Origin of the sequence: Clavibacter californiensis (assembly GCF_021952865.1) — a bacterium.
Classification (GTDB): Bacteria; Actinomycetota; Actinomycetes; order Actinomycetales; family Microbacteriaceae; genus Clavibacter; species Clavibacter californiensis.
Window position 1 is genome coordinate 1,515,485 of sequence record NZ_CP040792.1, and the last position, 227,845, is coordinate 1,743,329.

A 227,845-nucleotide genomic window follows, 5' to 3' on the forward strand; every position below is an offset into this window, starting at 1 on the left:
GGCGCGGAGGATGAAGAAGGCGAAGACGCCGCAGATGAGGAAGACGATCGCGAGGGCGGGGCCCGCCGAGGCCAGCCGGCCGCCGGCTCCGAGGAAGAGACCGGTGCCGATCGCGCCGCCGATGGCGATCATCTGGAGCTGGCGGGGTTTCAACCCGTGCTGGTAGCCCTCCTGCTCGTGGCTGAAGTCCTGCGCCACGAAGTCCGGATCGGGCGTGACGGTGCTGCGGTCGCTCTCGCTTCGTGTCATCCGAATACGGTAGTGCTCCGGGGCATTCGCCCTGACACCCGCGTCGATCGACTTCCGTGGGGCAGATCACCTGTGATAGGCGCCGAGGAGGCCCGCATGGCCCGCACGCACAGTCCCGCACGACGGATCCGAGGGTGGGCACCCGTCATCGCGGTGGCGGGGGCGCTCGCGCTCGCCGGGTGCACGACGGGATCCGGGCAGCCCGCCCCGCAGACCACGGCGCCCGACGCGGGAGCGTCCGCGGATGCGGGAGCGGGGGCGGCGCCCGACGGCACCGCGAGCCCCGAGCCGACCGTGACGCGCGCGCCCGGCCCGCCGACCGAGGACGAGCTGGCCACGTGCTCGACGCTCGCGCAGGTGCTGCCCGACTCCACCAAGCTCGTGCAGGCGCTCGGCGACGGGAAGGCGGTGGATCCGACCCTCCTCGAGCGCGTCAAGCAGGGCGACGCCGCGCTCGCCGGCATGGCGCCGGAGAACATGAAGCCGCTCGTCGCGTCCTTCTCGACGATCGTCGACGAGCTGGAGGCGCTGCGCTCGGGCGCCGACACGGACGGGGCGTCGCTCGACACCGGTCAGTACCTCCGCGCGACGAGCGCGTTCCTCGACTACTGCCTCGACGACGTCGGCTACGTGCCGCAGACCGCGGCTCCGACGCCGGCGCCCTGAGCCGCGCGCGTCGCACCCGCGGCGCCCCGCGTCATGTGCGGCGCGCGACCGCCTCGTCCGCCTCGATGTCCTCGCGCGCGTCCTCGCGGCGGTCGCGGCCGTCGCCGTCGTGCGTGACGAGCAGGTGCGGCGTGCGGTGGATCCGGTACGAGACGCGCAGGTGCCGGTGCAGCACGAGCCACGCGATGGCGATGAGGGCGGCGACGATGCCGCTGGCCGCGCCCACCATGACGGCGGCGCGCGGGCCCCACGTGTTCGCGACCCAGCCGACGATCGGCGCGCCGAGCGGGGTGCCGCCGACGAAGATCGCCATGTAGACGGCCATCACGCGGCCCCGCATGCGCGGCTCGACCGTGAGCTGCACGGTGCTGTTGGCGCTCGTCATGAGGGTCTGCGAGACGACGCCCACAAGCACCAGGGCCAGCGCGAAGAGCAGGTACGTCGGAGCGATCGCGGCCAGGCCGGTCGCGATGCCGAAGAGCGCGGCGCCCACGAACACCAGGCGGATGCGGGGCCGCTCGCGGCGGGCCGAGAGCAGGGCGCCCGCGACGGATCCCACGGCGAGGCTCGAGGAGAGCAGCCCGAACTCGGTCGCGCCCTTGCCGAACTCGACGCTCGCCATGGTGGAGGTGAAGATCGGGAAGTTGTAGCCGAACGCGCCGACGAGGAAGACGATCACGAGGATCACCATGATGTCGGGACGGCCGCCGATGTATCGGAAGCCCTCGCGCAGCTGCCCGCGGGACCGGGCGACGCGCTCGGGGCGGCGGAGCTCGCCGACGCGGAGGCGCGTGAGCGCGAACAGCACGGCGATGAAGCTCACGGCGTTGATGAGGAACACCCAGCCGGTGCCGACGCCCGCGATGAGCACGCCCGCGACGGCGGGGCCGATCATGCGCGCCGCGCTGAACGACGCCGAGTTGAGCGCGACGGCGTTCGAGAGGTCGTCGTCGGAGACCAGCTCGGAGACGAAGGACTGCCGGGCGGGCGCGTCGAGCGCGGACGCGATGCCGAGCAGGAGCGCGAAGAGGTAGACGTGCCAGAGCTCCGCGCGGCCGGAGAGCACGATGAGGCCGAGCCCGAGACCGAGGATCGCCATGCTGCCCTGCGTGATCATGAGGACGCGCCGCTTGTCGTACCGGTCGGCGATGAGGCCGGCGTAGGGGGAGAGCAGGAGCATCGGGCCGAACTGCAGCGCCATGACGATGCCGACCGCGGTCGCGTCGTAGCGGGTGAGCTCGGTGAGGACGATCCAGTCCTGCGCGGTGCGCTGCATCCACGTGCCGACGTTGGAGACGAGCGCCCCCGCGAACCAGATGCGGTAGTTCGGGGCCCGGAGGCTGCGGAAGACGGCGCTCATGACGCGGCCATGCGGCCGAGGAGTGCGGCGGCCTCACCGAGCGTGGCGCGCTCGGCGGCCGTCAGCTCGTCGAGGCGGAGGGAGAGCCAGGCGTTGCGCTGCCGGCGGGTCTCCTGCACGACCCGGCGGCCGGCGTCGGTGATGGTGACCGTGACGCGCCGGCCGTCGTCCGGCGCGGGCGAGCGCTCGGCGTATCCCGACTCCACGAGGCAGTTGACCGTGCGGTTCATGCTCGGGGCGGTGACGCGCTCGAGCTCGGCGAGGCGGCCGGGGCTCGTCGGCCCGTCGCGGAGGAGCAGGGCGAGCACGACGAACTGGCTGTCGCTCAGCTCGTGGTCGGCCTTCTCGGCCCGCAGGCGGCGGGCGAGGCGCATGACGCCGGCGCGCAGGCTCTGGCTGAGGTCGGGGGAGTCGGGCATGTTCTTAGGCTAGCTCATTAGTCCTGCTAATGACTCGTCGCAGCGTGACGGGATCCTGCGAGGGCGCCGTGGACGGACACGCGCCGGGGCGCCGGCCGCCCGGCCGGGCAGGATGGGAGGACACCGCCGGCCGCGATGAACCCGCGATGACGCGGGCACCGGCCGAGCGACCAGAGGAGACACGGACATGACCCATCACGACGGCACGGCCGACGCGCACGACGACGACGCGAAGCTCGGCGGCGACGGCACGATCCCCGCTGGTGCGACCGGCGTCGCCGCCGGCCACGACGGCGGGAACGACCACTTCGAGCCCGAGGAGGACACGCCGCACCACACGGACGAGGACGGCGACGGCGCCGACGCCTAGCCCGGTCGACCCGGCGCCTGCGGCCCGCGCGGGCACCGGGTCGTCCGCTCCACGGGCGACGAAGCAGCCGGGCGCGTCCCTGCGTCCGCGTAGCCTGGATCCCCGTGGACACCGCGACCAACCCCCTCGACGGCACGCGCATCGCCTACAGGACCTTCGACGCCCGGCCGGCTGATGCCCGGCCTGGGGGCGACGATCCCCGCGAGCCGGCGCGCGCACCCGTCGTGCTCGTGCACGGCACCGCCCTCTCGCAGGCGATCTGGCGCGGCTTCGGCTGGGTGCGGGCGCTGTCCCCGACGCGGCCCGTGATCACGCTGGACCTCCGCGGCCACGGTCGCAGCGGCACCCCGCACGACCCCGCGGCCTACGCGATGGACCTCATGGTCGCGGACGTCGTGGCCGTGCTCGACGCGGTCGGCGCGTCCGTCGTGCACCACGTGGGCTACAGCCTCGGCGCGCGGGTCGGCTTCTCGCTGGCCGCCGCGCATCCCGACCGCCTTCTCTCGACGTCGAGCCTCGGCGGATCCCCGCGCAGCGGCGTCGGCGTCTTCGACCGCGTGTTCTTCCCCGGCTGCATCGACACACTGGAGGCGGGCGGCATGCCGGGCTTCCTCGAGGCGTGGGAGCAGCACAGCGGGCATCCGGTGGACTCCGCGACGCGCGGGGCGTTCCTCGCGGACGACGCGCGGGCGCTCGCCGCCTACATGCGCGAGTCGGAGCGGGACGCGGGCGTGCCCGACCAGGTCGTCGCCGGATCCGCGGTGCCGCTGCTGCTCGTCGCGGGCACGCGGGATCCCGAGCGGCTCCGCGCCGCGCACCACGTGAAGGCGCTCCGGCCGGACGCGCCGCTCGTGGAGCTCGCGGGGGCGACGCACGCGGACACCCCGCGGCACCCGGACGCGCTGCCGGCCGTGGCCGCCTTCATCGACGCGCTCTGACGGCCGACCCGGCCGACCCGGCCGACCCGGGCGGCCCGTGCGGCCCGCCCGGCGTGCGCGCGCCGGATCAGGCCGAGGCCGCCGACCCGCCGCGCGCCGCGTGCGCGTGCGCGAGCGCGGCGTTGCCGTCCTGGTGAGCGCGGTCGAGGTCGTCCGGGTGCGCGGCGGCCGCGGCTTCCAGCGCATCCGCCGCTCGGACGAGCGCGAGGTGCGACAGCGCCTGCGGCACGTTGCCCGCCTGGCGCTCCCCGACCGGGTCGTACTCCTCCGAGAGGAGTCCGACGTCGTTGCAGAGGGCGACGAGCCGGTCCATCAGCGCTCGGCCGTCGGCCTGGCGGCCGGACCGGGCGTACTGCTCGACCAGCCAGAAGGAGCAGGCGAGGAACGGGTACTCGCCCGCGGGCAGCCCGTCGACGCCCGCGCTGGTGTCGTAGCGCAGCAGGAAGCCCTCGTGCATCAGCGTCCGCTCCATCTGCTCCACGGTGGCGAGCATGCGCGGGTCGTCGTAGGCGCAGAAGCCGGCCTGGGCGAGGATCAGGAGCGAGGCGTCCACGGCGGTCGTGCCGTAGTGCTGGCGGAAGGCGCCGGTCTCGGGATCCACGCCCCTGTCGAGGATCTCGTCGCGCACCCGGTCGCGCAGGTCCTTCCACTGCTCCACCGGGCCGTCGAGCCCGTGCCCCTCGACGCCCTGCACCGCGCAGTCGAGGGCCGCCCAGATCATCGCCCGCGAGTGGGTGAAGTGCTGCTCGGCGCCGCGGATCTCCCAGATGCCGCTGTCCTGCCGCTCCCAGTTCTCCTCCACGAAGCCGATGAGCGCACGCTGCAGCGGCCAGGAGAACTCCGTCTCGCCGACGCCCGCGTCGCGCGCAGCCTGGAGCGCGAGCATCACCTCGCCGATCACGTCGGCCTGGTACTGCTCGAACGCGCCGTTGCCGACGCGCACCGGGCCGGAGCCCTGGTAGCCGGGCAGGCTCTGGAGGTCGCGCTCGGGGAGGTACCGCTCGCCGCTCAGGCCGTACATGATCTGCACGTCGCCCGGATCCCCGGCGATGGCGCGCAGCAGCCACGTGCGCCACTCGTCGGCCTCGCTCTCGAAGCCGTGCGCGAGGAGGACCTCGAGGGTGAGCGACGCGTCGCGGAGCCACACGTAGCGGTAGTCCCAGTTGCGGGATCCGCCGAACTGCTCGGGGAGGCTCGTGGTCGCCGCCGCGACGATGCCGCCCGTGTCCTCGTGCGTGAGCGCGCGGAGCACGAGCAGCGACCGGCGGACCGCGGCCTGGTGCGGGCCGGAGTGCTCGATGGAGCTGGCCCACGACTCCCACCACTCGGTCGTGTGCTCGAGGGCGGCGTCGACGTCGAAGGCGGGCGGCTCGCTGCGGTGGGAGGGGTACCAGGTGAGGGCCGAGTCGACCGTCTCGCCCGCGGAGACGTCGAAGCCGACGCCGTGGTGGTGGTTCGTGGCCGTGAGCTCGGGGCCGCGCACGACGACGGCGTCGGGGCCGGCCACGGCGACGAGGCGCGGGTCGTCGCCGTCGAGCTTGCGGATCCACGGCAGCGCGGTCGCGTAGCCGAAGCGCAGGCGCAGGTCGCCCTGCATCCGCACGGTGCCGCTGATCCCGCGCACGCGCCGCACGACGTCCGCCCGGCGGTCGCCCATGGACATGAAGTCGGTGACCTCGACGGCGCCCTCGGGCGTCTCCCACCTGGTCCAGAGCACGAAGGTGTTGCCGAGGTAGGTGCGCTGGGAGACGGTGGCGTCGGGCGAGGCGGGCGCGAGCTTCCACGCGCCGTGCTCCTCCGTGCCGAGGAGCGCGCCGAACATGGACGCGGAGTCGAAGCGGGGGAGGCACAGCCAGTCGATGGATCCGTCGCGGGCGACCAGCGCTCCCGTGTGGCAGTCCCCGATGAGTGCGTAGTCCTCGATGCGCATGGCCATGCGCAATGCTCCCACGGGTCGCCTGCGTTCCCGCACGCGCCGCGTAGCCTGGCCACATGCCCGCGACCTCCACGCTCCTCGTCCTCGGCGCCAGCGGCGACCTCTCCGCGCGCCTCCTCCTCCCCGGCCTCGGCGAGCTCCTCGCCCACCGCCCCGACCTCGACCTCCAGCTGGTGGGTGCGGGCACGGAGGACTGGGACGACGATCGGTGGCTCGAGGTCGTCAGGACCTCGTTCGCCTCGCTCGGCGCGGAGGGCCCCGCGGTCGACCGCGTGCTCGCCGGCACGACCTACCACGCCGCCGACGTCACCTCCCAGGCCGACCTCGAGCGCCTCTTCGCGGCCTGCGACGCGGCGCCCGCCGTCTACTTCGCGCTGCCGCCGGCCGTCACCGAGAGGGCGTGCGAGGCCATGACCGGCATGACGCTGCCCGAGGGCACGTCGCTGTCGCTCGAGAAGCCGTTCGGCACCGACCTCGCGAGCGCGCAGGCGCTCAACCGCCTGCTCGCCACGCTCGTGCCGGAGGAGCGCACGCATCGGGTGGACCACTTCCTGGGCCGCTCGACCGTGCGGAACCTCCTCGGCCTGCGCTTCGCGAACCGGCTGCTCGAGCCCGTGTGGAACGCGCAGCACATCGCGAGCGTCGAGATCGTCTACGACGAGCAGCTCGCCCTCGAGGGCCGCGCCCGCTACTACGACGGCGCGGGCGCTCTGGCCGACATGATCCAGAGCCACCTGCTGCAGGTGATGGCCGTCTTCGCGATGGAGGCGCCCGCCACCACCGACGCGCGGGACGTCCGCGATCAGAAGGCGCTCGTGCTCCGCGCGACGCGGCCATGGGGCGGCGACCCGGTGGCGTCGTCGCGTCGCGCACGCTACTCGGCCGGCGACGTCGAGGGGCGCCAGCTCCCGGCCTACGCCGACGAGGCGGGCGTGGATCCCGGCCGCGGCACCGAGACGCTCGCCGAGATGACCGTCGAGATCGCCAACTGGCGCTGGGCGGGCGTGCCCTTCCGGCTGCGCTCCGGAAAGGCGCTCAAGGACCACCGCCGCGAGATCGTCGTGACCTTCCAGCCCGCGCCGCACGTGCCCACCGGGCTGCGCGGCCCGCACGAGCCCGACCGCATCCGAATCCTCATCGCCCCCGATGAGCTGCACCTGGAGCTCAACGTCAACGGCCCGGCCGACCCGGACGTCATCGACCGCGCCGAGCTGGTCACGGCATTCGACCCGGGCGACCTGCCGCCGTACGGCCAGGTCATCGACGGGATCATCTCGGACGACGAGGCGCTCTCGGTGCGCGGCGACACGGCCGAGGAGTGCTGGCGCATCGTCGAGCCGGTCATCGCGGCGTGGCGCGCGGGCGAGGTGCCGCTAGAGGAGTACCCGGCCGGATCCGCGGGACCGTGGGACGGTCCGCAGGTGGCGCCGAAGGGCTGACGCACCCGGTTCGCTCGGTCGTCGTGGGCGGCTAGGCGCGGAGCATGGAGCGGAGCGCCGCGGGGACGCGGCGCGGGTCGCCGGCGAGCTCGGCGAGGGAGCCGTCGAGCGGATCCTCGTCGAAGACCGCGAGCTCGCGCGCGACCGCGTCCTGCCGGTCGGCGGCCTCGCGCTCGGACGTGTCGCCCCCGTCGGATCCCGTGGCCCGCGCGTCCTCGAGCGGGAGGGCGGCCGCGGCGGGGGAGGCCCCGAGCGCGAGCGCCACGTCGCGGGCGATGTGCGCCGTCATCAGCTCGTCGAAGAAGCCGGCCGTCGTGTCGGGCGTGCGGCGGACGAGCGCCCACGCGCCGTCGGGGCCGAAGTGGTGCGCGAGCGCGGCCTGCACGATGAGGGTCAGCGGGCGGAGGTCCGGCTCGCGGTCGGCGTCGGGCGCATCGGATCCGTCGGCGATCGCCGCGGTGGCGGACGGCTCGTCGGGCACGGCCTTGTGCGCGGGCACGTGCGTCGGCCGCACGGGGCCGCCGTGGAGCCGGGCGGCGATCGCGGCCAGCTCGCCGGTGGCGGTCGAGACCGCGGGCGCGGGCGGTGCGGCGACGGGTCCCCGTCCGCCGGACCTCGGGTCGGACGCGGAGGCCGCGGCGGGCGCGGCCTCGGTCGGGACGGACTTGCCTCTGCGCCACCGGAACATGATCCACGGCCTCCCCGATCGCACCGCCGCGATCACGCTCATCATCGTGGGCGACACGCCCGGGCTCACCCGCGACACGCCGGTGTTCCCGCGGTGGGGGCGCGGGGTCCGCGCCCGGTGCGCCCCTCGACGCGCGGCCGGCGGGGCGCGGAGCGCCTGCGAGACTGGACGCCCGGGACAGCGCGGTCCGCCCGACCCCCTGGAGGATCCGTGGACCTGCCCGCCCTGCTCGCCGTGCCCGCCGTCGCCGTGACCGTCACGCTGCTCGCCGCCGTGGCCGCCGCCCTGCTCGTCACCGCCGTCGTCGCCGTCGTCGTGCGCGTCGTCGCTCGGCGCCGGGAGTGGGCGGCTCAGCTCGTCATCCGCGCCCGCCGCCCCTTCCGCGTGCTGCTCGTGGTGGTCGCCGTCTGGATCGCGCTCCGTGCCTCGGTCGCGCCGGGGGAGGTGCGCGACGGCCTCGACCACCTGCTGCACGTGACCACGATCGTCGCGGCCGCCTGGCTGGTGTGCGCGCTCGCGATCTTCTTCGAGGACCTCGGCCTCAGCCGCTACCGCGTGGACGTCGCCGACAACCGGATCGCGCGCCGGGTGCGCACGCAGGTGCTCATCATCCGGCGGCTCACGGTGGTGGCGATCGTGGTCGTCGCGATCGGCGCGATCCTGCTGACCTTCCCGGGCGCCCGGGCCGCGGGCGCCAGCGTCCTCGCCTCCGCGGGGCTCGTGTCGATCGTCGCGGGCCTCGCCGCGCAGTCGACGCTCGCCAACGTGTTCGCCGGGATGCAGCTCGCCTTCAGCGACGCCATCCGGGTGGACGACGTCGTGATCGTCGAGACGGAGTGGGGCCGCGTGGAGGAGATCACGCTGACCTACGTGGTCGTCCACATCTGGGACGACCGGCGGATGGTGCTGCCGTCGACCTACTTCACGACCACGCCGTTCCAGAACTGGACCCGCACCAAGTCGGAGCTCCTCGGTGCTGTGGAGCTCGACCTCGACTGGCGCGCGACGCCCGCCAGCATGCGCGAGGAGCTCGACCGGGTGCTCGCGACGACCGACCTCTGGGACGGCCGCGTCTCCGTGCTGCAGGTGACGGACGCGATCGGCGGCTACGTGCGGATCCGCGTGCTCGTCTCCGCCGTCGACGCGCCCACCCTGTTCGACCTGCGCTGCCTCGTGCGCGAGCGCCTCGTCGCGTTCCTGCACGAGCACAGCCCGCAGTCGCTGCCGCGGACGCGCGTCCAGATGGTGGATCCGCACGAGCACGGCGACGCGCCCCGAGCGGGACGGCGCGCGGGCGGGGCCGAGCCGATGGGCCTGTTCTCGGGGACGGCGCAGGGCGACTCGCGCGCCAGCCAGTTCACCGGGCCGATCTCCACCGTGCCGGACGCCGAGCGCATCGACCTCGAGGTCGACGGCGACAGGTGGCGCACGCACGACTGAGGCCCGCGAGCACCCGCGGGCACATGAGGACGCGCACGCCCGGGTGGACGTGCGCGTCGCGCAGCGGAGCGGCTAGTTGCCGATCTGCCCGTCGCGAGAGTCCTCGATGACGGTGCCGATGGCGATGGCCACGGTGATGCCCCAGCTGAGCCACATGAGGCCGAGCTTCCAGTCGCGCGGACCCCGACGGGTCGTCTGGAGCGTGCTCCAGCCGCCGACGAGGGCGCTGAGGACGCTGCCGTTCAGGATGTACTTGCGCATGACACCTCCCAGTGTGCTTCCACGGTACCGGGATCCGCCGGCCGCGTCCGCCGCCCGGCCGCCGGGTCCCGGCCGCCGTCCCCTTTCCGCAGGCGGTGCGGACTCCCTGCGGGCGATGAGTACAGTGATCGCGGATCAGACAGGAGGCGCCCGTGCGCACAGCCCTCATCGGGGTGGTGCTCCTCGTCGTCGGCGCCGTCGCCGTGGCCACCGGAGCCCTCCCGCTCGACGACCTCGGCGTCCTCTACGAGCGGGTCTGGCCGATCCTCCTCTTCGTGGTCGCCATCACGGTGGTCACCGAGCTGGCCAGCGAGGCGGGGCTCTTCACCTGGATCGCCGAGCGCGCCGCGGGACTCGGGCGCGGACGCACGTGGGCCCTCTGGCTCGCCACCGTCGTGCTCGCGTGCCTCTGCACGATCTTCCTGTCGCTCGACACGACCGCCGTGCTCCTCACGCCCGTGGTCGTCGTGCTCGCCCGGCACTGCGGGCTGCCGCCGCTCCCGTTCGCGCTCACGACGGTGTGGCTCGCGAACACCGCGTCGCTCCTGCTGCCCGTCTCCAACCTGACGAACCTGCTCGCGGAGCACGAGCTCGGCGGCCTCGGCCCCGTCGGGTTCGCGGCGCTCACGGTCGCGCCGGCGCTCGTGGCCATCGCGATGCCCGTGCTCGCGATCCTCGTCATCCACCGCAAGGACCTCTTCACGCGGTACGAGGTCGGGGCGCCCACCGCGCCGACCGACCGCGTGCTGCTCGTGGGCAGCGCCGTGGTGGTGGGGCTGCTCGTTCCGGCGCTCGTCTCGGGCGTCGAGGTCTGGATCCCCGCGCTCGCCGCGGCCGTCGTGCTCGCGATCCTCACGGCCGTCCGCCGCCCGCGCGTGCTCCGGCTCGGGCTCCTGCCCTGGCAGCTCGTGGTGTTCGCGTCGGGCCTGTTCATCGTGATGGAGGCCGCGCAGTCGCTCGGCCTCACCGCCGTGATGGCCGCGATCTCGGGTCAGGGCCAGGACGCGGGAGCGCTCTTCCGGCTGGCGGGCGTCGCGACGCTGAGCGCCAACGCCGTGGACAACCTGCCGGCGTACCTCGCGCTGGAGCCCGTCGCGGGATCCCCGGAGCGCCTCGTCGCGATCCTCGTGGGCGTCAACGCGGGCCCGCTCATCACGCCGTGGGCCTCGCTCGCCACCCTGCTCTGGCACGAGCGCCTCGTGAGCATGGGGGTCCACATCAAGTGGTCGCGCTACGTGCTGCTGGGGCTCGTGGTCGCGCCCCTCACGGTCGGCCTCGCGATGCTCGCCTTCGTCCTCACGCGCTGATCGCCCGCCCGCGCCTGGCAGACGACTGGAAGTCTGACCGATCGTGCAGGGACTGACCGATCGGTCGACATAAGCTCTCCGCGTGACCCGATCCCCCCGCGCCTCCGCCGGCGACGAGCTCCGCACCATCGCCGCGGCGCGCTTCGCCCGCGACGGGTTCCAGGCGACCTCGCTCCAGCAGATCGCGGACGAGGCGGGCTACTCGAAGTCGAGCGTGCTCTACCACTTCGCCTCCAAGGAGGCGCTCCTCGACGCCCTCCTCGAGCCGACCATCGACGCGCTCGCCGAGGTCATCGTCCGCGCCGACTCCATCCGCGGGGACGAGGACGCCAGGCGCCAGTTCGTCGAGCGCTTCATCGACTTCCTCCTGCTGCACCGGCACGAGGTGGCGCTGTTCATCACGCAGGGCCGCTCGCTCGGGCATCTCGCCGTCATCGAGCGGGCCAACGACCTCGTGCGCGCGCTCGGCGAGACAGCCGGTGCGCTCGACAGCACGCTCGACCAGCTGCGCTTCGGCGTGGCGCTCGGCGGCGCGGCGTACATCCTCGCCGCGAGCGACGACTGGTCCACCAACGAACCGCTGCCCGACGACGAGATCAGGGCTGCTCTCGTCGTGGTCGTGGGGGAGCTCCTCGCCCCCCTCGGCACCCGCTCCGCCTGATCCCGCTCCGCCCCCGCACGTCCCCACGCGCACGTCCCACGCAAGGAGAGCCACCCGCCCATGGCCACGCTTCTGTACCGGCTCGGCCGGATCTCGTTCCTCCACCCGTGGCGCGTCGTCGCCGCGTGGATCCTCGTCCTCGGCATCCTGCTGGGCGGCGGCCTCGCCCTCGGCGGGAAGACCCAGGAGTCGTTCTCGATCCCGGGCACCGAGTCGCAGGAGGCCATCGACCGGCTCGCGGCCGTGTTCCCGCAGGCCGCGGGCGCGAGCGCGCAGATCGTGACCGAGGCACCGGCCGGCGCGAAGGTCACCGACGACGGCCCGAAGGCCGCCATCGAGGCCACCGCGACGGCGGCGGGCGAGGTGCAGGGCGTCGCGACGGCGCTGTCCCCGTTCTCCGAGTACGCGACCGACGCCGTCTCGGACGACGGCACCGTGGCGATCACGACCGTGCAGTTCTCCGGACAGAGCGACCAGGTGACGACCGCGACGCTCGACGCGCTGAAGGAGTCCGCGCAGGCGGCGGAGGACGCGGGGCTGACGGTCTCGTTCGGCGGCCAGGTGTTCCAGGACGTGCACTACGGCGTCACGGTCACCGAGGCGTTCGGCGTGCTGTTCGCGGGCCTCGTGCTCGTGCTCACGTTCGGGTCGATGCTCGCGGCCGGCCTGCCGCTCATCGGCGCGCTCGTCGGCGTCGCGGCCTCCGCCGGCGCGCTCATGGCCGCCTCGAGGTTCGTCACGGTGTCGAGCGCGTCGCCGCTGCTCGCCGTCATGATCGGCCTCGCGGTCGGGATCGACTACGCCCTCTTCATCCTCATGCGGCACCGCACGCAGCTCGCGAACGGCATGCCCGTCGAGCGCTCGGCGGCGACCGCGGTGGCCACCGCGGGAAGCGCCGTGATCTTCGCGGGCGTGACGGTGATCATCGCGCTGCTCGGGCTCCTCGTGGTGCAGATCCCGTTCCTCACGGTGATGGGGCTCGGCGCGGCGTTCGCGGTGCTGCTCGCGATGGGCGTCGCGACGACGCTGCTGCCCGCGATGCTCGGATTCGCGGGGGAGCGGCTCCGGCCGAAGGAGGGCTCGCGGGCCGCGCGCCGCGCGAAGGCGCAGGCCGAGGGGACGCAGCGCACGCTCGGGGCGCGCTGGGTGGCGATCGTCACGAAGGTGCCGATCATCCCCGTCGTGATCGTGGTCGGCATCGCCGGCCTCCTCGCCGTGCCCGCGTCGCAGCTGCAGCTGGGGCTGCCGAGCGGGGCGACCCAGCCCGCCGGATCCACCAGCCGCGTCGCGTACGACACCGTCTCCGACGCCTTCGGCCCCGGCCACAACGGCCCGCTCGTCGTGCTCGTCGACATCACGCAGACCACCGACCCGGTCGGGGTGCTCGGGAAGATCGGCGACGAGATCCGCGGGCTCGACGACGTGGCCTTCGTCGGCACGGGCACGCCGAACCCGTCGGTCGACACCGCGATCATCCAGGTCGTGCCGGACAGCCCGCCCGAGTCGGCGGAGACCACGGCGCTCATGCAGTCGATCCGCGACCTCGCGCCCGGCCTGCACGACCGCTACGACACGCGCGTCTCCGTCACGGGCACCACGGCCGTGCAGAACGACATCTCGCAGCGGCTCGACCAGGCGCTCGTGCCGTTCGGGATCGTGGTGGTGGGGCTGTCGATCCTCCTGCTGATGATCGTGTTCCGCTCGATCTTCGTGCCGGTGAAGGCCGCGATCGGCTTCCTGCTGAGCGTCGTCGTGTCGTTCGGCACCGTGGTGCTGATCTTCCAGCAGGGACACTTCGCGGACGCGCTCGGCGTGACGCCCGGCCCGATCCTCAGCTTCATGCCGATCCTGCTCATGGCGATCCTGTTCGGCCTCGCCATGGACTACGAGGTGTTCCTCGTCTCCGGCATGCGGGAGGACTTCGTGCACCACGGTGACGCGAGGCGCGCGATCGTCACGGGCTTCTCGGGCGCCGCGCGGGTCGTCACGGCGGCCGCGCTCATCATGTTCTTCGTCTTCGCGGCGTTCGTGCCGGAGGGCGCGGGCGTCATCAAGACCATCGCGCTCGGCCTCGCGGTCGGCATCTTCTTCGACGCGTTCCTCGTGCGCATGACCCTCGTGCCCGCCGCCATGGCGCTGCTCGGCAAGCGGGCGTGGTGGATCCCGCGCTGGCTCGACCGCATCCTGCCGGACGTCGACATCGAGGGCGAGGGCCTCCGCGAGCACCAGGACGACGTCGACTGGGCGCACGCGTCGGGTGCCGCCGTCGCGGCCGAGCGGCTCGTCGTGGGCGTGCCGGGGCGCAGGCTCCAGCCCGTCGACCTGAGCGCACCCGCCGGATCCCTCGTGCTCGTCGAGGGCGCGGTGGCCGACCGGCGCCTCCTCGGCGCCACGCTGGGCGCCCGGCTCGCTCCGCTGTCCGGTCGCGCGCACGTCGCCGGCCATCCGCTCGCCTCCGAGGCGGGCCGCGTGCTCACGAGCGTCGCGATGGCCGACCTCGGACGGGTCGACCGGGTCGACTCCGGCGTCACCGTGGGCGACCTGCTGGCCGAGCGCATCGACCTGTCCGAGCCGATGGGACGCCGCCGCGGCGCCCGGTCGCGCCGGGCCGAGTGGCTGGACCGGATCGACCAGGCGGCCGACGCCGCTGGTGCCCGACGCATCGGCGCGGACGATCCCGTGGGATCGCTCCTGCCGCTCGAGCGCGCCATCGCCCTGACGGCCGTCGCCGCCGCGGGCCGCGCGCCCGTGCTCGTCCTCGACGTGGTGGATCCCTTCCCGGACGCTGCCGCGGAGCGCGCGTTCCTCGCCGCCCTGCCCGCGCTCGTCCACGAGAGCACGACCGTCCTGCTGGGCGCGCCGTGGTTCCCGGACGAGCACGGGATCCCCGGCAGGCCCACCGTGCGCCTCCGCCTCGCCGCCGGCGACGCGCCCGCTCCCGGCGCCGACGCGCGCCCCGACATCGACCAGCCCGTCACGACCGGCAAGGAGACCCGCCGATGACCACCCGCTCCGCACGCAGACGGCTCGCCGTCGCCCTCGTCGCGATCGTGCCCCTCGCGGTCGCCGGCCTCTTCATCGGCTCGCTCTCGGACGTCGCGAAGGGCGTCGAGCGGGTGCCCGCCGCCATCGTCAACCAGGACGAGATCGTGCAGCAGAAGGCCCAGGACGGCACCGAGTCGCCCGTGCTCGCCGGCCGCCTGCTGGTGACGCAGCTGACCAGCGACGACAACCAGGCATTCGACTGGACCATCACCAACGCCGACGAGGCACAGCGGATGCTCGACGACGGCGAGGTCTACGCGGTGCTCACGGTGCCGAAGGACTTCTCCGCCTCGATCGTGTCGCTGTCGACGGACGCCCCGAAGCGCGCCGAGATCAGCGTGAAGACGGACGACGCGCACGGCTACCTGACGGGCGCGGCCACCCAGGCCGTCGGCGTGGGCATGACGAGCGTGTTCGGCAACGCCATCACCTCGCAGTACGTCTCCGGCATCTACACGACCTTCGGCAGCCTCAAGGGGTCGCTCACCGACGCGGGGGCGGGGGCCGACAAGCTCGCCGACGGGGCCACGCAGCTCTCCGCGGGGGCGACGACGCTCGGCGACGGCATCACGCAGCTCGGCGACGGCGTCGGCCGGTCCCAGCAGGGCGCGTCGAAGCTCGCGGACGGCCTCGGCACGTACACGGGCGGCGTATCGCAGCTCTCCTCCGGGCTCGACCGGCTGCAGACCGGGGCCGCCGGCCTCTCGCAGGTCTCCGACGGCGTCGGGCAGTACGCGGGCGGGGCCGGCCAGATCGCGGCGCAGGTGGCCGGGATCCGGCAGCAGCTCGCCGCGAACCCGCAGAGCGCGCCCATCGCGGCGCAGCTCGCGCCGCTCGAGCAGGGGCTCGACCAGTACGCGGCGCAGGGGCAGGCACTCGCGACGCAGGCGGCGGCCGGGATCCAGGGCGTGCAGCAGGGCATCGGCCAGAGCGCGTCCGGCGCGTCCCAGCTCGCGGCCAACGGCGGCGCGCTCGTCTCCGGCGCGCGGCAGCTCAGCGACGGCCTCGGCCAGCTGCGCACCGGCACGACGTCCGCGGCGACGGGCGCGGGCGACCTCGCCACGGGTGCCGACGGGCTGGCGTCCGGCGCGACCGAGCTCGGCACCGGGCTCACCCAGGGCGCGGAGCAGATCCCGTCCCTCGACGCCGACCAGGCGTCGTCCGCCTCGGGCGTCGTCGCGGATCCCGTCGGCCTCACGGTCGAGCGCGAGAACGAGATCGGCAGCCCGGGCGACGCGATCGCCGCGATCTTCGTGCCGATCGGCCTCTGGCTCGGCGCGTTCGCGACCTTCCTCGTGCTGCGCCCGGCCGCTCGACGCCTCCTCGCGTCCTCTGCCGCGACCGGCCGCGTGATGGGGCGCGTGCTCGCGCGCGCCGCCCTCATCGCGCTCGCCCAGGTGGTGCTGCTCGTCGCGCTCGTGCACGCCGCGCTCGGGCTGTCGCTCGCGCTGCTGCCCGCGACGCTCGGGTTCGCGGCCGTCACGGCGGCGGCCTTCACGGCGATCCACTACCTGCTCCGGCAGGCGTTCGGGCGCGCGGGGCTCGTCGTGTCGCTGATCCTGCTGGCCATCCAGGCCGCGGCGATGGGCGGGGTGATCCCGCTGCAGCTCGTGGCCGCGCCGTTCCAGGCGATCAGCCCGTTCCTGCCGCTCACCTACGCGGCGTCGGGTATGCAGGCGATCATCGCGGGCGGGGCCCCGGGCGTCGCGTGGGGCTCGGCGGGCGTGCTCGCGGTGTTCCTGCTGCTGAGCCTCGCGGTGTCGTACCTCGTGACGCGGCGCTCGCGCCGGGCGAAGAGCCTCGGGCTCGTGCCCGGGACGGCGCCTTCCTCGGTCGCCGTCGCGGTGTGACGATGCGCCCCGGCGGCCGCGCCGTGTCGGCCGGTCGCCGGGGGATCCGTGCACAGCGCGTCCGATGCGCGACACGGAGCCCGTATCGTTCTGAGAATCATTCTCAGAAAGCGGGCACCATGCGCATCCCCTCCCTCCTCGCCGCCGGCGTCGCCGCCCTCGGCCTCCTCGCGGGCTCGCTCGCGGCACCCGTCCCGGCAGCGGAGGCGGCCCCGCGCGCCCGTTGGCTGCTCGTGGCCGACCCCACCGCGCACGCCGTCTTCGTCGCGGACGCCTCGACCGGGCGCATCACGGGCGCGCTGCCCGGCGCCGTCCTCGGCACGCATGCGGGCGTGATCCAGATGGGCCACGGCCGGGTGGCCTTCGTCGACGAGGCCGGGCCGCGGCTCGACGTGGTCGACATCGGCTCGTCGGGCGTCCCGCGCATCGCCTCGTCCACGCCGATCCCCGCGGTCGCCGGCGCATGGACGCGGGCCGGATGGATCTCGGACGACCCCGGGCACCGCTTCGTCGCGGTCGGCTCCGACATCGACGGATCCACCACGCAGCAGGTCACGGTCGTCGACACCCGCAGGCAGCTGGCGCGCACCGCGAAGATCAGCACGAGCGAGGTGACCCTCGCCACGACGGGGGAGCGCGGCACCGAGGAGATGGAGACGTTCCTCGTCGGGTCGCCCCTGCGGCTCGTCGTGACCGCGGGCGGGCGCCTCGACTCCTACGACGTGTCGGCGATCCTCGGCGGCGACGCGAACCCGGCGCCCGTGGCCACGACCCCGTTCGGCGCGTACCCGCACGGCCCGGTCGCGGATGCGCGCGGAACGGTGATCGGCTCGACGCTGCACGACGGGATCGAGACGGTGCCGCTCACCCGCGGCGGCTTCGGCGCGTCCGTCTCCCGGGCCTACCCCGAGCCCGCCGTGCAGAGCTACCGCCCGCGCATGGCGCCCGACGGCGAGACGGCCGTGGGCACGCAGACCGGCACCGGGCCGGGCACGCCCACGCTGCTGACGTCGTCGTCGATGCGCGGCGCCGGCGTGGCGAGCGTCGCGCTCGGCTCCGGCGCGTCGACGCGCGCGGTCGTGACCCCCGGCTACGCGGCCGCGGTCGTGACGGCCGGCGGCGTGGACACGCTGTCCCTCGTCGCCCGCGGACGCGCCGGCCTGTACGACGGCGCGGTCACGTCGGTGCGGCTGCCGGGGCTCGGGCAGGTGCAGGGCGCCGGATCCGCCGCGCGGTTCCTCGCCGCGTCCGACGACGGCTCCGAGCTGTTCCTGTCCCGCGCGGGCACGGGATCCGTCCTCGAGATCGACGTCGCAGGCACCACGGCGACGGTGCGCGGCACGATCGCCGTCCCGTCCGCGCTCGCGGACGGCGGCTACCTCGCCACGGTGGATCCGCACCAGCGTCCCCACGACCTCAGCGGGCGCTGACCGCGGGATCCCGCCCGCGCACGACGAGGGCCGCCCGGATGCCCGGGCGGCCCTCGTCGTGCGTCGGACCCGCCGCTACAGCGCGAGCGCGATGCGCCCGCTGAACACGCGGGTCACGGGCGGCGCGGCCAGCACCTCGCCGAGGCGCGCGGCGCCCTCCGGCGTGGCGCGCCATGCGACGTACGCGTCGTGGTCGGCGGTGGACGCCCACTGCTCCACGACGACCATGCGGGCGGGGTCGGCGTCGTCGACGAGGACCTCCAGGCCCTCGTTGCCCGCGAAGGCGCGCGTGGCCTGCAGGGTCTCGGCGAGGACGTCGGCGACGTCGGCCAGGCGGCTCTCGTCGACCTGGATCTCGAGGTGCACGGTGGTGCTCATGGTGTCTCCGGTCCCGACGTCGGGCGGGCGTGGCCCGGCGCGACGTCCATCATGTGCGGGGACGTTCCCCTGCTCCATCCAACCGCGCGCGGCTGGACGGCAGTCCCGCCCGGCGTGCGCGGGCGTGTCGGGGAGGGCGGCAGACGCGGGCGCCCGATCGGGACGCCCGGCGGATCACCGGTCGCGACGGAGCGCGGTGCGGAGCCGCTGGTACCCGGACACCGCGCGCGGCGCGACGGGCGTCTTCTCGGGTGCGATGTCGAGCCGGAGCTGCCGCTGCGCGAACTCGCGCGTCTCGACGAGCATGGCCATGCGCTGCTCCTCGGTCTTGGCCTTGCGGGCGTTGACCTCGGCGACGACGCCGCCCTGCCAGCCCTGCTCGGCGAGCCAGCGGAGCGTCTCGGCGACGGGCTGCGTGCCGCGGCCCGGGAGGAGGTGCTCGTCGAAGATGCGGCCGTCGTCCTGCGAGCCGGATCCGTCGCAGAGGTGCACGTGGCGCAGGCGCGGGCCGAGGGCCTTGGCCATCTCGAGCGCGTCCTGGCCGGAGAGCGAGGCGTGGGAGAAGTCGAGCGTGGTGGCGTCGCAGTCCATGACGGTGGGATCCCAGCCCGGCGCGTACGCCTTCATGCTGCGGCCGGCGACCTGCCACGGGAACATGTTCTCGACCGCGATCTCGACGCCGGTCTCCGTCTGGATGGACCGGACGATGTCGAGGAACGACTCGGCGTAGCCGGCCTGCCAGCGGAACGGCGGGTGCACCACGACGGCGGGCGCGCCGACAGCGCGGGCGAGCTCGGCGGACCGCTCCAGCTTCACCTTCGGGTCCCGGCCCCACACGAAGTGCGTGAGCAGCAGCACGGGGGCGTGGATCGACAGGATCGGCAGGCCGTGCTTCTCCGACATGGCGCGCAGGGCGTCGGCGTCCTGGGTGACCGCGTCGTTCGTCACCATGATCTCGACGCCGTCGAAGCCGGCGCGCTTGGCCATCACGAAGGCGTTCTCGACGGGCTGGGGGTACACGCAGGTGGTGCTCATGCCTACTCGGATCACGTCGGCGACCCTACCCGCCGCCCCTGTGCCCCGGGGGTACGCGGACGGTCCGGCGCATGTCGGGTGCGCGACGCGGACAGCGGTGGTCGGCATGCTGGATGCGACGGGAGGGCGGCCGGTGCGCCGCCCACGAGGCGAGGGAGCGGGCATGGCGGCTGCGGGATCGGACCGGCACGGTGACGCGGATGCGTTCCGGAAGGAGCGTCCGGATGCGCCGCGCGGCTTCTTCGAGGCAGAGGCCGCCGGACTCGCGTGGCTCGCGGAGGCGGAGCCCGGCGGGGGAGCGCGCATCGTGCGGGTGATCGACGTGGCGCCGGGCCGCATCGACCTCGAGCGCCTCGTGCCCGCCCGTCCGACGCGCCAGGCCGCCCGCGCGCTCGGCGCGGCGCTGGCCGTCACCCACGCCGCCGGCGCGCCCGCGTTCGGCTCGCCGCCGGCCGGGCTCGCCGGGCCGGCCTTCATCGGGCGGCAGCCGCTGTCGGTGCGCGACGCGCCCGCCCCGGAGGACGGCGCGGGGGAGGGCTGGGGCGCCTGGTACGCCCGCGAGCGCGTGCTGCCGTACCTCCGCCGCGCGGTCGACGCGGGGAACGTCACCTCGGCCCAGGCCGCCGACGTGGAGCGCGCGTGCGACCTCGTCGCCGACGGCCGGTTCGACGACGAGGCGCCGCCCGCCCGCATCCACGGCGACCTCTGGTCGGGCAACGTGCAGTGGACGGACGCCGGCGCCGTCCTCATCGACCCGGCCGCGCACGGCGGCCATCGCGAGACCGACCTCGCGATGCTCGCGCTCTTCGGCTGCCCCGGCCTCGACGACGTCCTCGGCGCGTACGCGGACACCGGATCCCTCGTCGCCGGGTGGCGCGCCCGCGTGCCGATGCACCAGCTGCATCCGCTCGCCGTCCACGCCGCCTCGCACGGCCCGGCGTACGGCGACGCGCTGCACGACGCGGCCGGGGCGGTGCTCCGGATGTGACGCGGAAGGACGTGCGACCCCCCGGTCAGAAGCGGGTGGGGCTGGTAGCCTCGACCCACCGAGCAGGTACCACAGAGCTCTGCGCAACCGAGACGGGAACCGTGACTCCGCCACCCTCATCCACGCCCTCCGCGACCGAGCCGACCACGGCTGCCGCGCACGACGGCGCCGACGTCGAGCCCGGCGCGTACGACCTCGTCGTCGTGTCCAACCGCCTCCCGGTCGACCGCGTCGTCGCGGCCGACGGCACCACGTCCTGGCGGCACTCGCCGGGCGGACTGGTCACGGCCCTCGAGCCCGTGATGCGCGCCAACGAGGGCGCGTGGGTCGGCTGGCCGGGCATCGCCGACCACGACGTGGAGCCCTTCGTCGACGACGGCATCTCGATCATCCCCGTCACCCTGACCGAGCAGGACCTCGCCGAGTACTACGAGGGCTTCTCGAACGACACGCTGTGGCCGCTGTACCACGACGTCATCGCGCAGCCGAGCTACCACCGCGAGTGGTGGGACACCTACGTGAAGGTCAACCAGCGCTTCGCCGACGCGGCCGCGAAGGCCGCCGCGCCCGGCGCCACGGTGTGGGTGCAGGACTACCAACTGCAGCTCGTGCCGAAGATGCTGCGCGAGCAGCGGCCGGACCTCACCATCGGCTTCTTCAACCACATCCCGTTCCCGCCCTACGGCATCTACTCGCAGCTGCCCTGGCGCACGCAGATCATCGAGGGGCTGCTCGGCGCCGACGTCATCGGCTTCCAGCGCGTGGCCGACGCCGGCAACTTCACGCGCGCGGTCCGGCGGCTGTTCGGGTACACGACCCGCGGATCCACCGTCGACGTGCCCGTGCGCGGCGGCATCCCGCTCACCATCCCCGGCACGAAGCCGTCCAAGCCCGTGCGCGAGCTCCGCACCCGGCAGGTCATCGCGAAGCACTACCCGATCTCGATCGACGCCAGGAGCTACGAGGAGATGGCCAAGGACCCTGCCATCCAGGAGCGCGCCCGCCAGATCCGCGCCGACCTCGGCGACCCGAAGACGATCCTGCTGGGCGTCGACCGCCTCGACTACACGAAGGGCATCGGCCACCGCCTGAAGGCGTTCGGCGAGCTCCTCGCGGACGGCCGCGTGAAGGTGGAGGACGCGACGCTCGTGCAGGTCGCGAGCCCCAGCCGCGAGCGGGTGGAGACGTACAAGCAGCTGCGCGACGAGATCGAGCTCACGGTCGGGCGCATCAACGGCGACTACGGATCCATCAGCCACACGGCCATCAGCTACCTGCACCACGGGTACCCGAAGGAGGAGATGGTGGCGCTGTGCCTCGCGGCCGACGTCATGCTCGTCACCGCGCTCCGCGACGGGATGAACCTGGTCGCCAAGGAGTACGTCGCCACCAAGCACTCGGACGAGGGCGTGCTCGTGCTCAGCGAGTTCGCGGGAGCGGCCGACGAGCTGAAGGCCGCGCTCCTCGTGAACCCGCACGACATCGAGGGCCTCAAGGAGGCGATCCTCCGGGCCATCGAGATGCCGAAGGCCGAGCAGCGCAAGCGCATGCGGTCGCTCCGCAAGCGCGTGTTCGAGAACGACGTGGCGGCCTGGTCGAGCTCGTTCCTGGCCGACCTCGGGCGCACGCACGCCGCCTCGATCCACGAGGGCCCCGACGAAGAGGTCGTCGAGCCCCTCATGGACGAGGGCTGGTAGCGCGCGTGGCCGAGCTGACGACCGACATCCAGGCCAAGGGCGGCCGCGGCTTCCCCGGCCGCCTGTTCGAGGCGCTCACCGAGCTCGCGCGCACGCCGCGCCTGCTCGTCGCGCTCGACTTCGACGGCACGCTCGCCCCGGAGGTCGACGATCCCGAGAAGGCGCGCGCGGTCCCCGAGGCCCGTGCGGCGGTGCTCGCGCTGCTGGCCCTGCCGGAGACGCGCGTCGCGCTCGTCTCGGGCCGCGCGCTGCGCAGCCTCGAGGCCGTGGCGGACCTCCCGGACGACGTGCTGCTCGTCGGGTCGCACGGGGTGGAGATCCGCCTCGACACCGACGACATCGAGCTCACCCTCGACGAGGGCGAGCTCGCCCAGCGCGGCGTCCTCTCCGACGTGCTCGGCCAGGTCGCCGACTCGCTCGACGAGGTGTGGATCGAGGAGAAGCCCGCGGGCTTCGCCCTGCACACGCGCCTCGCCACGGAGAGGCACAGCCGCATCGCGCACCTCGTCGCCACGCAGGAGGCGCACGCGGAGGTCGAGGGCCTCAAGGTCCGCTCGGGCAAGGACGTGCTGGAGTTCAGCGTCCGGCACGCGACCAAGGGCGAGGCGGTCGAGCACCTGCGCAGGTACGCGGAGGCGACGGCCGTCTTCTACGCGGGCGACGACGTCACCGACGAGGACGCGTTCGCCGCGCTCCAGGCCGGCGACCTCGGGCTCAAGAGCGGCACGGGCGCGACGGCCGCGGACTTCCGCGTCGACGGCCCGCACGACGTCGCGCGGGTGCTGCAGGTGCTCGCGGACCTCCGCGCCGAGCCGGTCGTCCATCCCGACTGAGGCGGGCGCCCGGTCTCTCAGGTAGGGCTCAGGTAGACTGGGGAAACAGCCGACTCGCGAGAGGAGACCGAACGTGATCGTCCTCCTCGCGGTGTTCCTTGCGGCCTCGGTCGCCGTACCTCTCCTCGCCCGGGTGATGGGCGTCCGCGCCTTCGTCGTCGCCGCCCTCGTGCCGGCCGCCGCCTTCGTCTACACGGTCGCGCAGGCCCCCGCGGTCCTCCCCGACCACGAGGTCGTCGAGCGCGTGGAGTGGATCCCGTCGCTCGGCATCACGCTCGACATGCGGATGGACGCGCTGTCCTGGCTCCTCTCCCTCGTGGTCACGGGCGTCGGCGCGCTCGTGCTCCTCTACTGCGCGCGCTACTTCCGCAGCTCGGAGGAGGGCCTCGGCCGGTTCGCGGGGCTCCTCGTCGCGTTCGCGGGGGTCATGTTCGGGCTCGTCCTCGCCGACGACGTGTTCGTCCTCTTCACCTTCTGGGAGGCCACGAGCGTCCTCTCCTACCTCCTCATCGGCCACTACACCGGCAAGAAGGCGAGCCGCGGCGCCGCGCTGCAGGCGCTCCTCGTCACCACGGCGGGCGGGCTCGCCATGCTCGTGGGCCTCGTGATCCTGTCGGTCGCCGGCGGCACCACGAGCCTCGCCGCGCTCGTGGCGGATCCGCCCGGCGGCCAGCTGATCCCCGTCGCGGTCGTGCTGATCCTCCTCGGCGCGCTCTCGAAGTCGGCCCTCGTGCCCTTCCACTTCTGGCTGCCCGCCGCGATGGCCGCGCCGACCCCGGTGAGCGCGTACCTGCACGCCGCCGCGATGGTGAAGGCCGGCGTCTACCTCGTCGCCCGCCTCGCGCCCGGCTACGCGGACGTGCCCGGCTGGCGTGTGCTGCTCGTCTCCCTCGGCGTCGCGACGATGCTCGTCGGCGGCTGGCGCGCCCTCAAGCAGATGGACCTCAAGCTCGTCCTCGCGTACGGCACGGTCAGCCAGCTCGGCTTCCTCACGGTCGTGGTCGGCTACGGCACGCGGGACGCCGCGCTCGCGGGCGTCGCCCTGCTGCTCGCGCACGCGCTGTTCAAGGCGACGCTCTTCCTCGTGGTCGGCGTCGTGGACCACCGCGCTGGCACGCGCGACCTGCGCAAGATCAGCGGGCTCGGCCGGAAGGCCCCGGTGCTCGCGGTCATCACGGCCCTCGCGCTCGCGTCGATGGCAGGGCTCCCGCCCTTCCTCGGCTTCGTCGCCAAGGAGGCGGTGCTCACGGCGCTGCTGACCGACGCGGAGCTCGGCGGCGGGCTCGGCTGGGTCGCGCTCGTCGGCGTCTCGGTCGGCTCCTGCCTCACCGTCGCGTACAGCGCGCGCTTCATGTGGGGCGCGTTCGCCCGCAAGCGCGGGGTGGACGAGGTCCAGCCCGTGCACGAGCACCTCGACTTCCTCGTGCCGCCGGCCGTGCTGGCCGCGACCGGCCTCGTGCTCGGCTTCCTCGCCTCGTCCGTCGACGGGTGGATCGCCGGCTACGCCGACACGCTGCCGGCCGTGAGCGCGGGCGCCGCGGGCGAGCCCGACCACACGTACCACCTGGCGCTCTGGCACGGGATCGAGCCCGCGCTCCTCATCTCCGCGGGCACGCTCGTGGTGGGCCTCACCATGTTCCGCCTGCGCGACGCGGTCTTCGCGCTGCAGTCGCGCGTGCCGTCCTGGATCGACGCGGCCCGCATCTACTGGGCGTCGATGCGCCTCATCGACCGGGTCGCCGCGCGCACCACGGCCACGACCCAGCGAGGATCCCTGCCCTTCTACCTCGGCGTGATCCTGCTCGTGCTCATCGGCTCGGTCGGGTCGGCGCTGGCCCTCAACCGGTCGTGGCCCGCCACCGCGGTGCCGTTCGACCACCCCGCGCAGCCCGTGATCGGCATCGTGATGATCGTCGCCGCCATCGCCGCGGCCCGCGCCGGCAAGCGCTTCCAGGCCGTCGTGCTGGTCGGCGTCACGGGCTACGGCATGGCCGCGCTCTTCGCCCTGCACGGCGCGCCCGACCTCGCGCTCACGCAGGTGCTCATCGAGACCATCACGCTGGTCGCCTTCGTCCTCGTGCTCCGTCGGCTGCCCGTGCGGCTGGGGGAGCGGAACCGCTCGGTGCACCCGATCTGGCGCGCGTCCATCGGCATCGCGGTCGCCGTCCTCATGTCCACCGTCGCGGTCGTCGCGCTCGGCGCCCGCGTGGCGTCGCCCATCTCGCTCGAGTTCCCGCGCCTCGCCTACGAGCAGGGCCACGGCAGCAACGTCGTCAACGTCACGCTGGTGGACCTCCGCGGCTGGGACACCATGGGCGAGATCTCGGTGCTCATCGTCGCGGCCACGGGCGTCGCGAGCCTCATCTTCCTCAACCGGCGCACCGACTCGCTGCCGCGGCTGACGGCGCCGTCGCGTCGGAGCCTCATCGCGCGGCTCACGGGACGCCACGACCCGCAGGACCGCCAGGCGCCGCTCGAGGTCGAGGCCGGCGCCGACGGCCCGCGCATGGACGCGCGCGAGGCCATCAAGGACTCGCGCCGCGACCAGCGCAGCCCCTGGCTCCTCGCCGGCCGCACGCTCGCGCCGCAGAACCGGTCGATCCTCCTCGAGGTCGTCGTCCGGCTCCTCTTCCACAGCCTCATCGTCGTGTCGGTGTACCTGCTCTTCTCCGGCCACAACCTGCCGGGCGGCGGCTTCGCCGGCGGTCTCCTCGCGGGCATGGCCCTCGTCGCCCGGTACCTCGCCGGCGGCCGCTACGAGCTCGGCGCGGCGGCGCCCGTGGACGCGGGCCGGGTGCTCGGCACGGGCCTCGTCTTCGCGGTCGGCACGGCCATCGTCCCGTTGGTCTTCGGCGCCGACGCCCTCACCTCCACCTGGATCGACACCGAGGTGCCGTTCGTCGGCCACGTCGAGTTCGTGACGAGCACCTTCTTCGACGTCGGCGTCTACCTCGTCGTCGTGGGCCTCACGCTCGACGTGCTCCGCAGCCTCGGCGCGGAGGTCGACCGCCAGGAGGAGAGCGACAAGACGATCGAGCAGGGGGCGGACGGCATGGAGACCGAGCAGGGGGTGAGCGTGTGAGCGTCTCCGTCACCCTCATCGTGATCATGGCCGCGCTGTACGCCACGGGCATCTACCTCATGCTCGAGCGCAGCATGACGCGCGTGCTCCTCGGCTTCCTGCTGGTGGGCAACGCGACCAACATCCTCATCCTCATCATGTCCGGCCGCGTGGGCCTCGCGCCCATCTACGATCCCGACGTGGATCCGTCGGAGTACGCCGACCCGCTGCCGCAGGCCCTCATCCTCACGGCCATCGTCATCACCTTCGGCGTCTCGGCCTTCCTCATGGCGCTCATCTACCGCTCCTGGCGCCTGGCCAACGCCGACGTCGTCACGGACGACGAGGACGACCTCGCCATGCGCGGCCCCCGCACGGGCCTCGGCGAGGAGCCCACCGTCCCGGACGACGACGACACCGAGTTCGGGACCAACGCCGAGGCCGCCATCGCCTCCGCCCGGAAGCTCCGCGACAACCGGTCCGACCTGGAAGAAGCCATCGACGACTCCGCCGACGACGACGACCACCGCGACTTCCGCACGCAGCGCGCCGCGAAGGAGAGGGGGGACGACCGATGACGATCTTCCAGACCCTGATCCCGCTCGTCGTGCTCGTGCCCCTGCTGGGAGCGGCCGCCGCGCTCGTCGCCGCGCGCCAGCGCCGCCTGCAGGTCGCCGTGTCGGTCCTCGCGCTCCTGGCCGTCGTCGTGATCAGCGCGGTGCTGCTCGTGCTGGTGGACCAGCAGGGCGGCCAGTCCGTCGAGGTCGGCGGGTGGGCGGCACCCTTCGGCATCGTGCTCGTGGTCGACCGCCTGTCGGCCCTCATGCTGCTGATCTCGTCGATCGTGCTGCTCGCGGTCCTCATGTTCTCGATCGGCCAGGGCCTCGAGGACGGCGACGGCGAGACGCCGGTGTCGATCTACAACCCCACGTACCTGATCCTCGCGGCCGGCGTCTTCAACGCGTTCGTGGCGGGCGACCTCTTCAACCTCTACGTCGGGTTCGAGATCCTGCTCGTGGCGAGCTACGTGCTGCTGACGCTCGGCGGCACGGAGGCACGCATCCGGGCGGGCGTCACCTACATCGTCGTCAGCCTCGTCTCGTCGATGCTCTTCCTCGCGTCCATCGCGATGATCTACGGCGCCCTCGGCACGGTCAACATCGCGCAGATCTCGGTGCGGCTCGACGAGATCCCGCCGGACGTGCAGCTGATCCTGCACATCATGCTGCTGGTCGCGTTCGGCATCAAGGCGGCCGTCTTCCCGCTGTCGTTCTGGCTGCCGGACTCCTACCCGACGGCGCCCGCGCCCGTCACCGCGGTGTTCGCGGGGCTCCTCACCAAGGTCGGCGTCTACGCGATCCTCCGCACCGAGACGGTCATGTTCCCCACGGACCAGCTCTCCACGGCGCTCATGGTCGTGGCCGCGCTGACGATGGTGATCGGCATCCTCGGCGCGGTGGCGCAGGCGGACATCAAGAGGCTGCTCTCGTTCACGCTCGTGAGCCACATCGGCTACATGATCTTCGGCATCGCGCTCAACACCGTGGCCGGCATGACGGCGACCATCTACTACGTGATCCACCACATCGTCGTGCAGACGACGCTCTTCCTCGCCTCCGGGCTCATCGAGCGGACGGGCGGCAGCACGTCGATCAACCGGCTCGGCGGGCTGCTCAAGGCGGCGCCGGTCATGGCGATCCTGTTCTTCATCCCCGCGCTCAACCTCGGCGGCATCCCGCCGTTCTCGGGCTTCATCGGCAAGGTCGCGCTGTTCGACTCCGGCGCCGAGGTCGGCGGCTGGCTCACCTACGCGGTCATCGCGGCGGGCGCGGCCACGAGCCTGCTCACCCTCTACGCCCTCGCCCGCGTCTGGAACATGGCGTTCTGGCGCGGCGCGGAGGAGGTCGAGGACTACGAGTCGCCCCTGCTCGACCAGCTCTCCGAGCGGCCGGGCGGCGAGGCGACGACCACCGTGCGGAAGACGCCCGTGCTCATGACGGGCGCGACGGCCGGCATGGTCGTCGTCAGCGTCGCGCTCACGGTCTTCGCGGGTCCCGTGTACGCCCTGGCCGAGCGCGCGGGGGAGAGCCTGACCGGGCCCGGATCCGGCAACGGATCCGGCGAGCTCGGCTACGTCGAGACCGTGTTCCCGGGAGGCATCCGATGACCCCGCGTCGCGCCAGGGCCCGCGCCGAGCGGCTGTCGCTGCTCGTGCAGCTGCCGCTGCTCGTCTGGCTCGTCATCCTCTGGCTGCTGCTCTGGGGGCACGTCACCGTCATCTCGGTGGTCACCGGCATCGTGCTCGCGCTCCTCGTGACGCGCGTGTTCTACCTGCCGCCCGTCGAGCTGTCCGGACGGTTCGACATCCGCTGGGCGGCGATCCTGCTCGGGCACTTCGCCGGCGACCTCGTGCGCGCGTCGTTCCAGGTCGCGGCCATGGCGTTCGACTGGCGCCGCGTTCCGGTCAACTCGGTCATCGCGGTGCACCTGCACACCCGCAGCGACTTCGTCATGACGCTCACGGCCGAGCTCGTGTCGCTCGTGCCGGGATCCATCGTCGTCGAGGCCGACCGGGAGCGCTCGATCCTGTACCTGCACGCGCTCGGCACCTCCACCCCGGAGGACGTGGAGCGCGTGCGGGAGACGACGCTGCAGGTCGAGAGCCGCATCGTCTTCACGCTCGGCACCGCGGACGACGTGTGGCGCGTCAACCGCGAGCGGCGCGAGACCGGCCGCGAGCCGCTGCTGCAGACCCGCAGGCAGCGCGCCCACGAGCTGGTGCGCGACCGCGACCTCGAGGCCGGGCTCATCACCACCACGGGGGAGGAGCTCTCATGAGCGTCGTGATGCAGGTCGGCTGGGTCGTGGTCGGCGCCCTGTTCTTCTCCACCGCCGCCATGGCGCTCGTGCGCATCGTGCGCGGCCCGAGCATCCTCGACCGGATCATCGCGTCCGACGTCCTGCTCACCACGCTCATCTGCGTGCTCGGCGCCGAGATGATCTACAACGGCCACACCCGCACGCTCCCCGTGATGCTCGTGCTCGCCATGACCGCGTTCCTCGCCACGGTCGCCGTCGCCCGCTACGTCTCGAAGCAGGATCCGTCGTGAACGGCATCCTCGTGTCCGGCCCGCTGGCCGACGCCCTCGACGTCGTGAGCCTCGTGCTCCTCATCCTCGGCGGGGTGCTGTCCGTCGCGGCGGGCGTGGGGCTGCTCCGCTTCCCGGATCCGCTCGCCCGGATGCACGCGGCGACCAAGCCGCAGATCCTCGGCGTGATCCTCGTGCTGCTCGCGCTCGCCCTCCAGTCGCAGAGCCTCAGCACGGTCGCGATGCTCGTCCCCGTGCTGCTCTTCCAGATGCTGACGGCGCCGATCTCCGCGCACATGGTCGGCCGCGCCGGCTACCGCCTCCGTCACTTCCTCCGCGAGGACCTCCTGGTCGACGAGCTGGAGGAGGCGATCGACCGGGCGCACGACGAGCTGCGCGCGGCCGACGAGGTGGACGCGTCGACGCTGCCCGTCGGATCCGCGGAGAACATCGCCGCGGAGGAGGCCGGCCACGTCGCCGGAGGGGCGGGGCCGCGCGACGCGGACGAGGGCCGCCTGCCCCCGGGCATCGGCTGACCCGCCCCTGTCCACGAGTCCCCCCGGGTGCCGGGACTGGTCCACGGCAGGACATAAACTCATGCCATGCCTGAGATCGACATGAAGCCCCGGAGCCGCGACGTCACCGATGGGATCGAGGCCACCTCATCGCGGGGCATGCTCCGCGCCGTCGGGATGGGCGACGAGGACTGGGAGAAGCCTCAGATCGGCGTCGCCAGCTCGTGGAACGAGGTCACCCCGTGCAACCTCAGCCTCGACCGCCTCGCCCAGGGCGCCAAGGAGGGTGTCCACGCGGGCGGCGGCTACCCGCTGCAGTTCGGCACCATCTCCGTCAGCGACGGCATCGCGATGGGCCACGAGGGCATGCACTTCTCGCTCGTCTCGCGCGAGGTCATCGCCGACAGTGTGGAGACCGTCATGATGGCCGAGCGCCTCGACGGATCCGTGCTCCTGGCCGGCTGCGACAAGTCGCTCCCCGGCATGCTCATGGCCGCCGCGCGGCTCGACCTCTCCTCCGTGTTCCTCTACGCGGGATCCATCGCCCCCGGCTGGGTGAAGCTCTCGGACGGCACCGAGAAGGAGGTCACCATCATCGACGCCTTCGAGGCGGTCGGCGCGTGCAAGGCCGGCACGATGAGCCAGGAGGACCTCACCCGCATCGAGAAGGCCATCTGCCCGGGCGAGGGCGCCTGCGGCGGCATGTACACCGCGAACACCATGGCGAGCGTGGCCGAGGCCCTCGGCATGAGCCTCCCGGGATCCGCCGCCCCGCCGAGCGCCGACCGCCGCCGCGACTACTTCGCGCACCGCTCGGGCGAGGCCGTCGTGAACCTCATCGCGAAGGGCATCACCGCGCGCGACATCATGACGAAGGAGGCGTTCGAGAACGCCATCTCCGTCGTCATGGCGTTCGGCGGATCCACCAACGCCGTCCTCCACCTCCTCGCCATCGCGCGCGAGGCCGAGGTCGACCTGCAGCTGTCCGACTTCAACCGCATCGCCGACCGCGTGCCGCACCTCGGCGACCTCAAGCCGTTCGGCCGCTTCGTCATGAACGACGTCGACCGCGTCGGCGGCGTCCCCGTCGTCATGAAGGCCCTGCTCGACGCGGGCCTCCTGCACGGCGACGTCATGACCGTCACCGGCCGCACCATGCGCGAGAACCTCGAGTCGATGGACCTCGCCGCGCTCGACGGCACGGTCATCCGCACGCTCGACGACCCGATCCACGCCACCGGCGGCATCAGCGTGCTGCACGGCTCGCTGGCCCCCGAGGGCGCGGTCGTGAAGACGGCCGGCTTCGACCTCGACGTGTTCGAGGGCCCCGCCCGCGTCTTCGAGCGCGAGCGCGCCGCCATGGACGCGCTCACCGAGGGGCTCATCTCGAAGGGCGACGTCATCGTCATCCGCTACGAGGGCCCGAAGGGCGGTCCCGGCATGCGCGAGATGCTGGCCATCACGGGCGCCATCAAGGGAGCCGGCCTCGGCAAGGATGTACTACTCTTGACGGACGGTCGATTCTCAGGCGGCACAACCGGACTGTGCATCGGCCACATGGCTCCCGAAGCGGTGGACGCAGGTCCCGTCGCCTTCGTGCGCGATGGAGACCGGATCCGTGTCGACATCGCCGCTCGCACGCTCGACCTACTGGTCGACGAGGCCGAGCTCGCCGCCCGCCGTGAGGGGTGGGCACCTCTCCCGCCGCGCTACACGCGCGGGGTCCTCGCCAAGTACGCCAAGCTCGTGCACTCGGCCGCTGAGGGCGCGATAACGGGATGACCCCCTCCTCACCTTCCGCTCCCTCTGCCAGGAATCGCGCACACATGCCAGCTCTGCCCACCCCGCCCCCCACGCCGCAGGCGCCGACCGCCCACCAGGGCGACGAGATCCTCACGGGCGCCGAGGCCGTCGTCCGCACCCTCGAGCTCCTCGGGGTCGACGACATCTTCGGCCTGCCCGGCGGCGCGATCCTCCCCACCTACGACCCGCTCATGGACTCGACGAAGCTGCGCCACATCCTCGTCCGCCACGAGCAGGGCGCAGGCCACGCCGCCGAGGGCTACGCGTCCTCGAGCGGACGCACCGGCGTCTGCATCGCGACCTCCGGCCCCGGTGCCACGAACCTCGTCACGGCCATCGCGGACGCGTACATGGACTCGGTGCCGCTCCTCGCGATCACCGGCCAGGTCTTCTCCACCCTCATGGGCACCGACGCCTTCCAGGAGGCCGACATCGTGGGCATCACGATGCCCATCACGAAGCACAGCTTCCTGGTCACGCGGCCCGAGGACATCCCGTCGACCATCGCGTCGGCGTACCACATCGCCTCCACGGGTCGCCCGGGTCCGGTCCTCGTCGACATCACCAAGGACGCGCAGCAGCTCGAGGCGCCGTTCCACTGGCCGCCGAAGATCGACCTGCCCGGCTACCGGCCCGTCGTCAAGGCGCACGGCAAGCAGATCCAGGCCGCGGCGCAGCTCCTGGTCGAGGCCAAGAAGCCCGTCCTCTACGTCGGCGGCGGCGTGATCCGCGCGAAGGCGCACGAGGAGCTGCTCGCGCTGGCCGAGGCGGTCGGGGCCCCCGTCGTCACGACGCTCATGGCGCGCGGCGCGTTCCCCGACTCCCACCCGCAGCAGCTCGGCATGCCCGGGATGCACGGCACCGTCCCCGCGGTGCTCGCTCTGCAGGAGTCCGACCTGCTCGTCTCGCTCGGCGCGCGCTTCGACGACCGGGTCACCGGCAAGGCGTCGCTATTCGCGCCGCACGCCAAGGTGGTCCACGTCGACGTCGACCCGGCGGAGATCTCCAAGATCCGCATCGCGGACGTCCCGATCGTGGGCGACGCGAAGGACGTCATCGCCGACCTGGCGGTCGCGTTCCGCGAGGCGAAGGCCGCGTCCGCGGTCAGCCAGGACATCGCCGACTGGTGGACCTACCTCGACGGCCTCCGCGAGGAGTTCCCCCTCGGCTACACGCCGCCCGCGGACGGCCAGCTCGCGCCGCAGTACGTCATCCAGCGCATCGGCGAGATCACGGGACCCGAGGGCGTGTTCGCCTCCGGCGTCGGCCAGCACCAGATGTGGGCCGCGCAGTTCATCAAGTACGAGCGCCCCAACTCCTGGCTCAACTCCGGCGGCGCCGGCACCATGGGCTACTCGGTCCCCGCCGCGATGGGCGCCAAGGTCGCCCAGCCCGACCGGCACGTGTGGGCGATCGACGGCGACGGCTGCTTCCAGATGACCAACCAGGAGCTCGCCACCTGCACGATCAACGACATCCCCATCAAGGTCGCGATCATCAACAACTCGTCGCTCGGCATGGTGCGCCAGTGGCAGACCCTGTTCTACGAGGGCCGCTACTCGAACACCGACCTCAACACGGGAGGCGGCACCCGCATGGTGCCCGACTTCGTGAAGATGGCCGACGCGTACGGCGCCCTCGGGATCCGCGTGACGAAGCCCGAGGAGGTGGACGACGCGATCCGCCTGGCGCTCGCGACCAACGACCGGCCCGTCGTCATCGACTTCGTGGTCAGCCGTGACGCCATGGTGTGGCCGATGGTGCCGCAGGGCCTCAGCAACAGCGCCGTGCAGTACGCCCGCGACCACGCGCCCGACTGGGACGACGACCTCGCCGAGACCGGGAGGACCGAGAAGTGAGCCACATCCTGAGCCTCCTGGTGGAGGACAAGCCCGGCCTCCTCACCCGCGTCGCGGGGCTGTTCGCCCGCCGCGGCTTCAACATCGAGTCGCTCGCCGTCGGCGCGAGCGAGATCGAGGGCCTCTCGCGCATCACGGTCGTCGTGGACGTCGAGGCCCTGCCGCTCGAGCAGGTGACGAAGCAGCTCAACAAGCTGATCAACGTCATCAAGATCGTGGAGCTCGATCCCGGCCAGGCCGTCGAGCGCGAGCACCTGCTCGTCAAGGTGCGCGTGGACAACTCGACCCGCTCGCAGGTGCTCGAGGCCGTGAACCTGTTCCGCGCCCGCGTGGTCGACGTGGCCACCGACGCGCTGATCATCGAGGTCACGGGCGACTCGGGCAAGGTGCAGGCCCTCCTGCGCGTGCTCGAGCCCTTCGGGATCAAGGAGCTCGCGCAGTCGGGGCTCCTCGCCATGGGGCGCGGATCCAAGTCGATCACCGACCGCGTCTTCCGCACCCCCTAGCGCCGACCGCGGCGGGCCGTGGGGACAGCCGCGAGGCTCCCCGCGTCCGGCGCACACGCACGTTCCTCCCGCACGACCACGCCCCGCCCGAACGCGGGGCGGCCAGGCACGACCGCCCCTCGCCCATCGCGGGGACGACAGAACAAGGAGATCCATCACGTGACTGACATCGTCTACGACAAGGACGCCGACCTCTCGCTCATCCAGGGCCGCAAGGTCGCCGTCATCGGCTACGGCTCGCAGGGCCACGCGCACGCGCTGAACCTCCGCGACTCCGGCGTCGAGGTCGTCATCGGCCTCAAGGAGGGCTCGACGAGCCGCGCCAAGGCCGAGGAGCAGGGCTTCACCGTGAAGACGCCGTCCGACGCGTCCGCGTGGGCCGACGTGATCGTCATCCTCGCGCCCGACCAGCACCAGCGCGGCCTCTACGCCGACAGCGTCCGCGACAACCTCACCGAGGGCAAGACGCTCGTCTTCGCGCACGGCTTCAACATCCGCTTCGGCTACATCGAGGCGCCCGAGGGCGTCGACGTCGTCCTCGTCGCCCCCAAGGGCCCGGGCCACACCGTGCGCCGCGAGTTCGAGGCCGGCCGCGGCGTCCCCGTCATCGTCGCCGTCGAGGTCGACGCGTCGGGCAAGGCGTGGGACCTCGCGTGGTCGTACGCCAAGGGCATCGGCGGCCTCCGCGCCGGCGGCATCCGCACCACGTTCACCGAGGAGACCGAGACCGACCTCTTCGGCGAGCAGGCCGTGCTCTGCGGCGGCACCTCGCAGCTCGTCCAGTACGGCTTCGAGACGCTGATCGAGGCGGGCTACCAGCCGCAGATCGCGTACTTCGAGGTGCTGCACGAGCTGAAGCTCATCGTCGACCTCATGTGGGAGGGCGGCATCGCGAAGCAGCGCTGGAGCATCTCCGACACGGCCGAGTACGGCGACTACGTCTCCGGCCCGCGCGTCATCTCGCCGGACGTCAAGGAGAACATGAAGGCCGTCCTCGCGGACATCCAGTCCGGCGCGTTCGCCGACCGCTTCATCAAGGACCAGGACGCCGGCGCGCCGGAGTTCCTCGAGCTCCGCAAGAAGGGCGAGGAGCACCCGATCGAGTCCACCGGCCGCGAGCTGCGCAAGCTCTTCGCGTGGAACAAGGCCGACGACGACTACACGGACGGCTCGGTCGCCCGCTAGCCGTCGCCCCACCCGCACCACCGGACGCCCGGTCGCCTCGCGCGATCGGGCGTCCGCGCGTCCCCGGGCCGTCCCGGGACCGAGGAGCGTGCGGCGGGCGTCCGGATCGGAGCACGTACCATCGGGGGATGCCCCGCACCCCCGACGACGATGCCCTCAGCTGGGCCGGCGAGGAGGCGGATCCCACGCTCGCCCGCTCACCCGAGCCGCAGCGCGCGGTGCCGCGCCGCCGCCCGGACGCCGCCCCCTCGACCGCCACGGGCCGCACATCGGCCCTCGGGGCGACGGCCGCGCGCCGGGCCGCCGCGTCCGGATCCGCGACGACCGGATCCGACGACCCGCACGGACTCGCGCTGGACGACGACGACGCCCTCGCCGCGCCCGACGCCTCGCCCGAGGTGGTGGGGCTCGCCTTCTTCGGCGCCGTCGCGGTCCTCGAGGCCATCGCCTGGTTCTTCGTCGTCCGCGACAACCCGTCGAGCGCCGGATCCGCCTTCCAGGTCGGCGTCGCGCAGGCGACCGAGGCCCTCACGGTGCTCGCGCCGCCGCTGTGGGTGGCCGCCGTGGTCGCCGCCCTGCGCGGCATGCGCGTCGGCCGCCGCATGCTCGCGCTGGCCGTGGGCGCCGTCGTCCTCTTCCCCTGGCCCTGGCTGGTGACGCGATGAGCGCCGAGCGGGCATCCGGCGGCGTGACCGCGACAGCCGCCGCGCGGACGCGCCGCGGTCGGCCGACGCGCGCCGGCTGGGTCGTGGGGATCCTCGGCGCGGTCGCCCACGGGATCCTCGTGTGGCAGGCCGTCGACCAGTACACGGCCTTCCGCGACATCGCGACGGCCTTCGGCGGATCCCTCCGGCCCGGCACCCTCGCGACGCTCGTCGGCGCGATCATCGTGCCGGTCGTCGCGTTCGTCCTCGCGGCGCTCGCCACGCGCGGCCGACCCGTCGCCGCGCGCGTCCTGGTCATGCTCGCGGGCCTCGCCGCCGCGAGCGCGCTCACGGTCGGCCTCGCGGCGCTGCTGCCGCTCCTCTAGCGCGGGCGGCTAGAGCGGCCAGGCGGCGAACAGCACGAGGGCGATCAGCACCACCTGCGCCACGAGGCGCGGCACGAGCGGGATCGCGATGCGGCCGAAGCGCTCCGGGTGCCGGGCCGCGAACGCGTTCGCCGGGAAGACCGCGACCAGGAAGACGGCCAGCGCGACGCCTGCGGCGAGGCGCACCGGCTCGATCAGCAGGCCGATCCCGCCCGCGATCTCGCAGAGCCCCGTGAACCACACGAGCACCAGCGGGGAGGGCGCTCCGGGGCGCCGGAACGACGGCGGGATGATCGCCGCCATCGCCGTGGCGGCCTTCGGCACGAAGTGGTTGACGCCCATCCCGAAGAAGACGAGGGCCAGCAGGATCCGCACGGCGAGCTGGATCGCAGCCCACGTCACATCGCTCATCGGCCCATTGTGGGGCCACTAGCATGTGAGGGTCCCAGCCGCCCCCGCCCGAAGGACCGCCTCTTGACGAAGCCCGTCGTGTTGATCGCCGAAGAACTCTCACCCGCCACCGTCGACGCCCTGGGGCCCGACTTCGACGTCCGCTCCGTCGACGGCACCGACCGCCCTGCCCTGCTCGCGGCCCTCGCGGAGGCGGACGCCGTGCTCGTGCGCTCCGCCACCAAGATCGACGCGGAGGCCATCGCCGCAGCTCCCCGCCTCCAGGTCGTCGCCCGTGCGGGCGTCGGCCTCGACAACGTCGACATCAAGGCCGCGACCACCGCGGGCGTCATGGTCGTGAACGCGCCGACCTCGAACATCATCTCGGCCGCCGAGCTCGCCATCGGCCACATCCTCTCGCTCGCGCGCTTCATCCCGGACGCGAGCGCCTCGCTCAAGCAGGGCCTCTGGAAGCGCTCGTCCTTCACGGGCGTGGAGCTCTACGAGAAGACCATCGGCATCGTCGGCCTCGGCCGCATCGGCACGCTCGTCGCCCAGCGCCTCGCGGGCTTCGGCGCGACGCTCGTCGCGTACGACCCCTACGTCACTCCGGCGCGCGCGCAGCAGCTGGGCGTGCAGCTCCTCCCGCTCGACGAGCTGATGAAGGCGTCCGACTTCATCACCATCCACATCCCCAAGACCCCCGACACCACGGGCCTCATCGGCACCGAGCAGTTCGCGCTGGCGAAGCCGACGCTGCGCATCGTCAACGCGAGCCGCGGCGGCATCATCGACGAGGACGCGCTCTACACGGCGCTCAAGTCGAAGCGCATCGCGGGCGCCGGCCTCGACGTGTTCGTCACCGAGCCGCCCACGGGATCCCCGCTGCTGGACCTCGACAACATCATCGTCACGCCGCACCTCGGCGCATCGACCGACGAAGCGCAGGAGAAGGCGGGCGTCTCGGTCGCCAAGAGCGTGCGCCTCGCGCTCGGCGGCGAGCTCGTGCCGGACGCCGTGAACGTCGCCGGCGGCGTCATCGACCCGTACGTGCGCCCCGGCATCCCGCTCATGGAGAAGCTCGGCCAGGTGTTCTCGGGGCTCGCCCACGAGGCGCTCACGAGCATCGACGTCGTGGTGCGCGGCGAGCTCGCCGGCTACGACGTCAGCGTGCTGAAGCTCGCGGCGCTCAAGGGCGTCTTCACCAACGTGGTGAGCGAGAACGTCTCCTACGTGAACGCGCCGCTCCTCGCCGAGCAGCGCGGACTCGAGGTGCGCCTCATCACGGACGCCGTGTCGGAGGAGTACCGCAACGTGCTCAGCATCCGCGGCGCGCTGTCCGACGGCACCCAGGTGTCGGTGTCGGGCACGCTCACGGGGACGAAGCAGATCGAGAAGCTCGTCGAGATCGACGGCTACGACGTCGAGGTGCCGTTCAGCCGCCACCTCATCGTCATGAAGTACGAGGACCGCCCCGGCATCGTCGCGGTCTACGGCAAGGAGTTCGGCGACGCCGAGGTCAACATCGCCGGCATGCAGATCGCCCGCCAGGAGGCCGGCGGCCGTGCGCTCAGCGTGCTCAGCGTCGACTCGCCCGTGCCGGACGGCGTGCTCGAGAACGTGCGGCACGCGATCCAGGCCACGTCGCTGCGCGAGATCGACATCGCCGACTGATCCCGGTCGGATCGACCACCGCGAGGGCGGCTGCTGCGGCGGCCGCCCTCGCGGCGCGTCCGGCCCGGTCAGCCGCGGGTCGAGCGGATCCGGACGAGGTCGTCGACCACGCGGATGAGCTCGTCGAGCGCCTCGTCGGCGGGCGCGGATCCGCCGAGCCAGGGCTGGAGCGCGCTGTTGTAGTAGAGGCCGTCGCCGATGAGGAGCACGGCCCGCGCGACGGCTGGGTCGCCCACGGCCTCGAGGATGACGGCGGCCCACTCGTCCTGCAGGTGCGTGAGCGTGTCGCGGGCCCGCGGGTGGTTGCCCTGCGCGAGGCGGGAGGTCGCGACGTAGGCGCGGTCGAACGGCGTGGCCGTGGACAGCGAGCTGCGGATCCACAGGTCCACAGGGCCTCGCTCGGCCGCCCGGAGCCGCGCGACGTCCGCCTGCGCCAGCGCGGACATGCGCGCGAGCAGCCCCTCGACGAGCGCCTCCTTGCCGCCGAAGTGGTAGAGCAGCCCGCCCTTGGAGACGCCGGCCGCCGCGGCGACGGACTCGAGCGTCGTGCCGCGCTCGCCCTGCTGCACGAGCAGCTCCTCGAAGGCGTCGAGGATGCGGTCGCGCGCGGTGCCGGCTGAGGGGGACGCCGGGTCGGGTGCGCCGTCGGGCACGGGCGCGGGGTCGTCGGGCGATGAGGCGGGCATGGATCCAGCGTAGCGGCGGGTTGCCCGCTGTACCGACCGGACGGTACAGTGATCCCGGTCGCGCCCGCGACCCCGTCCGCGCCATTCGCGCCGTCGCCTCCCGACGTCAGGAAGCACCGTCATGTCCACGCCCCGCATCGCATCCGTCCCCGAGACCGCCGTCACCGGCCGGGCCGGACGACGCCAGTGGGCCGCGCTCGTCGTGCTGATGCTCCCGGTGCTCCTCGTCTCGATCGACAACACGGTGCTGAGCTTCGCGATGCCGTCCATCGCGCGCGACCTCGAGCCGTCGGGCGCCGCGCAGCTCTGGATCATCGACGCCTACCCGCTCGTGCTCGCCGGGCTCCTCGTCGCGATGGGCAACATGGGCGACCGCTACGGCCGCCGACGCCTGCTCATGATCGGAGCGGCCGGCTTCGGCGTCGTCTCGGCCCTCGCCGCCTTCGCGACCGACGCCTCGCAGCTCATCGCCGCGCGCGCCGCCCTCGGCTTCTTCGGCGCGATGCTCATGCCGTCCACGCTGTCGCTCCTCCGCTCGATCTTCACCGACCGGAAGCAGCGCCGCCTCGCGATCGCGATCTGGGCGTCGGGCTTCTCCGGCGGATCCGCGCTCGGCCCGCTTGTCGGCGGCGTGCTGCTCGAGCACTTCTGGTGGGGATCCGTGTTCCTCGTGGCCGTGCCCGTGCTGCTGCCGCTGCTGATCCTCACGCCTGTGCTCGTCCCCGAGTCGAAGGACCCGGCGCCGGGGCCGATCGACGGGGTCGCGATCCTGCTGTCGCTCGCGACCGTCGCGCCCATCGTCTACGCGATCAAGACCTTCGCGACCGAGGGCGTCATTCCGCTCGCGATCGTGGCGCCCGTCGTGGGCGTGGTCGCCGGCATCCTCTTCGTGCGCCGCATGTCGCGCGCCCGGAACCCGATGCTCGACGTCGCGCTGTTCCGCGAGCCCGTCTTCACGGGCGCCGTGCTCGTCAACCTGCTGAGCGTCGTCTCGCTCGTCGGCTTCCTCTTCTTCGTGACGCAGCACCTGCAGCTCGTCGCGGGGCTCGATCCGCTCGCGGCGGGTTTCGCGCTCATCCCCGGATCCGTGGTCGTCATCGTCTCGGGGCTCGTGATCGTGCCGATCGTGGCGCGGGCCCGCCCGTCGCGCGTGGTCGCGATCGCGCTGGCGTTCTCGGCGGTCGCCTACGTGATCCTCGCGGTCACGGGCAAGGGCGCGTCCGTCGGGCTGCTGGTCCTCGCGTTCTGCCTGCTCGGCGCGGGCATCGGCGCGTCGCAGACCATCTCGAACGACCTGATCATCGCGGCCGTCCCGCCGGCGAAGGCGGGGGCGGCGTCCGCGGTGTCGGAGACGGCGTACGAGGTGGGCGCGGTGCTCGGCACGGCTGTGCTCGGCAGCATCCTGACGGCCAGCTACCGCACGGGCCTCGTCCTCCCCGCCGGGCTCTCCGAGCCGGACGCGTCCGCGGCCCGGGAGACGCTCGGGGGAGCGGTGTCGGTCGCCGAGCGCGTCCCGGCCGACGTGGGAGCGGCGCTGCTGGAGTCGGCGCACCAGGCGTTCGACGGCGGCGTGGTGACCACCTCGATCATCGGCGCCCTGCTCATGGTCGGCGCGATCGTCATCTCGCTCACGAGCCTCCGCCGCGCCAGCTCGCACGACTGAGCCCGACCCGACCCGTCATATGAGTCGGGCCCGTCACCTCGCGAGGTGACGGGCCCGATGCGCGCGCGGGAGCGGATCAGACGACGTTGTCGTCCGAGCGCTCGCTGCGCGTGATGCGCTGGCCGGTCGCGGGGTCGATGCGCGTGCGCGTCTCGCTGACGGCGGTCCGTCGGCGGGCGAGGAGCGCGACGCCGATGATGATTACGAGCGCGCCGCCGCCCATCAGGATGTAGCCGACGAGCTGCAGGTCGACGCCCGGGACGGTGAGGTCGACGGCGAACGCGAGGATCGCGCCGACGATGACGAGGAAGATGCCGAGTCCGATGCTCATGGGTGGTCCTTCGGGTCCTGCCCGTCGGAGCCGCCGGGTGGATCCACCGTAGCGCGCGGGTGCCCGCGGCGGACGGGTAACCTGGCCCGACACCCACCGAGCCCCGGGAGGATCCATGCCCCGCACCATCTCGCTCGCCGTCGTCCCCGGGGACGGCATCGGTCCGGAGGTCGTCCACGAGGCCCTCCGCGTGCTGCGGGAGGCGGTGCCCGCGGACGTGTCGCTCGACACCACGCAGTACCCGTTCGGCGCCGGCCACTTCCTCGAGACCGGGGAGATCCTCACCGACTCCGACCTGACGGCCCTCGCGCAGCACGACGCGATCCTGCTCGGCGCTGTGGGCGGCGACCCCCGCGACGCGCGCCTCGCGGGCGGCATCATCGAGCGCGGCCTGCTGCTCAAGCTGCGCTTCGCGTTCGACCACTACATCAACCTGCGGCCGACGACCCTGCTGCCCGGTGTGGCCTCCCCGCTCGCGGCTCCCGGCGAGGTCGACTTCGTCGTCGTCCGCGAGGGCACCGAGGGGCCGTACGCCGGCAACGGCGGCGTGCTCCGCCGCGGCACCGAGCACGAGATCGCGACAGAGGTGTCCGTCAACACGGCGCACGGCGTCGAGCGCACGGTGCGGTTCGCGTTCGACCTGGCCTCCAAGCGCGACCGCAAGCGCGTCACCCTCGTGCACAAGACGAACGTGCTGACCTTCGCGGGATCCCTCTGGCAGCGCACCGTCGACCGCGTCGCCGCCGAGCACCCCGACGTCACCGTCGACTACCTGCACGTCGACGCGACCATGATCTTCCTGGTCACCGACCCGTCGCGCTTCGACGTGATCGTCTCCGACAACCTGTTCGGCGACATCATCACCGACCTGGCGGCGGCGATCAGCGGCGGCATCGGCCTCGCCGCGTCCGGCAACGTCAACCCGACGGGGGCGTTCCCGAGCATGTTCGAGCCGGTGCACGGATCCGCGCCCGACATCGCCGGCCAGCAGAAGGCCGACCCGACCGCGGCGATCCTCTCGGTGGCGCTCCTGCTCGATCACCTCGGCCTGCCGGACGCCGCCGCGCGCGTCACGGCCGCGGTCTCGGCCGACCTCGTCGCGCGCGCCGACGGCGACGCCGCACCCCGATCCACCGCGGAGGTCGGCGACGCCGTCATCCGCGCCCTCTCCACGAACCGCTGAAGGACCCCATGAGCACCACCAGCAGCACAGCCTCCACCCACGGCACCGCGTCCACCGCCTTCCCCCTGTCCTTCGAGCAGACCCCGTCGGAGAGCGCCCGCGCCGACGCCGAGCGGGAGGCGATCCTCGCGGACCCGGGCTTCGGGAAGCACTTCACGGACCACATGGTCCAGATCGACTGGACGCTCGACGCCGGCTGGCACGACGCCCGCGTCGTCCCGTACGGGCCGCTCCAGCTGGATCCCGCCGCGAGCGTGCTGCACTACGGCCAGGAGATCTTCGAGGGCATGAAGGCGTACCGCCACGCCGACGGATCCGTCTGGACCTTCCGCCCCGACCGCAACGCCGCCCGCCTCCAGCGCTCGGCCCGCCGCCTCGCGCTGCCGGAGCTGCCCACCGAGGACTTCGTCGAGTCGGTGCGCCAGCTGGTCCGCGCCGACCTCGACTGGGTGCCGACGGCCGCCGAGCAGAGCCTGTACCTGCGCCCCTTCATGATCGCGAACGAGAGCTTCCTCGGGGTCCGCGCCGCCCAGCGCGTGGGCTACTACGTCATCGCCAGCCCCGCGGGCGCGTACTTCACGGGCGGCGTCGCGCCGGTGTCCATCTGGCTGTCCACGCAGTACTCCCGCGCGGGCAAGGGCGGCACGGGCGCCGCGAAGTGCGGCGGCAACTACGCCGCGTCGCTCCTCCCGCAGGCCGAGGCCGCGTCGCACGGCTGCGCGCAGGTGCTGTTCCTCGACTCCGAGGAGGGCCGCTACCTCGAGGAGCTCGGCGGCATGAACATCGTGCTGGTCTACGAGGACGGCCGGCTGGTCACGCCCGACTCGGAGAGCATCCTCGAGGGCATCACGCGCGACTCGATCCTCGAGCTCGCGCGGGACCGCGGCCTCACGGTCGAGAAGCGCCGCGTGGAGCTGTCGGAGTGGGTCGACGGCGTCGCGTCCGGCGAGATCACCGAGGTGTTCGCGTGCGGCACCGCGGCGGTCATCACGCCCATCGGCCGCCTGATGGGCGACGGCCTCGACGTCGGCGACATCGACGCGCCCGCGGGCGAGCTGACGATGTCGCTGCGCCAGGAGCTCACCGACATCCAGTACGGCCGCATCCCGGACCGCCACGGCTGGCTCACGCGCCTCGACGCGTAGCGCGCTCCCGCATCGACGCCGACGGCCGGTCCCTCCTCGGGGCCGGCCGTCGACGCCTATGCGCCCGCCGGCGCTCAGGCGCGCCGCAGGTCCCCGGCGTGCGCGCGCGCGAAGTCGAGGAACGACCGCGGTGGCGTGCCGGTGATCTCCGTCACCGCGCCGCTCATGGCGCGCACGTCGTCGAGGCCGTCGCGCACCACCTCGGCGTACTGGCGGACGAGCCCGCGTGCGAGCCACGCATCCGCCCCGCCGGCGCGGAGGGCCAGGCCGAAGAGCGGCCCGGGCAGGTGGAGGTACCGGATCCGCCGCCCGAGCGCGACGGACAGGCGCTTGGCGATCTGCCGCGACGTGAGCGCCTCGGGCCCGGTCAGCACGTGGTCGCGACCCTCGTGCCCGTCCTCCGTGAGCACCTGCGCGGCGACGCGCGCGATGTCGGCGGCGTCGATCCAGCCGATGGCGCTGTCGCCGGTGGTCTGCGGATAGACGCCCCGCCGGATCGCGGGCGCCGACTGCAGCACGTTCTGCATGAACGCCGACGGGCGCAGCAGGGTCCAGTCGAGGTCGGACGCGCGGAGGAGCGCGTCCGTCCAGGCGCAGGCCCGGGCCCAGGGGAGCCGCGAGTCGAGGGTCGCGTCGCCGCCGGAGAGATGCACGACGCGCCGGAGCCCCGCCGCCTCCGCCGCCTCGACGGCGTTCCGGCCGAGCTCCGCCTGGCGCGTTGTCACCGGCGTGAGGAGGAACATCCGGTCGCAGCCCGCCATCGCCGGGCCGAGCGACTCCGGACGCCCCAGGTCGCCGAGCACGGCGTCGATCCCCCGCGCCCGGAACGCCGCCACCTGATCCGGCCGACGGCACAGGGCCCGCACCGGCGCGCCCCCCTCGGCGAGCAGCGTCACGACCCGTCCCGCGACCCCGCCCGTCGCCCCGGTCACGATGATCCTCGATCCGTCCATGGTGCCTCCTGGTCGGTATCAGAGATCTGATACATGTAACCGTAGCGCCTAGGCTGGCCGCATGGCCCACCCGCACGAGTTCACCGAGGACGACCTCGGGAGCGTCATCACCTGGAGTGCCGTGCGCGCGGCGCGGCGGCTCGAGCGGATCCTCACGGAGGTGCTCGCCGCCTGGGACCTCAGCCCTGTCCAGTTCGGCGTGCTCGCGCACCTCGCCGTGCGGTCGCCCCTCACGCAGGCCGAGCTCGCCCGCGAGGTGCACGTGCGGCCGCAGAGCATGGATCCGCTCCTCGCCGGCCTCGAGGCGCGCGGCCTGATCGCCCGCTCGGCCGACCGCGGCCGCGGGCGCGCGAACCCCGTCACCCTCGCCGACGCCGGGCTCGAGCTGCTCCGCGAGACGTGGGGGCCGGTGTCCGCTACCAACGACCTGTCGCGCTTCGGCGTCGACGCCGCCACGGGGGAGGCCGCGGCCCGCGCGCTCCTGCTCGTCGCGACCGCGACCGCGACCGCGACCGCGACCGCGGATCCGGACCGCCTCGCCCCGCCGCACGGCTAGGGTCGACACCGTGAAGATCGCGCGTTTCAGCACCGGTGACGACCCCCGCTTCGGCATCCTCGACGAGGAGGAGGGCCACCTGGTCGTCCTCTCGGGCGACCCCATGTTCAGCGGCTACCAGACCACGGGGGAGCGCGTGCCGCTCGCCGACGCCCGGCTGCTCGCGCCGGTGATCCCGCGCTCCAAGGTCGTCGCGGTCGGCCGCAACTACGCGGCCCACGCGGCGGAGCACGGCAGCGAGGCGCCCACCACGCCGCTCATCTTCCTGAAGCCCAACACCTCGGTCATCGGTCCGGACGACGCGATCCGCCTCCCCGCCGACAGCGAGCAGGTCGAGCATGAGGGCGAGCTCGCGGTCGTCGTCGGCCGGATCACGCGCGACGTGTCCGTGGAGGACGCGCGCCGCTCGATCTTCGGCTACACGATCGGGAACGACGTGACCGCCCGAGACATCCAGCACTCCGAGAGCCAGTGGGCGCGCGCCAAGGGGTACGACACGTTCTGCCCGCTCGGCCCGGTCATCGAGACCGAGGGCTCGTTCGAGGACGCGCTCATCGAGACGCGCGTGGACGGGGAGCTGCGCCAGTCCGGCCGCACGAGCGAGATGGTGCACACGGTGCCCGAGCTCATCGCGTTCGCCTCGCGCGTCTGGACCCTGCTGCCCGGCGACGTGATCCTGACCGGCACACCCGCGGGCGTCGGCCCCTTCACCGACGGCCAGGTCGTCGAGGTGTCGATCGAGGGCATCGGCACGCTCTCCAACCCCGCGCGCGCCCGCGCCTGACCGTGATCCGCCCCGGCCGTCCCGCGCGCCTCGCGCTGGCCGCCGCGGCGGTGGCGCTGCTCTCGGGCTGCGTCTACGACGTGTCGGACTACGGGCTCCAGACGCCGGGCTCGACGGACGCGGGGTCGCCCTCGTCGACCCCCACCGGGGAGGCGCCGCCCGCCGTCGACCTCCCCGTGGGCTGCTCGCCGGCCGACCTCGCGATCGACTGGGAGCAGCCCGCGGCGGGACCCGTGGAGGAGCTCCTCGCCGTCCGCGTGATGACCGTCCGGGTCCCGGGCGCGGGCGAGCAGCCGGGCCTCGGATCCACGCCGGAGCGGGTCCAGCGCACCGACACGGTGCTCGTGCCGCCGCTCACGCTGGCCGTCGACGAGACGGGCGTCGGGTCCGCGGCGGTCGTCGACCCCCTCACGCCGACGGACGCCTGGTCCGCGCTGCTGCGCGACGACCTGCGGGACCGCGACCTCGCGGGACGCCGCTTCGGCAACCCGCCGCAGATCACGTCCTTCGACCCCGTGACGGACCGTGAGGCGCGCTACGTCCTCGGCTACCTCGGCTCCACCCTCTCCGCGCGGTTCACGGTCACCGGTTGCGACGGCGTGTTCCGGTCGAGCGGATCGCTCACGGGCACGGATCCGACGCGCTCGGCGGGCACCGCCCTGCTGGAGTGCGGCGTGCCTCCCGGAGACCAGTACGACCGCTTCGACCTCCTCGAGCCGTACTGCGCGGACGGAGCGCCGCCGGCCGACAGGGGCGCGGGCACCGCGCCCTAGAATCGGACCCAGGATGACTGAGACAACCGCGCACCCCGTGACCACCGCCACCGGCACCGACGTCCGCGTCCGGTTCTGCCCGTCCCCGACCGGGACGCCGCACGTGGGGCTCATCCGCACGGCCCTCTTCAACTGGGCGTATGCGCGCCACACGGGCGGCAAGCTCGTCTTCCGCGTCGAGGACACCGACGCCGCTCGCGACAGCGAGGAGAGCTATGGGCAGCTCATCGAGGCGCTGCGCTGGCTCGAGATCGACTGGGACGAGGGCGAGGGTGTCGGCGGGCCGCACGTGCCGTACCGCCAGTCGCAGCGCACCGACCTCTACCTCGACGTGATCCGGAAGCTCACCGAGTCCGGCCACCTCTACGAGAGCTACGCGACGGCCGAGGAGATCGAGGCGCGCAACCGCGCCGCCGGCCGCGACCCGAAGATGGGCTACGACAACTTCGAGCGCGACCTCACCGAGGCCGAGCGCCAGGCCTTCCGCGACGAGGGCCGCGCGCCCGCCCTCCGCCTCCGCGTGCCGGACACGGACCTCTCGTTCGACGACCTGGTGCGCGGCACGGTCACGTTCCCGGCCGGATCCTTCCCCGACTTCGTGCTCGTGCGCCCCAACGGCGCCCCGCTCTACACGCTGGTGAACCCCGTCGACGACGCGCTCATGGGGATCACGCACGTGCTCCGCGGCGAGGACCTGCTCTCGTCCACGCCGCGTCAGATCGCGCTGTACCACGCGCTGATCGACATCGGCGTGGCCGACGCCATCCCGCGCTTCGGCCATCTGCCGTACGTGATGGGGGAGGGCAACAAGAAGCTCTCCAAGCGCGACCCCGAGTCGAACCTGTTCCACCACCGCGACCGCGGCTTCATCCCCGAGGGCCTCATCAACTACCTGGCGCTGCTCGGCTGGTCGCTCACGCACGACCGCGACGTGTTCTCGCGGATGGAGATGGTCACCGCGTTCGACGTCGCCGACGTCACGCCCGCGCCCGCCCGCTTCGACCTCAAGAAGGCGGAGTCGCTGAACGGCGACCACATCCGCCTGCTCGCGCTCGACGACTTCGCGCAGCGCCTCGTGCCGTACCTCCAGGCGGCCGATGTCGTCGGCGCCGAGCTCACGCACGACGAGCAGCGGATGCTCGAGGCGGCCGCGCCGCTCGTGCAGGAGCGCATGCAGCTCCTCGGCGAGGCGCCCGACCTCCTCTCCTTCCTCTTCACCACTGCCGACGCGCTGCCCTACGACGACGCGGCCGTCCAGGCGCTCAAGGACGACGCCCCCGAGGTGCTCGCCGCCTCCCGCGGGGCGCTCGCCGGGGTCCCGCACACGCAGTGGGACATCGACCTCGTGCAGGAGGTGCTGCAGAACACGCTCATCACCGGCATGGGCATGAAGCCGCGCCTCGCCTACGGCCCGCTGCGCGTCGGGATCTCCGGGCGCCGGATCTCGCCGCCGCTGTTCGAGTCGATGGTGCTGCTCGGCAAGGACGAGACCATCGCGCGCCTCGACCGCCTCGCGGGGATGCTCGGTGCCTGACGGCGCGGGCGCGGGATCCACCGGCGCCGGATCCACCGCGACAGGCGACTACTATGACGTCGTCGTCATCGGCGCGGGCCCCGCTGGCCTGTCCGCCGCGCTGAACCTGGTGCGCGCCCGCCGCCGGACGCTCGTGCTCGACAGCAGCCGGCCGCGCAACGCCGCGACCCTCATGTCGCACGGCTTCGTCACCCGCGACGGGATCTCCCCGCTCGAGCTCCGCAAGCTCGGCCAGGTCGAGGTGGAGTCCTACGACGAGGGCGAGTTCCAACTCGCCGTCGTGCAGTCCGCGGAGCCGTCCCCGGGTGGGTTCACCATCCGCGCGAAGGGCGTGCGCCGGGCGCCCGATCGCGAGGTGCGCGCGCGCCGGATCCTCATCGCCACGGGCCTCGTGGAGACGCTGCCCGACCTGCCGAGCATCCGCGCCTACTACGGCACCGCCGTGCACAGCTGCATGGAGTGCGACGGCTACGAGAAGCGCGACGAGCCGCTCTTCCTCATCGGCGAGACCGACGACCTGGTGGAGCGCGCGCTGCTGCTCTCGCAGTGGTCGCGCGACATCATCGTCCTCACCAACGGCGTCGCGCGCATCGACGAGGCGGGGGAGCGCGGGCTCGCATCCCTCGGCATCCGCGTCGACCGCCGTCCCGTCGCCGACATCGAGGGCGAGCGCGCGGCCGTCACCGGCATCCGGATGCAGGACGGCTCCGTCATCCCGCGCACCGGCGGCTTCGTGCGCCCGCGCTACTCGACCGCGCTCGACTTCCTCGCGGGGCTCGACCTGGACACCGACGACGACGGCCACATCGCCGTCGACGCCGAGGGCCGCACCTCCCACGAGGGCGTCTACGCGGCGGGCGACAGCTCGCAGCCCGGCCCGCAGCAGCTGATCATCGCGGCCGGCTTCGGGGCGCGCGCGGCCAGCGCGATCAACCGGGACCTGCTCCCGCGGATCTGAGGTGTCGGGCCTCCGTCGGTTTGGCGCGGATCCGGCCGATGGGCTACACTCGACGAGGCCCGATCGCGCATCGGGGCCTTGGGGTATGGTGTAATTGGCAACACGGAAGATTCTGATTCTTTTGTTCTTGGTTCGAGTCCAGGTACCCCAGCACTGAAATCGCAGGAAATGACAGGCCCGGATATCCGGGCCTTTTCCTTTTCCCGCGTGCGGCCTGGCTGCTGCCCTTCCGCCCGGAACGACGACGGCCCCGCCCGAGCATCTGCTCGAGCGGGGCCGTCGTGGTGTTCAGGGCGAACGGATCAGGCGAGGCGCCCCTTCGGCGAGCTCTCGCTCGTCTTCGACGGGTCCTTCTCCACGACGTCGCCGAGGGCGTCGTCGATGCGGGTGAGGAGCTCCGCGGGGATCTCCACGCCGGACGCCTTGACGTTCTCGTGGACCTGCTCGGGACGCGAGGCGCCGATGATGGCGGAGGCGACGTTGTCGTTCTGGAGCACCCACGCGACGGCGAGCTGGGCGAGCGACAGGTCGAGCTCGTCGGCGACGGGCTGCAGCTCCTGCACGCGCGTGAGGACGTCGTCGTTCATGTATCGCTTGATCATGTCGGCGCCGCCCTTGTCGTCCGTGGCGCGCGAGCCCTGCGGCAGGTCCTGGCCCGGCTTGTACTTGCCGGTGAGCACGCCCTGCGCGATGGGGGACCAGACGATCTGCGAGATGCCGAGGTCCTTCGAGGTCGGGACGACCTCCTCCTCGATGACGCGCCAGAGGGCCGAGTACTGGGGCTGGTTCGAGATCAGCTGGAAGCCGAGCTCGCGGGAGAGGCCGTGCGCCTCGCGGAGCTGCTCGGGGGTCCATTCGCTGACGCCGATGTAGAGCGCCTTGCCCTGGCGGACGACGTCGGCGAACGCCTGCATCGTCTCCTCGAGGGGGGTCTCGTAGTCGTAGCGGTGGGCCTGGTAGAGGTCCACGTGGTCGGTCTGGAGGCGCTCGAGCGAGCCGTCGATCGACGCCATGATGTGCTTGCGCGAGAGGCCGGTGTCGTTGTGGCCCTTGGCGCCGGTCGGGAAGTAGACCTTCGTGAAGATCTCGAGCCCGTCGCGGTTCTCGCCCTTGAGCGCGTCGCCGAGGACCTTCTCGGCGACGGTGTTCGCGTAGCCGTCGGCCGTGTCGAACGTGGTGATGCCGGCCTCGAGGGCCGCCTGCACGCACTGGGTGGCGGTGTCGTTCTCGACCTGCGACCCGTGGGTCAGCCAGTTGCCGTACGTGATCTCGGAGATCTTGAAGCCTGAGTTGCCTAGGTAGCGGAATTCCATCCTCCGAGCCTACGCCGGGCGCGCTGGGCGACCCCGGGACGCGGTCTGTCCGACCGGTGACCGGGAGATGCACGTGCGGCCCCGCCCGATGGTCTCGGGCGGGGCCGCACGGTCGTGCAGGAGGGAGCGCTGGTCAGGCCTCGCGGGTCTTCGGCGAGCTGTCCTCGGTCTTGCGCGGGTCCTTCTCGACGATGTCGCCGAGGGCGTCGTCGATGCGCGTGAGCAGCTCGGCCGGGATCTCCACGCCGGACGCCTTGACGTTCTCGTGGACCTGCTCGGGACGCGAGGCGCCGATGATCGCGGAGGCGACGTTGTCGTTCTGGAGCACCCAGGCGACGGCGAGCTGGGCGAGCGACAGGTCGAGCTCGTCGGCGATGGGCTGCAGCTCCTGCACGCGGGAGAGCGTGTCGTCGTTCATGAACCGCTTGATCATGTTCGCGCCGCCCTTGTCGTCGGTCGCGCGGGATCCGGACGGCAGCTCCTGGCCGGGCTTGTACTTGCCCGTCAGCACGCCCTGCGCGATGGGGGACCACACGATCTGCGAGATGCCCAGCTCCTTCGACGTGGGCACGACCTCCTCCTCGATGACGCGCCAGAGGGCCGAGTACTGCGGCTGGTTCGAGATGAGCTGGAAGCCCAGCTCGGTGGCGAGGGCGTGGCCGGCGCGCAGCTGCTCGCTCGTCCACTCGCTCACGCCGATGTAGAGCGCCTTGCCCTGGCGGACGACGTCGGCGAACGCCTGCATCGTCTCCTCGAGGGGCGTCTCGTAGTCGAACCGGTGCGCCTGGTACAGGTCGATGTAGTCGGTCTGGAGGCGCGTGAGCGACGCGTCGACCGAGTCCATGATGTGCTTCCGCGAGAGCCCCACGTCGTTGTGGCCCTTGGGTCCCGTGGGGCCGAAGACCTTGGTGAAGATCTCGATCGATGCGCGTCGCTCGTCCTTGAGCGCCTCGCCGAGCACGGTCTCCGCCTTGGTGTTGGCGTACACGTCCGCGGTGTCGAATGTGGTGATCCCCGCCTCGAGCGCGGCCTTCACGCACGCGGTCGCGGTGTCGTTCTCGACCTGCGATCCGTGGGTGAGCCAGTTGCCGTAGGTGATCTCGGAGATCTTGAAGCCGGAGTTGCCGAGGTATCTGAATTCCATGGTCCGACCGTACGCCTGCAGCCTCCGCGGTCCCGCACGAAAGTGTGCCACGGGTCCTGCGCCCGCGGTCAGGCGGCGGGGGAGCGGATCACGTGCAGGGGCGCGAGGGCCGTGTCGAGAGCCGCCTCCAGCGGCCAGGCCGATCGCTCCGGCTGGCTGAGCACCAGGCCGCCCTGGATGGCCGCGAGGATCACGGTGGCGATGCGCTCGGGATCCGCGCTCGCGTCGACGAGATGCGCCTCCCGCATCCGCTCGACGCCGCGCGCGAGGAACGCGCGCCATGCCCGCATGGACGCGGCGATCGTGCGCTCGAGCTCGGCGTCGACGGCCGCGGCCTGCGTCGCGAGCGACCCGATGGGGCACGCCCAGCGCCCGCGGCCGATGTAGTAGTCGACGAGCCCGGTGCGCCACGCCTCCCACGACTCCCAGGAGCCCAGGTCGTGGATGTGCGGCTCCTGCGCCTCGAGGAGCTGCCGGCCCTCCCACTCGGCGACCTCGCGCACGAGCTCGATCTTGCCGCCGGGGAAGTAGTGGAACAGCTGGCTCTTGCTCGTGAGGGTGGCGGCGCGCACGTCGTCGAGGGTCGTGCCGCCGATGCCGGTGGCGAGGATCTGCTCACCCGTCGCCTCGATGATCCGCTGGCGGGTGCGGCGGCCGCGCTCGGTGATCTTGGGCTCGGCCATGCCCCGATCCTACCGTTGTGGACCGAATGGTCCAACGCGTGCTATCAATTGGACCATGCAGTCCAACAGTGAAGTCCTCCAGTCCCTCGTCCCCGACACCCGGCTCGCCGGCCGCACGGCCGTCGTCACCGGATCCACCAGCGGCATCGGCGAGGCCATCGCCCGCGTGCTCGCCTCCTCCGGCGCCGAGGTCGTCGTCAGCGGCCGCGACGTCGATCGCGCCCGTTCCGTCGTCGACGCCATCACCGCGGCGGGCGGCACCGCCCACGCGGTGCCGGCCGACCTCGCGGGGAGCGCCGAGGGGATCCGGCGGTTCGCCGCGGAGGCCGCCGCCGCTCTCGACGGCCGGGTCGACATCCTCGTCAACAACGCCGGCATCTACCCCGTCGGGCCGACCGCGGCGCTCGGCGACGACGACCTCGACGCCGTCCTCGCCGTCAACGTCCGAGCGCCCCACGTGCTCGTCGCGGCGCTCGCGCCGGCGATGGCCGAGCGGGGGACCGGTGCGGTGGTCAACGTCGGATCCTGGATGTCCCGCGTCGGCGTCCCGTTCGGCGCGGCCTACACGGCGTCGAAGGCCGCCGTCGAGCAGATGACCCGCACATGGGCGGCGGAGTACGGCCCGCGCGGGGTGCGGGTCACCACGGTCGCGCCCGGCGTGACCGCCACGCCCGGCAACGCGTCGGACGCGGCCGTGCTCGACGCCATGACGGCGACCACACCCGCGGGCGTCCCGGTGCGCCCCGTCGACGTCGCGTTCGCCGTGCGCTTCCTCGTGTCCGACGAGGCGGCGTTCGTGCACGGCGCGCTGCTCGACGTCGACGGCGGCATCGGCAGCACGCGCCTCGGCTGACGCACGGCCGCTCCCCGACGCGATGACGCCCGCCCCCGGATCCGGGAGCGGGCGTCGTGGTCGTAGGGGAGGGGCGCTAGCGGCGCGGGGCGTCCGCGTCGCTGGTCGCGTCGACGCTGCGGCCGGAGCCGCGCGCCGCGTCGTCGTCCGCGTCGGCCGGGGCCTTCTCGCCCGCGACGGAGGCAGCGGAATCCGTGCCCTCGACGGCGGACGCGTCGCGCTTCGTCTTCGCGAGGCTGGCGACGGTCGCCACCGTGATCGTGAGGAGGATGAACGACAGCGAGAACCAGATCGGGATCTCGGGCGCCCACAGCATCGGCTCGCCGCCGTTGATGAAGGGCACCTCGTTCACGTGCATCGCGTGCAGCACGAGCTTCACCGCGATGAAGCCGAGGATCACCGCGAGGCCCTGCGAGAGGTACACGAGGCGCTCGAGCAGGCCCGAGATCAGGAAGTACAGCTGGCGGAGGCCGAGCAGCGCGAACGCGTTGGCGGTGAAGACGATGTACGCCTCCTGCGTCAGGCCGAAGATCGCCGGGATGGAGTCGAGCGCGAACAGCACGTCGGTGAGGCCGATGGCGAGCATCACCAGGAACATCGGGGTGAAGAGCTTCTTGCCGTCGACGCGGGTCGTCAGCTTGTCGCCGTCGTAGTGGTCCGAGGTGGGGATGAAGCGGCGGAGAGTGCGGATGAGCTTCGAGTCGGACTCGTCCTCGTCGTGCGTCTCCTTCATCTGCTTGTAGGCCATGACGAGCAGCAGCGCGCCGAAGAGGTAGAAGACCCAGGAGAAGTTGTCGATGATCGCGGAGCCCATCGCGATGAAGATCCCGCGCATCACGAGCGCTATCGCGATGCCGACGAGCAGCACCTTCTGCTGGAAGGCCCGCGGCACGGCGAAGCTCGACATGATGATGAGGAAGACGAAGAGGTTGTCGACGCTCAGCGCCTTCTCCGTCACGTATCCGGCGAAATACTCGCCGCCGAAGGTCCAGTTCGAGAAGACGCCGACGCCGACGCCGAACACGAGCGCGATGACGATGTAGACGACCGACCAGGTCGCGGACTCCTTGAGCGTCGGCTCGTGCGCCTTCCGCACGTGCGCGAAGAAGTCGAAGACAAGGAGGCCGAGGACGGCCGCGATGGTCGCGGCCCAGAGCCAGAAGGGGACATCCATTTCGAGGGTTCTCCAGTACTCGGACCGCTGACGGATCCGGTGGGGTACTGAAGGTCTCCTCCACCCCGCGAGCTGCTGCTCACGGAACCGGCCGTACGGGTCGGAGTGGTCCGACCGTATTGACGACACGACCGCCGGATGGGAGTACTCCCCTTCGAGGGAACACTCTATACGGCCGCATGGAGCGCTCCGGACCGCGCGGGCGGATCCCCAGCTGACGCCCGGTCGGGAGCGGAGGCCCGCTATTCGAGGAAGAGCAGGACGATCCCCGCGACGGCCGCCAGGGCGCCGATGCCGATGAGCACGAGCCCGGTCACGCGGAGCGCCCGGCCGTCGAGCTCGGGGGCGTGCGTGCGGACGCGCCACGGGGATCGCGGCGAGAACCAGACGCGCACGTCGGATCCGGCCGCGAGGTCGTGGGTCTCCGGGGCGTCGGCCGGGGCCTCGTGCACGTCGCCGTCGCCGTCGAACCAGCGGAGGACGCGCCCGGGCGCTGCGCCGTCATCGCGCGCGGGCCCCTCCGCGACGAGGCCCTCGGTCGCCGTCCAGCGCCTGCCCAGCAGGCGGATCGACAGTCCGGCGACGTAGAGCAGGACGCCGGGGACGAGCGCGATCCAGGTGAGGAACTCGATGATGAGCGACGCCGCGGCGAGACCGTCCATGCCGATGACCCCGCGTCCGCTCGTCGAGAGCCCGAACAGGGCCTAGAGGTCGATGCTATCGCCGGGCTCGAGGGCGTGGAACTCGCCGCCGCCCTGCTCGGTCGCCCACTGCAGGCGGCCGTTCGATATGGCCTTGCCCGCGGCCGAGAGCACCATCTCGTGCGTGGGGAAGGCCCTGCGGGGCTTGACCGCGAGCACGTAGTCGATGGACTCGCTGATCTTCATCCACGGCGCGCCCGCGGGAGCGGCGAGCAGGTCGACCTCGACGCCCTCCGGGATCGTGAACGAGTCGCCCGCGTAGTAGAGCGTGTCGTTGACGAGCACGCCGAGGTTGTCGACCACGGGGATGGACTCGTGGATCACGGCGTGCGTGCCGCCGAAGAAGCGCAGCGTGAAGGGGCCGGCCTCGATGGTGTCGCCGGCCTCGACCACGGTCACGTCGAAGTCGGCGACCGCGGCCGCGACCCCGGACGGCGCGTAGATCGGCACGCCCTCGTTCTTGTCGAGGATCCGCTTGAGCTGCTCCGGGGTCCAGTGGTCCGCGTGCTCGTGCGTGATGACGATCGCGTCCGCGTTCATCGCCTCCGTGATGGGGGTGGTGAAGGAGCCGGGGTCGATGAAGAGCTTCCGCCCCGACAGTTCCAGGACCAGGGCGGCGTGCTCGAGCTTCGTCAATCGCATGAGAGGAGCCAACACCGTCGGAGCGGCCGGGGCAAACCGGCGCGCGGGGGCGCCCGGACGCGCCCGTCGGGGGCGCGTCATCGGCACGGGATCGGGCGGATCCGGCCCGGTCGGGGCTCGATTTGGTCGGGCTGTGCGCGCTGTGGCATACTCGACGAGTTGCAAAAACGGCCCCATCGTTTAGCGGCCTAGGACACCGCCCTCTCACGGCGGTAACACCGGTTCGAATCCGGTTGGGGTCACCACCGCATCATCCAGCCCGGCTCCTCCTCACGGAGGCGCCGGGCTTTCTTCTTGTCCGTCGGCTCGAGGGGCCGGGTGCACGGCTCCGCCCTGTAGCGTCGAGGGGTGAGTGTGCACCTGGTCGGAGGCGGCCTGTCGGATGACGACACCCCCCTCCTCGCGCGGTTCCTGTCCGAGGCGACGACGAGGGCGACCGATGCCGCCCGGTTGGAGCCGGCCCGCATCGCCGTGGTCCTCGTGCACGACGGCCTGGGTGCCGAGTGGTTCGACCAGTACGCCGCAGCGCTCCGTGCCGCGGGCGCGTGCGAGCCGGTCGCGGTGCTGGCGCCGGAGGGCGGATCCATCGAGGTGGCGCAGCTCCAGGACGTGGACGGCATCGTCGTCGGCGGCGGTCTGACCCCCGCGTACCGCCAGGCGCTCGAGCCGGTCTTCGGCGAGATCCGCCGCCAGGTCACCGCCGGGGTCCCGTACCTCGGCTTCTCCGCGGGCGCCGCGGTCGCCGCCGAGACCGCCATCGTCGGCGGCTGGCGCATCGGCGACGTCGAGGTCGTGCAGGAGTCCGCGAGCGAGGACCTCGACGAGGTCACGGTGGAGCAGGGCATCGGCCTCATCGACGTCGCGGTCGACGTGCACGCGGCCCAGTGGGGCACCCTCACGCGGCTCATCGCCGCGACCGAGGCGGGCCTCGTCGAGGGCGGCGTCGCCATCGACGAGGGCACCGTGCTCGTCGTGGGCGAGGGCCAGCTGGTCGTCGAGGGGCGCGGCAGCGTCTGGTCGGTCATCGGCTCGGAGACGGGCGTCACCGTCAGCTCCGCCGGCGCCTCCTGATCCGCCGCCCGTGGCGCTGACCCTGCCCGGGCTCGTCGAGCGCGGCTTCATGGACGCCGGCTGGGTCGACGTGCTCGAGCCCGTCGCCGGCGACATCGCGCGGATGGGGGAGTGGCTGCGCGCCGAGGTCGCCGCCGGACGCCCCTACCTGCCCGCGGGCGACCGCGTGCTGCGGGCGTTCCAGCAGCCGCTCGCCGACGTGCGCGTGCTGATCGTCGGGCAGGATCCGTACCCCACGCCCGGCCACCCCGTCGGCCTCTCCTTCTCGGTCGAGCCCGACGTGCGGCCCGTGCCGCGGAGCCTCGTCAACATCCACCGCGAGCTGCGCGACGACCTCGGGATCCCGACGCCCGAGCACGGCGACCTCACCGCGTGGACCCGCAGCGGCGTGCTCCTGCTCAACCGCGTGCTCACCGTGCGGCCGGGCGCGCCCGCCTCGCACCGCGGCAAGGGCTGGGAGGCCGTGACGGAGTGCGCGATCCGCGGCCTGGCCGCGCGCGGCGGACCGCTCGTCGCGGTCCTCTGGGGGAAGGACGCGGGATCCCTCGCGCCCCTGCTCGCGCCGGTGCCGTCGATCACCTCGGTGCACCCGAGCCCACTGTCGGCGTCGCGCGGGTTCTTCGGCTCGAAGCCGTTCAGCCGGGCGGACGCGCTCCTCGCCGAGCAGGGCGCAGAGCCCGTCGACTGGCGGCTCTGAGCCGGTCCCGCGGGATCCGTCCGCGCGCGCGACCGTCCCCGTAGGATCGCGGCATGCTCGAGGAGGAATACCAGCGGCGCCGCCGCCTGCCCGCCCACCTCCGGAAGCCCGCGCCGCCGCTTCCCGTGTTCTCCTACGAGATCCGGCGTGCGACGACCGGCGACCTCCCGGACATCCGCGAGGTCTACAACCACTACGTGATGAACAGCACCGTCACCTTCGACGAGACGCGCATGACGCTCGCCAGGTGGCGCGGCCGGTTCGGCCAGCTCGAGCGGATGGGGATGCCGTTCCTCGTCGCCGTCTCGCCATCGGGGCAGGTGCTCGGCTACGCGCTCGTCGAGCCCGTCGGCAACCGGCGGTCGTCGCGGACGACGGTCGAGGACTCGATCTACCTCGGCGCGGCGTCCACCGGCAAGGGCCTCGGCCGCGCGCTCCTGGAGGCGCTCGTGGACGCGTGCCGCGAGGCCGGGATCCGCGAGGTCATCGCGGTCATCGCCGACCAGGGCGCGGACGCGTCGATCCGGCTGCACGCCTCGCTGGGCTTCACCGAGAGCGGGCGGATGGGCCGCGTCGGCTGGAAGTTCGGGCGCTGGCTCGGCACCGTCACGATGCAGCTGACGCTCAAGCCGACGGCGCAGCCGGGCCTGTGGGCGCGGACCATGCGGCGAGCGACGCCTGGCGCTGCCGCTCCTGGTCCCACCACGCCCGCTCCCGCTCCCGCCGCTCCTCCTTCGCGGTGAGCGGGCGGGGCGCGATCGTCTCCACGCGGTGACGGCGGGCCCACCAGCCGGTGAGGAGCGCGGATCCCAGCACGACCGCCATCGGCAGCAGCATGAACGGCCCGCCGGTGCCGGCGCTTCGGTCGAAGCTCTGGGACATCTGGCCGAGGATCACCGTGGGGATGAACAGCAGCGTGTTGTTGAGCGCGTGGATGAGGACGGGCGCCTCGAGGCCGCCCGTGAGCCGCGCCGAGAGGGTCGCCGACAGGCCGAAGACGAAGTAGTAGGCGATGAGCCACGGGTCCTCGGCGAGGTGCGCGAGGGCGAACAGCGAGCTGGAGACCACCGCGCCGACGACGAGGGCGACGCGGGTGCTGCGGAACCAGGATCCGACCGAGCGCTGGATGAGGCCGCGGAACCCGTACTCCTCGCCCGCGGACTGGAGCGGCGTGGTGAGCAGCACGATGGCCAGGTAGAGCCAGACCTCGCCGTCGAAGCGGACCTCGCCCGAGGGGTCGAGCGCGAACGTGACGCCGATGTAGACGAGGAAGACGGGCACCATCACGAGCGCGACCCGGCCGAGCCAGCGCCAGCGGAACCGGCCGGCGATGGACGACATCGCGCCCATCCGCACGCCGAACAGCCAGCGCTGCAGGAGCATCGAGACGGGGATCAGGGCGGCGAGCGACAGGTTCGTCGCGAGCAGCACGATCGGCGTCATGGTCGTGAGGGATGCCTCGTCGGACGGGTCCATCCGGCCGGTGAGGATCTCGATGAGGATGGCTGCCCCGCCGAACACGATGGACAGGCCGAGGAAGGCGACGCCGAACAGCACGAGCGCGAGGATCCCGCGCCAGGGGCCGCCCGTGTCGCGGAGGCCGTGGTGGTACGGGACGGGCGGGCGCTCGGGGAGCGGCGGGAGCTCGGGCGGGAACGCGCCGGGCATGCCGGCGGTCGGCGGGACGCCGGGATCGACGGGCGGGGCGACCGGCGGGGCCACCGGCGGGCCGGTGATCGCGGCGGGATCGGGGGCGGTCGGCTCCTGTGCGCTCATGCCGCCACCGTACGCGGGCCGACCGTGGGCGCGGATCCCCCCGACGGCGGAGGGCGCGCGGCGGAGGGCGCGCGGCGGACGGCGGAGGACGCCGGGCGCCGCCGCGCCGCCGCGTACGGTGGATGCGACGAGAGGCGGACCCATGCACGAGGACCAGCACGAGGACCAGGAGCGCGACGAGGCCCGCGACGCCGACTTCGCGGAGAAGCGGCACGAGCAGCTGACGACGGCGCCGAAGGCGGTCGAGTCGGATGCGGCACCGCGCATCGACGTCACCGAGCACGACGACGGAGTGACGCGGATCGACGTGGCGGACACGGCGTCGGTCCGGCCCGGGAAGACGACCCCGGCGCGCGGATCGTGAGCGACGCGGGCATCGTCACCCGCCCGACGGGTGCCCCGCGCGACGTGCTCGTGCTCGGCGGCACCGGGTGGATCGGCCGGCTCGTCGCGGAGCGGCTCGCGGCGCGCGGCGATCGGGTGACGTGCCTCGCGCGCGGCACGGGCGGTTCCGCGCCCGACCTCACGCGGTTCGTGGCGGCCGACCGCGACCTGCCCGACGCGCATGCCGCCGTCGCCGGCACGGACTGGGACGAGGTCGTCGACCTCACCTCCTCCGCGGAGCACGCGCGCTCCGCGGTGGCCGCGCTCGCCGATCGCGCCCGGCACTGGACGCAGGTCAGCACCGTCTCCGTCTACGCGTCCTTCGCGCACCCGGGCGACGACGAGCAGGCGACGCTCGTGGAGCCCGTCGACCTGGAGGAGTACGGGCAGGCGAAGGTCGCGGCCGAGCGCGCGGTGACCGCGGCGCTCGCCGGACGGCGGATGATCGTGCGGCCCGGCCTGATCGTCGGGCCGGGCGACGACAGCGACCGGTTCGGCTACTGGCCCGCGCGGTTCGCGCTCGCGGGCGACGGACCCGTCCTCGTGCCCGACGCGACGGGCCGGCACTCCCAGGCGATCGACGCGCGGGACCTCGCCGACCTGGTCGTCGAGGTCGGCGTGCGCGCCCTCGACGGCGTCGTCGACGCGGTGGGGGAGAGCGTGCCGCTCGCCGACGCGCTGGACCTCGCGGCCGAGGTGGCGGGATCCACGGGCGAGCGGGTCGTCGCGACCGATGACCAGCTGGCCGCGGCCGACGTGCGGCACTGGGCGGGCCCGCGATCGCTGCCGCTGTGGCTGCCGAGCGGGGCGGCCGGGATGCTTGCCCGGAGCGATGCGGGGATCCGCGCCCTCGGCACCGCGCGTCGACCGCTCGCCGAGACGATGCGCGACGTGCTCGCCGACGAGCGGGAGCGCGGGCTCGACCGGCCGCGCGCATCCGGCCTCACGCGCGACGAGGAGCTCGAGGTCCTCGCGACGGTCCGCTGATGCACGGGCTGCACGCACGAGCGCCGCGCACCCGTCCGGAGACGGGGTGCGCGGCGCTCGGGTGATGCGGGTGGATCAGCGGATCGCGGCCCGCAGCTCGGCGGCGGCCGCGGCCGGGTCGTCGGCCGAGTAGATCGCGCCGCCGGCGACGGCGACCACGGCGCCCGAGTCCTGCACGTCGCCGATGGTGCCGGCCTTCACGCCGCCCGCGACGGAGAACGCCACACCGGACGCCTTGCCGGCCTCCAGCAGGTCGCCGAACGTGTAGCCGTCCTCCGCCTGCTCGTCGAGGCCCGCGTGCATCTCCACGAACTCGGCACCGAGCTCGGTGACCTCCTTCGCGCGCTTGGCCTTGTCCGGGACGCCGATGAGGTCGACGACGATGCCCTTGCCGTGCTTCCTCGCGGCCTTGACGGCTCCCGCGATGGTGCTGTCGCCCGCGACGCCGAGGACGGTGACGAGGTCGGCGCCCGCGGAGAACGCGATGTCGGCCTCGAGCTCGCCGGCGTCCATCGTCTTGAGGTCGGCGAAGACGATCTTGTCGGGGTGCGCCTCCTTGATCGCGGTGATCGCGGAGAGACCCTCGGCCTTGATGAGCGGGGTGCCCAGCTCGATGATGTCGACGTGCGGCGCGGCCTTGCCGGCCAGCTCGAGCGCGTCCTTCGTCGTGAGCACGTCCATGGCTACCTGGAGCTTCATGCGGTTCCTCTTCCTGTCGTGATGCGTGGGGTGGGGATCGAGCGACCGTCGGTCACTCGAGGTTGGCGTGACGCGGCCACAGCTCGTCGGCCGTGAGGCCGGACGCCTGCCACAGCGCGTGGAACACGGCGTCGCCGACGAGCGCGACGCTGAGCTCGAACAACCCGCCCGCGTACTGCGCCGAGACCGTGCCGCCGTGGTCCTGCTTGGCGGCCGCGGGGATCAGCACGGTCACGTCCGCGAGGTCGGCGAGCGGCGAGTCGTCGGCCGTCGTGAGCGCGACGATCCGGGCGCCGACCTCGTGCGCCGTCTTCGCGGCGCTGACGATGCCGGCCGTGGTCCCCGACCCGCTCGCGACCAGGAGGGCGTCGCCCTCCTCGATCGCGGGGGACGTGGCCTCGCCGACGACGTGCGCGTCGAGCCCGAGGTGCATGAGCCGCATCGCGGTCATGCGGAGCGCGAGGCCGGAGCGGCCGGCGCCGAGGGCGAAGACGCGGCGCCCGTCGCGGATCACGTGGGCGGCCTCGTCCAGGCGTGCGGCGAGGTCGGGGTCGGTGAGCGCCTGGGCGACGCGGGCGTTCTCGTCGGAGATCAGCGTCACGGCGGCGGCCACGTCGACGGGGGAGTCGCCGGTCGGGCGGGGGTGCGTCGAGTTCGTCACCCTTCGAGGGTGCTCCTCGCGGCCCGTCCCTGAAGCCCACCCGACGGGTGGACTCGCCTACCCATCCGAGCAGGTCGTCGTCCCGCGGGCCGCGGATCGGGTGGGCGTACGGTGGCGGGATGCCGTCCCGGACCCACCCCGTCGCTCCCTCCGCCCGCCCTGCCGCCGCATCCGCCGACGCCGTCGCGCTGCTCGACGGGCTGCACGACGCGCTCGCCGCCCCGCTGCAGGAGGTGGCCGGCGCGCTGTCGGGCATGCTGCAACCTGTGGTCGCGCACCGCGCCCTCGTGGTCTTCACCGAGGACTGCACCGGCCGCCCCCGCAAGAAGGCGGGCGAGGCGGAGGTCGTGGAGAACGTGACGATCGCCGAGCTCGACCGGATCCTCGCGAGCCTGGCGGACGGGTCCGACGATGCCGGCTCCGCCTGGGCCGTCGAGCACCGCGTCGGCGGCCGGCCGCGCACGGTCGCCGCCTGGCGGGCGGACACGGGCGCGCTCCTCGTGCTGGTGGATCCCGTGGCCGCGCACGACGACGTGCCCGCCGCCCGCGAGCTGGTGCGCGCCCTGTGGCGGAGCGTCGCCCACGGGATCCGGCAGCAGGTCGCCGCGGCGCCGCCCGCGTACCTCGCGGAGGCGCGCGCCGTGTCCTCGGAGCGCGCCCGCGTCGTGGCCGAGCTGGGCGACGCGCACGCCACCACGCTGGAGTCGCTGCTCGCCGTGCTCCGCTCCTCCCGCACGGGCGACGCGGCCGCCCGGCAGACCGCGGCCGACCTCGCCACGAACGCCATGGTCGAGCTGCGCGCCGCGAGCGACCGCGACCGCTCGCTCGGCGAGGAACCCGTCGCGCGCGCATTCGCCCGCCTCCGCGACGACCTCCGCCCGCTCGTCCGCTTCCGCGACCTCGACGTGCAGTTCGTCGAGCCGCCCGTGGACGGGCGCGCGCTCCCGGGCGAGGTCGCGCACGCGGGCCGGGCCATCGTCCGCGGCGCCGTGCTCGCGCTCGTCGAGCAGCCGGACGTGACGCGCGTGCGGATCCAGTGGGACTGCGACGGCAGCAACCTCCTCGTCGGGATCCGCGACGACGGCGCGGGAGCCACCACCGCCGACCTCGACGCGCTCCGCCGGCTCACCGACCGCGTCGCCGCGCTCGACGGCGCGCTGGACGTGACGGCGACGCCCGGCTGGGGATCCGAGATCGCCGTGCGCCTGCCCCTCGACGCGCCCGCCGCGGGCCTCGACGCCGCGGGGGAGGCGGGGCTCAGCGCACGGGAGCGGGAGGTGCTCGCGCTCGTCGCCGGCGGATCCCGCAACCGCGCCATCGCGACCTCGCTCGGGATCAGCGAGAACACGGTGAAGTTCCACGTCGCGAACCTGCTGCGGAAGATGGGCGCGTCCACCCGCGCGGAGCTCGCGGGGCTCGTGCGGGGCTGAGGCGGCGCACCGGCGGCGCGACAGCGGGACGGCGCTCGCAGCCGATGCCGGAGTTAACCCCACGGAAACCTCAGCTCCGTAAGGTATTGAGCACCGCCGCCCGCTCGAACGAGGATGTCCCCGCATGCGCTCAGCTCCCACCCGCCGCTCGTCCGGAGCCGCGCGCTCCGGCGCCCTCGCCCTCGTGGCGGGCCTCTCCGCCACCGCGGTCCTCGGCCTCGGCGCCGCCCCCGCGTCGGCCGCGGAGGGCGACGTCGCCATCGACGTCTACTCCATCAACGACTTCCACGGCCGGCTCGAGACCACCTCGTCCACCGCAGGCGCCGCCGTGATCTCGGGCGCGTTCCAGCAGGCGAAGGCCGAGAACCCGAACAGCACGCTCATCAGCGCGGGCGACAACGTCGGGGCGTCCACCTTCACGTCGCTGTCCCAGCAGGACGAGCCGACGCTCGACGCGCTCAACGCCATGGGCGTCTCCGTCTCCACCCTCGGCAACCACGAGTTCGACCAGGGCCGCGACGACGTGGACGGCCGCGTCACGGATCACTCGGACTTCCCGTACATCTCGGCGAACCTCTACGAGAAGGGCACGGAGGAGCACGCCTACGCCGCGTACGACGTGCAGGACATCGACGGCGTGCGCGTCGCGTTCGTCGGCGCGACGACCGAGGCGCTGCCCGAGCTCGTGAGCCCGGCCGGGATCGCGACGCTCGACGTCGGCAGCGTCGTCGACGCGTCCACCGCGACCGCCCGCGCGCTCCGCGACGGCGACGACGCGAACGGGGAGGCCGTCGTCGTCGTCCTCGTCGTGCACGAGGGCGCGTCCACCTCCGACGAGTCCTCCCTCACCGACGACTCGGTCTTCGGCCGCATCGTGACGGGCGTGCAGGCCGACGTCGACGCCGTGATCTCCGGCCACACGCACCTCGGCTACGACTACGAGCTGCCGGTCGCGGGCAAGGCCCTGCCGCTGCCCGTGCTGCAGACCGGGAGCTACGGCACCAACCTCGGGCACCTGTCGCTCACGGTGGATCCCGCCACCAAGGCCCTCACCGCCATCTCCTCCGAGCTCGTCCCGCTGCTCACCGCGGACGGGAAGCCGGCGTTCCCAGCGGATCCCGCGGTGCAGCGCATCGTCGACGACGCGGTCGCGAAGGCCGAGGTCATCGGCAGCCGCACGGTCGGCGAGATCACGGGCGACATCACGCGCGCCCGCCAGGCGGACGGCTCCGAGAACCGCGGCGGCGAGTCCACCATCGGCAACCTCGTCGCCGACGCGCAGCTGTGGGCGACGCAGGCGGACCTCGGCACCGAGATCGCGTTCATGAACCCGGGCGGCGTCCGCCAGGACCTCACCGTCGCGTCCTCCGGCGCGGGCGACGCGGAGGGCGAGGTGACCTACAAGGAGGCCGCCATCGTGCAGCCGTTCGCCAACACGCTCACGACCGCGAAGATCACGGGCGCGGGCATCAAGGCGGTGCTCGAGCAGCAGTGGCAGCCGGAAGGGTCCTCGCGGCCGTTCCTCAAGCTCGGCCTCTCGCGCGACCTCACCTACACGTACGACCCGACGGCCGCACGCGGCGAGCGGATCACGGGCGTGTTCTTCCAGGGCGAGCCGGTGGATCCCGAGCGCGTCTTCACGATGGTCGCGAACAGCTTCCTCGCGGAGGGCGGCGACAACTTCACGGAGCTCGCGAACTCGACCGAGCAGAGCGACTCCGGCCGCGTCGACCTCACCGCGTTCGTCGACCACATCACCGAGTTCTCGCCCGTCGAGCCCGACTCGGCGACGCGCTCCATCGGGATCGTCGACACCACGGGTGCCGCGCCCGCGGCCGGACAGGAGCGCTCCTACGAGCTCTCCTCGCTGCTCATCTCGAACGCGCCCGTGCAGGACACCGAGGTCGTGACGCTCATCGACGGCGAGGAGGTCGCGCGCACGCCGATCGACGCCGCCGTGGTCGACACGACCGACGAGCAGGGCCGCGCGAGCGTCCGGTTCACGGTGCCGGCCGACCTCGCCGCGGGAGCGCACCAGCTCGCGTTCCTGCTGCCGAGCACGGGCGCCTCGGTGATGTACGCGCTCGACACGCAGGCGGGATCCGTCGTCCCGTCCGGGACGGGCACGGTGCCCGCGCCGAGCTCCGAGCCGATGCTCGCGGCGACCGGATCCGAGTCCGGACCCGTGCTCGGGACCTCGCTCGCGGCGCTCGCCCTGGGCCTCGGGCTGGTGGCCTTCCGCCGCCGGATGTCGGCGGCCGCGCGCCGCTGACGGTCGCGGATCCCCGGGACGGAGCGGGTGCCGGGCGACCGGCGCCCCGCCCCGCCAGCAGCATCCGCCGCCGGTCGGCCCGCCCCGACCCCGGCCTACGCTGGAGCCGTGTTCGAACTCCACCACCTCAGCGCCCAGGACCAGTGGGACCAGCTCCAGCGCGGCGAGGTCACCCCGACCGAGCTCGTCACCCACTACCTCGAGCGCATCGAGCGGCTGGATCCGGGCCTCGGCGCCTTCACGACCGTCACCGCCGACCGTGCCCTGGAGCGCGCGCGGTTCGTCGAGCGCGAGGTGCCGCGCACCGCGCCGCTCTGGGGCCTGCCCTTCGGCGACAAGGACCTCTCCGAGCGCGCCGGCGTCCGCACCACCTTCGGCTCCCGCCTGTTCCGCGACCACGTCTCCGACCGCACCGACGCGATCCCGCAGGCGCTCGACGACGCGGGCGGCATCAGCCTCGGGAAGACGAGCGCGCCCGAGTTCGGCCTGCCGTCGTACACGGAGAGCCTCGTCGCCCCGCCCGCGCGCACGCCCTGGGACACGACCCGCGGCGCCGGCGGATCCAGCGGGGGAGCGGCCGTCGCGGTCGCCGCGGGCCTGCTGCCCTTCGCGCCGGGATCCGACGGCGGCGGCTCGGTCCGCATCCCCGCGGCGGCCACCGGCCTCGTCGGCCTCAAGCCCTCGCGCGGCCTGGTGCCCGCGGGATCCGGGCAGGAGTCGCTCGCGGGCCTCGTGGTCCCCGGCCCGCTCGCGCGCAGCGTCGCCGACGCGGCCATGCTGCTCGACGCGATGATCGGCCGGGTCAACGGCCGCATCCCGCACCCGTTCACGCTGCGTGCGCCCGAGGACGCGGACGGCGATCTGCTCGGCGCGGCCGTCCGCGGCGAGGGCCGCTTCCAGATCGGCGTGATGACCACGACGCCGTGGGACGACGCCTACGAGATCGTCCGCGACCCCTCCGCCGACGACGCCCTCGCGCTCGCCGTGCGCGAGCTGTCGACCATGGGCCACGGCCTCGAGGACCTCGCGCTCCGCCCGGATCCGACCTACGCGCCCGCGTTCCGCACCATCTGGCAGGCGGGCGCCGCGGGGATCCCGGCCGCGGGCGCCCAGCTCGAGCTCCTCGAGCCGCTCACGCGCTGGCTCGTCGAGCGCGGCCGGGCGCTCTCCGCGCGCGACCTCGCCCGCGCGCTCGCCCAGCTCGCCGCGTACGAGCGCAGCGTCATCGCGCAGTTCGCGCACGTGGACGCCGTGCTCACGCCCGCGCTCGCGCAGGAGCCTCGGCCGGTCGGCTGGTACGACGCCGAGGACGGCGAGCGGAACTTCGCGCAGCAGGTGCGGTACACGCCGTACACGTCGTTCGCGAACGTCACGGGCCTGCCCGCGATCACGCTGCCCGTGCACCTGACCGACGACGGCCTGCCCATGGGCGTGCAGCTCATCGGGCGGCCGGGCGGCGAGGCGACCCTCCTCGCGATCGGCCGGCAGCTCGAGCGGCGGCTGCACTGGCAGCGACGGCACCCGCCGCAGTGGTGAGGCGGCGGGTCAGCCCAGCCCGCTGATCCCCTTGACGATCGCCGAGACCGCGCCGCCGAACGCGAGCACGACGACGGCCGCGCGGGCGCCGCGCGTCGGGATCCGGGGGCCGAGGAGCGTGCCCGCCCCGATCCCCGCGAGCATCGTCACGATGATGCCCACCCACGCCGCCGTCCCCAGGTCCGGCCAGCGCTCCGGCGCGATGAGGAGCTTCGTGAGGAGGGACGACGCGCCGACCGTGACGAAGAACGGCTGGAGGGTCGCCGCGAAGGCCCGCTGCTCCCAGCGGCTGACGACCGCGTAGACGCTGAGGCTCGGCCCGCCGATGCCGGCCGCCGCGTTCATGACGCCCGACGCGAAGCCGAAGCCCGCCATGACGCCCGGCCCGTCGACCACGCGCGTCGTGCGCCGGAGCACGAGCGAGGTGGTGAGGGCGGCGATGAGCAGCAGGCCGATCCCGATCTCGAGCACCTCGTCCTGCAGCAGGTAGGCGAGGAGGGCGCCGGGCACGATCCCCACGAGCGCGGGGATCGCGAGGAAGAGGTAGCGCCGCCACTCCACGTGCCGCCGGACGCCCGCCAGGATGATCGCCGCCGACAGCGCGCCGCACAGGTTCACGATGAGCACGCCGTCGAAGGGGCCGAGCAGGATCACGAGCACGGGCGAGACGACGAGCGCGAAGCCGAGCCCGGTGACGCGCTGGGCCACGGCGCCCACGAAGACGGCGGCGAGGACGAGGGCGGACACGATGACATCCTCCCGTGGATCCGCCGCCCGATCGTGCCGCCGCCCTCGCCCCCTGAGGTAAGGCATGCCATACTTAGGCTGTGCTTACCTCCACCGCGACCCTCGCCAGCAGCACGGCAGAAGCCTCGGCCGTGGTCGAGGAGCAACCCGCGGTCGAGCGCCCCGCCTACCGGCCGTTCGCCGCGCGTGTGGCCCGCACCGAGCGCATCAGCCCCACGTTCCTCCGGATCACGTTCCAGAGCGACGACCTCCGCGACTTCGGCGACGAGTGCCTGGACCAGCGCATCAAGCTGCTGCTGCCGGTCGCCGAGCACGGCCTGCCCGACCTCACCGGCGTCGGCGGCGACGACTGGTTCGCCTGGTGGCGCGCGCTGCCCGACGCCGAGCGCAACCCGCTCCGCACCTACACGTCCCGCGCCGTCCGCCGCGAGCTCGGCGAGGTCGACGTGGACTTCGCGCTCCACGGCGACATGGGCCCCGCCTCCCGCTGGGCCGGCCAGGCGCAGCCCGGCGACGAGATGGTGATCATCGGCCCCGACGCCATCAGTCCCGCGCGCGGCCTCGGCATCGAGTGGCACCCGGGCGCCGCCCGCTCCCTGCTCCTCGCGGGCGACGAGACGGCCGCGCCCGCCATCTGCAACATCCTCTCCTCCCTGCCCGACGACGCCGTGGGCTGCGCCTTCATCGAGGTGCCCGTCACGGGCGACCGCCTCGACGTTCGCGTGCCGAAGGGCGTGAACCTCACCTGGCTGCCGCGCGACGGACGACCGAACGGATCCCGCCTCGAGGAGGCCGTGCGCCACTGGGTCGACTGCCACGTGAAGGTCGGCGCCATCGCGGTCCCCGAGGTCGCGCTCGCCGACGACGCGCAGCCGCTGGCGGAGGACGACGCCGAGGGCATCGTGTGGGACGCGCCGGTCGTCCACGAGGGCTCCACGCTCTACGCATGGCTCGCAGGGGAGTCCGGCTGCATCAAGGCGATGCGCCGCTTCCTCGTGCGCGACACGGGCATCGACCGCCGCCAGGTCGCCTTCATGGGCTACTGGCGCGCGGGCGCGGCGGAGGGATCCTGACCATGGCCGGAGCCACCCGCTCGCGCACGCGCAAGGACGTGAGGCGCCATGTGCTGCTCGTCACGGACGAGACCGGCCTCTTCGCGACGCAGGCCGCGCTCTCCGCGCTGCCCCTGTGCACGCGCGGCAGCGTGTTCGTCGAGGTGCCCGACGCGTCCGTCGAGGTCGCGCTCGCGCACCCGCCGCGCATGGTCGTCACCGTGATCGCCCGCGAGGGCCGCGGGATCGACGGTGCGCCCGCGGAGCCGATGGCCGCGGTCGCGCGGGCGGTCGGCGCGTGGGCCAGCGAGATGATGGTCTTCTCGGCGCCGATCTCCGACGAGCACCCGGTCACCGAGGTCAGCGTGCTGCTCGGCGGGCACGTCGGCGGCCACGACGACCTGCTGCACCTGCTCGCGACGCGCTGACGCGGATCCGCCGGGCGCGTGTGGGGCGACGTCGGGTCAGCGACGGACGGCCTCGGCGGTCCCCGCCGCCAGGTCCAGGGCGGCCCACAGGTCCCGCCCGAGCTGCGGGTCCGCGGCCTGCGCGGTCGTCTTCCCGTCGGGCGTGAGCTGGTCGAAGTACGTGCCGTTCGGCGCGCCCAGGTCGGGCACCGACGCGAGCTGCACCAGGGGCACGGCGCCCGCCTCGGCGGAGATGCCGTAGGCGCCCATCGACAGCGCGAGCAGCGCCTTCATCACGGTGCTGTCGGATCCGAACGACGTGCGCACGAGCCCCGGGTGGAACGAGCACGCCTCCATGCCGCGCGGGCCGACGCGCTCCGCGAGCGTGCGCATCATCAGGATCATCATCGCCTTCGACGTGCCGTACGCCTGCCAGCCGCCGAGCCAGGGGCGCTTCCGCCAGTCGAGGTCGTCGAGGCGCACGCGGCCCCAGAGGTTCGCGCGGCTCGCGGTGCCGATGACGCGCACCGGGCTCTCGTCGGCGCGGAGCGCGTCCTGCGTCTCCTCGAGGCGCGGCAGCAGGAGGCGGGTGAGGAGGAACGGCGCGAGGACGTTGCGCTGGAACGTGGTCTCGTGGCCGTCGCCCGTCATGGCGCGGCGCGGCACGAGGCTGCCGGCATTGAGGGCCAGCACGTGGATCCGCGGGCACGTCTCCAGGAGCGTCGCCGCCAGCGCGCGCACCTCGTCGAGCCGGTCCATGTCGGCGAGCACGTGCCGCGCACCCAGCTCGGCGGCGATGCCGCGCGTGCGCTCCGGATCGCGCCCGACCACGACCACGTCGGCACCGCGGTCGTGCAGCTCGCGGGCGGCGATGCGGCCGATGCCGGAGCTCGCTCCCGTGATGACGACCGTGCGGCCGTCGAGCGGGCCGGTCACCGGTACCCGCCCTTCTCGAGGCCCGCCTCGATCTCGAACCGGTTGCGCAGCGGGTCCCGCCCCGCCCACCAGTAGAGCAGCGGCATGAGCAGCCCGTACCTGCGCCACTGCGTGACGTGGACGGCCTCGTGCTCGAGCACCGCGGGTCCCGCGTTGTCGCGCGTCAGGTAGACGCGGCCGACGCACGTGCCACCGCGCCCGAAGACCCAGGACGGCAGGCCGGTGAGGACGATGAGGTCGCCGTGGCGGCGCACCTCGCCCGTGCTGAGCGGGAGGCCGATGGCGAGCGCGACACCCGTCGCGACGCCGCTGCCCGCGCGCGAGACGGGGGAGTCCAGCAGGACGCCGCGGACGGCGCCCGCGACGGCGCCGACGCTGGAGCGGATCACGCGGTCGGCCGCCCGTACGTCTCGAGCAGGCGCAGCCACACCTCGCTGATGGTGGGGTACGACGGCACCGCGTGCCAGAGGCGCGTGAGCGGCACCTCGCCGACGACCGCGATCGTGGCGGAGTGCAGCAGCTCGGCGACGTCCTGGCCGACGAAGGTGACGCCGACGATCACGCCGCGGTCCTCGTCGACGACCATGCGCGCCTTCCCCGTGTAACCGTCCGCGTGCAGGCTCGCGCCCGCGACGGATCCGAGGTCGTAGTCGACGACGCGCGTGCGGATGCCGGCCTCCTCCGCCGCCTTCGCGGTGAGGCCGACGCTCGCGACCTCCGGGTCGGTGAACGTCACCTGCGGGACGGCGCGGTGGTCGGCCGTCGCGACGTGGACGCCCCACGGGGAGTCGTCGACGGTGTCGCCGGTCGCGCGCGCCGCGATGACCTCGCCGGCCGCGCGTGCCTGGTACTTGCCCTGGTGGGTGAGGAGCGCGCGGTGGTTGACGTCGCCGACGGCGTAGAGCCACGGCGTCTCCGCGTTGACCTCGCCCGTGACGAGCATCGTGTCGTCCACGTCGAGGTACGCGCCGGCCTCGAGACCGACGGTGTCGAGGCCCAGGTCCTCGGTGCGCGGGGTGCGGCCGGTGGCGACGAGCACCTCGGCGGCCGTGACGGTGGATCCGTCCGTGAGCTCGACGGTGACCTCGTCGCCGTCGCGCGTGACGCGGGAGGGCGATGCCCCGAGGCGCACGTCGACGCCCATGTCCGTGAGGCTGTCGCCGACGAGCTCGCCCGCGAAGGGCTCCTGGCCGGTGAGCAGGCCGCTGCGGGCGACGACCGTGACGGCGCTGCCGAGCGAGGCGAAGGCCGTGGCCATCTCGGCCGCGACCACGCCGCCGCCGATGACGACGATCGAGGTAGGCATGACCTCGACGCTGGTGGCCTCGCGGCTCGTCCACGGCTGGGCCTCGGCGAGGCCGGGGATGTCGGGGAGGAGCGCGGCGGTGCCGGTGCTCACGGCGACGGCGTGCGTCGCCTCGTGCTCGGTCGTGGATCCGTCGGGCGCGGTGACCGTGACGCGGCGCGGTCCGGAGATGCGGCCGTGGCCGCGCGCCAGATCGATGCCGATGCCCTCGAGCCAGCTCACCTGGCCCTCGTCGGACCAGGAGCTGGTGAAGGAGTCGCGGCGCTTCAGCACGGCGGCGACGTCGAGCTCGCCCGTCACGGCCTCCTCCGACCCGGCGACGGCGCGCGCGGCGCGGAGGGCGCTGCCGGAGCGGAGCAGCGCCTTGCTCGGCATGCAGGCCCAGTAGGAGCACTCGCCGCCGACGAGCTCGGACTCGACGACGAGCACGCTGAGCCCGCCCTGCTTCGCGCGGTCGGCGACGTTCTCGCCGACGGGGCCGGCACCGATGACGATGAGGTCGTAAGAAGTCATGGACCCGACCCTACGCCGGGCGTCCCGGGCATCGGCCGGGCGGGTTCGGTCGACGGATCAGCGGCCGACGAAGTCCGCGGGCCGGCGCTCCGCGGCGGCGCGGATGCCGCGCGCCGCGTCCTCGGATCCCGCGAGCCGCACGAGCTCGGCGGGCAGCGCGGCGGCCGCGACCTCGGGCCCGTCGCGGAGCCCGGCGCGCGCGTTGCGGAGCGTCGCCTGCACGGCGAGCGGGGCCTGCGCGGCGATGCGCTCGGCGACCCCGATGGCCGCCGTGAGCTGCTCCCCGTCCGGCACCACGAGCTGCACGATGCGCATGCGCCTGGCCTCCTCGGCGTCGAAGAGGTCGCCCGTGAGGATCCAGCGCATGGCGTCGCCCCAGCCCGCGACGGCCGGGAAGCGGAGGGTCGCGCCGCCGAAGGGCAGGATGCCGCGCGCGACCTCGATCTGCCCGAACCGCGTGCCCGCGGCCGCCACCACGACGTCGCTCGCGAGGGCCAGCTCGATCCCGAGCGTGAGGCACGTGCCCTGGACCGCGAGGACCACGGGCTTGCCGACGCCGTCGCCGACCATCCGCCACGGGTCGACGCCGTCGTCCGGCACCGTGTCGAGGCCGCCGCCGGGGCCGCGGCCGATGTGCGGGGCCACGTCGGCGAGGTCGAGCCCGCCCGTGAAGTGGTCGCCGACCGCGTGCACCACGCCGACCCGCAGCTCCGGATCCCTGTCGAGCAGGCCGTACGCGCTCGCGAGCTCGCGGAGCATCCGCATGTCGGCGGCGTTGCGCTTGGCCGGCCGGTCGAGGCCGATGAGCAGCAGGTGCCCGCGCCGCTCGACGCGCACGCGGGGGGCGTCGTCGGCCGGGGGCCCTGCGGGGGATGCGGTGCGGGCGTCGTCACTCACGGCGGTCTCCTTCGATCGTCCGTCCCAGACTCGCAGGGCGAGGCGGGCGGCGCGACCTCCCGGTCGGGTCACACGGGCCCGGTGAGCGCCCCGATGATCCGCAGGATGGTGCCCATGTCGTCCACGGCCGCAGCGGGGGAGGACGGCGCGAACTCGGTGATCCCGGCGCCCGCGAGCCCGAACGACCGGCGCAGCGCCTTGATCGACTCGGTGACGGCCTGCACGTCGAGCCCGAACGGCTCCGGGTGGCCGACGCCGGACATCCCGCCCGGGTCGAGCACGTCGAGGTCGACGTGCACGTAGACATCGGCGGCGCCGGTCGCCCGCACGGCAGCGACGAGCGACTCGGGACCCACCTCCTCGGCGTCGACGAGCGCGATGCCGCGCGAGTCCACGAGCTCGGACTCGGCGTCGTCGAGCGCGCGCACGCCGGCGAGCACGACGCGGTCGGCCGTGACCGCGCCCGCCGGGAGCTCCAGCCCGTCGACGCCCTCGCCGATGACGGCGCGCAGCACCATCCCGTGGAAGGCGCCGCTCGGCGACGACGCGGGGGAGTTGAGGTCGGCGTGGGCGTCGAGCCAGACGACCGCGAGCCCGGGGTGCGCCGCGGCCGCGTGCCCGATGGCCGCGATCTCCACGCCGCAGTCGCCGCCGATGGTGACGACGGGGCCGGATCCGGACGCGGACACCGCCTGGAGCGCCGCCTCCTGGCGCGTGCGCACCGCGAGCAGCGACGCGTAGCGGAGGACTCCCGTGCCGAGCGACTCGCCGGCCTCGACGGGCACGTCCACCACCCGCGTGGCGGATGCGGGCAGGTCGCCGCGTATCGCCTGCGCCCCGTCCGCGAGCCTCATGGCGCGGGACGAGCCCGAGCCCTGCCATTGGGGGACGACGACGAATGAGGCGGGCACGTGCTCAGTATCCCGTGCGGCGCCGGACATGGCGACGCCCGTCGCCTGCGGTCGTGGCCGCGGGCGACGGGCATCGTCGTGGGGAGGAGCTGTCGCTCCGCCCGGCTACTGCATGTCGCGGTAGCGCTTGGCCTCGGCGAGCGCCTGGCGGAGGCTCGCGGCGTCGAGCTTCGGGCCGTAGCCGGGGGTGTCGCGCTGGATGCGCCAGCCCTCCGCGAGGGGTCCGGCGTCGACCGCGTCGTAGCCGAAGGAGTCGAGGATCGAGGTCACGGTCGCCTTCGCCTCGGCGTCGTCGCCCGCGATCACGAGCGCGCGGCGGCCAGGCGTGCCGGCGGGGGTGCCGTGCTCGGTGAGGTCGGCCGCGTAGATGTGGTTGAAGGCCTTGACGACCTTCGACTCGGGCAGGTGCCGCTGCAGCATCTCCGCGGTCGTCGTGGTCTCGTCGTCGAGCTCGGCGATGTGGCCGTCGCGCTCCGGGTAGTAGTTGTCGGTGTCGATCACGATCTTGCCGGCGAGCGGCGCGACGGGGACGCTGCCGATGTTCTTGAGCGGGATGGTGACGACGACGATCTCGCCGGCCTCCGCGACCTCCTGGACGGTGGCGGCGCGGGCGTGCTCACCGAGCTCGTCGACGAGCTCGGTGAGGGTCTCCGGGCCGCGCGAGTTCGCGATGACGACGTCGTGGCCGGTGGAGGTGAAGAGGCGGGCGAGCTGGCTGCCGATGAGTCCGGCGCCGATGATTCCGATGTTGGTCATGGTGAGGGGAACCGGATCCACGGGGGCGGCATTCCCCGCCGGGACGACGACGGGCGCCGCTCCCGGAGGATGCGGCGCCCGTCGTGGCGTGCGGCTACTCGCCGGACGTGACCTGCTTCGGCGCGGATCCGCCGGACTTGAGCGCGGCCAGGCGCGCCTCGACCTCGGTCAGCTCGCCGAGGTCCTCGAGCTCCTCGAACTGCGCGTCGAGGCTGGAGGCCTGCAGCTCCTCGGCGCCGCGGACGCGGGCCTCCTCGCGGCGGATCTTCTGCTCGAAGCGGCTGACCTCGCTGGTCGGGTCCATGATGTCGATGCTCTTCATGGCGTCCTGCACCTGCGACTGCGCCTGCACCGTCTTCTGGCGGGCGTTCAGCTCGTCGCGCTTCGACGACAGCTGCTGGAGCTTGTTCCGCATCGTGTCGAGGCCCTGCTTGAGCTTCTCGACGACCTCGGTCTGCGACGCGATGGTGGGCTCGGCGCCCTTCGCCTCGCTCTCCGACTGCATCTGGCGCTGCAGCGCCACGCGGGCGAGGGCGTCGAACTTGTCGGCGTTCGGGGTGTTGCCGGCGTTCCGGTACTCGTCGGCCTTGGTGCTCGCGGCGAGGGCCTTGCGGCCCCAGTCCTGCGCGGCCTGGACGTCCTCGCGGTGGTCGTCCTCGATCATCCGCAGGTTGCCGATGGTCTGGGCGACCGCGCTCTCGGCCTCGCGGATGCTCTCCGTGTAGTCGCGGACCATCTGGTCCAGCATGAGCTGCGGGTCCTCGGCCTGGTCGATGAGGTTGTTGATGTTGGCCTTCGCGAGCTGGGCGATGCGGCCGAGGATGGACTGCTTGGACATGGGTGCTGCTCCTTCTCGTCTGGTGCTTCGTCGGAATGGGTTGATCATGGGTCGCTCTCGTTCTCGTCGTCGTGCTGGTCGTCGCTAGAAGTCGCCGCCGCTGAAGCCGCCGCCTCCGCCGAAGCCGCCGCCGCTGAAGCCGCCGCCTCCGCCGAAGCCCCCGCCGCTGAAGCCGCCGCCTCCGCCTCCGCCACCCCAGCCGCCGCCTCCGCCGCCTCCGCTGAGCAGGCCGCCGATGATGCCGCCCATGATCGCGCCGCCGAAGGCGTCCCCGCCGCCGCGCCCGCCCATCATGCCGCCGCCGTAGCCGCCGCCCTGGTCGAGGTCGCGCTGCGCGGCCTCGATGGCCTGCGCGGCGTACGAGGTCGCGGCCTGGGACGCGGCGACAGCGCGCACGGGATCCCGCGGAGCGGCCTCGTGCGCGTCGTCGAGCGCGCGCTGCGCGTGCGCGAGACGCGTGCGGGCCTCCTCGCCGACGCCACCGCGGCGCGTCGAGATGAAGTCGCGCGCCGTCGCCACCTGGCTCTCGGCGGTCGACAGCGCCCGGGGCAGGTAGCCGACCGCGCGCTGCACCTGCTCCTGCTGCTCCCGCACGGGCGCGAGCGCCTCGTCGAGCCGGGCCTCGGCCTCCTGCAGCAGCGTGACGCTCGTGAGCGGATCCGCGAGCCGGCCCTGCAGCGGCGTGGCGTCGGCGATGGCCTGCTCGGCCGCCTCCACCAGACGGGTCAGCTCCGGCATGCGCCCTCCGCGCTGGGCGGCGCGGGCGTCCTGGATGTCGCTGCGGACGTCGGCGATCTCCTCCTGCACGCGCGTGGACGCGTGCTCGAGGTCGGACGAGACGCGGTCGACGCCGTCGAGGAGCTTGCCGGCCTGCCCCACCGCCTGCTGCGCCGCGCGCACCTTCACCGCGATCTCGCCCGTCGAGGCGCTGTCGCCCGCGCGGATGGCCTCTGCGGCCTCCTGCGCGGTGTCGGTCGCGAAGGAGAGGAGCGAGCGCGCCTGGTCGACGTTGCCGGTGACGGTCGTCATCGACGGGCCGGCGTAGCGGCGACCGAGGAGGTCCACCGCCTCCTGCGTCCGCTCGATCCGGGTCTTCAGCGACTCCGCGTCGGTGACGATGGCGGCGAGGGTCTGCGGCGCGTTCTTCTCGAGCGCGCGCAGCTCCTCGAACGACTCGGCCTGGGCCTCGAGCTCGGCCCGCGCCTCCTCGCACAGGTCGACGATGCGGGCGGCCCAGGTGCGGCGCTCCTCGTCGGTGTCCTCGATCGTGTCGTCGAGCTTCTGCTTGAGGGCGAACGCCTCGCGGACCTTGCCGCCCGCGGACGCGAGCACCTCCCGGTACGGGCCGACCGCGCCGGATCCGAACTCCGCCTCGGCGAAGCCCACCTCCTGCTCGCTGGTCTCGAGCGCGTCGTCGAGCTGCACGAGCATGCTGCCGGCGCGCTGCTCTGCGGTCCGCATCTCCTCGAGCACCGCCTGCCGCTTCTGCGCGACGGCCTTCCGCTTCTTGCGGCGGCCGACGAGCGTCGTGGCGACGGCTGCCACGAGGATCGCGCCCAGCACGAGGAGGAGGACGAGGCCGAAGTCGATGCCGGAGGAGTTCCCGGACGACGGGGTGGCCCCGGTCCCCGACTCGGTGCCCGTGCCGGTGCGTGCCTGGGACTCGATGCCCTGCGCGGCCGCGACGGCGGCTCCTGACCAGTCGCTGTCCTGCAGCTCCGGCCGGATCCCGTTCTGCAGGAGCTGGTCGCGTGCGGACTCCGACAGCTGCGCGGGAGCCCCGAAGGAGACCTGCCGGCCGTCGACGGCGACGGCGAGCAGCGCGTCGGAGTCCCCGAAGCCGTTGGCGGAGTTCGTCGCGCGGCCCCAGGCCGCCTGATCCGCCTCCCCGGTGAAGGTGTCCACGTACGCGACATGGAGGGTGATCCCGGTGTCCGTCCGGAGCGTGTCGATCGCCTGCTGGATCTGCTGCTCCTGCGCGGGCGTCACCGCGTCGACCTGGTCGAGGATCGTCGCCCCGCCGAAGTCGACCGGCCCCGTCGCCTGCGCGGACATCGGCACCATGGCCCCGGCCAGGCCGAGCGCGAGCGCGGCCCCGATCAATCTCGCGGACCGCGGCATGCGACTCCTCCGTCGTCTCGAGTACGTTCTCCGTCCAGGCTAGTGGCGCGGGTGCGTGCGCTGGCCGTGAGGATCCGGGCCGCGCGGGTCACGCGAGCTCCGCCACGGTGCGGTCGCGGGGATCCCAGCGGCGGATGCCCGCGGCCCGGGCCTCGAGCGGGTCGACGCGACCGAGCACCGACACCGCCGCGCCGAGCTGCTCGGCCGTCAGCCGCAGGGCGATCGTGATGTGCGGCGTCCACGCACCCGGACGCGTGTGCGGGACGACCTCGACGGGCGCGGCGTCGGCATCCGCGTCGGCGTCCGCGTCGGCGTCCGCCTGGTCGACGGCCGCGTGGATCCGCGCGTGCAGGTCGAGCAGCGCCCGGTCGACCACCACCTGCCGCGCGAGCACGAGGCCCCGCGGCGGGACTCCGAGGACGACGAGGCCGCCGAGCCGGAGCGTCGGCAGCGGAGAGGAGGAGGCGAGGGCGCGGACGGCGTCGTCCGCGGATCCACCGAGCCCTGCAGCCGCCAGCAGCGTCACGTGCGGGCGGTTGCTCTCGCCCGCGTGGTCGGCGAGGCTCGGCAGGTCGGCGTCGGCGAGGGCGCGCCAGGATGCGCGGACCGCGGCGTCGGACGCCGCGTCCAGCGTGAGCTCGAGGCTGCCGGCGCTCAGGGGCGGGGCGGGGTCGCGGGCGGCGTGTGGCCCTGGCCGCGGCCGCCGTCCGGGCCGAGCTTCCGGAGCTGGTCGTCGGCGGCCTGACGGGCCTTCTGGATCTTGTCGGCGTGCTTGCTGCCGGTGGCCTTGTCGGCGATGCCGGACACCTTGTCGATGGCGGTGCGGCCGACGTCCTGGCCCTTGGACGTGCGCAGGAATCCGGTGGCGGCGGCGGCGATGCGGGACAGCTTCACAGGTGGTCTCCTCTTGAGGGGATCGGGTGGGCCGCCGTGCCCGGGCGGCGCGGCGGTCGTCCTGCGTCCATCCTGGCGTGCCGCGCCTGTGCCGGAGCGGGGAGTCTCCTCGGGAGAGGGAATGCGTCGGCGCTCCCGGCCCGTGGCGACGGCGCGGCGGGCCTCGTCGCCGGTGCTACCCTGGATCCGCGCTCGCGCGCACCCTGGCCCCCATAGCTCAGGGGATAGAGCACTGCCCTCCGGAGGCAGGGGCGGAGGTTCGAATCCTCCTGGGGGCACACCTTCCCATATCCCGTGTTGGTGCGGTGAGAGGCCGGTCCCGTCCGCGGGGCCGGCCTCTCGTGCGTCCGGGTGATCCGCGTCTCGCTCGTCGCCGCCGTCGCGGCTTCGCGCGCAGGCATCCTCGCCGGCGGATGGCGAGGGGCGACGACCGCTGCGCGAGATAGCGCGCACCGGCACGACGGAGGGGATCGCATCGACTCGACGCGCGCACGTGGCTTCTGGTGCGGCAGGGGCGGAGGACGCGTTAACACACGCGGCGGGGCCCGAGACGGGTCTCGGGTTCCCGCCGCGTGGTGCTGGGCCCAACTGGGGGAGCGGGCCTCGACACGAAGGTAGCGGCCGACCGGCGGGACGACCACGCCGCCCGGTACTGGAAAATTCCAGTGGTGCAGGGACCAATCCGATCCCCGCATCGCGACGAAACGCCGCTCCCCGGTCCGGCAGGACGCGCGGTCGCGCCGTCGCGCGGTGGCGCGTCCGAGCCGGTCGGCCGGGCATCCGTCGCCAGCCGGCCTAGGCTCGGCGCATGGCTGACGACGACGACTCCACCCCGGTCCGCGACCTCCTGAAGGGCGCGAAGCCGAAGCCGCACGACTTCCCCGAGCTCGACCCCGCGCACCTGCCGGAGGACCCGATCGACCTCGTCATCGACTGGATCCGCGACGCCGTCGCCCACGACGCCGCCGAGCCGAACGCGGTCGTCCTCGCGACCGCCGACGCGGAGGGTCGCCCGAGCGCGCGCACGCTGCTGCTCAAGGACGTGACGCCCACGGTCGACGACGAGCCCGGCGCCCTCTGGTTCTCCTCGCTGGCAGACAGCCCCAAGGGGCGCGACCTCGAGGCCAACCCGCGCGCGGCGCTCGTCGCGTACTGGCGGGAGCGCGGGCGCCAGGTCCGCGCCACCGGCCCCGTCTTCCACGGCGACCGCGAGGTGAGCGAGCGCGACTTCCTCGCTCGGCACCCGTCGTCGCGCGCCGAGGTCATCGCGGGCGACCAGAGCGAGCCGATGCCCGACGCCGCCGAGCGCGACGCGCGGATCGCCCGGGCCCGCGAGGCCGTGGACGCGGATCCGGAGCTCGTCGCCGAGTCGTGGCGCGCCTACGTGCTGCAGCCGACGGTCGTCGAGTTCTGGCAGGCGACCGAGGACCACGGGCAGCTGCGGATCATGTACCGGTCCGGTCCCGACGGGTCCTGGTCGCACACGCTCGTCTGGCCCTGACGCCCACCGCGGGGCGGCGCGTGCCTCGGGCGGCGCGTGCCGCGGTCGGGCCGTGTTGCGGAACATGACGCGCGGCGTGCGATCCCGCGGGCGACGCCGCACACTGGATCCATGCCCGCCACCCTCCGCCGCCTCGCCGTCGTGCAGGTGACCCGCTCGCGTCCCGAGGCCGCCGCCTACAACACGCTCGTGCAGGGCCTCAACGCGCGCGTCGCCGAGGTCGCCGACGCCGCGGGCTGGCTGGTCGAGAACATCGCCGCGGAGGACGAGGGCGTCGAGTCGCTGCTCGCGCGCACGCGAGAGGCCGACGCCGTCGTGATCATGGGCGGCGAGGACGTCGCCCCGCGCTTCTACGGCGGGCCCGCCGAGTACGAGGGCCGCTCGACGCACCGCGAGGTCGCCGACGCCGGGCAGATCGCGCTCGTCCGCCGCGCGGTCGCCGAGGGCACGCCGCTCCTCGGCATCTGCCGCGGTGCCCAGATCGTCAACGTCGCGCTCGGCGGCACGCTGCAGCAGCACATCGAGGGCGTGGGGGAGCACCGCAACGACGCCGAGGAGATCACGGCCGTGATGCGCGACCACGACGTGCGGGTCGCGGGGGACAGCCGGCTCGCCCGCGTGCTGGGATCGACCGACGTCGTCGTGCGGAGCGCCCACCACCAGGCGGTCGACCGGCCGGGCACGGGACTCCGCGTCGTCGCGGTCGCGCCCGACGGCGTGCCGGAGGCCGTCGAGCACGAGAGCGCGCCCGTCATCGGCGTGCAGTGGCACCCGGAGGACCCGGGCGCCGCGCGCGACCAGCTCCCCGCCCTGCTCGACGCGCTCGCCGAGGCTTGCGCGCTGCGGGAGCCCGTCGACCCGGCGCGCACCGCGGCAGCCTGAGCCGACACCTGCCGGGACGACCGCGGCGCGCGCTGGTCGGCTACGACGGCACCCCGCTCGCGGCGTCGGGATCCATCGGGCTCACGAGCGTGCGCTCGCCCGTGTGCTCGCCCGTGCACGAGCTGGGGCGGATCGCGCGGGAGACGCTCCTCGCGATCGTCGACGGCCGGGAGGCCGCGTCGCGGATGCTCGAGCCGACGCTCGTGGCGCGCGCGTCGACGGGACCTCACCCGGCCTGAGCGGCGGCTCGGGCGGGCGCGCGGGGCAGGCGCACCGGGCCGGGCGGATCCGATGCCACGATGGACGCATGCGCCGCGACGTCTCCTCCATGCTCGAGCTGCATGTCTCCGGCGAGAGCGAGATGGCCTTCGCGATCGCCGTCGCCCGGGGCGCCGACATCGCGTCCGAGCACCTCTCCTTCTCGCTCGACGGCCGCCCGATCGAGGCGACGGAGGTGGTCGACCGGCACGACACCCGGCTGCACGTCCTGACGACAGGAGCGGGAGCGCTCACGATGGAGTACCGCGCGACGGTCACCGGCCGCCGCGACCCCGCGCCCGTCGACGACGTCGACCTCTGGATCTACCGCCGCCCGAGCCGCTACTGCGAGTCGGACACGCTCTTCCCCACGGCCCGCGGCGAGTTCCGCGGCCTCGACGGGCTGCCGCTCCTCGCCGCCGTGCGCGCGTTCGTGGCGGAGTCGCTGCGGTACGCGCCGGGATCCAGCCTCCCGACCGACGGCGCCGTCCGCACCCTGCTCGCCCGCCGCGGCGTCTGCCGCGACTACGCGCACCTCGTGATCGCGATGCTCCGCGCGCTCGACGTGCCCGCGCGGCTGGCCGCCGTCTACGCGCCCGGCCTCAGCCCCATGGACTTCCACGCGGTCGCCGAGGCGTGGGTCGACGGCGCGTGGCACGTGGTGGACGCCACCGGGCTCGCGCCGCGGCAGAGCCTGCTGCGGATCTCCACGGGTCGCGACGCCTCCGACACCGCGTTCCTCACCAACACCCGCAGCCTCGTGACCATCTCGCGCATGGAGGTCATGGCCACCGTCGACGAGCTGCCGGTCGACGACGTCGCCTCGGCCGTGCGCCTGGGCTGAGCCGTCCGCCCCGGCTGAGGGGCCGGATCAGCCGCCGACGGTCTCCAGCACCGCGTTGCCGAGGTCGGCGTGGTCGCCCGGCTCGTAGAACGCGGCGGACCGCATGACGATCATGTGCTTCGAGGAGTAGATGGTGGAGACGCCGATCGCGTCCTCGAGCTCGAAGTAGGCCTCGACGCCGGAGGGATACCCGGCGATGGGATCGGCCAGGAGGATGGCCGCGTCGCGCCGGGACTGCAGCTCGGCGGCCACGGGCTGCGCCACGTCGATCTCGACCGCGGTGCCGTCGGACGACCGGAAGGCGCAGGCGATGCCCTGCATCGTGAGGACGTCGGCGCGCAGGCCGTCCGTCGAGGTGTCCGCCGGGAGCGCCTCGCTCGCGAAGCCGGGGCCGAACTCGGCGAGGTCGGGCAGGAGCTGGTCGCACGTGGTGCTGACCGGGGTGCCCTTCGGCGGCGCGGGCGTGGGGGAGGCGCTCGGACCTGTGGCGGATCCGCCGCCCGCCGCCTGCCCGCCGACCGCGCTCGCCGAGGGGTCGGGTGTCGCGGGCTGGAGCGGGGCGGGGTTCGAGCATCCGGCGAGGAGGAGGGCGACGGCGAGGCCGGCGGCCGCGACGGCCGGGACGGTGCGCTCGGAGTGGGTGCGTCGGGGCGTGGGGAGGCTGGCGGGAATGGTGGTGCTCCTTCGGATCCGGGCGCGCCGCGGGGTGCGACGCTCGGCGCGCAGCGACGGGCCGCGAGCGGGAGGCGAGATCGACACACTACCGAGACGCGGCGCGGCCCCGCTGGGACGCTCCCGGTGCACCGGGGAGGCCCCGCGCGGGCGCGTGCGCCGGGAGGTGCGGGTCGCGCCCGCCGGTAGGCTCTATCCCCATGACGACCCCTGACCTGACCGGCGCCCTGTTCGACATCGTGGCCCGGACGGCAGGACGACGACCGGGTGGCGACGCCCTCGCGCTCAGCCCCGACATGGTCGTGCTCGAGCGCCCGCGCAACCGCGACCACGGCGACTGGGCCACCAACATCGCCATGCGCATCGCGAAGCCGCTGGGCGAGAACCCGCGCACCATCGCGGCCGACATCGCCGAGGCGCTCGGCGAGCTGCCGCAGGTCGCGAAGGTCGACGTCGCCGGGCCCGGCTTCATCAACATCACCCTCGAGGCGGCCGCCGCGGGCGCCCTCGCGCGCACCATCGTCGACGCGGGCCCCGCGTACGGCCGCGGGCACACGCTCGACGGGATCCGCATCAACCTCGAGTTCGTCTCCGCGAACCCCACCGGCCCCATCCACCTGGGCGGCGTGCGCTGGGCCGCGGTCGGCGACAGCCTCGCGCGCATCCTCCAGGCCGAGGGCGCTGACGTCACGCGCGAGTACTACTTCAACGACCACGGATCCCAGATCGACCGCTTCGCGCGCAGCCTCCTCGCGAGCCACCTCGGCGAGGACACACCCGAGGACGGCTACGGGGGCGCCTACATCGGCGAGATCGCCGAGCGCGTCGTGTCGGGCTACGAAGGCGACATCGACGCCCTCCCGCGCGAGGAGCAGCAGGAGGTCTTCCGGAGCGCGGGCACCGAGCTGATGTTCGGCGAGATCAAGCAGAAGCTGCACGACTTCGGCGTCGACTTCGACGTCTTCTTCCACGAGGACTCGCTGCACGAGTCCGGCGCCGTCGACCGCGCCGTCGCGCGCCTGAAGGAGCTCGGCCACGTCTTCGAGGAGGACGGCGCCGTCTGGCTCCGCACCACCACGTTCGGCGACGACCGCGACCGCGTGGTCATCCGCTCCACGGGCGAGCCCGCCTACATCTCGGGCGACCTCGGCTACTACCTCGACAAGCGCGAGCGCGGCTTCGAGCAGAACATCATCATGCTCGGCGCCGACCACCACGGGTACGTCGGCCGCATGATGGCGATGGCAGAGGCGTTCGGCGACACCCCGGGCGTCAACCTCCAGATCCTCATCGGCCAGATGGTCAACCTGCTGCGCGACGGCGAGCCGGTGAAGATGAGCAAGCGCGCCGGTACCATCGTCACGCTCGACGACCTGGTGGACGCGGTGGGCGTGGACGCGGGCCGCTACTCGCTCGTGCGCTCCTCCGCCGACCAGAACCTCGACATCGACCTCGCCGTCCTCGGCAAGCGCACCAACGACAACCCCGTCTTCTACGTGCAGTACGCCCACGCGCGGACCTGCGCGGTGGATCGCAACGCCGAGGCCTCGGGCGTCGACCGCTCCGCCTTCGCGCCGGAGCTGCTCACGCACCCGACCGAGTCGGCGCTGCTCGGCCTCCTGCAGGAGTTCCCGCGCATCGTCGCCCAGGCCGCCGAGCTGCGCGAGCCGCACCGGGTCGCCCGCTACATCGAGGAGCTCGCGGGCTCCTACCACCGCTGGTACGACAGCTGCCGGGTGGTCCCGCGGGGCGACGAGGAGGTCACCGACCTGCACCGCACGCGCCTGTGGCTGAACGACGCGGTCCGGCAGGTGGTCGCCAACGGCCTCGACCTCGTGGGCGTCTCGGCCCCCGAGCGCATGTAGGGGAGCGGATCATGTCGGGTCGTTTCCAGGGCACGGAGGTCTTCGAGGCGCCCGAGCGGCGCGACCCGCGGGAGGCGAAGCGGCGCCGTCGCGGTCCGCGCGGCGGCACCGTGTTCATCTGGCTCCTCGTGCTCGTCGTGATCGGCGTCGGGCTCGCGTTCGGGCTGCGGATCATCGACCAGACCGTGCGCGGCGTCGCCCAGGACCAGGCCGAGAAGCAGATCGCCGACCAGCTGCCCGGGCGGATCACCGGGCGCGTGAACGTCGCGATCGAGGGCGACTGGGTCATCCCGCAGCTCATCCGCGGCACGCTCGACCGCGTCGTGCTCGACGGCCCGAACCTCCAGGCCGACGGCACGCCGTTCCAGGCGCACATCGTCGCGACCGACGTGCCGACCGACCAGGAGCGCACCGTGGGGGACGTGGTCGCCACCGTGTCCATGGACCAGGATCCCGCCAGCGCCCTCCTCGCGAAGACCGCGGGCACGCCGCCCGACCTGCGCTTCGGCGACGGCACGCTCGGCTACTCCGGCTCCACGCGGATCCTCGGCCTCACGCTCGGCTACACCGTGGCCGCGGAGCCCGTGCTGCGGGACGGATCCACGATCGTCATCACCCCCGCCGAGGTGGAGCTCCAGGCGGGGTCGCTGAAGGTCGACCTCGCGCAGACCATCCAGGGGATCCGCGACATCACCTACCCCGTGTGCGTCGCGCAGTACCTCCCCGCGGGCGTCCAGGTGCAGGACGTGACCATCGCGGACGGGCGCGCGTCGATGACCGTTCAGTCGTCCTCCGTGAAGCTCACGCGCGACTCGCTCGGGGTCACCGGCAGCTGCGGCTAGCCGCTCCCGGCCGGGCCCCGACGGCCGTCGTCACGTGGGCGGAGCCCCCGTCCCGCCTCGATAGGATGGCTCGCACCGCCCCCTTCGGCTCCAGGGACCACACCGGGTCCGCTCGCCATCCCGCACGTCCGCCCCGCGTACGAACAGGTGACCTCCGTGACCGCGAACCCGCTGGCCCCGTCCTGGCTGCAGCCCCCTGACGACGCGAACGCGCTGGATCCCGCCGTCTGGTCGCGTGGCACCGTCCGCGGCGACGACGGCGCCATCCGCATCGCGGGAGCGCCCGCGACCGAGCTCGCCGCGCGCTACGGCACGCCGCTCTACGTGGTGGACGAGGACGACGTCCGCTCACGCGCCGCGGAGACCCTCGCGGCGTTCACGCGCGAGGCGGCCGCCGTCGGCACGAGCGCGCGCGTCTACTACGCGGGCAAGGCGTTCCTCAGCATCGAGGTCGCGCGCTGGATGGTGGAGGAGGGCCTCCACATCGACGTCTGCTCCGGCGGGGAGCTGGCCGTCGCGCTCGCCGGGGGCGCGGATCCGGCCCGCCTCGGCTTCCACGGCAACAACAAGTCGGTCGCGGAGATCGACCGGGCCGTCGGCGCCGGGATCGGCCAGATCGTCGTCGACAGCGCGATCGAGGTCGAGCGCGTCGCCGCTGCGGCCGCAGCCCACGGCCGCGTCCAGCCCGTGCGCCTCCGCGTGAACAGCGGCGTGCACGCCCACACGCACGAGTACCTCGCCACGGCCCGCGAGGACCAGAAGTTCGGGATCACGCTCGCCGACGCGCCCGGCCTCGTCGCGCGGATCCGGTCGCTCGCGTCCCTCTCCTTCACGGGCCTGCACGCCCACATCGGCAGCCAGATCTTCGAGACCGACGCCTTCGTCGAGTCCGCCCGCCGGCTCCTCGACCTGCACGAGCGGCTGCTCGCCGAGGGCGCCGTGCCCGAGCTCAACCTCGGCGGCGGCTTCGGCATCGCGTACACCTCGGACGACCGGCCCGTGCCGGTGCCCGAGATCGCCCGGCGGCTCACGCGCATCGTCGGCGACGAGTGCGGCAGGCGGGGGATCCCGGTGCCGGTCATCGCGGTCGAGCCCGGCCGCAGCATCGTCGGCCCGTCCACCGCCACGCTCTACACGGTCGGCACCGTGAAGGACGTGCTCGTGACCGTGGGCGGCGTCGACGGCGCGGTCGCGGAGGCCTCCTCGGCGACGGGCGACGTCGAGGACCCGCGCGTCGCCGAGGAGGCCGAGACGGCCGTCCGCCGCTACGTGAGCGTCGACGGCGGCATGAGCGACAACGCGCGTCCCGCCCTCTACGGCGCGGACTACTCGGTGCGGATCGCGGGCCGGTCCTCGGCGGCGGATCCCGCCCTCGTGCGCATCGCCGGCAAGCACTGCGAGAGCGGCGACCTCGTCGTCCTCGCCGACTACCTGCCGGGCGACGTGCGCGCAGACGACCTCGTCGCCGTCCCCGCGACCGGCGCCTACTGCTGGGCGCTCGCGAGCAACTACAACTGGATCGGCCGCCCGCCCGTCGTCGCCGTGCGCGACGGCGAGGCGCGCGTCATCGTCCGCGGCGAGACCGAGGCCGACCTGCTGGCGCGCGACGCGGGCACGCCCGCTGCCGCATCCCCCGACGTGAACGGAGCACGATGATCGAGTACCGGAACCTGCGCGTCGCCCTGCTGGGCTGCGGCTCGGTCGGCACCCAGGTGGCGCGCCTCATGCGGGAGCACGGCGAGGAGCTTGCGCAGCGCGTCGGCGCCCGGCTCGAGCTCGTGGGCATCGCGGTGCGCGACAAGGACGCGCCGCGCGACCCGTCCGTCCCGCGGGAGCTCCTCACGGCCGACGCGGAGTCGCTCATCCTCGGGGCCGACATCGTCATCGAGCTGATGGGCGGCATCGAGCCGGCGCGCGCCCACATCCTCGCGGCCATCGCCTCGGGTGCGGACGTCGTGACAGCGAACAAGGCGCTGCTCGCGACCCACGGCCCCGAGCTCTTCGAGGCGGCGGAGCAGGTCGGCGCGCAGCTCTACTACGAGGCTGCGGTGGCGGGCGCGATCCCGATCATCCGGCCCCTGCGCGACAGCCTCGCGGGCGACCGGGTCGAGCGGATCCTCGGCATCGTCAACGGCACGACGAACTACATCCTCGACGAGATGGACACCCACGGGCTCGGCTTCGACGAGGCCCTCGCGACCGCCACGGAGCTCGGGTACGCGGAGGCGGATCCCACGGCCGACATCGAGGGCTACGACGCCGCGCAGAAGGCCGCCATCCTCGCGAGCCTCGCCTTCCACACGCGCGTGCCGGTCGAGGCCGTGCACCGCGAGGGGATCACGGGCCTCACCGCCGCGCAGTTCGACTCCGCCCGCAAGGCCGGCTACGTGATCAAGCTGCTCGCGATCTGCGAGCGCCTCACCGATCCCGCCACCGGCCGCGACGGCGTCTCCGCCCGCGTGTACCCGGCGCTCGTGCCGCGCGACCACCCGCTCGCCGCGGTGCACGGCGCGAACAACGCCGTCTTCGTCGAGGCGGAGGCCGCCGGCGACCTCATGTTCTACGGCGCGGGCGCCGGGGGAGTGCAGACGGCGTCGGCCGTCCTCGGCGACGTCGTCTCCGCGGCGCGCCGGCACGTCGTCGGCGGCCCGGGCGTCGCCGAGTCGACGCACGCCGACCTCGAGACGCTGCCCGTCGGCGCGATCACGACCCAGTACCAGATCACGCTGCAGGTCGCGGACGAGCCGGGCGTGCTCGCCCGCATCGCGCAGCTGTTCAGCGAGCACGGCGTCTCCGTGGAGACGCTCGAGCAGACCACGCACCAGGCACCCGTGGCGGGAGGGGCGGGCGACCGGCCCACCGCTAGCCTGGTGATCGGCACGCACCGCGCCACCGACGCGGCCCTCCGGGCCACCGTCGACGCGGTCTCGAACCTCGACGCGGTGACGGCAGTCGCGAGCGTCCTCCGAGTAGAAGGAGCCTGATGGCCCACCAATGGCGCGGACTGCTCCGCGAATACGCCGACCGCCTCGACGTCACGGACGCCACCCCGATCATCACCCTCGGCGAGGGCGGCACGCCGCTCATCCCCGCGCCGGCGCTCTCCGCCCGCACGGGCGCGAAGGTGTGGGTCAAGTACGAGGGCATGAACCCGACGGGATCCTTCAAGGACCGCGGCATGACCATGGCGATCTCGAAGGCCGTCGAGCACGGCGCGAAGGCCGTCATCTGCGCGTCGACCGGCAACACGTCGGCCTCGGCCGCCGCGTACGCGACGCACGCGGGCATCACGGCCGCCGTGCTCGTGCCCGAGGGCAAGATCGCGATGGGCAAGCTCAGCCAGGCCGTCGCCCACGACGCGCAGCTGCTCCAGGTGCGCGGCAACTTCGACGACTGCCTCGACATCGCCCGCGAGCTCAGCGCGAACTACCCGGTGCACCTCGTCAACAGCGTCAACAACGACCGCATCGAGGGCCAGAAGACGGGCGCGTTCGAGGTCGTCGAGGTGCTGGGCGACGCGCCGGACTTCCACCTCATCCCCGTCGGCAACGCCGGCAACTACACCGCGTACACGCGCGGCTACCGCGAGGACCTCGAGGCGGGCAACGCCACGAAGCTGCCGCGCATGTTCGGCTTCCAGGCCGCGGGCAGCGCGCCCATCGTCGACGGCGCCATCGTCAAGGACCCCGACACGATCGCCAGCGCGATCCGCATCGGCAACCCCGCGTCGTGGAAGCTCGCCCTCGAGGCGCAGCTGCTCACCGACGGCTACTTCGGCGCGATCTCGGACGCGAAGATCCTCGAGGCGCACCGCATCCTCTCGGCCGAGGTAGGCATCTTCGTCGAGCCCGCGTCGGCCATCAGCGTCGCCGGGCTGCTCGAGCGCGCCGAGGCCGGGCAGATCCCGAAGGGCGCGACGGTCGTCCTCACGGTCACCGGTCACGGCCTGAAGGACCCGCAGTGGGCGCTCCGCACCGCGGACGGCTCGGACGTGGCCCCCACGAGCGTGGGCGTCGACATCGCCGAGATCGCGGGCGTGCTCGACCTGGTCGCGTCGTGACCGACGGTCCGATGCCCTCGGCGCTCGCGACGGGTCGCCGCGTCCAGGTGCGCGTTCCCGCGACGAGCGCCAACCTCGGCCCCGGCTTCGACACGCTCGGCCTCGCGCTCGCGCTGTACGACGACCTCACGGTGACGGTGCGCGACGCGCCCGGCGCCACCGTCGACGTGCGCGGCGTGGGTGCGGGCGAGGTGCCGACCGACGAGACGAACCTCGTCGTCACGGCCATCGCCCACACGTTCGCCGCGTTCGACCAGCCCATGCCCGGCCTCGACCTCGTGGCGGAGAACCGGATCCCGCACGGCCGCGGCCTCGGATCCTCGGGCGCCGCCATCGTGTCCGGCATCATGGCGGCCCAGGGCCTCCTCGCCGGCACGGTCGAGATCGACGCCGACGCACTCCTCCGCCTCGCCACCGAGATGGAGGGCCACCCCGACAACGTCGCGCCCGCGCTCTTCGGCGGCCTCACCATCGCGTGGGTCGACGGCCAGGGCCCGCAGCACAAGAAGCTCGCCGTGCACCGCGGCGTCTCGCCTCTCGTGCTCGTGCCGGTCGCGACCATGTCCACGGCGCTCGCCCGCAGCCTGCAGCCGGAGTCGGTGCCGCACGAGGACGCGATCTTCAACGTGTCGCGCTCGGCCCTGCTCATCGCGGCGCTCATCCAGAGCCCCGAGCTGCTGCTCGCGGCGACCGAGGACCGGCTGCACCAGGACTACCGCGCCGCCGCGATGCCCGAGACCAATGCGCTCGTGCACCTGCTGCGCGAGCGCGGCTACGCGGCCGTCGTGTCGGGCGCAGGTCCCTCGCTCCTCGTCCTCGGCAGCGACCCGGGCCAGCGCCTCACCGCCGCCGAGCTCGTCGCCGAGCGCAGCACGAACCCGTGGACCGCGCTCATGCTCGCCGTCGACGTCAAGGGCTCGACCGTCCAGGTCGTCGACGAGGGACCCGCTCCCGCCGCCTAGCTGGACCGTGCGGCTCCCGCGCACCCGGCGCGCCGTTCCCCCTCGGGCGGGGCGCCGGGTGCTAGGCTCTGCTCGACCCCGGAATCAACGGATCCACGCATGCGCGTCGGAGATCCGGTCCCGGTGGTCGTTCCTCACCACTCACCCGCTGTCGTCTCTGCAAGATCCCGTGCCTCCGTGCCCGACAGCAGCTCCGGACGGAATCAGACCGTCCGCCGCTTTCGCAGAGACACACGCGATCGGCTCTCCTCCGCACGGGCTTCGTCCCGCCGGACAGGGGAAAGGACCCACGCACATGACCGATGTCGACACCCGCGCCACCACCGCGGACCTGAGCGCGCTCCGCGTCTCCCAGCTCCAGGCGATCGCCTCCGAGCTCGGGATCCCGGGCGGCTCCAAGCTCCGGAAGGGCGAGCTCGTGACCGCGATCTCCGAGATCCAGGCCGCCCGGGGCACCACCGCCCCCGCCGACGAGACGGCCCCCGAGGCCGCCGCACCCGCCGAGGCCGGCGACGTGACCCCCGCTCCCGCAGCCGACGCCGCCGTCGCGCCCGTCGTCGAGGAGGCCCCCGCCTCGGAGCCCGTCGTCGCCGACGCCGCCCCGGCTGCGGACGCGACCCCCGTCGAGGCGCCCGTCGCCGAGACGCCCGTCACCGAGGCGCCCGCCGCCGACGCCCCGGCCGAGCAGCCCGCGCGCTCCAGCCGCGGATCCCGCCGCGCCAGCACCGCCCGCATCGTGCCCGAGCGCATCGCCGAGACCGTCGAGGCGCCCGCCGCCGAGCCCGCCGGCACGGGCCTCGAGGCCCGCATCGCCGAGGCCACCGGCGGCAGCACGCAGGAGCCCCGCACCGAGGCACCCCGCACCGAGGCGCCCGCGCGCTCCGGCCGCGGATCCCGCCGCGCCACGAGCTCCGGTGTCGTGGACCCCGCGACCGAGGCCCCGCGCCAGGCCGCCCACCACGTGAACAGCGGCCAGACCGCCGACCAGCTCGTCCCCGCTGACGCGCAGGCCGACGCGCAGGCCGACGCGCAGGCGCCTGCCGCCGACGCCCCCACCGAGGAGCAGGCGCCCGCCCAGCGCTCCGGCCGCGGCCGTCGCCGCGGCGGACGCGACGCCCAGGACGGCGCCGACCGCGGCGCCGCGCAGGACGCGCCCGCCCAGGACACCGCCGACGAGGTCCCCGCCGCATCCGAGCAGGGCGACCGGCAGCGCGACGACCGCGACGCCGACGACCAGGGCGGACGCCGCGACGACCAGGCACGCGAGGGTCGCGAGGGCGGCCGCAACCGCAGCCGCAACCGGCGCAACCGCGACCGCGGCCGCGACCAGGACGACCAGCAGCAGAACGGCCGCGACCAGGGCCAGTCGCAGCAGGCCCCCCGCGAGCCCGACGCCGACGACGAGGCGCAGGAGGAGGCCCGCACGGGTCGCCAGCGCCAGAACGGCCGCGGCCAGGGCGACCGCACGCAGGACGTGCGCGCCGACCAGGCCCGCGCAGACCTCGGCCGCGACGACGACCGCGGCGGTCGCAGCCGGTACCGCGACCGCAAGCGCGGCCGCGGCCAGGGCGGCGACGACTTCGAGCCCGAGGTCACCGAGGACGACGTCCTCCTGCCCGTCGCCGGGATCCTCGACGTGCTCGACAACTACGCGTTCGTCCGCACGAGCGGCTACCTGCCCGGCACGAACGACGTCTACGTCTCGCTCGGCCAGGTCAAGAAGCACTCGCTGCGCAAGGGCGACGCGATCGTCGGCGCCATCCGCCAGCCGCGGGAGAACGACAGCCAGAGCCGCCAGAAGTACAACGCGATCGTGAAGATCGACTCGGTCAACGGCCTGCCGCCCGAGGAGGCCGCGAACCGCGTCGAGTTCGGCAAGCTCACGCCGCTGTACCCGCAGGACCGCCTCAGCCTCGAGACCGAGCCCAACAAGCTCACGACGCGGATCATCGACCTCGTGTCGCCGATCGGCAAGGGCCAGCGCGGCCTCATCGTCTCGCCGCCCAAGGCCGGCAAGACGCTCGTGCTCCAGGCGATCGCGAACGCCATCGCCACCAACAACCCCGAGGTCCACCTCATGGTCGTGCTGGTCGACGAGCGTCCCGAGGAGGTCACCGACATGCAGCGCACGGTGAAGGGCGAGGTCATCGCCTCCACCTTCGACCGCCCCGCCGAGGACCACACCACGGTCGCCGAGCTCGCCATCGAGCGCGCCAAGCGCCTCGTGGAGCTCGGCCACGACGTGGTCGTGCTGCTCGACTCCATCACCCGCCTCGGACGCGCGTACAATCTCGCGGCTCCCGCGTCGGGCCGGATCCTCTCGGGCGGCGTCGACTCGTCGGCGCTGTACCCGCCGAAGCGCTTCTTCGGCGCGGCGCGCAACATCGAGCACGGTGGATCGCTCACGATCCTCGCCACGGCGCTCGTGGAGACCGGATCCAAGATGGACGAGGTCATCTTCGAGGAGTTCAAGGGCACCGGCAACATGGAGCTCCGCCTCTCGCGCGCCCTCGCCGACAAGCGGATCTTCCCCGCCGTCGACGTCAACGCCTCCGGCACGCGCCGCGAGGAGATGCTCATGGGCGCCGACGAGGTCAAGGTCACCTGGAAGCTGCGCCGCGCCCTCGCCGGGCTCGAGCAGCAGCAGGCCCTCGAGATCGTCCTCAGCCGCCTTAAGGAGACGACGTCCAACGTCGAGTTCCTCATGAAGGTCCAGGCCTCCATGCCCAACACCGGCAACGGCGTGTCCCACCAGAGCCACGGGCACGGCGCGCACGAGAAGGGCTGACCCCCGTGTTCGAGTCCGTCGTCCAGCTGCTGGAGGAGCACGAGGAGCTCCAGCAGCAGCTCGGCGACCCCGAGCTCCACGCCGACGCGTCGCGCTCACGCAAGGTCAACCGCCGCTACGCGGAGCTGAGCCGGATCGTCGCCGCGCACGCGGAGTGGACCCAGCTCGGCGACGACCTCGCCGCCGCGCGTGAGCTGGCCGAGGAGGACGCGGCGTTCGCCGACGAGATCCCCGGCCTCGAGCAGGCGCTGGATCAGGCGCAGGAGAAGCTCCGGCGCCTCCTGATCCCGCGCGACCCCGACGACGCGCGCGACGTCATCATGGAGATCAAGATGGGGGAGGGCGGCGCCGAGAGCGCGCTGTTCGCCGCCGACCTGCTCCGGATGTACCTGCACTACGCCGAGTCGCGCCGCTGGAAGACCGAGGTCCTCAGCCAGACCCAGAGCGACCTCGGCGGCTACAAGGACGTCCAGGTCGCCATCAAGGGCACATCGGACGACCCCGCGCTCGGCGTGTGGGCGCACCTCAAGTACGAGGGCGGCGTGCACCGCGTGCAGCGTGTGCCGGCGACCGAGTCGCAGGGGCGCATCCACACCTCGGCCGCGGGCGTGCTCGTGATCCCCGAGGTCGAGGAGGTCGAGGAGGTCGCGATCGACCCCAACGACCTCAAGATCGACGTGTACCGCTCGTCCGGCCCCGGCGGCCAGTCGGTCAACACGACCGACTCCGCCGTCCGCATCACCCACCTGCCCACGGGCATCGTGGTCGCGATGCAGAACGAGAAGAGCCAGCTGCAGAACCGCGAGGCCGGGATGCGCGTGCTGCGCGCCCGAGTGCTCGCGAAGCAGCAGGAGGAGATCGACGCGGAGGCCTCGGCCGTGCGCCGGAGCCAGATCCGCACGATGGACCGGTCCGAGCGCATCCGCACGTACAACTTCCCGGAGAACCGCATCGCGGACCACCGCACGGGATACAAGGCGTACAACCTCGACGCCGTGATGGACGGAGCCCTCGACCCCGTCGTGGAGTCGTGCATCCAGGCGGACGAGGAGGCGCGGCTCGACGCGCTCGGGACGGACGCGTGACGCCCTCGCGCGTCGCGCTCGCCCGTGCCTGACGCAGAGGGCGTCCCGGTCACCGTGGACGCCCTCCGCATGCGGGTGGGCCAGGCGCTCGCGGCCGCCGGCATCGAGGACCCCGCGGTCGACGCGGAGCTCCTCCTCGGGCACGTGCTCGGCCTCTCGCGCGGCCAGGTGCAGTCGCGAGCGATCACGCGCGCGGCCGTCGACGCCGGGGACGCCGCGCGCGTCCTCGAGCTGACCGCGCGTCGGGCCCGGCGCGAGCCGCTGCAGCACATCACGGGCGTCGCGCACTTCCGCTCGCTCGAGCTCCTGGTCGGACCCGGCGTCTTCGTGCCGCGACCCGAGACGGAGCACGTGGCGCAGCTCGCGATCGACGCGCTGGCGGCGGCGCCCGGGGAGGCGCCCGTCGCCGTCGACCTCGGCACGGGATCCGGCGCCCTCGCGCTCGCGATGGCGACCGAGGTGCCGCACGCGCGCGTGCACGCGATCGAGGTGTCGCCCGAGGCGCACGCCTGGACGGCCCGCAACGTGGAGCGCATCGCGCCCCGCGTGGACCTCGTGCTCGGCGACCTCGCCGACGCGTTCCCCGAGCTCGACGGCACGGTGTCCGTCGTCGTCTCGAACCCGCCCTACATCCCGGTCGACGCGATCCCGCGCGACCCGGAGGTGCGGCTGCACGACCCCGCGCTCGCGCTCTACGGCGGCGCGGACGGCCTCGACGTCGTGCGGCTCGTCTCGACGACCGCACGGCGGCTGCTCCACCCGGGCGGCGCGCTCGTGATCGAGCACGGGGAGCTGCAGGGCGAGGCGATCCGCGTCCTCCTCGCCGCCGACGGCTGGCGCGCGACCGCCACGTTCCAGGACCTCACCCGGCGCGACCGCGCGACGACCGCGCTGCGCTGACGGGGATCGCGAGCCCGGCTCCCGGGTCAGCCCGAGTGCGCCTGCGCCCGGATGAACGCCTCGACCGCGGGCAGCAGGTCCCCGTCGCCGCGCACGTGGTGCCCGGTGATGCCGAGCGCGCGGGCGGACGCCACGTTGTCCTCCCGGTCGTCCGCGAAGAACGTCCGCGCGGCAGGCTGTCCGTACGCGGCGAGCACCCCGCGGAACACGGCCGGATCCGGCTTCCGGGCGCCGTACCCGCTCGAGGTGCGCAGGTGCTCGACCCCGAAGAGCGGCACCAGCTCGGGCGCGAGCTCCGGCAGGTGCCGGGCCGCGAGCGCGTTGTTGTTGGTGAGCAGCGTGATCCGCCCGGCCTCGCGCGCCCGGGCCACCGCCGCGAGCGCCTGCGGCCGCACCGTCATGGACGCGCGGCGGCGACGCACCCACTCGTCCTCGTCCATCTCCACGCCCACGGCGGCGCAGAACGCGTCGAGGTAGGAGTCGGCGTCGATGCGGCCCGCCTCCGCCGCCCACTCGCCGTCGTCGTTGTACCAGCGGCGGCGCAGCTCCGGCAGGTCGTGCCCGGTCGCGGCCGTGATGCGGTCGGCGGGCCCCCGCCAGTCGTGGTCGTACAGCACGTCGTCCATGTCGAACACGAACAGGAGCCCGTGGGGGCCGGGGGAGCGGGGCGCGGAGGTCATCACGCCCAGTATGCGGGCGCGGCCGCCACGCGGATCGCCCGCTCAGGGCCCGGGGCGTGCGCTCGACTACGATGAGCGACGACATGGCGCGCATATACGACTGCTCAGTCGACACCGACCTCCTCACCGGCATGAGACTCGCCCGACAGGCGGTGGGCCGCGGCGAGGTCGTCGTCATCCCCACGGACACGGTCTACGGCATCGCCGCCGACGCGTTCAACCCCGACGCCGTCCAGCGCCTGCTCGACGCGAAGGGCCGCGGGCGCGACGCTCCGCCTCCCGTGCTCATCCCCGGGCAGTCCACGCTGGACGCCCTCGCCGACTTCGTCCCCGACGTGGTCCGCCGCCTGGTGGACGAGTTCTGGCCCGGCGGCCTCACGGTGATCCTCGTGGCGCAGCCCTCCCTCGTCTGGGACCTCGGCGAGACCCGCGGCACCGTGGCGCTGCGCATGCCCGCGAACTCCTACGCGCTCGAGCTCCTCGCGGAGACCGGCCCGCTCGCGGTCTCGTCCGCGAACAGGACGGGCCAGCCCGCCGCCGCGACCGCCCAGGAGGCCGTGGACCAGCTCGGCGAGTCGGTCGACGTCTTCCTCGACGGGGGAGCCGCAGGGGGAGCCGCCTCGACCATCGTCGACGCCTCGCGCGTCACCCAGGCGGGCGGCCGCGTCCGCATCGTGCGCGAGGGCGCGATCACGCGCGCGCAGATCCAGCAGCTCATCGGCGACGAGCTCGAGCCCGTCGTCACCGCGCCCACGGAGCCGGAGGAGGAGGCGGAGCAGCCGCCCGTCCCCGACGAGCTCGAGGCCCCGCGCGGCATCGCGAGCGGCGCCGAGCGCGTCGACGGATCCGCGGATCCCGTCACGGCGTCCGACGCCGACACGTCGACCGTCGCCGACGCGTCGTCCGACGCCGGCCCGACGTACCCCGAGTTCGTCGAGCCGGTCGACCCGACGCCCGCCGACCCGACCGCGACCGAGCCCCCCGCGGATCCGCCCGCGCACCCCCGGTGACCTACTACGCCGCCATGGCGGTCGTCTCGGCGGTCATCACGCTCGTCCTGTCGATGGTCGTCATGAAGCTCGGCTACCGCTACAAGCTCTACCCGGCCATCCGGGCGCGCGACGTGCACACGCGACCGACGCCCCGGCTCGGCGGCGTCGCCATGTTCGCCGGCATCCTGGTCGCGTTCGCCGTGGCCTCGCAGGTCTCCTGGTTCAGCCTGGTCTTCGACCGGCCGGGTCCGGTGTTCGCGATCCTCGGCGCCGCGCTCATGATCGTCGTCATCGGCGTCCTCGACGACGTCTACGACCTCGACTGGATGATCAAGCTCGCCGGCCAGATCCTCGCTGCGGGCCTCCTCGCCTGGCAGGGCGTCGCGATCTCCTCGCTGCCGATCGGCGGCCTCACCGTCGGCTCGTCGCAGATGTCGATCATGCTGACGATCTTCGCGATCGTGCTCGTGATGAACGCCGTCAACTTCATCGACGGGCTCGACGGCCTGGTCGCGGGAGTGGCGATCATCGCGAACGGCGCCTTCTTCCTCTACAGCTTCCTGCTCTCGGACACCGCCACCGGCCAGACCGAGCGCTTCAACCTGGCGTCCCTCATCAGCGCGATCCTCATCGGCGCGTGCCTCGGCTTCCTCCCCTTCAACTGGCACCCCGCGAAGCTGTTCATGGGCGACGCCGGCGCGCTGCTCGTCGGCCTCCTCATGGCCACGAGCGCTATCGCCGTCACGGGCGAGATCGACCCGAACCCGGAGACGTTCGGCCGCTCGCAGCTGCTGCCCGCGTTCCTGCCGATCCTCCTGCCGTTCGCGATCCTCATCGTCCCGCTGCTCGACTTCGCCCTCGCGGTGTTCCGGCGCCTCAAGGCCGGAAAGTCGCCCTTCAGCGCCGACCGCAAGCACCTGCACCACCGCCTGCTCGACATGGGCCACTCGCGCCTGCACGCGACGCTGATCTTCTACGCGTGGACGGGCGTCGTGTCCGCCGGCTGCCTGCTCATGTTCGTCGTGCAGCCGTACGCGTGGGGCGTGGCCTTCATCGCGGTCGGCATGGTGGCATGCGCGGTCGTGACCCTGGCCCCGCTGAGCCGCCGCAAGCGCCTCGAGGCCGCCGCGCAGCTCGTGCCCGCCGACGCCGAGTCCGATGACGCCGCGGCGTACGACCCGCTCGACGAGGCCGCGGTCGACCGGCCGCTCGCGCGCCTCACGGAGTCCGAGCTGGAGGAGGTCGAGCGCGAGCACGCCGAGCTCGCCACGGGAGCCATCGCGACCCGCCCCACCGACGCCCCGAACCCGGGGACAGCCAAGGAGACGACATGACCGACAGCCCGAGCGCCCCCGCCCCGGCCCAGACCCCCGCGAAGAAGGACGTCTTCACGCGCATCCTCATCGGGGGAGCGCTGCTCGCCCTCGCCATCGCGGTGGTCGGCGGCATCGTCGGCTTCGCGGTCGACGGCGGCCGCGGCCTCCTCAGCGCCGTCATCGGCAGCGCCATGGCCCTCGTCTTCCTCGGGCTCACGGCCGGCAGCATCCTCTTCGCGAACCGGTTCCAGTCCTCGCCCATCTACCCGACGCTGTTCTTCTCGGTCGTGCTCGGCGCGTGGCTGCTCAAGTTCGTGGTGTTCCTCGCGGTCGCGATGGTGCTCAAGGAGCAGCAGTGGATCAACCTGGTCGTGCTCTTCGTGACGGTGATCGTGGGCGTCGTGGGCACCCTCGCGATGGACATGATCGTGATCACCAGGGCCCGCGTCGGCTACGTCAGCGACGCACAGCTCCCCGGGCGCTGACCGCGCGCCCTCGGGCCGCGGGAGGAGGGGACGCGATTAGTCAGGGCACCCTCATTGTTGATAGTCTCTGTCAAGACGATTCCCGTCGGGCCGTGCCCAGATCCACCTCACGCCGGCGTCTTCTCACCCCATCCGTTCGTCGCCGCGAGAGCTCGTGCTCCACGCCCCGAAACAGGAGATAGCGCTGTTAGCCACCGCTGCACCCAGCATCATCACCCTCGCCGCTGAAGACTCGGGTGAGGGGTTCCACGCTCCCACTCTCGAGGAGTTCTTCCCGCCGATCGCCTTCTTCGAGGGCACGGGCTTCGACCTCAACCGCATCATGCTCATCAGGCTCCTGGTGATGGCGGTCCTCGTCGTCCTGTTCGTCGTCGGCACGCGCAAGCTCGCGCTGGTGCCCGGCCGCGGCCAGAACCTCGTCGAGATGGGCGTCGACTTCGTCCGCGTCAACATCGCGGAGGACATCCTCGGCAAGAAGGACGGCCGGCGCTTCCTGCCGATCATCATGACCATCTTCTTCCTGGTGCTCGGCATGAACCTGACGGGCGTCGTCCCGTTCCTCAACATCGCGGGCACGTCGGTCATCGGCCTCCCGCTGCTCCTGGCCCTCGTGGCGTACGTGACCTTCATCTACGCCGGCATCAAGGACCGGGGCGTGATGTTCTTCAAGAACACGCTGTTCCCCGCCGGCGCGCCGAAGCCGGTCTACCTGCTCCTCACGCCCATCGAGTTCCTCTCGACGTTCATCATCCGGCCGGTCGCGCTCACGCTCCGACTCCTGATGAACATGCTCGTGGGGCACCTCCTGCTGGTGCTCTGCTTCTCCGCGACGTGGTTCTTCCTCTTCGAGGCACAGGGCGCGCTCAAGATCCTGGGCGCAGGCACCCTCGTCCTCGGGTTCGCGTTCACGCTCTTCGAGCTGCTCGTCGCCGTCCTGCAGGCCTACATCTTCGCCCTCCTCACCGCCGTCTACATCCAGATGGCCGTGGCGGAGGAGCACTAAGCGATCTCGTCGACCAACGAGATCACCCAACCGGAAGGAAACCCCAGTGGACCCCATCATTCTCGCCGAGATCAACGGCAACATCGCGACCGTCGGCTACGGCCTCGCAGCGATCGGCCCCGGCATCGGTGTCGGGATCGTCGCGGGCAAGACCGTCGAGGCCATGGCCCGCCAGCCTGAGATGGCCGGCAGCCTCCGCACCACGATGTTCCTCGGCATCGCGTTCTCCGAGGCGCTCGCGCTCATCGGCCTCGCGACCTACTTCATCTTCACCAACTAGGGGAGTCGCACATGCTCACGCCCCACAACGTGATGGCGGCAGGTGAAGAAGCGCCGAGCATCCTCCTACCCGCGGTCTACGACATCGTGTGGTCGGCGGTCGTGTTCGTCGTCCTCCTGGTCGTCATCTGGAAGTACGCGCTCCCGCGCGTCTACGCCATGCTCGACGGTCGCACCGAGGCCATCGCTGGCGGCATCGAGAAGGCCGAGCGCGCGCAGGCGGAAGCCGACGCGGCGAAGGCCGAGCTCACCGCTCAGCTCGCCGAGGCGCGCGCCGAGGCCGGCCGCATCCGCGAGCAGGCCCGCGTCGACGCCACGGCGATCGCCGCGGAGATCAAGGAGCAGGCCACGGCCGACGCCGCCCGGATCACCGCCAGCGCGCAGCAGCAGATCGAGGCCGAGCGCCAGCAGGCGGTCGTCTCGCTCCGCTCCGAGGTCGGATCGCTCGCGATCGACCTCGCGTCGGGTGTCATCGGCCAGAGCCTCACGGACGACCAGCGCTCCACGGCGCTCGTCGACCGGTTCCTCGCCGACCTGGAGGCCAGCGAGATCGCCGGCAGGACGGGATCCGCCAGCTGATGGGCAGTGCATCGCGCGCATCGCTCGATTCCGCACGCCGCGTCCTGGCGGAGCTCGGGGGCGTCGACCTGTCGACGGCCGGTCAGCTCCTCGGAGCCGGCCGCGCCATCGGCGGATCCACGCACCTGCTCTCCGCGCTCGCGGACACCGGCATCGCGCCGGAGGTCAAGCACAGCATCGTGGACCGGGTCTTCGGCTCCACCGTCCAGGAGCCGGCGCTCCGCGTCCTCCGCGCGGTCGTCGACGGCCGCTGGTCGTCGCACGACGAGCTGCTGGCGGGCATCGAGGAGCTCGGCATCCGCGCCGTCGCGATCTCGGCGCCCGAGGGCACGCCCGTCGAGTCCGAGCTGTTCACGTTCGGACGCGCGGTGTCCACCGACGACGGCCTCGAGCTGGCGTTCGGCGACAAGCTGGGCGACCCCGAGGCCAAGTCGACGCTCGTCCACCGTCTCCTCGACGGCCGGGCATCGGAGCAGACGGTCGTCATCGTGGAGCAGCTCGTGCAGCAGCCCCGCGGCCGCCGCATCGGCGAGCTCGTCCGTCACGCCGCCACCCTCGTGGCCGACCAGGCGGGCCTCACCATCGCCACGGTCAGCGTCGCCTCGCCCCTGTCGCCCGAGCAGTCGGAGCGCCTCGCGCAGGCGCTGAGCCGCCGGTACTCCCGGCGGATCGAGCTGAACCAGGTCGTGGACCGCGACCTCGTCGGCGGCCTCCGCGTCCAGATCGGCGATGACGTCATCGACGGCAGCGTCGCCACCAGGATCAACGATTTGAGACTCCAGTTCGCCTGACCGGCGGGCGTCACCTCGGGAGCCGTCCGCTCTCGTGAATGCAAAGGGAAAGAAGATGGCAGAACTTTCGATCAGCCCCGACGAGATCCGGGACGCGCTCAAGGACTTCGTGCAGTCCTACGAGCCCGGCAAGGCCTCGACCACCGAGGTCGGCTACGTGCTCGACGCGGGCGACGGAATCGCCCACGTGCAGGGCCTGCCCGGCGTCATGGCCAACGAGCTCATCACGTTCGCCGACGGGACCCTGGGCCTCGCCCAGAACCTGGAGGAGAGCGAGATCGGCGTCATCGTGCTCGGCGAGTTCGCCGGCATCGAGGAGGGCATGGAGGTGCGCCGCACCGGCGAGGTGCTCTCCGTCCCCGTCGGCGACGGCTACCTCGGTCGCGTCGTGGACCCGCTGGGCAACCCCATCGACGGCCAGGGCGAGATCGCGACCGAGGGCCGCCGCGCCCTCGAGCTCCAGGCGCCCGGCGTCATGCAGCGCAAGAGCGTCCACGAGCCCATGCAGACCGGCATCAAGGCCATCGACGCCATGATCCCGATCGGCCGCGGCCAGCGCCAGCTCATCATCGGCGACCGCCAGACCGGCAAGACGGCCATCGCCATCGACACGATCATCAACCAGAAGGCCAACTGGGAGTCCGGCGACACGAACAAGCAGGTGCGCTGCATCTACGTCGCCATCGGCCAGAAGGGCTCCACCATCGCCTCGGTGAAGGGCGCCCTCGAGGAGGCCGGCGCCATGGAGTACACGACCATCGTCGCGTCCCCCGCGTCCGACCCCGCCGGCTTCAAGTACCTCGCGCCCTACACCGGCTCGGCCATCGGCCAGCACTGGATGTACGGCGGCAAGCACGTCCTCATCATCTTCGACGACCTGTCCAAGCAGGCCGAGGCCTACCGCGCCGTCTCCCTCCTCCTGCGCCGCCCGCCGGGACGCGAGGCGTACCCCGGCGACGTGTTCTACCTGCACTCCCGCCTGCTCGAGCGCTGCGCCAAGCTCTCGGACGAGCTGGGCGCCGGTTCGATGACGGGCCTGCCCATCATCGAGACGAAGGCGAACGACGTCTCGGCGTACATCCCGACCAACGTGATCTCGATCACCGACGGCCAGATCTTCCTCCAGTCGGACCTGTTCAACGCGAACCAGCGTCCCGCGGTGGACGTCGGCATCTCGGTCTCCCGCGTCGGCGGCGACGCCCAGGTGAAGAGCATCAAGAAGGTCTCCGGCACGCTCAAGCTCGAGCTCGCGCAGTACCGCTCCCTCGAGGCGTTCGCGATCTTCGCGTCCGATCTCGACGCGGCCAGCCGTCGTCAGCTCGCCCGCGGCGCGCGCCTCACCGAGCTGCTCAAGCAGCCCCAGTACTCGCCCTTCCCCATCGAGGAGCAGGTCGTCTCGATCTGGGCGGGCACGAAGGGCAAGCTCGACGAGGTCCCCGTCGAGGACATCCTCCGCTTCGAGCGGGAGCTGCTCGACCACCTCCACCGCAACACGGAGGTGCTGTCGCAGCTCAAGGAGAAGAACGTCCTCACCGACGACATCGTCGACGCGATGGACAAGGCCGTGGACCGGTTCAAGCTCGAGTTCCAGACGGGCGAGGGCAAGCCCCTCGCCTCCGTGGGATCCGAGAAGTTCGAGCCCGCCAAGGCCGAGGACGTCAACCAGGAGCAGATCGTCAAGGGCAAGCGCTGACGCGCTCGCCCCACCGATCCGCCACCGACCGAGACCGATAGGGAGACTCATGGGAGCGCAACTCCGGGTCTACACGCAGAAGATCAAGTCCGCGCAGACGACGAAGAAGATCACCCGCGCGATGGAGCTGATCTCCGCGTCGCGCATCCAGAAGGCGCAGCAGCGGATGGCGGCGTCCGCGCCGTACTCCCGCGCCGTCACGCGCGCGGTCTCGGCGGTGGCGACGTTCTCCAACGTCGACCACATCCTCACGACCGAGCCCGAGAAGGTGGAGCGGGCGGCGATCGTCATCTTCGCCTCCGACCGCGGCCTCGCCGGCGCGTTCAGCTCCAGCGTCCTGAAGGAGTCGGAGCAGCTCGGCGAGCTGCTCCGCTCGCAGGGCAAGGAGATCGTCTACTACCTGGTGGGCCGCAAGGCCGTGGGGTACTTCAAGTTCCGCAAGCGGGATTCGGAGCGCATCTGGACCGGCAGCACCGAGAAGCCGGAGTTCGAGACCGCGAAGTCCATCGGCGACGCGCTCGTGGAGAAGTTCGTGACGCCGGCGTCCGAGGGCGGGGTGGACGAGATCCACATCGTCTTCAACCGCTTCGTGTCGATCGCGACGCAGAAGCCCGAGGTCGTCCGCCTGCTGCCGCTCGAGGTCGTCGAGGGGGTGGAGGCGCCCGGTGAGGGTGCCGTCCTGCCGCTCTACGAGTTCGAGCCCGAGGTGGGCGACGTGCTCGACGCGCTGCTGCCCGTCTACATCGAGAGCCGCATCTTCAACGCGATGCTCCAGTCGGCCGCTTCCGAGCACGCCGCGCGCCAGAAGGCCATGAAGTCGGCGAGCGACAACGCCGACAAGCTCGTGACCACCTACACGCGGCTGCGGAACAACGCGCGCCAGACCGAGATCACGCAGCAGATCTCCGAGATCGTCGGCGGCGCGGACGCGCTCGCCTCCAGCAAGTAACACTCCTGCTCCACGAATGAAGAAGAGAGACATCAATGACTGACACCGCCACTGCGCCGGTCGCCAGCGACAGCGTGGCCGGCGTCGGACGCATCGTCCGCGTCACCGGCCCGGTCGTGGACATCGAGTTCCCGCACGACTCGATCCCCCCGGTCTACAACGCCCTCAAGACCACGATCACCATCGGCGAGGAGTCGACGGAGATCACGCTCGAGATCGCGCTGCACCTCGGCGACGACGTCGTGCGCGCCATCGCCCTGAAGCCCACGGACGGCCTCGTCCGCGGCCAGGAGGTGCGCGACACGGGCGCCGCCATCTCGGTGCCCGTCGGCGACATCACCAAGGGCAAGGTCTTCAACGTCACCGGCGACATCCTCAACAACGAGGGTGGCGAGCAGATCGAGATCACCGAGCGCTGGCCCATCCACCGCAAGCCCCCGATGTTCGACCAGCTCGAGTCCAAGACGCAGCTGTTCGAGACCGGCATCAAGGTCATCGACCTCCTCACCCCGTACGTGCAGGGCGGCAAGATCGGCCTGTTCGGCGGCGCGGGCGTCGGCAAGACCGTCCTCATCCAGGAGATGATCCAGCGCGTCGCGCAGGACCACGGCGGCGTGTCCGTGTTCGCCGGCGTCGGCGAGCGCACGCGTGAGGGCAACGACCTCATCATGGAGATGGAGGAGGCCGGCGTCTTCGACAAGACCGCGTTGGTCTTCGGCCAGATGGACGAGCCGCCGGGAACGCGCCTCCGCGTGGCCCTGTCCGCGCTCACGATGGCGGAGTACTTCCGCGACGTGAAGAACCAGGACGTGCTGCTCTTCATCGACAACATCTTCCGCTTCACGCAGGCCGGCTCCGAGGTCTCCACGCTGCTCGGCCGCATGCCGTCCGCGGTGGGCTACCAGCCCAACCTCGCGGACGAGATGGGCGTGCTCCAGGAGCGCATCACGTCGACCCGCGGCCACAGCATCACCTCGCTGCAGGCCATCTACGTCCCGGCCGACGACTACACCGACCCGGCACCGGCCACCACGTTCGCGCACCTCGACGCGACCACGGAGCTCAGCCGCGAGATCGCGTCGCGCGGCCTCTACCCGGCCGTCGACCCGCTGACGTCCACCAGCCGCATCCTCGACCCGCGGTACCTGGGCCAGGCGCACTACGACACGGCCACCCGCGTCAAGGCGATCCTGCAGAAGAACAAGGAGCTGCAGGAGATCATCGCGATCCTCGGCGTCGACGAGCTCTCCGAGGAGGACAAGGTCACGGTGTCGCGTGCGCGCCGCATCCAGCAGTTCCTCTCGCAGAACACGTACATGGCGAAGAAGTTCACGGGCGTCGAGGGCTCCACGGTGCCGCTGAAGAACACCATCGAGTCGTTCTCGAAGATCGCCGACGGCGACTACGACCACGTCGCCGAGCAGGCGTTCTTCAACGTCGGCGACCTCGACGACGTCGAGCGCCGCTGGTCCGAGATCCAGAAGGAGAACGGCTGACATGGCCCGCGCTGATCTCACGGTGACCGTGGTCTCGGCCGACCAGCAGGTCTGGTCTGGCCAGGCGTCCATGGTCGTCGCGCGCACGAGCGAGGGCGAGATCGGCATCCTCGCCGGTCACGAGCCGCTCCTGGCGATCCTCGCGACCGGCAACGTCCGCATCACGCAGGACGGCGGCGCCGTGATCACGGCCGACGCCGACGAGGGCTTCCTCTCGGTGGAGAACGACAACGTGACCGTGGTCGCGCGCAAGGCCGCACTGGTCGCGTAGCGGCACCTCCGTCCGACGGCGGGCGGTCCCCTCGGGGGCCGTCCGCCTTCGTGCGTCCGGGCGGGCGCTGCTCGTCCCCGCCGACCCACCCGTCCAGCCCATCCGATCCCGGAGGTCCCGTGCTCGTCCTGCTGCCCCCGTCCGAGACGAAGCGCGACGGCGGGACGGAGGGATCGCACCTCGACCTCGACCTCCTCGCCTTCCCGGAGCTGACGGCCGAGCGGCGGACGGTCGTGCGGGCCGTCGCCGACCTCGCCCAGGATCCCGAGGCCGCCGCGCGTGCCCTCAAGCTCGGACCGCGTCAGGCGGGCGAGGTCGAGCGGAACCGCGTGCTCGAGTCGTCGCCGACCATGCCGGCGCTCCGTCGCTACACCGGCGTGCTGTACGACCCCGTCGGCGCCGACTCCCTGGACGCCGCTCAGCTCGCGTTCGCCGGTCGACACGTGGCCGTGCACTCCGCGCTCCTCGGGCCCGTCCGGGCGACCGACCCGATCCCCGCCTACCGGCTCTCGCACGACAGCCGGCTGCCGGGCGTGCGGATGAAGGCGCACTGGATGGCCTCGGTCCGCCGCGTGCTGGAGGGGATCCCCGGCCTCGTGCTCGACCTCCGATCGGAGGGATATGCGGCCCTCGGACCGCGCCCTGGCCACGAGGACTCCGCCGTGGTGCGCGTGGTCGCCCGAGGTGCGGACGGCACCGTGCGGGCGCTCAACCACTTCAACAAGAAGGCGAAGGGCGAGCTGGTGAGGGCGCTGATCCTCGCCGGCCGCGACCTCGCATCCGTGGCGGAGCTGCTGGACTGGGCGGAGGACGCCGGCGTCGAGCTGTCACGCGGCGACTCCGGCGAGCTCGTCCTGGTCGCCGCGCCGCACTGACGGTGCCAGCGGTCAGGCGGCCAGATGGCAGCCGACGACGTGGTCGTCGACGAGGCCCGATGACTGCATGAGCGCGTAGACGGTGGTGGGGCCCACGAAGCGGAGGCCGTGTGCCTTCAGCTCGCGGCTGAGGGCCGTGGACTCGGCGGTGACGGCGGGGATCTCGTCTGCCGACGTCGGTCGTGGGCGGACCAGGGGATCGGACGCGTGCGCCCAGATCATCCGATCGAGGGCGCCGTCCCCGTGCGCGTCGAGGAGGGTCCGCACGGCGCGCGCGTTGCCGGCGGCCGCGAGGATCTTCGCGCGGTTGCGGATGATCCCGGCGTCGCCCATGAGCCGCTCGACGTCTCCATCGTCCATGGCGGCGACCGCGTCGATGTCGAAGCCGTGGAAGACCTCGCGGAAGCGCGGGCGCTTGCGGAGGATGGTGATCCACGACAGGCCCGCCTGGAAGCCCTCGAGGCAGAGCTTCTCGAAGAGCGGGCGGTCGCCGTGCAACGGACGGCCCCACTCCTCGTCGTGGTACCTCCGGTACTCCGCGTCGGCCGCGGACCAGGCGCAGCGCGCGAGGCCGTCGTCGCCGACCGCGATCGATGCCCGGGTCACGACAGCACCGAGCCCTCGAGCGCGAGGAGCCGCACCTTGGTGGCGACCCCGTCGCCTGCGCTGAAGCCGGTCACGCGCCCGTCGGAGCCCAGGACGCGATGGCACGGGACGAGGATGCAGAGCCGGTTGGCCCCGACGGCGCCGCCCACGGCACGCGCACCACCGGGACGACCCGCCGCCTGCGCGAGTGCACCGTACGTCGTGACACCGCCATGGGGGACGCGGGCCAGCGCCTCCCAGACGGCGACCTGGAACGGGGTCCCCGTCAACCGCACCTGGACGTCGAACGTCGTGCGGAGGCCCGCGAAGTACTCGTCGAGCTGCCGGGACGTCTCCGCGAGCACGGGGCTCGGCCTGTCGTCCAGGTGGTCGAGCGGCAGGACGCCGTCGGTCGCGATGGACAGGGCGACGACCCGGTCGCCCTCGGCCACGAGCTCCAGGCGGCCGACGGGGGAGGGCACCCGGAGGAGAGCGGCGCCGACGGGAAGCAGCCCCGCTGCGGGCGGGAGCGGACGGCGCGGAGCGGCGTCTGGAGCCGGGGATCCGGGACGGCGACCGCCGGGCGGGGGCGCGGTCGGGCGCGCGGGGGCGACGGCGGGTGCGGAGGAGGGGGTCATGCGGCGACCGTACGACGGGCCGCGCGGATGGCGCCGGGGGCGCCGCGATCGGGGGAGGGACGGCGAGAGCCGCCGCCGGGGGAGGACGCGGAGGAGCGCGCCGCCGTCACCGGGAGCGCCCGTGCCCGTCCTGCGTGTGGACCTTGAGGTAGACGAACGTCTCCGTGCTCACGACGCCGTCGAGCGCGCGGATCCGGGCGTTGAGCAGCTCGACCAGCTCCTCGTCGTCCTCGCACACCACCTCGGCGAGCAGGTCGAAGGTGCCCGCCGTCATGACCACGTAGTCGACGGCGGGGATGTCCGCGAGGGCGTCCGCGACCACGCGCACGTCGCCGCTCACGGTGACGCCGATCATGGCCTGGCGGGTGAGCCCGAGCTGCTGCGGATCGGTGAGCGCCACGATGCGGATCACGCCCGCGTCCGTGAGCTTCTGCACGCGCTGCCGGACGGCGGCCTCGCTGAGGCCGACGGCCTTGCCGATCTCGGCGTACGACCGTCGCCCGTCCTCCCGCAGCTGCTCGACGATGGATCGGGAGATCGCGTCGACGGGGAGCCCGCGGGCGGAGGGGCGCTGCGGCGTGCTCATCGTCCGAGCATGGCAGTCGGGCGGAGGTCGGGCAACCGGATCCGCGGCGAGCGTCCCTCCCCGAGGTCCGGATGCCCCTCCTCGGCGCCGCACCTGGACTCTGTCCGGCGGCGGCGCAGCAGGCGGTCGGCGCGCGGCCGCCCGGTAGGATCCCTGTCAGCGCGTCCGGCTGCCCGAGGCCCGGCGCCGACCGCCCGACCGGGCGCCGAGTCCCGATGGAGCCGATGACGTGAGCGAGGGCTCCCACCGTTCCTCTCCCGCCGCCCGGGGATCGGCCGGCCTCGCGGTGGTGACGCCCCACGCCGTGGTGCTCCTGCCCGCCGGCGCCCCGACGCGCGTCGTGGAGGACCTCTGGCGCATCGTCGCGGATCCGGCCACCACGGCCGAGGCGGTCGTCGCGGGGCTGCCCCTGCGGGGCGCGGACGAGGTCGCCTCCTTCGCCGTGATCGTGCACGAGGCCGTGGGGCCGGAGGGCGCGCGCCTCCAGGTGGTGCTGCGCGGGGACGCGGTCCTGGACGCCGCCGTCGACGGTGACGCGGATGCCCGCCGTGTGGACGCGCGGCGGGCCCAGCCCTTCTACCTCGCCACCCTCGACCGCGTGCGCGCGTACCGGGCAGGGCACGCCGACGCCGCGGCGGGCGCGACCGGGATCGCGAACGGGGGCCTCCCTCTGATCGCGGGCGCCGTCGCCGCCGACGCCGTCGACTGGCGGCTCGGCGACGCGCGATCCGGCGACGCCGCGGGCGCTCGCGCGGACCGCCGCGGCGGCTCGCGCGCCGGTCGCCACGCGGCGCCGCCCGCCGACCCCGGCCTCGCTGACCCCGGCCTCGTCGCCACCGTCCTCGACGGGCCGGCGGATCCGGGCGAGCACGCGAGGGGACCCGACGCCCGTGAGGCGGAGGCGGAGGCCGAGGCCAGCGCCGGGTCCGCCGGCGTCCCCACCGTCGCGATGCCCACGGTGCCCGCAGCGGCCGACGACGTGGACGCCGCGCGCGTCGTGCTCGCGTTCCGCGTCCTGCGCGACGGCGTGCCGCACGTCGACGCCGTCGTCCCCGACCGGATCCCCCTCGACGCGCCCGCCATCGTCGGCCGCCGCCCCCGGCCGCCGCGCGTCGTCCGGGGCGTCGCCCCGCGCCTCGTGGCGGTGCCGTCGCCGCTCGGCGAGATCTCCGGCACGCACCTCGGGCTCCGGCAGGACGCCGGCGTGATCGTCGTGACCGACCTCGACTCCACGAACGGCACGGTCGTGCTCGCTCCCGGGTCCGAGCACCTCGCGCTTCGTCCGGGGGAGTCGCTCGTGGTCGTCCCTGGCACGCGCATCGACATCGGCGACGGCGTCGTCCTCGAGATCCTGTCCGCCTGATGACCGCCATCGGAGCGGATGTCGCGGAGGCCTCCCTCGCCCTGCCCGACGGCCGCACGCTCGTGCTCGGCTGGGCGTCCATGACCGATCGCGGACTCCGCCGCGACCACAACGAGGACAGCGTGCTCGCGGCCGTGCCGTACTTCGCGGTGGCGGACGGGATGGGCGGCCACGCGGCGGGCGACGTGGCGAGCGACGCCGTCATCCGCCGCCTCGCCGAGGAGCAGGAGCGCGCGGAGTCCGGGTTCGCGGATCCCGAGGGCGTGGAGCCCGCGCTCGACCTGGCTGTCGGCGACATCCGCGAGGAGACCGGGGAGCTCGAGCTGCACGCCGGGACAACCGTCACGGGCGCGTGCCTGACCCTGGTGTCCGACCGGCCGTACTGGGCCGTCTTCAACGTCGGCGACTCGCGCGTCTACCAGCTGCGCGGCGACGTGCTGGAGCAGGTCACCGTGGACCACTCGGTCGTGCAGGAGATGGTGGACGCAGGCCGCATCACGCGCGCGCAGGCCGACCGGCACCCGGACGGCAACATCATCACCCGGGCGGTGGGCGTCGGCGACGCCGCCGAGGCGGACTACTGGCTGCTGCCCGTGACCGCACGGCTGCGGCTGCTGGTCTGCTCGGACGGGCTGACCAAGGAGCTGGCCGACGCCGAGATCCGCGGGCACCTGCTCCGCGCCGACGACGCGGCGACGGCCGTGCGCGACCTCGTGGTGCACGCGCTGGAGAACGGCGGGCGCGACAACGTGACGGCGATCGTGGTCGACGTGCTGCGGATCGACCCCGCCGCCGATGCGACCGACACCCCGCGTCGCCGCGGCCTGCGTCGCTGAGCCCGACGCGGCCGGTCCGCGACGCCCGGGCTAGGCGTGCAGCGCGTCGTTGAGGATCGAGCCGCCGCCGCGCCGCGGGACCGCTTCGACGGCCCCGGTGAGCGAGTTCCGGCGGAAGAGGATCCCGGGCCGCCCGGAGAGCTCGACGGCCTTGACCTGCGGCACGGTGCCGTCCGGCCCGGGCGCCTCGCCCGCGAGCCGGACCTTGGTGCCGGCCGTCACGTAGAGGCCCGCCTCCACGACGCTGTCGTCGCCGATGGAGATGCCCACGCCCGAGTTCGCGCCGAGGAGCGCGCGCTCGCCGATCTCGACGCGCTGCGTGCCGCCACCCGAGAGCGTGCCCATGATCGACGCGCCGCCGCCGACGTCCGAGCCGTCGCCGACGACGACGCCCTGCGTGATGCGCCCCTCGACCATGGACGCGCCGAGCGTGCCGGCGTTGAAGTTGACGAAGCCCTCGTGCATCACGGTCGTGCCGGGCGCGAGGTGCGCGCCGAGCCGCACACGCGAGGCGTCGGCGATGCGCACGCGGTCGGGCGTGACGTAGTCGAGCAGGCGCGGGAACTTGTCGATGCCGTGCGCGGCGATGCCCGCCCGCTGGAGCGAGGGGCGGAGGCGGTCGAAGTCGTCGGGGTGCACGGGCCCGGCGTTGGTCCACACGACGATGGGGAGGTGGCCGAAGATCCCGTCGAGGGAGATCGTGTTCGGCGCCACGAGCAGGTGGCTGAGCAGGTGCAGCCGCAGGTACGCGTCGGGCGTCGACGTGGGGGGCGTCTGCAGGTCGATCTCGACCGTGACGATGTCGACCGTCACGCCGCGGCGCGGATCGGTCACGGCGAGCTCCTCGATCCAGGCCGGCGCGATCCAGCGGTCGCGGCCGGCGGGCAGCGACCCGAGCTCGGGCGCGGGGAACCAGGTGTCGAGCACGGTGCCGTCCGACGCGACGGTCGCGAGGCCGTATCCCCACGCGGATCCGGAGGCGGGAGCGGAGGTGGGCGCGGCGGACGAGGGCGAATCGGGAGAGGCCATGCGGCCAGCGTACCGATCGCCGTGGCCCGTCCCGGGTCCTCCCCAGGACCGCGTGCCGCGTCCGACCTAGGATGTCCGCATGCCGACCGAGACGCCTCCCGTGCCCGTGCTCGACCTGACGGCGGGGAGCGTGGAGGTCACCCGCGTGATCTGCGACATCGAGTCGGTCTCCGGCGACGAGGCGACGCTGGCCGACGCCATCGAGAGCGCGCTCGCCGGCTGCGCGCACCTCCAGCTGGAGCGCGACGGCGACGCGGTCGTCGCCCGCACGCACCTCGGCCGCGACCGCCGCGTCGTCATCGCCGGCCACATCGACACCGTCCCGCTCAACCGCAACCTGCCCACGCGCACCGAGCACGAGGGCGGCGTCGAGTACCTCTGGGGACGCGGCACGGTCGACATGAAGGCGGGCGTCGCGGTGCAGCTCGTGCTGGCAGCCGAGCTCGTGGATCCCGCGTACGACATCACCTGGATCTGGTACGACCACGAGGAGGTGTCCGACAGCCTCAACGGTCTCGGCCGCCTCGCCCGCACCCGGCCCGAGCTCCTGGAGGGCGACTTCGCGATCCTCGGCGAGCCGACGCGCGCGGAGATCGAGGGCGGCTGCAACGGCAACCTGCGCGTCGAGGTCCGCGCGTTCGGGAAGCGCTCGCACTCGGCCCGCTCCTGGGTCGGCGAGAACGCCATCCACCGCATCGCGCCCGTGCTCGACACGCTGGCCGCGTACGAGGCACGCGAGGTCGAGGTCGACGGCCTCGTCTACCGCGAGGGCCTCAACGCCGTCGGCGTCTCGGGCGGGATCGCGGGCAACGTGATCCCGGACGAGGCCATGGTGCACGTCAACTACCGCTTCGCCCCCAGCCGGTCCGGCGCAGAGGCCGTGGAGCACGTCACGAGCCTGTTCCCCGGCTTCGAGGTCACGGTCGTCGACCTCGCGGAGGGCGCGCGTCCGGGCCTCGACGCCGAGATCGCGCAGCCGTTCCTCGCCGCGGTCGGCGGCGAGGCGCGCCCCAAGTACGGCTGGACGGACGTCGCCCGCTTCAGCGCGCTCGGCGTCCCGGCGGTGAACTACGGCCCCGGGGATCCGCTCCTCGCCCACCACGACGACGAGCGCGTCGACGTCGCCCAGATCACGTCGTGCGAGCGCGGGCTGCGGGCGTGGCTGACGGCGCGCTGACCCGACCGGTCGGGCGCCCCGCGCCGCTCGACCTGCCGGACGCACGACCCGCCGGGCGCGTGCCCTGGTGGGCAGCGGTCCTCGGCGTCTACGCCGCGAGCCGCGTGCTCACCACCGTGCTGATGCTCGTCTCGGCCCGCAGCCAGATCCGCACCCCGTGGGCCCCCGCCTCCCCGTCCTACCTGCAGTACGCCACCTTCTGGGACGCCGGCTGGTACCGCGACATCGCGACCTTCGGCTACCCGACCGTCCTCCCCGTCGACACCGCGGGGCACGTGCAGTCGAACCCGTGGGCCTTCCTGCCCGTCTACCCGGCCATCGTGCGCGCCATCCAGGACGCCACGGGCGCGCCCTTCGACGTGGCCGCGGTCGCCGTCTCGGTGCTCGCCGGCGCCGGCGCCGTGCTCGTGCTGCACCGCCTGCTGTCGCGCTTCCTCTCACCGTCCTCCACCCTCACCGCGGTGGTCATCGTCTGCGTCGCGCCGGTCTCGCCGCTCTTCCAGATCGCGTACGCCGAGAGCCTGCAGACGCTCCTGCTCCTCGTCGCCCTGCTGCTCCTGGTAGAGCGGCGCTACGTGCTCCTCGCGCCCGTCGTGGTGATCATGGCGTTCACCCGCCCCCTCGGCCTCGCCTTCGCGCTCGCGCTGGTGCTGCACGGCGCGCATCGGATCGCCACGGCCCGCCGGGATCCGTTCCCGCCCGCGGAACGGGCACGGCTCGTCCTCGCGACGACCTCCGCCGTCGCCGCGGGCGCCGCGTGGCCGGTGATCGCCTGGATCCGCACGGGCTCCTTCACGGCGTACACCGACACGGAGCTCTCCTGGCGCGCGGCGTACGTCGGCTACCGGCACCTCGTGCCCTTCGAGGCGTGGTTCGACGCGGGCGACTTCTGGATCGGCGGGATCGCGGGCGCGATCGCCGTGGTGGTCGCCGTCGCGGCCTTCGTCCTGATCCTGCTGCGCCCCTCCGTGCGCGCGCTCGGCCCCGACCTCCGCATCTGGATCGCGTCCTACGGCCTGTACCTCTTCGCGGTCTTCTTCCCGCAGTCGAGCGTCTTCCGCCTGCTCCTGCCCATGATCCCGCTGGCCGGGGCGCTCGCCGTGCCGAGGTCTCGCGCGTACCGCATCGCGGTGGGCGTCGCCATGGTCGTCGGCCAGTGGATCTGGATCGACGTCTTCTGGCGTGCCACCGCGGGCGACTGGACGCCGCCGTGACCCGGCGCCCGCGACTCCTCCCGGCCGCCCCGCCGCGCCCCCTCCACCGCCGGCCGGGGGCGCGTCGGGCTTAGCACGGAGCCGCGCGTTCATCGGGGGGCGTGTCCATGCGGGATAATGGAGGGACATCCACGAAAGGGGAGCCGAATGGCAGCCATGAAGCCCAGGACCGGCGACGGACCGATGGAGGCCGTGAAGGAGGGCAGGCTCATCATCGTGCGCGTGCCCTTGGAGGGAGGCGGACGACTCGTCGTCTCCGTCAACGACGCCGAAGCGAAGGAGCTTCACGATGCCCTCGCCGCGGTGACCAGCGCGAGCTAGTCGAGACCGCATCACGCGACACCGCCCGCCCCGTCGACGACGGGGCGGGCGGTGCTGTCTGCGTGGTGCGTCCGGAGCCGGGGTCCGCGACCGGCGGCCCGGGGGTCAGCGCCCGGTCTTGGCGATCTGCAGCAGGCCGTCGCCCGCGGGCGACAGCGACGCCACCACGGCGCCCGATCCCGCCGTCTCCTGCACGAGCGTGCGGAATGCCGCCGTCTGCGCGTCACGCGCCGCCGGGTTCTGCACGCGTCCGCGCCACAGCGCGTGCGGCACGAGGACGAGCCCGCCGGTGCGCGCGAGGCGCAGGCCGTGCTCGACGTACTCGATGACCTGGGCGGGATCCGCGTCCACCAGGACGAGGTCGTAGCTCGCGTCGCTCATCCGCGGCAGCACGTCGAGGGCGCGGCCGGTGATGAGGCGCACGCGGTTGGCGGGCACCTCGGCGTCCGCGAGGATCTCGCGCGCCGCCTGCTGGTGGTCGAACTCGACGTCGATGCTCGTGAGCACCGCCCGCGGTGCGCCGCGGAAGATGCAGAGCCCCGAGACGCCTGCTCCCGTGCCGATCTCGATGACGCTGGTCGCGCGCGTCGCCGCCGCGAGGAGCGAGAGCTGCGCGCCGACGGCGGGGGAGACGGCCTCGATGCCGAGCTCGCGCGAGTGCTGGCGCGCCAGGGCGATGTGCTCGTCCTCCACGACGACGTCCTCGGCGAACTTCCACCCGGTCTCCTGGTCGGACACGCGGCACCTCCCTCTTCCGGGTCCCCAGGGTATCGGCCCGGCGGCACCCGCCCGACCGACGGGTGTCCGGTGCGGATCGGATGCGCCCCTGCCGCTGACGGGACCCTGCGCTCGGGCGGAGATCGCACCTCGACCGACTAGCCTGTGATCATGTTCGGCCTGACGTTCGAGAAGCTGATGCTCATCGGCATCATCGCCGTGTTCCTGCTCGGCCCCGAGCGGCTGCCGGTCTACACCCAGAAGCTCGCGGATCTGGTGAAGGCCGCGCGCCGCATGGCCACCGGCGCCCGGGAGCGCATGCGCGACGAGCTGGGGCCGGAGTTCGACGAGGTCGACTGGAAGAAGCTCGACCCGCGCCAGTACGACCCGCGCCGCATCATCAAGGAGGCGCTGTTCGAGGACGAGCCCGTCGTGACGAAGCCGCGCGTCCCCGTCGAGACCACCATCGCCCGCCGCCAGCGCCTGGAGCGCGAGGCAGCCGCCGCGTCGGCCCAGCCCGCGCCGTTCGACGCCGAGGCCACCTGACGCCCGTCGCCTGACCGCGATCCGTCCGCCTGCGTCATCCGGGCATCCATCCCGCCTCAGCCGTTCCCGCTGAAGCGCGCGTCCACCGCCTTCGCCTCCGCGCGGAGGGCGTCAACGACGGCGCGCACAGACGGACGCTCGGCGCGGTCCGGGCGCAGGAGCACGTGCAGGTGACGCTTCGACGTGACGCCCGACAGCCGCTTGACCACCACGCCCTCGTGCGATCCGGCCGTGTACCGCGGCAGCAGCGCGATCCCGTGCCCGGACGCCACGAGCGACTCCGTGATGCGGGTGTCGCTGAACCGCTGGACCACGCGCGCGGGCGCGCCCACGGCCTGCTCGATGTCGAGGAGGATCCGGTCGAAGGGCAGCCCCTGCGGCACCCCGATCCAGGGCTCGCCGCTGAGGTCGGCCGGGCTCACCGACGCCCGCCCGGCGAGGCGGTGGTCCGTCGGCATCGCGACGTCGAGCGGCTCCACCATGAGCGGCACGATCACGAGGCCGAGCCCGCGCCAGGTGCCCGCGCCCGCGAGCGAGTGGGCGATGACCACGTCGAAGTCGGCGGTGAGGTCGGCGAAGGCGCGGGACGGCGGATCCCGGTCGCTCGCCCGCAGCGTGAGGTCGGGGATCCCGGCGACGCGGTCGAGGAGGCCGGGCAGCAGCATCTGCGCCGCGGTGGGGAACGTGGCGAGGGTGACCTCGCCGGACGGCTGGTGCCGGAAGTCCTCCCACAGCGCCTCGGCGCGCGCCACCGCGACGGCGATGTCGGTCGCCGTGCGGGCGAGCGCGCGGCCCGCGTCGGTCAGCACGATCCCGCGTCCGGAGCGCTCGGTGAGCGGCACGCCGGCCTCGCGCTCGAGCACCTTGAGCTGCTGCGAGACGGCCGACGGGGTCCGGCCAGCGGCGCGGGCGACGGCGCCCACGCTGCCACGGTCGGCGAGCTCGCGGAGGAGCTCGAGTCGACGGATGTCCATGAAGGCAGGCTACTCGACCAGGCAAGGACTATGAGCTTGTCCTGAACGGTACGCGGTGGTCCCATTGAGGTGCGGCGGAATGCGCCGCCATCCGCCTTCTCGCAGGAGCACCACCATGACCGTCTTCCTCATCGCCATCGCCGCCCTCTCCGTCTCCGCCATCGCCGGCACCGTCGTCGTCACGGCGCGCGACGGCTACCGCGCGATGCCCACGCGCACGCACCGCAGCCACGTCTAGGCAGCGCCCGCAGCACGCACGAGGAGGACGGCAGCCCGCGGGCTGCCGTCCTCCTCGTGCGTCACGGGGGCGTCGTCGGGAGCAGGGGCGTCTGCGCGCCTAGGAGACGGACAGGCCGAGCCGTCGGCCCGCGAGGCCGCGGCCGCGCGAGGCCAGGTGGTCCGCCACGCGCAGGATCTCGACCGCGGCGGGATCCGTCGGCGCCGCCAGCACGAGCGGCGCCCCCGCGTCGCCGCCCTCGCGGAGCGCCATGCTGAGCGGAACGCTCGCGAGGAGCGGCACGGGCGCGTCCTGCCCCGCGGACAGCCGCCGCGCGACCTCCGCGCCGCCGCCCGCGCCGAAGAGCTCCAGCACGGAGCCGTCGGGCTGCGCGAACCCGGCCATGTTCTCCACGACCCCCGCCACGCGCTGGCCCGTCTGGCGGGCGACCAGTCCGCTGCGCTCGGCCACGTCCGCGGCGGCCGGCTGCGGGGTCGTGACCACGAGCACCTCCGCGTTCGGCAGCAGCTGGCCCACCGTGATCGCGACGTCGCCCGTGCCGGGCGGGAGGTCGAGCAGCAGCACGTCGAGGTCGCCGAAGAAGACGTCCGTGAGGAACTGCTGGATCGTGCGGTGCAGCATCGGCCCGCGCCAGGACACTGCGGTGCCCCCGGTGGCGTCGGGGTCGAGGAACATGCCGATCGAGATGACCTTCACGCCGTGCGCGACGGGCGGCAGGATCATGTCGCCGACGCGCGTGGGCTGGGCGGTGCGCCCGTCGGCATCGACGAGCCCGAGGATCCCCGGGATCGAGAAGCCGTGCACGTCGGCGTCGACGAGGCCGACCGCGAGGCCCTTGGCCGCGAGCGCGACCGCGAGGTTGGCGGTGAGCGTGGACTTGCCGACGCCGCCCTTGCCGCTCGTGACCGCGTAGACGCGCGTGAGGCTGTCCGGCCCGAACGGGATGCCGCGCTGGGCGGCGGGACCGCGGAGGCGTTCGGTGAGCGCGCGACGCCGCTCGGGGCTCATCACGCCCACCGTGAGCTCGAGCCGCGCCACCCCGGGCACGGCCTCGACGGTCTCGCGCACGTCGCGCTCGATGGAGGTCGCGGCCGGGCAGCCGACGATCGTCAGCGCGATGTCCACGTGGGCCACGCTGTCGGCCTCGACGCGCACGTCGGAGACCATGTCGAGCTCGGTGATGGGGCGGCGGATCTCGGGATCCACCACGCGGGCGAGCGCCCGCCGCACGGCGTCCGCCGTCAGCGCCCCGGAGCCGCCTGCCTCAGCGGGCATGCGTCCTGCGGGTCGCGCCCTCGGCGTCGTCCGCCTCGGGGTCGTCGCGGCGGTCGAGCTCCTCGAGGAGCTGGCGAAGCTCGGCGCGGATGAAGTCCTTCGAGGCGACGTCCTTCATCTGCAGTCGCAGCGACACGACCTCGCGGGCGAGGTACTCGACGTCGGCCACGTTGCGCTCGGCGCGCTGGCGATCCTGCTCGATCTGCACGCGGTCGCGGTCGTCCTGGCGGTTCTGCGCCAGCAGGATGAGCGGCGCCGCGTACGAGGCCTGCAGCGACAGGATCAGCGTGAGCGCCGTGAAGCCGAGGGCCGCCGAGTCGAAGCGCGCGGACTCCGGCCCGTAGGTGTTGTAGCCGATCCACGCGACGCAGAAGAGCGTGAGGCCGACGAGGAACCACGGCGTGCCCATGCCGCGGGCGATCGACTCGGTGAAGCGGCCGAACCGGTCGCGGCTCGTGCGGTTGCGCATGGGGAGGACGGTCGTGCGGAGGCCCTTGGGCGCGTCCAGCCGGACGTCTCGGTTACTCTGCCGTGCCACGGGGGATCCTCCGTCCTCGTACGGGTCCTGCGGTGGGGATGGCGGCCGTGGCCGTGCCGTGGAAGCGGGCCGTGGCGCGCTTGCGCGTCTCGCGTTCCGCGTCGGCGCTGCGCCAGTCGTCCGGCAGGAGGTGGTCGAGCACGTCGTCGATGGTGACGACGCCGACCAGCCGGTGGTTCTCGTCCACCACGGGCACCGACACCAGGTTGTAGCTCGCCATGATGCGCGACACCTCGGCCGCGCTCGTGTCCGCGCGCACGGGTTCCAGACCCTGGTCGAGCAGCGTGCCGAGGCGCTCGTGCGGCGGGTAGCGCAGCATCCGCTGGAAGTGCACCATGCCGAGGAAGCGTCCCGTGGGCGGCTCGTACGGCGGCAGCGTGACGCAGACGGCGGCGCCCAGCGTGGGCGCGAGCTCGTGGCGGCGGATGAGCGCGAGGCCCTCCGCGACGGTGGCGTCTCCCGAGACGATGACGGGATCCGTCGTCATGAGGCCGCCCGCGGTGTCCGGCGCGTAGCTGAGGAGCATGCGGACGTCGTCCGCCTCCTCCGGCTGCATGAGCTCGAGGAGGGTCTCGCCGCGCTCGTCCGACAGCTGCGCGATGAGGTCGGCCGCGTCGTCGGGCTGCATCTGGTCGAGCACGTCGGCCGCGCGGTCGTCGTCGAGCGTTGCCATGATCTCGACCTGCTCGGCCTCGGGCATCTCCTCGAGCACGTCGGCGAGCCGGGCGTCCGTCAGCTCCTCCGCGACCTCGAGGCGGCGCGCCTGCGGCAGGTCGAGGAGGGTGTTGGCGAGGTCGGCGGGCAGCAGGTCGGAGTAGGCGGCGAGGAACTGGGAGGCGGACTGGGCGACCCCGTCGTCCTGGAGCTCGGCGACCTCCTCCCACGTGGCGAACATGGTCGCGCCCTTGGCGAAGGGGGACGGGCTCGTGCGCGGGCGGCGGCAGAAGAGCTGCGAGACCTCCCACTCGGCCTGGCCGGACTCCTCGATGGCGACGTCCTCGATGACGGCGTTCCCGGATCCGTCGCGCATGCTCACACGACGGCCGAGGATCTCGGCGATGACGCGCACCTCGCCCCCGCGCTGCTCGAAGCGGCGCAGGTTGATGAGGCCGGTGGTGATGATCTGCCCGGAGCCGATGCTCGTGACGCGGCCGATGGAGAGGAAGACGCGGCGCTTGCCGGGGATCTCGACGATGAGGCCCACGACGCGCGGCGGATCGTCCTTGCGGTAGACGACGAGCACGTCGCGGACGCGCCCGACGCGGTCTCCCGCTGGATCGAACACGCTGCACCCGGCGAGCCGGGCGACGAAGACTCGGGAGGCGCTCACAGAGTCAATCTAGTCGCTCGCCCAGCGCCCGCCCGGCACCGGCGTGGAAGACTGGCCAGGTGACCAACCCGCTCCTCGGACGCCCGTCCCGTGCCCGCATGCCGAAGCTGCCGAAGGGGGAGCCCGTCGCCACCTACGAGACGTACGACGAGGCCCAGAAGGCCGTCGTCACGCTCGCCGAGGCGGACTTCCCGGTGACGCAGGTGAGCATCGTCGGCAACGAGCTGACGAGCGTCGAGCGGGTCACGGGGAAGCTCACCTCCGCCCGGGCCGCGGTCGCGGGAGCCGCGAGCGGCGCGTGGCTCGGCCTCTTCCTCGGCCTCGTCACGTTCCTGTTCTCGCCCGTGCCGAACATCTCCTTCGTCGTCGGAGCGGTCATCATCGGCGTCGGCTTCGGCGCCATCTACGGGATCGTCAGCTACAGCATCACGCGCCGCCGCCGCGACTTCACCTCGGTGATGCAGGTGACGGCCACGAGCTACTCCGTGGTCGTCGAGCCCGACTCGATGCACCGGGCGCGCAACGTGCTGGGCATCGGGGGAGCGAGCACCTCCGTCTACGGGGAGCCCGTGGTCACCGCGCCGCCGGCCGTGCCGCCCGTCTCGCGTCCCGTCGGCCCGTACGGCGAGCGCGTGCCCGAGCCGGGCGCGTCCGATGCCCCCGAGCCGACCGCGCCGCCCACGTCGACCGACCGTCCCGTGGGGGAGCAGGGCGCGCAGGGCGCCTGATCCCCGCGCGCCCCGCCCACCGTGGCGGCTAGGCGCGTCCCGCCATCCACGCCTCGACCTCGTCGGCCGTGCGCGGGATCCCCGCGGACAGGTTCTCGGCGCCGTCGCGCGTCACGAGGATGTCGTCCTCGATGCGCACGCCGATGCCCCGGAAGCGCTCGGGCACCGTGAGGTCGTCGGGCTGGAAGTAGAGGCCCGGCTCGATCGTGAAGACCATGCCGGCCTCCACGATCCCGTCGATGTACATGTCGCGACGGGCCTGCGCGCAGTCGTGCACGTCGAGGCCGAGGTGGTGGCTCGTGCCGTGGACCATGTAGCGGCGGTGGTGCTGGTTGTCGGCCTCGAGCGCCTCCTCCGCGGTGACCGGGAGCATGCCCCAGTCGGCGACCTTGCGGGCGATGACCTGCATGGCGGCGGCGTGCACCTCTCGGAAGCGGATGCCGGGCCGTACGATCGCGAGCGCGGCGTCGGCCGCCTCGCGCACGGCCTCGTAGACCTCGCGCTGCACGTCGGTGAAGGTGCCGGAGACGGGGAGCGTGCGGGTGATGTCAGCCGTGTAGTAGCTGTCGAGCTCGACGCCGGCGTCGATGAGGATCAGGTCGCCGGGCAGCACGCGGCCGTCGTTGCGGGTCCAGTGCAGGATGCAGGCGTGCGGGCCGGACGCCGCGATGGTGTCGTAGCCGACCGCGTTCCCGTCGGCCCGGGCACGCGCGTTGAAGACGCCCTCGACGACGCGCTCGCCGCGCGCGTGCGCGACGACGGCGGGCATGTCCGCGATCACGTCGGAGAAGCCGCGGCCGGTGGTGTCGACCGCCTCGCGCATCTGGCGGATCTCGTACTCGTCCTTGACGAGGCGGAGCTCGGAGGCGGCGCGCGCGAGGAGCGCGTCGCCGTCGGCGGGATCGGCCGGATCGGCCGGTTCGGCGTCGGAGGCGGCGGGCGCGGCCGCGCGGGCCTCGTCCACGCGCGCGGCGAGGGCCGGGTCGGCCTCGCGGATCACGCGCACGGGACCCGCGGCCGCGATGGCGGCGTCGACGTCGGCGAGGGGCGCGGTGGCGATCCCGAGGTCGGCCGCGACCTGGCGGAGCGAGGGGCGCGGGCCGATCCAGAACTCGCCGATCTCGGCGTTGGCGTAGAACTCGTCGCTGTCGCGGCCGGCCCGCTCGCGGAAGTAGAGGGTGGCGTCGTGCGCTGATCCGTCGGCCGCGGATCCCTCGGCCACCGGCTCGAGGACCAGGACGGCGCCGGGCTCGCTGTCGGCGCCCCAGCCGGTGAGGTGCGCGAAGGCCGAGTGCGCGCGGAACGGGTGGTCGGTGTCGTTGCTGCGCTGCTTGAGGCGGCCGGCGGGGATCACGAGGCGCGTGCCGACGTGGAGCGCGGAGAGGCGGCGGCGGCGGTCAGCGGCATGGGGCGCCTGCTCGCGCGCCGACGGGTCGACCTCCTCGCGGTCGGCCCAGTTCGTGGACACGAAGTCGCTGAAGGCGGTGCTCGCGGGCGTGGTGCTGCGGTTGCTGGTGGCGCGGGGGACGGGGGCGTCGCCGGATCCGGGTGCGGACGTCACGGGGGCCGCGGTCTCGGTCGTCGCCAGGGGCGCGGCCGGATCGGCGGCGATCTCGGCGGGGGAGGTCTCGGACGCGGTGTCGGTGTTCTCGGCCATCCATCGATCATCCCACCTGCGGGCGGCACCGAGGCGGGGCGGCGGCGGCGGGCGGCGCTCAGCGCAGCGGCGTGAGCTGCGCGATGCCCTCGTGCTCCGTGCGGTGTCAGCGCAGCGGTGTGAGCTGCGCGATGACCGGGCGGTGGTCGCTGCCGGCGCCGTCGCGGTCCTCGACGACGCGGAAGCCCGTGACCGCCCACCCGGGCGTGGCCATGATGTGGTCGATGGGCGTGCCGAGGAGGGCGGGGAGCCCCGTGGGCCAGGTGCCGACCGCGCCGTTGCCCGAGGCGCGTCCGGCGTCCACGCACTTCCCGAGGTCGGTGACCTGGTCGCGCTCTGTGGGCGCGCCGCCGTACCTGCTCATGTGGTCGAGCGTCGCGTTGAAGTCGCCCGCGATGATCACGTTGCCCTCGTCGCAGCGCTTCCCGAGCCACGCGAGGTCGGCGCGCCAGTTGTCCATCTGCTCGGGGATGGGGGAGACGGGGTGCACGGCCATGATGACGGGGCCGTTCCCGTCGACCGGCTCCATGATGACCGTGGGCAGCACGCTCGTGGTGCCGCGCGACTCGTCCATGCGGTAGTCGCCGTAGGCCGCGCTGATGAGGATGGTGGTGGAGCGGGCCGCGGCGACGTCGTCGAACGCGGCGGTGCTCACCCACATGGGCCGTCCCGCGTCGCGCATGAGCACCGCGATCTCCGCGCCGGTCTCCTCGCGCGTCTCCGGCAGCGTGATGACGTCGGCGCCGGACTCGATGGCCAGGTCGGCGACCGCGCGCGCGCCCGTCGCGCCGCCGAGCGTGTTCCAGGTCAGCACGGTGACGTCGTCGTCCTGCGCCTCCTGGAACGCCGTGTCGCCGAGCCCGCGGGTGGCGAGCACGGCCGAGTTGGCGCCGATGAACAGCACGAGCAGCACGGCGATGCTGCCGAGGAGACGACGGCCGGGGCGGATCGCGAGGCAGAGGACGAGGGTCAGCACCAGCACGGCGGCCGCCGCGGCGACGAGGCCGCCGCGGATGGCCACGGCGTGGGCGACGAGGTACGTCTGCTCCAGCCCGAGGAGCTGCGGCCAGGTGACGACGAGGAGCCCTGCAGCCGTGATGAGGATGACTGCTGCTCCGACGATCCGACCCATGACCTGCATCACACTATGGCGGCTCTCTGGGAGAGCGCCGCCGCGGGCTCCGGCCGGCCGGGCGGCATCGGGCCGCCGCGTAGGATGGCGGGATGCCGGAGGAGCAGCCAGGTCCCATCGACCTGCACACGCACAGCTCCGTGTCCGACGGCACCGAGACGCCCGTCGAGCTCGTCGCGCAGGCGGCCGCGCAGGGCCTGTCGGCCGTGGCACTCACCGACCACGACTCCACCGCCGGCTGGGACGACGCCTCAGCGGCCGCCCTCGCGCACGGCATCACGCTCGTCCCCGGCATGGAGATGAGCACGCAGCTCGAGTACGCGAGCGTGCACGTCCTGGCCTACCTCTTCGACCCCGAGGACGCGGACCTCGCGGCCATGACCGCCCGCGTCCGCTCCGAGCGCATGACGCGCGCCGAGGCCATGGTGGGCCGGATCTCGCGCGACTACGCGCTGACCTGGGCGGACGTGCTGGCGCAGACCACGCCGGGCAGCACGATCGGCCGGCCCCACATCGCCGACGCGCTCGTCGCCCGCGGGCACGTGCCGAGCCGCACGGCCGCGTTCGAGAGCATCCTGCACTGGCAGGGCGGCTACTACCGGCCGCACTACGCGCCGGATCCGATCCTCGGCGTCGAGCTGATCACGGCGGCGGGCGGACTGGCCGTCCTCGCGCACCCGGGCGCCCGCGGGCCGGAGCGCGTGCTGTCGGACTCCCGCATGACCGCGCTCGTCGCAGCGGGCCTGTTCGGACTCGAGGTGCGCCACCGGGACAACCCGCCCGCGGCGCGCGTGCGGCTCACGGAGCTGGCGGAGCGGTTCGGGCTCGAGGTCACGGGATCCAGCGACTACCACGGCGCGGGCAAGCCGAACCGGCTCGCGGAGAACACCACCGAGCCCGCCGTGCTCGCCCGCATCGTCGAGCGCGCGACGGGCTGGGCGCCCGTCGTGCCCGTGCCGGCGGCCTGACGCGCGACCGGCGGCTGACGGGCCGGGCACGAAGGAGGGGCCGCATCCGGTGGATGCGGCCCCTCCTTCGTGCGATCCGTGCGCGCGGCGCTAGGACGTCGCGGTGGGGCGGTCGCCGCCCGAGCGGCGACGGCGGTTGCGCGAGCGCGGGCGGGTCTGGCCGTCGGGGTGGGGCGCGTCGTGGCCGCCCGCGGTGTTCGGCTGCTCGCTGCCGATCGTCGCGGTGGCGTCTGCGGGCGCGGTGGCCGACGCGGTGGCCGACGCGGTCGACGTGCTGCGGCTGCGCGAGCGGTCGCGGTCCCCGCCGGCCGTGGAGGAGGAGGCCGAGGAGGAGCGGCTGCCCGAGCGGTCGCCGCCCCGGTCGCCGCCGCGTCCGCCGTCCCGGCTGCCGCCGCGTCCGCCGTCCCGGCTGCCGCCGCGTCCGCCGTCGCGACCCGAGTCGGAGCCGCGGCTGCCCGGACGCTCACGCGGGGTGCCGTCGGGGTTGACCGTCGGGGTCGCGCGGAGGCGGCCCGTGGATCCGGCCGGGATGTCGAGGTCGGTGTAGAGGTGCGGCGAGGACGAGTACGTCTCCGTCGGCTCCGGCTGGCCGAACTCGAGGGCGCGGTTGATGAGCGCCCACTTGTGCAGGTCGTCCCAGTCGACGAACGTGACCGCGATGCCGGTCTTGCCCGCGCGGCCCGTGCGGCCGACGCGGTGCAGGTACGCCTTGTCGTCCTCGGGGATGGTGTGGTTGATGACGTGGGTGACGTCGAGCACGTCGATGCCGCGCGCCGCCACGTCGGTGGCGATGAGGATGTCCTTCTTGCCGGCCTTGAACGCGGCCATGGCGCGCTCGCGCTGCTCCTGGTTGAGGTCGCCGTGCACGGCGGCGGCGTTGAAGCCGCGGTCGTTGAGCTCCTCGACGAGGCGGGCGGCGGCGCGCTTCGTGCGCGTGAAGATCACGGTCTTGCCGCGGCCCTCGGCCTGGAGGATGCGGCCGATGACCTCGTCCTTGTCCATGTTGTGCGCGCGGTACACGAGGTGGCGGATGTTCGCCTGCATGAGGCCCTCGTCGGGGTCCGTCGCGCGGATGTGGATCGGCTTCGTCATGAAGCGGCGGGCGAGCGCGACGATCGGGCCCGGCATGGTGGCCGAGAACAGCATCGTGTGGCGCACGGCCGGGGTCTGCGCGAAGAGCTTCTCGATGTCGGAGAGGAACCCGAGGTCGAGCATCTTGTCGGCCTCGTCGAGCACCATCTCGCGCACGCTCTGGAGCGAGAGCAGGCGCTGGCCCACGAGGTCGAGGAGGCGGCCCGGCGTGCCGACGACGATCTGCGCGCCGGCCTTGAGCTGCTCGATCTGCCCCTCGTACGCCTTGCCGCCGTAGATGGAGACGACCGTGGTGGCGCGGTGCTTGGTGGCGATCTGGAGGTCCTCGGTGACCTGGACGGCGAGCTCGCGCGTCGGGACGACCACGAGCGCCTGCACGCCGGGCTCCGGGGTGAGGCCGAGCCGCTGGATGAGCGGGAGGCCGAAGCCGAAGGTCTTGCCGGTGCCCGTCTTCGCCTGGCCGATGATGTCCTGGCCGGAGAGCGCCAGGGGGATGGTCTGCTCCTGGATGGGGAAGGGTTCGAGGATGCCGTGGTCGGCGAGCGCCTGCACCATGTCCTCGTCGATGTTCAGTTCGGTGAAAGTCACGTTGTGCCCTGTCTAGCGGTGCGGTCCACGCCCGGACTGCTTCTCTGCGGGCGCGATGGGGCCCTTCCGTTGAGGGACCACGGGCGAGTTTAGCGGGCGGGCGCCAGATGACCGCCTCCGCCGCCCTATACGCTGGCCCCGTGCTCAAGATGTTCGGACGCCGGTCGACGACGATCGAGGCGCCCCGGGTCAGGTCCCGCGGCGAGTCGAAGCGTCGATCCCCGACGACGACCGTGAGCGTGGACGACTTCTCGCCCGATACCCTCCGCTTCCTCGGCGCCGTGGCGTACCTGCAGCTCACCGTCTTCGAGACCCTCTCGCGGGCCGTCGCCGAGGCGCCCGACCTCGCCGGCAAGGAGGCCGTCTCGACCGCCGCCGGCATCGCGCTCGGCAAGCACCAGGCGCTCGCCGCGGAGATCAAGCGGCAGGACGGCGACCCGAGCGTCGTCATGGAGCCGCACCGCGCCGCGTTCGACCGGTTCACCGCCACCGTCGCGGGCGCCGACTGGTACGAGTGCCTGCTCTCCGCCTACATCACCACCGGGCTGCTCGACGACTTCTTCGTGCGCCTCGCCTCCGGGCTCCCGTCGGACCAGCGCCAGCGCGTCGTCGTGCTGCTGTCGTCGGGCGTGGGGCAGCAGGGCATCGTCGACGCGGTGCGCGCCGGGATCCGCCGCGACCCGCGCCTCGCGTCGCGCCTGGCCATGTGGGGCCGCCGGCTCGTCGGCGACACGCTGCTCGTCGCGGGCACGGCGATGCGCGCCTCCCTCGCCGATCCGGACGACGCGCGCGTGCACCTCGAGCCCGTGTTCGCGGGGATCATCACGGCGCACACCCGGCGGATGGACGCGCTGGGGCTCACGGCCTGACGCGGCCCGCCGGCTCCGACCCTGCACGCGACGACGCCCGGCCCCTCCAGGGACCGGGCGTCATGTCGTGCGGGTGAGGGTCAGCCGCCGATGGCGGCAAGGTCGCGGGCGTCCGCGGAGGAGCGTCGACGGCCGATGAGCAGGTCGGTGCCGGCGGCGACGAGCGCCGAGAGCCCGAGCGTCGCGATCCAGATGACGCCCTGGTCCCAGCGGAGGCCGGCCCACGTGAGCGCGACCCAGACGACCATCGCGGTGACGGTGCCGACGGCGGGGACCAGCAGCGCGCCGTGCGTGGCGCGGTGGGGGAGCGCGTAGCGCGCGACGAGGCCGACGAGGGCGCCGAAGATCGCGACGAAGAGGAGCTCCACGGGCGTCGGCTAGCGGACGAAGCCGATGCGCGGGGCGTCGGCGCTGCCGAGCTCCACGTAGGCGAGGTGGGCGGTGACGGCCAGGTGCGTGGCGCCCTTGTCGTCGGTGAAGGAGATGAAGGGCGAGGAGTCGCGGACGGCGTCCGTGACGGTCCGCTGGACCTCCTCGGGCGTCTGCTTGGTGGTGAAGGAGAGCTCGCGGGCGGTGTTGACGAGGCCGATACGGATTTCCACGGGAGGTGCCTTTCGATGCGTCGGATGCGACGGTGCCCCCTCAGGCTAGGGCACCCGCATGCGCGGCCCCGCGGCGTTCACTGAGGGCGGACGGGCGGCCGCGCGGCCGGGGCGGGGTGCGCCCGCGGCGGCCGCGTCGCGGGCGCCGCGGGGATCGGCCGTCGTCGGGGGCCGCCGGTAGCGTGGGCGCGTGACCATCAGGGGATTCCGCCAGCCGCCCGCCTCCGTCTCCGGCGGCGAGGTCCCCGCGGTGGAGCTGGATCCTTCGCAGCGCGCCGTCGTCGAGCTGCCCGTAGGGGTGAGCGCCGCCGTCATCGGCGCCCCGGGCTCGGGCCGCACCACGACCCTGCGCGAGCTCGTGGCCGAGCGGATCCTCACGCAGGGCCTCGACCCCGCCGAGGTGCTGGTGCTCGCGCCGTCGCGCGCGGCCGCCACGCGCCTCCGCGACGAGCTCGCGCTGCGGGTCGGGGTGCCCACGCTCGGGCCGCTCGCGCGCACCGCCACGTCGGTCGCGTTCGAGGTGCTCGCGCGCCGCGCCGCCGAGACCGGCACCGAGCCGCCGCGGCTGCTCACGGGCGCCGAGCAGGACCAGATCATCGCCGACCTCCTCGCCGGGCACGAGGAGCTGGGCACCGGGCCCGCGTGGCCGGATCCGCTCGGCGTCGAGGTGCGCCGTCTCCGCGCCTTCCGCACGGAGCTCCGTGAGCTGCTCATGCGCGCCACCGAGGAGGGCGTGCGGCCGGACGCCCTCGCCGAGCTCGGCCGTGCGCACGAGGTGCCCGAGTGGATCGCCGCGGCTGAGTTCGCCCGGGAGTACGAGGACGTCGTCGACTCCTTCCGCGGCGACCACCTCGACAGCGCGGAGCTCCTCGCCGAGGCCGTGCTGCTCGTGTCGCGGGGGGAGGCGCTCACGGGGATCCGGCTCGTGGTCGCCGACGACCTGCACGAGGCGACCGTCGCGACCCTGTCCCTCCTCCGGGCGCTCGCGGCGCGCGGCGCCGACGTGGTCGCGTTCGGCGACCCGGACGTCGCGGCGGCCACGTTCCGCGGGGCGGAGGCCTCTGCGCTCGGCCGGCTCTCCACCGTGCTCGGCCTGCCCGGGCTCCGCACGCTCGTGCTCGACCGGGTGCACCGGCAGCCGCCCGCGCTCCGGGCGCTCACCTCGGCCGTCACGGCGCGCATCGGCGCGGCGGGCGCGGGGCGGCAGCGGCAGGCGGGATCCGCGCAGGGCCTCGTCGACGACGCCGACCCGATCCAGGTCATCGAGGCGCCGACGCGCGCCCTCGAGCTCGCCCGCCTCGCGCGCCGGCTCCGGGAGGAGCACCTGCTGGGCGGCGTGCCGTGGGCGCGCATGGTCGTGCTCGTGCGCTCCGGATCCCTCGTGCCCCAGGTCGCCCGCAGCCTCGCGACCGCTGAGGTGCCCACGCGCACGGCCGTCGCCGGGCGCGCCCTCCGCGACGATCTCGCCGCGCTCGCCCTCATCCGGGCCGTCGACGTCGTGCTCGGCCGCGTGCCGCTCACTCCGGACATCGCGGCGGAGCTCGCCACGGGTCCGCTCGGCGGGCTCGACGGGGTCCAGCTCCGGCGGCTCCGGCTCGCGATGCGCCAGGAGGAGCTCGCGGGCGACGGGCGCCGGTCGAGCGACGAGCTGCTCGTCGAGGCGCTCGCGGCGCCCGGCCGGCTCGAGACGCTCGACCTCGCGCCCGCGCGCCGACTCGCCCGCCTCGCCCGCACGCTGCAGGGCGCCCGCGAGCTGGCATCCGCCGACGGCACCATCGAGGAGCTGCTCTGGCACCTGTGGGAGGGCTCGGGGCTGGCGAAGCCGTGGTTCGAGCAGGCGCTGCAGACGGGCATCGTCGCCGACCAGGCGAACCGCGACCTCGACGGCGTCGTCGCGCTCTTCACGGCCGCGCGGCGGTTCGTCGAGCGGAACCCGGGCCGTCCCGCGTCGGACTTCGTGGAGGAGCTGCTCGGCGCCGAGGTGCCGGAGGACACGCTCTCGCCGCAGCCGCTCGCCGACACCGTGCTGGTCGCCACGCCGTCCGCGGTCGTGGGCGCGGGATACGAGGTCGTCGCGGTCGCCGCGCTGCAGGAGGGCGTGTGGCCGAACCTGCGGCTGCGCGGATCCCTGCTGCACCCCCAGCGCCTCTCCGCCGTCGCGCGCGGCCTCGACCGGGCCGACGTCGACGAGCGCGCCGAGGTCCTCGGCGACGAGCTGCGGATGCTCGCGCTCGCCGTCTCCCGCGCGACCCGCGTCGTGGTGCTCAGCGCGACCGCCAACGACGAGGAGGCGCCGTCCCCGTTCCTCCGTCTCGTGCCGCCCGCGCCCGGCCTCTCCGAGGCGGAGGCGGGCGTCGAGGCAGGTCGGGCGGCGAAGGACGCGCCCGCCGCGCTGCGGATCCGCCCGGACCACCCGCTCTCGCTGCGCGGGCTCGTCGGCGCGCTCCGTCGCGAGCTCGCGGTCGTGCACCGCGACGCCGTGCTCCTCGACGACGGCCGCGTCGTCTCGGGCGACCGCACCGCTCGTCGCCCCGCCGACGCCACCCGCGAGCGCGGCCTCGCTGCGGCATCCGCCCTCGCGCGCCTCACGGCCGAGGGCGTGACGGGCGCGGATCCGGCCGAGTGGTACGGGCTGCGCGAGCCTTCCACCACGGAGCCCGTCGTCGACCTGACCGATCCCGCGGCCCGCGTGCCCGTCTCGCCGTCGCGGCTCGAGGCCTTCGAGCGCTCGCCGCTCAACTGGTTCATCGACCAGGCGTCCGGCGGATCCACGAGTACGGCCATGGGCATCGGCACCATCGTGCACGCCGTCATGGAGGAGGCCAGCCTCGACCCCGACGCGGATCTCCGCCCGCCCGCCCTCGAGGAGCGCCTCGACGAGCGGTGGGGCGAGCTGCCCTTCGAGTCGCCCTGGGTGGGCGAGCGCGAGCGGCGGCAGGCCGGCGAGCTCATCGCGGGCGTCAGCGGGTACCTCCGCGACTTCGAGGCCCGCGGCGGGCGCATGCTCGCGGCCGAGGGCGGCTTCGAGCTCGAGGTGGGCGTCGCGCGCCTCCGCGGGAAGATCGACCGCATCGAGCTGACGGAGGAGGGCCGCGTGGTCATCGTCGACCTCAAGACCGGTCGGCACTTCCCGACCCGCGCCGAGATCCCCGCGCACGCGCAGCTCGGCTCCTACCAGCTGGCGTACGTGGAGGGCTCGCTCGAGCAGGTGCCCGCCGGTACGCCGTCCGGCGGCGCGAAGCTGCTCTACGTCTCCGGCGGCACGCGCGGCCTGCCCTATCGCGAGCTGCCGCAGGAGCCGCTCACCCGCGAGGAGCTCGACGGGTTCCGCGCGCGCATCGCCGAGGCGGCCGCGGGCATGGCGGGCGCGACCTTCGACGGCACGCCGGATCTGGGGGAGCGGGATCCGGGTTCGGCGAGGCGGTACCGCATCCACCTGGTGCGGGCGGTGTCGGCGTGAGCGGCGCGGAGGCGACCGGCGTGGGGGCCACCGGCGCGGTCGGCGGCGGCATGGTCAGCGCCCGCCGCATCGCCGATGCGCTCGACCTGCCGAGCCCCACGGAGCAGCAGCGTCGCGTCATCGAGTCGCCGCTGGAGCCCGGCCTCGTCGTCGCGGGCGCCGGCAGCGGCAAGACCGAGACCATGGCGAGCCGCGTCGTGTGGCTGCTGGCCAACGGGCACGTCGGGGTCGAGGAGATCCTCGGGCTCACGTTCACGCGCAAGGCCGCGGGCGAGCTCGGGGTGCGGATCCGCGCGCGCATCGAGCAGCTCCAGCAGGCCGGGCTCGCGGCCGTCCCGGCGGGCGCGTTCGCCACGCCCACCGTGCAGACCTACAACGCCTTCGCGAACGGCATCTTCCGTGACAGCGCCACCCTCATCGGCCGCGAGTCGGAGTCGGTCGTGCTCACGGAGGCGTCCGCGTGGCAGCTCGCGCGCCGGCTCGTGGTCGAGAGCACCGACCCGCGGCTGCTCGAGCTCGGGCGCGGCGTGGATCCCATCACGCAGGCCGTCATCTCCCTCAGCCGGGCGATGAGCGAGAACGTCGCGGATCCCGCCGAGGTCGTGCGCCTCGCGGGGTCGTTCACGGGCCTCGAGGAGCTGCCGTTCGGGTCCGCTCGGATCAGGAAGGCCCCGGCCGCCGAGGCGGTCGCCGCCGTCGGCGCGCTGCCGCCGCTCGTCGACCTCGCGGTGCGGTTCCAGGAGGAGAAGACCCGGCGCGGGCTCGTCGAGTACAGCGACCAGGTCGCGTTCGCGCTCGCCATCTGCGAGCGCGTGCCGCAGGTCGTCGCCGAGCACAGGACGCGGTTCCGCGTCGTGCTCCTCGACGAGTACCAGGACACCTCCGTCGTGCAGACGCGGCTCCTGTCGACCCTGTTCGGCGGCACGCCCGTCATGGCGGTCGGGGATCCGCACCAGTCCATCTACGGCTGGCGCGGCGCGAGCGCCGCGAACCTCGCGCGCTTCGGCGCCGACTTCGCACCCGCCGGCGCCTCCGCCGCCGACGTGCCCGTCTACGCGCTCTCCACCAGCTGGCGGAACCCGGCCTCCGTGCTCGGTGCCGCGAACCGCATCGTCGAGCCGCTGACCGCGGCCTCCCGGATCCCCGTCGCGCGCCTCGAGCCCCGGCCCGACGCCGGCGACGGCCGGCTCGACGTCGCCTACGCGGAGACGGTCGCCGACGAGGCCGCGAGCGTCGCGGCGTGGTTCGCCGACCGGCTGCGGCAGACCGGATCCGACGGCCGCCCCCGCTCGGCCGCCATGCTGTGCCGCTCCCTCAAGGGCGTCGAGCCGTTCACCACGGCGCTCGCCGACCTGGGCGTGCCGTTCCGCGTGCTCGGCCTCGGCGGCCTGCTCGACCAGCCCGCGGTCGTCGACCTCGTGTGCGTCCTCCGCGTGCTGCACGACCCCACCGCGGGCAGCGAGCTCGTGCGGCTCCTCACGGGCGCGCGCTGGCGCATCGGCACGAAGGACGTGCACGCGCTGTCCCGCGTCGCGTCGTGGCTGATGTCCCGGGACCACGCTCAGAAGCCGCTCGCCGTCGAGGTGCGCGACGGGCTCCGGGCCTCCGTGGTGCCCGACGAGGTGGGATCCGTCGTCGACGCGCTCGACTTCGTCGTCGACGCCCGCGACGGCCACACCGCGCTCGCCGGCTTCAGCGACGAGGGCCTCGCGCGCCTCCGCGCCGCGGGCCGCCAGCTGCAGGTGCTGCGGTCGCGCGTCGGGCTCGACCTGGTGGACCTCGTCACGGTCGTCCAGCAGGAGCTGCTGCTCGACATCGAGGTCGCGGCCAACGAGACGGATCCGCTCGGCCGCGCGAGCCTCGAGGCCTTCACCGAGCAGGTGGCCGGCTACCTCCAGGGCGACTCCGCCGGCACGCTCGGGCCGTTCCTCGCGTGGCTCGCCGAGGCCGAGCGGCGCGACAATCTCGCGCCGCGCACCGAGGAGCCGGAGCCCGGCACGGTGCAGATCCTCACGATCCACGGCTCGAAGGGCCTCGAGTGGGACGTCGTCGCCGTGCCGCGCATGGTCGAGGGCGAGCTGCCCGGCACGCTCCGGGAGAAGCGCGGCTGGGTCGCGTTCGGCGCCCTGCCGTTCGAGTTCCGCGGCGACTCCGCCGAGCTGCCGTCGCTCGCCTGGCGCGGCCTCGAGTCGCAGAAGGCGTTCGCCGAGGCGATGGAGGCGTTCGGTGAGGAGCTCGAGGAGCGCAACGCGGCCGAGCAGCGGCGCCTCGCGTACGTCGCCATCACGCGCACGCGATCCGACCTGCTGCTGAGCGGGTCGTTCTGGTCCACGCAGCAGAAGCCGCGGGGTCCCGGGGCGTTCCTCCGCGAGATCCAGCAGGTGGGCCTCATCGCACCCGACGCGCTGCCCCAGGCGCCCGAGCTGGAGGCGAACCCGCTCGAGCCCGGATCCGCGCGCGTCGCCTGGCCGCTGCCGCCGCTCGGCCCGCGCGAGGCCCGCGTGCGCGCGGCTGCCGAGGCCGTCGCGTCCGCCGATCCGCAGGCCGAGACCGTCTGGACCCGCGACATCGACCTGCTCCTCGCCGAGCGCGACGCCCGTGCCAGGGACGCCGAGCTCGTCGACCTGCCCACGCGCATCCCGGCGTCCCGCTTCAAGGACTTCGTGAGCGACCCCGCGGGCGTCGCCGCGCGCCTGCGCCGCCCCATGCCCGAGCGGCCGTACCGGCAGACCCGGCTGGGCACGCTCTTCCACGGCTGGGTCGAGGCGCGCTACGGACCAGCGGGCACGGCCGACGTCATCGACGCGTCCGGCGTCGAGCTGGATGCGGATCCGACCGAGCCGCCCGTGGAGCAGGAGGACCTCGACCGGCTGCGCGCGACCTTCGAGGCGAGCGAGTGGGCGAGCCGGAAGCCGGAGGAGGTCGAGGTCGAGATCCACATGGAGCTCGCCGGCCAGGTCGTCATCTGCAAGATCGACGCCGTGTTCCTCATCGACGGCCGCTACCGCGTCGTCGACTGGAAGACCGGCCGCACCCCGAAGGACGCCGCCGACCTCGAGCTCAAGCAGCTCCAGCTCGCGCTCTACCGCCTCGCGTTCGCGAAGTGGCGGGGCATCGACCCCGACCTCATCGACGCCGAGTTCTACTTCGTCGCGGACGACCGGTCGCTGAAGCCCGAGCGGCTCTACTCCGAGGAGGACCTCGTGGCGCTCTGGTCGGGTGCGCGCACGCCGGACGCGTCGCGCGCGCCGTCGGGGGAGACCGTGGGCTGAGGCCGGGAGTCGAGCATCTCCTCGACCTGGTCCACGTCCATCACCGGCAGCGTCTCGTGCGCGATGCGCTGGCCCTCGTCGGCGCGCACCGTGTCGACGAGCGCGCTGAGCATGTTCACGGCGTCGTCGATGATGCCCTGGTTCCGCGTGTCCGTCCCGTGCAGCAGCCAGCGGGCGATCTCCAGCTCCGCGTAGAGGAGCGCGCGCTGCTTGAGCTGGCGGTCGACCGTCACGTGGTGCGCCTGGTTGTAGGCGCGGAAGACGCTCTCGGCGACGTGCTCGGCGCGCGCGCCCAGCACCCAGTGCAGGTCGTGCGCGGGGTCGGCGACGCGCAGCTCCGACCAGCCGATCATCCCGGTCACGTCGTCGCCGTCGACGAGGAACGAGGAGGCCTGCACTGCGCCGTTGACGACCGCGGGCTGGAACTGCCAGAGCGAGGCGTCGTCGAGCGCCTCCTCCCAGCGCGAGAGGAGCAGGCTCGGCACGAGCGCGGTGGCGGCGGCCCGGTCGATGAGGGCCGCGGTCTGGCTGTGGATCTCCGCGGCCGAGAGCACGGGCAGCCCCGCGTCGGCGACGAACCCGGTCGGCAGGCTGTGCACGGCGGACACGGCGGCGCCGATCGAGCGCGCCAGGCCGTCGCCCGCGGGGATCTCGTCGAGCGAGATGACGCGGCCGGGCACGTGCCCGTAGACGAACCCCCGGGTCGGCTTGATGGGCGCCTGCCCCAGGAACTCGGGCACCTGGAACGGCAGCCGCGAGCGGATCCCGGTGCTCAGCGCCCGGAGCGCCACGAGGTCCGCGGACTGCTCGGACTCGGCGGCCTGCGTGGTCGGGACGCGCACGAGGAGCTCGCGGCCGTCTCGCGTGGAGAGGAGCGCCGACTCGAAGTCGCCCGCGCCGCCGGCCGTGAACGGGGTGCTGCGGACCACGTCGAGCCCCGAGACGGCCGAGGTCGCCAACGCGGCTAGAGTGAGGTGGGATCTGGCCATGCCTTACAGGTTAGGTCGCTGGGAGCCCTCCGTCTCACCGCGCCACGCGCTTCCGGCCCCGCGCACCGTGGGCGGAGCTCGACGCATGGCGTCCCGCCCCTCGGCCCGTCCGCCCTCGAAGTCGATTGGTCCCCGTGCTCGACAGCTTCCTCTCCCGCCTGCCCCTGTCCCGCGAGGGCGTCGACCGCGACGGCCTGCACCGGGACTCGCCCGCCCTCTTCGACGAGCTGTGGGCGGATCCCTCCACACGCGTCCTCGCCCTGCACGGACACCGCGCGCTGGGATCCGCGGCCGACGGCCGCGCCGCGCTCGACCTGCTCCCGGTCGACCGGGTCACCGCCGCGACCGTCCGCATCTACCTCGGCCGCACGACCGTCGCGCACGAGGGGGAGCCCGTCGGCACGCCCGTCGTCGCCGCGGTCCTCACCGACGCCGCGGCGGCCGAGCTCGCGCCCGCCGAGGAGCGCTGGCTGGAGCTGCGCACGACCGCGACGCAGCTCGACGACCGCGACGCCGCGCTGTTCACGGGAGCGCTCGCGACCGCGAACTGGCACGCCTCCCACCCGTTCTCGCCGAAGACGGGCGAGCCCACCGTGGTCGAGCAGGGCGGCTGGGTGCGCCGCGCCCCCTCCGACGGCTCGCAGGTCTTCCCCCGCACCGACGCTGCCGTGATCATGGGCGTCGTGGATGCGGACGACCGCCTCCTCCTCGGCGCCAACGCCATGTGGGGCGGCGACCGCTACTCGCTGCTCGCGGGCTTCGTCGAGCCGGGCGAGTCGTTCGAGGCGGCCGTGAAGCGCGAGGTGCTGGAGGAGTCGGGCGTCACCGTCGAGGATCCTCGCTACCTGGGCAGCCAGCCGTGGCCGTTCCCCGCGTCCGTCATGGTCGGCTTCCTGGCGCGCGTCTCCGCGTCGAGCGGACCCGCGACGCCGGACGGCGTCGAGATCGTCGACCTGCGCTGGTTCAGCCGCGAGGAGCTGCGCGCGTCGCTCGGCGAGATCGCGCTGCCCGGCCCGTCGTCCATCGCGCGCGCCATCATCGAGGAGTGGTACGGCGGACCCCTCGAGGACGGCGAGCGGGAGTGGTGATCCGCCGATCGTGACCGACCAGCTCGTCCCCGGCACACCCGGACGCGACCCCTACGGGTCGGCCGCGTCGGCTGCCCTCCCCGCACCCGTCTCCCTCGGCCCCGCGACCGCGGACGAGCCCGTGGAGGAGGCGCCGTCCGCCGAGTCCCTGCTCGAGGCGCTCGACGACCAGCAGCGGCTCGCCGCGCAGGCGCTCCTCGGGCCCGTCGTCGTGCTCGCGGGGGCCGGCACGGGCAAGACGCGGGCCATCACGCACCGCATCGCGTACGGGATCCAGGCCGGCGTGTACCCGCCGAACCGCGTCATGGCGCTCACCTTCACCTCGCGCGCCGCGGCGGAGCTCCGCGGTCGCCTGCGCGAGCTCGGCGCCGGACCCGTGGCCGCGCGCACCTTCCACGCCGCGGCCCTCAAGCAGCTCAACTTCTTCTGGCCGCAGGTGGTGGGCGGCACGATGCCGCGTCTCATCGAGAGCAAGGGGCGGATGCTCGGCCACGCCGCCGAGTCGCTCCGACTCCGCCTCGACACGGCCGCGCTCCGCGACATGGCCGCCGAGGTCGAGTGGCGCAAGGTCTCGATGATCTCCGTCGAGCAGTACGGCCTCGCCGCGCGCACCACGCGCACGCTGCCGCCGCAGCTCGACGCCGACCAGGCCGTCGCGCTCCTGCAGGCCTACGAGGACATCAAGGACCAGCGCCGCCAGCTCGACTTCGAGGACGTGCTGCTCGCGACCGCGGGCATGATCGAGGCGGAGCCCTGGGTCGCGCAGCAGGTGCGCGAGCAGTACCGCTTCTTCGTGGTCGACGAGTACCAGGACGTCTCGCCGCTGCAGCAGACGATCCTCGACCTCTGGATGGGCGACCGCCGCGACCTCTGCGTGGTCGGCGACGCGAGCCAGACCATCTACTCGTTCGCGGGCGCGAAGAGCGCCTACCTCCTCGACTTCGCGTCGCGCTTCCCCGAGGCGACGGTCGTGCGGCTGGAGCGGAACTACCGGTCGACCTCGGGCATCACGGAGGCGGCGAACCGGCTGATGCGCGGCCGGCCGGGCGCTCTCACGCTCGTGTCGGCGGACGCGGATCCGGACGGCGACGGCACGGGTACGGCCTCCCCGCGCGCGAGGGGCCGCGGATCCGCCGCCGTCCCCGGCCGCGGCGAGGGCTTCCGCGCGCCGCAGGTGAGCGCGTTCCCGTCCGACGGCGCCGAGGCGCGCGCGATCGCGGGGGCGATCGCCCAGCAGATCGGCTCGGGGATCGCGCCCGAGGACATCGCCGTGCTGTACCGCATGAACGGCCAGTCCGCGGTGCTCGAGCAGGCGCTCGGCGACGCGGGCGTCAGCTACCAGGTGCGCGGATCCCAGCGGTTCTTCGACCGCCCCGAGATCAAGCAGGCGCTCCTGGCGCTCCGCGGGGCGTCCGTCTCCATCTCCGGCGAGCCGCTCTTCAAGTCGGTGAGCGACGTGCTCCGCGGCCTCGGCTGGAGCCAGGCGCCGCCGGAGCAGCCGGGTGCCGTGCGCGACCGCTGGGAGTCGCTCGACGCCATCATGGGCCTCGCCGAGCGGATGCCCGCGGGCAGCACCTTCCGCGCCTTCACGGACGAGCTGCTCGAGCGGCAGGCGGGCCAGCACGAGCCGACCGTCTCGGCCGTCACCCTCGCGACTCTGCACTCCGCCAAGGGCCTCGAGTGGGAGCACGTCTACCTGATGGGCCTCAGCGAGGGGCTCGTGCCCATCAGCTACGCGCAGACGCTCGAGGCGGTGGACGAGGAGCGCCGCCTGCTCTATGTGGGGATCACGCGCGCGCGCTCCGGGCTGCGGCTGTCCTGGAGCCGGAGCGGACCGCACCGATCGGGGCAGCGGGAGCCGTCGCGGTTCCTGGCAGAGCTCGACACCCGCATCGCGGGTGGGGGCGCGAAGCGCGGCGCGTGACCCGTCCCGTCCGCACGTCGAGCACCGCCTGGTGCGTCGGGAGCGCGTTCTCGCCCGTCGTGAGCAGGCGGTCGGCGGGCCGCGCCGCGAGGGCCGCGAGCTCGGCGGGCACGAGCCCCTGCTCGGATCCGCTGTCGCGCCCGAGCAGCTGGGCCGCGATGGCGGGCCATGCCGGATCCGCGTCCCGGCGTGCGAGGTCGAGGCAGTAGCAGCAGACCGTGCGCCCGGGCTCGACGAGCGGGCCGACGACGGCGTGCCGGTCGCCGAGGACCGCCGGCAGGTGCGGGACGTCCTCCCGGGACCAGCGTCCGTAGGCGGCCGGGGCGATGGCGAAGTGCGCGACGATCACGGCGAGGGCGGTGCGCGGATCCGCGTCGCCGGCCATCTGCCGCGGGGCCACGTCGTGCCCGGCGCGGGCGAGGGCGTCGGCGATGCGGTCGGGGGTCGGTCCGCCGCCCACGATCGCGACCGGTCCGGTGCGCGCGCGGCGGGAGAGGTCCTCGTCGCGGGGCGGCAGGAGCGCGGGCCGCACCAGGTCGAGCAGCTGCGTGACGTGCGCGGGCGTGGCGCCCTCCGTCGCCGCGATCATGTCGAGCCCGCCGCGGCTGATGCCGCGACCGAGCGCGTCGAGCAGCCGTTCGTCGAGCCGCGACACGGCGCTGAGCACCACGGGCGGACGGTCGACGCCGAGCTGGAGGGAGTCCGGCGTGCGCCAGACGAGCGGGAGGCGGGGATCGAGTCGGATGGCCATGGGCGCGGAGAGTGCCCGACGGGCGCGGCTGGCGGGGAGCGCGTCCACAGATCCGAGGCGGGGAGGCACGGCCGGGTGGACGTGAGCGAGGCCGGCACCGCGGTGGCGGTGCCGGCCTCGCCGGGTGGTGCGGGTGCGGGTGCGGGTCAGACGGGGCGTGGATCCGTCCCGGGCGCGTCGTCCGGACCCTCGCCCGGCGTCTCGCCCGGCTCGGTCGCGCGACCCTGGCCGTCCTCGACGGGACGGCCGGCGTCGGATCCGCTCAGCAGGTCCTCGAGCGCCTGGTCGACCTCGTCGGGCTCCGGCTCGCCCTGCGTGAGCCGCGCGACGAGCGCATGCGGCGCGTCGATGTCCTCGGACGTCGGCAGCACGTCGGGGTGCGACCAGAGCGCGTCGCGCTGCTCCGCCCCGACGCCGTCGGTGACGGCCTGCCACATGGCCGCGGCCTCGCGCAGGCGGCGCGGCCGGAGCTCGAGGCCCACGAGCGTCGCGAACGCGGACTCGGCGGGACCGCCCGTCGCGCGGCGGCGGCGCACCGTCTCGGCGATGGCGGACGCGCGGGGGAGCCGCACGGTCGCGGCGGCGGTCACCACGTCCACCCAGCCCTCGATGAGCGCCAGCATCGTCTCGAGGCGCGCGAGGGCGGCGAGCTGCGCGTCCGTCTTCGGCGGGATGAGGGATCCGTCGACCATGGCCTGGCGGAGCTCCTCGGGGTTCGACGGGTCGAAGCCCTCGGCGAGCGACTCGAGCCGGTCGGTGTCGATGTGCACGCCCTTCGCGAACTCCGTGATGGAGGAGATGAGCTGCAGCCGCAGCCAGCGCGCGTGCCGGAAGAGGCGCGCGTGGGCGAGCTCCCGGACGGCCAGGTAGATCTGCACCTGGTCGTCGGAGACGTCGATCCCCTCGCCGAACGCCTGGACGTTCTGCGGCAGGAGCGCGGCCTGCTGGTCGTCGAGGAGCGGGATGCCGACGTCGCCGCCGGAGACGACCTCCGTGGAGAGCTGCCCGACCACCTGGCCGAGCTGCATCGCGAATAGCGTGCCGCCGAGGTTCCGCATCATGCGCCCGGCGCCCGCGACCATGCCCTGCATCTCCTCGGGCGCGTTCTGCTGGAGGACCTCGGTGAGCGAGTCGGCGATGCTGAGCGCGACGGGCTCGGCGAGCTGGGTCCACACCGGCATCGTGAGCTCGGTCCACTGCGCGCGGGTGATGAGGCGCGGGGCGACCGTGAGCTGGCTGACGTACGTGACCTCGTCGAGCCACAGCGCCGCCACCTGGAACGCCTGGTCCAGCGGGGCGGACGCGGCGGCGGTGACCTGCGTCTGCTCGGCGGCGGCGAGCTGCCTGGCGCCCTCGCGGGCCACCTTCCAGTCGACGCCGTCGCCGGTGTTGGCGAGCGCGCCCTGCAGCTGCGCGAGGAGCTGGCGGACCATCTCGGGATCCTGCGGGAGGCCTGCGGCACCCGCGAGCTTGTCCGGGTCGATCTGCCCGTCGGCGCCGAGGAACCGCTCCAGCATGCGCCGGAACTCGTCCTCGGGGTTCGGGGTGGGCTCGTCGGCCATGGAGGGTCTCCCGGGGGTCGAGGGGGTCCGGATCGCGGTGCCGCGGCCGGTGGATCCACGCTAGCCCGCGCCCACGGGAAACCCATCCGCATTCGCCTAGGCTGAGCCCTCGCGGCTTCCGCCTGCCGCGAACAGCGGCCTTGAGGGCCGCCCCGACGCCCGTCGACCGGCCGCCTCCCGGCCCGACGCGCCCCGACACCGAGGACATCCGGATGAGCCTGTTCGCCCAGCACGCCCCCCGCGCACCCCGGCCCGCGCGCCGTCGCCGTGTCGGCCGCGTGCTCGCCGGCACCGGCGCCGTGCTCGCCCTCGCGCTCGGCCTGATGCCGTCGCCGTACGTCATCGAGCAGCCCGGTCCCGTGTTCGACACCCTGGGCACGAGCGACCACGCGGGCACCGAGCGCCCTCTCATCTCCATCCCCGACCGCACCACGTACCCGACCGACGGCCGGCTCGACATGCTGACTGTGAGCGTCGTCGGCAACCCCGCGCAGCGCCCCGACTGGTTCGCGGTCGTCTCCGCCTGGCTCGACCCGAGCCGCAGCGTCGTCCCCATGGAGGCGGTCTTCCCCGCGGGTCAGACGGCGGAGGATCGCGACGCCGAGAACCAGGTCCAGATGACCGACTCGCAGCAGGACGCCGTCGCCGCCGCCCTCACCGAGCTCGGCATCCAGGTGCCCCGCACGCTCCAGGTGCAGAGCGTCATCGACGGCTCCCCGGCCGACGGCCCGCTGCGCACCGGAGACGCGATCCGCACGGTCGACGGCGCAGACGTGGTCGACCTCGCCGACCTGCAGGCCCGCGTGGCCGCCGCGGGGACCAGCACACCGCTGTCCTTCGGGATCACGCGCGACGGCCAGGACAGCACGGTCGAGGTCACGCCCGCCGAGCGCGACGGCCGCCCCGTCATCGGCATCGTCACCTCCACCTCCTACGAGTTCCCGTTCGAGGTCGACATCCAGCTCGACGACGTCGGCGGACCGAGCGCGGGCATGATGTTCGCGCTCGGGATCATGGACAAGCTCGAGGAGGGCTCGCTCACCGGCGGCAAGGCCATCGCCGGCACGGGCACGATCGACGCGGGCGGCACGGTCGGCCCCATCGGCGGGATCCGGCAGAAGCTCTTCGGCGCCGAGCGCGCCGGCGCCGAGTACTTCCTGGCGCCCGCCGACAACTGCGACGAGGTGCGCGGGCACGTGCCCGACGGCCTGCGCGTCTTCTCCGTCTCGACGCTCGACGACTCGCTCGCGGCGCTCGCCGCCATCTCCACCGGCGGGGACCTGGACGCGCTGCCCACCTGCTGACGCAGCAGCAGACCGACGGGGTCAGCCGGGACTCGCGAGGTGCCCCTTACCAGACGGGAACCCCTGATCGCTCGCAGGTACCTGGCAACCGCCCCGCCTAGGATGAGGATTCCGCTGTCCTACGACTCTGAGGCACATCTGTGACTAGCACATCCGCCCGGCCCGCCAGACGGAGCCGAGCCCCCCTCGCCATCACCGCGGCCATCATCGCAGCGCTGGTGATCGCGTTCTTCATCTTCGCCGGCTTCTACGCCGACGTCCTCTGGTACGACCAGCTGGGCTACCTGGGAGTGCTGCTCACGCAGTGGGGCGCGGGCATCGCGCTGTTCTTCATCGGGTTCCTCGCGATGGCGATCCCGGTGTTCGTCAGCATCCAGGTCGCGTACCGCTCGCGGCCCGTCTACGCGAAGCTCAACTCGCAGCTCGACCGCTACCAGCAGGTCATCGAGCCGCTGCGCCGCCTCGCCATGTTCGCGATCCCCGCGGTCTTCGGTCTCTTCGCGGGCGTCTCGGCCTCGAGCGGCTGGCAGCGCACGCTGCTCTGGCTCAACCGCACGCCCTCCGGCACGGTGGATCCGCAGTTCCAGCTCGACACGTCCTTCTACATGTTCGAGCTGCCCTTCTACCACGCGGTCGTCGGCTTCGCCTCGGCCGTCGTCATCATCTCCATGCTCGGCGTCCTCGCCACGAGCTACCTCTACGGCGCCGTGCGGTTCACGGGCCGCGAGGTGCGCATCTCGAAGAGCTCGCGGATCCAGATCGCGGTCACCGCGGGCGTCTACTTCCTGCTGCAAGGCGTGAGCATCTGGCTCGACCAGTACTCGTCCGTGGTCAACAACGCGAACGGCGGGCTGTTCACGGGCGCGGCGTACTCAGACGTGAACGCGGTCATCCCCGGTCGCGCGATCCTCGCCGGCATCGCCGCCGTCGTCGCCCTGTTCTTCATCGTCACGGCCGTCATCGGCCGCTGGCGCCTGCCGATCATCGGCACCGCCGGCCTCATCGTCGCCAGCATCCTCGTCGGCACGGCCTACCCGGCCATCGTGCAGCGCTTCCAGGTGGAGCCCAACGAGCGCGCGCTCGAGTCGCAGTACTACGAGCGCAACATCGAGGCGACCCGGCAGGCCTACGGCCTCGCGGACATCGAGGAGATCCCCTACGACGCGACCACGGACACCACGCCGGGCGCGCTCCGCGAGGACGCCGCGACGACCGCGAACATCCGCATCCTCGACCCCGCCGTCGTGGGCGACGCGTTCAGCCAGCTGCAGCAGTTCCGGCAGTACTACCAGTTCGGCGACAACCTCGACGTCGACCGGTACCAGATCGACGGCCGCGTGCAGGACACCGTCGTCGCGGTCCGCGAGCTGAGCCCCACCAACACGGGCACATCGTGGGTCAACCAGCACCTCGTCTACACGCACGGCTACTCGCTCGTCGCGGCGTACGGCACGCAGCGCACCTCCGACGGCCAGCCCGTGTTCCTCGAGTCGGGCATCCCCGCCTCGGGCGACCTGGGCGACTTCGAGCCGCGCGTGTACTTCGGCGAGAACTCGCCCGACTACTCCATCGTCGGCGGCCCCGAGTCGGGCGACAAGGTCGAGCTGGACTACCCGTCCGGCGTCGACGGCGCCGACGAGACGTACACGACGTTCCAGGGCGACGGCGGGCCGAAGGTCGACAACGTCTTCAAGCGCCTCATCTACGCGCTGAAGTTCCAGTCGGAGCAGATCTTCCTGGCCAACCAGATCAACGACCAGTCGCAGATCATCTACGACCGCGACCCCGCGGAGCGCGTCGGCAAGGTCGCGCCGTACCTCACGATCGACAAGGACCCGTACCCCAGCGTCGTCGACGGCCGCGTGGTGTGGATCGTCGACGGCTACACGACGAGCGACCAGTACCCGTACTCGCAGCGCCAGGACATGAGCCGCCTCATCGCCGACTCGCAGCAGACGCAGCCGCTCGTGCCGACGGATCAGATCAACTACATCCGCAACTCGGTCAAGGCCACGGTCGACGCGTACGACGGCAAGGTCACGCTCTACGCGTGGGACACCGACGACCCGATCCTCAAGACGTGGCAGAAGGTGTTCCCCTCGACCCTCAAGCCGATCTCGGACATCTCCGGCGAGCTCATGAGCCACCTGCGCTTCCCCGCCGACATGTTCAAGGTGCAGCGCGCGGTCCTCGGCAAGTACCACGTGACGGACCCTGGTTCGATCTACTCGAACCAGGACCTCTGGACCACGCCGAACGACCCGACGGCCACCACCGAGGCGGGCACCCCGGCGAGCCTCCAGCCGCCGTACTACCTGACCATGCAGATGCCGGGTCAGGACGCTCCGCGGTTCTCGCTGTACTCGACCTTCATCCCGCCGGCCACGCAGGACACGTCCCGGAGCGTGCTCACGGGCTACCTCGGGGTCGACTCGGATGCGGGCAGCACCGCGGGGGAGAAGGCGGCCGACTACGGGAAGCTGCGTCTCCTGACGCTGCCGAACGACGACACCATCCCGGCGCCGACGCAGATCCAGAACAACTTCAACTCGGATACGAACGTGGCGAACCAGCTCAACCTGCTGGAACGCGGCGGGCGCACGAGCGTAGTGCGCGGCAACCTGCTGACCCTCCCGGTCGGCGGCGGCCTGCTCTACGTGCAGCCCGTGTACGTCCGCTCGACGGGCGACACGAGCTACCCGCTGCTCCGCAAGGTGCTGGTGGCGTTCGGCGACAAGATCGCGTTCGAGGACACGCTGGACGCGGCCCTCGACAGCATCTTCGAGGGCGACTCGGGAGCCACGGCCGGTGACGAGGACGTGGTGCCCACGACGCCCGTCGACGGCGGGACGGGAGACGGGTCCACCGACGGCGCGACGGACGGGGGCACGGGATCCACGCCCACGCCCGCGCCGACGACCTCGCCCTCGGCTCCCGCGCAGGACGTGCAGGCGGCGCTCGACGCGGCCAACACGGCGCTGCAGGAGCGGCAGGCCGCGTACGCATCCGGCGACCTCGTGGCCGCCGCGCAGGCGGATCAGCGCTTCACCGAGGCCGTGCAGCGCGCGTACGAGCTGAGCCAGCAGCAGTAGCGGACCGCTGCTCACCGAGACGGCCCCGACGGCCCCGCGATGCGGGTGCCGCCGGGGCCGTCCTCGTGCCGAGAGCGACATCCGGTGGGTCGGGCGGGTGCGGGGCCGCGCACGTGGTCATGAGCACCTCGGAGGTCTGGTAGTGTATTCCTCGTAGCGCGGGGTGGAGCAGTTCGGTAGCTCGCTGGGCTCATAACCCAGAGGTCGTAGGTTCAAATCCTGCCCCCGCAACAAGATGAAGGCCCGGTCTCATGGAAACCGGGCCTTCTGCTTTCCCCGGACGCGAGCTGACGCGTCCCGATGCGCCCGCTAGCGCGCGAGGAGGGCGTCGACCGCGGCGAGGATCTCCGGCACCTCGGTGCGCGTCGTGTAGTCCACGTGCACGTCGGCGAAGGACACGCGGCGGTCGCCGTCCACCACGATCACGGTCGGGAACGGGATGTCGCCGGTGCCGTCCGCGTTGCTGTCCGCGACGTCGAACCCGAGCTGCGCGTGAGCCGCTCGGGCCGCGGGGGTCGGCTCCGTCACGAGGCCGAGGGCGCGGACGAACGCGTTGGAGGGATCCGACAGCACGGCGAAGTCGAGCCCGCCGCCCGCGACGGCCTGCGCGCTGCCGTCGGGGGTCTGCGGGCTGACCGCGACGAGGGTCGCGCCACGCTCGCGCAGCGCGGGCAGCAGCTCGGCCTGGTACTGCCGGAGGGTCAGGTTGCAGTACGGGCACCAGGCGCCGCGGTACAGCACGACCACCGCGGGTCCTGAGCCGAGGGCGGCATGCAGGTCGACCTCCGCGCCGTCGGGATCCACGAGGGTCGCGGCGGGGAGCGCGTCGCCGGGGGAGACCGCGCCCGCCGGGACGCCGCCCTCCCTGAGGGCCCGCTGCTCCGCGGCGAAGACGGCGGAGAGGTCCGGGCCGATCTGCTCGGCGAAGCCGCGGTCGAAGTCGGCGATCTGCGCCTGGATGGTCGTGTCGGTCATGGTGTCTCCTCGTGCCGTCGGGTCGGTGGGCTCACCGTAGGCAGATGCTCGGGGAGGGCTGCTGGCACGTCGTCACACGGCGTCACGACCGACACCGAGCGGATAGGCGCCGGTCGGAGGCCGCGCCGGTCAGCGCCCGCGGCGTCCCGGGAGGAGCGCCTGCGCGAGCGGGAGCACGGAGACCACGAGGAGGACCGTGCCGAGCACCTCGTCGTCCGGGCGGAGGAGCACGCCGCCCGCGAGGAGGCCGCCGAACACGAGGGCGGAGACCGCGCGGCGGAGGGTGCGCTCGAGGGCGCCGACGCGGCGCTCGAGCGTGGGGTCGCTGATGGGGAGGGCGCCGTCGTCGATGCGGGTGAGCAGCGCGTCGAGCCGGCCCGGGAGACGGGCGATCGTGCCCGCGGTGTCGGAGACGCGTGTGCCCAGGTCGCGCACGACGTTGCCGCGCTCCTCGCGGATGAGGCGCTGCGCGTAGGGCTCGACCGAGTCCCAGAGGTTGAACGCGGGATCGAGCGCGCTGCACACGCCCGAGGTGAGCGACATGGCGCGGATGATGAGCAGGAAGTCGTCGGGCAGCTGGAACGGCAGGGTGCGCACGACCTCCTGGAACTCGTTCGCGAAGGCGCGGAACTCCCGCGGATCCACCTCGCGCAGCTCCGCGAAGCCCAGGCCGCCGAAGCGCGCGAAGAGGCGCGTCATGGCGAGCTCGAGCTGCGTGGTGTCCGCGGACGGCAGCAGCACGCCGATGTCGCGGGCTGCGTCGACGAGGCCCTTGCCGTCGCGGGAGGCGGCCGCGATGAGCATCTTGCGCAGGCCCCTGCGGGTGCTCGGCGGCACCTCGCCCATCATCCCGAAGTCGATGAAGGTCAGCGTCCAGCCCTGCTCGACGGAGCCGTCCGTGACGGGCGTGACGAAGACGTTGCCGGGGTGCGGATCCGCGTGGAAGAAGCCGTCCGCGAACAGCTGGTCGAACATCACGGCGGCGAACACGGGCGCGACCTCGACGGGGTCGATGCCGGCCGCGAGGAGCCCCGCGTGGTCGGTGATCTTGATGGCCGTGACGTCCTCGAGCGTGAGCACGCGGCGCGTGCTGCGCTCCCAGACGATCTCGGGCACGGCCACGCGCTCGTCCGCGGCGAACATCTCCTGGAAGCGCGCGGAGCTGCGGGCCTCGTGCAGGTAGTCGATCTCCTCGAGGCTCGTCTCGGCGAACTCCTCGACGAGGGCGGGCGCGTCGACGCGGTCGGACACGAGGCGCACGTGCGTGAGCCAGCCGCCGATGCGGCGCAGCGCGGCGAGGTCGATCCGGACGACGTCGTCGATGCCGGGCCGCTGCACCTTGATGACCGCGCCCGTGAGGCCGGTGTCGGCGGAGTCGAGCGGGCCGAGGATCGCGCGGTGCGCCTGGCCGAGGGACGCGGCGGCGACGGGCGTCTCGTCGACCCACGCGAACGCGGCGGCGAGCGGCATGCCCAGCTCGCGCTCCGCGAGCGCGCGGATCTCGGGGAACGGGACCGCGGGCACCTCGTCCTGCAGGTCCTCGAGCTCGGCCGTGATCTCGGGCGGCAGCACGTCGAGGCGCGAGGACATGAACTGGCCGACCTTGATCATGAGGCCGCCGAGCTCGACCGCGAGCACGCGGAAGCGGCGGGCGAAGAGCTTCATGCGCCGGGTGCGCGTGCGGTCGGCGATGCGACGGAGACCGACGCGGGGGAGGAAGAGCTCGTACCACCAGGTGACCGCGAGGTTCCAGGCGGCGAAGCGGAGGATGCGGCGGTAGCGGGCGCGCGTCTCCGGGGCGTCGGCCTCGGGATCCGCCCCGGGGACGGCGCCGGCCGTGGCCGCGGTCACTCCCGGGCGAGGATCGCGTAGAGGCGGCGGCGGGCAGCGTCGAGCTCGGCGACGGCCTCGGCGACCTGCGCGGGGGTGCCCGTGCGCTGCACCTGCGCCGCGGCCTGCGCGAGCGAGAGGCCGGCCTTGGGGAGGGCGGAGCGGTCGTGGCGGTCGTGCGCGTCATGGCCGTGCTCGGACGCGTCGGCCCACGGGGCCGTGATGCCGTCGCGGGCGACCGCCGAGCGGCCGGCCTCCGTGAGCGCCCAGACCTTGCGGCCGTCGGTCGTCTCGGCGGCGATGAGGCCCTCGTCGGCGAGGAGCTGGAGCGTCGGGTAGACGGCTCCGGCGTTCGGGGTCCAGGCGCCCGCGGTGCGCTCCTCGATCTCGTGGATGATGCGGTAGCCGTGCATGGGCTCCTCGGCGAGCAGCGCGAGGACCGCGTGGCGGACGTCGTGCGGGCCGGTGCCGTGCCCGGCCGGGGTGCCCTCGCGCTTCTCGAAGCGCGCGCGGAGCGACTCCATCGCCTGCCACACGCCGTCGGCGGCGTCGCCGAACGCGGATCCTGAGGTGGGGGACGATGCGGCCATGTCGAGCTCCTTGCTGTGGGACGTGCGCGGTGCCTCCGACGATAGGCCGCGCACCTGGTCGCGAGCCCGGGAGCGGCCCGTTCGTCAGCGAGCCGACATGTCCGCGAGGCGGCGAGGGCCCGGCGGGGTCAGCCGACGGCCTGCGCGAAGCCGTTCGCAGGATCCGCGAGGTGCGCGAGGGCCTCCGGCAGCTCCCGGCCCTTCGCCCGCATCGACTGCGCGTACAGGCGACCCGCGCGGTACGACGAGCGCACGAGCGGGCCGGCGAGCACGCCCAGGAACCCGATCGCCTCCGCCTCCGCCTTGATCTCCACGAACTCCTCCGGACGCACCCAGCGCGCGACGGGCAGGTGCCGCGGCGAGGGGCGGAGGTACTGCGTGACCGTGATGATGTCGCAGCCCGCGTCGTGCAGGTCGACGAGCGCCTCCGACACCTCCTCGCGCGTCTCGCCCATGCCGAGGATGAGGTTCGACTTGGTGATGAGGCCCGCGTCCCGGCCCTGCGTGATCACGTCGAGCGAGCGCTCGTACCGGAACGCCGGGCGGATCCGCTTGAAGATGCGCGGCACCGTCTCCACGTTGTGCGCGAAGACCTCGGGACGGGAGGAGAAGACCTCGGCGAGCAGGTCCGGGTTCCCGGAGAAGTCGGTGGCGAGGATCTCGACGCCCGTGCCGGGGTTGTCCGCGTGGATCCGCCGCACGGTCTCGGCGTGCAGCCACGCGCCCTCGTCGGGCAGGTCGTCGCGCGCAACTCCCGTCACGGTCGCGTAGCGCAGGCCCATGCGGCGCACCGAGTCGGCGACGCGGCGCGGCTCGTCGGTGTCGTAGTCGGCGGGCTTGCCGGTGTCGATCTGGCAGAAGTCGCAGCGGCGCGTGCACTGGGATCCGCCGATGAGGAACGTGGCCTCCCGGTCCTCCCAGCACTCGTAGATGTTCGGGCAGGCCGCCTCCTGGCAGACGGTGTGCAGATCCTCGGTCTTCACGAGCTGCTGGAGGGCCTGGTACTCGGGCCCCATGCGGGCCGTCGTCTTGATCCAGCCGGGCTTCCTCTCGATGGGGGTCTCGGCGTTGCGGACCTCGAGGCGGAGCATGCGGCGTCCATCGGGTGCGGCGGCGGCGGTCATGCGCGGGCTCCGGCGACGGAGGAGAGGGGAGCGGTGGAGGGCATGGCGGATCCGTTCGAGGAGAGGGCGCGCACGAGGTGCGGGCGGAGGAGGGGGACGACGTCGGCCGGGGTGACCGTGCGGCCGATGGCGCGGCTGATCGAGGTGACGCCGGCGTCGCGGATGCCGCAAGGGACGATCCGGTCGTAGGCGTCGAGGGCGTTGCTGCAGTTGAGGGCGAAGCCGTGCATCGTGACGCGCTCGGCGACGCGGACGCCGACGGCGGCGACCTTCTCGTCGCGGGGGCTCCCGTCGGGGGCGGCGCCGCGGACCCAGACGCCCGAGCGGCCGTCGACGCGGCGGCCGTCGACGCCGAGGTCGGCGAGGAGGCCGAGGAGCGCATCCTCGAGGCGGCGCACGTGGGCCACGACGTCGAGGGGCTCCGGGAGCCGCACGATCGGGTAGCCGACGAGCTGCCCCGGCCCGTGCCAGGTGATGCGGCCGCCGCGGTCGACGTCGATGACCGGCGTGCCGTCGCGCGGCCTGTCCTCCGGCTCGGTGCGTCTCCCCGCGGTGTACACGCTGGGGTGCTCGAGGAAGATGACGGTGTCCTGCGCCCGGCCCGCGACGACGTCGGCATGCAGGGCACGCTGACGGTCGAGGGCCTCGATGTACGGCACGGAGTTGGCGCTTAGCCCCGTGACGACTATGTCGACCACGGGGCAAGTGTAGGCGCACGGTCAGCGGGCACCGGGGCCCGGGCGGCGCGCGACGCGACGGGACGTTGCCCGGGGACGCGGGGGAGCGGAGGATGGATCCTCGATGACCGACTCCGCCGCTCCCGCCGCCCTGCCCGCCTCGCCCGACCCTCTCGTCCCCGACCGTCCTGTCCGCGCCGCGCGCGCCCAACACGTCCTCGAGGTGACCCGCACGGAGCGGCTCAGCCCGCACCTCGTCCGGGTGCACCTCGGCGGCGAGGGGACGCGGGCGCTCCTGGAGCAGGCCCTCCCCGAACGTCTCGCCGCGACCGACGCCTACGTGAAGCTGATGCTGCCGCAGCCGGGATCCGGCCTCGTGCCGCCGTTCGACCTGCCCGCCCTCCGGGACACGCTGCCGCCCGAGGCGCTGCCCGCTGTGCGCACCTACACGCTGCGCCAGGCGGATCCGGCCACGGGCACGTGCGCGATCGACTTCGTGGTGCACGGCGACGACGGGCTCGCGGGCCCCTGGGCGGCGTCCGCGCAGCCGGGCGACCTGCTCGCGGCGAGCGGCCCCGGCGGGCTGTTCCGGCCGAGCGACGACCCCGCCGTCACGCGCGTGCTGATCGGCGACGACTCGGCCGTGCCCGCGATCGCCGCCGCGCTCGCCGCGATCCCCGTCGACGCGACGGGCGTCGCGCTCCTCGAGGTGGAGGGTCCCGCCGACGAGCTGCCGCTCGCGCATCCCGCCGGTCTCGAGCTGCGCTGGATCCACCGCTCGCGCACGCCCGACGCCGTGCCGGGCGCGCTCCTCGTCGACGCCGCCCGCGCGCTCCAGCGGCCGGACGGCGAGGTCGAGGTCTTCGCGCACGGCGAGCGCGGCGCGATGAAGCAGCTGCGCGCGTTGCTGCAGGACGGCTGGGGCATCGACCGGCGCGCCCTCTCGCTGTCCGCGTACTGGGCGCTCGGCCGCGCGGAGGACCGCTTCCAGGCCGAGAAGCGCGAGCCCGTGGGGGCGATCTTCGCCGACTGACCGCGCCCCCGTGCGGGGGCGCGGGGGCCGAGCAGGCTCTCACGACGCAGCCTGTGGAAAGCCAGCGGATTCTTGCTGAGCTGTGACCCTATTCTCAGCTTCGCGTCCGCTCGGTGGTCGCGGATGCGGGTGCCTGATCCGTCTGCTCGAAAGGGAGCACTCGGATGCGTCCTGCACGCCGTCTCACCTCCACCGCCGTCATCGTCGCCCTGGCCCTGGTCGCGGAGATCTTCGTCGCCCTGCCCGCCGAGGCCGCGACCACGCCCACGCGGCCGGTCGCCTCGATCCCCGCCCTCGCATCGGACGACGTCGACATCGCGACGCCGACGATCCCCAGCGGTTCCGTCGATGCCCCCGCTCCCGCCTACGCCCAGGCTCCGGCCGATCCGAGCGCCCCGGCCGTCGACTCCTCGGCCACCTCGCCCACGTCTCTCTCGGCCCCTGCCGTCGCCCGGCCACGGCGGGCGGCCTCGGCGAGCCAGCTGCAGGACTCGGCCCAGCTCGTGTCCCAGTCCCAGTTCCAAGACACCTACGCGAACGACGACGGCACCGAGTCGGCGGTGCTCTCGCAGACGCCCCTCAACGTGCAGGACACGAAGGGCGACTGGGTGCCGGTCAACACGGACGTCACCGTCCGGTCGTCCGGCGCGGGGGTCGTCCCCGACCACCCGCTAGCCCCGCGCTTCGCCGACTCGGCGTCCGACGCGGGCGTCCTCACGCTGCACCACGACGGGCACGTGCTGAAGTACACGCTCGACGGCGCCGCGGACAGCCCGCTCGAGCGGCCCAGCGCCGACGAGGTGCAGTACCGGGACGTGTTCCCGCGCACCGACCTGCACTACGCGGTGACGGCCGGTCAGGTCAAGGAGGAGCTCATCCTCGCGGCGCCGCCGGTGCCGGCCGCCCCCTCGTACACGTGGCACGTGAGCGCAGCCGGTCTGCACGCGGCGCAGGACGCCGACGGCTCCATCCTCTTCACGGACAAGGCCGGATCCGTCGTCTTCGCCATCCCCTCGCCGCGCATGTACGACTCGAGCGGGATCCCGGACGTGCAGGAGCCCGCCGACGCCCCCGTCGCCACCACGCTGACCGCCGACGGACGCGGCTGGACCATCCGGATGACGCCCGATCCGGCGTGGCTCGCGAGCCCCGACCGCGCCTACCCGGTGCACGTGGACCCGTCGTCCGTCGCGTCCTGGTCGAACGACCAGCACGAGTACAAGTCCGACGGCACCCGGCTCACCGACGGCACCGTCCGCATCGGCAACGCGCGGGACCACGGCGACAAGTACTGGCGCACGGTCGAGCACTTCGACTACGAGCAGCTGTTCGGCAAGCAGGTCCTCAGCGCCCGCATCGACGGCTCGTACTACAACGGCGGGACCAAGGCGCTCTTCGGGGGATCCATCAGCGCCGCGACGTCGTTCTCCTACAACGGGGTCGGGGACCGCCTCAGCCAGTTCGCCATGTCCGACAACGGCTCCGCGCAGGACGACCGGCTCACCGACGAGATCGCGAAGTACGTGCGCGACGGCTCGCGCGGGGCATACCTCATCATCGGCGGCGACGAGCGCCCCGGCGTCTATACGTACAAGTCGATCGCGGTCGCGCTCGTCGTGACCTACAAGGACATGCCCACCGCGGGCCCGGCCATCGCGCCCTCTCCCGCCGACGGAGCCCGCGGTCCCGTGATGCCCACGCTCGCGATCTCGGGGACGGACCCGGAGGGCACCGGGCTGCAGTACTTCTACCGCATCAGCGCCGGGGACGATCCCGAGGTGGCCCCGGTGTGGGAGTCGGGCTGGGGCGCCCAGCAGGTGAAGGTGCCGTTCGGGGCGTTGAAGCCCGGAACCAGGTACCACTGGAAGGGCTACGTCAAGGACGGGTACGACGGGGTCCACGGCACCTCCACGCTCGGCATCTCCTCCACGTGGAGCTTCACGACGAACACGCCGGCCATGACGGCGCAGGCGGGTTCCGCGCCCATGGACGGGTCCGTGATCACCACGACGACCCCGACGCTCACGGTGCCGACCATCACGGATCCCGACGGTGACCCCGTCAAGTACCGGTTCCAGATCGCCTCCGGGGCCGACGGCACCACGGGCGCCGTCGCGACGTCGGGCTGGCAGGCGGGCACGACGTGGACGGTGCCGGCGAACTCCCTGCAAGACGGTGGGCGATACACCTGGTCGGTGCGAGCCTCCGACGGCTACGACGAGCCGCCGGTGACGTGGACGGACAAGATCCGGGTCGACCGCCGCGTCGGCGATGCCGGGCCCGCGCCGACGGACACCGCGGGTCCCGTCAGCGTCAACCTCGCGAACGGCAACGTCGGGCTGCGCTTCGCGTCGCCGACGGTCCAGGCGCTCGGCGGCAGCATGGGGCTCGGCTTCAGCTACAACTCGCTCCAGGCGGGCAGCGGCGGGCTCCTCGGCCGCTACTACGACGGCGCCGCGCCCCTCGGCGACGGCGACGCGTGCCACGCGGACGCCGGCACGCTCGCGACCACCCGCACCGATCCGTCGATCTCCTTCGACTGGGGCGACGGCTCGCCCGCCCCGGGAGTCGACGCCGACGACTTCTCCGCCAAGTGGACGGGCTTCCTCCACGTGCCCACCACGGGCACCTACACGTTCGGCATGACGCGCGACGATGGCGGCTGCGTGCGCGTCGGGGGATCCACCGTGTACTCCGGGTGGCGTGACGACCACGTGGCGCAGGACACGACGGGGTCCACGCCGACCGCCCTCACGCAGGGCACGCCCGTGCCGCTCGAGGTCGACTACTTCGAGCACGCCGGCGAGGCCGGGGTCTCGCTCTGGGTGACGGACCCGACGGGCGCCCAGTACGTCGTGCCCGCCGACTGGTTCACCCGCACCGTCGACACGCTCCCCGCCGGATGGTCGTCGACCACCGCGCTCGAGGGCGACGCCGGCGACTGGTCGCGCGCCCAGGTCACGGACTCCGCGGTGATCCTCACCGACTCCTCCGGCACCGCGCACACCTACACGCGCACCGCGGGTGACGGATCCGGCACCGGCTACACCGCGCCGACGGGGGAGCACGACCACGTGTCGCTCGACCAGTCGCGACAAGAGGTCGTGACCGGCGACGACGGCACGATCACCACGTTCGACCCGTCGGGTCGCGTGCAGGGGGTCACCGGCCCCGGGGACGCCCTCAAGCGGGCGACGCCCCTGTCGACGCGTCGACCCGGTACTGGCCTCGTCGACCGCGTGTCGGATCCGCTCTCCGCGCTCGGCACATCGCCCGAGACGTACGGCCGCGAGGTCCGCTTCGCGTACGCCGGCGACACCGCCGCGTCCGTGGGCCTCGACGCGAAGGACACGGACTCCACGGGATCCGCCTGCCGGGTCGCCGCCGGGTTCTCCGCGCCGCCCGCCGACATGCTCTGCCGCATCGTCTACCCGGGTCACGTCGCGGGAGCGGCGGACACTACGCGCCTCTCCTACGACGCGCACGGCAACCTCGTGCGCATCACGGATCCGGGCGACGAGATCACGGACCTCGCCTACGACGGCGGACGCCTGACCACAGTCCGCGACGCGCTCGCCGACGACTGGCTCGCGGCGGACGCGCGGCGCACGGCCGACGCGAACGTGGCCACCACCATCGCCTACGACGCCTCCGGTCGCGCGACCACGGTCACGCTCCCGGCGCCCGACGGCGTCACGGCGGCGAAGCGGCCCACGAAGTCGTACGTCTACGGATCCGGCACCACCTCCGTCGACGTCCCGGCGCTCGGCCTGCCCGCGGGCACCCACGCGTCGACCGTGACCTACGACGATGCCTGGCGGCAGACCAGCATCACCGGTCCGTCGGGTCTCACCGCGTCCTCCGAGTGGAACCAGAAGGACCTGCCGCTGGCGTCCGTCGACGCGCAGGGTCGGAAGTCCACCACCCTCTACGACGCGCAGGACCGGCCGACGGACTCCTACGGTCCGGCGCCCGCGTCGTGCTTCGGCTCCGACCGCGTCCCCACGGCGGCCTGCGCCGCGACCACGGCGCACTCGTCGACCGGCTACGACGGCGGGCTGCACGGCCTCGACGCGGTCTGGTACGACAACGGCAGCCTCACGGGCGCGCCGCGTGCGTACGGCCTGGGCATCGGCAACGCCGACGGCAGCGTCGACCAGGACTGGGGGAACGGCAGCCCGGCCGCGGCCGGCGACGGCTTCCCGTCCGACGGCTTCTCGCTGCGGCTCACGGGTCTCGTCACGGCTCCGCAGGACGGCGACTACACCTTCGCCACCAAGGCGGACGACGGCACGCAGCTCTTCGTCGACGACATCCCGCTGATCGACGCGTGGGGCGCGAACCCCGGCAACGAGATCCGGGCGAACCACGCCGTGCACCTCGCAGCCGGCCAGACGGCGCGCATCCGGCTGCAGTACAACGAGGGCCAGGTGTCCGCGTCGCTGAAGCTGGAGTGGCAGATCGGCAGCGGAGCCATGGTCGTGGTGCCGGGCAGCGCGCTCACGCCCGACTACGGGCTGGAGACGAGCGTGACGGCCGCCGACCAGGCGCCCACGGGCGTGGCGGGCATCAGCTCGTCGCAGATCTCGTCGGCCACCTCGGTCACGCAGTACGACGAGCCCTGGCTGGGCATCGCGACCGCGTCGGTCGTGGATCCGAAGGGCCTCGCGCTCACGCACTCCATGACCCACGAGGCGCGCGGCTCCGGATACCTCCGGCGCCTCACCCGCACGCTGCCCGCGCAGGCCAACGTGGCCACGACGACGTCGTACTACGGCCCGACGGAGACCATCGCCTCCGCGTGGGGTGCGACCGGCAAGGTCTGCGGCGTCGACGCGTCTACACCGCAGTACGGAGCGACGAAGACCACGACGGGAGCGAAGCCGGCCACCGGCGACGCCATCGTCACCTCGTTCGTCTACGACGTCATGGGGCGCGTGGTCGGATCGAAGCGCTCCGGCGACGCCGACTGGTCGTGCACGACCTACGATGCCCGCGGGCGCGCCACCTCGAGCACCACGGCCGCCTTCGGGTCGGTCGCGGCGCGTACGGAGAAGACGGACTACGCGGTCGGCGGGGATCCGCTCACCGGGGCGGTCTCGGACGGCGCCGTCACCGGATCCACCAGCGGCGGCACCGTCACCACGACGGCGAATCTCCTCGGGCAGGCGGTGAAATACACCGACGTCTGGGGGACGGTCACGACCATGTCGTACGACGCGGCCGGCCGGGTCACCTCGACGGTCGCGACGCCGCCGTCCGGCGCAGCGCACACCACCGCCTACGAGTACGACATCGACTCCCGGGTCGACGTGATGCGCGTGGACGGCAAGGTCGTCGCCGATCCGACGTACGCGAAGGGCGAGCTCACGGGGATCACCTATCCCTCCGGCGCGACAGGCGCGGGCAACGGCTCGTCGCTCTCGGAGATCACGCGGAACGGCGCAGGCGCGGTGACCGGGATCGGCTGGTCGTTCCCCGGGAAGCAGACCGCCGTCACCGATCGGGTCGTCCGCTCGCAGGCGGGCGACGTGCTGCAGGACACCACGGGCGACGGGAGCACGAGCAACGTCTCGACGTACTCGTACGACGCGGCCGGACGCCTCGTCACCGCCGTCATCCCGCACCACCGCCTGACCTACGGGTTCTACGCGCTCGCCGGATCCGCGGCTTGCACCCAGGCCGGCGCGGTCGCCGCTGCTGGACGGAACGGCAACCGCACCTCGTCGTCGGACGTGCTCGACGGTGGGACGCCGACCACGGTTGCGTCCTGCTACGACGGAGCGGACCGGCTCATCGGGACCACGGTGGCGAACGCCCCCGCGGACGCCTCGCCGGTGAACCGCTCGCTGACCGCCGCGCAGCTCGCCTACGACGCGCACGGCAACACCGTGCAGCTCGCGGACGAGAGCCTGTCGTACGACGGCGGGGACCGCCACACGGCCACCAAGCTGGCCGACGGCTCGTCGGTGACGTACCTGCGCGACGCGACGGATCGCATCGTGCAGCGGACGGAGACGACCGCGGCGGGCGTGAAGACGGTGACGCGGTACGGCTTCACGGGAAGCGGCGATTCACCCGACTTCGTGCTCGACGTGTCGAGCGCGGCGACCGAGTGGGATCTGCCGCTGCCGGGTGGCGTGACGGCGGAGTTCCGCACCGGGTCGGCCGTGTGGTCGTACCCGAGCATCCACGGCGACATCCTCGTGACGGCGGACCAGGCCGGGGCGCGCGCTCCGGGGCTCGCGGTCTACGACCCGTTCGGTCAGGTTGAGGATCCGAAGACGGGCGCGCTGGGCACGGTGACGGCGAACCAGTCGGGTCCGGACACGCAGCAGGGCAACGCGGACTACGGGTGGCTGGGTCAGCACCAGAAGCTGTCGGAGCACCTGGGCGGCATCGCGACGGTGGAGATGGGCGCGAGGCAGTACGTCGCGGCGCTAGGGCGGTTCCTGCAGGTGGATCCGGTCGAGGGCGGGACGGATGACGACTACGCGTATCCGAACGACCCGATCAACGCGTTCGACCTGACCGGGCAATTCGCCTTGGCCTTCGCTCCGTTGCTTGCATTCGGTCTGGCAGATATCTGGAATCCGGCTGGATGGGTCGTACTCGGGGCCATAGGTGTCGGTGTGCTCGTGGGATGGGGCATCTCGTGGACCATGCAACATCCCCAGGTTGTACAACAGGTCTTCGCAAAGGCCGGTAGCGTATATGCGAAAACCGAGGCAAAAGCAGAGCGGCTCGCGAGAAAGATTGTCAATGATTTCAACAAGAATGGACCGGGTGGTAAATGTGCTAATTTCCGGAAGAAGTGCGTGAAAAATCCTGATCACTTCCACGTGGACTACAGTAAGATACCCAAGGGCAAGACACCAAAACAGGGTGTAAGGTATGACGTTCTACACGTGAGGTGGAAGCGGTAAAATGTGGATCGACGATCAAGGGGAGTTGGCGCGACAGGTCCATGATGCACCGCTCAGCCTGTTGACAAAGAACGCTCTGTTGCGTTGCTACTGTGCTCCCACCTCGGAATTGCGGGAGCTACTCGGAGTGGCGGTTGAACGAGCAGTCGAGAATCCATACGCGCAAGGCGAGGTCAGTATTGATGAGTCACGGCTCGGGGAGCCAGGTCAGGTGCTGCCACCTGAGTTCTCAGCCGGATTTCAACAGGTGCAGACCTGGCCCGAGCTCCGGGACTACGTGCGGGTCTTCGTGGATGAAGTGCCATTCGAGTGGAGCTGGGATGCCTGGCTGCTCGTCTATGTCATGATCTCGGACATCCACTCGGCGCGGATCCGGCGTTGCCTCGCCCGTTCCTTCGGCAAGATGTTTGGTGTGCGAGCCGCATGAGTCTGGGTGACGCAAACCACCCGCACGTATAGACCATGAAAGAACGGGTCGGCCGTGTGGTCGTACCCGAGCATCCACGGCGACATCCTCGTGACGGCGGACCAGGCCGGGGCGCGGGCGCCGGGCCTGGCGGTGTACGACCCGTTCGGTCAGGTCGAGGATCCGAAGACGGGCGCGCTGGGCACGGTGACGGCGAACCAGTCGGGTCCGGACACGCAGCAGGGCAACGCGGACTACGGGTGGCTGGGTCAGCACCAGAAGCTGTCGGAGCACCTGGGCGGCATCGCGACGGTGGAGATGGGCGCCAGGCAGTACGTCGCGGCGCTGGGCCGGTTCCTGCAGGTGGATCCGGTCGAGGGCGGGACGGATGACGACTACGCGTATCCGAACGACCCGATCAACGCGTTCGACCTGACGGGGCAGTTCGTTTTCTTGATACCCCTTGCTGTTCTCGTTGCAGCTGCCGTCGGCATGGCAATTGTCGCTGCCGCCGTCGTGCTCGGTGCATGGTGGGTAGGACAGCAAATCGGGTCCTGGCTGAAGACGACCGCTTTTCCGTGGATAGGCCAGGCGTTCAGCAAGCCAAAGAACCCGAACGCTGGAAAGGGAGAGCCCGTCACCGATAAGGAGGCGCAGGCTGAGGCGGAAAAACATGGTTATGTCAAAATCAAGCAACGGTCCGTCCGAGGCCGGGCGATCTTCAAGAAGAAGGGTGAGAATGACTTCATCACCTATGATCGAGGAAGCCTGCGCGGAAGCGGCCATAACGGTGGTTACTGGAAGAGAGCCACGTCGGCTGCGGCATTGAACAGTCGACGAACTCGGGGCGGTACGTGGAACAAGGATCTCACTCACAGGATCGGAGACTGAATGTCAATCGGTGAAGAACCAGAATGGAACATCTGGGTCCGGCCTCGAGGGCGAGTGCCTTCGATGTTGACCCGAGCCATCCTCCGCCTCTCCGGCGTCGCCCGAGAAGGCATCTGGGGGCCCTGGTCGGCCACGCATCTGGTTCTATCGAAGTCAGAGCTTGAAGACGTCATCCAAGCCCTGCGGTCTCCGCACGCGCGTGAAGGTGAAGCCGAGGGCGATGGCGTTCGTCTTCATCTCATCAAGACAATCGGGAATCGCCTGCGTCACGACAAGCGGTACTACCGTGAACGACAGATGAGAGACGTTCACGAAGACGGGATGATGCCGGAATTCGTCGTTCCGCTGATCCCCGGTCAGAAGGCTGCACGTATGCTGAGCCGCGTACTCGATGCTGTGCCAAATGGCGACCGTGCCGTCATCCTCGATCCGCGAATCTCCCTGACATTCGCGTTCTGGAGGGGTTCGGACCTGCTCTTCCGCGATGCGCTGATGTCGAGTGATGCTCTCATATGTGACGAGGAGTTCCGCATGGGTCTCATCGAGGATTTCGAGCGATACAGTGCTGAACTGTCCGACGGGTAGGAGTAGGGGTGTCTTGCATTCCGCGGGAATAGCGACGGCTCTTGCAATGGAAGTGTGGACGAGGAAGTTCGACCTTGATGCAACCGTGTGACGACGCTGTCTACTTCGCGACATCGATCCGCATTGGCGGCTCGATGGGGCGGGGGCCTGCTGGGACATCGTCAGCACCGTGGGCCGGGAGCGGCGTCACGTGGGCTCTCGGGCGCGCCGGCTCGGAGGCCGCGTCACCTCGCGTGAGCGCGGCGCGCTGCTCGGGCGTGGGCGGCCATCGTGATCCGCCTCTCGCCCCGCCGCCCGCGCATCGTCTCGGAGCCGGAGCCGGAGCCGGAGCCGGAGCCGGAGCCTCGCCTCTGCCGCCTCCGCGACCCCGCCGTACCGCCGCCTGACGAGTGGCTGCCGTGCGGCATCGCCGGCCGCATCCGGCTGCCCGGCTACCCGCACTCGTGGGTGATGGCGCGGCGCTCGCACGACGACTTCTGGCTCCGCCCCGACGCCTACCGCCTGATGCTCCCCGAGGACCACTTCCGCTACGGAGACGGCGACAACCAGTGGATGGTCGGGACTGCCGAGTCGGCGAGCGAGCCCTGGCCGGAGGGATCCCTCATCGACGTCGTCACGACCGCGCTCGAGGTGGAGTGGGACGCGGCCCCCGAAGCGTGGGATGAGGCCCGCGCCTGGTTTGTCCGGGATTCGACGCGCCGGTGGGAGGGCCTCACGTCGAAGGAGCGCTGGTCGATGGACAGGCTCGTCGGCCGGCCCGAGGAGAAGACCACCCACGGCTACTTCGACGTCCGTCCCTTCGACGCTCCCCTCTGAGCCCGGGCGCGGGTGGCACGGCGCGGGACCGCTCTCGTCCTCCACCACCCCGCCGATCCGCCATGCTGTTCCCTGCGCGTGATGCGGCACGACCGCCCGCGCGGATCCCGTCCCCCCACCCCGGAGACCGCCATGACCGCTTCCGCGTCCGAGCCCCTGCCCACGCCGATCGCCCCCTCGCCCGACGAGCCGACCACCGCGGGGATCCCGCACTCCGTCATCGAGGACGTGCTCGGGATCCTCACGGGCACCTTCGTCGCCTCGTTCGGGCTGTTCCTGCTGCGCGACGCCGGCGCCGTCACGGGCGGCACCGCGGGTCTCGCGCTGCTGCTGAGCTACACGGGCGTGCTGCCGTTCGGGGTGCTGTTCTTCGTGGTCAACGCGCCGTTCTTCGCGCTCGCGGTGTGGAAGAAGGGGTGGCGGTTCACGATCCGCACGGTCATCTCGGTCGCGCTCGTGTCGCTGTTCTCGACGCTGCACCCCGCCATGGTCGCCGGGCTCGAGCTGCAGCCGGTCTACGGCGTGCTCGCGGGGAACCTGCTCGTGGGGATCGGGCTGCTCGTGGTCTTCCGCCACGGATCCAGCCTCGGCGGGTTCAACATCGTCGCGCTCATCGCGCAGGAGCGGTTCGGCTTCCGGGCCGGGTACGCCCAGATGATCCTCGACGTGATCGTGATCCTGCTCGGCCTCACGGTCGTGTCCGTCGGCGGCGTCGTCATGTCGGCGCTCGGCGCGGTGCTGCTCAACCTGGTGCTCGCGCTCAACCACCGGCCGGGGCGCTACACCGGGATCTGATCCGGCGCGGTGAGCCCGGTGGCGGTCAGCCGCGCGGGGTCGCGCGGTCGGGCGACGCGGCTGCGGCAGAGGCCTCGCGCGTCCCGCCGTCGACGGCGTCAGCCGGCTGCCGCAGGTACCCGCGGCGACGCAGCCCGACCTCGAGCGGCAGGGTCGCGAGCGGCGGGATCGCCGCGACGCCTGCGAGGAGCGCGGGCTTCCATCCCCAGCGCAGTCGGATGGCAGCGACGGCCGTGACGATCACGTAGAGCACGAACGCCGCCCCGTGCAGGCGGCCGAAGACGTAGACGCCGAGCTCGGTCGTCTCCGTCACGTACTTGAGGAACATGCCCACCAGTAGGCCGGTCCACGTGACCGCCTCCACCACCGCGACGACGGCGAAGAGGCGGCCGAGGCGGGATGGGCGGTCGGAGCGGTCGCGCGTGCCGCGGATGAGCGCCGCGAAGCCGGTGGCCGGTGCTGAGCTGGCAGCGGCGGGGGAGGCAGGCGACCCCGCGGGGCGGGGCCCGGGCTCGGCGGGCGGGGCGGCGTCCGGGTGCGGGGCGTTCGTCATGGGGCCTTCCGGGGCAGGGGGATCCTCGCGGGATCCGACGGGCGGGGCAGGTCGAGGCCAGGGTACGGCGCGGGGTCGGGCGGGAGCTGGGACGCGATCCGGCGCGGGTGCGCGACGCGCGGGACCGATGCGGCCGTGCATGCCGCTTGCGCATCGCCTGCGAGCGGGGAGTGCGCGAGGTCCTCACCGGACACGTGTCACGCATCACCGTCGCGATGTGCAAACATTTCAACATGAGGTGGAATGCGCCTCGACGATCTGGGGGGATCAATTGGGGGAGCACCACTCTGCCGTTCGCCGTGCCTCGACACGAAGCACGCGCACCGCATCCGCACGCGCACGACTCATCGCCGCCATCACGGGGTTCAGCCTCGGGGTGACGCTGCTCGTCGCCGTGGAGCCGACCGCCGCTCCGGCCGAGGCCGCGACGACGGGCACCGCCGCGTCGACCACGCGCGTCATCGCGTCCGGCACGAGCGTCGTGCAGCCGGTCGCGACCGACGGCGCGCCGACCACCGCGTCGATGATGCGCCTGCTGCAGGCCACCGCGGCCGCGACGCCGTTCACCGCGACGCCAGCGCCCGTGATCACCGGCACGGCCGTGATCGGGCAGCGCCTGGTCGCCACCGCCGCGCGCTGGACCCCCGCGGCCACGAGCAGCGCGTACGCGTGGCTCGTCGACGGCGTTCCCGTGAGCGGGCAGACGAGCACCGCGTACACGGTGCGCGCCGCCGACGCCGGATCCGTCATCACGGTCGCCGTCACGGGCAGTCGCTCCGGCTACGACACGACCACGCAGACGAGCGCGCCGACCGCGACCGTCCCGACCCCCGTCGTCGCGCCGTTCACGGCCGCCCCGACGCCGACCATCGCCGGATCCCCGCAGGTCGGCTTCACGCTCACCGCGCGCGCCGGGACATGGGCACCGTGGCCGACCTTCTCGTACTCCTGGACCCGCGACGGCGTGCTGATCGGCGGCCAGACCGGCGTCACCTACCGCGTCACCGAGGCGGACCGCGGGGCGGCGCTCGCCGTGACGGTCACCGGCACGAAGACCGGGTACTCGACGACGACCCGGACGAGCGACGCGATGAGCGTGCCCGCCCCGACTCCGACGACCACGCCGACGGCGGCTCCGACGCCTACGGCCACGCCGACCGCGGTGCCGACGCAGGCGCCCACGCCCACGCCCACGGTCGCGCCGACGCAGGCACCGACCCCGACCCCGACCCCGACCCCGACGGTCGCGCCGACGCAAGCGCCGACGCCGACGCCCACGCCGACCCCGACGGTCGCCCCCACGACCGCGCCGACCCCGGCGCCCACGACGCCCGCCGCCGCGCCCTTCACGGCCGCCGCGACGCCCACCATCGCGGGCACCGCGCGCGTCGGCTTCACGCTGTCCGCGCGCGCCGGGGTGTGGACCCCGTGGCCCACGTTCTCCTACGCCTGGCTCCGCGACGGGGTCGTGATCGCCGGCCAGAGCGGAGTGACCTACCGCGTGCAGGCTGGTGACGCGGGATCCCGCATCAGCGTCACCGTGACGGGCACGAAGACGGGCTACACGACGCAGTCCCTCACGAGCGCGGAGCTCCGGGTCCCGGCGGCGAGCACGCCGACGCCCACCCCGGCCCCGACGACGCCCGCGCCGACCCCCACCGCGACTCCGGGCACGCCGACGCCGACGCCCACGCCCACCCCGACCGCGACTCCGGGCACGCCGACGCCGACCCCGACGCCGACGCCGACCGCGACGACGCCCGTCCCGACCCCGGAGCCCACCGCCCCGGCCGAGGACGCGCCGTTCGCGGCCGCCGCCACCCCGACCATCGGCGGCACCGCCCGGGTGGGGTTCACGCTGTCCGCGCGCGCCGGGGTCTGGACCCCGTGGCCGACCTTCTCCTACCAGTGGACCCGTGACGGCGTCGCGATCGACGGCCAGACCGCGGTCACCTACCGCGTGCAGGAGGGCGACCAGGGCGCCACGATCGCCGTGATCGTCACCGGCACGAAGACCGGGTACGTCACGCAGTCCCTCGCGGGCGACGGCCTCCTCGTGCCGCTGCCCGAGCCGACGCCGGAGCCCACCGTGCCCACGCCGGACCCGACGCCCGCCCCCGACGTCGCGTTCGAGACCGTCGGCACCCCGTCCATCACCGGTCTCGGCCGCGTGGACTACACGCTGAACGCGAAGTCCGGCACGTGGTCGCCGTGGCCGTCCTTCTCCTACGCGTGGCTGCGCGACGGCGTCGCGATCCCGGACCAGACGGGCACGAGCTACCGGGTCGTCGCGGGCGACGTGGGCACGAGCATCTCGGTCGCCGTCACCGGCACGAAGACCGGGTACGTCACGCAGACCGTGACGAGCCCCGGCGTCGCCGTCGTCGCGACGCCCGTCACGCCGCCGCCGCCCGCGCCGTCCATCCCGTTCGAGGCGACGACGACGCCCGTGATCCAGGGATCGCCCGTCGCCGGCAGCCGCCTGCGGGTCGAGACGCCCGCGTGGACGCCGGAGGCCACCGCCTACACCTACGCGTGGGCCCGCGACGGCGTCACCGTGCTCGGCGCGACCGACGCGACGTACACCGTGCGCCGCGCGGACGCCGGGTCGCGGATCACCGTGACGCTCACCGGCACGCGCTCCGGCTACAAGGCCACGAGCGTGACGAGCGAGCCGACGGCCGTGGTGGTCGACGCCCTCGACGTGCCGCCCGCCGAGCCCGCGCCGTCGCCCGACGACCAGCCGTTCACGGACGCGCCGACCCCGACGATCACGGGTGACGCGAGCGTCGGATCCACCCTCACGGCGGAGACGCCCGCGTGGACCCCCGAGGCCACCGCGCTCTCCTACGTGTGGCAGCGCAACGGCGTCGTCGTCCCCGGCCGCACCGCGTCGACCTACGTGCCCGCGCCGCGCGACGCCGGATCGCAGATCACCGTCACCGTCACCGGACGGGCCGACGGCTACGCGCCGACGTCCCGCACCTCCGTGCCGCGCCGGATCGCGTCGACCGGCGAGGGCTACGACGTCGTCGTGATCCTCGGCCAGTCGAACGCGCAGGGCGTCGGCACGGGCTGGGATCCGTCCATCGACGTCAGCGTGCCCGGCCTCGACCAGCTCGCCGGCAGCGGCGCCAAGGCCGGGCAGATCGTGCCCGCCAAGGACTCGCTCAGCCACGTGACCACCTGGACGACCACCGGCGGCGTGCAGGCCGTCGGCCCCGGGATGGAGCTCGGCAGGCACATGCTCGCCGACGCCCGCCCGGGCCGGAAGGTGCTGCTCGTCCCCGCGGCCATGGCGTCCACCTCGATGACGGGCGACGGCACCTACGCGTGGAACCCGGCGGACACGCACTCGCGCATCAACCTGTTCACGCGCGCGCTCGGGCAGATCGACGCCGCGCTCGCGCAGGATCCCGACAACCGCCTCGTCGCGGTCGTCTGGGCCCAGGGCGAGTCGGACGCGACCCGCACCGACGCGGCCGGCTACCAGTCGATGCTGCTCGACCTCGTCGACCGGCTGAACACGCGCTACGGCGCGGTGCCGTTCCTCATCGGCGGCATGGTGCCCGAGTGGCTGAACGTGTCGCCGCTGCGCCAGGCCATCGACACCGCGCAGCAGGGCATGCCCGCGCTGCGGGCCAACGTGTCGTACATCCCGGGAGCCGCGGGGTACAGCAGGGCCGAGGACTCGATCCACTACACGGCGGCCGGCGCCCGGGCCATGGGCGACAAGTACTTCGCGGCCTACCAGCGGGCCACGGGCGCGGTGCAGCTGTCGAAGTAGCCGAGGCGCGCGGCCGGGCGCGATGCCCGGCCGCGCGCCGTCCGATGGACTCGGGCGTCAGCAGCAGGCGTCAGCAGCAGGCGTCACGGTGCGCGTCGGCGTCGGCGTCGGCGTCGGCGTCGACCGCCCGCTCGCCCGTGAGCGCGCCGACGGGAACGGTGCAGGCGTCCCCGCGCCACGCCTCGACGCCCTCGCGGACGGCGAACGCCGCGATCGCGAGCCCTGCGACGGGATCCGCCCACCACCAGCCGAGCCCGGCGTCGAGCAGCAGCCCGACGAGGAGCGCAGCCGACAGCCAGGCGCACACGAGGGTCTGCCGGGAGTCGGCGACCGCGCTCGCGGAGCCGAGCTCGGTGCCCGTGCGGCGCTCGAGCAGGCTCAGGGCCGGCATGACGGCGAGGCTCAGCGCCGCGAGGACGATGCCCGTGGTGCTCGGGCGCGCCTCGGATCCGCCGGTCAGGGCGAGGACGGCGTCCACGCTCACGTAGGCCGCGAGCCCGAGGAACGACACCGCGATCAGCCGGAGGGCCGTGCGCTCTCGACGCTCGGGATCCGGCGCGGAGAACTGCCACGCGACGGCGGACGCGGCGAGCACCTCGACGATCGAGTCGAGCCCGAACGCGATGAGCGCGGTCGACGACGCGACGGCGCCGGCCGTGAGGGCGACCACGGCCTCGACCGTGTTCCACGCGATGGTGCCCGCGACGATCCAGCGGATGCGGCGGCGCAGCACGTCGCGGCGCGCGACCGTGAGGCCCGGCGCGGAGGCGAGGCCGCTCACGCGCCCGCCTTGCAGCAGCCGGGGTCGCAGAGCGCCGGATCCGCGCAGGCCCGGTCGTCGTCCACCGCGAGCACGACCTCCACGAGCGCGCCGAGGCCGCGGGCGATGCGTGGATCCTGGATCTCGTAGCGCGTGCTGCGCCCCTCGGGCACCGTGCGCACGATGCCGCAGCCGCGCAGGCAGGCGAGATGGTTGGAGACGTTCTGCCGCGTGAGGCCGAGCGTCTCGGCGAGGAGAGCGGGGTAGGCGGGTCCGTCGAGCAGCTCCATGAGGATCCGCGCCCTGGTCGGATCCGCGAGCGCCCGGCCGAGCCGGGTCATGACGTCGAGGCGGGGAGCGAGGGTGGGCATGCGATGACGGTACAGCGAGGGCTGTAACGATGTCGAGGGCGGCTCGGCGACGGTCTGCCAGGATCGTGAGGACGCCCGAGCAGCGGGCGACGTCCCGACCGGAGGATCCATGGCCGAGCGCATCCCGCACGTCGTCTTCGTCTGCGCCCGCAACGGCGGCAAGTCCCAGCTCGCGGCCGCCCTCATGCGGCACGCGGCGGGCGACGCGGTCGCCGTCACGTCGGCGGGAACGGATCCGGGATCCTCGCTCAACGCCCTCGCCGTGGAGTCGCTCGCCGAGCTGGGCATCGACGTCGCGGGCGAGCGCCCGAAGCCGCTGACGGACGACATGGTCCGCGCCGCCGACCTCGTGGTCGTGCTCGGGGCGGAGGCCCACGTCGACGGCGACCAGGACGTCGCGATCGAGACGTGGATCACGGACGAGCCGTCCGAGCGCGGCATCGACGGCATGGAGCGCATGCGGCTCGTGCGCGACGACATCCGCGCGCGCGTCGAGGAGCTGCGCGGCCGGCTCGGCGGCGTCGCGGGCGACCCGGCGGCGCGCTAGGCGTCGACGGAGGCCCGCCGGTCGACGCGGCGGGCGACGAGCGCGTCCACGTGCCGCTCGAGCACGCCGAGCGCGCGGGCGCTGCGGGCTGGATCCGCCTCCTGCACGAGCAGCTGCAGCGCGAGGCCCGCGATCAGCGCCTGCAGGTGGTCGGCCTCGGCCTCCGGATCCGCGTCGGGCCGCAGAAGGCCCGCCGCTCGCAGCTGCGCGAGCTGCTCCAGGCACGTCTCGCGTGCGGCCGCATGGGCTGCGGCGCGCACCTCGCGCAGCCGCGGATGCGACGCCGCGTCGGCGAGGAGCGCCGCCGAGACCTCGGCCTCGGCGCGGCGCGCGTCGTCCAGCGGCAGGTGCTCCGCGAGGATCCGCACGGCCCGCCGCCGGGCGTCCGGGTCGGTGCGGCGGCTCCGGATGCGGCCGTCGATGCGCCGGGCGACGAGCGCGGTGGCGTGCGCGACGAGGTCGATGCGGCTGGGGAAGCTGTGGCGCAGGGATCCGGTCGAGAGGCCCGCCTCGGCGGCGACCGTGCGGACCGAGACCCCGCTCGCCCCGTCGCGCCGGATGACCCGCCAGACCGCCTCGGCGAGCTCGTCCTCGCGGCGGGCGTGGTCGATCAGGCGGGGCATGGCGTCACGGTAGCACCGGCATCCGTCGCGCCCGCGGGCCTCCCGGCGAACGCCACCCGAACGGTAGCGTCGAACTGATGAGCGCATTCTCGCCGCCCTGCGGCCCCGTCGTCGGGTGGGCGGACGGCGACGTCGTCCGCGCGACCGGCATCCCGTACGCCACGGCCGTCCGCTTCGCGCCGCCGGTCGCGCACCCCGACTGGACAGCGCCGCGCGACGCGAAGGCGTGGTCGCCCGCGTGCCCGCAGCCGCCCATGGAGGAGCTCGACGCCGTGCTCGGCAGCTTCGCGGGGCTCGCCGTCGACGAGGACTGCCTGCGTGTCTCCGTCACGATGCCGCGCGATGTGCGGGCGGACGATGCGCTTCCTGTGATGGTCTGGATCCACGGCGGCTCGTACGTCTCGGGCGCCGGCGACGTGCCGATCATGGATCCGGCACCCCTGGTCGCGGAGCAGCGCGTGGTGGTCGTCACGGTCACCTACCGGCTCGGGCTCCTCGGCTACCTCGGCGACGGACGGGAACGGCCGGCGAACCTCGGCCTCCTCGACCAGCTGGCGGCGCTGCGCTGGGTGGCGCGCAACATCCGCGCGTTCGGCGGGGATCCGGACCGCGTCACCGCGTTCGGGCAGTCGGCGGGCGGCGACGCGGTCGCGCATCTGATGGCCGTGCCCGAGGCCGCGGGCCTGTTCCGCCGGGCGATCGTGCAGAGCGCGCCGCTCGGCATCTCGCGGGGCAGGCGCCGCATGGCCGCCGCGATGGTGCGCGCCTCCCGCGGGCTCACGGCCGAGATGCCCGTGGCGGAGGTGCTCGCGCGGCAGGCCGCCGTGGAGCGCGCCGCCGCGCCGTTCGGGCTGCTCGGGGCGATGCCGTTCGGCACGCAGTACGGCCACGCGCCGCTGCCGCCCGAGTCCGGGATCGAGGCGGCGTGGGATCGCGCCGCGCCCGGCGTGGACGTGCTCATCGGCAACACGGCCGAGGAGGCGCGGCTGTTCCTGCCGGGGATCCCGTGGCTCGCGCGCCTCACCCGCCTCCCGGTCATCGGCCCGCTCGTGCGCCGCGCGGCCGTCGCTGTCGTCACCGCGATCGTCTACGGCGTCCCCGCCCGCCGCTTCGCCCGCCGCCACGCGCGCGCCGGCGGCACGGCCCACCGCTACGTGATCCGGTGGTCGGCGCCCGGCAGCCCGTTCGGCGCAGCGCACACCGTGGACCTCCCGCTGCTGTTCGGCGACGCGGAGGCGTGGCGCGGGGCCGGGCTCCTCGCGGGCGCCGACTGGGAGGGGATCCAGCGCGACGCCCGCCGGGTGCGGCAGGTGTGGGGCGACTTCGCGCGCGGCCGCATCCCGAGCAGGCAGCTGATCCCGCGCGTGCTCGAGCTGCGGCGCGCGGGCGGCTGATCCTGCTACGAACGGTCGGACATCTTTAGGGCATACTCAGTTGAGTCGGCAATAAAGAATCGAAAGCACACGATGACCCAAAGCGAGACTCTCTTACCGCCAAAAGTCCTTGCAATAGGTGGTAGTGATGAGGAGCGCGCTATTGTGCGTCGCTTTTCCGGATGGTTGCACGCGATCTCGCCTAGTCGAGAACTGGTATTTGACGAGAGAGCTTTTGATCTCGCGATAGTTTTTGAAAGCACTGTAACAGAAGCATTACATGTGCCCTATAGGATCGTTTTCGGCGCGCCGGGGGAATATGCTGATGTGGTCTCCAGGATCAGGGGAGGAGAATCGCAAAACGTCTTTGGGCCACCGCTACTATATGCGTCGCGACCAACGGTACTAGCGCTCGGCTTTTCGATAAGCAATTTTGCTAAGCAGCTTCAACTTCAAGGTTTGATATCTTCCACGCTCGTTCCCAAGCTAGGTGCGCCCTATAAGGCGTTCTCGCCAAAGCTGTCGGACAGTCGTAACGAAATCTATCCATTACTCACCGAGGCTGGTGCCGGGACGTTGGTAATTGCGGGCTGCGTCATGAGTGCCGGTATTACGACAGTCTTCTTGCCGTTCACGGCCAGGAAATATTTGGCTGACTGGCTCCAAGCGCTATTTGAGTATTTCCAGACGCTTAACGAACATCGCTTTCCGGTCAAGTCGCTAGATGCTACCAAATCGCAATGGATGACCGCCGCCGAATTGAAAGCCAAGGCTGCGCTGACAGAATTCGACGCGATGGAATCTGCCAGGCGTCTTGCCAACTCTGAGGCTCGCATGAAGCTAGAGCAGGCAGCCGAAGAAGCTGGACGAATGAGTGCGCAATTGCGTCTTCTTCTCTCGGGAACTGGTGTCGAGCTTGTGGAGGCATGTGCCGCCGTCTTGACTGAACTTGGGTTCCAGGTTGAGGATGCTGACGTATTGCCGCAACATAAAGCCGCTAAGCAAGAGGACTTGCGCATTTCTATCGATGGGTTGGTTATTCTCGCAGAGGTTAAGGGGTATGGAAAAGGCGCTAAGGCAAATGATTTGGAGCAATTGAAGAAGGCGGCCATGGTATATGCCATGAATGAGAACTCGGAGCCCAATCACCTCTGGTACGTAGTAAATTCGTTTCGAGGTGTTGACCCCGACGATCGTCCCCTTGTTCTGGCATCCAACTCAGAGCAGGTAGAGGGGTTTGCAAAGGTATTTTCCGGGGTCGTCGTCGACTCTCGGGACCTTTATTGCCTGATCAGAGACGTCCAGTTAGGCGTGCGCTCTCGTGAAAGCGCGCGAATGTTGCTATTATCGGCTCACGGACGTTTTGCATATACAGATGAGCGCGACGATCCGAGCGCCTAGTCGCTCAGTCTCGTTTTGGTGACACAATAGGGTAATGCGCAACGCGTATGGTCTATTCTCTACTCAGGTGATCCTTAAGGCAATACGAGTAATTCCATAAATGCGCACGCCCTCATGCCTCGACGGCGTCTTCGGAGGGCGATGATCGTCTTCGGGTCGTTAGTGCCGCCCCCCCCCGGGCCATCGCGCGCAGGCGGCGGCCGTCGGGCGCGGTGACCGTCTCGACGCGGCCGAGGAGGTCGGCCGTCACGCGAGCACCGGCCACCGCCGCGGCGTCCGGTCGTCGGTCGCGAGGAGCCCCGCGAGCCAGTCGTCCTCTCGTCCGTCGCGGCCCAGCGCACCGAGTCGCGCGATCCCCTCGAAGCGGAAGCCGAGCGCGTGGGCGACGGCGGCGGATCCGGCGTTCCCGGCGTATGCGCGCCAGCCGATGCGCGCGAGCCCGAGACCCGCGGACGCGTCGAAGCCGTGGTCGACCATGGCGCCGGCGGCCTCGCGCATTATCCCGCGGCCGCGCGCGCCCGGCGCCAGCCAGTACCCGATCTCGGCCGCGCCGTCCGCGACGGCGTGCAGTCCCATGGTGCCCATGAGCGCGTCGCCATAGACGACGGCCCAGGTCAGGCGGTCGCCCGAGGCCCAGCCGTCGGCGCAGAAGCCGGAGACGTAGGAGACCGCGTCGTCCCGCGAGTACGGCACGGGGACCGGCACATACCGCTGGATCGCCGGGTCCTGGCACGCGGCCGTGATCGCGTCGACGTCGTCGACCACGGTCGGGCGGAGCGTGAGGCGCGCGGTGCGGAGGGTGACGGGATCCATCGGGCCACGCTATCGGCCGCGCTCCGGCGGGCAGGGCGCGATGACGGACGGACGCGACGACGGCCCGCCGCCTCCGGAGAGGCAACGGGCCGTCGTCGGGCGATCAGCGGATCAGTCGCGCGGCTTCCGCCCGCGACGCTCCGGGGCCGCACCGCGCTCGGCGGCGCGAGGGCCGCCGCGGTCGGGGCGGATGTCGATCGGGCGGCCATTGATGACCGTGCTCGCGAGCCTGTCGATCCGGTCCTGCGGCAGCCCGGCCGGCAGCTCGACGAGCGAGAAGTCGGGGCGGATGTCGATGTGGCCGAAGTCCTCGCGGCTGAAGCCGCCCTCGTTGGCGAGCGCGCCGACGATCTGGCGCGGCTCCACGCGGTGGCGGCGCCCGACGTCGATGCGGTACGTCGCCATGTTGCCGCTGCCGCGCGCGGGACGGGCGCGACGCTCACCGCGGTCGTCGCCGTCGCGGCCCGGGCGGTCGTCGCGGCGCTCGCGCTCCACGCGCGGCGGGCGGAGGTCGTCGGCCGAGAGGAGGAGCGGGGTGTCGCCCTGCGCCACGATGGCGAGGGCGGCGGCCACGTCGGACTCGACGACGTCGTGGTGGTTCACGTAGTGGCCCACGATGTCGCGGAACGCGTCGAGGCGCTCGCGGTCGGCGAGGGCCGCGGTGATCGCGTCGTCGAAGCGGGAGAGGCGCGTCACGTTCACGTCCTCGGCGCTCGGCATGCGCATCTCGGTGAGCGGCTGGCGCGTGGCCTTCTCGATGGCGGTGAGGAGGCGGCGCTCGCGCGGCGTGACGAAGCTGATCGCCGCGCCGCTGCGTCCGGCCCGGCCCGTGCGGCCGATGCGGTGGACGTACGACTCGGTGTCGATGGGGATGTCGTAGTTGACGACGTGGCTGATCCGGTCGACGTCGAGCCCACGCGCCGCGACGTCGGTGGCCACGAGGATGTCGAGCTTGCCGTTCTTGAGCTGCTCGACCGTGCGCTCGCGCTGCGCCTGCGCGACGTCGCCCGAGATGGCGGCTGCCGCGTAGCCGCGGGCCCGGAGCTTCTCGGCGAGCGTCTCCGTCTCGTTCTTGGTGCGGACGAACACGATCATGCCCTCGAAGTTCTCCGTCTCGAGGATGCGCGTGAGGGCGTCGACCTTCTGCGGGTACGACACCATCAGGTACCGCTGCGTGGTGTTCGCCGAGGTCGTGGTCTTGTTCTTGACCGTGATCTCCTCGGGGTCCTGCAGGTACTTGCCCGAGATGCGGCGGATCTGCGCGGGCATCGTCGCCGAGAAGAGCGCGATCTGCTTCGACTTCGGGGTGTCCGCGAGGATCGTCTCCACGTCCTCCGCGAAGCCCATCTTGAGCATCTCGTCGGCCTCGTCGAGCACGAGGAACTTCAGCTGCGAGAGGTCGAGGGTGCCCTTGTCGAGGTGGTCCATGATCCGGCCGGGGGTGCCGACGACCACGTGCACGCCGCGACGGAGCGCCGACAGCTGCACGCCGTAGCCCTGGCCGCCGTAGACCGGCAGCACGTGCACGCCGCGCATGCCGGACGCATAGCGCTCGAACGCCTCGCACACCTGGAGCGCGAGCTCGCGGGTGGGCGCGAGCACGAGGGCCTGCGGGGTCTTCTGGGACACGTCGAGGTTGGAGAGGATCGGCAGCGCGAACGCGGCCGTCTTGCCGGTGCCGGTCTGGGCGACGCCGAGGACGTCGCGGCCGGAGAGGAGGGAGGGGATCGTGGCCGCCTGGATCGCGGAGGGCGTCTCGTAGCCCACCTCCTTGAGTGCCTTGAGCACCTGGTCGGAGAGACCGAGGTCGCTGAAGGTCGTGCGGGGGGCGGCGTCCGCGTCGGGGGTGGATGCGGTGTCGTCAGTGCTCATGCCTCAACGGTAGGGGGTCGGGGGCGTCCCGGGCCCCGCGCCGGGCGGGATCCCGCGAGGATGAGGGGTGCCCTTCACCGTCAGCCATGCCGTCGTCGCCCTCCCCGCCGTGCGCGGGCCGCTCCCGGCGGCGGCCGTGGCGGCGGGCGCGATGGCCCCCGACGTGCCGCTGTTCCTCGGCGGCGGCCTCTCCTACGCCGACACGCACGCGTTCCCGAGCCTGCTCGTGACGGCGCTCCCCGCGGGCGCGGTGCTGCTGGTGGTCTGGTCGGTCCTGCTGCGGCCGGCCGCGGGGATCCTCCTGCCCTCGGTGGTCGCGTCGCGCGTGCCCGCGTCCTGGTCGCACCGGTCGCGGCCCACCGTGCGCGGCGCGCTCCTGGCCCTCGTGGCGCTGCTCCTCGGGGTGCTCACGCACGTGGCATGGGACGCGTTCACGCACGCGGGCCGGCTCGGGACCGAGCTGCTGCCCGCGCTGGCGGAGCCGTGGGGTCCGCTGCCCGGGTACCGGTGGATCCAGTACGCCTCCTCCGTGGGCGGGCTGATCGTGCTGCTCGTCGCGGGGATCCTCGGGCTGCGCCATGCCGAGCCGCGCCCGGTGCCGCGCAGGCACGGGGGACGGGTGCTGCGGATCTCCCTGGCTGCGGCCGTCGTCGCCATCGCGGCCGCCGTGGTGCTCGTGCCGGTCGCGGCGGACGGCGTGCCGCGGGACGTGGGGGCGCTCCGGGACCTCGTCTACGACGCCATCACCCGGGGCGGAGCGGCGGTCGCCCTGGCCGTGCTGCTGGCGGCGCTCATCGCCACGGGGATCCGCGGGGCCGCTCCGTCCCGCCCTCCCGCCTGACGCGATCGACGCATGGCGGGACCGAGCACCCGACCGACCGGCGCGAGCGTGCCGGAACTCCTCGACGCCGTCGTCCCGGCCGTGCGGCGGGCGGACGGCCCGCGCCTCGCTCCGCTGTTCCGTGATGTGACGGGGGCGGATGCCGTGATGTGGGGTCCGTCCATAGTCGGGTACGTGACCTGCGGGTGCGTCTCCCCGTCGGATCCGCGGCGCACGGGGCAGTGGCCCCGCACCGGATTCTCGCCGCGGAAGAGGTGGTCCTCGATCCAGCGGTCCTGCCGGGTCCAGGAGCCGTGCGCGGTGACCCAGCGCTGGAGCGAGGCGTCGAGCTGCAGCAGCGCGGACGCCGTGAGGAGTCCGGACGCGACGAGGCGCCAGCCGCCGGGGATCCGCGCGCGGGGCGGCGCGGGGCGCGCGCCGCTGGGCGGGATGGCCGACGGTGGATCCGCGACGACCGGGTGATCGAGGTGCGTCATGCCCCAGGACTACCGCAGCGCCGGGCCGCGCGGGCGAACGGCGGGCGATCTTCTTCCCCACTCGGTGAATTCGCGGTGGTGCAGCGGCGCGGTGTCGCGGCGCTCGCGGCATGGAGTCAGCGCGGCCGATGACCCACGTACGCCGTGCGGGTGCCGCGGAGGCCGAGGCCCGGGATCCTCGCCAGGGCGTGCGGGCCGTCGTCGTCGAGGAGCGCGTCGAGGGCGGCGCGGTCGTCGGCATCGAGGCGGTCGGCCGACCGGTCGCGGACGCGGGTCAGCCACGCGCGTGCGTAGGGGAGGGTCGCGGCGGCGGCGATCGGATCCGCGGGGTCGGGATCGATGGGGAACGCGCGCGTCGCGACGTCGACGAGGCCCGCATCGCGCAGCCACGGCGCCCAGTCCGGATGCGACGGACCGCCCGTGCCGCCGTGCGTGACAGCGTCGTCGAGGCGGTCGGCGAGGCCAGCGCGGCCGAGCGCGGGATCGAGGCGGTCGGGCAGGAAGCGCGGCGGGCCGTCCATCTCGACGACGGCGAGGATCCCGCCCGGCGCGAGGCCGTCGTGGACGCGCGCGAGCAGCCGCGCCGGGTCGGCGACCTCGTGCAGCATGAGCGACGCCCACACCAGGTCGGCGGGCGGCAGCGCGGGCCAGCCCGCGTCGAGGTCGGCGTGGACGGTGCTGATCCGGTCGGCGAGCCCGTCGACGACGGCGCGCTCGGCGACCCGGTCGAGCATGGCGGCGCTCGCGTCGACGGCGTGCACCTCGGCCCGGTCGAAGCGGCGCGCGAGCGCGATCGTGCCGGTGCCCGTCCCCGCGCCGAGGTCGACGACCACGCGGCCGGCGGTGTCGCGCCCGAGGCGGCGGACCCAGGCGGTGAGCTCGCGCTGGTGGCCGTGCAGGATCCGGGCGTCGAGGTCGAGCATGCGGGCGAGCGAGGGGTCGGCGGATCCGTGCCCGGAGGCATGGTGCGAGTGCGGGTGGGTCATGGATCCAGGCTGGCGCACTCCTGCCGCACGCGCATACGATCTTGCCCATGACGCAAGAGCCTGACCTCGACGCCCTCGTCCGACAGCGCATCCGCAGCCTCCGCGAGGCCCGCGGCTGGTCGCTCGACGTGCTCGCCGCGCGGTGCTTCCTCAGCCCGTCGACGCTCAGTCGCATCGAGACCGGTCACCGGCGCATCGCGCTCGACCAGCTCGTGCCGATCGCGCGGGCCCTCGAGACGTCGCTCGACGCGCTCATCGAGTCGGGCGACGACGCCGACGTCGTGATCCGCGCGCAGGAGGACGCGCAGGCGGGCCGCACGACGTGGATCCTCTCGCGCGGCGGGGGCAGCGGATCCGGCCCGTTCGTCGCGAAGATGCGCATGACTCCGACGCGGCCCGTCCCGGTCGACCAGCTCGGGGTGCACCCCGGACGGGACTGGTTCACGGTGCTCTCGGGCACGGCCAGGCTCCAGCTGGGGGAGCGGACGATCCTCGTGGAGGCGGGCGACGCAGCCGAGTTCTCGACCATGGTGCCGCACGCCATCGGCGCGCACCGGGGCGTCGTCGAAATCCTGACGATCCTCGACCGCGACGGGCAGCGGGCGCACCTGCGGGCGACGGGGACGAGTGCCGCCGCTCACGCGGGGGACGACCCGGCGGCGGGCTAGCCCTCGGCCGGCGGCGTCTCGGGCACGGGCTCGACCGGCGTCTCGGGCTCCGGCGGAGCGGGCGGCGTCGTCGGCTCCGGGCTCTCGACCGGGGGCTCGGGCGACGGCTCGGGATCCACGGGCGCGGGCGTGGTCGGTTCGGGCGTGGGCACCGTGGGCGGGTCCGTCGTCGGCTGGGGCTCGGGGTCCGTCGGCGTCGTCGGGTCCGGGTTCGACGGCGAGCCGCCGCCGGTGCCGGGGTCCGACGGCGTCCCGGGATCCGTGCTGCCGCCGCCGCCGCTGTTGCCGCCGCCGGTGCCCGGATTGAACGTCCCCGTGCCCGGCCGCGTGCCGGGACGCGACGGGATGTTCGGCGCCTTCGGCACGACGGGGACCGCGATGCGCTCGGGGGCCGCGGTGGCGAGCGTGAGGGTCACGACCGTGCCGGGCGCGACGCGCGTGCCGGCCGCCGGGTCCTGGCTCGCGACGATGCCGACGTCCTGGCGCACGAACCCGCCGCCGCCCGCGCCCGCGAAGGCGATGCCGAAGCCGGACGCGGCGAGCGTGTCGCCGGCGTCGGCCCCCGTCATGCGGGTCACGTCGACCATCTCGACCAGGCCGTCCGCGGAGATCGGGAGCGGGTTGGCGGGGTCCGTCGCATCCGGCACCGGGCGGGAGTCGGAGATCTCGATGGTGTCGGGATCGGCGACGTCGTCGCTCGGCGTCGGGAGCGTGGCGGCGACCGCGCCGCTCGCGATGAGGACGAGCGCGAGGCCGGCCGCGACGCCGCCGGTGGCGCGCGTGCGGACGCCGGGGATCCAGGCGGCGCCGTCACGGAGCAGCGGGATGAGCCCCGCGACGAGGGCCACGACGCCGAGCGCGATGAGGAGTCCGGGGATGCCGGCGATGACGGCGGCCGCGACCACGAGCACCGCGGCGACCGCGAGAGCGGCCCACGGCCAGGTGCTGCGGCCGCGCAGGGCTGGGGCGGTGCCCGCGGAGCGCGGGGTCGGGGCGGACGCGGCGCTCGTGGCCGGTCGGGGCGGCGCGAAGCTGCCGGCCACGGAGGAGGTGCGCGGGGCGGGGGCGCCGACGGGCGCACCGGTCGGCGGGGCCACGGGCAGACCGGCGGGAGGGCCGAAGCGGGCACCGGTCGGCGGTGCCATGGGGTACCCCGCGGGCGGCGCGACGGGCGCACCCGTGGGCGGCGCGAGCGGAGCGCCTGCGGGCCCGGCGTCCACCGAGGCGTCGACGGTGGATCCGACGGGTGGTGCGATCGGCGCGGACCCGGGCGCGTAGCCCTCGGGCAGCGGCGACTCGGTGATCAGCTTGGGCTCGGGCGTCGATGACGCGCGGCCCGGGAACACGCGACGGCCGGAGACGAGCTCCGTCCAGCGGGCGCCGTCCCAGTAGCGCTGGTTGCCCTCGCCGTCGCCGAACCAGCCGGGCTCGTCGGACGACGGTGTGACCGACGTCGGGGAGGCGGGCGGCGGGGTCGACGACATGGTGCTCCTCAGCTGGAGAAAAGGTCTCCTCCGCTCAGGTTAGGCGGCGGGTGGGGCGACCGTGAAGCCCCGGGATGCGAGTCGGATGTCCCCGGCACCCCCAGTCAGGGGCGTCCGGTGCCCCGCGGCGAGCCCGCCGGTGGCCGAGCCGGTCCCGAGCGGGAGCCCGCCGACGAGGCCGCGTCGGCGGGCTCCCGCAGGCGCGCTCCGGCCTGCGGCACCGCTCAGGCGGCGGTTGCGGCGGTCGCGGCGGCCTGCGGCGCGAGGTCGACCTCGAGGCTGGTCGTGCCCAGGTGGAGGAAGGCGCCGGAGCCGGAGAACGCGATGCAGGCGGGATCCCCGGGGCGCGGTGCGAGGGCGACGGGAGCCGCGGCGCGCGCGGTGGGGGCGGGGGCGGGGGCGACGGACACGGGCACGGGATCCTCCAGATCGACCGCCCGGGCGGGCGGTGACCCCAGGTTCGCGGACCGGGCACCGCGGCGCGTCATCCGCGCGGCCCCCGCGCCTCGTCCGCGGGGTGGAGACCCGACTGGCCGCCGCGCGGCCGCCCGCCCCGCTCAGACGGTCGAGAGCCGGTACCCGCGCTTGATCACGGTCTCGACGATGCCCGCGTCGGGCAGCGACCGCCGGAGCCGCGAGATCGCGACGTCCACCGCGTGGTCGTCGAGGACCTCCGGGGTGGCGCGCGCGAGCACCCGCCGCGGCACCGTGGCGCCCTCGGCCGCGACGAGCGCGCGGAACAGGGCGAGCGGCACCGGGCTCAGCGTGAGGCGCTCGCCGTCGATCACGACCAGCCGGCCGCGCAGCTGCACGGCGCCGTGGCCGGTCTCCACGCGCGCGACGCCCGACTCCTCCAGGTGCGCGCACACCAGACGGATCAGGGCGCCCATGCGGAACCGGTCGGGCGTGATGGGCAGGATCCCGGCCTCGACGAGCGGCGCCGCGGTCACCGGGCCGACGGCCGCCGCGACGACCAGCGTGCGCAGCGCCTCCTGGAGGTCCTCGAGCCGTCCCGCCGCGTCGGCCGTCGTGAACAGCGCCTCCACCGCGGGCGCGCTCGTGAAGGTGACCGCGTCGATCCCGCCCGTGCAGACCGCCTCGACCAGCCGCAGGACGCGCGCCGAGTCCTCGTGCACCGTCCAGCGGTACGGGGCGACGGTGAGGACGTGGGCGCCCGCGTCCTCCAGGCGCGCGAGCTGCACCGGGTCGGTGAAGCCGTGCAGCTGCACCGCGACCGTCTGCCCGGCCACGTCGCCGCGCAGCACGAGGTCGACGAGCGACGTCGTCGTCTCGCGCTCGCTCATGCCGTGGTCGTCGAGGGACGCGGCGCGGATGGCGCCCCGCGCCTTGGGCCCGCGCACGAGGATCCGCGCCCGGCCGAGGACCTCGGTCAGCTCGTCGCCGACGCCCGCCGCGTCGGCGGCCTCGAACCAGCGGCGGATCCCGTACGAGGTCGTGGCGAGGAGGACGTCGGGCCGGTCGCGGATGATCGCGCGCGTCTCGGCCTCGAGCGCGGAGTCGTCGCTGACGCCCGTCATGCGGATGGTGGGGGCGTGCACCACGTCGGCGCCGCGGCGCTCGAACGCGGCGATGAGGTCCTCCGAGCGCCGGTCGGACGTCACGGCGATGCGGAAGCCCTCGAGCTGGTCGGGGCGGAAGCCGGGCTCGGCGTCGGATCCGGTCACGGCGGCCACCCCCTCGGCGGTCACGGCGTCGCCCGTGCCCGCCGGTCATCCTCCCACGGCGCATGGCCGGCGGCCGCAGCCTCCTCCGCCCAGCCGGGGACGCGGACGACCTCGCCGACCACGATGACCGCGGGGGAGCGCGGCGCGACCGTCCCGAGGAGGCCCGCGACGCCCGAGACGGTGGTGACGGTGGTCCGCTGGTCGATGGCGTAGCCGCGCTCGACGATCGCGAGCGGCATGTCCGCGCGCATCCCGTGACGCTGCAGGCCCGCCATGAGGTGGGGGAGCGTGTTGACGCCCATCAGCACGACGAGCGTCCCGCCGAGCCCCACGAGGTGGGAGAGCTCGTCCTCACCGAACGGCACGTGGCCGGAGACGACCGTGAAGGCCCGGCTCACCTCGCGGTGGGTCACCGGGATCCCGGCCGCGGCGGGGACGGACACCGCGCTCGTGACGCCGGGCACGACGGTCACGGGCACGCCGGCTGCCCGGCAGGCGATGACCTCCTCGCCGCCGCGCCCGAAGACGAACGGGTCGCCGCCCTTGAGGCGCACCACGCGCAGGCCCCGGGACGCGTGCTCGACGAGCAGCTCCTCGATGCGGCGCTGCGGCACCGCGTGGTGCCCGGGGGTCTTGCCCACGTCGACGAGGAGGGCTCCGGGGGCGAAGGCGGCCACGTCGTCGGTCGGGCCGAGTCGGTCGTGCAGCACCACGTCGGCCTCCGCGAGGGCCGCGCGGGCCGCGACCGTCATGAGGCCCGGATCCCCGGGGCCGCCGCCCACGAGCGTCACGTGGCCGCGGGGCGTGGGCGCGGTCCCCTCCCGCACCTGGAACCAGACGCGCGCGGCCCGGCAGGCCTCCGCGACGGCGGCGCGGCGGACCGCGTCCCCCTCCACCCACAGCACCAGGTCGGGCAGGTCGGCGCCGTCGAGCGCGGCACCCGCGGCGTGGTCGGGGACGCGCGCCACGTCGGCGCCGTCGGCGCGGAGGGCGGCGGTGAGGCGGCGCGTCGCGGCCGCGCCGCCCACCACGACGACGCGGCGGCCCTGGACATCGAGGTCGAACTGCATGGCTCAGGCCTTCCGGACGGGGATGGAGGGTCCGGACAGCATGACGGACCCGTCGCGCTCCTCCGGGAAGGCAGGCCGTCGCTGGCCGCGCTCCTCGACGCGCGCCATGGCGGGATCCGGCGTCGTCGGAGCGTTCACGAACGACCGGAAGCGCCGGAGCCGGTCGGGGTCGGCGAGCGTCGCCGCCCACTCGTCCTCGTAGCCGTCGATCTGCAGCGCCATCGCCTGCTCCAGCTCCTCCGCGATGCCGAGCGAGTCCTCCACGACCACCTGGTGAACGTGCTCGAGGCCGCCCTCGAGCTCCTCCTGCCAGCGCGCCGTGCGCTGCAGGCGCTCGGCCGTGCGCACGTAGTACATGAGGTAGCGGTCGATGTAGCGGATGAGCGTCGTGTCGTCGAGGTCCTTCGCGAGCAGCTGGGCGTGCACCGGGGTGAAGCCGCCGTTCCCGCCGACGTACAGGTTCCAGCCGGTCTCGGTCGCGATCACGCCGATGTCCTTCGCGCGCGCCTCGGCGCACTCGCGTGCGCATCCGGAGACGCCCATCTTGAACTTGTGCGGGGACCGGACGCCGCGGTACCGCAGCTCCAGGTGCACGGCCATGGCGACCGCGTCCTGCACGCCGTAGCGGCACCACGTCGATCCGACGCAGGACTTCACGTTCCGCAGCGCCTTCCCGTACGCCTGACCGGACTCGAAGCCGGCGTCGACGAGGATGCGCCAGATCTCGGGCAGCTGCTCGAGGCGGGCGCCGAACATGTCGATGCGCTGGCCGCCCGTGATCTTCGTGTAGAGGTCGTACTCCTCGGCGACCTCCGCGATGACCTTCAGCTTCGCCGGCGTGATCTCCCCGCCGGGGATGCGCGGCACGACCGAGTAGCTGCCGTCCTTCTGCATGTTGGCGAGCGCGCGGTCGTTGGTGTCCTGGAGCGGCCCCTGGCCGGCGTCGAGGATGTAGCCCTTCGTCTGCGTGGCGAGCACGGACGCCACGACGGGCTTGCACACGTCGCAGCCGAGGCCAGCGCCCAGGCGCTCGAACACCTGGGCGGCGGAGGTGAGGCCGAGGATCCGGACGGTCTCGAACAGCTCGCTGCGGCTGACGGCGAAGTGCTCGCAGAGCGCGCGCGACACCTCGACCCCGGCGGCCTCGAGCTCCGTGTCGAGGATCTTCTTCACGAGCGGCACGCACGACCCGCACTGCGTGCCCGCGCGGCTGCAGGCCTTCAGCTCCGCGAGGTCGGTGCAGCCGGGCGTGCCGTCCGCGCCGCGGACCGCGTGACGGACGTCGCCCGCGCTCACGTCGTTGCAGGAGCACACCTGCACGTCGTCGGGGAGGTCGGTGGCGGCCGGCGGCTCGGCGCCTGCGGCCGAGAGGTAGGCGCCCGGCTCCCCGCCGAGCTCGCGTCCGAGCAGGGGGCGGAGCGCGCTGTAGGGGGCGGCGTCGCCCACGAAGACGCCGCCGAGGAGGGTGCGCGCGTCGTCGCTCATCACGATCTTCTGGTAGAGCCCGCGGGCGGGATCCGCGTAGACGACCTCGAGCGCCCCCGGCGAGCGGCCCATGGCGTCGCCGAACGACGCGACCTCGACGCCGGAGAGCTTGAGCTTCGTGGCGTCGTCGATGCCGGGGAACAGGGCATCGCCGCCGGTGATCCGGTCGGCCACCGTCTCGGCCATGGCGTTGGCGGGCGCCACGAGGCCCACGCACACGCCGTCGACCGCGGCGACCTCCCCGATCGCCCACACGTGAGGGGCGGAGGTGCGGCACGCCGCGTCGATCGCGACGCCGCCGCGCGGGCCGAGCTCGATCCCGGCGTCGCGCGCCAGCTCGTCGCGCGGCGTGATCCCGATGGAGAAGACGACGACGTCGGCGTGGACGGTCCGGCCGTCGGTGAGCGTCATGCCGGTCACGCGGCCGGTGGGCGTCGTGAGGATCGCCGTCGGACGGACACCCAGGTGCAGCTCGATGCCCTGGCCGTGGATGATGCGGCCGAGCGCCTGGCCGGCGCCCTCGTCCAGCTGCGACGACATGAGCCACCGCCCGGAGTGCACGACCGCGGAGCGCGCGCCGAGGGCGTGGACGCCGCCCGCCGCCTCGAGCCCGAGCAGCCCGCCGCCGACGGTCACCACGTTGGCCGGCCGCCCGTGGCGCTCGCGGAACGCCGCGACCTCGGACACCAGGTCGGCGACGTCGGCGAGGGTCCGGTAGACGCGGCCGGCGGCGGCGCCCTCGATGGGCGGCACGGACGCGGCGCTGCCCGTCGCCAGCACGAGCTCGTCGTACGCGAGGACCGCGCCGTCGTCGAGGAGCACGGTCCGGGCGACGGGGTCGACGCGCGTCGCGAGGCGCCCCGGTCGGCAGTCGAGGACCGCGTGGTCCCAGAAGGCGGGCGCGCCGAGCGTCAGGTCGACCTCGCCGTGCAGCCGCTTCGAGAGCTGCACCCGGTCGTAGGGGAGGTGGGGCTCGTCGCCGACCACCGTGATCCGGAGCCTCGGCGATCCCGCGTCGACGCGCGACGCGAGGGACTCGGCGAGCCGGTGGGCCGCGGGTCCGCCGCCCACGATCACGACGCGGCGGACGCCGTCGGGGGCCGTCGTCGGGGTCGACGGCCCGGGAGCGGGCGCCGTCCCCGTCGGGATCGCGGACGCGGCGACGGGCGTCGGGGACGCGGCGACGGTCGTCGGGGCTGCGTGCGGATCGGACGGCGTGGCACCGGATGCGCTCATGTCGGACCTCCTGCTCGGGTGTCCTCCCACGCTACGGACGCCCCGTTTCCGGGTCGTTGCCCCCGTGTCACGCCGTGTGACGGGCGCCTCACGCCGACACCGACCGGGCGAGAGGTGTTCGTTACGCCGCCGTCACGGCGACGGTCGGAGCCCGAAACACCGCGTCCCTAGCGTTGCCGACACGAGCCGCCCCGATCCGGGACGGCCGCCGATCCGCCCATTCGCCGATCCGCCCGAGCACCGACCGCGAGGAGACCGCATGACCATGACGGAGCACACCGCCCCCGCCGCCTCCGTGGCGTCGCCGGGCCCCTGGCTCGCCGTGTGCCGGCTCGACCAGCTGGAGCCGCTCTGGGGCGAGGCCGCGCTGGTCGGCGGCGACCAGGTCGCGCTCCTCCGCCTGCCGGACGGGAGCGTCCGGGCCGTCGGCCACGCCGATCCCGCGACGGGCGCGTTCGTGATGGCGCGGGGCATCGTCGGCTCCCGGGGCGGCCGCACCACCATCGCGTCGCCCCTGCACAAGGACGTGTTCGACCTCGACACGGGGGAGTGCCTCACCCGGCCGGAGCTGCGACTGCCCGTGTGGCGGAGCCGCGTCCGCGACGGCGTCGTGGAGGTGGCCCGCAGCGCGGCGCTCGTCGCGGCGAGCCACGGCACGTCGGATCCCGCGGGCCGCCGAGCCGTGACCGCGCTCGTGCAGGCGGTGCGCGAGGCGCGCCCCGACCTCCGCGTCGTGGACGCCCACGTCGACGTGCAGCAGCCCGACGTCCCCGCCGCCATGGACGGCCTCGACGACCCGGCCCGCGCGGTGATCGTCGTGCCGCTGCTCCTGAGCGCCGGCTACCACGTGCACGTCGACCTCGCGGAGGCGGCCGCCGACGCCGCGCCGCGCGAGGTGCGGGTGACGGGCGCGCTCGGCCCGGATCCGCGCCTCGCCGTCGTCCTCGCCCGGCGCCTCCGCGACGCCGGCCTCCGGGACGGCGACCGCGTCGTGCTCGCCGCCGCCGGATCCAGCGACGCGGGCGCCGTCGCCGACTGCCACGCCGTGGGCGCCCTGCTCGCCGCCGAGCTCGGCCGCGACGTCGTCACGTCCTTCATCTCCGCCGCCCGGCCGCGTGTTCCCGCGGCCGTGCGCGCCGAGCGGGAGGCCCACCCCGGCTCCCGCGTCGTCGTCGGCACCTACCTCCTCGCCCCCGGCTACTTCGCCACCCTCGCCGAGCGCGCGGGAGGGGACGCCACGAGCGCCCCCCTCCTCGTCGACGGCGAGGCGCCGCCGCCCGAGCTCGTCGACATCGTCGTCGAGCTGCACGAGCGGGCCACGGTGCCCGCGCGCTGATCCGCGCCGGACGTCCCGTCGACCATCCGTCGACCATCCGTCGACCGCCCGCATCCCGCCACCCGCATCCCCTCCCGACCGCCGTGCCGCGGCACGCGCCCATCCGGCGCGCCACGACGTCCGGCCCCGCCGCGCCCGCGGCCCCACCCGCATCCGCACCGACCCCGACCCCGACCACCAGGAGACACGCCATGACCGAACTCCTCCCGCCCGCGACCGACCCGAGGACCGAGACCGGTCTGCCCCCGGCACCGCCCTCCGCGCCGCCCACCCCCGCCGGTCCGCCGGCGCCCGGCTCCCGCACCGTCGACGCGCACGGCGCCTCGGCACCCGGGCTCTCGTTCCGCGACGGCTCCGTCATCGACGGCTGGGATCCGGAGGACCGGGCGCAGTGGGAGGGCGGCGGCTCGCGCATCGCCGCCCGCAACCTGCGCTGGTCGATCCTCGCCGAGTTCCTCGGCTTCGTCGTGTGGCAGCTGTGGTCGATCGTCGTCGTCCAGCTGCCCGCCGCGGGCTTCGACCTCTCCACCGGCGAGGTGTTCTGGCTCATCTCCATGCCGAGCCTCGTCGGCGCGACCCTCCGCTTCCCGTACACGTTCATGGTCCCGCGCTTCGGCGGCCGCAACTGGACGGTGATCTCGGCGCTGCTGCTGCTCATCCCCACGATCGCGCTCGCCGTGTGCGTGGGGAACCCGGAGACGCCGTTCGGCGTGCTGCTCGCGGTCGCCGCGCTCGCCGGGTTCGGCGGCGGGAACTTCGCGAGCTCCATGTCGAACATCACGTACTTCTACCCGCAGAGCCGGAAGGGCTGGGCGCTCGGCCTCAACGCCGCGGGCGGCAACCTCGGTGCGTCGGTGGCGCAGCTGGTCGTGCCGCTCGTCATCACGGTCGGCGCCGCGGCGACCCTCGACCTGCCCCTCGCGGGCTGGGTCTGGGTGCCGCTGATCCTCGTCGCGGCCTTCGGCGCCTGGCGCCGCATGGACAACCTGTCGCACGCCAAGGCCGACCTGACGGCGTCGCTCGCGGCCCTCCGGGAGCCGCACCTGTGGATCCTCGCGTTCCTCTACGTGGGCACCTTCGGCTCCTTCATCGGCTTCGCGGGCGTCTTCCCGAAGCTCATCTCGGACGAGTTCCCGGAGCTCTCGACCTTCGCGGTGGGCTCGGCGACGCTGTCGCTCGCGTTCCTCGGCTCGCTGATGGGGTCGCTCGCCCGGCCCCTCGGCGGGCGCCTCGCGGACCGCCACGGCGGCGCCGCGGTCACCATGGGCGCCTTCGTCGCCATGGGCCTCGCCGTCGTCGCCGTCATCGTGACGCTGCCGATCGGGAGCTTCCCGCTGTTCCTGGTGCTGTTCCTGGTGCTCTTCACGGCCAGCGGCATGGGCAACGGCGCCACCTACCGCATGATCCCCGCGGTGTTCGCGCTGCGCTCCGGCACCGCGCGCGCGGGCCGCTCGTCGGGCGACGTCGGCACGCAGCGGAAGACCGCGGCCGCCCTCGGCCTCATCTCGGGCCTCGGGGCGTACGGCGGGTTCATCATCCCGCAGGTGCTCAGCCTCTCGAAGACGGAGACCGGCGGGTACACCACCGGCCTCGGCGGCTTCGTCGTCGCGTACGCGGTCATGCTCGCGGTCACCGGGCTCGTCTACCTCCGCGCGGGCGGCATCCGCCGCGGGACCGCCGCCGGCACGCGCGTCTGATGCGCGTGGCCGCCGCGATCGACCCGGGCACGCGCGGGCACTGCCCGTACTGCGCGCTGCAGTGCGCGATGACGCTGTCTCCGTCCGTCGCCGACGGCCCCGACGGCCCCGCCGGCGCCCCGGGCGGGGCGGCGGCGGGTGGCGCGGCCGCCGGGCCGACGCCCGCCCGCCCGGTGCTCACGGTCTCGGGCCGGGACTTCCCCACCAACCGCGGCGGCCTGTGCCGGAAGGGCTGGACGAGCGCCGAGGTGCTGACAGCGGCAGGTCGGCTCACGCACCCGCTCGTGCGGGACGCGGCGGGCGACCTGGTCCGCGCGAGCTGGGACGATGCCCTCGACCTCGTCGCCGACCGGCTCCGGGACAGCCGCGCCCGGTTCGGCGCGGACTCCGTGGGCGTCTTCGGCGGCGGCGGCCTCACCAACGAGAAGGCCTACCAGCTGGGCAAGTTCGCCCGGCTGGCGCTCGGCACCTCCCGCATCGACTACAACGGGCGCTTCTGCATGTCGTCGGCGGCCGCGGCCGGGAACCGCGCGTTCGGCGTCGACCGCGGGCTGCCGTTCCCCGTCGCCGACCTCGACGGCGCGTCGACCATCCTGCTCCTCGGCTCCAACGTGGCCGCCACGATGCCGCCGTCCATCGGGCACCTGGGCGGGGCGCGCGCCGCGGGCGGGCTCGTCGTGGTCGACCCGCGCCGATCCGCCACCGCGCACCTGACGGACGACGGGCAGGGGATCCACCTGCAGCCAGCCCCCGGGACCGACCTCGTGCTGCTGCTCGGGCTCATCCACGTGGTGCTCGCCGAGGGCCTCGCCGACGACGCCTACGTCGCCGCCCGCACCACCGGCCTCGACGCCGTCCGCCGGAGCGCGAACGCGTGGTGGCCCGAGCGGGTCCAGGCCGTCACGGGCGTGCCGGTCGCGGACATCCGCAGGGTCGCGCGGCGACTGGCCGACGGGCGCGGCACCTACATCCTCACCGGGCGCGGCGTCGAGCAGCACGTGGACGGGACCGACTCGGCGACCGCGGCGATCGACCTCGCGCTCCTGCTGGGGCTCCCCGGCCGGCCGGGATCCGGATACGGGACGCTCACCGGCCAGGGCAACGGCCAGGGCGGGCGCGAGCACGGCCAGAAGTGCGACCAGCTGCCCGGCTACCGGCGCATCGCCGACCCGGCCGCCCGCGCGCACGTCGCCGCCGTCTGGGGCGTCGACCCCGGCGTCATCCCCGGACCCGGCGTCCCCGCCGTGGAGCTCCTCGGCGAGCTCGGGGAGCCGGGCGGCATCCGATGCCTCCTCGTGCACGGATCCAACGTCGTCGTCTCCGCCCCCGACGTGAGCGCCGTCCGCCGCGGGCTCGAGCGGCTCGACCTGCTGGTGGTGTGCGACCTGGTGCTGTCCGAGACCGCCGCGCTCGCCGACGTCGTGCTGCCCGTCACGCAGTGGGCGGAAGAGGAGGGCACGACCACCTCGCTCGAGGGCCGCGTCATCCGCCGCCGCCGGGCCATCGACCCGCCGCCCGAGGTCCGCAGCGAGCTCGAGGTGATGGCCGCCCTCGCCGCCCGGCTCGACGCGCCCTCCACCTGGCCCACCGACCCGACCGTCGTCTTCGACGAGCTCGCGCGCGCCTCCGCGGGCGGCCTCGCCGACTACTCCGGGCTCAGCCACGCCCTCCTGGACGACGACGCCGTCGAGGGCTTCTGGCCGTACCCGGCCGGATCCACGGGGACGCCGCGCCTCTTCGCCGACCGGTTCGCGCACCCCGACGGCCGGGCGCGGCTCGTCGCCGTCACCCCGCGGGACGTTGCCGCGGAGGACCCGGCACCCGTCGGCGGCGCCCTCACGCTCATCACCGGCCGGCTGCTCGAGCACTACCAGTCGGGTGCGCAGACCCGGCGGGTCGCCGAGCTGCAGGACGCGCAGCCGGTGGCGCGGCTGCAGATCCACCCGTCCGCCGCGGTCCGGCTCGGGATCGCGCACGGAGCGCCGGTCGCGATCGGCAACGCGCGCGGTGAGGTCAGGGCGGTCGCGGAGGTGACGGCCGGCATCCGGCACGACACGGTCTTCCTGCCGTTCCACTACGCGGGGTCCGAGTGCGCGAACCTGCTGACCGCCGCCGCGGTGGATCCCGTCTCCGCCATGCCCGAGTTCAAGCGCACGCCCGTGACCGTCCGCGCGCTCGCGCCGTCCGCGGGTCCCGTGCCGTCCGAGGGTCCCGCGCGTGGCTGAGGGCTCGGGCGGCGCGCTCCGCGTGCTCGTGGTGGGTCACGGCCCGGTCGCCGCGCGCCTCGTCGAGGAGCTCCTCCCGGTCGTCCGCGCGGGATCCGTGGCGGTCGTCGTGGTGGGCGCCGAGGAGGAGGACCCCTACAACCGCGTCCTCGTGGCCGAGCACGCGGTCGGGCGGGCCGACCGGGCGCGCCTCGACGTGACCGACACGGCCGCGGTGGAGGAGGCCGGCGTCCGCGTGATCCGGGGCGACGCGGTGGTCGCGATCGACCGCGCGCGCCGCACGGCCGTCCTGCACTCGGGGGGCGAGGTCGCGTACGACCGGCTGGTGCTCGCCACGGGCGCCCGCGCGCACGTCCCGCCCATGGACGGGCTCGAGGCGTCCCGGCACGCCCGCGGCGACGCCCCCGGGCACCCGGACGCACTCGACCACGGACGCCGGCCGCTGCCGACGGGCGTCGTCGCGCTGCGGGATCTGCGCGACGCGCGCACGGTGCACGAGGCCGTCCGCGCCGGGCGCCGCGTCATCGTGCTCGGCGCGGGCGTCCTCGGCATGGAGCTCGCGCTCGCCGCCGCCGAGCGGGGCGCCGACGTCGTCGCCGTGCACCACGGGGACGTGCCGATGGCCCGCAACCTCGACCGGGGCGGCGGGCGCACCCTGAGCCACGCGGCCGACGCGGCGGGCGTCGCCATGGCGGCGCACGCCCGCGCCGAGGGCGTCCTGCTGCACGACCGCGGCACCGGCGACGAGCGCTTCCAGGCGCTGCTCCTCGCCGACGGCGGGCGCATCGACGGGGACCTCCTCGTCCTGTCCTGCGGCGTCACGGCCCGCGACGAGCTGGCCTCCGCGGCGGGACTCGCGGTCGGCCGCGGGGTGCTCGTCGACGGCGACCTCCGGAGCTGGACCGATCCGGACGTCTTCGCCGTCGGCGACTGCGCCCACGTCGCCGCGCCCGGATCCGCCCGGCCGGACGGGCAGGTGCCGGGCGGCCCATCCGGCCTCATCGGCCCCGGCTGGCGCCAGGCGGACGCCCTCGCGGCGCTGCTCGCGGCGGAGGCGACGGCCCCGGGCGGACGCGCGGCGGCCCGCCCCCGGGGTGCCGCGGCCGGGGACGCCGGGCGCCCGCCCGTCGTGATGCTCAAGGCGGAGGGCGTGGACGTCGTCGCGGGCGGCGACGTGACCGCCGAGCCGTGGGACGACCCGCCGAGGCGTCGCCGACGCCCCGGTCGCGCGCACGCCGCGGAATGCGCGGCCGACGCCGCCGACGCGTCGGGGGACGCGGCCGATCATGGTCCCGCGCCCCGCGAGGTGGCCGTGTGGACGGACCCCGCGCGCGGCGCGTACGTGAAGACGGTGACGCGCGACGGGGTCCTCGTCGGGTTCGTCGCGGTCGGGATGCCGCGCGCGGGCGCCGAGCTCACGCTCCTGTTCGAGCGCGGCGGCGAGCTGCCGGCCGACCGGTCGGTGCTCCTCCGCCTCGACGCCGCCGACGCCGGCGCGCTGCCCACCGGAGACCCGCTCGCGCCCGACGCGACCGTGTGCTGGTGCAACGGCGTGACCGCGGGCACCATCGCGCAGGCGGCCGCCGACGGCGCGACCACGGTCGAGGCGATCGGCGCGTGCACGCGCGCGGGGACCGGGTGCGGGACGTGCCGGGGCCGCATCCAGGAGGTGCTCGCGTCCGCGGGCGGCCGGGCGGCCGCGCTGCTCTGAGGTCGCCGACCGTCGGTCGCCGGCAGCCGGCCGTCGGCCGGGCGGTGCGCCGGCCCGACCGCGCACCGGTGCCCGCGCGGGAGGGGGTCAGCCGGGGAGCGGGATCGCGCGCACGGCCTCCCCGACCCGCGCGCCGGTCGGCGGGACGACCGCCAGCGCGTCCGCCGCCGCGAGGCCGCGCAGCATGCCCGGGCCCTGCGCCCTGACGGGCACGAGCCGGCCCTCCGCGTCGAGGGCGCACGCGACCAGCCGCGTCCCGGATCCGCCGCCCGGCAGCTCGGCCCCGGCCACGGCGAGGGCCGGCACCGGCAGCGGGCGTCCGGCGAGGCCGTCCGCGATGGCCGGCGCGAACGACAGGAGGCACGCGATCGCGGCGAGCGGGTTGCCGGGGAGGCACAGCACGGCGCGTCCGTCCGGCAGCTCCGCGAGCATCACGGGATGGCCGGGGCGCATCCGCACCGCGTCGACGACGAGACGCGCGCGGAGGGCGTCGAGCGCGCTGCGGACGTGGTCGGCGGGGCCGCGGGAGCTGCCGCCGGTGGTGATCACGAGGGGGGCGGTGGCCTGCGCGATGGCGTCGCGCGTGGCGCGGGCGTCGTCGGGGACGCGCACGGTGGATCCGGCGCCGAGCCCGCACGCCGCGAGGAGCGCGGGCAGCGCGGGGCCGATGGCGTCGCGCACCCGGCCCGGCACCGGGACGCCCCGGTCGACGACCTCGTCGCCCAGGTGGATCACGTCGGCGCCCGCCGCCGCGAGGACCGGCACCAGGTCGTGCCCGGCCGCCGCCGCGAGCCCCAGCCGCACCGCGGTGAGCCGGGTGCCGGCGGCCAGCAGCACGTCTCCCCGGCGCGCCTCCTCGCCCGCCGGCCGGATCTCGGCCCGGACCCGGGCTCCGCCGCCGGGCGCGAGCGCGTTGACGCGGAGCACGCCGGACGCGACGTCGCCGTGCTCGCTGCGGAGGATCCCGGCGGTCGCGGGCGGCACGGGGGCGCCCGTCGCGATGGGCCGCGCCTCGTCCGCCGCGAGGGCGACGTCGGCGGGGGCGTGCCCGGCGAGGACGGGGTCGCCGACGCGCCACGGCCCCGGACCGGGCGATCCGACGGCCCAGCCGTCCATGGCGGAGGCGTCGGCGCCGGGGAGGTCGGCGCGGGCGCGGAGGTCCACGGAGAGCGTCAGCCCGAGGGCGTCGCCCAGCGGCACGAGCTCGGCGGACCGGGGCCGGCGCTCGCGCAGGCGCCTGCCGAGGAGGAGCGCGGCGTCGCGCGCGTCGTCCCAGCCGGCGTCCCGCAGCGTCGGGGGCGTCGCCGGCGCGACCGTCGGCGTGGGCCGCGCGACCGCCGTCCGCGCGACCGCCGACCGCGTCCCCGTCGGGGTCACGCGGGGCCGCCCAGGTCCTCGGCGGGGGCCGCGGGCGCGGCGTCGGCGCGGAGCAGCCGGTCGCCGCCCGCCGCGCCGCCGTCGGCGGCGACCGGACCGACCGGATCCCGCAGGTGGTCGATCTCGGCGGTGATCTCCGCCGCGAGCCGCCGGGCGTCGGCCGCCGTGCCGCCGGCCCGTCCCACCGCGAGCCCCAGCAGGAACGTGGTCAGGGGCGCGGCGGGCCGGGCGATGCCGTGGGCGGCGTCGCGCGCGAGGTCCAGCACGAGCCCCACCTCGACCTCCTGCGCGGGCAGCTCGAGGAGCGCGGCGACCCGGTCGACCCAGGCGTCGAGCACGGCGGGGGAGGTGTCAGCGGGCATCGGGGATCCTGTCGTCGGGGAGGCGGAGACGGTGGGCGCGCGCGTCGTCGGGGGTGTCCACGTCGGCGCAGAGCCGGGCGGGGAGGTCGGCGTGGGCGACGCGGTCCGCGCCGAGGGCGTCGAGGACGCGGCGGAGCGCGACGCCGTCGACGCCCGTCGTGCGGCTGATCGCGTCGAGCGCCGCCACGAGCGGAGCGGCCCGGTACAGGGCGAGGAGCGGCTGCGCGCGCCCGTCCGGATCGCGCGCGACGATGGCGTCCCGGCCGTCCGCGAGGCCGGCGTCGTGTCGCAGCGGCAGGAGGGCGCGCACCGCGGCGGGCGAGTGCGCGAGGTCGGCGGCGAGCACGAGGACCCACTCCGGGAGCGCGTCCGGGTCGAGGGCGCCCACGCCCGCGGCGAGGGCGGCGGCCGGTCCGCCGTGCGCGGGGACCTCGTCCACCAGTCGCACGGATCCGGCCCGTCGCCATGCGCCGTCCGTGCGGGCGCCCGGCCGGTTGCCGGTCCCGACCACGACGACGCGGGCGCACCCGCCCGCCGCGCGCACCCCGTCGTCGAGCAGCGAGACGCCGCCGCGGGCGAGGGCCGTCTTGTCGATGCCGCCGAGCCGCCGGGCGCGTCCCCCGGCGAGGACCACGGCCGCCGCGTCGTCGGCGCGGAGGGGATCGGCGGGGACGCGAACGGTGTGCAGGGGATCGGCTACGACACGAGCGGCGTGCACGTCCGTCGATCCTGCGCTCACGGGTCCTCCGGTCGGGTGCGGCCGGCATGCCGCGCGGCGGTGTGCCGCCGACGCTAGCGCGGGGTCGTTTCCGGCGCGTTGCGGGGAGGGACCCGCCGCGTTGCCGCGACCTCTCCGGGGCGCATGGCGCGTGCGAGGCCACCGGCGGATCTGCGGTCGCGGGGCGTGGGCCGGCCGGGCGCCCGCCCGGGGGCGCAGGCCCCCGGCGCTCCTGGCGTCGCCCGGCGCCCCCGTACGCGACGGCGACCGGGAGACAGCGACCGGGAAGGCGGCGACCGAGGTGCCGGGTGTCGAGCGCGGTCGGGCGCGACGGCCGCGCCGTCAGCGGGCGTCGTCCGCCTCGCGTCGCCCGAGGGCCACGTCCTCCGCGTCGATCATCCCGAGCACCGCCCGCACGGCGATCTCCGGGTACCGCCCCTCGCGCCGGGCCGCGAGGACGGCGACCCGCTCGGCGTCGATCATCCGGCGTCGCACCCGGTCGTGCGCGAGGCGCTCGGACGTGGTCTCCGGCAGCGCGTCGTCGCCCGGTCCGGCGTCCTCGCCGTCCTCCCGCATCGCCACCGTCCGCGCCGCGAGCCCGGCCTCGCGCGCCTCGTCGAGCAGGCGGTCCCGGTCGGAGCGCTCCTGGTCGTCGGCGGAGTGCCCGAGGCGCAGGCGGCGGATGATCGCGGGCAGCGCGAGCCCGCCCACGAGCGTGCCCGCGACCATCACGAACGCGAGGAACTGCAGCAGCTCCCGCTCCGGCGTCTCCGCCGGCAGCAGGAACGCGGCGGCGAGCGTGACCACGCCGCGGACGCCGGCCGAGGAGACGGCGGTGACGGTCCGCCAGCTCCACGTGCGCGCTCGGAGGCGCGCGGGTCCGTGGTCGAAGAGCACCTTCGCGAGCCCGACGGACACGAAGCGCGCGGCGGCGAGCACGGCGAGCAGCAGGATCGACAGCCCGGCGATCCGCCACCCGTCGAGGCTCGACTCTGGCAGCCCGCGCACGATGCCCGCGAGGCTGAGCCCGATGAGGAGGAAGACGGCGTTCTCGAGCAGGAACTGGATCGTCCGCCAGTTCACCGACTCCGCGATGCGCGCCTCGGGCGACTGGATCAGCGGCGAACGGTAGCCGAGCACGAGCCCGGCGGCGACCACTGCGAGCACGCCGGATCCGCCGAGCTCCTGCGCGGGGATGAACGCGACGTACGGGATCGCCAGCGACAGGCTCGTGTCGAGGACGGCGGAACGGAGGTAGCGGCGCACGGCCGAGAAGAGGAACGCGACGGCCAGGCCGATGGCGACGCCCACGATCACCGCCACGAGGAAGCCGCCCGCGACGTCGACCGGGTGCACGATCCCGACGATCGCGGCGATGGCCGTGTTGAGGGCGACCAGCGCGGTCGCGTCGTTGAGGAGGCTCTCGGTCTCGAGGATCGACATGACCCGACGGGGGAGCTTCACGCGGCCCGCGACGGCGGAGACCGCGACCGCGTCCGTCGGGGCGACGACGGCGCCGAGGGCGAGCGCCGCCGCGAGGCCCACGGCGGGCACGAGCGCCCACAGCGTGAGCCCGAAGACGAACAGCGTGACCACGACGACGCCCACGGAGAGCACGACGATGCTGTCGCGCCGGGCGCGGATGTCGGCGAGCGGCGTGCGGATCGCGGCCGCGAACAGCAGCGGCGGCAGCAGTCCGTAGAGCACGGCGTCCGGCTCGATCTCGATCCGGGGAACGCCGGGCACGAACGACAGCGCCGCCCCCACGGCGACGAGCGCCACGGGCGCCGACCACCCCACGCGCCCCGCGAGGCCGGAGACCGCGACGGTCACGACGACGAAGGAGACGACCCAGGCGATGATCTCGGGCATGCGCGGCTTCCGGTGGGCGGGGATCGGGCGGGGAGGGGAGAGCGGTGTGCGGCGGCGCTCAGCCGGCGCGGATCCGCGTGCGGGCGGCGTCGAGGTCGCGCGCGTCGAGCCCGTGTCCGCCGGGGCGCACGTGCGAGGAGACGTCGGCGCCGCGGGAGAGAGCCTCGCGCACGGTCCGCTCCACGTCGACGAGCGGCGCCATGGTGTCGGCGTCGCCGTTGAGCAGCGTGATCCGGGTGCCCGAGAGGTCGGCGGCAGGCTCCCGGTCGCCGAGCGGCCAGCGCGCGGAGAAGGCGATCGTCGCGGGCAGCGCCGTCGGGTGAAGCAGCGTGGTCGCCAGCGCCATGTTCGCCCCGTTCGAGAAGCCGACCGCGAGGATCTCGCGGTCTCCCAGAGCGTAGGCCGACCGGGCCGCGGCGACCAGGTCGGCGAGCTCGGCCGCGCGTCCGACCACGTCGTCGACGTCGAAGACGCCCTCCGCGTGCCGGCGGAACCAGCGGGCCGCGGATCCCTCCCGCACGCTCCCGCGCGGTGCCAGCACGGGCTGCCCGGGCGCGAGGAGCCGCGCGAGCTCGAGGCCCTGGCGCTCGTCGGCGCCCGTGCCGTGGAGGCCGAGGATCACGGGACCGGTGTCGGCGCCCGGATGGAAGACGTGCGGCGTCGCGTCGAGGAGCGCGCTCATGCGGCGGACCCGTCGGTCGGCACGGGCTCCTCGTCGGGCAGGCGCAGCGGCGGCACCGCGGCCTCGATGTCCGCGCGGCTGGGCTCGAGCCACGGCGGGAGTCGCAGGCTGCGGCCGAGCTCGAGCAGCGGCTCGTCGATGTCGAAGCCGGGGGTGTCCGTCGCGATCTCGAACAGCACGCCGCCCGGCTCGCGGAAGTAGATGGAGGTGAAGTACTGCCGGTCGAGGATCTGCGTCACCTGGTGCCCGCGATCCACCAGCTCGTCGCGCCACGCCTGCTGCTCGCCGCGTCCCGGCACGCGGAACGCGACGTGGTGCACGGTGCCGCCGGCCGTGAGGCCCTGCTGCGCGCCCGGGTCGGCCACGACGTCGACGATCGCGCCGGGTCCGCCGTCTCCCGCGGCGAAGCGGAACCGGCCGTCGCGCTCGTCCACGAGCCGGAGCCCGAGGTCGTCGGTGAGGACGGACGCGGTGCCCGCGGGATCCCGCACCGTGAGCACGGAGGAGTGCTGGCCGCGGATCGCGTGCTCGGCGGGGACGTCGGCCGAGTCCCACGGCGCGCGCGGGTCGACGACGGACGAGGCGACGAGGTCGGTCTGCAGGCCGTCGGGGTCGTGGAGGAAGAGGCGCTCCTCCTCGGATCCCTGCGACGAGATCGCCGAGGCGACGCCGACCTGGCGCAGGTGCTCGGCCCACCAGCCGAGGCTCCCGGCGGGGACGGAGAACGCGGTCGTCGTGGACTGTCCCGCGCCGACGCGGCCCGCGGGAACGCCCTTCCACGGGAAGAAGGTGAGGAGGGATCCGGGTCGGCCCTCGGTGTCGCCGTAGTAGAGGTGGTAGCTGCCGGGACTGTCGAAGTTCACGGTGCGCTTGACGAGCCGGAGGCCCATCGCGCGCACGTAGAAGTCGACGTTCCGCTGCGGGTCGCCGCCGATGGCGGTCACGTGATGCAGTCCCTGGGTGCTGGCGGTCATGAGGCGCTCCTTCCGCGCGGCCCGATCGGGCCATGTCCATGCAAACGCATGGGATGGCGGGATCATTCCCGCAGGACGCAAGAAGGGAGGCAGCGCTCGTGCCGCCTCCCCTCCTCCGAGCTCACGCGTCAGTCGTCGAGGTGCGCGATGGCGTAGTCCGCCTCCTCCGCGGTGAACTTCTCGCCGTACTCGCTCGTGAGCTGGTCGCGGATCGCGGCGGGCGACATCGCCGCCATCTCCCGGTACGTCTTGGCCTTCGCGAGCGCGTTGGCGTTCCAGTCGGCCTGGACGTTGTCCACGGCGTACTGCGCGGCCTCCGGCGTGAACTGCTCGCCGTACTCGCTCGTGAGCTGGTCGTAGAGGCCGGCCTTGCTCATGTCGAGGCTGTTCGCGTAGGTCTCGGCCTTGATGAGCGCGGTCGCGCTCTCGGCCGGGACGGCGGGTGCCGCGGGCTCGGCGGGCGCCGTCGTCTCGTCGACGGACGGTGCCGTCGTCTCGGGAGCGGCGGTCGGCAACGCCTCGGCCTCGGCCTCGGCCTCGGCGGACGACTCCACGACCTCGGCTGCGCCGGTGGAGCTGCCCGCCGTGCCGAGCGCGGCGGCGAACACGAGGGTGACGATCAACGAGGTGACGGCCCCGACGGCGCCGAGGGACAGGCCGGTGATCGCCATGCCCTTGCTCTGCGCGCGACGGAGGGCGAGGATCCCGAGCACGACGGCGGCAGCTCCCGCGATCAGCCCGAAGAAGGGGGCGAGACCCGTGAGGAACGCGACGATGCCGACGACCAGCGCGGCGATCGCGAGGCCCTTCGGACGGACGCCGTACGGCGGCGGGGGCGGCGGCATGGTGGCCGTGCCGGCGGGGGCGGGCGGCCCGTAGGGGCTCGGCGGCGGGGGCTGGTGCGGGTCCGGGGACGGGTATCCCGGCTGGTCGGGTGCGGTCATGCGGGAAGCCTCTCAGCGCGGAGGGCTCCCTCCAGTTCGATCGGCCGGCTGCCGCACCCCCATTACGCGGGCGGCGCACCCCCACTTCGCGGGTGTCCGTCAGCGGCGCGTGGACGCGCGATCCCCACGCCGCGAGGTCAGGGCGTCGATCGTCGGCCGCCCGTCGAGGAGGCGGCGGAGAGCCGTGATCGCGCCCTGCATCGCTTCCCCATCGAGCGAGTCCGTGATCGCGTCGTGCACCGCGGCCTCGGCGGCGCGCACCTCCGCCACGCGGCGCGAACCCTCCGCGGTCAGGCGGAGTACGACGCTGCGGCGGCTGCGCGGATCCGGGTCGCGGTGCACGAGGCCACGGCGCACGAGCGCGTCGACGAGGCGGCTCGGCGAACCGGCCTCGCAGACGAGCCGCGCGCCGAGTGCGGCGAGGCTGATCCCGGGCGCCTCGTCGAGCACGACGACCGCCTCCGCCTGCGCCGGTGTCAGGCCGGTGGATGCGAGCGCCGCCGCGTACGCTCGCGCGCCCTCGCGCTGCGCCCCCAGGATCAGGTACCGGAGCTCCTCGGCCGGGCTCACGCGGTGCCCGCCGTCACGCCGACGCCGACCTCGGCTCGCACGAACGCGTCCACCGCGTCCGCGTACTCGTCGGGGTGGGTGAAGCGGAGCATGTGCCCGGTGCCGGGGATCACCTGCTCGCGGGCGTGCGGCAGCCCTTCGCGGAGGGCCGCGGCCGCGGCGGCGCCGACGAGCCGGTCGTCCTCGGGGGTGAGGAGGAGCGTCGGCACGGCGATCCGGTGCAGCCGTGCGCGCACGTCGAACCCGACGACCGCGCCGACGCGGGCGGAGTACGCGGCGGCGGGCGTGTGGACGCGGAACAGCTCGCGGTAGTCGCGCCGCGTCATCGGGCGCGGTGCCGCCGCATCGAGCCGCGAAGCCAGCTGGGCCGCGTGGAAGCGGAGCACGCCGTGCTCGTAGACGCCGCGCGGCACGTGCCACGCGAGCGACGCCGCGCGCGTCTTCCAAGCGGGGGTCGGATCCGCCGCGAAGCCGCCCGAGAGCACGAGCCCGGCCAACCCCGGCGGTCGACGCAGGGCGAGGGCGAGGCTCACGACGGCGCCGAAGGAGTCGCCCACGAGCACGTAGCGCGGGAGGTCGCGCACGAGGTCCTCGACGGCGTCCGCTGCTTCCTCGACCGAACTCGCGTCGTTCGGGAGCGCGAGCGTGCGGAGCGGGTACGCGGCCAGCGCGCGGAGCGGACCGAAGTCCCACGGCGCTCCCGAGAAGCAGGGGACGCCGACGATGGCCGGGAGGACGGAAGAGACCGATGACGCATCGACAGATGACATGTCATGAGTATAGGAGCGAGGGTACGGCGAATCGACTCCACTCCGTCCGGGTCCGGGTCCGGGTCCGGGTCCGCGTCCGGGGGACGTCTGGGCGAGCGCGCGCCCGTGCCCTTCCCCCGCGGATCCGCAGGGGCCAGCATGAGCGCATGGGACGCATCCTCGGCATCGGCGGTCTGCTCTTCCGCGCGGACGACCCCGCCGCGCTCACCGCGTGGTACCGGGACGTGCTCGGGCTCGACCTCGACGCGCAGGGCGTGTGGGAGCAGGAGGCGGGCCCCACCGTCGTCGCGGCCGCGGCGCGCACGGCGCCGCCGTCGGGGGCGCCGGAGCAGCGGCTGATGCTGGACCTCCGCGTGAGCGACCTGGAGGGCCTCGTCGCGCGCCTCGCCGCGGCCGGCGCGGAGGTCGCGCCCGGCATCGAGGACATGCCCGGCGTCGGACGCTTCTCCTGGGTGACGGATCCCGAGGGCTCCCGGATAGAGCTGTGGGAGCCGAGCTGACGGCAGTCCCGTCGCCGCCCGCTCAGCCGCCGACGGCCCGCCGCACCAGCTCCGCCACGCGCTCCTCGTTCGCGGGATCCACCGCGGTCAGCGCGTAGGACGTCGGCCACATGGTGCCCTCGTCGAGCCGCGCCGGATCCTGGAAGCCGAGCGTCGAGTACCGCGTCCCGAACTTCGAGCCCGGCTGGAAGAACACGACGGGCTTCCCGTCGGCGTCGGCGTAGGCCGGGAAGCCGTACCAGGTCTTCGGCGCGAGGTCGGGGGCGTGCTCGAGCACGATGCCGTGCAGCCACTCGGCGATCGCGCGCTCCTCGGGCGGCATCGCCGCGAACGCGTCGAGCACGCCCTGCAGCGCCGCGGCCTGCTTGTCGGCGGCCTTCTGGAGCTTCGCCTCCTCGCGCAGCTCGCGGGCGCGCTGCTTCATCGCGTCGCGCTCGTCCTTGGAGAAACCGCTGTCGGTCATGCCCGCTCCCTCGCGTGGTGGTGTGACTGGAGCGTGACAGGTGCCGGGCGAGCCGACAAGCGTCCCGCGGATCTGGCACCCCGCGCGACGGCGTACCGTCGGACCATGAGCACCCACGAGCAGGACCAGCCCATCATGGACGGCGCCGGCGACGCCACGGCCGACGAGAAGCGCGCCGGGCTCGCCGAGCAGGTCGCCCACGACCACCGCCACAGCGGATCCGAGGCCATGGCCGCCGACCTCGAGCGCCGCATCGCGGACGCGGGTCTCGGCGACGGGCCGGCCGACCCGGCGGCGACGCAGGCAGCATCCACCGGCCGTGACGGCGTCGACGGCGAGGCCGATGCCGAGGTCGACGGGCCGCACCCCGTCTGATCCGCCGACACGCCCGCGAGGAGCCGCCCGGAATGCCCGGGCGGCTCCTCGCCGTTGGGGCAGGGGATGACCGAGAACCGAGTGACCCCCGCCCGCACGTCCGCTCCCGCCGCGTCCCCGCGCTCCGACGGGTCCGGCCGCACGGCCCTCGTCGTCGGCGCGACCGGCATCAGCGGATCCGCGCTGGTCGACCAGCTCACCGCCGAGGGCTGGGACGTGCTCGCCCTCAGCCGCCGCGCCGGCGCCGATCGCCCGGGCGTCCGCTGGATCAGCGCCGACCTCCGCTCCGCCGACGACCTCCGCCGCGCGCTCGCCGGCGAGCAGCCGAGCCACGTGTTCTTCACGGCGTGGTCGCGCCAGGCGACCGAGCAGGAGAACATCGACGTCAACGGCGGCATGGTGCGCGACCTCCTCGCCGCGCTCGACGGCGCGCCCGTCGAGCACGCCGCGCTCGTCACCGGCCTCAAGCACTACCTCGGCCCGTTCGAGGCGTACGGGCAGGGGAACATGCCCGACACCCCCTTCCACGAGGAGGAGGAGCGCCTCGAGGCCCCGAACTTCTACTACGCGCAGGAGGACGAGCTGTTCGCCGCAGCCTCCCGCCAGGGCTTCGGCTGGTCGGTGCACCGCTCGCACACCGTCATCGGGCACGCGGTCGGCAACCAGATGAACATGGGGCTGACCCTCGCGGTGTACGGATCCATCTGCCGCGACCTCGGCCTGCCCTTCGTCTTCCCGGGCAGCGAGACCCAGTGGGACGGGCTCACCGACGTGACCGACGCGACCGTGCTCGCCGACCAGATGATCTGGGCGTCCACCCACGAGGCCGGACGCGACGAGGCGTTCAACGTCGTCAACGGCGACGTGTTCCGCTGGCGCTGGATGTGGCCGCGCCTCGCCGCGTTCTTCGGCGTCGAGCCCGTCGGCTTCCAGGACGCGCCGCGTCCGCTCGAGCAGCAGATGGCCGGCTACGTGGACGAGTGGGCACGCATCGCTCGCGAGGGCGGGCTGGCCGAGTCGGACCTCGACCGCATCGCGTCGTGGTGGCACACCGACGCGGACCTCGGCCGCGACATCGAGGTCGTCACCGACATCATCAAGAGCCGGCTCGCCGGGTTCCACACGCACCACCGCACGCTCGACAGCTTCCTCGGGCTGTTCGAGCGCTACCGCGCGGAGGGGCTCATCCCGCGCTGACGGGCTGTGCGGGCGCACCGGGTCCCGCGGCCGGGCGCCCGTACGCCAGGCGGCGGATCACCCACTCCGCGGGACCCGCACGTCCGGCGCGCTCCAGCGCCACGGCCGCCGCGACCGTGACGAGCCACACGCCGATCGCGACGAGAGCGATCCGGGCGGTCCCCGCGCCGACGCCGAGGCCGAGCGACCACGGCTCCAGCAGGATCGTGAACAGCACCGACTGGAGCAGGTAGCACGTCATCGAGCGGCGTCCCACGGCCACGAGCGCGCGGAGCACCGGCCCGGGCGCGGGATCCCCGCGGCGAGCTCGCGCCGCGACCGCCCAGCCCACGAGGCCGAGCAGCCCGAGCGCGCCGCCCACCCCGGTCGCGCCGTGCAGCACGCCGAGCAGGTAGAGCGCCACGGGATCCGCGTCGATCGCGCCCACCGTCGCGAGCACGAGCGGAACCGCCCCGAGCACGCTGAGCGGCAGGCCGACGAGTGCCAGCCCGCGCAGCAGCGGCAGGTGCGCGGCCGGGTCCTCGAGCACGCGGCGGCGGCCCAGCAGCATCCCGATCGCGGCGAGCGGGACGAGCGCGCCGACCGTCACGGGCGTCGCGACGAGGAGTGCCGTGAGCGCGACGGCGCGGCTCGCGAGGTCACCGAGGAAGGTGCCGTCGCCGCCGAGCCCGAACGCAGAGCCGGACCCGTCGCCGCCCGCGAGGCCGTCCGCCCCGGCGACGGCGAGGAACACGATCGCGGGCGCCCACACGAGCACGCGGAGGACGCGGTCGCTCGCGCGGTACAGGGTCGCGAGGGCGAGCCCGAGGATCCCGTACGACAGCAGGATGTCGCCCTCGAACAGCAGCACCACGTGCAGGGCGCCGAAGACCATGAGCCACAGGCTCCGGCGGAGGAGCAGCGCGCGGGCGCGCGGCCCGTCGACGCCCGCTGCCGCCTGGCGGCGCAGGATCACCGCGAAGCCGTACGCGAACAGCATCGTGAACAGCGGGAACGCCCGGTTGTCGACGAGCGTGCCCACGAGCACGTCGGCGACGTGGTCGAGCGCGGTGCCGTCCGTCGGGCGGCCGAGCGGACCGGTCGGGCGGCCGACGATGAAGTAGACGGAGTTGGCGAGCGCGATGCCGAGCAGCGCGATCCCACGGAGCAGGTCGGGCGCGAGGCTGCGCTCCGCCGCGGGCGTCGGGCCGGCGTGGGCGACGGGCGCGGGGGATCCGGGGAGCGGGGTCACCCGTCCAGCCTGCCCGTGCGGTGATCGGCACGCCACCGCGCGCCGACGCGGGCATCCACCGATCGGCCGAGGCCGCGGATCGACCGCTCGGCCGTTCCGCTCCCGCCCGGCGCGCGCGAGGCTGGACCCATGACCACAGCAGCCGTCGAGGAGCACGTGAGCGTGCGCGACCTCGAGAAGACCTACGGCACGACCACCGCCCTCCGGGGCGTCTCCTTCGACATCCACCGCGGCGAGACGTTCGCGCTCCTCGGGCCCAACGGCGCGGGCAAGTCGACGACCATCGAGATCCTCGAGGGGTACCGGCTCCGCACCGGCGGCTCCGCGACCGTGCTGGGCGTGGACCCCGCGACCGGCGGCCGTGCCTGGCGCGCCCGCATCGGCATGGTGCTCCAGTCGAGCTCCGAGAGCGGCGCGATGACGGTCCGCGAGCAGGTCGCGCACTTCGCCGCGATGTACCCGCGGCCGCGTGACGTCGACGCGACCATCGAGGCCGTCGGCCTCACCGAGAAGGCCGGCACGCTGCTGCGCGCTCTCTCGGGCGGCCAGCGCCGGCGGGTGGACGTGGCCCTCGGGATCATCGGCCGCCCCGAGCTGCTCTTCCTGGACGAGCCGACCACGGGCTTCGACCCCGAGGCCCGGCACCGGTTCTGGGATCTCATCCGCGAGCTCAAGGCGGAGGGCACGACCATCCTCCTCACCACGCACTACCTCGACGAGGCGGCGCAGCTCGGCGACCGGGCCGCCGTGATCGCGGGCGGGCGCCTGGTGGCGATCGGCCGGCTCGACGAGATCGGGGGAGAGCAAGCGCGGATCCCGCGGGTGCTGTGGCACGACGACGACGGATCCCACGACGAGCGCACCCGGACGCCCGGCGCGTTCGTGTCCCGCCTGTCGGAGGCGACGCCCGGCGGCGAGCCGCGCGACCTCCGCATCGTCCGGCCGAGCCTCGAGGACGTGTACCTCGGGCTGCTCGCGGAGGCTGGCGCGCCCGGCGCGACGACCCCCTCCGCCGCCCCGGCGACCACCGCGGAGGTGGCGGCATGACCGCGGTCAGCTCCGCGCGTCCCGCCGCGGACCGTGCCCCGGCCCTCCCCGGCGTCCTGCCCCTCGGGATCCACCGCATCCGCTACGAGGTGCGCCGCTACTTCCGGCAGACCGACACGATCATCTTCACGTTCCTCTTCCCGGTCATCATGCTGTCGATCTTCTCGGTGGCCTTCGGGTCGTCCGGCAACCTCGGCACCGCGCCCGACGGATCCGGCGGCGTCAGCGCCGCGGCCTACTACCTGCCGGGCATGATCGCGGCGGGCATCCTCCTCTCGGGCGTGCAGAACCTCGCGGTCGACATCGCGATGGAGCGCAGCGACGGAACGCTCAAGCGGCTCGCCGGATCCCCGCTGCCCGTGCTCTCGTACTTCATCGGCAAGGGCGGGCAGGTGATCGTGACCTCGCTGCTCCAGATGGTCGTGCTGCTGCTCGTCGCGCGATTCGCGTTCGGGGTGGAGCTGCCGGCCGACGCCGGACGCTGGGCCACGTTCGCGTGGGTGTACGCGCTCGGGATCACGTCGTCGGCCGTGCTCGGCATCGCGCTCAGCCGCATCCCGCGCTCCGGCGCCTCGGCCACGGCGGTCATCACGCCGATCGTGCTCGTGCTGCAGTTCATCAGCGGCGTGTACCTGACGTTCACGATGCTGCCCACCTGGCTCCAGGACGTCGCGGCCTTCCTGCCGCTGAAGTGGATGGCGCAGGGCATGCGCGCGGTGTTCCTGCCCGACGCGCTCGCCGCGACCGAGCGGGGCGGCACGTGGGACCTCGCGGGCGTCGCGGTCGTCCTCGCGATCTGGCTGGTCGGCGGGACGATCGCCGCGGCCGCCACCTTCCGCTGGATCCGTCGGGACTCCTGAGCGGTGCGCGACCACGGAGCGGGATGGCAGGCTCAGGGCATGATCCCGACCCGCACCGTCCACGTCGGCTTCGCGGTGACGATGGCGCTGCTGGTCGTGCTGACCATCGGCGCCGGGAGCGACGCCGGCGGGGGCGCGTGGGGGGCGATCGCGGCGATGTCCGTCCTGTACCTGCTGCTGGGCCGCCGCGCGCTCGAGGCCTCCGCGGCGGCGTCGGCGGCCAAGGCCGGACCGGTGCCGCCGCTGCCGTCCGCGCTCGTGTTCCTCGCGCTCGTCATCCCGGCCGCGACCTGGGGCGTCGCGAGCCTGTCGTCCTTCGCCATCGTGCAGTGCGTGCTGTGCCCGCTCGTCTGGCTGCTGCTGGACCGCGTGCGCGACGCGGTGATCGGGACCCTCGCGCTGACCGGATCCATCGCCGTGGGCTTCGTGCTCGGCTTCGGCGACCTGCCGGGCGCGCTCCCGACCATGGCCGTGTCGCAGGGGCTGAGCCTCGGCGGGAGCATCGCCCTCGGGCTCTGGATCACGCGCATCGCCGACCTCAGCCACGAGCGCCTGCATCTGCTCGAGGGGCTCCGCGCGGCGCAGGCGCAGGTCGAGGAGCTCGGCCGCGAGGCGGGCGCCGCCCGCGAGCGCGAGCGGCTCTCGGCCGACATCCACGACACGGTCGCGCAGGACCTCACGGGCCTCGTGATGCTGGCGCAGCGGGGCAGGCGGGAGCTCCGCGGGGGCGAGACGGACGCGATGGACCAGACGCTCGCCCAGCTCGAGGAGGGCGCGCGCGACGCGCTCACCCAGACCCGCGCGATCGTCGCGGCCACCGCGCCCGTCGAGCTGACGGACGGCCTGGCGGCGGCCCTCGCGCGGCTGGGGGCGCGACTGACGCGGGAGGCGGGCATCCCCGTCGACGTGCGCGCCGACGCGGCCGTCGGATCCGTCGCCCGCGACGTCGAGGTCGTCCTGCTCCGCTGCGCGCAGGAGGGCCTCGCCAACGTCCGCCGCCACGCGGCCGCCGCGGCCGTGGAGCTGCTGCTGGACCGCGACGGCGCCGACGTCGTGCTCACGATCGGCGACGACGGCCGCGGGTTCGACCCGGCCCGCGCATCAGGCGGGTACGGCCTCGACGGCATGCGGCGTCGGCTGGACGCGGCCGGCGGACGCCTCGACGTCACCAGCGGCCCCGGCGGGACGCGGCTCACGGCGCGCATCCCTGCGCCCGCGGCGGCGCCCGCCGGTCCGCGCGGCACCGACCCGGGTCCGGTTCCGGCCGAGACCGTGCCGACGGTCCCCGCGCGGGCCCGCGCATGACGCCCGCGCCCATCCGCGTCGCTGTCGTCGACGACCACCCCGTCGTCCGCGCCGGGCTCGCGGCGCTGCTCGCCTCCGCCGACGACATCGACGTGGTCGGCCAGGCGGCCGACGGCGAGGCGGCGGTCGCGCTGGCCCTCGCCGAGCGCCCCGACGTGATCCTCATGGACCTCCGCATGCCCGGGCTCGACGGCGTGGGCGCCACGGCGCGGATCCGCGAGGAGACCCCCGACGTCCGCGTCCTCGTGCTCACCACCTACGAGACCGACGCGAGCATCCTCACCGCCATCGAGGCGGGCGCGAGCGGCTACCTGCTGAAGGCGGCGCCCGAGGAGGAGATCCTCGCCGGCGTGCGGGCGGTGGCCCGCGGCGAGGTCGCCCTCGCGCCCGCGATCGCCGCCGCGCTGGTGCGGCAGGTGGCGCGCCCCGCCGTGGAGCCCTCCGGCCCGACGCCGACCCTCAGCCCGCGCGAGACCGAGGTGCTCGCGCTCGTGGCCGCCGGCCGCACCAACGCCCGCATCGCCCTCGAGCTGCACGTCACCCCGGCGACCGTCAAGACGCACCTGCTGCACGTCTTCGAGAAGCTCGGCGTCGGCGACCGGACCCGCGCGGTCACCCTCGCGATGGAGCTCGGCCTGCTGCCGCCGGCCGCCCGCACGACCCCGCGCTGACGCCGATCACGACGGATCAGGACGCCACGAACCCGCCGACCTCGAGCAGCCCGTGGTCGGTCGTCGAGCACGCGGGCTCCGGCCACGCGATGAAGAGCGACGCGGTGGATCCGGGCGGGTACACGCGCAGCCCGTCCGCCGGGGTAAGCCCGCACTCCGCGTCGGGGTAGACCTCCCCGTTCGTGTAATGCAGGGGCGCCTGCGCCGACGCGCCCGGCTGGAGCGTGACGGTGGGGTGATCCGTGCTGCGGTCCAGCGTCGCGGGGAGCCCGAGCTGCGTCCCGTCCCCGTCGCCGACGAAGGAGACGCCCGGCCAGCCCTGCAGGGTGCACGGCGACGCGGAGGCGTTCGTGAGCACGACGGTCACGCGCTGCTGGTTCATCCCCGTGCCCTCGCCCGGGTCGCCGCCGGGCCCGGACGCCGGGGCGATGGATCCCGTGAGCGCGTCGACCGCGCAGCGCGGTGCGTCGCCGGACGCGGCCGGGTCGCCGGTCGCGCCGTCGGACGCGGCGGCGGTGGGGGAGGCCGACGGCGACGGGGTGGCGGTGGCGGTGGGGGCGATGCTGGCGGGCTGATCGGCGGACGGCGTGGTCGCGGATCCGCCGGGCGAGCCCGTGCAACCGGCCAGCGCGAGGGCGGCGGCGACGGTCAGCGGAGCGAGCAGGAGCGGGAGCCGGGAGCGGCGGCGTGTCGCGGTCATCACTCTGGTCTACGCCACGTCCGGCCCGGACGCGAGCGCCTGTCCGCTCCGCGATCAGGAGGCGCGCCCGCCGCGGCGCGATCGGGCCGCCCCCGTGCGAGGGCGACCGGCGGTAACGCTTGGATAACGTCTGCCGGATGCAGTATCGGCAGCTGTGGAAATGGATAAGTTCTGACAGACGACAAACGCACGGACCGCCGGGATCCGGCCGCTCCGCCGAGGGTCGCCCCGCACGGAACCCGCAAAACCACCAGCATTCACCGCACCAGCACCCGACCCGAGGACGCGTCGGAGCACCCAGTCCCTCGCGACGACGCGACCGCCCGGTGCCCGCACGACCCGGACGGGCCACCCGAGAGGACCCGCCGCCATGGCATCCGGACGACACGCACGACAGATCAGCTCCCTCCTCCTCCTCCTCCTCGCCGGCGTCGCCGTCGGCATGACCGCGTGCGCGCCGCAGGGCGCCACCAACACCGGCTCGGGCGACGGCGGGGACACCGCTGCCGGCACCGAGTGCAACGTCGGCATCTCGATGCCGACCCGCAGCCTCGAGCGCTGGATCAACGACGGCGAGGGCCTCAAGACCAAGCTCGAGGGCGATGACTGCACCGTCGACCTCCAGTACGCCGACAACAAGACAGACGCGCAGATCAGCCAGATCCAGAACCAGGTCGCCGGCGGCGCCAAGATCCTCGTGGTCGCGGCCGTCGACGGCAAGACGCTGGGACCTGCCCTCGAGGACGCGAAGAGCCAGGGCGTCACCGTCATCGCCTACGACCGCCTCATCAACGGCACCGAGGCCGTCGACTACTACGCCACCTTCGACAACTACAAGGTCGGCCAGCTCCAGGGCGAGTTCATCAAGGACCAGCTGAAGCTGGACACCGCGACCGGCCCCATCACGATGGAGCCCTTCGCCGGCAGCCCCGACGACAACAACGCCGGCTTCTTCTTCGGCGGCGCGTGGGACGTCCTCCAGCCCTACGTCGAGAGCGGCAAGCTGACCGTGCCCTCGGGCAAGTCGCCGGCCACGAGCGCCGACTGGCAGGCCATCGGCATCCTCGGCTGGGGATCCGACGACGCGCAGGCCGAGATGGACAACCGCCTGCAGTCGTTCTACACGGGCGGCCAGAAGGTCCAGGTCGTGCTCTCGCCCAACGACAGCCTCGCGCTCGGCATCGAGGCGTCGCTCGCGAGCGCCGGCTACGCGCCCGGCGCCGACTGGCCCGTCATCACCGGCCAGGACGCCGACAAGGCGAACGTGCAGGCGATCCTCGCGGACAAGCAGTCCATGACCGTCTGGAAGGACACCCGGGCGCTCGGCGACCAGGTCCAGAAGATGATCGGCGAGATAGTCGCGGGCGACGAGGTCACCGTCAACGACACCGAGTCGTACGACAACGGCAAGAAGGTCGTCCCGTCGTTCCTCCTCGACCCGCAGGTGGTCGTCAAGGACGACGTGCAGTCCGTGCTCATCGACTCCGGCTTCCTCACGGCGTCCGACGTCGGCCTGTAGCCCGACCCGCGGCCGACGGGCGCCCGGCACCACGCCGGGCGCCCGTCGGCCGCGCATCCGTCTCCACCCGGCGCGCGCCGATCCGACGCGCGCCACCGACCCGAACGGGAACCAGGAGCAGCAATGGACGACGTCATCCTGCAGATGACCGGCATCGTCAAGGAGTTCACGGGCGTGCGCGCCCTCGACGGCGTGGACGTCACCGTCCGCCGCGGCGAGGTGCACGCCGTCTGCGGCGAGAACGGCGCGGGCAAGTCGACGCTGATGAAGGTGCTCAGCGGCGTGTACCCGCACGGCTCCTACGAGGGCACGATCACGATCGACGGCCGCGAGGTCCGCTACGGATCCATCAACGACAGCGAGCGCGACGGGGTGGTCATCATCCACCAGGAGCTCGCGCTCAGCCCCTACCTCTCCATCGCCGAGAACATCTTCCTCGGCAACGAGATGTCGCGCGGCGGCGTCATCGACTGGAACAGGACGAACCTCGAGGCCGTCAAGCTGCTGAGGCGCGTGGGGCTCGACGAGAACCCGGCGACGCGCGTGCTCGAGCTCGGCGTCGGCAAGCAGCAGCTCGTGGAGATCGCGAAGGCGCTCTCCAAGGAGGTGAAGCTCCTGATCCTCGACGAGCCGACCGCCGCGCTCAACGACGACGACTCCGCGCACCTGCTGGGCCTCATCCGCCTGCTGCGCGACGACGGCATCACGAGCATCATCATCAGCCACAAGCTCAACGAGATCCGGGCCATCGCGGACGACGTCACCGTCATCCGCGACGGCAAGACCATCGAGACGTTCCCCGTCACCGACTCGGACGAGATCGAGACGCGCATCATCCGCGCGATGGTCGGCCGGCCGCTCGATGCGCAGTTCCCGCCGCGGGATCCGCACATCGGCGAGGAGAAGCTCCGCGTCGAGGGCTGGACCGTGCACCACCCCGTCGACGTCGACCGGATCGTCGTCGACGACGCGTCCTTCACCGTCCGCGCGGGCGAGGTCGTCGGGTTCGCCGGCCTCATGGGAGCGGGCCGCACCGAGCTCGCGATGAGCATCTTCGGGCGCTCGTACGGCACCGGCATCACCGGCCGGATCTTCAAGGACGGCAAGGAGATCCGCACCCGCACCGTGAGCGAGGCCATCAAGAACGGCATCGCGTACGCGACGGAGGACCGGAAGCGCTACGGGTTGAACCTCATCGGCAGCATCACGGTGAACGTCTCGGCCGCCGCGCTCTCGAAGCTCGTCCGGCTCGGCGTGATCGACCGGCACCGCGAGTACGCGGTCGCCGACGACTACCGCAAGAGGATGAACATCAAGACGCCCGACGTCTCGGGGGTCGTCGGCAAGCTGTCCGGCGGCAACCAGCAGAAGGTCGTGCTCAGCAAGTGGATCTACTCGGGTCCCGACGTCCTCATCCTCGACGAGCCCACCCGCGGCATCGACGTGGGGGCGAAGTACGAGATCTACAGCATCATCAACCAGCTCGCGGCCGAGGGGAAAGCGGTCATCGTCATCTCCTCCGAGCTGCCCGAGCTCATCGGCCTCTCGGACCGGATCTACACGATCGCCGAGGGGCGGCTCACCGCGGAGGTCTCCCGGGCCGACGCGACACAGGAGGAGCTGATGCGGCACATGACCGCCAGCCGGAAGTCAGGAGTCGACCAGTGACCGTCACCGCCGAGCAGGCCACATCGCCGAACGCGCCCGCGCCCGACGGCGTGAAGACGCGCAAGCGCCGCCGCATCGACCTCCGCCAGTACGGGATCCTCGCGGCGCTGGCCGTGATCATCCTGCTGTTCCAGATCCTCACGGAGGGGCGGCTGCTCTACCCGGGCAACGTCGCGAACCTCATCCAGCAGAACGCGTACGTGCTGATCCTCGCGATGGGCATGGTCATCGTGATCATCGCGGGCCACATCGACCTGTCGGTGGGCTCGGTCGTCGCGACCGTCGGCGCCGTGGCCGCGCTCAGCATGAACGAGTGGGGGCTGCCGTGGGGGACCGCGGTCGTGCTGTCGCTCGTGGTCGGCGCGCTCATCGGCGCGTGGCAGGGCTTCTGGGTGGCGTTCGTCGGGATCCCGGCGTTCATCGTCACGCTCGCGGGCATGCTCGTCTTCCGCGGCGTCGCGCTCGTGCTGCTCACCGGCGGCACGATCTCGGGCCTCCCGGCCGAGTTCAACTCCATCGGATCCGGCAACCTGCCGACCACCGGTGCGCCCGACCTCCTCACGCTCGGGATCGGCGCGCTCGTGTCGGTCGCGCTCGTGGTGCAGCAGCTGCGCAGCCGCGCGACGCTCCGCAAGCTCGAGCTGCCGCGCGAGCGGGGCGTCTCGTTCTGGATCCGCACCGCCATCGCCGTCTTCGCGATCATGTACCTCTGCTACCTGCTGGCGTACAACCGCGGGACGCCGATCATCCTGATCATCCTGGCGACGCTCGTGCTGCTCTACTCGTTCCTCCTCACGCGCACGGTGTTCGGCCGGCACGTGTACGCGATGGGCGGCAACCTGTTCGCCGCGATGATGTCGGGCGTCAAGACCCGCTGGGTCAACTTCTTCATCTTCGTGAACATGGGCCTGCTCGCGGGGCTCGCGGGCGTCGTCAGCACGGCGCGCGCCGGATCCGCGGTGGCCTCGGCCGGTCAGAGCTTCGAGCTCGACGCGATCGCCGCGGTGTTCATCGGCGGCGCCGCGGTGCAGGGCGGCGTCGGCACGGTGGTCGGCGCGGTGATCGGCGGCCTCGTGATGGGCGTGCTCAACCAGGGCCTGTCGATCCTGTCGGTCGACGCGGCGTGGCAGCAGGTCATCAAGGGCCTGGTGCTGCTCCTCGCGGTCGCCTTCGACGTCTACAGCAAGCGCCGCTCCGGGCGCTGACCCGCGACGCGGCACGACTCCCGGCCCGGCCGCTCCCTCACGCGGGGAGCGGCCGGGCCCTCCGTCGTCCGGGTGGGGGCGGATCGCACGCCGCATCGCGCGCGGCTGCCAGCCTCGGGGGATGGGACACGGACCGTACGGCGCGCTGTCGCGCGATGAGGTGGCCGGACGCCTGGCCGAGGGATGCGCGTGGCGCATCTCCTGGTGCTCCGGCGGACGTCTCCCGGACGCGCGCGGCGTCGGACGGACGCTCCCGGACGGCGTGCTCGAGAGGGTCCCGTCGCCGGCGAAGCTCCGCGGGGGCATCCTGCCCTCGGGACGCAACTGGATGCTGGTCGTCGAGCGCGAGGAGGCCGGCCGGCCGGTGCTCCTCTTCGACGAGGGCCCCGAGCACCGGCACGTCTGATCAGCCGCGGTGGCGTCCCCGGGGTCGGACGGCCGCCGGGCTCGGTTCGGCCGCGTCGACGCCCGGGTGCGACGGATCCATGCGGGCTGCCTCGGCGACGCCCGCCGACATGGCGTCGGAGTGCACGTGGTCGCCCTCCGCCACGACGTCCGCCGCGGCGGAGGCGGTGCGCCTCCGGCGGGTCTGCACGGCGCCCGTGATGATCGTCACCGCCGCGTAGGCGAGGAGCGCGACCGCCGCGGCGGGGATGATCCAGCCGCGCGCCTGCCCGTTCACGGCCTGGTTCGCCCAGCCGACGAGCGGCACCGAGTACCAGACCTCGCCCTGGATCTGCCCGGGCGTCACGGGCAGCGAGTCGGGCGACGCGTTGTTGTCGCCCGAGAAGGTGAACGAGCGCGTGCCGTCGGAGGCGGACGAGATGGCGGTGATCCGGTGGGTGATGACGGCGGGGTCGCCCGAGCGGATCTGGTAGGTCGCGACGTCGCCGACCTCCAGGGCGTCGGGGTCGACGGGCCGCACCACGATGAGCGTGCCGGGCGGGAGCGTCGGCTCCATCGACTGCGTGAGGATCGTCAGCGGCACGGATCCGGAGACCTTTGGCACCACGAGCAGCACGGCCGCGAGCGCGATGACGAGCAGCAGGATCCCGACGCTGAGGCCCACGGCAGCCGAGCGCGCGAGCTGCGCGACACCGCCGCGGGACCGGGTGCCGGCCTCGGGCTCGACGGGGGCGAGGTCGTCCGCGGAGCGCCCGAGGGCGTCGGCGTGCCGTGCGCGTCGGCGGGGGAGGAGGAGGGGCATGGTCTGTCGTCCGGGTCGGGTCGGTCGGGATCAGGAGCAGCGGAAGCCGCGCGCGCCGCTCTGCTGGAAGGCGACGACCGTGCCGTTGGCGACCTGGCGGACCTTCGCGCCGTTGCCGTCGAGGAGGTCGACGGAGACGGGCACCGTGCCGTCGGCCGCGAGCGTCGACGGCACCTGGTCGCGCGTGATGGCGGCCTTGCCGTAGGAGCCCTGCGACGTGGCGATGCGCGTGCCGTTGACCATGACGCCGTAGTTCGAGCCGGAGGACGCGACCGAGGTGTCCCAGGCGACGAAGACGTACCAGTTCCCGTCCGTCGGCTCGCAGCGGAAGCCGCCGGTGACGGCGGGCGCGGGAGCGGTCTGCTTCGCGGCCGCGGTGTCGCGACCGGTCCAGCTGCCGGATCCCAGGACCGTCGTGAGCGTGGCCGTGACGGAGGCCGCGCCCTGGGGGAACGCGGTCGCGGTGGTGCGCACGCACCAGGTCGCCGAGGCGCCCGGGGACAGCGTCCCGGACAGCGTGGGCGGGACCACCCAGTTAGCGGCGGCGGCACCCGAGCCGACGGGGGTGCTGGCCGTGCAGCTCGAGCCGCTCGCCGCCCACGCGACGACGCGCACGTTGCGGGCGAAGTACTGGTCGTTCGTCGAGGAGGCGGGCGCCGTCATCGTGCCGGTCCACGAGTCGCGGGCGGATCCCGTGTTCGTGACGAGCACCGTCGCGGTGCGGCTGGGGCTCTGCGAGGTGAGCTCGCCCGCGAGGCGGTCGAAGCCGCTCTCCGTCACGGCGACCGTGGCGCTCTGCACGTTCGCGCTGGTGGACGTCGACGACGCCCAGAGCGCGTGGCCGGCGGTGGCGCCGATCCCGACGAGGAGGACGGTCAGGCCGACCAGGAGCGCGGCGTGCGCGCGGCGCCAGGGCCGCCGGGTGCGGCTCACGGCTGCACCTGCGTGCCGACGAGGGCGAAGGCGAGCTGCGCGGTGGATCCCTGCACCGACTGCGGCGCGTCCGTGTCGAGCAGGACCTCGGTGCAGACGACCGCCGAGGCGCCGGGCTGGATGCGGACGAAGCCGTCGGGGGTGCGCAGCTGGCCGGGACGGCCGGAGTAGGTCGTGGCGCCGTGGACGCAGTCGGCGGCCGTCGCGACGGAGCCGAGGCGCAGCGAGAGCTCGCCCGGGAAGGCGCTGTTCGCGGACGTGCCTCGGGTCGAGATGGCCACGTCCAAGGCTATCGTCCCGGTGTTCTTCGCGGTGAAGGTGCCGAGGGTGCTCTGCCCGGGGAGGAGCTTCGAGGAGTCGAGGGCGGACTGCTGGGTGACGACGAGACCGCTCGTCCCGCTGGTGACGCTCGCGGGCTTCGTGCTGGCGGCGCCGTTCCAGAGGGCGTAGCTGCCGCCGGTGGCGGCGAGGGAGGCGACCACCACCGCGGTGAGGAGGCCGGTGGTGAGCCAGGCGGCGCGGAGGGGGCTGCGGCGCGCCGGTCGCGCGGAGCGACGGCCGTGCGCGGGACGCGGGGCGGGGGCCTCGTTCCTGCGCATGTCGTCCTCGTTCCGGTGGTGGTGGTGGGTGATGCGGTGGTGCGGTGATGGGGTGGAGCCCCCTCCCCGCGGGCGACGTCACCGCGGGGAGGGGAGACAGGGCGACTAGATCGCGCGCTGGGTGAGCGTGAAGGCGAGCTTGTCGAAGGAGAGCGTGCCGTTCTGGCCGGTCGTCGCGGTGGAGGGGAAGGTCACCGTGAGGACAACGTTCACCTTGGAGGCGGACGTGGAGGGCTTGACCGTGAAGGTGTTCGCGGCGCTGGCGGGGGTGATGCTCGCGTCGGTCGAGGTGACGTCGAGCTTGGTGGTGATGGCGGCCTTGAGCGCCGCGTCGCCCGTGATGGAGACGGGGTTGTAGGTGAGGTCCGCGGCGAGCGAGTCGCCGGTCGCCGTGACGGTCAGGGCGCTCGTGTACTGGAGGACGTTGCCCGGGACGATGCGGTACGTAGCCGGGTCGATGACCTTGCTGCCGCCGTTGGTGATGTCGGTCCAGACGCCCGCGGTGTCGGCGGAGAGGGCCAGGTTGCCGGAGGAGACGCTGGAGGCGGCGACCGTGGCGTTGGCGTTCCACAGCGCGAAGCTGCCGGCGCCGCCGAGGAGGAGGACGATTCCGGCGGCACCTGCGACGGCACCGGAGACGATCTTGTTCATGGGGATTCCTGTTCTCTCGCGCGGTTGTTCCGCGCATGCTGTGGGGGAGGCGTCGGGTGGGTGTCCCGTCGGTCGTCTCCGGTCCCGCATCGGCGCCTCAGCAGCGCTCCCGCGGTGTCGTACCGGTGTTCGTTCGACATGCATCACTCTGACGGAGCGGTCTCAAGCCACCCGCTGGCAATCCGCAAGTCCCCCCGAGCTTTGCCGCAAGCCCGCCCCGGCGTCGGCTCAAGGCCGGGCCGGCTGTCCGCGGACGGTCCGGCCGGATCCGCGCGGCGGCGCGGTCGCTGCCTGCGCAGGTCCCTCGGTCTAGGCTCGGGCCACCGCGTCCACAGACGGCGGACCGAGGAGGGACGCGCATGACCTCTCCCGTCCTCGCGGCCCGGTCGTCGGCGGACGCGCGGCGCAGGCGCGGGTCCACCCGCGCGCAGGTCCCGTTCCTCCTCAGCTGCGCCGTCGTCGCGGTCGTCGTCGCCGTCGTCGACCCGGCCATCGAGCTCGACGTCTGGTTCGCCGTCGCCGTCGCCATGGTGCTGGCCGGCTCGGTGCTCGCCGTCGTGGTCGCGAGCACCCGGATCCCGTCCGCCGTCCTCATCGCGGTGCCGGCGCTCGACCTGCTCGCGGTGGCGTCCATCCGCGATGCGACGGTCGCCACCCTCCCCGCGGCGGCGCTGCTCGTGATCTTCCCGCTCCTCTGGCTCGTGTTCGGCTTCCCTTCGGGCGGCGTCCCCGTCGCCGTCGCGGGCGCGCTCGCCATCACCGTGTTCCCCCTGCTCCGCGAGGGCGGGTTCCCCGAGACGAGCTCCGGGTGGGCGGATCTCGTCGGCGGCCTCCTCCTCACCGCCCTGCTGGTCGGCGCGGCGGCGCAGGCCGCGGCCACGCAGCGCCGGGATCAGCGCGAGCTCGCCGAGGCGACGGCGGCCCAGGCCCGGCTCCTCGCGGAGTCGCGCGAGCAGACGGCGACCATCCGCGACGTCGCGGACGCCGTCGACGTGGGCATCGTCTTCTTCGACGCCGACGACCGGCCCGTGATCCGCAACGCGGCGGTCCGCACGCTCCTTCACATCGCGGGCTACGACCACGAGACCGGCATGGCGACGTCCGTCTACGGGGCCGATCGCGTCACGCCCGTCGCGCGCGAGGGCAGGATCCTGATGGAGGCGGTGTACGCCGACAAGGTGCACGGGCCCGTCTACTGGGTGGGGGAGCCCGGCAACCAGCGCGCCCTCGTGCTCTCCGTCCGACCGATCGGCCGCCGGCCCGGCCAGCTCGCGGGCACCGTGCTCGGGGCGTACGACGTCACCGACCTCGCCCAGGCCGTCCAGGTGCGCGACGAGTTCCTGGCGACCGTGTCGCACGAGCTGCGGACGCCGCTCACAAGCATCGTCGGCTACCTCGACCTGCTCGACGAGCTGCACGACCCCGCCGAGCTGGGCATCCAGGAGGAGCTCGCCGTCATCCAGCGGAACGTGGCGCAGCTGTCGAGCATCATCGGCTCGCTGCTCGAGGGCGCCGACCACGCGCCCGACCTCCGTCGCGCACCGGTCGACCTGACGGCGCTCGTCGACGCCGTCGTGCGGCCAGCCGCCGCGCGGGCCGCCCAGCGCGGCCTGGTGCTCGAGGCCAGGCTCGAGCCCGGGATCGCGCTGGACGGCGACGCGGATCGGCTGACGCAGGTCGTCGAGGCGCTCGTCTCGAACGCGCTCCTCTTCACCCCATCCGGCCGGATAGACGTGGCCGTCGTCACCGAGGGGGACGACGCCGTGATCTCGGTGGTCGACACGGGCGTCGGCCTCAGCGAGGAGGACCAGCAGCACGTGTTCGACCGCTTCTTCCGCGCGCAGTCGGCCAGGGACGGCGCCGTCCCCGGTGTCGGCCTGGGCCTCTCCATCGCCGAGCGCACCGTCAGGGCGCACGGCGGACGCGTGCGCATCGCGAGCCGCCTCGGCCACGGCACGCGCGTGGTCGCGACCCTCCCGCGGGGCGGCGACGCGGGCGGCTCCTAGCCCTCCTCATAGCCGATGGCAAGGCCGACGGGCGAATCGGCAGATCCCGCGACCGCCGCCTAGACTCGGCCGGTCGCTCGCCGGACCCCTGCGGGCGATGCCCAGGAATCCGAGCCCACAGGAGCCCATCCCCTCCATGACCTCCACGCGAACGTCCGCAGAACGCCTGCTCGACCGTCTCGTCCCGAAGCGCAGATCGCGCCCCGACGGGACCCGGCCACCCCGCCGCGACCACTCCGACCACCGCCTCCTCGAGGCCAGGTTCACCGGGTCCGTCGACCTCTACGAGCCCGAGCACCCGAAGATCGACCGCCTCGTCTTCGGCGTCACGGCCGTCCTCGCGGTCGGCTTCGTCGTCTGGGGCATCGTGAGCACCGACGGCCTCGCGACGATCTCCGGCACCGCGCAGAGCTGGGTCATCAACCAGACCGGCTGGCTGTTCGTGCTGGCCGCGAGCTTCTTCGTGGTCTTCGTCATCTGGCTGGCCGCGAGCCGCTACGGCCGCATCAAGCTGGGCGCCGACGACGAGAAGCCGCAGTTCAAGACGGTCTCGTGGATCGCGATGATGTTCAGCGCGGGCATGGGCATCGGCCTGATGTTCTTCGGCGCGGCCGAGCCGCTCAGCTTCTTCGTCACCCCGCCGCCCGGCACCACGCAGCCGGAGTCGGAGGCGGCGATCCGCACGGCCATGGCCACCGCGATGTTCCACTGGGGCCTGCACCCCTGGGCGATCTACGCGGTCGCCGGCATCGCGATCGGCTACGGCACGTTCCGCAAGGGACGCAAGCAGCTCTTCTCCTCCATCTTCCAGCCGCTGCTCGGCACGAAGCGCACCGAGGGCTGGGCGGGTCGCGTCATCGACATGCTCGCGATCTTCGCCACGCTCTTCGGCTCGGCGGCCTCGCTCGGCATCGGCGCGACGCAGATCGGCGCGGGCCTCGAGTTCAACGGCTGGGTGGACGAGGCCACGGCCCCGCTGCTCATCGGCATCATCGTCGTGCTCACGATCGCGTTCATCTTCTCGGCCGTCTCGGGCATCGCCCGCGGCATCCAGTGGCTGTCGAACATCAACATGGTGCTGGCCGTCGTGCTCGCCGTGTTCGTGTTCGTCGTCGGCCCGACGCTCCTCATCCTGAACCTCATCCCCGCCACGCTCGGCGCGTACCTCGGCGACATGACCGAGATGGCGTCGCGCACCGCGGCGACCGGCGGCGACGAGATGAGCGCGTGGCTCTCCAGCTGGACCGTCTTCTACTGGGCCTGGTGGATCTCGTGGACGCCGTTCGTCGGCATGTTCATCGCGCGCATCAGCCGCGGCCGCACCATCCGCGAGTTCGTGGTCGGCGTGCTCCTCGCGCCCAGCATCGTGGCCCTCATCTGGTTCTCCATCTTCGGCGGATCCGCGATCCACGCGCAGCAGACCGACGGCGACATGACCGTCGACGGCGCCGTGGTCAGCGACAACACGCTGTTCCAGCTGCTCAACCACTACCCGCTGGCCAGCGTCAGCACCGTCCTCGTGATGGTGCTCGTGGCGATCTTCTTCGTCTCGGGCGCCGACTCGGCGTCGATCGTGATGGGGACGCTGTCGCAGCGCGGCGCGCTCCACCCGAGCCGCAAGGTCGTCATCTTCTGGGGGGTCGTGATGGGCGCGGTCGCGGCCATCATGCTCGCCATCGGCGGGGGAGGCACGGAGGCCCTCACCGGCCTGCAGAACCTCACGGTCGTGGCCTCGCTGCCGTTCGTGATCGTGATGCTCGTGGCCTGCTACGCGCTCTGGAAGGAGCTGCGCACGGATCCGCTCATCGTGCGCCGCCAGGTCGCGGTCGAGATGATGCGCGACGCCGTGGTCAACGGCGTCGAGCAGCACGGCGACCACTTCCAGCTCTCGGTCGACCCCGTCGAGCCGGACGAGGCGGAGGTCCGCGAGCCCCTCGGCGACGAGGACGAGGCCCGGCGCTCCTGACGACCGGATCCCGATGACGAAGCCGACCCGCGCCCCGCGCACGGGTCGGCATCGTCGTCTCCGGGACACCGGGCGCATGCGGGGCCTCCCGGGCCCCTCGCGGACCGCGCGCGTCGGTAGGGTGACCATGATGACGACCTCCACCCCCGCCTCCGCACCATCGCCCGCGCCCACCTCCGGGTCGGGCCGCCGTGCCGCCATCGTCTACAACCCCATCAAGGTCGACCTCCCGTCGCTGCGGACCAAGGTCGCGCACGCGGCGGGCGCTGCCGGCTGGCAGGAGACCCTCTGGTTCGAGACGAGCGAGGACGACCCGGGCAAGGGCGCCGCAGAGGAGGCCCTGTCGCACGACGTCGACATGGTGATCGCGGCCGGCGGCGACGGCACGGTCCGTGCGGTCGCGGAGGGGATGTCGGGATCCGGCGTCTCGCTCGGCCTGCTGCCCTCCGGCACCGGCAACCTGCTGGCCCGCAACCTCAAGCTCACCCTCAACGACGTCGAGCACTCGCTGGAGGCCGCTTTCTCCGGGCACGACCGCACCGTCGACCTCGCGTCGATCGAGATCCTCCGCGAGGACGAGTCCCGCGACAAGCACGTGTTCGTCGTCATGGCGGGCGTCGGCATCGACGCGAAGATGCTCGCGAACACCGACTCGGAGCTGAAGAAGCGGGTCGGCTGGCTCGCCTACGTCGACGCCATCTTCAAGGCCCTGCGCGACCGCGACCAGCTCCGCCTGCGCTACCGCATCGACGGACGCAGCGTGCACCGCCGCCGCGCGCACACGCTCATCGTCGGCAACTGCGGATCGCTGCCCGCCAACATCCTGCTGCTGCCGGACGCCGCGGTCGACGACGGCATCCTCGACGTCGTGCTCATGCGCCCCGAGGGCCTGTTCGGCTGGATCCAGATCTGGGTCAAGGTCGCGTGGGAGAACGGCGTCGTCCGCCGCACCGCCGCGGGTCGCCGCCTGATGGGCCCGGAGAAGGAGGTGCGCGCGCTCGAGTACCGCACCGCCGAGGAGGTCGTGGTCCGCCTCGAGAAGGAGGAGGACATCGAGCTCGACGGCGATCCCTTCGGCCGCGCCATCGGCTTCAAGATCCAGGTCCTCCCCGGCGGGCTGACGGTGCGGGTGCCGCAGGACTCCTGATCCGCATCGCCCGGCCGCGGACGCCCCTGTCGGCGGTCCGTGGCAGGGTCGCGGCATGATCCGCACCCTCGCCGTCTCCGGCTACCGCTCGGTCCGCGACCTCGTCCTGCCGCTCACCGGGCTCGACGTGGTCACGGGTGCGAACGGCAGCGGCAAGTCCAACCTCTACCGGGCCATGCGCCTCATCTCCGACATGGCGGAGGGCGGCGCCGTCGGCGCCCTGGCACGCGAAGGCGGCCTCGACGCCGTCCTGTGGGCGGGCCCCGAGACCATCGCGCGCTCCGTGCTGCAGGGAGAGCACCCCGTGCAGGGCACCATGCGGCGAGGCCCCATCGCGCTCCGCCTCGGCTTCGCGTCCGACGAGCTCGGCTACCTGGTGGACCTCGGGATCCCGCAGCGCGATCCGGACGCGGTGCCGCGGTCGAAGTTCGAACGCGATCCCGAGATCAAGCGGGAGCTCATCTTCTCCGGGCCCGTGGCGCGCCCCAGGTCGCTCGTCCTGGAGCGCAGGTGGAAGGACGTCCGCGTGCGCGACGGATCCGATGCCTGGCAGCGCGTGCCCGCCTTCATCCCGGAGCACCGCAGCGTCCTCAGCGAGGTCGCGGACGCCGTCACGAGTCCCGAGGCGATGATCCTGCGTCAGCGCATGCGCGGCTGGCGCTTCTACGACCACCTCCGCACGGATCTCGACGCGCCCGCCCGCCGACCCCGCGTCGGCACCCGCACCCCGGTCCTCGCGAGCGACGGCGCCGACCTGGCGGCCGCGGTGGAGACCATCCGCGAGTGGGGCCGCGGCGACGACCTCGACGCCATCGTGGATCGGGCGTTCCCGGGCTCCCGCATCGTCATCACCTCCCGGGACGGGGTGTTCTCCCTCGGGCTCGAGCAACCGGGGGTGCTGCGCGTCCTCGACGCCGCGGAGCTCTCCGACGGCACCCTGCGGCTGCTCATGCTCGCGACGGCGCTGCTCACGACGGAGACGCCCGAGCTGATGGTGCTCAACGAGCCGGAGACGAGCCTCCACGCCGACCTGCTCCCGGCGCTCGGCGAGCTCATCGCCCGCGCGTCGGCCCACATCCAGATCGTGGTGGTGACGCACGCAGCGGGGCTCGCGTCGGCCATCGCGGATCATGCCGAGGTGGGCGAGCTCGTGCTCGAGAAGGTGCAGGGGCAGACCGTGCTCCGCGGACAGGGGCTGCTCAGCACGCCGTCCTGGGACTGGGGGAAGCGCTAGCGGGCTGCGCGTCGGGAGCGGCCCGGACGACGACGCCTCCCGGTCGCGGCCCCGAGGGGCGGAGCGAGCGGGAGGCGTCGGGTGGTGCGGGGTGCCGTGATCAGCGGCCGTGACCAGCGGCCGTGATCAGCGTCCGAAGGCCGCCGATGCGGGGCAGTCGAACGGGTCGCCGCCGGCGGAGAGGCCGACGCGGTTGAGGTAGGCGATGACGATGCCGTAGGAGGCCAGCAGCGTGGTCTCGGTGTACGGGATGTTGTGCGTCGCGCAGTACTCCTTCGCGATGACCTGGGCCTTCTTCAGCGCGGGCCGGGGCATGTTCGGGAAGAGGTGGTGCTCGATCTGGTAGTTGAGGCCGCCCATGTAGACGTCGGTGAGCCAGGTGCTCCTGATGTTGCGGCTGGTGAGCACCTGTCGGCGGAGGAAGTCGACCTTCGAGTCCTTCGGCAGCACCGGCATGCCCTTGTGGTTCGGGGCGAACGACGCGCCCATGTAGACCCCGAAGACGGCGAGTTGCACGCCGACGAACGCGAACGCCATGCCGAGGGGCAGGAAGAAGAAGACGACGGCGAGGTACGCGATGATGCGCGTGGAGAGCATCGAGATCTCGAGCCAGCGCTTGTCGACCTTGCCGCGGCCGAAGACCGTGCGGAAGCCGTGCACGTGCAGGTTCAGGCCCTCGAACATGAGGATGGGGAAGAACGCGTAGCCCTGGTGGCGCGTGAACCAGCCGTAGAGGCCCGTGGCGCGGGCGGCGTCCTCCTGCGTGAAGGAGATGACGTCGCGCTCGATGTCCGGGTCCTTGCCCATGACGTTCGGGTTGGCGTGGTGGCGCGAGTGCTTGGTCATCCACCAGGAGTAGCTGATGCCGACGAAGAGGTTGGCGAGCGTGCGGCCCGCGATGTCGTTGGCCTTGCCGGACTCGAACACCTGGCGGTGCGAGGCCTCGTGGGCGAGGAAGGCGAACTGGGTGAAGATGATGCCGAGCCCGGCGGCGATGAGGAGCTGGAACCAGCTGTCGCCCAGCGCGAAGAAGCCGATGCCGAGGCCGACGAGCGCCGCGGTGATGCCGGCGAACATGAGCACGTAGAACCCGACGCGGCGCTCCAGCAGCCCGGCTTCGCGGACGGTGTTGAGGAGACCCGAGTACGCGGTGGTGGGATTGGACCCACCGCCGCGCTTGGGCTTGGTCAGCACGATGCGGGGAGGGGCGGAGGTGCGGGTGTCTGTCATGTGCCTGCTCACTCGAAGGTCGGGGCCTCGCGGCCAGGGGGAGCGGCCCGTCTCACGGGACCGATGGGATGCAGTGCCGTGATCCGGATGACGCTCCGGCTGCCGGGGATCAGGGGCGACCGAGTCCTTACCCTGCCATGTCGCGATGCGCCGTGGGCTGAGAAACCGTCGGTGCGTCGCGGCTCGTCGGTCGCGCGTAATGTTCGTCGCCGACGGTCCCGCGGTTCGGTCGCCGACCGCTGGAGGAGCTCCACGGACGCATTCCCGCCGCGGCATGCACGCTCGTCCGCCGGCCCGCATCCGCCGACGATCCGCGTCGCTACGGCACGATCACCGCGCGCCCGCGGACGGTGCCCGCGGCGAGCGCGGCGTAGGCGTCCGGGCCGTCCTCCAGCGCGTACCGCTGCGTCTCGACGGTCACCTGGCCCGAGCGCGCGAGGTCGAGCACCTCGATCAGCTCGGAGCGGCTGCCCCAATAGGGGATCCGCACGGCGGCGTCGAACGCGATGGTCCCGAATCCGACCTCGGCCGTGCCGCCCCCGATGCCGACGATCGTGACGTCGCCGACCGGCTCGACCACCTGGAGGGCCGTCGCCATGGTGGGGGTCGCGCCGACGAAGTCGAAGACGGCCTGCACGCCCCGGCCACCGGTGATGGCGCGGATGCCGTCGGCGGCGTCCTGGTCGCTGATCACCGTGTGGTGCGCGCCGACGTGGCGGGCGAGGTCGAGCTTCTCGTCGGTGACGTCGAGGGCGATGACGGTGGCGCCGCTGAGGGCGCGGAGGATCTGGATCGCGACGTGGCCGAGCCCGCCCGTGCCGATGACGACGGCGAAGGTGCCCGCGCCGAGCTTCGGCAGCGACGTCTTGATCGCGTGGTACGGGGTGAGGCCGGCGTCGGTGAGCGAGACGTTGGCCACGGGGTCGAGGTCGCCGAGGGGTACGAGGTGGCGCGGGTCGTCGACGATCATGTACTCGGCCATGGCTCCGGGCGCGCCGAGCCCGGGAGGCTGGATCCCCTCGGCGGCGGCGTTCTCGCAGTGGTTCTCCCGGCCCTCGGCGCACGCGTGGCAGCGGCCGCAGCCCCACGGGCCGTAGACCGCGACGGCGTCTCCGACGGCGAGGTGCTCGACGCCCGCGCCCAGCGATTCGACGACGCCCGCGCCCTCGTGGCCGAGCGTCAGGGGGAGCGGGTAGCCGGCGGCGCGGTACTCCTCCTCCGAGAGGCCCATCACGTACTCGTCCGAGTGGCAGACGCCGGCGGCGGTGACGCGGAGGAGGACCTGACCGGGCCCGGGGACGGGCTTCTCGATCTCGACGACCTCGGGGTGGGATCCGATGCGGGTGTACTGGAGCGCCTTCATGCGTCCACCGTATTCCCCGCGCGGGGGAATCCCCTGGGTGCGGCGTTCGTCAGGGCAGGCGGGTGCCGTGCGGCGGCACGACGGGCGGCGCGACGGTGCGCTCGGACTCGGGGAGGGCGAGCTCCGCGTCGGCGGCGTCGCGGAGGAGTGCCATGCGGCCGGCGGCGAGGGACTGGGTCCAGAGGGTCGACGCGGACATGACGAGGTAGATCGGGGCGAACCACAGCAGGGTGCCTGGGTCTCCCGCGAGGGCGTAGGCGGGGAGCCCGACGAGCGCCATGACGCTGAGGACGAGAGCCCCGGGCACGGGCGTGGCCGCCTGCGCGATCGCCCGGCGGGACTCCGTGGACACGCGTCCGGCGGTCCCGGGGGCGAGGGCCACCCGGCCGCGCGGGTCCACAGCCGCGTCGAGGAGGGCCGCGTCCCGCCAGGCCGGGTGCGTCCCGGCGACCGTCGGGTGGCGGCGGATCGCGCGCGCGAGCCAGATCGAGATCGGGATCACGGCCGCGGCGCTGCCCACCACCGCTCCGAGCACGATCGCTCCGGGAAGCGCGCCCTCGGGGCCGTCCGCGCGAACGAGCACGGGCTCGATCAGCAGCGCCATGGCGACGCCCGCGACCAGCGCGACGCCGAGCGCCACGAGACGCCGTCGCGGGGTCACGACCTCCGCGATCCAGGCGGCAACGGCGCGGGAGCCAATGCGGGCGAGGGCGCGCCTGCTGTGGCCCGGGTCGGCGGGACCGTCGGCGTGGATGGCGGCAGCGCCGTCGGCGGTCGTGTCGTCGGCGTCCATGCGGGCCTCCCGGTCCGGGGCCGGTCGTCGGCCCCCGTCCATCCTCCCGGGAGGTCGGGCCCGGGACGGACCGTCGCGCGCCCCCTCTCCGGGGCGCGCGATCGACGCCGGGGCTCACCCGCCGGGCTGGACGGACGTCGGAGGCGGCTGGGATGCTCGCGGCATGACCGCAGCGCAGCCCTCCTCCGCGACCCCGTCCGATCCCGGCGACGACGCCGTGCGCGACGACCTCATCCGCCACCTCCGGCTCGCACGGGAGGTGCTCGTCTGGAAGCTCGACGGCCTCGGCGAGCACGACGTGCGCCGGCCGCTCGTGCCGACGGGATCCAACCTGCTCGGGCTCGTGAAGCACGCGGCGGGCGTGGAGGCCGGCTACCTCGGGTTCGTCTTCGGCCGGCCGTTCCCCGAGCAGCTGCCGTGGATGGAGGAGGACGCGCCGCCGAACGCCGACATGCGCGCCACCGCGGAGGAGTCCCGGGCCGATATCGTGGGCCTCTCCGAGCGGGTCGGCGCGCACTCCGAGGCCACGCTCCGGGCGCTGCCGCTCGACGCCGTCGGCCGCGTGCCGTGGTGGCCTGCGGAGGCCGGGCGCGTGACCGTGCAGCGGATCGCCGTGCATCTCATCGCCGAGCTCAACCGGCACGCGGGGCACGCGGACGTCCTCCGCGAGCTCGTGGACGGAGCCGCGGGGCTCCGCCCGGACAGCGGCAACCTGCCCGAGGGCGACGCCGCGTTCTGGCGGGCCGAGCACGCCGAGACCGCGCGGGTCGCGCGCGTCGCGGCGGGGCTGCCGCCGGTCGACTGACAGGGCGCCCCACCGCACGACGCACGACTAGCCGCGGGCGAACCGCAGCGTCGCGATCTCGAACGGCCTCAGGGTCAGCTCGACCCCGTCGGCGGACGGCTCCGGGACGGCGCCCTCGAGGGGCCGCTCCACGAGGTCCGTGCGGAGGGCGTCGCCGAGGCCGGCGGCCGGATCCACCCGCACGACCGTGCGCTCGCGGCCGCCGCGCGCCTCGTAGAGCCGCACGACGAGGTCGCCCGAGCGGTCCTCGGCGAGCTTGACGGCCTCGATCACGACGGCCGCGTTCGACGAGGCGACGAGCGGGTCGACGCGGTGGTCGCCACGGACCTCGCGCACCGGCAGGTTGAGCCGGTAGCCCGCGTCGGCGGCGTCGAGCACATCCGGCGCGACCCGGACCGCGGAGCGCAGAACGTGACGGCCCTGGTCCGCGTGCGGGTCGGGGAACACGGGCGCCCGGAGCAGCGACTGGCGCACGAGGGTCGCGCTGCCGCCGTCGGGGCGGGGGATCCGCGTCACGTCGTGCCCGTACGTCGCGTCGTTCGCGACCGCGACCCCGAAGCCCGGCTCGCCCACGTGCACCCAGCGGTGCGCCACCGTCTCGAAGCGCGCGGTCTCCCACGACGTGTTCGCGTGCGTCACCCGCTGCACGTGGCCGAACTGGACCTCGGACGCGGCGCGGTCGGCGTGCACGTCGAGCGGGAACGCGAGCTTGAGGAGCTTCTGCCGCTCGTGCCAGTCGACGTCGGTGACCACCTGCAGCTCGGGTTCGCCCGCCGGGAGCGTCCAGGTCTGGGTGACGCGCGAGGCGCCGAACGCGCGCTCGACCACGAGGGCCGCGCCGTCGATCCGCACGTCCGCCACCTCGGTGAGGTCGGTGCGGTTGCGGCGGTAGGCGTCGTCGATGTCCCACGCGTCCCACTGGTTCGGGGTGTCGCGGAACAGCTGCAGGAGGCCGAGGCGCTGGCCGGGGGCGACGAGGTCGCGGCCGGACGCCGCGTCGACGAGCGACGAGACGGTGCCGTCCGCGTCGACGCGCGCCCGGACGAGTCCGTTGTCGATGACCCAGCCGTCGCCGTCCGCGACGGGCGCGGGGGAGGCGGGCGCGGGATCCACGACCCCGGCCGACAGCGCGCCGACGCCGTCCGCGTCCACAGGTGCCGCGTTGAACGCGATGCGCCGGTCGCCGGTTCCCGCGAGCGCGGACTGCGCGTCCGCGACGAGCTCGCGCAGGCGGCCCTGCACGCGGGCGTGCTCGCGCTCGGCCTCCTGGTGCACCCAGGCGATGGAGGTGCCGGGCAGGATGTCGTGGAACTGCAGCAGCAGCACCGTGCGCCACAGGGCGTCGAGCTCGTCGTGCGGGTACTCGCCGAGGTCGCGGACCGCGGCGGTCGCGAGCCACAGCTCCGCCTCACGCAGCAGGTGCTCGCTGCGCCGGTTGCCCTGCTTCGTGCGCGCCTGCGATGTGTACGTGCCGCGGTGGAACTCGAGGTACATCTCTCCCGACCACACGTGCGGGTCCCGGATCTCGGCCTTCGCGGCGTCGAAGAACGCGAGCGGCGTGCCGAGCGTCACGCGCGGCGACCCCTCGAGATCGCGCGTGCGGTGCGCCGCCGCCGTCATCTCGCGGGTCGGCCCGCCGCCGCCGTCGCCCCAGCCGAACGGGACGATGGACGCGTTGCTCACGGCCTTCTCGGCGTGCTGCCGCTCGGCGCGCGCGAGGTCCTCCCCGGAGAGGTCGGAGTTGTAGGAGTCCACCGGCGGGAAGTGCGTGAAGACGCGGCTGCCGTCGATGCCCTCCCAGAGGAAGGTGTGGTGCGGCATCGTGTTCGTCTCGTTCCACGACTGCTTCTGCGTGAAGAAGTACTCGGCGCCGGCACCGCGCACGATCTGCGGCAGCGCGCCCGTGTAGCCGAACGAGTCGGGCAGCCACACCTCGCGGGCGTCGATCCCGAACTCCTCGAGGAAGAACCGCTTGCCGTGCACGAGCTGGCGGACCAGGGCCTCGCCGCCCGGCATGTTCGTGTCCGACTCGACCCACATCCCGCCGACGGGGACGAACCGGCCCTCGGCCACGCGCTGCCGCAGCCGCTCGAACAGCTCGGGATGGTCCTCCTTCAGCCACGCGTACTGCTGCGCGCTGGAGGCGGCGAACACGAAGTCGGGATCCTCGTCCATGAGCGCGAGCACGTTCGAGAAGGTGCGGGCGACCTTGCGTCGGGTCTCGCGCACGGGCCAGAGCCAGGCCGAGTCGATGTGCGCGTGTCCGACCGCCGTGACGCGGTGCGCGCTCGCGTGGGCGGGCGCGGCCAGCACGGCCTCGAGCGCCCTCCGGCCGGCGGGGGCGGTGCCGGCGACGTCGTCCGGATCCACCGCGTCGCACATGCGCTCGAGGGCGGCGAGGATCTCCGCGCGCCGCGACGACGCCGGATCCAGCTGGCCCATGAGCCCCTGCAGCGTCCACACGTCGCGGTCGAGCTCCCAGACGGCCTCGTCGCGCCACGCGAGGTCCATCGTGCGCAGCCGGTAGATGGAGTCGTCGCCCGCGGTGGCGGGGTCGCCGAGCGGCGTCTCGCCGTGGAAGGAGTCGCCGCCGATGTCGGGGTTCGACGCCGCCTCGATCCAGAGGTCGATGCGCGTCCCCGGCGCGGTGCCGGCACCGATCGCTTCGAGC

At 73.6% G+C, this 227,845-nt stretch carries 206 protein-coding genes and 4 tRNA genes (2 of these 210 cut by a window edge); 123 read left to right on the forward strand and 87 right to left on the reverse strand.

The genetic code is table 11. From position 1 onward, the window contains the following. A protein-coding gene (locus tag FGD68_RS07420; RefSeq protein ID WP_119372550.1) for an amino acid permease crosses the window boundary here: on the reverse strand, positions 1-249 show its start. 1,284 nt of this gene lie to the left of the window's left edge; only the first 249 of its 1,533 coding nucleotides appear in the window; the start codon lies at positions 247-249; its stop codon lies beyond the left edge, outside the window. Between the two features lie 96 nt (positions 250-345). Here FGD68_RS07420 and FGD68_RS07425 point away from each other — a divergent pair, with 96 nt between their 5' ends. Beyond that, on the forward strand, positions 346-915 hold the full coding sequence (locus FGD68_RS07425; RefSeq protein ID WP_119372549.1) for a hypothetical protein: 570 nt from the start codon (positions 346-348) through the stop codon (positions 913-915). A gap of 31 nt (positions 916-946) precedes the next feature. Here the strand turns inward: FGD68_RS07425 and FGD68_RS07430 are convergent, their stop codons facing one another. Both FGD68_RS07430 and FGD68_RS07435 read right to left on the reverse strand, forming a co-directional pair. Further along, positions 947-2,275, reverse strand: coding sequence for an MFS transporter (locus tag FGD68_RS07430; protein ID WP_119373642.1), 1,329 nt, complete (start codon positions 2,273-2,275; stop codon positions 947-949). Further along, complete coding sequence (locus FGD68_RS07435) at positions 2,272-2,694, reverse strand: MarR family winged helix-turn-helix transcriptional regulator (protein ID WP_119373643.1); 423 nt, start codon at positions 2,692-2,694, stop codon at positions 2,272-2,274. Before FGD68_RS07435 ends, FGD68_RS07430 begins: the two co-directional genes overlap by 4 nt. 187 nt (positions 2,695-2,881) lie before the next feature. Here FGD68_RS07435 and FGD68_RS07440 point away from each other — a divergent pair, with 187 nt between their 5' ends. Together FGD68_RS07440 and FGD68_RS07445 are read left to right on the forward strand one after the other, a co-directional pair. After that, positions 2,882-3,064 (forward strand): hypothetical protein, encoded by a 183-nt coding sequence (locus tag FGD68_RS07440; RefSeq protein ID WP_119373644.1) that lies wholly within the window; start codon positions 2,882-2,884, stop codon positions 3,062-3,064. Positions 3,065-3,168: 104 nt separating this feature from the next. Next, the gene (locus FGD68_RS07445) at positions 3,169-4,002 is read left to right on the forward strand and encodes an alpha/beta fold hydrolase (RefSeq protein ID WP_237609977.1); all 834 of its coding nucleotides are present in this window, start codon (positions 3,169-3,171) and stop codon (positions 4,000-4,002) included. Between the two features lie 67 nt (positions 4,003-4,069). Here FGD68_RS07445 and FGD68_RS07450 read toward each other — a convergent pair whose 3' ends face one another. Then, on the reverse strand, positions 4,070-5,938 hold the full coding sequence (locus FGD68_RS07450) for a glycoside hydrolase family 15 protein (RefSeq protein ID WP_119373580.1): 1,869 nt from the start codon (positions 5,936-5,938) through the stop codon (positions 4,070-4,072). Between the two features lie 56 nt (positions 5,939-5,994). Here FGD68_RS07450 and FGD68_RS07455 point away from each other — a divergent pair, with 56 nt between their 5' ends. Further along, complete coding sequence (locus tag FGD68_RS07455) at positions 5,995-7,377, forward strand: glucose-6-phosphate dehydrogenase (RefSeq protein WP_119373579.1); 1,383 nt, start codon at positions 5,995-5,997, stop codon at positions 7,375-7,377. A gap of 31 nt (positions 7,378-7,408) precedes the next feature. Here FGD68_RS07455 and FGD68_RS07460 read toward each other — a convergent pair whose 3' ends face one another. Continuing rightward, positions 7,409-8,065, reverse strand: coding sequence for a hypothetical protein (locus tag FGD68_RS07460; RefSeq protein WP_237609978.1), 657 nt, complete (start codon positions 8,063-8,065; stop codon positions 7,409-7,411). 210 nt (positions 8,066-8,275) lie between these two features. On the opposite strand from FGD68_RS07460, the gene FGD68_RS07465 reads away from it, so the two are divergent. After that, positions 8,276-9,505 (forward strand): mechanosensitive ion channel family protein, encoded by a 1,230-nt coding sequence (locus tag FGD68_RS07465; RefSeq protein WP_182480923.1) that lies wholly within the window; start codon positions 8,276-8,278, stop codon positions 9,503-9,505. A gap of 72 nt (positions 9,506-9,577) precedes the next feature. Here the strand turns inward: FGD68_RS07465 and FGD68_RS07470 are convergent, their stop codons facing one another. Further along, a complete protein-coding gene (locus tag FGD68_RS07470) occupies positions 9,578-9,766 on the reverse strand; it encodes a hypothetical protein (RefSeq protein ID WP_045527086.1) in 189 nt (62 codons plus the stop codon). A gap of 152 nt (positions 9,767-9,918) precedes the next feature. Between FGD68_RS07470 and FGD68_RS07475 the strand changes: the two genes are divergently transcribed. The 5 genes from FGD68_RS07475 (at position 9,919) to FGD68_RS07495 (ending at position 18,059) form a co-directional block, all read left to right on the forward strand. After that, complete coding sequence (locus tag FGD68_RS07475; RefSeq protein WP_119373208.1) at positions 9,919-11,073, forward strand: SLC13 family permease; 1,155 nt, start codon at positions 9,919-9,921, stop codon at positions 11,071-11,073. Between the two features lie 82 nt (positions 11,074-11,155). Beyond that, on the forward strand, positions 11,156-11,734 hold the full coding sequence (locus FGD68_RS07480; protein ID WP_119373209.1) for a TetR/AcrR family transcriptional regulator: 579 nt from the start codon (positions 11,156-11,158) through the stop codon (positions 11,732-11,734). A 60-nt stretch (positions 11,735-11,794) separates the two neighbouring features. After that, on the forward strand, positions 11,795-14,737 hold the full coding sequence (locus FGD68_RS07485) for an MMPL family transporter (RefSeq protein WP_237609979.1): 2,943 nt from the start codon (positions 11,795-11,797) through the stop codon (positions 14,735-14,737). Beyond that, on the forward strand, positions 14,734-16,629 hold the full coding sequence (locus tag FGD68_RS07490) for a YhgE/Pip domain-containing protein (RefSeq protein ID WP_237609980.1): 1,896 nt from the start codon (positions 14,734-14,736) through the stop codon (positions 16,627-16,629). The genes FGD68_RS07485 and FGD68_RS07490 overlap by 4 nt, the downstream gene beginning before the upstream one ends. Positions 16,630-16,748: 119 nt before the next feature. Continuing rightward, entirely contained in the window at positions 16,749-18,059 is a 1,311-nt protein-coding gene (locus tag FGD68_RS07495; protein ID WP_237609981.1) for a hypothetical protein, read from the forward strand. Between the two features lie 75 nt (positions 18,060-18,134). Here FGD68_RS07495 and FGD68_RS07500 read toward each other — a convergent pair whose 3' ends face one another. Next, positions 18,135-18,437, reverse strand: a complete 303-nt coding sequence (locus FGD68_RS07500) for a putative quinol monooxygenase (RefSeq protein WP_012037768.1) — start codon at positions 18,435-18,437, stop codon at positions 18,135-18,137. A gap of 174 nt (positions 18,438-18,611) precedes the next feature. Then, positions 18,612-19,487, reverse strand: a complete 876-nt coding sequence (locus FGD68_RS07505; RefSeq protein WP_119373834.1) for a sugar phosphate isomerase/epimerase family protein — start codon at positions 19,485-19,487, stop codon at positions 18,612-18,614. A 148-nt stretch (positions 19,488-19,635) separates the two neighbouring features. On the opposite strand from FGD68_RS07505, the gene FGD68_RS07510 reads away from it, so the two are divergent. The 15 genes from FGD68_RS07510 (at position 19,636) to FGD68_RS07580 (ending at position 36,038) form a co-directional block, all read left to right on the forward strand. After that, entirely contained in the window at positions 19,636-20,460 is an 825-nt protein-coding gene (locus FGD68_RS07510; RefSeq protein ID WP_237609982.1) for a fructosamine kinase family protein, read from the forward strand. Positions 20,461-20,561: 101 nt separating this feature from the next. Then, positions 20,562-22,157 (forward strand): alpha,alpha-trehalose-phosphate synthase (UDP-forming), encoded by a 1,596-nt coding sequence (locus FGD68_RS07515; protein ID WP_104236048.1) that lies wholly within the window; start codon positions 20,562-20,564, stop codon positions 22,155-22,157. 5 nt (positions 22,158-22,162) lie between these two features. After that, positions 22,163-22,990 (forward strand): trehalose-phosphatase, encoded by an 828-nt coding sequence (gene otsB / locus FGD68_RS07520; protein ID WP_043587739.1) that lies wholly within the window; start codon positions 22,163-22,165, stop codon positions 22,988-22,990. Positions 22,991-23,063: 73 nt separating this feature from the next. After that, positions 23,064-26,072, forward strand: a complete 3,009-nt coding sequence (locus FGD68_RS07525) for a Na+/H+ antiporter subunit A (protein ID WP_119372557.1) — start codon at positions 23,064-23,066, stop codon at positions 26,070-26,072. Continuing rightward, positions 26,069-26,629 (forward strand): Na(+)/H(+) antiporter subunit C, encoded by a 561-nt coding sequence (locus tag FGD68_RS07530; RefSeq protein WP_119372558.1) that lies wholly within the window; start codon positions 26,069-26,071, stop codon positions 26,627-26,629. The genes FGD68_RS07525 and FGD68_RS07530 overlap by 4 nt, the downstream gene beginning before the upstream one ends. Then, positions 26,626-28,218, forward strand: a complete 1,593-nt coding sequence (locus FGD68_RS07535; RefSeq protein WP_104236052.1) for a Na+/H+ antiporter subunit D — start codon at positions 26,626-26,628, stop codon at positions 28,216-28,218. Before FGD68_RS07530 ends, FGD68_RS07535 begins: the two co-directional genes overlap by 4 nt. Next, a complete protein-coding gene (locus tag FGD68_RS07540; RefSeq protein WP_104236053.1) occupies positions 28,215-28,889 on the forward strand; it encodes a Na+/H+ antiporter subunit E in 675 nt (224 codons plus the stop codon). The genes FGD68_RS07535 and FGD68_RS07540 overlap by 4 nt, the downstream gene beginning before the upstream one ends. Continuing rightward, complete coding sequence (locus FGD68_RS07545; protein ID WP_104236054.1) at positions 28,886-29,161, forward strand: monovalent cation/H+ antiporter complex subunit F; 276 nt, start codon at positions 28,886-28,888, stop codon at positions 29,159-29,161. The genes FGD68_RS07540 and FGD68_RS07545 overlap by 4 nt, the downstream gene beginning before the upstream one ends. Next, positions 29,158-29,676: a monovalent cation/H(+) antiporter subunit G gene (gene mnhG, locus FGD68_RS07550; RefSeq protein ID WP_119372559.1), complete on the forward strand. Its 519-nt coding sequence runs from the start codon at positions 29,158-29,160 to the stop codon at positions 29,674-29,676. The genes FGD68_RS07545 and mnhG overlap by 4 nt, the downstream gene beginning before the upstream one ends. A 66-nt stretch (positions 29,677-29,742) precedes the next feature. After that, a complete protein-coding gene (ilvD, locus tag FGD68_RS07555) occupies positions 29,743-31,437 on the forward strand; it encodes a dihydroxy-acid dehydratase (protein ID WP_043587730.1) in 1,695 nt (564 codons plus the stop codon). Between the two features lie 44 nt (positions 31,438-31,481). Continuing rightward, positions 31,482-33,317: an acetolactate synthase large subunit gene (locus tag FGD68_RS07560; protein ID WP_181036682.1), complete on the forward strand. Its 1,836-nt coding sequence runs from the start codon at positions 31,482-31,484 to the stop codon at positions 33,315-33,317. Then, positions 33,314-33,823: an acetolactate synthase small subunit gene (gene ilvN / locus FGD68_RS07565; protein WP_104236057.1), complete on the forward strand. Its 510-nt coding sequence runs from the start codon at positions 33,314-33,316 to the stop codon at positions 33,821-33,823. Before FGD68_RS07560 ends, ilvN begins: the two co-directional genes overlap by 4 nt. Before the next feature lie 159 nt (positions 33,824-33,982). Continuing rightward, positions 33,983-35,008 (forward strand): ketol-acid reductoisomerase, encoded by a 1,026-nt coding sequence (gene ilvC, locus FGD68_RS07570; RefSeq protein WP_012298794.1) that lies wholly within the window; start codon positions 33,983-33,985, stop codon positions 35,006-35,008. 128 nt (positions 35,009-35,136) lie between these two features. Continuing rightward, positions 35,137-35,673, forward strand: coding sequence for a hypothetical protein (locus FGD68_RS07575; protein WP_237609983.1), 537 nt, complete (start codon positions 35,137-35,139; stop codon positions 35,671-35,673). Continuing rightward, on the forward strand, positions 35,670-36,038 hold the full coding sequence (locus FGD68_RS07580) for a hypothetical protein (RefSeq protein WP_237609984.1): 369 nt from the start codon (positions 35,670-35,672) through the stop codon (positions 36,036-36,038). The genes FGD68_RS07575 and FGD68_RS07580 overlap by 4 nt, the downstream gene beginning before the upstream one ends. 9 nt (positions 36,039-36,047) lie before the next feature. Here the strand turns inward: FGD68_RS07580 and FGD68_RS07585 are convergent, their stop codons facing one another. Continuing rightward, a complete protein-coding gene (locus FGD68_RS07585; protein WP_119372953.1) occupies positions 36,048-36,449 on the reverse strand; it encodes a DoxX family protein in 402 nt (133 codons plus the stop codon). Between the two features lie 63 nt (positions 36,450-36,512). On the opposite strand from FGD68_RS07585, the gene serA reads away from it, so the two are divergent. After that, complete coding sequence (gene serA / locus FGD68_RS07590) at positions 36,513-38,102, forward strand: phosphoglycerate dehydrogenase (protein WP_119372954.1); 1,590 nt, start codon at positions 36,513-36,515, stop codon at positions 38,100-38,102. A 68-nt stretch (positions 38,103-38,170) separates the two neighbouring features. Here the strand turns inward: serA and FGD68_RS07595 are convergent, their stop codons facing one another. Further along, positions 38,171-38,788: a TetR/AcrR family transcriptional regulator gene (locus tag FGD68_RS07595; RefSeq protein WP_119372955.1), complete on the reverse strand. Its 618-nt coding sequence runs from the start codon at positions 38,786-38,788 to the stop codon at positions 38,171-38,173. A gap of 121 nt (positions 38,789-38,909) precedes the next feature. Here FGD68_RS07595 and FGD68_RS07600 point away from each other — a divergent pair, with 121 nt between their 5' ends. Continuing rightward, the gene (locus tag FGD68_RS07600; protein WP_119372956.1) at positions 38,910-40,451 is read left to right on the forward strand and encodes an MFS transporter; all 1,542 of its coding nucleotides are present in this window, start codon (positions 38,910-38,912) and stop codon (positions 40,449-40,451) included. 76 nt (positions 40,452-40,527) lie between these two features. On the opposite strand, the gene FGD68_RS07605 is transcribed toward FGD68_RS07600, so the two are convergent. Next, positions 40,528-40,782, reverse strand: coding sequence for a DUF6458 family protein (locus tag FGD68_RS07605; protein WP_015489804.1), 255 nt, complete (start codon positions 40,780-40,782; stop codon positions 40,528-40,530). 115 nt (positions 40,783-40,897) lie between these two features. Here FGD68_RS07605 and FGD68_RS07610 point away from each other — a divergent pair, with 115 nt between their 5' ends. Together FGD68_RS07610 and FGD68_RS07615 are read left to right on the forward strand one after the other, a co-directional pair. Beyond that, positions 40,898-41,965, forward strand: a complete 1,068-nt coding sequence (locus tag FGD68_RS07610; RefSeq protein WP_119372957.1) for a 3-isopropylmalate dehydrogenase — start codon at positions 40,898-40,900, stop codon at positions 41,963-41,965. A gap of 8 nt (positions 41,966-41,973) precedes the next feature. Continuing rightward, positions 41,974-43,110 (forward strand): branched-chain amino acid aminotransferase, encoded by a 1,137-nt coding sequence (locus FGD68_RS07615; RefSeq protein WP_182480912.1) that lies wholly within the window; start codon positions 41,974-41,976, stop codon positions 43,108-43,110. 74 nt (positions 43,111-43,184) lie between these two features. Here the strand turns inward: FGD68_RS07615 and FGD68_RS07620 are convergent, their stop codons facing one another. Next, a complete protein-coding gene (locus FGD68_RS07620; protein ID WP_119372958.1) occupies positions 43,185-44,063 on the reverse strand; it encodes an SDR family oxidoreductase in 879 nt (292 codons plus the stop codon). Between the two features lie 61 nt (positions 44,064-44,124). Between FGD68_RS07620 and FGD68_RS07625 the strand changes: the two genes are divergently transcribed. The 6 genes from FGD68_RS07625 (at position 44,125) to FGD68_RS07650 (ending at position 48,819) form a co-directional block, all read left to right on the forward strand. Next, complete coding sequence (locus FGD68_RS07625) at positions 44,125-44,619, forward strand: MarR family winged helix-turn-helix transcriptional regulator (protein ID WP_237609985.1); 495 nt, start codon at positions 44,125-44,127, stop codon at positions 44,617-44,619. Positions 44,620-44,629: 10 nt separating this feature from the next. Then, a complete protein-coding gene (locus FGD68_RS07630; RefSeq protein WP_119372600.1) occupies positions 44,630-45,403 on the forward strand; it encodes a fumarylacetoacetate hydrolase family protein in 774 nt (257 codons plus the stop codon). Between the two features lie 2 nt (positions 45,404-45,405). Continuing rightward, complete coding sequence (locus FGD68_RS07635) at positions 45,406-46,176, forward strand: hypothetical protein (RefSeq protein WP_119372601.1); 771 nt, start codon at positions 45,406-45,408, stop codon at positions 46,174-46,176. Positions 46,177-46,189: 13 nt separating this feature from the next. After that, positions 46,190-47,710 (forward strand): glutamate--tRNA ligase, encoded by a 1,521-nt coding sequence (gene gltX, locus FGD68_RS07640; protein WP_119372602.1) that lies wholly within the window; start codon positions 46,190-46,192, stop codon positions 47,708-47,710. Continuing rightward, on the forward strand, positions 47,703-48,668 hold the full coding sequence (locus FGD68_RS07645) for an NAD(P)/FAD-dependent oxidoreductase (RefSeq protein ID WP_119372603.1): 966 nt from the start codon (positions 47,703-47,705) through the stop codon (positions 48,666-48,668). The genes gltX and FGD68_RS07645 overlap by 8 nt, the downstream gene beginning before the upstream one ends. A gap of 79 nt (positions 48,669-48,747) precedes the next feature. Next, positions 48,748-48,819 (forward strand) — tRNA-Gln (locus FGD68_RS07650). Between the two features lie 151 nt (positions 48,820-48,970). Here the strand turns inward: FGD68_RS07650 and FGD68_RS07655 are convergent. The 3 genes from FGD68_RS07655 to FGD68_RS07665 all read right to left on the reverse strand — a co-directional run bounded on the left by FGD68_RS07655 (position 48,971) and on the right by FGD68_RS07665 (position 51,808). Further along, positions 48,971-49,981 (reverse strand): aldo/keto reductase family protein, encoded by a 1,011-nt coding sequence (locus tag FGD68_RS07655; RefSeq protein ID WP_119372604.1) that lies wholly within the window; start codon positions 49,979-49,981, stop codon positions 48,971-48,973. A gap of 133 nt (positions 49,982-50,114) precedes the next feature. Next, entirely contained in the window at positions 50,115-51,125 is a 1,011-nt protein-coding gene (locus tag FGD68_RS07660; RefSeq protein WP_104236074.1) for an aldo/keto reductase family protein, read from the reverse strand. Positions 51,126-51,193: 68 nt separating this feature from the next. Then, positions 51,194-51,808, reverse strand: a complete 615-nt coding sequence (locus FGD68_RS07665) for a TetR/AcrR family transcriptional regulator (RefSeq protein ID WP_119372605.1) — start codon at positions 51,806-51,808, stop codon at positions 51,194-51,196. Positions 51,809-51,863: 55 nt separating this feature from the next. On the opposite strand from FGD68_RS07665, the gene FGD68_RS07670 reads away from it, so the two are divergent. Then, positions 51,864-52,661: an SDR family NAD(P)-dependent oxidoreductase gene (locus tag FGD68_RS07670; RefSeq protein WP_119372606.1), complete on the forward strand. Its 798-nt coding sequence runs from the start codon at positions 51,864-51,866 to the stop codon at positions 52,659-52,661. A gap of 76 nt (positions 52,662-52,737) precedes the next feature. Here FGD68_RS07670 and FGD68_RS07675 read toward each other — a convergent pair whose 3' ends face one another. The 3 genes from FGD68_RS07675 to FGD68_RS07685 all read right to left on the reverse strand — a co-directional run bounded on the left by FGD68_RS07675 (position 52,738) and on the right by FGD68_RS07685 (position 55,178). Next, on the reverse strand, positions 52,738-53,835 hold the full coding sequence (locus FGD68_RS07675) for a TerC family protein (protein WP_119372607.1): 1,098 nt from the start codon (positions 53,833-53,835) through the stop codon (positions 52,738-52,740). A 242-nt stretch (positions 53,836-54,077) separates the two neighbouring features. Then, positions 54,078-54,497 carry a DUF3592 domain-containing protein gene (locus FGD68_RS07680; RefSeq protein ID WP_119372608.1) on the reverse strand — a complete coding sequence of 140 codons (420 nt, stop codon included), beginning with the start codon at positions 54,495-54,497 and terminating at the stop codon, positions 54,078-54,080. A 42-nt stretch (positions 54,498-54,539) separates the two neighbouring features. After that, the gene (locus FGD68_RS07685; RefSeq protein ID WP_119372609.1) at positions 54,540-55,178 is read right to left on the reverse strand and encodes an MBL fold metallo-hydrolase; all 639 of its coding nucleotides are present in this window, start codon (positions 55,176-55,178) and stop codon (positions 54,540-54,542) included. A 169-nt stretch (positions 55,179-55,347) separates the two neighbouring features. On the opposite strand from FGD68_RS07685, the gene FGD68_RS07690 reads away from it, so the two are divergent. From FGD68_RS07690 to FGD68_RS07705, 4 genes are all read left to right on the forward strand, one after another. Next, positions 55,348-55,423 (forward strand) — tRNA-Glu (locus tag FGD68_RS07690). A 103-nt stretch (positions 55,424-55,526) separates the two neighbouring features. Further along, positions 55,527-56,249, forward strand: a complete 723-nt coding sequence (locus FGD68_RS07695; protein ID WP_119372610.1) for a Type 1 glutamine amidotransferase-like domain-containing protein — start codon at positions 55,527-55,529, stop codon at positions 56,247-56,249. A gap of 10 nt (positions 56,250-56,259) precedes the next feature. Next, a complete protein-coding gene (locus FGD68_RS07700; RefSeq protein WP_119372611.1) occupies positions 56,260-56,946 on the forward strand; it encodes a uracil-DNA glycosylase in 687 nt (228 codons plus the stop codon). A 53-nt stretch (positions 56,947-56,999) separates the two neighbouring features. Continuing rightward, complete coding sequence (locus tag FGD68_RS07705) at positions 57,000-57,689, forward strand: GNAT family N-acetyltransferase (protein ID WP_104236081.1); 690 nt, start codon at positions 57,000-57,002, stop codon at positions 57,687-57,689. Here the strand turns inward: FGD68_RS07705 and FGD68_RS07710 are convergent. Then, positions 57,571-58,722 carry a CPBP family intramembrane glutamic endopeptidase gene (locus FGD68_RS07710; protein WP_237609986.1) on the reverse strand — a complete coding sequence of 384 codons (1,152 nt, stop codon included), beginning with the start codon at positions 58,720-58,722 and terminating at the stop codon, positions 57,571-57,573. The genes FGD68_RS07705 and FGD68_RS07710 overlap by 119 nt on opposite strands. 142 nt (positions 58,723-58,864) lie before the next feature. Between FGD68_RS07710 and FGD68_RS07715 the strand changes: the two genes are divergently transcribed. Together FGD68_RS07715 and FGD68_RS07720 are read left to right on the forward strand one after the other, a co-directional pair. Beyond that, on the forward strand, positions 58,865-59,086 hold the full coding sequence (locus tag FGD68_RS07715; protein WP_119373975.1) for a multidrug transporter: 222 nt from the start codon (positions 58,865-58,867) through the stop codon (positions 59,084-59,086). Further along, positions 59,083-60,093 (forward strand): NAD-dependent epimerase/dehydratase family protein, encoded by a 1,011-nt coding sequence (locus tag FGD68_RS07720; RefSeq protein WP_237609987.1) that lies wholly within the window; start codon positions 59,083-59,085, stop codon positions 60,091-60,093. Before FGD68_RS07715 ends, FGD68_RS07720 begins: the two co-directional genes overlap by 4 nt. Positions 60,094-60,168: 75 nt before the next feature. Here FGD68_RS07720 and hxlA read toward each other — a convergent pair whose 3' ends face one another. Both hxlA and hxlB read right to left on the reverse strand, forming a co-directional pair. Next, positions 60,169-60,792, reverse strand: coding sequence for a 3-hexulose-6-phosphate synthase (hxlA, locus tag FGD68_RS07725; RefSeq protein ID WP_119373125.1), 624 nt, complete (start codon positions 60,790-60,792; stop codon positions 60,169-60,171). Between the two features lie 52 nt (positions 60,793-60,844). Beyond that, entirely contained in the window at positions 60,845-61,453 is a 609-nt protein-coding gene (gene hxlB, locus FGD68_RS07730) for a 6-phospho-3-hexuloisomerase (protein ID WP_119373126.1), read from the reverse strand. A gap of 119 nt (positions 61,454-61,572) precedes the next feature. On the opposite strand from hxlB, the gene FGD68_RS07735 reads away from it, so the two are divergent. The 3 genes from FGD68_RS07735 to FGD68_RS07745 all read left to right on the forward strand — a co-directional run bounded on the left by FGD68_RS07735 (position 61,573) and on the right by FGD68_RS07745 (position 66,691). Next, on the forward strand, positions 61,573-62,883 hold the full coding sequence (locus FGD68_RS07735; protein WP_119373127.1) for a LuxR C-terminal-related transcriptional regulator: 1,311 nt from the start codon (positions 61,573-61,575) through the stop codon (positions 62,881-62,883). 124 nt (positions 62,884-63,007) lie between these two features. Next, positions 63,008-65,155, forward strand: coding sequence for a bifunctional metallophosphatase/5'-nucleotidase (locus FGD68_RS07740; protein WP_119373128.1), 2,148 nt, complete (start codon positions 63,008-63,010; stop codon positions 65,153-65,155). A gap of 108 nt (positions 65,156-65,263) precedes the next feature. Next, positions 65,264-66,691, forward strand: coding sequence for an amidase (locus FGD68_RS07745; RefSeq protein ID WP_237609988.1), 1,428 nt, complete (start codon positions 65,264-65,266; stop codon positions 66,689-66,691). A 9-nt stretch (positions 66,692-66,700) separates the two neighbouring features. On the opposite strand, the gene FGD68_RS07750 is transcribed toward FGD68_RS07745, so the two are convergent. Next, positions 66,701-67,438, reverse strand: a complete 738-nt coding sequence (locus FGD68_RS07750; protein ID WP_119373313.1) for a sulfite exporter TauE/SafE family protein — start codon at positions 67,436-67,438, stop codon at positions 66,701-66,703. Positions 67,439-67,569: 131 nt separating this feature from the next. On the opposite strand from FGD68_RS07750, the gene FGD68_RS07755 reads away from it, so the two are divergent. Together FGD68_RS07755 and FGD68_RS07760 are read left to right on the forward strand one after the other, a co-directional pair. After that, entirely contained in the window at positions 67,570-68,511 is a 942-nt protein-coding gene (locus tag FGD68_RS07755; RefSeq protein ID WP_104236090.1) for a siderophore-interacting protein, read from the forward strand. Positions 68,512-68,513: 2 nt separating this feature from the next. Then, positions 68,514-68,918, forward strand: a complete 405-nt coding sequence (locus FGD68_RS07760; RefSeq protein WP_119373312.1) for an SIP domain-containing protein — start codon at positions 68,514-68,516, stop codon at positions 68,916-68,918. Between the two features lie 36 nt (positions 68,919-68,954). Here the strand turns inward: FGD68_RS07760 and FGD68_RS07765 are convergent, their stop codons facing one another. From FGD68_RS07765 to FGD68_RS07810, 10 genes are all read right to left on the reverse strand, one after another. Further along, the gene (locus tag FGD68_RS07765; protein ID WP_119373311.1) at positions 68,955-69,833 is read right to left on the reverse strand and encodes an SDR family NAD(P)-dependent oxidoreductase; all 879 of its coding nucleotides are present in this window, start codon (positions 69,831-69,833) and stop codon (positions 68,955-68,957) included. Continuing rightward, complete coding sequence (locus FGD68_RS07770) at positions 69,830-70,222, reverse strand: Fe-S oxidoreductase (RefSeq protein ID WP_119373310.1); 393 nt, start codon at positions 70,220-70,222, stop codon at positions 69,830-69,832. The genes FGD68_RS07765 and FGD68_RS07770 overlap by 4 nt, the downstream gene beginning before the upstream one ends. Further along, positions 70,219-71,652 (reverse strand): dihydrolipoyl dehydrogenase family protein, encoded by a 1,434-nt coding sequence (locus FGD68_RS07775; protein WP_119373309.1) that lies wholly within the window; start codon positions 71,650-71,652, stop codon positions 70,219-70,221. The genes FGD68_RS07770 and FGD68_RS07775 overlap by 4 nt, the downstream gene beginning before the upstream one ends. A gap of 57 nt (positions 71,653-71,709) precedes the next feature. Continuing rightward, the gene (locus FGD68_RS07780) at positions 71,710-72,549 is read right to left on the reverse strand and encodes a crotonase/enoyl-CoA hydratase family protein (protein ID WP_237609321.1); all 840 of its coding nucleotides are present in this window, start codon (positions 72,547-72,549) and stop codon (positions 71,710-71,712) included. 68 nt (positions 72,550-72,617) lie between these two features. Beyond that, positions 72,618-73,460, reverse strand: coding sequence for an arginase family protein (locus tag FGD68_RS07785; protein ID WP_119373586.1), 843 nt, complete (start codon positions 73,458-73,460; stop codon positions 72,618-72,620). A 105-nt stretch (positions 73,461-73,565) separates the two neighbouring features. Continuing rightward, complete coding sequence (locus tag FGD68_RS07790) at positions 73,566-74,216, reverse strand: NADPH-dependent F420 reductase (protein ID WP_104236097.1); 651 nt, start codon at positions 74,214-74,216, stop codon at positions 73,566-73,568. Positions 74,217-74,310: 94 nt separating this feature from the next. Then, positions 74,311-75,054, reverse strand: coding sequence for a PspA/IM30 family protein (locus tag FGD68_RS07795; RefSeq protein ID WP_104236098.1), 744 nt, complete (start codon positions 75,052-75,054; stop codon positions 74,311-74,313). 84 nt (positions 75,055-75,138) lie between these two features. Then, entirely contained in the window at positions 75,139-77,175 is a 2,037-nt protein-coding gene (locus FGD68_RS07800; protein ID WP_237609322.1) for a TPM domain-containing protein, read from the reverse strand. Positions 77,176-77,263: 88 nt separating this feature from the next. Further along, positions 77,264-77,833: a 2'-5' RNA ligase family protein gene (locus FGD68_RS07805; protein ID WP_119372579.1), complete on the reverse strand. Its 570-nt coding sequence runs from the start codon at positions 77,831-77,833 to the stop codon at positions 77,264-77,266. Beyond that, positions 77,830-78,069, reverse strand: coding sequence for an antitoxin (locus FGD68_RS07810; RefSeq protein WP_104236099.1), 240 nt, complete (start codon positions 78,067-78,069; stop codon positions 77,830-77,832). The genes FGD68_RS07805 and FGD68_RS07810 overlap by 4 nt, the downstream gene beginning before the upstream one ends. A 206-nt stretch (positions 78,070-78,275) precedes the next feature. On the opposite strand from FGD68_RS07810, the gene FGD68_RS07815 reads away from it, so the two are divergent. The 5 genes from FGD68_RS07815 to FGD68_RS07835 all read left to right on the forward strand — a co-directional run bounded on the left by FGD68_RS07815 (position 78,276) and on the right by FGD68_RS07835 (position 81,554). Continuing rightward, positions 78,276-78,347, forward strand: a tRNA-Arg gene (locus FGD68_RS07815). 530 nt (positions 78,348-78,877) lie between these two features. After that, a complete protein-coding gene (locus tag FGD68_RS07820) occupies positions 78,878-79,570 on the forward strand; it encodes a pyridoxine/pyridoxamine 5'-phosphate oxidase (RefSeq protein ID WP_119372578.1) in 693 nt (230 codons plus the stop codon). Between the two features lie 111 nt (positions 79,571-79,681). Continuing rightward, entirely contained in the window at positions 79,682-80,452 is a 771-nt protein-coding gene (locus FGD68_RS07825) for a gamma-glutamyl-gamma-aminobutyrate hydrolase family protein (RefSeq protein ID WP_119372577.1), read from the forward strand. Next, on the forward strand, positions 80,404-80,691 hold the full coding sequence (locus FGD68_RS07830; RefSeq protein ID WP_237609323.1) for a hypothetical protein: 288 nt from the start codon (positions 80,404-80,406) through the stop codon (positions 80,689-80,691). The genes FGD68_RS07825 and FGD68_RS07830 overlap by 49 nt, the downstream gene beginning before the upstream one ends. 68 nt (positions 80,692-80,759) lie before the next feature. Next, entirely contained in the window at positions 80,760-81,554 is a 795-nt protein-coding gene (locus FGD68_RS07835; RefSeq protein WP_104236102.1) for a transglutaminase-like domain-containing protein, read from the forward strand. Between the two features lie 27 nt (positions 81,555-81,581). Here the strand turns inward: FGD68_RS07835 and FGD68_RS07840 are convergent, their stop codons facing one another. Next, complete coding sequence (locus FGD68_RS07840) at positions 81,582-82,313, reverse strand: hypothetical protein (protein ID WP_237609324.1); 732 nt, start codon at positions 82,311-82,313, stop codon at positions 81,582-81,584. Between the two features lie 113 nt (positions 82,314-82,426). Between FGD68_RS07840 and argS the strand changes: the two genes are divergently transcribed. The 9 genes from argS to prmC all read left to right on the forward strand — a co-directional run bounded on the left by argS (position 82,427) and on the right by prmC (position 94,728). Then, a complete protein-coding gene (gene argS, locus FGD68_RS07845) occupies positions 82,427-84,091 on the forward strand; it encodes an arginine--tRNA ligase (RefSeq protein ID WP_119372576.1) in 1,665 nt (554 codons plus the stop codon). Positions 84,092-84,102: 11 nt separating this feature from the next. Beyond that, complete coding sequence (locus FGD68_RS07850; RefSeq protein ID WP_119372575.1) at positions 84,103-84,933, forward strand: LmeA family phospholipid-binding protein; 831 nt, start codon at positions 84,103-84,105, stop codon at positions 84,931-84,933. A gap of 156 nt (positions 84,934-85,089) precedes the next feature. After that, a complete protein-coding gene (locus FGD68_RS07855; protein ID WP_119372581.1) occupies positions 85,090-86,589 on the forward strand; it encodes a diaminopimelate decarboxylase family protein in 1,500 nt (499 codons plus the stop codon). Continuing rightward, complete coding sequence (locus FGD68_RS07860) at positions 86,586-87,917, forward strand: homoserine dehydrogenase (protein ID WP_119372574.1); 1,332 nt, start codon at positions 86,586-86,588, stop codon at positions 87,915-87,917. The genes FGD68_RS07855 and FGD68_RS07860 overlap by 4 nt, the downstream gene beginning before the upstream one ends. Continuing rightward, on the forward strand, positions 87,917-88,993 hold the full coding sequence (gene thrC / locus FGD68_RS07865; protein ID WP_079532519.1) for a threonine synthase: 1,077 nt from the start codon (positions 87,917-87,919) through the stop codon (positions 88,991-88,993). Before FGD68_RS07860 ends, thrC begins: the two co-directional genes overlap by 1 nt. An 11-nt stretch (positions 88,994-89,004) precedes the next feature. Continuing rightward, complete coding sequence (thrB, locus tag FGD68_RS07870) at positions 89,005-89,955, forward strand: homoserine kinase (RefSeq protein WP_119372580.1); 951 nt, start codon at positions 89,005-89,007, stop codon at positions 89,953-89,955. Between the two features lie 295 nt (positions 89,956-90,250). Beyond that, positions 90,251-92,743: a transcription termination factor Rho gene (gene rho / locus FGD68_RS07875; protein ID WP_237609325.1), complete on the forward strand. Its 2,493-nt coding sequence runs from the start codon at positions 90,251-90,253 to the stop codon at positions 92,741-92,743. 5 nt (positions 92,744-92,748) lie between these two features. After that, positions 92,749-93,828 (forward strand): peptide chain release factor 1, encoded by a 1,080-nt coding sequence (gene prfA / locus FGD68_RS07880; protein ID WP_015489858.1) that lies wholly within the window; start codon positions 92,749-92,751, stop codon positions 93,826-93,828. A 24-nt stretch (positions 93,829-93,852) separates the two neighbouring features. Next, a complete protein-coding gene (prmC, locus tag FGD68_RS07885; protein ID WP_237609326.1) occupies positions 93,853-94,728 on the forward strand; it encodes a peptide chain release factor N(5)-glutamine methyltransferase in 876 nt (291 codons plus the stop codon). Positions 94,729-94,754: 26 nt separating this feature from the next. Here prmC and FGD68_RS07890 read toward each other — a convergent pair whose 3' ends face one another. Beyond that, entirely contained in the window at positions 94,755-95,408 is a 654-nt protein-coding gene (locus tag FGD68_RS07890; RefSeq protein WP_119372673.1) for an HAD family hydrolase, read from the reverse strand. Between the two features lie 71 nt (positions 95,409-95,479). Between FGD68_RS07890 and FGD68_RS07895 the strand changes: the two genes are divergently transcribed. The 12 genes from FGD68_RS07895 to yaaA all read left to right on the forward strand — a co-directional run bounded on the left by FGD68_RS07895 (position 95,480) and on the right by yaaA (position 106,137). After that, positions 95,480-96,418, forward strand: a complete 939-nt coding sequence (locus FGD68_RS07895; protein WP_237609327.1) for an L-threonylcarbamoyladenylate synthase — start codon at positions 95,480-95,482, stop codon at positions 96,416-96,418. After that, complete coding sequence (locus FGD68_RS07900; protein ID WP_119372674.1) at positions 96,415-97,734, forward strand: MraY family glycosyltransferase; 1,320 nt, start codon at positions 96,415-96,417, stop codon at positions 97,732-97,734. The genes FGD68_RS07895 and FGD68_RS07900 overlap by 4 nt, the downstream gene beginning before the upstream one ends. Then, the gene (locus FGD68_RS07905) at positions 97,731-98,201 is read left to right on the forward strand and encodes a hypothetical protein (RefSeq protein ID WP_119372675.1); all 471 of its coding nucleotides are present in this window, start codon (positions 97,731-97,733) and stop codon (positions 98,199-98,201) included. Before FGD68_RS07900 ends, FGD68_RS07905 begins: the two co-directional genes overlap by 4 nt. 154 nt (positions 98,202-98,355) lie before the next feature. Further along, positions 98,356-99,204, forward strand: coding sequence for a F0F1 ATP synthase subunit A (gene atpB / locus FGD68_RS07910; protein WP_012037849.1), 849 nt, complete (start codon positions 98,356-98,358; stop codon positions 99,202-99,204). A 46-nt stretch (positions 99,205-99,250) separates the two neighbouring features. Further along, positions 99,251-99,484, forward strand: coding sequence for an ATP synthase F0 subunit C (locus FGD68_RS07915; RefSeq protein ID WP_012037850.1), 234 nt, complete (start codon positions 99,251-99,253; stop codon positions 99,482-99,484). Between the two features lie 11 nt (positions 99,485-99,495). Further along, entirely contained in the window at positions 99,496-100,062 is a 567-nt protein-coding gene (locus FGD68_RS07920; protein WP_119372676.1) for a F0F1 ATP synthase subunit B, read from the forward strand. Then, a complete protein-coding gene (locus tag FGD68_RS07925) occupies positions 100,062-100,853 on the forward strand; it encodes a F0F1 ATP synthase subunit delta (protein WP_119372677.1) in 792 nt (263 codons plus the stop codon). Before FGD68_RS07920 ends, FGD68_RS07925 begins: the two co-directional genes overlap by 1 nt. A gap of 55 nt (positions 100,854-100,908) precedes the next feature. Then, positions 100,909-102,546 carry a F0F1 ATP synthase subunit alpha gene (gene atpA / locus FGD68_RS07930; RefSeq protein WP_104236112.1) on the forward strand — a complete coding sequence of 546 codons (1,638 nt, stop codon included), beginning with the start codon at positions 100,909-100,911 and terminating at the stop codon, positions 102,544-102,546. A 49-nt stretch (positions 102,547-102,595) separates the two neighbouring features. Continuing rightward, on the forward strand, positions 102,596-103,495 hold the full coding sequence (locus FGD68_RS07935) for a F0F1 ATP synthase subunit gamma (protein ID WP_119372678.1): 900 nt from the start codon (positions 102,596-102,598) through the stop codon (positions 103,493-103,495). A 35-nt stretch (positions 103,496-103,530) separates the two neighbouring features. After that, the gene (gene atpD / locus FGD68_RS07940; RefSeq protein WP_104236114.1) at positions 103,531-104,991 is read left to right on the forward strand and encodes a F0F1 ATP synthase subunit beta; all 1,461 of its coding nucleotides are present in this window, start codon (positions 103,531-103,533) and stop codon (positions 104,989-104,991) included. Between the two features lies 1 nt (position 104,992). Beyond that, positions 104,993-105,262 (forward strand): F0F1 ATP synthase subunit epsilon, encoded by a 270-nt coding sequence (locus FGD68_RS07945; RefSeq protein WP_012037856.1) that lies wholly within the window; start codon positions 104,993-104,995, stop codon positions 105,260-105,262. 119 nt (positions 105,263-105,381) lie between these two features. After that, the gene (gene yaaA / locus FGD68_RS07950; protein ID WP_104236116.1) at positions 105,382-106,137 is read left to right on the forward strand and encodes a peroxide stress protein YaaA; all 756 of its coding nucleotides are present in this window, start codon (positions 105,382-105,384) and stop codon (positions 106,135-106,137) included. 12 nt (positions 106,138-106,149) lie between these two features. Here yaaA and FGD68_RS07955 read toward each other — a convergent pair whose 3' ends face one another. The 3 genes from FGD68_RS07955 to FGD68_RS07970 all read right to left on the reverse strand — a co-directional run bounded on the left by FGD68_RS07955 (position 106,150) and on the right by FGD68_RS07970 (position 107,946). After that, positions 106,150-106,743 (reverse strand): DNA-3-methyladenine glycosylase I, encoded by a 594-nt coding sequence (locus FGD68_RS07955; RefSeq protein ID WP_181036683.1) that lies wholly within the window; start codon positions 106,741-106,743, stop codon positions 106,150-106,152. Beyond that, positions 106,740-107,360: a methylated-DNA--[protein]-cysteine S-methyltransferase gene (locus FGD68_RS07960; RefSeq protein ID WP_262914778.1), complete on the reverse strand. Its 621-nt coding sequence runs from the start codon at positions 107,358-107,360 to the stop codon at positions 106,740-106,742. The genes FGD68_RS07955 and FGD68_RS07960 overlap by 4 nt, the downstream gene beginning before the upstream one ends. A gap of 106 nt (positions 107,361-107,466) precedes the next feature. After that, the gene (locus FGD68_RS07970; RefSeq protein ID WP_104236117.1) at positions 107,467-107,946 is read right to left on the reverse strand and encodes an Lrp/AsnC family transcriptional regulator; all 480 of its coding nucleotides are present in this window, start codon (positions 107,944-107,946) and stop codon (positions 107,467-107,469) included. A 229-nt stretch (positions 107,947-108,175) separates the two neighbouring features. Here FGD68_RS07970 and FGD68_RS07975 point away from each other — a divergent pair, with 229 nt between their 5' ends. Beyond that, positions 108,176-109,309, forward strand: coding sequence for an FHA domain-containing protein (locus tag FGD68_RS07975; RefSeq protein ID WP_237609328.1), 1,134 nt, complete (start codon positions 108,176-108,178; stop codon positions 109,307-109,309). Beyond that, a complete protein-coding gene (locus tag FGD68_RS07980; protein ID WP_119373072.1) occupies positions 109,309-110,145 on the forward strand; it encodes a PP2C family protein-serine/threonine phosphatase in 837 nt (278 codons plus the stop codon). Before FGD68_RS07975 ends, FGD68_RS07980 begins: the two co-directional genes overlap by 1 nt. Before the next feature lie 30 nt (positions 110,146-110,175). On the opposite strand, the gene dapD is transcribed toward FGD68_RS07980, so the two are convergent. Continuing rightward, positions 110,176-111,174, reverse strand: coding sequence for a 2,3,4,5-tetrahydropyridine-2,6-dicarboxylate N-succinyltransferase (gene dapD / locus FGD68_RS07985; RefSeq protein ID WP_119373073.1), 999 nt, complete (start codon positions 111,172-111,174; stop codon positions 110,176-110,178). A gap of 79 nt (positions 111,175-111,253) precedes the next feature. Between dapD and dapE the strand changes: the two genes are divergently transcribed. The 3 genes from dapE to FGD68_RS08000 all read left to right on the forward strand — a co-directional run bounded on the left by dapE (position 111,254) and on the right by FGD68_RS08000 (position 113,886). Next, the gene (gene dapE, locus FGD68_RS07990) at positions 111,254-112,351 is read left to right on the forward strand and encodes a succinyl-diaminopimelate desuccinylase (RefSeq protein ID WP_119373074.1); all 1,098 of its coding nucleotides are present in this window, start codon (positions 111,254-111,256) and stop codon (positions 112,349-112,351) included. Further along, entirely contained in the window at positions 112,333-113,565 is a 1,233-nt protein-coding gene (locus FGD68_RS07995) for a hypothetical protein (protein ID WP_119373076.1), read from the forward strand. The genes dapE and FGD68_RS07995 overlap by 19 nt, the downstream gene beginning before the upstream one ends. 147 nt (positions 113,566-113,712) lie before the next feature. After that, positions 113,713-113,886 carry a DUF3117 domain-containing protein gene (locus tag FGD68_RS08000; protein WP_012037866.1) on the forward strand — a complete coding sequence of 58 codons (174 nt, stop codon included), beginning with the start codon at positions 113,713-113,715 and terminating at the stop codon, positions 113,884-113,886. A gap of 105 nt (positions 113,887-113,991) precedes the next feature. On the opposite strand, the gene FGD68_RS08005 is transcribed toward FGD68_RS08000, so the two are convergent. Further along, positions 113,992-114,624 (reverse strand): O-methyltransferase, encoded by a 633-nt coding sequence (locus tag FGD68_RS08005; RefSeq protein ID WP_043587585.1) that lies wholly within the window; start codon positions 114,622-114,624, stop codon positions 113,992-113,994. A gap of 150 nt (positions 114,625-114,774) precedes the next feature. Here FGD68_RS08005 and FGD68_RS08010 point away from each other — a divergent pair, with 150 nt between their 5' ends. Beyond that, the gene (locus FGD68_RS08010; protein ID WP_012037868.1) at positions 114,775-115,149 is read left to right on the forward strand and encodes a Sec-independent protein translocase family protein; all 375 of its coding nucleotides are present in this window, start codon (positions 114,775-114,777) and stop codon (positions 115,147-115,149) included. 56 nt (positions 115,150-115,205) lie between these two features. Here FGD68_RS08010 and FGD68_RS08015 read toward each other — a convergent pair whose 3' ends face one another. After that, complete coding sequence (locus FGD68_RS08015; protein WP_119373075.1) at positions 115,206-116,123, reverse strand: LysR family transcriptional regulator; 918 nt, start codon at positions 116,121-116,123, stop codon at positions 115,206-115,208. Positions 116,124-116,238: 115 nt separating this feature from the next. On the opposite strand from FGD68_RS08015, the gene FGD68_RS15520 reads away from it, so the two are divergent. Beyond that, positions 116,239-116,361 (forward strand): hypothetical protein, encoded by a 123-nt coding sequence (locus FGD68_RS15520; RefSeq protein WP_256890478.1) that lies wholly within the window; start codon positions 116,239-116,241, stop codon positions 116,359-116,361. Positions 116,362-116,460: 99 nt separating this feature from the next. Here the strand turns inward: FGD68_RS15520 and FGD68_RS08020 are convergent, their stop codons facing one another. The 3 genes from FGD68_RS08020 to FGD68_RS08030 are packed head-to-tail and all read right to left on the reverse strand — an operon-like array spanning position 116,461 to position 119,504. After that, positions 116,461-117,636 (reverse strand): Mrp/NBP35 family ATP-binding protein, encoded by a 1,176-nt coding sequence (locus tag FGD68_RS08020; RefSeq protein WP_237609329.1) that lies wholly within the window; start codon positions 117,634-117,636, stop codon positions 116,461-116,463. Then, positions 117,626-118,174, reverse strand: coding sequence for a DUF1003 domain-containing protein (locus tag FGD68_RS08025; protein ID WP_104237126.1), 549 nt, complete (start codon positions 118,172-118,174; stop codon positions 117,626-117,628). Before FGD68_RS08025 ends, FGD68_RS08020 begins: the two co-directional genes overlap by 11 nt. Then, positions 118,158-119,504: a magnesium transporter MgtE N-terminal domain-containing protein gene (locus FGD68_RS08030; RefSeq protein WP_119373567.1), complete on the reverse strand. Its 1,347-nt coding sequence runs from the start codon at positions 119,502-119,504 to the stop codon at positions 118,158-118,160. The genes FGD68_RS08025 and FGD68_RS08030 overlap by 17 nt, the downstream gene beginning before the upstream one ends. A gap of 59 nt (positions 119,505-119,563) precedes the next feature. Here FGD68_RS08030 and FGD68_RS08035 point away from each other — a divergent pair, with 59 nt between their 5' ends. Continuing rightward, positions 119,564-120,232 carry a general stress protein gene (locus FGD68_RS08035; RefSeq protein ID WP_237609330.1) on the forward strand — a complete coding sequence of 223 codons (669 nt, stop codon included), beginning with the start codon at positions 119,564-119,566 and terminating at the stop codon, positions 120,230-120,232. Between the two features lie 28 nt (positions 120,233-120,260). Here the strand turns inward: FGD68_RS08035 and FGD68_RS08040 are convergent, their stop codons facing one another. Together FGD68_RS08040 and FGD68_RS08045 are read right to left on the reverse strand one after the other, a co-directional pair. Then, positions 120,261-121,889: an aminopeptidase P family protein gene (locus tag FGD68_RS08040; RefSeq protein WP_237609331.1), complete on the reverse strand. Its 1,629-nt coding sequence runs from the start codon at positions 121,887-121,889 to the stop codon at positions 120,261-120,263. Positions 121,890-121,995: 106 nt separating this feature from the next. Beyond that, positions 121,996-123,021 (reverse strand): endonuclease/exonuclease/phosphatase family protein, encoded by a 1,026-nt coding sequence (locus FGD68_RS08045; protein WP_104237124.1) that lies wholly within the window; start codon positions 123,019-123,021, stop codon positions 121,996-121,998. Between the two features lie 92 nt (positions 123,022-123,113). Between FGD68_RS08045 and FGD68_RS08050 the strand changes: the two genes are divergently transcribed. Beyond that, positions 123,114-123,989, forward strand: a complete 876-nt coding sequence (locus FGD68_RS08050; RefSeq protein ID WP_119373640.1) for a PHP domain-containing protein — start codon at positions 123,114-123,116, stop codon at positions 123,987-123,989. A 90-nt stretch (positions 123,990-124,079) separates the two neighbouring features. Here FGD68_RS08050 and FGD68_RS08055 read toward each other — a convergent pair whose 3' ends face one another. Beyond that, positions 124,080-125,669: a DEAD/DEAH box helicase gene (locus tag FGD68_RS08055; protein WP_237609332.1), complete on the reverse strand. Its 1,590-nt coding sequence runs from the start codon at positions 125,667-125,669 to the stop codon at positions 124,080-124,082. Between the two features lie 149 nt (positions 125,670-125,818). Here FGD68_RS08055 and FGD68_RS08060 point away from each other — a divergent pair, with 149 nt between their 5' ends. Beyond that, positions 125,819-126,538 (forward strand): ferritin-like fold-containing protein, encoded by a 720-nt coding sequence (locus FGD68_RS08060; protein ID WP_237609992.1) that lies wholly within the window; start codon positions 125,819-125,821, stop codon positions 126,536-126,538. 80 nt (positions 126,539-126,618) lie between these two features. On the opposite strand, the gene FGD68_RS08065 is transcribed toward FGD68_RS08060, so the two are convergent. Next, positions 126,619-126,906, reverse strand: a complete 288-nt coding sequence (locus FGD68_RS08065) for a hypothetical protein (protein WP_119373663.1) — start codon at positions 126,904-126,906, stop codon at positions 126,619-126,621. 9 nt (positions 126,907-126,915) lie between these two features. Continuing rightward, entirely contained in the window at positions 126,916-127,140 is a 225-nt protein-coding gene (locus tag FGD68_RS08070; protein ID WP_012037881.1) for a DUF3107 domain-containing protein, read from the reverse strand. Positions 127,141-127,330: 190 nt separating this feature from the next. On the opposite strand from FGD68_RS08070, the gene FGD68_RS08075 reads away from it, so the two are divergent. Together FGD68_RS08075 and FGD68_RS08080 are read left to right on the forward strand one after the other, a co-directional pair. Further along, positions 127,331-130,600 (forward strand): ATP-dependent helicase, encoded by a 3,270-nt coding sequence (locus FGD68_RS08075; protein ID WP_237609333.1) that lies wholly within the window; start codon positions 127,331-127,333, stop codon positions 130,598-130,600. Positions 130,601-130,650: 50 nt separating this feature from the next. Then, on the forward strand, positions 130,651-133,872 hold the full coding sequence (locus FGD68_RS08080; RefSeq protein ID WP_237609993.1) for an ATP-dependent helicase: 3,222 nt from the start codon (positions 130,651-130,653) through the stop codon (positions 133,870-133,872). Here the strand turns inward: FGD68_RS08080 and FGD68_RS08085 are convergent. After that, on the reverse strand, positions 133,785-134,861 hold the full coding sequence (locus FGD68_RS08085) for a phosphotransferase (RefSeq protein ID WP_119373531.1): 1,077 nt from the start codon (positions 134,859-134,861) through the stop codon (positions 133,785-133,787). The genes FGD68_RS08080 and FGD68_RS08085 overlap by 88 nt on opposite strands. Positions 134,862-134,995: 134 nt before the next feature. On the opposite strand from FGD68_RS08085, the gene nudC reads away from it, so the two are divergent. Together nudC and FGD68_RS08095 are read left to right on the forward strand one after the other, a co-directional pair. Next, on the forward strand, positions 134,996-135,949 hold the full coding sequence (gene nudC / locus FGD68_RS08090) for an NAD(+) diphosphatase (RefSeq protein WP_119373530.1): 954 nt from the start codon (positions 134,996-134,998) through the stop codon (positions 135,947-135,949). A gap of 10 nt (positions 135,950-135,959) precedes the next feature. Further along, on the forward strand, positions 135,960-137,873 hold the full coding sequence (locus tag FGD68_RS08095) for an ATP-dependent helicase (RefSeq protein WP_237609334.1): 1,914 nt from the start codon (positions 135,960-135,962) through the stop codon (positions 137,871-137,873). A gap of 897 nt (positions 137,874-138,770) precedes the next feature. Here the strand turns inward: FGD68_RS08095 and FGD68_RS08100 are convergent. Further along, positions 138,771-140,186, reverse strand: coding sequence for a zinc-dependent metalloprotease (locus FGD68_RS08100; RefSeq protein WP_119373817.1), 1,416 nt, complete (start codon positions 140,184-140,186; stop codon positions 138,771-138,773). A 212-nt stretch (positions 140,187-140,398) separates the two neighbouring features. Here FGD68_RS08100 and FGD68_RS08105 point away from each other — a divergent pair, with 212 nt between their 5' ends. From FGD68_RS08105 to FGD68_RS08115, 3 genes are all read left to right on the forward strand, one after another. Next, on the forward strand, positions 140,399-141,490 hold the full coding sequence (locus tag FGD68_RS08105; protein ID WP_237609335.1) for a YlbL family protein: 1,092 nt from the start codon (positions 140,399-140,401) through the stop codon (positions 141,488-141,490). A gap of 140 nt (positions 141,491-141,630) precedes the next feature. Continuing rightward, a complete protein-coding gene (locus FGD68_RS08110) occupies positions 141,631-144,582 on the forward strand; it encodes a UPF0182 family membrane protein (protein ID WP_182480904.1) in 2,952 nt (983 codons plus the stop codon). A 157-nt stretch (positions 144,583-144,739) separates the two neighbouring features. Next, positions 144,740-144,813 (forward strand) — tRNA-Met (locus FGD68_RS08115). Positions 144,814-144,891: 78 nt separating this feature from the next. On the opposite strand, the gene FGD68_RS08120 is transcribed toward FGD68_RS08115, so the two are convergent. The 5 genes from FGD68_RS08120 to lipB all read right to left on the reverse strand — a co-directional run bounded on the left by FGD68_RS08120 (position 144,892) and on the right by lipB (position 149,799). After that, complete coding sequence (locus FGD68_RS08120; RefSeq protein ID WP_119372853.1) at positions 144,892-145,557, reverse strand: peroxiredoxin-like family protein; 666 nt, start codon at positions 145,555-145,557, stop codon at positions 144,892-144,894. 129 nt (positions 145,558-145,686) lie between these two features. After that, a complete protein-coding gene (locus FGD68_RS08125; RefSeq protein WP_119372854.1) occupies positions 145,687-147,408 on the reverse strand; it encodes an ABC1 kinase family protein in 1,722 nt (573 codons plus the stop codon). Beyond that, a complete protein-coding gene (locus FGD68_RS08130; RefSeq protein WP_104237110.1) occupies positions 147,405-147,977 on the reverse strand; it encodes a PadR family transcriptional regulator in 573 nt (190 codons plus the stop codon). The genes FGD68_RS08125 and FGD68_RS08130 overlap by 4 nt, the downstream gene beginning before the upstream one ends. A gap of 128 nt (positions 147,978-148,105) precedes the next feature. Then, a complete protein-coding gene (lipA, locus tag FGD68_RS08135) occupies positions 148,106-149,101 on the reverse strand; it encodes a lipoyl synthase (protein ID WP_182480905.1) in 996 nt (331 codons plus the stop codon). Beyond that, positions 149,098-149,799 carry a lipoyl(octanoyl) transferase LipB gene (gene lipB / locus FGD68_RS08140; protein WP_119372855.1) on the reverse strand — a complete coding sequence of 234 codons (702 nt, stop codon included), beginning with the start codon at positions 149,797-149,799 and terminating at the stop codon, positions 149,098-149,100. Before lipB ends, lipA begins: the two co-directional genes overlap by 4 nt. Positions 149,800-149,902: 103 nt before the next feature. Between lipB and FGD68_RS08145 the strand changes: the two genes are divergently transcribed. From FGD68_RS08145 to FGD68_RS08175, 7 genes are all read left to right on the forward strand, one after another. Next, positions 149,903-150,811 (forward strand): siderophore-interacting protein, encoded by a 909-nt coding sequence (locus FGD68_RS08145; protein ID WP_237609336.1) that lies wholly within the window; start codon positions 149,903-149,905, stop codon positions 150,809-150,811. Between the two features lie 164 nt (positions 150,812-150,975). After that, on the forward strand, positions 150,976-157,737 hold the full coding sequence (locus FGD68_RS08150) for a PA14 domain-containing protein (RefSeq protein WP_119372774.1): 6,762 nt from the start codon (positions 150,976-150,978) through the stop codon (positions 157,735-157,737). Position 157,738: 1 nt separating this feature from the next. Continuing rightward, entirely contained in the window at positions 157,739-158,164 is a 426-nt protein-coding gene (locus FGD68_RS08155) for a hypothetical protein (RefSeq protein WP_147361634.1), read from the forward strand. A gap of 54 nt (positions 158,165-158,218) precedes the next feature. Continuing rightward, positions 158,219-159,034: a toxin C-terminal domain-containing protein gene (locus tag FGD68_RS08160; protein ID WP_119372772.1), complete on the forward strand. Its 816-nt coding sequence runs from the start codon at positions 158,219-158,221 to the stop codon at positions 159,032-159,034. Next, positions 159,035-159,619, forward strand: coding sequence for a hypothetical protein (locus tag FGD68_RS08165; protein ID WP_147361633.1), 585 nt, complete (start codon positions 159,035-159,037; stop codon positions 159,617-159,619). Between the two features lie 270 nt (positions 159,620-159,889). Beyond that, positions 159,890-160,435 carry a hypothetical protein gene (locus FGD68_RS08170; protein ID WP_119372770.1) on the forward strand — a complete coding sequence of 182 codons (546 nt, stop codon included), beginning with the start codon at positions 159,890-159,892 and terminating at the stop codon, positions 160,433-160,435. A 132-nt stretch (positions 160,436-160,567) separates the two neighbouring features. Further along, positions 160,568-161,230: a YitT family protein gene (locus FGD68_RS08175; protein ID WP_119372769.1), complete on the forward strand. Its 663-nt coding sequence runs from the start codon at positions 160,568-160,570 to the stop codon at positions 161,228-161,230. Between the two features lie 25 nt (positions 161,231-161,255). On the opposite strand, the gene FGD68_RS08180 is transcribed toward FGD68_RS08175, so the two are convergent. Next, on the reverse strand, positions 161,256-161,783 hold the full coding sequence (locus FGD68_RS08180; RefSeq protein WP_317207865.1) for a DUF3817 domain-containing protein: 528 nt from the start codon (positions 161,781-161,783) through the stop codon (positions 161,256-161,258). Between the two features lie 376 nt (positions 161,784-162,159). Here FGD68_RS08180 and FGD68_RS08185 point away from each other — a divergent pair, with 376 nt between their 5' ends. Further along, positions 162,160-165,570, forward strand: coding sequence for a sialate O-acetylesterase (locus tag FGD68_RS08185; protein WP_237609337.1), 3,411 nt, complete (start codon positions 162,160-162,162; stop codon positions 165,568-165,570). Positions 165,571-165,640: 70 nt separating this feature from the next. Here the strand turns inward: FGD68_RS08185 and FGD68_RS08190 are convergent, their stop codons facing one another. Together FGD68_RS08190 and cmtR are read right to left on the reverse strand one after the other, a co-directional pair. Further along, positions 165,641-166,351 (reverse strand): cation diffusion facilitator family transporter, encoded by a 711-nt coding sequence (locus FGD68_RS08190; RefSeq protein ID WP_119373550.1) that lies wholly within the window; start codon positions 166,349-166,351, stop codon positions 165,641-165,643. Next, positions 166,348-166,701, reverse strand: coding sequence for a Cd(II)/Pb(II)-sensing metalloregulatory transcriptional regulator CmtR (cmtR, locus tag FGD68_RS08195; RefSeq protein WP_119373551.1), 354 nt, complete (start codon positions 166,699-166,701; stop codon positions 166,348-166,350). The genes FGD68_RS08190 and cmtR overlap by 4 nt, the downstream gene beginning before the upstream one ends. Before the next feature lie 109 nt (positions 166,702-166,810). Between cmtR and FGD68_RS08200 the strand changes: the two genes are divergently transcribed. After that, the gene (locus FGD68_RS08200; RefSeq protein WP_104237304.1) at positions 166,811-167,248 is read left to right on the forward strand and encodes an arsenate-mycothiol transferase ArsC; all 438 of its coding nucleotides are present in this window, start codon (positions 166,811-166,813) and stop codon (positions 167,246-167,248) included. Here the strand turns inward: FGD68_RS08200 and FGD68_RS08205 are convergent. Beyond that, positions 167,245-167,871 (reverse strand): TetR/AcrR family transcriptional regulator, encoded by a 627-nt coding sequence (locus tag FGD68_RS08205; protein WP_237609338.1) that lies wholly within the window; start codon positions 167,869-167,871, stop codon positions 167,245-167,247. The genes FGD68_RS08200 and FGD68_RS08205 overlap by 4 nt on opposite strands. 77 nt (positions 167,872-167,948) lie before the next feature. On the opposite strand from FGD68_RS08205, the gene FGD68_RS08210 reads away from it, so the two are divergent. Then, on the forward strand, positions 167,949-169,265 hold the full coding sequence (locus tag FGD68_RS08210; RefSeq protein ID WP_237609339.1) for a carboxylesterase family protein: 1,317 nt from the start codon (positions 167,949-167,951) through the stop codon (positions 169,263-169,265). Between the two features lie 72 nt (positions 169,266-169,337). Beyond that, positions 169,338-170,645, forward strand: coding sequence for a hypothetical protein (locus FGD68_RS08215; protein WP_147361740.1), 1,308 nt, complete (start codon positions 169,338-169,340; stop codon positions 170,643-170,645). A gap of 246 nt (positions 170,646-170,891) precedes the next feature. Here FGD68_RS08215 and FGD68_RS08220 read toward each other — a convergent pair whose 3' ends face one another. Both FGD68_RS08220 and FGD68_RS08225 read right to left on the reverse strand, forming a co-directional pair. Next, positions 170,892-171,458 carry a GNAT family N-acetyltransferase gene (locus FGD68_RS08220; RefSeq protein ID WP_119373655.1) on the reverse strand — a complete coding sequence of 189 codons (567 nt, stop codon included), beginning with the start codon at positions 171,456-171,458 and terminating at the stop codon, positions 170,892-170,894. A gap of 111 nt (positions 171,459-171,569) precedes the next feature. Further along, positions 171,570-173,330 (reverse strand): DEAD/DEAH box helicase, encoded by a 1,761-nt coding sequence (locus FGD68_RS08225; protein WP_237609340.1) that lies wholly within the window; start codon positions 173,328-173,330, stop codon positions 171,570-171,572. 67 nt (positions 173,331-173,397) lie between these two features. On the opposite strand from FGD68_RS08225, the gene FGD68_RS08230 reads away from it, so the two are divergent. Beyond that, positions 173,398-174,171, forward strand: a complete 774-nt coding sequence (locus FGD68_RS08230; protein ID WP_119373612.1) for a DUF4184 family protein — start codon at positions 173,398-173,400, stop codon at positions 174,169-174,171. A gap of 592 nt (positions 174,172-174,763) precedes the next feature. Here the strand turns inward: FGD68_RS08230 and FGD68_RS08235 are convergent. Beyond that, positions 174,764-175,633, reverse strand: coding sequence for a class I SAM-dependent methyltransferase (locus FGD68_RS08235; protein WP_237609341.1), 870 nt, complete (start codon positions 175,631-175,633; stop codon positions 174,764-174,766). Positions 175,634-175,680: 47 nt separating this feature from the next. Between FGD68_RS08235 and FGD68_RS08240 the strand changes: the two genes are divergently transcribed. Next, on the forward strand, positions 175,681-176,301 hold the full coding sequence (locus tag FGD68_RS08240; protein WP_119373814.1) for a helix-turn-helix transcriptional regulator: 621 nt from the start codon (positions 175,681-175,683) through the stop codon (positions 176,299-176,301). On the opposite strand, the gene FGD68_RS08245 is transcribed toward FGD68_RS08240, so the two are convergent. The 5 genes from FGD68_RS08245 to nirB all read right to left on the reverse strand — a co-directional run bounded on the left by FGD68_RS08245 (position 176,298) and on the right by nirB (position 183,261). Continuing rightward, positions 176,298-177,785 carry a Stk1 family PASTA domain-containing Ser/Thr kinase gene (locus FGD68_RS08245; protein ID WP_237609342.1) on the reverse strand — a complete coding sequence of 496 codons (1,488 nt, stop codon included), beginning with the start codon at positions 177,783-177,785 and terminating at the stop codon, positions 176,298-176,300. The genes FGD68_RS08240 and FGD68_RS08245 overlap by 4 nt on opposite strands. Before the next feature lie 224 nt (positions 177,786-178,009). Continuing rightward, complete coding sequence (locus FGD68_RS08250; RefSeq protein ID WP_237610037.1) at positions 178,010-178,195, reverse strand: hypothetical protein; 186 nt, start codon at positions 178,193-178,195, stop codon at positions 178,010-178,012. 147 nt (positions 178,196-178,342) lie between these two features. Further along, complete coding sequence (locus FGD68_RS08255; protein ID WP_237609343.1) at positions 178,343-179,494, reverse strand: uroporphyrinogen-III synthase; 1,152 nt, start codon at positions 179,492-179,494, stop codon at positions 178,343-178,345. After that, entirely contained in the window at positions 179,491-180,540 is a 1,050-nt protein-coding gene (gene cobA / locus FGD68_RS08260) for a uroporphyrinogen-III C-methyltransferase (protein WP_104237289.1), read from the reverse strand. Before cobA ends, FGD68_RS08255 begins: the two co-directional genes overlap by 4 nt. A 3-nt stretch (positions 180,541-180,543) precedes the next feature. Further along, positions 180,544-183,261 carry a nitrite reductase large subunit NirB gene (gene nirB, locus FGD68_RS08265; protein WP_237609344.1) on the reverse strand — a complete coding sequence of 906 codons (2,718 nt, stop codon included), beginning with the start codon at positions 183,259-183,261 and terminating at the stop codon, positions 180,544-180,546. A gap of 259 nt (positions 183,262-183,520) precedes the next feature. Between nirB and nirD the strand changes: the two genes are divergently transcribed. From nirD to FGD68_RS08290, 4 genes are all read left to right on the forward strand, one after another. Beyond that, the gene (gene nirD, locus FGD68_RS08275) at positions 183,521-184,597 is read left to right on the forward strand and encodes a nitrite reductase small subunit NirD (protein ID WP_317207866.1); all 1,077 of its coding nucleotides are present in this window, start codon (positions 183,521-183,523) and stop codon (positions 184,595-184,597) included. Between the two features lie 191 nt (positions 184,598-184,788). Further along, positions 184,789-186,294 carry an MFS transporter gene (locus tag FGD68_RS08280; RefSeq protein ID WP_119373439.1) on the forward strand — a complete coding sequence of 502 codons (1,506 nt, stop codon included), beginning with the start codon at positions 184,789-184,791 and terminating at the stop codon, positions 186,292-186,294. Positions 186,295-186,362: 68 nt separating this feature from the next. Then, on the forward strand, positions 186,363-188,519 hold the full coding sequence (locus FGD68_RS08285; protein WP_237609996.1) for a molybdopterin oxidoreductase family protein: 2,157 nt from the start codon (positions 186,363-186,365) through the stop codon (positions 188,517-188,519). Further along, positions 188,512-190,230 (forward strand): FAD-dependent oxidoreductase, encoded by a 1,719-nt coding sequence (locus FGD68_RS08290; protein WP_237609345.1) that lies wholly within the window; start codon positions 188,512-188,514, stop codon positions 190,228-190,230. Before FGD68_RS08285 ends, FGD68_RS08290 begins: the two co-directional genes overlap by 8 nt. An 87-nt stretch (positions 190,231-190,317) precedes the next feature. Here the strand turns inward: FGD68_RS08290 and FGD68_RS08295 are convergent, their stop codons facing one another. The 9 genes from FGD68_RS08295 to FGD68_RS08335 all read right to left on the reverse strand — a co-directional run bounded on the left by FGD68_RS08295 (position 190,318) and on the right by FGD68_RS08335 (position 198,499). Next, positions 190,318-191,607, reverse strand: a complete 1,290-nt coding sequence (locus FGD68_RS08295) for a molybdopterin molybdotransferase MoeA (RefSeq protein WP_237609346.1) — start codon at positions 191,605-191,607, stop codon at positions 190,318-190,320. Next, positions 191,604-191,969: a DUF6457 domain-containing protein gene (locus FGD68_RS08300; RefSeq protein ID WP_237609347.1), complete on the reverse strand. Its 366-nt coding sequence runs from the start codon at positions 191,967-191,969 to the stop codon at positions 191,604-191,606. The genes FGD68_RS08295 and FGD68_RS08300 overlap by 4 nt, the downstream gene beginning before the upstream one ends. Beyond that, complete coding sequence (mobA, locus tag FGD68_RS08305; protein WP_237609348.1) at positions 191,959-192,708, reverse strand: molybdenum cofactor guanylyltransferase; 750 nt, start codon at positions 192,706-192,708, stop codon at positions 191,959-191,961. Before mobA ends, FGD68_RS08300 begins: the two co-directional genes overlap by 11 nt. 321 nt (positions 192,709-193,029) lie before the next feature. Then, complete coding sequence (locus tag FGD68_RS08310) at positions 193,030-194,559, reverse strand: cation:proton antiporter (protein ID WP_104237356.1); 1,530 nt, start codon at positions 194,557-194,559, stop codon at positions 193,030-193,032. 58 nt (positions 194,560-194,617) lie between these two features. Next, on the reverse strand, positions 194,618-195,241 hold the full coding sequence (locus FGD68_RS08315) for an alpha/beta hydrolase (RefSeq protein WP_119373255.1): 624 nt from the start codon (positions 195,239-195,241) through the stop codon (positions 194,618-194,620). Further along, positions 195,238-196,215, reverse strand: a complete 978-nt coding sequence (locus FGD68_RS08320; protein ID WP_119373256.1) for a ring-cleaving dioxygenase — start codon at positions 196,213-196,215, stop codon at positions 195,238-195,240. Before FGD68_RS08320 ends, FGD68_RS08315 begins: the two co-directional genes overlap by 4 nt. A gap of 128 nt (positions 196,216-196,343) precedes the next feature. After that, a complete protein-coding gene (locus FGD68_RS08325) occupies positions 196,344-197,159 on the reverse strand; it encodes an Ltp family lipoprotein (RefSeq protein ID WP_119373257.1) in 816 nt (271 codons plus the stop codon). Positions 197,160-197,258: 99 nt separating this feature from the next. Continuing rightward, a complete protein-coding gene (locus tag FGD68_RS08330; RefSeq protein ID WP_119373258.1) occupies positions 197,259-197,729 on the reverse strand; it encodes a MarR family winged helix-turn-helix transcriptional regulator in 471 nt (156 codons plus the stop codon). Continuing rightward, the gene (locus FGD68_RS08335) at positions 197,726-198,499 is read right to left on the reverse strand and encodes an alpha/beta fold hydrolase (RefSeq protein WP_119373259.1); all 774 of its coding nucleotides are present in this window, start codon (positions 198,497-198,499) and stop codon (positions 197,726-197,728) included. Before FGD68_RS08335 ends, FGD68_RS08330 begins: the two co-directional genes overlap by 4 nt. 146 nt (positions 198,500-198,645) lie before the next feature. Here FGD68_RS08335 and FGD68_RS08340 point away from each other — a divergent pair, with 146 nt between their 5' ends. Further along, complete coding sequence (locus FGD68_RS08340) at positions 198,646-198,999, forward strand: VOC family protein (RefSeq protein WP_104237351.1); 354 nt, start codon at positions 198,646-198,648, stop codon at positions 198,997-198,999. Between the two features lie 22 nt (positions 199,000-199,021). Here the strand turns inward: FGD68_RS08340 and FGD68_RS08345 are convergent, their stop codons facing one another. After that, on the reverse strand, positions 199,022-199,462 hold the full coding sequence (locus tag FGD68_RS08345) for an iron chaperone (RefSeq protein ID WP_119373671.1): 441 nt from the start codon (positions 199,460-199,462) through the stop codon (positions 199,022-199,024). A gap of 105 nt (positions 199,463-199,567) precedes the next feature. Between FGD68_RS08345 and FGD68_RS08350 the strand changes: the two genes are divergently transcribed. Beyond that, complete coding sequence (locus FGD68_RS08350; RefSeq protein ID WP_119373670.1) at positions 199,568-199,837, forward strand: hypothetical protein; 270 nt, start codon at positions 199,568-199,570, stop codon at positions 199,835-199,837. 66 nt (positions 199,838-199,903) lie between these two features. Continuing rightward, positions 199,904-201,034, forward strand: coding sequence for an SDR family oxidoreductase (locus FGD68_RS08355; RefSeq protein WP_119373669.1), 1,131 nt, complete (start codon positions 199,904-199,906; stop codon positions 201,032-201,034). Here FGD68_RS08355 and FGD68_RS08360 read toward each other — a convergent pair. Continuing rightward, a complete protein-coding gene (locus FGD68_RS08360) occupies positions 201,021-202,265 on the reverse strand; it encodes a DUF418 domain-containing protein (protein WP_237609349.1) in 1,245 nt (414 codons plus the stop codon). The two genes, FGD68_RS08355 and FGD68_RS08360, sit on opposite strands and share 14 nt — an antisense overlap. A 129-nt stretch (positions 202,266-202,394) precedes the next feature. Between FGD68_RS08360 and FGD68_RS08365 the strand changes: the two genes are divergently transcribed. The 4 genes from FGD68_RS08365 to FGD68_RS08380 are packed head-to-tail and all read left to right on the forward strand — an operon-like array spanning position 202,395 to position 206,148. Beyond that, positions 202,395-203,312, forward strand: coding sequence for an ABC transporter ATP-binding protein (locus FGD68_RS08365; RefSeq protein ID WP_119373901.1), 918 nt, complete (start codon positions 202,395-202,397; stop codon positions 203,310-203,312). Next, complete coding sequence (locus FGD68_RS08370; protein ID WP_119373785.1) at positions 203,309-204,172, forward strand: ABC transporter permease; 864 nt, start codon at positions 203,309-203,311, stop codon at positions 204,170-204,172. The genes FGD68_RS08365 and FGD68_RS08370 overlap by 4 nt, the downstream gene beginning before the upstream one ends. Positions 204,173-204,211: 39 nt before the next feature. Further along, positions 204,212-205,477 (forward strand): sensor histidine kinase, encoded by a 1,266-nt coding sequence (locus tag FGD68_RS08375; RefSeq protein WP_237609350.1) that lies wholly within the window; start codon positions 204,212-204,214, stop codon positions 205,475-205,477. Then, a complete protein-coding gene (locus tag FGD68_RS08380) occupies positions 205,474-206,148 on the forward strand; it encodes a response regulator transcription factor (RefSeq protein ID WP_104237345.1) in 675 nt (224 codons plus the stop codon). The genes FGD68_RS08375 and FGD68_RS08380 overlap by 4 nt, the downstream gene beginning before the upstream one ends. A gap of 16 nt (positions 206,149-206,164) precedes the next feature. On the opposite strand, the gene FGD68_RS08385 is transcribed toward FGD68_RS08380, so the two are convergent. Continuing rightward, positions 206,165-206,848: a DUF4232 domain-containing protein gene (locus FGD68_RS08385; protein ID WP_237609351.1), complete on the reverse strand. Its 684-nt coding sequence runs from the start codon at positions 206,846-206,848 to the stop codon at positions 206,165-206,167. A gap of 370 nt (positions 206,849-207,218) precedes the next feature. Here FGD68_RS08385 and FGD68_RS08390 point away from each other — a divergent pair, with 370 nt between their 5' ends. From FGD68_RS08390 to FGD68_RS08405, 4 genes are all read left to right on the forward strand, one after another. After that, positions 207,219-208,367 (forward strand): substrate-binding domain-containing protein, encoded by a 1,149-nt coding sequence (locus FGD68_RS08390; RefSeq protein WP_119372472.1) that lies wholly within the window; start codon positions 207,219-207,221, stop codon positions 208,365-208,367. A gap of 123 nt (positions 208,368-208,490) precedes the next feature. After that, complete coding sequence (gene mmsA / locus FGD68_RS08395) at positions 208,491-210,035, forward strand: multiple monosaccharide ABC transporter ATP-binding protein (RefSeq protein WP_104235518.1); 1,545 nt, start codon at positions 208,491-208,493, stop codon at positions 210,033-210,035. Next, complete coding sequence (gene mmsB, locus FGD68_RS08400) at positions 210,032-211,240, forward strand: multiple monosaccharide ABC transporter permease (RefSeq protein WP_119372471.1); 1,209 nt, start codon at positions 210,032-210,034, stop codon at positions 211,238-211,240. Before mmsA ends, mmsB begins: the two co-directional genes overlap by 4 nt. Before the next feature lie 121 nt (positions 211,241-211,361). Beyond that, the gene (locus FGD68_RS08405) at positions 211,362-211,646 is read left to right on the forward strand and encodes a hypothetical protein (RefSeq protein WP_043587490.1); all 285 of its coding nucleotides are present in this window, start codon (positions 211,362-211,364) and stop codon (positions 211,644-211,646) included. Here the strand turns inward: FGD68_RS08405 and FGD68_RS08410 are convergent, their stop codons facing one another. The 4 genes from FGD68_RS08410 to FGD68_RS08425 form a co-directional block, all read right to left on the reverse strand. Beyond that, positions 211,647-212,447 (reverse strand): signal peptidase I, encoded by an 801-nt coding sequence (locus tag FGD68_RS08410; RefSeq protein ID WP_119372470.1) that lies wholly within the window; start codon positions 212,445-212,447, stop codon positions 211,647-211,649. A gap of 30 nt (positions 212,448-212,477) precedes the next feature. Next, the gene (locus FGD68_RS08415) at positions 212,478-213,380 is read right to left on the reverse strand and encodes a hypothetical protein (protein ID WP_119372469.1); all 903 of its coding nucleotides are present in this window, start codon (positions 213,378-213,380) and stop codon (positions 212,478-212,480) included. Continuing rightward, positions 213,377-213,979 (reverse strand): TasA family protein, encoded by a 603-nt coding sequence (locus FGD68_RS08420; RefSeq protein ID WP_104235514.1) that lies wholly within the window; start codon positions 213,977-213,979, stop codon positions 213,377-213,379. The genes FGD68_RS08415 and FGD68_RS08420 overlap by 4 nt, the downstream gene beginning before the upstream one ends. Positions 213,980-214,084: 105 nt before the next feature. Beyond that, positions 214,085-214,630: an alternate-type signal peptide domain-containing protein gene (locus FGD68_RS08425; protein WP_104235513.1), complete on the reverse strand. Its 546-nt coding sequence runs from the start codon at positions 214,628-214,630 to the stop codon at positions 214,085-214,087. A 359-nt stretch (positions 214,631-214,989) separates the two neighbouring features. Between FGD68_RS08425 and FGD68_RS08430 the strand changes: the two genes are divergently transcribed. From FGD68_RS08430 to FGD68_RS08445, 4 genes are all read left to right on the forward strand, one after another. After that, entirely contained in the window at positions 214,990-216,636 is a 1,647-nt protein-coding gene (locus FGD68_RS08430; protein WP_119372468.1) for a sensor histidine kinase, read from the forward strand. 136 nt (positions 216,637-216,772) lie between these two features. Further along, the gene (locus FGD68_RS08435; protein ID WP_104235511.1) at positions 216,773-218,602 is read left to right on the forward strand and encodes a BCCT family transporter; all 1,830 of its coding nucleotides are present in this window, start codon (positions 216,773-216,775) and stop codon (positions 218,600-218,602) included. Between the two features lie 130 nt (positions 218,603-218,732). After that, positions 218,733-219,749 carry a diacylglycerol/lipid kinase family protein gene (locus FGD68_RS08440; RefSeq protein WP_104235531.1) on the forward strand — a complete coding sequence of 339 codons (1,017 nt, stop codon included), beginning with the start codon at positions 218,733-218,735 and terminating at the stop codon, positions 219,747-219,749. A gap of 55 nt (positions 219,750-219,804) precedes the next feature. After that, positions 219,805-220,983 carry an AAA family ATPase gene (locus tag FGD68_RS08445; RefSeq protein ID WP_119372467.1) on the forward strand — a complete coding sequence of 393 codons (1,179 nt, stop codon included), beginning with the start codon at positions 219,805-219,807 and terminating at the stop codon, positions 220,981-220,983. A 126-nt stretch (positions 220,984-221,109) separates the two neighbouring features. Here FGD68_RS08445 and FGD68_RS08450 read toward each other — a convergent pair whose 3' ends face one another. The 3 genes from FGD68_RS08450 to FGD68_RS08460 all read right to left on the reverse strand — a co-directional run bounded on the left by FGD68_RS08450 (position 221,110) and on the right by FGD68_RS08460 (position 224,369). Further along, positions 221,110-222,213: a fatty acid desaturase family protein gene (locus FGD68_RS08450; RefSeq protein WP_104235509.1), complete on the reverse strand. Its 1,104-nt coding sequence runs from the start codon at positions 222,211-222,213 to the stop codon at positions 221,110-221,112. Between the two features lie 319 nt (positions 222,214-222,532). Continuing rightward, a complete protein-coding gene (locus tag FGD68_RS08455) occupies positions 222,533-223,576 on the reverse strand; it encodes an NAD(P)-dependent alcohol dehydrogenase (RefSeq protein WP_119372466.1) in 1,044 nt (347 codons plus the stop codon). Between the two features lie 49 nt (positions 223,577-223,625). Then, positions 223,626-224,369 carry a hypothetical protein gene (locus FGD68_RS08460; RefSeq protein WP_237609352.1) on the reverse strand — a complete coding sequence of 248 codons (744 nt, stop codon included), beginning with the start codon at positions 224,367-224,369 and terminating at the stop codon, positions 223,626-223,628. 163 nt (positions 224,370-224,532) lie between these two features. Between FGD68_RS08460 and FGD68_RS08465 the strand changes: the two genes are divergently transcribed. Next, entirely contained in the window at positions 224,533-225,174 is a 642-nt protein-coding gene (locus FGD68_RS08465; protein WP_237609353.1) for a DinB family protein, read from the forward strand. Between the two features lie 27 nt (positions 225,175-225,201). On the opposite strand, the gene FGD68_RS08470 is transcribed toward FGD68_RS08465, so the two are convergent. Next, a protein-coding gene (locus FGD68_RS08470; RefSeq protein ID WP_237609354.1) for an alpha-mannosidase crosses the window boundary here: on the reverse strand, positions 225,202-227,845 show its 3' portion. 383 nt of this gene lie beyond the right edge of the window; only the last 2,644 of its 3,027 coding nucleotides appear in the window; its start codon lies off the right edge, out of view; its stop codon occupies positions 225,202-225,204.

What these genes read in the sequence shown, in the direction of transcription:
- FGD68_RS07425 (WP_119372549.1), top strand. Translation starts at nt 346, where the DNA reads ATGGCCCGCACGCACAGTCCCGCACGACGGATCCGAGGGTGGGCACCC.
- FGD68_RS07430 (WP_119373642.1), bottom strand. Translation starts at nt 2,275, where the DNA reads ATGAGCGCCGTCTTCCGCAGCCTCCGGGCCCCGAACTACCGCATCTGG.
- FGD68_RS07435 (WP_119373643.1), bottom strand. Translation starts at nt 2,694, where the DNA reads ATGCCCGACTCCCCCGACCTCAGCCAGAGCCTGCGCGCCGGCGTCATG.
- FGD68_RS07440 (WP_119373644.1), top strand. Translation starts at nt 2,882, where the DNA reads ATGACCCATCACGACGGCACGGCCGACGCGCACGACGACGACGCGAAG.
- FGD68_RS07450 (WP_119373580.1), bottom strand. Translation starts at nt 5,938, where the DNA reads ATGGCCATGCGCATCGAGGACTACGCACTCATCGGGGACTGCCACACG.
- FGD68_RS07455 (WP_119373579.1), top strand. Translation starts at nt 5,995, where the DNA reads ATGCCCGCGACCTCCACGCTCCTCGTCCTCGGCGCCAGCGGCGACCTC.
- FGD68_RS07460 (WP_237609978.1), bottom strand. Translation starts at nt 8,065, where the DNA reads ATGTTCCGGTGGCGCAGAGGCAAGTCCGTCCCGACCGAGGCCGCGCCC.
- FGD68_RS07470 (WP_045527086.1), bottom strand. Translation starts at nt 9,766, where the DNA reads ATGCGCAAGTACATCCTGAACGGCAGCGTCCTCAGCGCCCTCGTCGGC.
- FGD68_RS07485 (WP_237609979.1), top strand. Translation starts at nt 11,795, where the DNA reads ATGGCCACGCTTCTGTACCGGCTCGGCCGGATCTCGTTCCTCCACCCG.
- FGD68_RS07490 (WP_237609980.1), top strand. Translation starts at nt 14,734, where the DNA reads ATGACCACCCGCTCCGCACGCAGACGGCTCGCCGTCGCCCTCGTCGCG.
- FGD68_RS07495 (WP_237609981.1), top strand. Translation starts at nt 16,749, where the DNA reads ATGCGCATCCCCTCCCTCCTCGCCGCCGGCGTCGCCGCCCTCGGCCTC.
- FGD68_RS07500 (WP_012037768.1), bottom strand. Translation starts at nt 18,437, where the DNA reads ATGAGCACCACCGTGCACCTCGAGATCCAGGTCGACGAGAGCCGCCTG.
- FGD68_RS07510 (WP_237609982.1), top strand. Translation starts at nt 19,636, where the DNA reads ATGGCGGCTGCGGGATCGGACCGGCACGGTGACGCGGATGCGTTCCGG.
- FGD68_RS07535 (WP_104236052.1), top strand. Translation starts at nt 26,626, where the DNA reads ATGACGATCTTCCAGACCCTGATCCCGCTCGTCGTGCTCGTGCCCCTG.
- FGD68_RS07540 (WP_104236053.1), top strand. Translation starts at nt 28,215, where the DNA reads ATGACCCCGCGTCGCGCCAGGGCCCGCGCCGAGCGGCTGTCGCTGCTC.
- FGD68_RS07545 (WP_104236054.1), top strand. Translation starts at nt 28,886, where the DNA reads ATGAGCGTCGTGATGCAGGTCGGCTGGGTCGTGGTCGGCGCCCTGTTC.
- ilvD (WP_043587730.1), top strand. Translation starts at nt 29,743, where the DNA reads ATGCCTGAGATCGACATGAAGCCCCGGAGCCGCGACGTCACCGATGGG.
- FGD68_RS07560 (WP_181036682.1), top strand. Translation starts at nt 31,482, where the DNA reads ATGCCAGCTCTGCCCACCCCGCCCCCCACGCCGCAGGCGCCGACCGCC.
- FGD68_RS07575 (WP_237609983.1), top strand. Translation starts at nt 35,137, where the DNA reads ATGCCCCGCACCCCCGACGACGATGCCCTCAGCTGGGCCGGCGAGGAG.
- FGD68_RS07580 (WP_237609984.1), top strand. Translation starts at nt 35,670, where the DNA reads ATGAGCGCCGAGCGGGCATCCGGCGGCGTGACCGCGACAGCCGCCGCG.
- FGD68_RS07585 (WP_119372953.1), bottom strand. Translation starts at nt 36,449, where the DNA reads ATGAGCGATGTGACGTGGGCTGCGATCCAGCTCGCCGTGCGGATCCTG.
- FGD68_RS07595 (WP_119372955.1), bottom strand. Translation starts at nt 38,788, where the DNA reads ATGCCCGCCTCATCGCCCGACGACCCCGCGCCCGTGCCCGACGGCGCA.
- FGD68_RS07600 (WP_119372956.1), top strand. Translation starts at nt 38,910, where the DNA reads ATGTCCACGCCCCGCATCGCATCCGTCCCCGAGACCGCCGTCACCGGC.
- FGD68_RS07605 (WP_015489804.1), bottom strand. Translation starts at nt 40,782, where the DNA reads ATGAGCATCGGACTCGGCATCTTCCTCGTCATCGTCGGCGCGATCCTC.
- FGD68_RS07610 (WP_119372957.1), top strand. Translation starts at nt 40,898, where the DNA reads ATGCCCCGCACCATCTCGCTCGCCGTCGTCCCCGGGGACGGCATCGGT.
- FGD68_RS07615 (WP_182480912.1), top strand. Translation starts at nt 41,974, where the DNA reads ATGAGCACCACCAGCAGCACAGCCTCCACCCACGGCACCGCGTCCACC.
- FGD68_RS07620 (WP_119372958.1), bottom strand. Translation starts at nt 44,063, where the DNA reads ATGGACGGATCGAGGATCATCGTGACCGGGGCGACGGGCGGGGTCGCG.
- FGD68_RS07625 (WP_237609985.1), top strand. Translation starts at nt 44,125, where the DNA reads ATGGCCCACCCGCACGAGTTCACCGAGGACGACCTCGGGAGCGTCATC.
- gltX (WP_119372602.1), top strand. Translation starts at nt 46,190, where the DNA reads ATGACTGAGACAACCGCGCACCCCGTGACCACCGCCACCGGCACCGAC.
- FGD68_RS07655 (WP_119372604.1), bottom strand. Translation starts at nt 49,981, where the DNA reads ATGGAATTCCGCTACCTAGGCAACTCAGGCTTCAAGATCTCCGAGATC.
- FGD68_RS07660 (WP_104236074.1), bottom strand. Translation starts at nt 51,125, where the DNA reads ATGGAATTCAGATACCTCGGCAACTCCGGCTTCAAGATCTCCGAGATC.
- FGD68_RS07665 (WP_119372605.1), bottom strand. Translation starts at nt 51,808, where the DNA reads ATGGCCGAGCCCAAGATCACCGAGCGCGGCCGCCGCACCCGCCAGCGG.
- FGD68_RS07670 (WP_119372606.1), top strand. Translation starts at nt 51,864, where the DNA reads ATGCAGTCCAACAGTGAAGTCCTCCAGTCCCTCGTCCCCGACACCCGG.
- FGD68_RS07675 (WP_119372607.1), bottom strand. Translation starts at nt 53,835, where the DNA reads ATGGATGTCCCCTTCTGGCTCTGGGCCGCGACCATCGCGGCCGTCCTC.
- FGD68_RS07680 (WP_119372608.1), bottom strand. Translation starts at nt 54,497, where the DNA reads ATGGACGGTCTCGCCGCGGCGTCGCTCATCATCGAGTTCCTCACCTGG.
- FGD68_RS07685 (WP_119372609.1), bottom strand. Translation starts at nt 55,178, where the DNA reads ATGCGATTGACGAAGCTCGAGCACGCCGCCCTGGTCCTGGAACTGTCG.
- FGD68_RS07705 (WP_104236081.1), top strand. Translation starts at nt 57,000, where the DNA reads ATGCTCGAGGAGGAATACCAGCGGCGCCGCCGCCTGCCCGCCCACCTC.
- FGD68_RS07710 (WP_237609986.1), bottom strand. Translation starts at nt 58,722, where the DNA reads ATGAGCGCACAGGAGCCGACCGCCCCCGATCCCGCCGCGATCACCGGC.
- FGD68_RS07715 (WP_119373975.1), top strand. Translation starts at nt 58,865, where the DNA reads ATGCACGAGGACCAGCACGAGGACCAGGAGCGCGACGAGGCCCGCGAC.
- hxlA (WP_119373125.1), bottom strand. Translation starts at nt 60,792, where the DNA reads ATGAAGCTCCAGGTAGCCATGGACGTGCTCACGACGAAGGACGCGCTC.
- FGD68_RS07735 (WP_119373127.1), top strand. Translation starts at nt 61,573, where the DNA reads ATGCCGTCCCGGACCCACCCCGTCGCTCCCTCCGCCCGCCCTGCCGCC.
- FGD68_RS07740 (WP_119373128.1), top strand. Translation starts at nt 63,008, where the DNA reads ATGCGCTCAGCTCCCACCCGCCGCTCGTCCGGAGCCGCGCGCTCCGGC.
- FGD68_RS07760 (WP_119373312.1), top strand. Translation starts at nt 68,514, where the DNA reads ATGGCCGGAGCCACCCGCTCGCGCACGCGCAAGGACGTGAGGCGCCAT.
- FGD68_RS07775 (WP_119373309.1), bottom strand. Translation starts at nt 71,652, where the DNA reads ATGACTTCTTACGACCTCATCGTCATCGGTGCCGGCCCCGTCGGCGAG.
- FGD68_RS07790 (WP_104236097.1), bottom strand. Translation starts at nt 74,216, where the DNA reads ATGACCAACATCGGAATCATCGGCGCCGGACTCATCGGCAGCCAGCTC.
- FGD68_RS07795 (WP_104236098.1), bottom strand. Translation starts at nt 75,054, where the DNA reads ATGTCCAAGCAGTCCATCCTCGGCCGCATCGCCCAGCTCGCGAAGGCC.
- FGD68_RS07800 (WP_237609322.1), bottom strand. Translation starts at nt 77,175, where the DNA reads ATGCCGCGGTCCGCGAGATTGATCGGGGCCGCGCTCGCGCTCGGCCTG.
- FGD68_RS07820 (WP_119372578.1), top strand. Translation starts at nt 78,878, where the DNA reads ATGGCTGACGACGACGACTCCACCCCGGTCCGCGACCTCCTGAAGGGC.
- FGD68_RS07825 (WP_119372577.1), top strand. Translation starts at nt 79,682, where the DNA reads ATGCCCGCCACCCTCCGCCGCCTCGCCGTCGTGCAGGTGACCCGCTCG.
- FGD68_RS07835 (WP_104236102.1), top strand. Translation starts at nt 80,760, where the DNA reads ATGCGCCGCGACGTCTCCTCCATGCTCGAGCTGCATGTCTCCGGCGAG.
- argS (WP_119372576.1), top strand. Translation starts at nt 82,427, where the DNA reads ATGACGACCCCTGACCTGACCGGCGCCCTGTTCGACATCGTGGCCCGG.
- FGD68_RS07850 (WP_119372575.1), top strand. Translation starts at nt 84,103, where the DNA reads ATGTCGGGTCGTTTCCAGGGCACGGAGGTCTTCGAGGCGCCCGAGCGG.
- FGD68_RS07860 (WP_119372574.1), top strand. Translation starts at nt 86,586, where the DNA reads ATGATCGAGTACCGGAACCTGCGCGTCGCCCTGCTGGGCTGCGGCTCG.
- thrC (WP_079532519.1), top strand. Translation starts at nt 87,917, where the DNA reads ATGGCCCACCAATGGCGCGGACTGCTCCGCGAATACGCCGACCGCCTC.
- thrB (WP_119372580.1), top strand. Translation starts at nt 89,005, where the DNA reads ATGCCCTCGGCGCTCGCGACGGGTCGCCGCGTCCAGGTGCGCGTTCCC.
- rho (WP_237609325.1), top strand. Translation starts at nt 90,251, where the DNA reads ATGACCGATGTCGACACCCGCGCCACCACCGCGGACCTGAGCGCGCTC.
- FGD68_RS07890 (WP_119372673.1), bottom strand. Translation starts at nt 95,408, where the DNA reads ATGACCTCCGCGCCCCGCTCCCCCGGCCCCCACGGGCTCCTGTTCGTG.
- FGD68_RS07895 (WP_237609327.1), top strand. Translation starts at nt 95,480, where the DNA reads ATGAGCGACGACATGGCGCGCATATACGACTGCTCAGTCGACACCGAC.
- FGD68_RS07905 (WP_119372675.1), top strand. Translation starts at nt 97,731, where the DNA reads ATGACCGACAGCCCGAGCGCCCCCGCCCCGGCCCAGACCCCCGCGAAG.
- FGD68_RS07920 (WP_119372676.1), top strand. Translation starts at nt 99,496, where the DNA reads ATGCTCACGCCCCACAACGTGATGGCGGCAGGTGAAGAAGCGCCGAGC.
- FGD68_RS07925 (WP_119372677.1), top strand. Translation starts at nt 100,062, where the DNA reads ATGGGCAGTGCATCGCGCGCATCGCTCGATTCCGCACGCCGCGTCCTG.
- atpA (WP_104236112.1), top strand. Translation starts at nt 100,909, where the DNA reads ATGGCAGAACTTTCGATCAGCCCCGACGAGATCCGGGACGCGCTCAAG.
- FGD68_RS07935 (WP_119372678.1), top strand. Translation starts at nt 102,596, where the DNA reads ATGGGAGCGCAACTCCGGGTCTACACGCAGAAGATCAAGTCCGCGCAG.
- atpD (WP_104236114.1), top strand. Translation starts at nt 103,531, where the DNA reads ATGACTGACACCGCCACTGCGCCGGTCGCCAGCGACAGCGTGGCCGGC.
- FGD68_RS07945 (WP_012037856.1), top strand. Translation starts at nt 104,993, where the DNA reads ATGGCCCGCGCTGATCTCACGGTGACCGTGGTCTCGGCCGACCAGCAG.
- FGD68_RS07960 (WP_262914778.1), bottom strand. Translation starts at nt 107,360, where the DNA reads ATGACCCCCTCCTCCGCACCCGCCGTCGCCCCCGCGCGCCCGACCGCG.
- FGD68_RS07970 (WP_104236117.1), bottom strand. Translation starts at nt 107,946, where the DNA reads ATGAGCACGCCGCAGCGCCCCTCCGCCCGCGGGCTCCCCGTCGACGCG.
- FGD68_RS07980 (WP_119373072.1), top strand. Translation starts at nt 109,309, where the DNA reads ATGACCGCCATCGGAGCGGATGTCGCGGAGGCCTCCCTCGCCCTGCCC.
- dapD (WP_119373073.1), bottom strand. Translation starts at nt 111,174, where the DNA reads ATGGCCTCTCCCGATTCGCCCTCGTCCGCCGCGCCCACCTCCGCTCCC.
- dapE (WP_119373074.1), top strand. Translation starts at nt 111,254, where the DNA reads ATGCCGACCGAGACGCCTCCCGTGCCCGTGCTCGACCTGACGGCGGGG.
- FGD68_RS08000 (WP_012037866.1), top strand. Translation starts at nt 113,713, where the DNA reads ATGGCAGCCATGAAGCCCAGGACCGGCGACGGACCGATGGAGGCCGTG.
- FGD68_RS08010 (WP_012037868.1), top strand. Translation starts at nt 114,775, where the DNA reads ATGTTCGGCCTGACGTTCGAGAAGCTGATGCTCATCGGCATCATCGCC.
- FGD68_RS08015 (WP_119373075.1), bottom strand. Translation starts at nt 116,123, where the DNA reads ATGGACATCCGTCGACTCGAGCTCCTCCGCGAGCTCGCCGACCGTGGC.
- FGD68_RS15520 (WP_256890478.1), top strand. Translation starts at nt 116,239, where the DNA reads ATGACCGTCTTCCTCATCGCCATCGCCGCCCTCTCCGTCTCCGCCATC.
- FGD68_RS08020 (WP_237609329.1), bottom strand. Translation starts at nt 117,636, where the DNA reads ATGCCCGCTGAGGCAGGCGGCTCCGGGGCGCTGACGGCGGACGCCGTG.
- FGD68_RS08040 (WP_237609331.1), bottom strand. Translation starts at nt 121,889, where the DNA reads ATGGCCGAGAACACCGACACCGCGTCCGAGACCTCCCCCGCCGAGATC.
- FGD68_RS08045 (WP_104237124.1), bottom strand. Translation starts at nt 123,021, where the DNA reads ATGGGTCGGATCGTCGGAGCAGCAGTCATCCTCATCACGGCTGCAGGG.
- FGD68_RS08050 (WP_119373640.1), top strand. Translation starts at nt 123,114, where the DNA reads ATGCCGGAGGAGCAGCCAGGTCCCATCGACCTGCACACGCACAGCTCC.
- FGD68_RS08060 (WP_237609992.1), top strand. Translation starts at nt 125,819, where the DNA reads ATGTTCGGACGCCGGTCGACGACGATCGAGGCGCCCCGGGTCAGGTCC.
- FGD68_RS08080 (WP_237609993.1), top strand. Translation starts at nt 130,651, where the DNA reads ATGGTCAGCGCCCGCCGCATCGCCGATGCGCTCGACCTGCCGAGCCCC.
- FGD68_RS08085 (WP_119373531.1), bottom strand. Translation starts at nt 134,861, where the DNA reads ATGGCCAGATCCCACCTCACTCTAGCCGCGTTGGCGACCTCGGCCGTC.
- FGD68_RS08100 (WP_119373817.1), bottom strand. Translation starts at nt 140,186, where the DNA reads ATGGCCGACGAGCCCACCCCGAACCCCGAGGACGAGTTCCGGCGCATG.
- FGD68_RS08105 (WP_237609335.1), top strand. Translation starts at nt 140,399, where the DNA reads ATGAGCCTGTTCGCCCAGCACGCCCCCCGCGCACCCCGGCCCGCGCGC.
- FGD68_RS08120 (WP_119372853.1), bottom strand. Translation starts at nt 145,557, where the DNA reads ATGACCGACACGACCATCCAGGCGCAGATCGCCGACTTCGACCGCGGC.
- FGD68_RS08130 (WP_104237110.1), bottom strand. Translation starts at nt 147,977, where the DNA reads ATGGCCGCATCGTCCCCCACCTCAGGATCCGCGTTCGGCGACGCCGCC.
- lipA (WP_182480905.1), bottom strand. Translation starts at nt 149,101, where the DNA reads ATGACCGCCGCCGCCGCACCCGATGGACGCCGCATGCTCCGCCTCGAG.
- FGD68_RS08145 (WP_237609336.1), top strand. Translation starts at nt 149,903, where the DNA reads ATGACCGACTCCGCCGCTCCCGCCGCCCTGCCCGCCTCGCCCGACCCT.
- FGD68_RS08150 (WP_119372774.1), top strand. Translation starts at nt 150,976, where the DNA reads ATGCGTCCTGCACGCCGTCTCACCTCCACCGCCGTCATCGTCGCCCTG.
- FGD68_RS08155 (WP_147361634.1), top strand. Translation starts at nt 157,739, where the DNA reads ATGTGGATCGACGATCAAGGGGAGTTGGCGCGACAGGTCCATGATGCA.
- FGD68_RS08165 (WP_147361633.1), top strand. Translation starts at nt 159,035, where the DNA reads ATGTCAATCGGTGAAGAACCAGAATGGAACATCTGGGTCCGGCCTCGA.
- FGD68_RS08175 (WP_119372769.1), top strand. Translation starts at nt 160,568, where the DNA reads ATGACCGCTTCCGCGTCCGAGCCCCTGCCCACGCCGATCGCCCCCTCG.
- FGD68_RS08180 (WP_317207865.1), bottom strand. Translation starts at nt 161,783, where the DNA reads ATGACGAACGCCCCGCACCCGGACGCCGCCCCGCCCGCCGAGCCCGGG.
- cmtR (WP_119373551.1), bottom strand. Translation starts at nt 166,701, where the DNA reads ATGCCCACCCTCGCTCCCCGCCTCGACGTCATGACCCGGCTCGGCCGG.
- FGD68_RS08200 (WP_104237304.1), top strand. Translation starts at nt 166,811, where the DNA reads ATGGCCGAGCGCATCCCGCACGTCGTCTTCGTCTGCGCCCGCAACGGC.
- FGD68_RS08205 (WP_237609338.1), bottom strand. Translation starts at nt 167,871, where the DNA reads ATGCCCCGCCTGATCGACCACGCCCGCCGCGAGGACGAGCTCGCCGAG.
- FGD68_RS08210 (WP_237609339.1), top strand. Translation starts at nt 167,949, where the DNA reads ATGAGCGCATTCTCGCCGCCCTGCGGCCCCGTCGTCGGGTGGGCGGAC.
- FGD68_RS08215 (WP_147361740.1), top strand. Translation starts at nt 169,338, where the DNA reads ATGACCCAAAGCGAGACTCTCTTACCGCCAAAAGTCCTTGCAATAGGT.
- FGD68_RS08220 (WP_119373655.1), bottom strand. Translation starts at nt 171,458, where the DNA reads ATGGATCCCGTCACCCTCCGCACCGCGCGCCTCACGCTCCGCCCGACC.
- FGD68_RS08225 (WP_237609340.1), bottom strand. Translation starts at nt 173,330, where the DNA reads ATGAGCACTGACGACACCGCATCCACCCCCGACGCGGACGCCGCCCCC.
- FGD68_RS08235 (WP_237609341.1), bottom strand. Translation starts at nt 175,633, where the DNA reads ATGACCCACCCGCACTCGCACCATGCCTCCGGGCACGGATCCGCCGAC.
- FGD68_RS08240 (WP_119373814.1), top strand. Translation starts at nt 175,681, where the DNA reads ATGACGCAAGAGCCTGACCTCGACGCCCTCGTCCGACAGCGCATCCGC.
- FGD68_RS08245 (WP_237609342.1), bottom strand. Translation starts at nt 177,785, where the DNA reads ATGTCGTCGACCCCGCCGCCCGCCTCCCCGACGTCGGTCACACCGTCG.
- cobA (WP_104237289.1), bottom strand. Translation starts at nt 180,540, where the DNA reads ATGCAGTTCGACCTCGATGTCCAGGGCCGCCGCGTCGTCGTGGTGGGC.
- nirB (WP_237609344.1), bottom strand. Translation starts at nt 183,261, where the DNA reads ATGAGCGCATCCGGTGCCACGCCGTCCGATCCGCACGCAGCCCCGACG.
- nirD (WP_317207866.1), top strand. Translation starts at nt 183,521, where the DNA reads ATGACCATGACGGAGCACACCGCCCCCGCCGCCTCCGTGGCGTCGCCG.
- FGD68_RS08280 (WP_119373439.1), top strand. Translation starts at nt 184,789, where the DNA reads ATGACCGAACTCCTCCCGCCCGCGACCGACCCGAGGACCGAGACCGGT.
- FGD68_RS08285 (WP_237609996.1), top strand. Translation starts at nt 186,363, where the DNA reads ATGACGCTGTCTCCGTCCGTCGCCGACGGCCCCGACGGCCCCGCCGGC.
- FGD68_RS08300 (WP_237609347.1), bottom strand. Translation starts at nt 191,969, where the DNA reads ATGCCCGCTGACACCTCCCCCGCCGTGCTCGACGCCTGGGTCGACCGG.
- FGD68_RS08310 (WP_104237356.1), bottom strand. Translation starts at nt 194,559, where the DNA reads ATGCCCGAGATCATCGCCTGGGTCGTCTCCTTCGTCGTCGTGACCGTC.
- FGD68_RS08315 (WP_119373255.1), bottom strand. Translation starts at nt 195,241, where the DNA reads ATGAGCGCGCTCCTCGACGCGACGCCGCACGTCTTCCATCCGGGCGCC.
- FGD68_RS08320 (WP_119373256.1), bottom strand. Translation starts at nt 196,215, where the DNA reads ATGACCGCCAGCACCCAGGGACTGCATCACGTGACCGCCATCGGCGGC.
- FGD68_RS08325 (WP_119373257.1), bottom strand. Translation starts at nt 197,159, where the DNA reads ATGACCGCACCCGACCAGCCGGGATACCCGTCCCCGGACCCGCACCAG.
- FGD68_RS08335 (WP_119373259.1), bottom strand. Translation starts at nt 198,499, where the DNA reads ATGTCATCTGTCGATGCGTCATCGGTCTCTTCCGTCCTCCCGGCCATC.
- FGD68_RS08340 (WP_104237351.1), top strand. Translation starts at nt 198,646, where the DNA reads ATGGGACGCATCCTCGGCATCGGCGGTCTGCTCTTCCGCGCGGACGAC.
- FGD68_RS08345 (WP_119373671.1), bottom strand. Translation starts at nt 199,462, where the DNA reads ATGACCGACAGCGGTTTCTCCAAGGACGAGCGCGACGCGATGAAGCAG.
- FGD68_RS08350 (WP_119373670.1), top strand. Translation starts at nt 199,568, where the DNA reads ATGAGCACCCACGAGCAGGACCAGCCCATCATGGACGGCGCCGGCGAC.
- FGD68_RS08355 (WP_119373669.1), top strand. Translation starts at nt 199,904, where the DNA reads ATGACCGAGAACCGAGTGACCCCCGCCCGCACGTCCGCTCCCGCCGCG.
- FGD68_RS08365 (WP_119373901.1), top strand. Translation starts at nt 202,395, where the DNA reads ATGACCACAGCAGCCGTCGAGGAGCACGTGAGCGTGCGCGACCTCGAG.
- FGD68_RS08370 (WP_119373785.1), top strand. Translation starts at nt 203,309, where the DNA reads ATGACCGCGGTCAGCTCCGCGCGTCCCGCCGCGGACCGTGCCCCGGCC.
- FGD68_RS08375 (WP_237609350.1), top strand. Translation starts at nt 204,212, where the DNA reads ATGATCCCGACCCGCACCGTCCACGTCGGCTTCGCGGTGACGATGGCG.
- FGD68_RS08380 (WP_104237345.1), top strand. Translation starts at nt 205,474, where the DNA reads ATGACGCCCGCGCCCATCCGCGTCGCTGTCGTCGACGACCACCCCGTC.
- FGD68_RS08385 (WP_237609351.1), bottom strand. Translation starts at nt 206,848, where the DNA reads ATGACCGCGACACGCCGCCGCTCCCGGCTCCCGCTCCTGCTCGCTCCG.
- FGD68_RS08390 (WP_119372472.1), top strand. Translation starts at nt 207,219, where the DNA reads ATGGCATCCGGACGACACGCACGACAGATCAGCTCCCTCCTCCTCCTC.
- mmsA (WP_104235518.1), top strand. Translation starts at nt 208,491, where the DNA reads ATGGACGACGTCATCCTGCAGATGACCGGCATCGTCAAGGAGTTCACG.
- FGD68_RS08405 (WP_043587490.1), top strand. Translation starts at nt 211,362, where the DNA reads ATGGGACACGGACCGTACGGCGCGCTGTCGCGCGATGAGGTGGCCGGA.
- FGD68_RS08410 (WP_119372470.1), bottom strand. Translation starts at nt 212,447, where the DNA reads ATGCCCCTCCTCCTCCCCCGCCGACGCGCACGGCACGCCGACGCCCTC.
- FGD68_RS08420 (WP_104235514.1), bottom strand. Translation starts at nt 213,979, where the DNA reads ATGCGCAGGAACGAGGCCCCCGCCCCGCGTCCCGCGCACGGCCGTCGC.
- FGD68_RS08425 (WP_104235513.1), bottom strand. Translation starts at nt 214,630, where the DNA reads ATGAACAAGATCGTCTCCGGTGCCGTCGCAGGTGCCGCCGGAATCGTC.
- FGD68_RS08430 (WP_119372468.1), top strand. Translation starts at nt 214,990, where the DNA reads ATGACCTCTCCCGTCCTCGCGGCCCGGTCGTCGGCGGACGCGCGGCGC.
- FGD68_RS08435 (WP_104235511.1), top strand. Translation starts at nt 216,773, where the DNA reads ATGACCTCCACGCGAACGTCCGCAGAACGCCTGCTCGACCGTCTCGTC.
- FGD68_RS08440 (WP_104235531.1), top strand. Translation starts at nt 218,733, where the DNA reads ATGACGACCTCCACCCCCGCCTCCGCACCATCGCCCGCGCCCACCTCC.
- FGD68_RS08445 (WP_119372467.1), top strand. Translation starts at nt 219,805, where the DNA reads ATGATCCGCACCCTCGCCGTCTCCGGCTACCGCTCGGTCCGCGACCTC.
- FGD68_RS08450 (WP_104235509.1), bottom strand. Translation starts at nt 222,213, where the DNA reads ATGACAGACACCCGCACCTCCGCCCCTCCCCGCATCGTGCTGACCAAG.
- FGD68_RS08455 (WP_119372466.1), bottom strand. Translation starts at nt 223,576, where the DNA reads ATGAAGGCGCTCCAGTACACCCGCATCGGATCCCACCCCGAGGTCGTC.
- FGD68_RS08460 (WP_237609352.1), bottom strand. Translation starts at nt 224,369, where the DNA reads ATGGACGCCGACGACACGACCGCCGACGGCGCTGCCGCCATCCACGCC.
- FGD68_RS08465 (WP_237609353.1), top strand. Translation starts at nt 224,533, where the DNA reads ATGACCGCAGCGCAGCCCTCCTCCGCGACCCCGTCCGATCCCGGCGAC.